The sequence below is a fragment of the Methylobacterium brachiatum genome (assembly GCF_900113845.1).
GTDB lineage: Bacteria > Pseudomonadota > Alphaproteobacteria > Rhizobiales > Beijerinckiaceae > Methylobacterium > Methylobacterium brachiatum.
Genome location: NZ_FOQW01000004.1, coordinates 1 through 225858 on the forward strand (window position 1 = coordinate 1; position 225858 = coordinate 225858).

At 69.6% G+C, this 225858-nt stretch carries 201 protein-coding genes, 1 tRNA gene, 1 pseudogene and 1 riboswitch; of the genes and pseudogenes, 88 read left to right on the forward strand and 115 right to left on the reverse strand.

Features of this window, described 5'->3' with window-relative positions; translation table 11 throughout:
* From BMZ47_RS04350 to BMZ47_RS04365, 5 genes are all read right to left on the reverse strand, one after another.
* Window positions 1-803: GDP-L-fucose synthase family protein (locus tag BMZ47_RS04350; protein ID WP_091859022.1), on the reverse strand; the 803-nt coding region annotated here is incomplete at its 3' end.
* A 164-nt stretch (window positions 804-967) separates the two neighbouring features.
* Entirely contained in the window at window positions 968-1165 is a 198-nt protein-coding gene (locus BMZ47_RS27795) for a hypothetical protein (RefSeq protein WP_139220928.1), read from the reverse strand.
* Between the two features lie 775 nt (window positions 1166-1940).
* On the reverse strand, window positions 1941-3713 hold the full coding sequence (locus BMZ47_RS04355) for a glycosyltransferase family 61 protein (RefSeq protein WP_091859025.1): 1773 nt from the start codon (window positions 3711-3713) through the stop codon (window positions 1941-1943).
* Between the two features lie 27 nt (window positions 3714-3740).
* On the reverse strand, window positions 3741-4850 hold the full coding sequence (locus tag BMZ47_RS04360; protein WP_091859028.1) for a DegT/DnrJ/EryC1/StrS family aminotransferase: 1110 nt from the start codon (window positions 4848-4850) through the stop codon (window positions 3741-3743).
* 127 nt (window positions 4851-4977) lie between these two features.
* On the reverse strand, window positions 4978-5637 hold the full coding sequence (locus BMZ47_RS04365) for a NeuD/PglB/VioB family sugar acetyltransferase (protein ID WP_091859031.1): 660 nt from the start codon (window positions 5635-5637) through the stop codon (window positions 4978-4980).
* Window positions 5638-5921: 284 nt separating this feature from the next.
* Here BMZ47_RS04365 and BMZ47_RS04370 point away from each other — a divergent pair, with 284 nt between their 5' ends.
* From BMZ47_RS04370 to BMZ47_RS04405, 7 genes are all read left to right on the forward strand, one after another.
* Window positions 5922-8579 carry a glycosyltransferase family 61 protein gene (locus BMZ47_RS04370; protein WP_244536731.1) on the forward strand — a complete coding sequence of 886 codons (2658 nt, stop codon included), beginning with the start codon at window positions 5922-5924 and terminating at the stop codon, window positions 8577-8579.
* Window positions 8576-9601 carry an NAD-dependent epimerase/dehydratase family protein gene (locus tag BMZ47_RS04380; protein ID WP_091859034.1) on the forward strand — a complete coding sequence of 342 codons (1026 nt, stop codon included), beginning with the start codon at window positions 8576-8578 and terminating at the stop codon, window positions 9599-9601. Before BMZ47_RS04370 ends, BMZ47_RS04380 begins: the two co-directional genes overlap by 4 nt.
* 142 nt (window positions 9602-9743) lie before the next feature.
* Entirely contained in the window at window positions 9744-10418 is a 675-nt protein-coding gene (locus tag BMZ47_RS04385; protein WP_091859037.1) for a DedA family protein, read from the forward strand.
* 101 nt (window positions 10419-10519) lie between these two features.
* Window positions 10520-12670, forward strand: coding sequence for a glycosyltransferase family 4 protein (locus BMZ47_RS04390; protein ID WP_139220929.1), 2151 nt, complete (start codon window positions 10520-10522; stop codon window positions 12668-12670).
* 125 nt (window positions 12671-12795) lie between these two features.
* Window positions 12796-13782, forward strand: a complete 987-nt coding sequence (locus tag BMZ47_RS04395; protein WP_167368993.1) for a glycosyltransferase family 2 protein — start codon at window positions 12796-12798, stop codon at window positions 13780-13782.
* Window positions 13783-13936: 154 nt separating this feature from the next.
* Complete coding sequence (locus BMZ47_RS04400; RefSeq protein ID WP_091859047.1) at window positions 13937-14353, forward strand: hypothetical protein; 417 nt, start codon at window positions 13937-13939, stop codon at window positions 14351-14353.
* 103 nt (window positions 14354-14456) lie between these two features.
* Entirely contained in the window at window positions 14457-16862 is a 2406-nt protein-coding gene (locus tag BMZ47_RS04405; protein WP_091859050.1) for a glycosyltransferase family 2 protein, read from the forward strand.
* A gap of 9 nt (window positions 16863-16871) precedes the next feature.
* Here the strand turns inward: BMZ47_RS04405 and BMZ47_RS04410 are convergent, their stop codons facing one another.
* From BMZ47_RS04410 to BMZ47_RS04505, 19 genes are all read right to left on the reverse strand, one after another.
* Complete coding sequence (locus BMZ47_RS04410) at window positions 16872-18521, reverse strand: SGNH/GDSL hydrolase family protein (RefSeq protein WP_091859053.1); 1650 nt, start codon at window positions 18519-18521, stop codon at window positions 16872-16874.
* Between the two features lie 61 nt (window positions 18522-18582).
* A complete protein-coding gene (locus BMZ47_RS04415) occupies window positions 18583-19827 on the reverse strand; it encodes a discoidin domain-containing protein (RefSeq protein ID WP_091859057.1) in 1245 nt (414 codons plus the stop codon).
* Window positions 19828-20065: 238 nt separating this feature from the next.
* Complete coding sequence (locus BMZ47_RS04420; protein ID WP_091859060.1) at window positions 20066-21409, reverse strand: discoidin/SUN/FTP domain-containing protein; 1344 nt, start codon at window positions 21407-21409, stop codon at window positions 20066-20068.
* A 168-nt stretch (window positions 21410-21577) separates the two neighbouring features.
* On the reverse strand, window positions 21578-21805 hold the full coding sequence (locus BMZ47_RS04425; RefSeq protein ID WP_091859064.1) for a hypothetical protein: 228 nt from the start codon (window positions 21803-21805) through the stop codon (window positions 21578-21580).
* Window positions 21806-21888: 83 nt separating this feature from the next.
* Window positions 21889-22566, reverse strand: a complete 678-nt coding sequence (locus tag BMZ47_RS04430; RefSeq protein WP_091859067.1) for a helix-turn-helix transcriptional regulator — start codon at window positions 22564-22566, stop codon at window positions 21889-21891.
* A gap of 85 nt (window positions 22567-22651) precedes the next feature.
* A complete protein-coding gene (locus tag BMZ47_RS04435; RefSeq protein WP_091859070.1) occupies window positions 22652-23419 on the reverse strand; it encodes an anti-sigma factor family protein in 768 nt (255 codons plus the stop codon).
* Window positions 23416-23958, reverse strand: a complete 543-nt coding sequence (locus BMZ47_RS04440; protein WP_007565841.1) for a sigma-70 family RNA polymerase sigma factor — start codon at window positions 23956-23958, stop codon at window positions 23416-23418. Before BMZ47_RS04440 ends, BMZ47_RS04435 begins: the two co-directional genes overlap by 4 nt.
* Before the next feature lie 117 nt (window positions 23959-24075).
* Complete coding sequence (argC, locus tag BMZ47_RS04445; protein ID WP_091859072.1) at window positions 24076-25014, reverse strand: N-acetyl-gamma-glutamyl-phosphate reductase; 939 nt, start codon at window positions 25012-25014, stop codon at window positions 24076-24078.
* Between the two features lie 80 nt (window positions 25015-25094).
* On the reverse strand, window positions 25095-25577 hold the full coding sequence (locus tag BMZ47_RS04450; protein ID WP_007565843.1) for a YidB family protein: 483 nt from the start codon (window positions 25575-25577) through the stop codon (window positions 25095-25097).
* A gap of 261 nt (window positions 25578-25838) precedes the next feature.
* Window positions 25839-26042, reverse strand: a complete 204-nt coding sequence (locus BMZ47_RS04455) for a CsbD family protein (RefSeq protein WP_007565845.1) — start codon at window positions 26040-26042, stop codon at window positions 25839-25841.
* 70 nt (window positions 26043-26112) lie between these two features.
* Complete coding sequence (locus BMZ47_RS04460) at window positions 26113-27033, reverse strand: PhnA-like protein (RefSeq protein ID WP_091859075.1); 921 nt, start codon at window positions 27031-27033, stop codon at window positions 26113-26115.
* Window positions 27034-27071: 38 nt separating this feature from the next.
* Window positions 27072-27419, reverse strand: coding sequence for a CsbD family protein (locus tag BMZ47_RS04465; RefSeq protein WP_007565848.1), 348 nt, complete (start codon window positions 27417-27419; stop codon window positions 27072-27074).
* Between the two features lie 307 nt (window positions 27420-27726).
* The gene (locus BMZ47_RS04470; protein ID WP_050734896.1) at window positions 27727-29187 is read right to left on the reverse strand and encodes a helix-turn-helix transcriptional regulator; all 1461 of its coding nucleotides are present in this window, start codon (window positions 29185-29187) and stop codon (window positions 27727-27729) included.
* A gap of 555 nt (window positions 29188-29742) precedes the next feature.
* Window positions 29743-30648 carry a sugar phosphate isomerase/epimerase family protein gene (locus tag BMZ47_RS04475; protein ID WP_091859078.1) on the reverse strand — a complete coding sequence of 302 codons (906 nt, stop codon included), beginning with the start codon at window positions 30646-30648 and terminating at the stop codon, window positions 29743-29745.
* Window positions 30649-30844: 196 nt separating this feature from the next.
* Window positions 30845-31330 (reverse strand): 30S ribosomal protein S9, encoded by a 486-nt coding sequence (gene rpsI / locus BMZ47_RS04480; protein ID WP_007565853.1) that lies wholly within the window; start codon window positions 31328-31330, stop codon window positions 30845-30847.
* Window positions 31331-31332: 2 nt separating this feature from the next.
* Window positions 31333-31794 carry a 50S ribosomal protein L13 gene (gene rplM / locus BMZ47_RS04485; RefSeq protein ID WP_007565855.1) on the reverse strand — a complete coding sequence of 154 codons (462 nt, stop codon included), beginning with the start codon at window positions 31792-31794 and terminating at the stop codon, window positions 31333-31335.
* A gap of 216 nt (window positions 31795-32010) precedes the next feature.
* Window positions 32011-32613 carry a CoA-binding protein gene (locus BMZ47_RS04490; RefSeq protein WP_091859081.1) on the reverse strand — a complete coding sequence of 201 codons (603 nt, stop codon included), beginning with the start codon at window positions 32611-32613 and terminating at the stop codon, window positions 32011-32013.
* Between the two features lie 227 nt (window positions 32614-32840).
* Window positions 32841-34145: a nucleotide sugar dehydrogenase gene (locus BMZ47_RS04495; RefSeq protein WP_091859084.1), complete on the reverse strand. Its 1305-nt coding sequence runs from the start codon at window positions 34143-34145 to the stop codon at window positions 32841-32843.
* A 303-nt stretch (window positions 34146-34448) separates the two neighbouring features.
* Entirely contained in the window at window positions 34449-35867 is a 1419-nt protein-coding gene (locus BMZ47_RS04505; RefSeq protein ID WP_091859087.1) for a M20 family metallopeptidase, read from the reverse strand.
* Window positions 35868-36256: 389 nt separating this feature from the next.
* Between BMZ47_RS04505 and BMZ47_RS04510 the strand changes: the two genes are divergently transcribed.
* From BMZ47_RS04510 to BMZ47_RS04525, 4 genes are all read left to right on the forward strand, one after another.
* Entirely contained in the window at window positions 36257-38047 is a 1791-nt protein-coding gene (locus tag BMZ47_RS04510; protein WP_091859090.1) for a peptide ABC transporter substrate-binding protein, read from the forward strand.
* 16 nt (window positions 38048-38063) lie between these two features.
* Window positions 38064-39023 (forward strand): ABC transporter permease, encoded by a 960-nt coding sequence (locus BMZ47_RS04515; RefSeq protein ID WP_091859093.1) that lies wholly within the window; start codon window positions 38064-38066, stop codon window positions 39021-39023.
* The gene (locus BMZ47_RS04520; RefSeq protein ID WP_007569397.1) at window positions 38989-39921 is read left to right on the forward strand and encodes an ABC transporter permease; all 933 of its coding nucleotides are present in this window, start codon (window positions 38989-38991) and stop codon (window positions 39919-39921) included. Before BMZ47_RS04515 ends, BMZ47_RS04520 begins: the two co-directional genes overlap by 35 nt.
* A gap of 328 nt (window positions 39922-40249) precedes the next feature.
* Window positions 40250-42100, forward strand: a complete 1851-nt coding sequence (locus tag BMZ47_RS04525; RefSeq protein ID WP_091859736.1) for an ABC transporter ATP-binding protein — start codon at window positions 40250-40252, stop codon at window positions 42098-42100.
* 15 nt (window positions 42101-42115) lie between these two features.
* On the opposite strand, the gene BMZ47_RS04530 is transcribed toward BMZ47_RS04525, so the two are convergent.
* The 11 genes from BMZ47_RS04530 to BMZ47_RS04580 all read right to left on the reverse strand — a co-directional run bounded on the left by BMZ47_RS04530 (window position 42116) and on the right by BMZ47_RS04580 (window position 54860).
* A complete protein-coding gene (locus tag BMZ47_RS04530) occupies window positions 42116-42835 on the reverse strand; it encodes a phytanoyl-CoA dioxygenase family protein (RefSeq protein WP_091859096.1) in 720 nt (239 codons plus the stop codon).
* A gap of 896 nt (window positions 42836-43731) precedes the next feature.
* Complete coding sequence (locus BMZ47_RS04535; protein WP_244536732.1) at window positions 43732-45150, reverse strand: amidase; 1419 nt, start codon at window positions 45148-45150, stop codon at window positions 43732-43734.
* A gap of 10 nt (window positions 45151-45160) precedes the next feature.
* Window positions 45161-46081 (reverse strand): DUF1028 domain-containing protein, encoded by a 921-nt coding sequence (locus tag BMZ47_RS04540; RefSeq protein ID WP_091859101.1) that lies wholly within the window; start codon window positions 46079-46081, stop codon window positions 45161-45163.
* Window positions 46082-46087: 6 nt separating this feature from the next.
* Window positions 46088-46819, reverse strand: coding sequence for an ABC transporter ATP-binding protein (locus tag BMZ47_RS04545; RefSeq protein ID WP_091859104.1), 732 nt, complete (start codon window positions 46817-46819; stop codon window positions 46088-46090).
* A complete protein-coding gene (locus BMZ47_RS04550; RefSeq protein WP_091859107.1) occupies window positions 46812-48617 on the reverse strand; it encodes a branched-chain amino acid ABC transporter ATP-binding protein/permease in 1806 nt (601 codons plus the stop codon). Before BMZ47_RS04550 ends, BMZ47_RS04545 begins: the two co-directional genes overlap by 8 nt.
* Window positions 48610-49443 carry a branched-chain amino acid ABC transporter permease gene (locus BMZ47_RS04555; RefSeq protein WP_091859110.1) on the reverse strand — a complete coding sequence of 278 codons (834 nt, stop codon included), beginning with the start codon at window positions 49441-49443 and terminating at the stop codon, window positions 48610-48612. The genes BMZ47_RS04550 and BMZ47_RS04555 overlap by 8 nt, the downstream gene beginning before the upstream one ends.
* Window positions 49444-49693: 250 nt before the next feature.
* On the reverse strand, window positions 49694-50851 hold the full coding sequence (locus BMZ47_RS04560) for a substrate-binding protein (protein ID WP_208601011.1): 1158 nt from the start codon (window positions 50849-50851) through the stop codon (window positions 49694-49696).
* Window positions 50852-50886: 35 nt separating this feature from the next.
* Window positions 50887-51732: a nitrilase family protein gene (locus BMZ47_RS04565; protein ID WP_091859113.1), complete on the reverse strand. Its 846-nt coding sequence runs from the start codon at window positions 51730-51732 to the stop codon at window positions 50887-50889.
* 171 nt (window positions 51733-51903) lie between these two features.
* The gene (locus BMZ47_RS04570; protein ID WP_091859116.1) at window positions 51904-52530 is read right to left on the reverse strand and encodes an ANTAR domain-containing response regulator; all 627 of its coding nucleotides are present in this window, start codon (window positions 52528-52530) and stop codon (window positions 51904-51906) included.
* The gene (locus BMZ47_RS04575; RefSeq protein ID WP_091859121.1) at window positions 52527-53681 is read right to left on the reverse strand and encodes a transporter substrate-binding domain-containing protein; all 1155 of its coding nucleotides are present in this window, start codon (window positions 53679-53681) and stop codon (window positions 52527-52529) included. Before BMZ47_RS04575 ends, BMZ47_RS04570 begins: the two co-directional genes overlap by 4 nt.
* 192 nt (window positions 53682-53873) lie before the next feature.
* Window positions 53874-54860 (reverse strand): GlxA family transcriptional regulator, encoded by a 987-nt coding sequence (locus BMZ47_RS04580; RefSeq protein ID WP_091859124.1) that lies wholly within the window; start codon window positions 54858-54860, stop codon window positions 53874-53876.
* Between the two features lie 173 nt (window positions 54861-55033).
* On the opposite strand from BMZ47_RS04580, the gene solA reads away from it, so the two are divergent.
* The 6 genes from solA (at window position 55034) to BMZ47_RS04610 (ending at window position 60825) form a co-directional block, all read left to right on the forward strand.
* On the forward strand, window positions 55034-56203 hold the full coding sequence (solA, locus tag BMZ47_RS04585) for an N-methyl-L-tryptophan oxidase (protein WP_091859127.1): 1170 nt from the start codon (window positions 55034-55036) through the stop codon (window positions 56201-56203).
* Window positions 56204-56274: 71 nt separating this feature from the next.
* Entirely contained in the window at window positions 56275-57108 is an 834-nt protein-coding gene (locus BMZ47_RS04590; protein ID WP_091859130.1) for a transporter substrate-binding domain-containing protein, read from the forward strand.
* Between the two features lie 37 nt (window positions 57109-57145).
* Entirely contained in the window at window positions 57146-57895 is a 750-nt protein-coding gene (locus BMZ47_RS04595) for an amino acid ABC transporter permease (RefSeq protein WP_091859133.1), read from the forward strand.
* Window positions 57892-58767 (forward strand): amino acid ABC transporter permease, encoded by an 876-nt coding sequence (locus BMZ47_RS04600; RefSeq protein WP_091859139.1) that lies wholly within the window; start codon window positions 57892-57894, stop codon window positions 58765-58767. The genes BMZ47_RS04595 and BMZ47_RS04600 overlap by 4 nt, the downstream gene beginning before the upstream one ends.
* A gap of 17 nt (window positions 58768-58784) precedes the next feature.
* Window positions 58785-59549 carry an amino acid ABC transporter ATP-binding protein gene (locus tag BMZ47_RS04605; protein ID WP_280142711.1) on the forward strand — a complete coding sequence of 255 codons (765 nt, stop codon included), beginning with the start codon at window positions 58785-58787 and terminating at the stop codon, window positions 59547-59549.
* 49 nt (window positions 59550-59598) lie between these two features.
* Entirely contained in the window at window positions 59599-60825 is a 1227-nt protein-coding gene (locus BMZ47_RS04610) for an amidohydrolase family protein (RefSeq protein ID WP_091859145.1), read from the forward strand.
* 138 nt (window positions 60826-60963) lie between these two features.
* Here the strand turns inward: BMZ47_RS04610 and BMZ47_RS29285 are convergent.
* Together BMZ47_RS29285 and BMZ47_RS04615 are read right to left on the reverse strand one after the other, a co-directional pair.
* Window positions 60964-61212: pseudogene (locus BMZ47_RS29285) on the reverse strand (hypothetical protein); the annotation flags it as partial.
* Between the two features lie 112 nt (window positions 61213-61324).
* Complete coding sequence (locus tag BMZ47_RS04615) at window positions 61325-62101, reverse strand: DUF72 domain-containing protein (RefSeq protein ID WP_091859148.1); 777 nt, start codon at window positions 62099-62101, stop codon at window positions 61325-61327.
* A gap of 67 nt (window positions 62102-62168) precedes the next feature.
* Between BMZ47_RS04615 and BMZ47_RS04620 the strand changes: the two genes are divergently transcribed.
* Window positions 62169-62531 (forward strand): DUF4186 domain-containing protein, encoded by a 363-nt coding sequence (locus tag BMZ47_RS04620; RefSeq protein WP_007562644.1) that lies wholly within the window; start codon window positions 62169-62171, stop codon window positions 62529-62531.
* An 85-nt stretch (window positions 62532-62616) separates the two neighbouring features.
* On the opposite strand, the gene BMZ47_RS04625 is transcribed toward BMZ47_RS04620, so the two are convergent.
* The 5 genes from BMZ47_RS04625 to BMZ47_RS04645 all read right to left on the reverse strand — a co-directional run bounded on the left by BMZ47_RS04625 (window position 62617) and on the right by BMZ47_RS04645 (window position 67494).
* Window positions 62617-63252, reverse strand: a complete 636-nt coding sequence (locus BMZ47_RS04625; protein ID WP_091859151.1) for a class I SAM-dependent methyltransferase — start codon at window positions 63250-63252, stop codon at window positions 62617-62619.
* 166 nt (window positions 63253-63418) lie between these two features.
* Complete coding sequence (locus tag BMZ47_RS04630; protein WP_091859154.1) at window positions 63419-64177, reverse strand: DeoR/GlpR family DNA-binding transcription regulator; 759 nt, start codon at window positions 64175-64177, stop codon at window positions 63419-63421.
* A 59-nt stretch (window positions 64178-64236) separates the two neighbouring features.
* Window positions 64237-65238 (reverse strand): 4-hydroxythreonine-4-phosphate dehydrogenase PdxA, encoded by a 1002-nt coding sequence (gene pdxA, locus BMZ47_RS04635; protein WP_091859156.1) that lies wholly within the window; start codon window positions 65236-65238, stop codon window positions 64237-64239.
* Window positions 65235-66521: a four-carbon acid sugar kinase family protein gene (locus tag BMZ47_RS04640; RefSeq protein ID WP_091859159.1), complete on the reverse strand. Its 1287-nt coding sequence runs from the start codon at window positions 66519-66521 to the stop codon at window positions 65235-65237. The genes pdxA and BMZ47_RS04640 overlap by 4 nt, the downstream gene beginning before the upstream one ends.
* Entirely contained in the window at window positions 66481-67494 is a 1014-nt protein-coding gene (locus BMZ47_RS04645) for a 2-keto-3-deoxygluconate permease (RefSeq protein ID WP_007562639.1), read from the reverse strand. Before BMZ47_RS04645 ends, BMZ47_RS04640 begins: the two co-directional genes overlap by 41 nt.
* A gap of 646 nt (window positions 67495-68140) precedes the next feature.
* Here BMZ47_RS04645 and BMZ47_RS04650 point away from each other — a divergent pair.
* The 8 genes from BMZ47_RS04650 to BMZ47_RS04685 all read left to right on the forward strand — a co-directional run bounded on the left by BMZ47_RS04650 (window position 68141) and on the right by BMZ47_RS04685 (window position 78478).
* On the forward strand, window positions 68141-69874 hold the full coding sequence (locus tag BMZ47_RS04650; protein ID WP_091859162.1) for a putative bifunctional diguanylate cyclase/phosphodiesterase: 1734 nt from the start codon (window positions 68141-68143) through the stop codon (window positions 69872-69874).
* A gap of 25 nt (window positions 69875-69899) precedes the next feature.
* Window positions 69900-70820 carry a BLUF domain-containing protein gene (locus BMZ47_RS04655; RefSeq protein WP_091859165.1) on the forward strand — a complete coding sequence of 307 codons (921 nt, stop codon included), beginning with the start codon at window positions 69900-69902 and terminating at the stop codon, window positions 70818-70820.
* Between the two features lie 612 nt (window positions 70821-71432).
* Window positions 71433-73016 carry an ABC transporter substrate-binding protein gene (locus BMZ47_RS04660; protein WP_091859168.1) on the forward strand — a complete coding sequence of 528 codons (1584 nt, stop codon included), beginning with the start codon at window positions 71433-71435 and terminating at the stop codon, window positions 73014-73016.
* Window positions 73013-73999, forward strand: coding sequence for an ABC transporter permease (locus BMZ47_RS04665; protein ID WP_091859171.1), 987 nt, complete (start codon window positions 73013-73015; stop codon window positions 73997-73999). Before BMZ47_RS04660 ends, BMZ47_RS04665 begins: the two co-directional genes overlap by 4 nt.
* Window positions 73999-74835 carry an ABC transporter permease gene (locus BMZ47_RS04670; RefSeq protein ID WP_091859175.1) on the forward strand — a complete coding sequence of 279 codons (837 nt, stop codon included), beginning with the start codon at window positions 73999-74001 and terminating at the stop codon, window positions 74833-74835. The genes BMZ47_RS04665 and BMZ47_RS04670 overlap by 1 nt, the downstream gene beginning before the upstream one ends.
* The gene (locus tag BMZ47_RS04675; protein ID WP_091859178.1) at window positions 74832-76478 is read left to right on the forward strand and encodes an ABC transporter ATP-binding protein; all 1647 of its coding nucleotides are present in this window, start codon (window positions 74832-74834) and stop codon (window positions 76476-76478) included. Before BMZ47_RS04670 ends, BMZ47_RS04675 begins: the two co-directional genes overlap by 4 nt.
* A gap of 75 nt (window positions 76479-76553) precedes the next feature.
* On the forward strand, window positions 76554-77453 hold the full coding sequence (locus tag BMZ47_RS04680; protein WP_091859181.1) for a fatty acid desaturase: 900 nt from the start codon (window positions 76554-76556) through the stop codon (window positions 77451-77453).
* Window positions 77450-78478, forward strand: coding sequence for an alpha/beta fold hydrolase (locus BMZ47_RS04685; RefSeq protein WP_091859183.1), 1029 nt, complete (start codon window positions 77450-77452; stop codon window positions 78476-78478). The genes BMZ47_RS04680 and BMZ47_RS04685 overlap by 4 nt, the downstream gene beginning before the upstream one ends.
* 122 nt (window positions 78479-78600) lie before the next feature.
* Here BMZ47_RS04685 and BMZ47_RS04690 read toward each other — a convergent pair whose 3' ends face one another.
* The 12 genes from BMZ47_RS04690 to BMZ47_RS04735 all read right to left on the reverse strand — a co-directional run bounded on the left by BMZ47_RS04690 (window position 78601) and on the right by BMZ47_RS04735 (window position 93751).
* Complete coding sequence (locus BMZ47_RS04690) at window positions 78601-79413, reverse strand: IS5 family transposase (RefSeq protein ID WP_091859186.1); 813 nt, start codon at window positions 79411-79413, stop codon at window positions 78601-78603.
* Window positions 79414-79782: 369 nt separating this feature from the next.
* Window positions 79783-80889 carry a class I SAM-dependent methyltransferase gene (locus BMZ47_RS27810; protein ID WP_139220930.1) on the reverse strand — a complete coding sequence of 369 codons (1107 nt, stop codon included), beginning with the start codon at window positions 80887-80889 and terminating at the stop codon, window positions 79783-79785.
* A gap of 1223 nt (window positions 80890-82112) precedes the next feature.
* Window positions 82113-82277, reverse strand: coding sequence for a hypothetical protein (locus BMZ47_RS28405; protein WP_167368994.1), 165 nt, complete (start codon window positions 82275-82277; stop codon window positions 82113-82115).
* A 146-nt stretch (window positions 82278-82423) separates the two neighbouring features.
* Window positions 82424-82513: transfer RNA gene (locus tag BMZ47_RS04700), tRNA-Ser, on the reverse strand.
* Window positions 82514-82649: 136 nt separating this feature from the next.
* A complete protein-coding gene (gene glgX / locus BMZ47_RS04705) occupies window positions 82650-84917 on the reverse strand; it encodes a glycogen debranching protein GlgX (protein ID WP_091859192.1) in 2268 nt (755 codons plus the stop codon).
* A gap of 158 nt (window positions 84918-85075) precedes the next feature.
* Window positions 85076-86053 (reverse strand): ABC transporter substrate-binding protein, encoded by a 978-nt coding sequence (locus BMZ47_RS04710; protein ID WP_091859195.1) that lies wholly within the window; start codon window positions 86051-86053, stop codon window positions 85076-85078.
* A gap of 370 nt (window positions 86054-86423) precedes the next feature.
* Window positions 86424-87128 carry an NUDIX hydrolase gene (locus BMZ47_RS04715; RefSeq protein WP_091859198.1) on the reverse strand — a complete coding sequence of 235 codons (705 nt, stop codon included), beginning with the start codon at window positions 87126-87128 and terminating at the stop codon, window positions 86424-86426.
* Complete coding sequence (locus BMZ47_RS04720) at window positions 87121-88005, reverse strand: PhzF family phenazine biosynthesis protein (RefSeq protein WP_091859201.1); 885 nt, start codon at window positions 88003-88005, stop codon at window positions 87121-87123. Before BMZ47_RS04720 ends, BMZ47_RS04715 begins: the two co-directional genes overlap by 8 nt.
* 315 nt (window positions 88006-88320) lie before the next feature.
* Entirely contained in the window at window positions 88321-89169 is an 849-nt protein-coding gene (gene pdxY, locus BMZ47_RS04725; RefSeq protein ID WP_091859204.1) for a pyridoxal kinase PdxY, read from the reverse strand.
* Between the two features lie 456 nt (window positions 89170-89625).
* Window positions 89626-90210, reverse strand: coding sequence for a phospholipase A2 family protein (locus BMZ47_RS04730; RefSeq protein WP_091859206.1), 585 nt, complete (start codon window positions 90208-90210; stop codon window positions 89626-89628).
* Window positions 90211-90983: 773 nt separating this feature from the next.
* On the reverse strand, window positions 90984-92444 hold the full coding sequence (locus tag BMZ47_RS27825; RefSeq protein ID WP_139220932.1) for a hypothetical protein: 1461 nt from the start codon (window positions 92442-92444) through the stop codon (window positions 90984-90986).
* On the reverse strand, window positions 92441-93751 hold the full coding sequence (locus BMZ47_RS04735; RefSeq protein WP_139220933.1) for a ParA family protein: 1311 nt from the start codon (window positions 93749-93751) through the stop codon (window positions 92441-92443). The genes BMZ47_RS27825 and BMZ47_RS04735 overlap by 4 nt, the downstream gene beginning before the upstream one ends.
* Window positions 93752-94292: 541 nt before the next feature.
* On the opposite strand from BMZ47_RS04735, the gene BMZ47_RS04740 reads away from it, so the two are divergent.
* From BMZ47_RS04740 to BMZ47_RS04755, 4 genes are all read left to right on the forward strand, one after another.
* Entirely contained in the window at window positions 94293-94814 is a 522-nt protein-coding gene (locus BMZ47_RS04740) for a DedA family protein (RefSeq protein ID WP_091859212.1), read from the forward strand.
* A gap of 16 nt (window positions 94815-94830) precedes the next feature.
* Window positions 94831-95616, forward strand: a complete 786-nt coding sequence (locus BMZ47_RS04745) for a cobalamin-binding protein (protein WP_091859214.1) — start codon at window positions 94831-94833, stop codon at window positions 95614-95616.
* Between the two features lie 112 nt (window positions 95617-95728).
* Window positions 95729-96235, forward strand: coding sequence for an MmcB family DNA repair protein (locus BMZ47_RS04750; protein WP_091859217.1), 507 nt, complete (start codon window positions 95729-95731; stop codon window positions 96233-96235).
* Between the two features lie 140 nt (window positions 96236-96375).
* Window positions 96376-97986, forward strand: coding sequence for a Na+/H+ antiporter (locus tag BMZ47_RS04755; RefSeq protein ID WP_091859220.1), 1611 nt, complete (start codon window positions 96376-96378; stop codon window positions 97984-97986).
* A 25-nt stretch (window positions 97987-98011) separates the two neighbouring features.
* On the opposite strand, the gene BMZ47_RS04760 is transcribed toward BMZ47_RS04755, so the two are convergent.
* Window positions 98012-98287 (reverse strand): hypothetical protein, encoded by a 276-nt coding sequence (locus tag BMZ47_RS04760; protein WP_007568371.1) that lies wholly within the window; start codon window positions 98285-98287, stop codon window positions 98012-98014.
* Window positions 98288-98430: 143 nt separating this feature from the next.
* Window positions 98431-98889 carry a GNAT family N-acetyltransferase gene (locus BMZ47_RS04765; protein ID WP_091859223.1) on the reverse strand — a complete coding sequence of 153 codons (459 nt, stop codon included), beginning with the start codon at window positions 98887-98889 and terminating at the stop codon, window positions 98431-98433.
* A gap of 170 nt (window positions 98890-99059) precedes the next feature.
* Between BMZ47_RS04765 and BMZ47_RS04770 the strand changes: the two genes are divergently transcribed.
* From BMZ47_RS04770 to glyS, 3 genes are all read left to right on the forward strand, one after another.
* Window positions 99060-99971: a glycine--tRNA ligase subunit alpha gene (locus BMZ47_RS04770; protein WP_091859226.1), complete on the forward strand. Its 912-nt coding sequence runs from the start codon at window positions 99060-99062 to the stop codon at window positions 99969-99971.
* A gap of 68 nt (window positions 99972-100039) precedes the next feature.
* Complete coding sequence (locus tag BMZ47_RS04775; protein WP_091859742.1) at window positions 100040-100483, forward strand: nuclear transport factor 2 family protein; 444 nt, start codon at window positions 100040-100042, stop codon at window positions 100481-100483.
* Between the two features lie 93 nt (window positions 100484-100576).
* The gene (gene glyS / locus BMZ47_RS04780; protein WP_091859229.1) at window positions 100577-102766 is read left to right on the forward strand and encodes a glycine--tRNA ligase subunit beta; all 2190 of its coding nucleotides are present in this window, start codon (window positions 100577-100579) and stop codon (window positions 102764-102766) included.
* Window positions 102767-103284: 518 nt separating this feature from the next.
* Here glyS and otnC read toward each other — a convergent pair.
* Together otnC and BMZ47_RS04795 are read right to left on the reverse strand one after the other, a co-directional pair.
* The gene (otnC, locus tag BMZ47_RS04790; RefSeq protein WP_091859235.1) at window positions 103285-103965 is read right to left on the reverse strand and encodes a 3-oxo-tetronate 4-phosphate decarboxylase; all 681 of its coding nucleotides are present in this window, start codon (window positions 103963-103965) and stop codon (window positions 103285-103287) included.
* Window positions 103962-104969 (reverse strand): LacI family DNA-binding transcriptional regulator, encoded by a 1008-nt coding sequence (locus tag BMZ47_RS04795; protein ID WP_091859239.1) that lies wholly within the window; start codon window positions 104967-104969, stop codon window positions 103962-103964. Before BMZ47_RS04795 ends, otnC begins: the two co-directional genes overlap by 4 nt.
* A gap of 330 nt (window positions 104970-105299) precedes the next feature.
* On the opposite strand from BMZ47_RS04795, the gene BMZ47_RS04805 reads away from it, so the two are divergent.
* The 5 genes from BMZ47_RS04805 to denD all read left to right on the forward strand — a co-directional run bounded on the left by BMZ47_RS04805 (window position 105300) and on the right by denD (window position 110724).
* Window positions 105300-106619, forward strand: a complete 1320-nt coding sequence (locus BMZ47_RS04805) for an MFS transporter (protein ID WP_091859247.1) — start codon at window positions 105300-105302, stop codon at window positions 106617-106619.
* A 113-nt stretch (window positions 106620-106732) separates the two neighbouring features.
* Complete coding sequence (gene ltnD / locus BMZ47_RS04810) at window positions 106733-107647, forward strand: L-threonate dehydrogenase (protein ID WP_091859250.1); 915 nt, start codon at window positions 106733-106735, stop codon at window positions 107645-107647.
* A gap of 14 nt (window positions 107648-107661) precedes the next feature.
* The gene (gene otnI, locus BMZ47_RS04815; protein ID WP_091859254.1) at window positions 107662-108444 is read left to right on the forward strand and encodes a 2-oxo-tetronate isomerase; all 783 of its coding nucleotides are present in this window, start codon (window positions 107662-107664) and stop codon (window positions 108442-108444) included.
* A complete protein-coding gene (otnK, locus tag BMZ47_RS04820; RefSeq protein WP_091859258.1) occupies window positions 108441-109715 on the forward strand; it encodes a 3-oxo-tetronate kinase in 1275 nt (424 codons plus the stop codon). The genes otnI and otnK overlap by 4 nt, the downstream gene beginning before the upstream one ends.
* Before the next feature lie 31 nt (window positions 109716-109746).
* A complete protein-coding gene (denD, locus tag BMZ47_RS04825; RefSeq protein ID WP_091859261.1) occupies window positions 109747-110724 on the forward strand; it encodes a D-erythronate dehydrogenase in 978 nt (325 codons plus the stop codon).
* Window positions 110725-110774: 50 nt separating this feature from the next.
* Here the strand turns inward: denD and BMZ47_RS04830 are convergent, their stop codons facing one another.
* On the reverse strand, window positions 110775-111176 hold the full coding sequence (locus BMZ47_RS04830; protein ID WP_091859264.1) for a type II toxin-antitoxin system VapC family toxin: 402 nt from the start codon (window positions 111174-111176) through the stop codon (window positions 110775-110777).
* Window positions 111176-111415, reverse strand: a complete 240-nt coding sequence (locus BMZ47_RS04835) for a type II toxin-antitoxin system VapB family antitoxin (RefSeq protein ID WP_050734929.1) — start codon at window positions 111413-111415, stop codon at window positions 111176-111178. The genes BMZ47_RS04830 and BMZ47_RS04835 overlap by 1 nt, the downstream gene beginning before the upstream one ends.
* 86 nt (window positions 111416-111501) lie before the next feature.
* Between BMZ47_RS04835 and recQ the strand changes: the two genes are divergently transcribed.
* The 6 genes from recQ (at window position 111502) to grxD (ending at window position 118271) form a co-directional block, all read left to right on the forward strand.
* Entirely contained in the window at window positions 111502-113343 is a 1842-nt protein-coding gene (gene recQ, locus BMZ47_RS04840) for a DNA helicase RecQ (protein ID WP_007568346.1), read from the forward strand.
* Between the two features lie 191 nt (window positions 113344-113534).
* Window positions 113535-114698 carry a hydrolase gene (locus BMZ47_RS04845; RefSeq protein WP_091859267.1) on the forward strand — a complete coding sequence of 388 codons (1164 nt, stop codon included), beginning with the start codon at window positions 113535-113537 and terminating at the stop codon, window positions 114696-114698.
* Window positions 114699-114880: 182 nt separating this feature from the next.
* A complete protein-coding gene (gene purL, locus BMZ47_RS04850; RefSeq protein ID WP_091859270.1) occupies window positions 114881-117106 on the forward strand; it encodes a phosphoribosylformylglycinamidine synthase subunit PurL in 2226 nt (741 codons plus the stop codon).
* A 28-nt stretch (window positions 117107-117134) separates the two neighbouring features.
* Window positions 117135-117371, forward strand: coding sequence for a BolA family protein (locus BMZ47_RS04855; RefSeq protein WP_007568343.1), 237 nt, complete (start codon window positions 117135-117137; stop codon window positions 117369-117371).
* Window positions 117372-117395: 24 nt separating this feature from the next.
* A complete protein-coding gene (locus BMZ47_RS04860; RefSeq protein ID WP_091859273.1) occupies window positions 117396-117890 on the forward strand; it encodes a DUF29 domain-containing protein in 495 nt (164 codons plus the stop codon).
* Between the two features lie 42 nt (window positions 117891-117932).
* Window positions 117933-118271 carry a Grx4 family monothiol glutaredoxin gene (grxD, locus tag BMZ47_RS04865; RefSeq protein ID WP_043347809.1) on the forward strand — a complete coding sequence of 113 codons (339 nt, stop codon included), beginning with the start codon at window positions 117933-117935 and terminating at the stop codon, window positions 118269-118271.
* Between the two features lie 72 nt (window positions 118272-118343).
* On the opposite strand, the gene BMZ47_RS04870 is transcribed toward grxD, so the two are convergent.
* Entirely contained in the window at window positions 118344-119003 is a 660-nt protein-coding gene (locus tag BMZ47_RS04870) for a class I SAM-dependent methyltransferase (protein WP_091859276.1), read from the reverse strand.
* A 196-nt stretch (window positions 119004-119199) separates the two neighbouring features.
* Here BMZ47_RS04870 and rlmN point away from each other — a divergent pair, with 196 nt between their 5' ends.
* Window positions 119200-120474, forward strand: a complete 1275-nt coding sequence (rlmN, locus tag BMZ47_RS04875; protein WP_091859279.1) for a dual-specificity RNA methyltransferase RlmN — start codon at window positions 119200-119202, stop codon at window positions 120472-120474.
* Window positions 120475-120624: 150 nt separating this feature from the next.
* Here the strand turns inward: rlmN and BMZ47_RS04880 are convergent, their stop codons facing one another.
* The 4 genes from BMZ47_RS04880 to kdoO all read right to left on the reverse strand — a co-directional run bounded on the left by BMZ47_RS04880 (window position 120625) and on the right by kdoO (window position 128751).
* The gene (locus BMZ47_RS04880) at window positions 120625-121749 is read right to left on the reverse strand and encodes a mechanosensitive ion channel family protein (RefSeq protein WP_050734936.1); all 1125 of its coding nucleotides are present in this window, start codon (window positions 121747-121749) and stop codon (window positions 120625-120627) included.
* A 242-nt stretch (window positions 121750-121991) separates the two neighbouring features.
* Window positions 121992-127292 carry an alpha-2-macroglobulin family protein gene (locus BMZ47_RS04885; protein WP_091859282.1) on the reverse strand — a complete coding sequence of 1767 codons (5301 nt, stop codon included), beginning with the start codon at window positions 127290-127292 and terminating at the stop codon, window positions 121992-121994.
* A 271-nt stretch (window positions 127293-127563) separates the two neighbouring features.
* Window positions 127564-127863, reverse strand: coding sequence for an antibiotic biosynthesis monooxygenase family protein (locus tag BMZ47_RS04890; RefSeq protein ID WP_007568328.1), 300 nt, complete (start codon window positions 127861-127863; stop codon window positions 127564-127566).
* A 27-nt stretch (window positions 127864-127890) separates the two neighbouring features.
* Window positions 127891-128751, reverse strand: coding sequence for a Kdo hydroxylase KdoO (gene kdoO / locus BMZ47_RS04895; RefSeq protein WP_091859285.1), 861 nt, complete (start codon window positions 128749-128751; stop codon window positions 127891-127893).
* Window positions 128752-128961: 210 nt separating this feature from the next.
* Between kdoO and BMZ47_RS04900 the strand changes: the two genes are divergently transcribed.
* Window positions 128962-129414, forward strand: coding sequence for a hypothetical protein (locus BMZ47_RS04900; RefSeq protein WP_007568323.1), 453 nt, complete (start codon window positions 128962-128964; stop codon window positions 129412-129414).
* 238 nt (window positions 129415-129652) lie between these two features.
* On the opposite strand, the gene olsB is transcribed toward BMZ47_RS04900, so the two are convergent.
* Together olsB and BMZ47_RS04915 are read right to left on the reverse strand one after the other, a co-directional pair.
* On the reverse strand, window positions 129653-130645 hold the full coding sequence (gene olsB / locus BMZ47_RS04910) for a l-ornithine N(alpha)-acyltransferase (RefSeq protein ID WP_091859288.1): 993 nt from the start codon (window positions 130643-130645) through the stop codon (window positions 129653-129655).
* A 154-nt stretch (window positions 130646-130799) separates the two neighbouring features.
* Window positions 130800-131282, reverse strand: a complete 483-nt coding sequence (locus tag BMZ47_RS04915; protein WP_007568319.1) for an Hsp20 family protein — start codon at window positions 131280-131282, stop codon at window positions 130800-130802.
* Between the two features lie 194 nt (window positions 131283-131476).
* Between BMZ47_RS04915 and BMZ47_RS04920 the strand changes: the two genes are divergently transcribed.
* Window positions 131477-132508 carry an alpha/beta fold hydrolase gene (locus BMZ47_RS04920; RefSeq protein WP_007568317.1) on the forward strand — a complete coding sequence of 344 codons (1032 nt, stop codon included), beginning with the start codon at window positions 131477-131479 and terminating at the stop codon, window positions 132506-132508.
* A 178-nt stretch (window positions 132509-132686) separates the two neighbouring features.
* Here BMZ47_RS04920 and BMZ47_RS04925 read toward each other — a convergent pair whose 3' ends face one another.
* Complete coding sequence (locus BMZ47_RS04925) at window positions 132687-133211, reverse strand: SixA phosphatase family protein (protein WP_091859293.1); 525 nt, start codon at window positions 133209-133211, stop codon at window positions 132687-132689.
* Window positions 133212-133394: 183 nt separating this feature from the next.
* On the opposite strand from BMZ47_RS04925, the gene BMZ47_RS04930 reads away from it, so the two are divergent.
* A complete protein-coding gene (locus tag BMZ47_RS04930; protein ID WP_091859296.1) occupies window positions 133395-134324 on the forward strand; it encodes a class I fructose-bisphosphate aldolase in 930 nt (309 codons plus the stop codon).
* Window positions 134325-134327: 3 nt separating this feature from the next.
* Here the strand turns inward: BMZ47_RS04930 and BMZ47_RS04935 are convergent, their stop codons facing one another.
* The 3 genes from BMZ47_RS04935 to BMZ47_RS04945 all read right to left on the reverse strand — a co-directional run bounded on the left by BMZ47_RS04935 (window position 134328) and on the right by BMZ47_RS04945 (window position 137321).
* Window positions 134328-135179, reverse strand: a complete 852-nt coding sequence (locus BMZ47_RS04935) for an AAA family ATPase (protein ID WP_091859300.1) — start codon at window positions 135177-135179, stop codon at window positions 134328-134330.
* A gap of 238 nt (window positions 135180-135417) precedes the next feature.
* Window positions 135418-136062 carry a hypothetical protein gene (locus BMZ47_RS04940; RefSeq protein WP_007568312.1) on the reverse strand — a complete coding sequence of 215 codons (645 nt, stop codon included), beginning with the start codon at window positions 136060-136062 and terminating at the stop codon, window positions 135418-135420.
* Window positions 136059-137321 (reverse strand): ATPase, encoded by a 1263-nt coding sequence (locus BMZ47_RS04945; RefSeq protein ID WP_091859304.1) that lies wholly within the window; start codon window positions 137319-137321, stop codon window positions 136059-136061. Before BMZ47_RS04945 ends, BMZ47_RS04940 begins: the two co-directional genes overlap by 4 nt.
* A gap of 319 nt (window positions 137322-137640) precedes the next feature.
* Here BMZ47_RS04945 and BMZ47_RS04950 point away from each other — a divergent pair, with 319 nt between their 5' ends.
* Complete coding sequence (locus tag BMZ47_RS04950) at window positions 137641-139476, forward strand: cation:proton antiporter domain-containing protein (RefSeq protein ID WP_007568310.1); 1836 nt, start codon at window positions 137641-137643, stop codon at window positions 139474-139476.
* Window positions 139477-139496: 20 nt separating this feature from the next.
* On the opposite strand, the gene BMZ47_RS04955 is transcribed toward BMZ47_RS04950, so the two are convergent.
* A complete protein-coding gene (locus tag BMZ47_RS04955) occupies window positions 139497-139904 on the reverse strand; it encodes a hypothetical protein (RefSeq protein ID WP_007568309.1) in 408 nt (135 codons plus the stop codon).
* 337 nt (window positions 139905-140241) lie between these two features.
* Between BMZ47_RS04955 and BMZ47_RS04960 the strand changes: the two genes are divergently transcribed.
* Window positions 140242-141417 carry a vWA domain-containing protein gene (locus BMZ47_RS04960; RefSeq protein ID WP_091859306.1) on the forward strand — a complete coding sequence of 392 codons (1176 nt, stop codon included), beginning with the start codon at window positions 140242-140244 and terminating at the stop codon, window positions 141415-141417.
* Window positions 141418-141423: 6 nt separating this feature from the next.
* On the opposite strand, the gene BMZ47_RS04965 is transcribed toward BMZ47_RS04960, so the two are convergent.
* Window positions 141424-141744: a 2Fe-2S iron-sulfur cluster-binding protein gene (locus tag BMZ47_RS04965; RefSeq protein WP_007568306.1), complete on the reverse strand. Its 321-nt coding sequence runs from the start codon at window positions 141742-141744 to the stop codon at window positions 141424-141426.
* A 212-nt stretch (window positions 141745-141956) separates the two neighbouring features.
* A complete protein-coding gene (locus BMZ47_RS04970) occupies window positions 141957-142274 on the reverse strand; it encodes an Hpt domain-containing protein (RefSeq protein ID WP_091859309.1) in 318 nt (105 codons plus the stop codon).
* Window positions 142275-142564: 290 nt separating this feature from the next.
* Here BMZ47_RS04970 and BMZ47_RS04975 point away from each other — a divergent pair, with 290 nt between their 5' ends.
* A complete protein-coding gene (locus BMZ47_RS04975; protein WP_091859312.1) occupies window positions 142565-149689 on the forward strand; it encodes an apolipoprotein A-IV repeat region-like domain-containing protein in 7125 nt (2374 codons plus the stop codon).
* Between the two features lie 264 nt (window positions 149690-149953).
* On the opposite strand, the gene BMZ47_RS04985 is transcribed toward BMZ47_RS04975, so the two are convergent.
* Together BMZ47_RS04985 and BMZ47_RS04990 are read right to left on the reverse strand one after the other, a co-directional pair.
* Complete coding sequence (locus tag BMZ47_RS04985; RefSeq protein ID WP_007560584.1) at window positions 149954-150394, reverse strand: DUF1489 family protein; 441 nt, start codon at window positions 150392-150394, stop codon at window positions 149954-149956.
* 63 nt (window positions 150395-150457) lie between these two features.
* Window positions 150458-151444: a hypothetical protein gene (locus tag BMZ47_RS04990; RefSeq protein ID WP_091859318.1), complete on the reverse strand. Its 987-nt coding sequence runs from the start codon at window positions 151442-151444 to the stop codon at window positions 150458-150460.
* A gap of 150 nt (window positions 151445-151594) precedes the next feature.
* Between BMZ47_RS04990 and BMZ47_RS04995 the strand changes: the two genes are divergently transcribed.
* The 7 genes from BMZ47_RS04995 to BMZ47_RS05025 all read left to right on the forward strand — a co-directional run bounded on the left by BMZ47_RS04995 (window position 151595) and on the right by BMZ47_RS05025 (window position 159114).
* Window positions 151595-152770 (forward strand): MFS transporter, encoded by a 1176-nt coding sequence (locus BMZ47_RS04995; protein ID WP_091859321.1) that lies wholly within the window; start codon window positions 151595-151597, stop codon window positions 152768-152770.
* Window positions 152771-152836: 66 nt separating this feature from the next.
* Complete coding sequence (locus BMZ47_RS05000) at window positions 152837-153961, forward strand: ABC transporter permease (protein ID WP_091859744.1); 1125 nt, start codon at window positions 152837-152839, stop codon at window positions 153959-153961.
* Between the two features lie 10 nt (window positions 153962-153971).
* Window positions 153972-154781, forward strand: coding sequence for an ABC transporter ATP-binding protein (locus BMZ47_RS05005; protein WP_007560588.1), 810 nt, complete (start codon window positions 153972-153974; stop codon window positions 154779-154781).
* 98 nt (window positions 154782-154879) lie between these two features.
* On the forward strand, window positions 154880-155962 hold the full coding sequence (locus BMZ47_RS05010) for an MlaD family protein (protein WP_007560589.1): 1083 nt from the start codon (window positions 154880-154882) through the stop codon (window positions 155960-155962).
* 121 nt (window positions 155963-156083) lie between these two features.
* Window positions 156084-156665, forward strand: coding sequence for an ABC-type transport auxiliary lipoprotein family protein (locus BMZ47_RS05015; RefSeq protein WP_007560591.1), 582 nt, complete (start codon window positions 156084-156086; stop codon window positions 156663-156665).
* 278 nt (window positions 156666-156943) lie between these two features.
* Window positions 156944-157915 carry a helix-turn-helix domain-containing protein gene (locus BMZ47_RS05020; protein WP_091859325.1) on the forward strand — a complete coding sequence of 324 codons (972 nt, stop codon included), beginning with the start codon at window positions 156944-156946 and terminating at the stop codon, window positions 157913-157915.
* 116 nt (window positions 157916-158031) lie between these two features.
* Window positions 158032-158137, forward strand: a riboswitch (SAM-I-IV-variant riboswitch).
* A gap of 38 nt (window positions 158138-158175) precedes the next feature.
* A complete protein-coding gene (locus tag BMZ47_RS05025) occupies window positions 158176-159114 on the forward strand; it encodes a homoserine O-succinyltransferase (protein WP_091859327.1) in 939 nt (312 codons plus the stop codon).
* Here the strand turns inward: BMZ47_RS05025 and BMZ47_RS05030 are convergent.
* From BMZ47_RS05030 to thiE, 3 genes are all read right to left on the reverse strand, one after another.
* Window positions 159089-159715 carry a helix-turn-helix domain-containing protein gene (locus tag BMZ47_RS05030; protein ID WP_050735790.1) on the reverse strand — a complete coding sequence of 209 codons (627 nt, stop codon included), beginning with the start codon at window positions 159713-159715 and terminating at the stop codon, window positions 159089-159091. The two genes, BMZ47_RS05025 and BMZ47_RS05030, sit on opposite strands and share 26 nt — an antisense overlap.
* A gap of 97 nt (window positions 159716-159812) precedes the next feature.
* Window positions 159813-160628, reverse strand: a complete 816-nt coding sequence (gene thiD / locus BMZ47_RS05035) for a bifunctional hydroxymethylpyrimidine kinase/phosphomethylpyrimidine kinase (protein ID WP_091859330.1) — start codon at window positions 160626-160628, stop codon at window positions 159813-159815.
* Window positions 160625-161335 (reverse strand): thiamine phosphate synthase, encoded by a 711-nt coding sequence (thiE, locus tag BMZ47_RS05040; RefSeq protein WP_007560597.1) that lies wholly within the window; start codon window positions 161333-161335, stop codon window positions 160625-160627. The genes thiD and thiE overlap by 4 nt, the downstream gene beginning before the upstream one ends.
* Before the next feature lie 299 nt (window positions 161336-161634).
* Here thiE and BMZ47_RS05045 point away from each other — a divergent pair, with 299 nt between their 5' ends.
* Together BMZ47_RS05045 and BMZ47_RS05050 are read left to right on the forward strand one after the other, a co-directional pair.
* Window positions 161635-162630, forward strand: a complete 996-nt coding sequence (locus BMZ47_RS05045) for an NUDIX hydrolase (RefSeq protein ID WP_091859333.1) — start codon at window positions 161635-161637, stop codon at window positions 162628-162630.
* 202 nt (window positions 162631-162832) lie between these two features.
* Window positions 162833-164740, forward strand: coding sequence for a tetratricopeptide repeat protein (locus BMZ47_RS05050; RefSeq protein WP_091859336.1), 1908 nt, complete (start codon window positions 162833-162835; stop codon window positions 164738-164740).
* A gap of 26 nt (window positions 164741-164766) precedes the next feature.
* On the opposite strand, the gene BMZ47_RS05055 is transcribed toward BMZ47_RS05050, so the two are convergent.
* Window positions 164767-165987 carry a YbfB/YjiJ family MFS transporter gene (locus tag BMZ47_RS05055; RefSeq protein WP_091859339.1) on the reverse strand — a complete coding sequence of 407 codons (1221 nt, stop codon included), beginning with the start codon at window positions 165985-165987 and terminating at the stop codon, window positions 164767-164769.
* A gap of 77 nt (window positions 165988-166064) precedes the next feature.
* Between BMZ47_RS05055 and BMZ47_RS05060 the strand changes: the two genes are divergently transcribed.
* On the forward strand, window positions 166065-166946 hold the full coding sequence (locus BMZ47_RS05060) for a LysR family transcriptional regulator (RefSeq protein WP_208601012.1): 882 nt from the start codon (window positions 166065-166067) through the stop codon (window positions 166944-166946).
* Here BMZ47_RS05060 and panB read toward each other — a convergent pair.
* From panB to BMZ47_RS05080, 4 genes are all read right to left on the reverse strand, one after another.
* Window positions 166937-167755: a 3-methyl-2-oxobutanoate hydroxymethyltransferase gene (gene panB, locus BMZ47_RS05065; RefSeq protein WP_007560604.1), complete on the reverse strand. Its 819-nt coding sequence runs from the start codon at window positions 167753-167755 to the stop codon at window positions 166937-166939. The two genes, BMZ47_RS05060 and panB, sit on opposite strands and share 10 nt — an antisense overlap.
* Window positions 167756-168073: 318 nt before the next feature.
* Window positions 168074-168670 (reverse strand): rhodanese-like domain-containing protein, encoded by a 597-nt coding sequence (locus BMZ47_RS05070; RefSeq protein ID WP_091859345.1) that lies wholly within the window; start codon window positions 168668-168670, stop codon window positions 168074-168076.
* A gap of 2 nt (window positions 168671-168672) precedes the next feature.
* A complete protein-coding gene (locus tag BMZ47_RS05075) occupies window positions 168673-169491 on the reverse strand; it encodes a quinoprotein dehydrogenase-associated SoxYZ-like carrier (protein WP_091859347.1) in 819 nt (272 codons plus the stop codon).
* Window positions 169492-169532: 41 nt separating this feature from the next.
* A complete protein-coding gene (locus BMZ47_RS05080; RefSeq protein WP_091859350.1) occupies window positions 169533-170504 on the reverse strand; it encodes a quinoprotein relay system zinc metallohydrolase 2 in 972 nt (323 codons plus the stop codon).
* 207 nt (window positions 170505-170711) lie between these two features.
* Here BMZ47_RS05080 and BMZ47_RS05085 point away from each other — a divergent pair, with 207 nt between their 5' ends.
* On the forward strand, window positions 170712-171284 hold the full coding sequence (locus BMZ47_RS05085) for a TetR/AcrR family transcriptional regulator (protein ID WP_091859353.1): 573 nt from the start codon (window positions 170712-170714) through the stop codon (window positions 171282-171284).
* On the opposite strand, the gene queC is transcribed toward BMZ47_RS05085, so the two are convergent.
* The 3 genes from queC to cobT all read right to left on the reverse strand — a co-directional run bounded on the left by queC (window position 171265) and on the right by cobT (window position 173606).
* A complete protein-coding gene (gene queC / locus BMZ47_RS05090; RefSeq protein WP_091859356.1) occupies window positions 171265-171990 on the reverse strand; it encodes a 7-cyano-7-deazaguanine synthase QueC in 726 nt (241 codons plus the stop codon). The two genes, BMZ47_RS05085 and queC, sit on opposite strands and share 20 nt — an antisense overlap.
* Window positions 171980-172336: a 6-carboxytetrahydropterin synthase QueD gene (gene queD / locus BMZ47_RS05095; protein WP_007560611.1), complete on the reverse strand. Its 357-nt coding sequence runs from the start codon at window positions 172334-172336 to the stop codon at window positions 171980-171982. The genes queC and queD overlap by 11 nt, the downstream gene beginning before the upstream one ends.
* 232 nt (window positions 172337-172568) lie before the next feature.
* Window positions 172569-173606: a nicotinate-nucleotide--dimethylbenzimidazole phosphoribosyltransferase gene (gene cobT / locus BMZ47_RS05100; RefSeq protein ID WP_050735800.1), complete on the reverse strand. Its 1038-nt coding sequence runs from the start codon at window positions 173604-173606 to the stop codon at window positions 172569-172571.
* A 142-nt stretch (window positions 173607-173748) separates the two neighbouring features.
* Here cobT and cobS point away from each other — a divergent pair, with 142 nt between their 5' ends.
* From cobS to BMZ47_RS05115, 3 genes are read left to right on the forward strand one after another with little or no spacing between them, the layout of a single operon-like run.
* Window positions 173749-174573: an adenosylcobinamide-GDP ribazoletransferase gene (gene cobS / locus BMZ47_RS05105; RefSeq protein WP_091859359.1), complete on the forward strand. Its 825-nt coding sequence runs from the start codon at window positions 173749-173751 to the stop codon at window positions 174571-174573.
* A gap of 52 nt (window positions 174574-174625) precedes the next feature.
* Window positions 174626-174838, forward strand: a complete 213-nt coding sequence (locus BMZ47_RS05110; RefSeq protein ID WP_091859362.1) for a DUF1289 domain-containing protein — start codon at window positions 174626-174628, stop codon at window positions 174836-174838.
* Window positions 174835-175527: a retropepsin-like aspartic protease family protein gene (locus tag BMZ47_RS05115; RefSeq protein ID WP_091859365.1), complete on the forward strand. Its 693-nt coding sequence runs from the start codon at window positions 174835-174837 to the stop codon at window positions 175525-175527. The genes BMZ47_RS05110 and BMZ47_RS05115 overlap by 4 nt, the downstream gene beginning before the upstream one ends.
* 12 nt (window positions 175528-175539) lie before the next feature.
* On the opposite strand, the gene dusA is transcribed toward BMZ47_RS05115, so the two are convergent.
* Together dusA and BMZ47_RS05125 are read right to left on the reverse strand one after the other, a co-directional pair.
* Window positions 175540-176556, reverse strand: coding sequence for a tRNA dihydrouridine(20/20a) synthase DusA (gene dusA, locus BMZ47_RS05120; RefSeq protein ID WP_167368995.1), 1017 nt, complete (start codon window positions 176554-176556; stop codon window positions 175540-175542).
* 154 nt (window positions 176557-176710) lie between these two features.
* On the reverse strand, window positions 176711-177586 hold the full coding sequence (locus tag BMZ47_RS05125) for an SDR family oxidoreductase (RefSeq protein ID WP_091859368.1): 876 nt from the start codon (window positions 177584-177586) through the stop codon (window positions 176711-176713).
* A gap of 460 nt (window positions 177587-178046) precedes the next feature.
* Between BMZ47_RS05125 and BMZ47_RS05130 the strand changes: the two genes are divergently transcribed.
* Window positions 178047-178259, forward strand: coding sequence for a hypothetical protein (locus BMZ47_RS05130; protein ID WP_091859371.1), 213 nt, complete (start codon window positions 178047-178049; stop codon window positions 178257-178259).
* A 133-nt stretch (window positions 178260-178392) separates the two neighbouring features.
* Here BMZ47_RS05130 and BMZ47_RS05135 read toward each other — a convergent pair whose 3' ends face one another.
* Both BMZ47_RS05135 and BMZ47_RS05140 read right to left on the reverse strand, forming a co-directional pair.
* Window positions 178393-179196, reverse strand: a complete 804-nt coding sequence (locus BMZ47_RS05135; RefSeq protein WP_007560626.1) for an outer membrane protein — start codon at window positions 179194-179196, stop codon at window positions 178393-178395.
* 860 nt (window positions 179197-180056) lie between these two features.
* Complete coding sequence (locus tag BMZ47_RS05140; RefSeq protein WP_091859374.1) at window positions 180057-180707, reverse strand: urease accessory protein UreE; 651 nt, start codon at window positions 180705-180707, stop codon at window positions 180057-180059.
* A 209-nt stretch (window positions 180708-180916) separates the two neighbouring features.
* On the opposite strand from BMZ47_RS05140, the gene BMZ47_RS05145 reads away from it, so the two are divergent.
* Window positions 180917-181186 (forward strand): YMGG-like glycine zipper-containing protein, encoded by a 270-nt coding sequence (locus BMZ47_RS05145; protein WP_007560631.1) that lies wholly within the window; start codon window positions 180917-180919, stop codon window positions 181184-181186.
* A gap of 156 nt (window positions 181187-181342) precedes the next feature.
* A complete protein-coding gene (locus BMZ47_RS05150) occupies window positions 181343-182104 on the forward strand; it encodes a TerB family tellurite resistance protein (RefSeq protein ID WP_007560633.1) in 762 nt (253 codons plus the stop codon).
* 11 nt (window positions 182105-182115) lie between these two features.
* On the opposite strand, the gene BMZ47_RS05155 is transcribed toward BMZ47_RS05150, so the two are convergent.
* Together BMZ47_RS05155 and BMZ47_RS05160 are read right to left on the reverse strand one after the other, a co-directional pair.
* The gene (locus BMZ47_RS05155) at window positions 182116-182517 is read right to left on the reverse strand and encodes a type II toxin-antitoxin system VapC family toxin (RefSeq protein WP_007560635.1); all 402 of its coding nucleotides are present in this window, start codon (window positions 182515-182517) and stop codon (window positions 182116-182118) included.
* Entirely contained in the window at window positions 182514-182786 is a 273-nt protein-coding gene (locus BMZ47_RS05160) for a type II toxin-antitoxin system Phd/YefM family antitoxin (protein WP_091859377.1), read from the reverse strand. The genes BMZ47_RS05155 and BMZ47_RS05160 overlap by 4 nt, the downstream gene beginning before the upstream one ends.
* A gap of 120 nt (window positions 182787-182906) precedes the next feature.
* On the opposite strand from BMZ47_RS05160, the gene BMZ47_RS05165 reads away from it, so the two are divergent.
* On the forward strand, window positions 182907-183659 hold the full coding sequence (locus BMZ47_RS05165) for an N-acetylmuramoyl-L-alanine amidase (protein WP_091859380.1): 753 nt from the start codon (window positions 182907-182909) through the stop codon (window positions 183657-183659).
* Window positions 183660-183745: 86 nt separating this feature from the next.
* Here the strand turns inward: BMZ47_RS05165 and BMZ47_RS05170 are convergent, their stop codons facing one another.
* From BMZ47_RS05170 to BMZ47_RS05180, 3 genes are all read right to left on the reverse strand, one after another.
* Entirely contained in the window at window positions 183746-184780 is a 1035-nt protein-coding gene (locus BMZ47_RS05170; RefSeq protein WP_007560640.1) for a TerC family protein, read from the reverse strand.
* Between the two features lie 217 nt (window positions 184781-184997).
* A complete protein-coding gene (sugE, locus tag BMZ47_RS05175; RefSeq protein ID WP_007560642.1) occupies window positions 184998-185318 on the reverse strand; it encodes a quaternary ammonium compound efflux SMR transporter SugE in 321 nt (106 codons plus the stop codon).
* Between the two features lie 10 nt (window positions 185319-185328).
* Window positions 185329-186858 (reverse strand): MDR family MFS transporter, encoded by a 1530-nt coding sequence (locus BMZ47_RS05180; protein ID WP_425285053.1) that lies wholly within the window; start codon window positions 186856-186858, stop codon window positions 185329-185331.
* A 288-nt stretch (window positions 186859-187146) separates the two neighbouring features.
* On the opposite strand from BMZ47_RS05180, the gene BMZ47_RS05185 reads away from it, so the two are divergent.
* Window positions 187147-187677: a GNAT family N-acetyltransferase gene (locus tag BMZ47_RS05185; RefSeq protein ID WP_091859383.1), complete on the forward strand. Its 531-nt coding sequence runs from the start codon at window positions 187147-187149 to the stop codon at window positions 187675-187677.
* Window positions 187678-187750: 73 nt separating this feature from the next.
* Window positions 187751-189076 (forward strand): TIGR03862 family flavoprotein, encoded by a 1326-nt coding sequence (locus BMZ47_RS05190; protein WP_091859386.1) that lies wholly within the window; start codon window positions 187751-187753, stop codon window positions 189074-189076.
* 342 nt (window positions 189077-189418) lie between these two features.
* Here the strand turns inward: BMZ47_RS05190 and BMZ47_RS05195 are convergent, their stop codons facing one another.
* The gene (locus tag BMZ47_RS05195; protein WP_091859389.1) at window positions 189419-190249 is read right to left on the reverse strand and encodes a collagen-like domain-containing protein; all 831 of its coding nucleotides are present in this window, start codon (window positions 190247-190249) and stop codon (window positions 189419-189421) included.
* Between the two features lie 230 nt (window positions 190250-190479).
* Between BMZ47_RS05195 and BMZ47_RS05200 the strand changes: the two genes are divergently transcribed.
* The 3 genes from BMZ47_RS05200 to BMZ47_RS05210 are packed head-to-tail and all read left to right on the forward strand — an operon-like array spanning window position 190480 to window position 196002.
* Complete coding sequence (locus tag BMZ47_RS05200) at window positions 190480-191271, forward strand: ImuA family protein (RefSeq protein ID WP_091859392.1); 792 nt, start codon at window positions 190480-190482, stop codon at window positions 191269-191271.
* A complete protein-coding gene (locus tag BMZ47_RS05205) occupies window positions 191198-192715 on the forward strand; it encodes a Y-family DNA polymerase (protein WP_244536733.1) in 1518 nt (505 codons plus the stop codon). Before BMZ47_RS05200 ends, BMZ47_RS05205 begins: the two co-directional genes overlap by 74 nt.
* The gene (locus BMZ47_RS05210; protein ID WP_091859399.1) at window positions 192712-196002 is read left to right on the forward strand and encodes an error-prone DNA polymerase; all 3291 of its coding nucleotides are present in this window, start codon (window positions 192712-192714) and stop codon (window positions 196000-196002) included. Before BMZ47_RS05205 ends, BMZ47_RS05210 begins: the two co-directional genes overlap by 4 nt.
* Window positions 196003-197677: 1675 nt before the next feature.
* Here the strand turns inward: BMZ47_RS05210 and BMZ47_RS05215 are convergent.
* On the reverse strand, window positions 197678-198196 hold the full coding sequence (locus tag BMZ47_RS05215; RefSeq protein WP_091859402.1) for a cytochrome P460 family protein: 519 nt from the start codon (window positions 198194-198196) through the stop codon (window positions 197678-197680).
* Between the two features lie 521 nt (window positions 198197-198717).
* Here BMZ47_RS05215 and BMZ47_RS05220 point away from each other — a divergent pair.
* The 4 genes from BMZ47_RS05220 to BMZ47_RS05235 all read left to right on the forward strand — a co-directional run bounded on the left by BMZ47_RS05220 (window position 198718) and on the right by BMZ47_RS05235 (window position 201481).
* Window positions 198718-199839: a histidine kinase dimerization/phosphoacceptor domain -containing protein gene (locus BMZ47_RS05220; RefSeq protein ID WP_007560659.1), complete on the forward strand. Its 1122-nt coding sequence runs from the start codon at window positions 198718-198720 to the stop codon at window positions 199837-199839.
* Window positions 199836-200285, forward strand: coding sequence for a response regulator (locus tag BMZ47_RS05225; RefSeq protein ID WP_007560661.1), 450 nt, complete (start codon window positions 199836-199838; stop codon window positions 200283-200285). The genes BMZ47_RS05220 and BMZ47_RS05225 overlap by 4 nt, the downstream gene beginning before the upstream one ends.
* 44 nt (window positions 200286-200329) lie before the next feature.
* Entirely contained in the window at window positions 200330-200797 is a 468-nt protein-coding gene (locus BMZ47_RS05230) for a hypothetical protein (protein ID WP_007560663.1), read from the forward strand.
* A 123-nt stretch (window positions 200798-200920) separates the two neighbouring features.
* A complete protein-coding gene (locus tag BMZ47_RS05235; RefSeq protein WP_244424100.1) occupies window positions 200921-201481 on the forward strand; it encodes a Uma2 family endonuclease in 561 nt (186 codons plus the stop codon).
* On the opposite strand, the gene fae is transcribed toward BMZ47_RS05235, so the two are convergent.
* Entirely contained in the window at window positions 201482-202021 is a 540-nt protein-coding gene (gene fae / locus BMZ47_RS05240) for a formaldehyde-activating enzyme (protein ID WP_007560667.1), read from the reverse strand. It abuts the gene before it with no gap.
* A gap of 65 nt (window positions 202022-202086) precedes the next feature.
* The gene (locus tag BMZ47_RS05245) at window positions 202087-203331 is read right to left on the reverse strand and encodes an NRAMP family divalent metal transporter (RefSeq protein ID WP_208601013.1); all 1245 of its coding nucleotides are present in this window, start codon (window positions 203329-203331) and stop codon (window positions 202087-202089) included.
* A gap of 84 nt (window positions 203332-203415) precedes the next feature.
* On the opposite strand from BMZ47_RS05245, the gene BMZ47_RS05250 reads away from it, so the two are divergent.
* Window positions 203416-203628 (forward strand): hypothetical protein, encoded by a 213-nt coding sequence (locus tag BMZ47_RS05250; protein ID WP_007560671.1) that lies wholly within the window; start codon window positions 203416-203418, stop codon window positions 203626-203628.
* A 23-nt stretch (window positions 203629-203651) separates the two neighbouring features.
* On the opposite strand, the gene BMZ47_RS05255 is transcribed toward BMZ47_RS05250, so the two are convergent.
* The 3 genes from BMZ47_RS05255 to BMZ47_RS05265 form a co-directional block, all read right to left on the reverse strand.
* A complete protein-coding gene (locus BMZ47_RS05255) occupies window positions 203652-204107 on the reverse strand; it encodes a hypothetical protein (RefSeq protein ID WP_007560673.1) in 456 nt (151 codons plus the stop codon).
* Between the two features lie 89 nt (window positions 204108-204196).
* Window positions 204197-204883, reverse strand: coding sequence for a biliverdin-producing heme oxygenase (locus tag BMZ47_RS05260; RefSeq protein ID WP_091859405.1), 687 nt, complete (start codon window positions 204881-204883; stop codon window positions 204197-204199).
* Between the two features lie 193 nt (window positions 204884-205076).
* On the reverse strand, window positions 205077-205418 hold the full coding sequence (locus BMZ47_RS05265) for a hypothetical protein (protein ID WP_139220935.1): 342 nt from the start codon (window positions 205416-205418) through the stop codon (window positions 205077-205079).
* 50 nt (window positions 205419-205468) lie between these two features.
* Here BMZ47_RS05265 and BMZ47_RS27845 point away from each other — a divergent pair, with 50 nt between their 5' ends.
* Window positions 205469-206098 carry a hypothetical protein gene (locus tag BMZ47_RS27845; RefSeq protein ID WP_139220936.1) on the forward strand — a complete coding sequence of 210 codons (630 nt, stop codon included), beginning with the start codon at window positions 205469-205471 and terminating at the stop codon, window positions 206096-206098.
* Window position 206099: 1 nt separating this feature from the next.
* Here the strand turns inward: BMZ47_RS27845 and BMZ47_RS05270 are convergent, their stop codons facing one another.
* From BMZ47_RS05270 to BMZ47_RS05290, 5 genes are read right to left on the reverse strand one after another with little or no spacing between them, the layout of a single operon-like run.
* Window positions 206100-206483, reverse strand: a complete 384-nt coding sequence (locus BMZ47_RS05270; protein ID WP_091859411.1) for a hypothetical protein — start codon at window positions 206481-206483, stop codon at window positions 206100-206102.
* A 34-nt stretch (window positions 206484-206517) separates the two neighbouring features.
* Window positions 206518-207486 carry a hypothetical protein gene (locus BMZ47_RS05275; RefSeq protein ID WP_091859414.1) on the reverse strand — a complete coding sequence of 323 codons (969 nt, stop codon included), beginning with the start codon at window positions 207484-207486 and terminating at the stop codon, window positions 206518-206520.
* Between the two features lie 44 nt (window positions 207487-207530).
* Window positions 207531-208529 (reverse strand): phage protease, encoded by a 999-nt coding sequence (locus BMZ47_RS05280; protein WP_091859418.1) that lies wholly within the window; start codon window positions 208527-208529, stop codon window positions 207531-207533.
* Window positions 208530-208585: 56 nt separating this feature from the next.
* Window positions 208586-209632 (reverse strand): phage late control D family protein, encoded by a 1047-nt coding sequence (locus BMZ47_RS05285; protein ID WP_091859421.1) that lies wholly within the window; start codon window positions 209630-209632, stop codon window positions 208586-208588.
* The gene (locus tag BMZ47_RS05290; RefSeq protein WP_091859424.1) at window positions 209629-210042 is read right to left on the reverse strand and encodes a LuxR C-terminal-related transcriptional regulator; all 414 of its coding nucleotides are present in this window, start codon (window positions 210040-210042) and stop codon (window positions 209629-209631) included. Before BMZ47_RS05290 ends, BMZ47_RS05285 begins: the two co-directional genes overlap by 4 nt.
* 357 nt (window positions 210043-210399) lie before the next feature.
* Here BMZ47_RS05290 and BMZ47_RS05295 point away from each other — a divergent pair, with 357 nt between their 5' ends.
* The 5 genes from BMZ47_RS05295 to BMZ47_RS27850 all read left to right on the forward strand — a co-directional run bounded on the left by BMZ47_RS05295 (window position 210400) and on the right by BMZ47_RS27850 (window position 214521).
* On the forward strand, window positions 210400-210729 hold the full coding sequence (locus tag BMZ47_RS05295; protein ID WP_091859428.1) for a hypothetical protein: 330 nt from the start codon (window positions 210400-210402) through the stop codon (window positions 210727-210729).
* Between the two features lie 60 nt (window positions 210730-210789).
* Complete coding sequence (locus BMZ47_RS05300) at window positions 210790-211254, forward strand: hypothetical protein (protein WP_091859431.1); 465 nt, start codon at window positions 210790-210792, stop codon at window positions 211252-211254.
* 261 nt (window positions 211255-211515) lie between these two features.
* Window positions 211516-212718 carry a DNA adenine methylase gene (locus BMZ47_RS05305; RefSeq protein WP_091859433.1) on the forward strand — a complete coding sequence of 401 codons (1203 nt, stop codon included), beginning with the start codon at window positions 211516-211518 and terminating at the stop codon, window positions 212716-212718.
* Window positions 212712-213677 carry a ParB/RepB/Spo0J family partition protein gene (locus tag BMZ47_RS05310; RefSeq protein ID WP_139220938.1) on the forward strand — a complete coding sequence of 322 codons (966 nt, stop codon included), beginning with the start codon at window positions 212712-212714 and terminating at the stop codon, window positions 213675-213677. Before BMZ47_RS05305 ends, BMZ47_RS05310 begins: the two co-directional genes overlap by 7 nt.
* Window position 213678: 1 nt before the next feature.
* Complete coding sequence (locus tag BMZ47_RS27850; protein ID WP_139220939.1) at window positions 213679-214521, forward strand: hypothetical protein; 843 nt, start codon at window positions 213679-213681, stop codon at window positions 214519-214521.
* Window positions 214522-214689: 168 nt separating this feature from the next.
* Here BMZ47_RS27850 and BMZ47_RS05315 read toward each other — a convergent pair whose 3' ends face one another.
* The 6 genes from BMZ47_RS05315 to BMZ47_RS05340 form a co-directional block, all read right to left on the reverse strand.
* A complete protein-coding gene (locus BMZ47_RS05315; RefSeq protein WP_091859441.1) occupies window positions 214690-215766 on the reverse strand; it encodes a hypothetical protein in 1077 nt (358 codons plus the stop codon).
* The gene (locus BMZ47_RS28780; protein ID WP_208601014.1) at window positions 215759-216598 is read right to left on the reverse strand and encodes a regulatory protein GemA; all 840 of its coding nucleotides are present in this window, start codon (window positions 216596-216598) and stop codon (window positions 215759-215761) included. Before BMZ47_RS28780 ends, BMZ47_RS05315 begins: the two co-directional genes overlap by 8 nt.
* Window positions 216595-216966: a hypothetical protein gene (locus BMZ47_RS05325; RefSeq protein ID WP_091859444.1), complete on the reverse strand. Its 372-nt coding sequence runs from the start codon at window positions 216964-216966 to the stop codon at window positions 216595-216597. The genes BMZ47_RS28780 and BMZ47_RS05325 overlap by 4 nt, the downstream gene beginning before the upstream one ends.
* A 127-nt stretch (window positions 216967-217093) precedes the next feature.
* On the reverse strand, window positions 217094-218107 hold the full coding sequence (locus tag BMZ47_RS05330; RefSeq protein ID WP_091859447.1) for an AAA family ATPase: 1014 nt from the start codon (window positions 218105-218107) through the stop codon (window positions 217094-217096).
* A complete protein-coding gene (locus tag BMZ47_RS05335; protein ID WP_167368998.1) occupies window positions 218104-219933 on the reverse strand; it encodes a Mu transposase C-terminal domain-containing protein in 1830 nt (609 codons plus the stop codon). Before BMZ47_RS05335 ends, BMZ47_RS05330 begins: the two co-directional genes overlap by 4 nt.
* Before the next feature lie 161 nt (window positions 219934-220094).
* A complete protein-coding gene (locus BMZ47_RS05340; RefSeq protein WP_091859454.1) occupies window positions 220095-220322 on the reverse strand; it encodes a helix-turn-helix domain-containing protein in 228 nt (75 codons plus the stop codon).
* Window positions 220323-220393: 71 nt separating this feature from the next.
* Here BMZ47_RS05340 and BMZ47_RS27855 point away from each other — a divergent pair, with 71 nt between their 5' ends.
* Together BMZ47_RS27855 and lexA are read left to right on the forward strand one after the other, a co-directional pair.
* On the forward strand, window positions 220394-220861 hold the full coding sequence (locus tag BMZ47_RS27855; protein ID WP_139220941.1) for a hypothetical protein: 468 nt from the start codon (window positions 220394-220396) through the stop codon (window positions 220859-220861).
* Window positions 220862-221189: 328 nt separating this feature from the next.
* On the forward strand, window positions 221190-221909 hold the full coding sequence (gene lexA / locus BMZ47_RS05345; protein ID WP_007560676.1) for a transcriptional repressor LexA: 720 nt from the start codon (window positions 221190-221192) through the stop codon (window positions 221907-221909).
* Here lexA and BMZ47_RS05350 read toward each other — a convergent pair.
* Window positions 221903-224176, reverse strand: a complete 2274-nt coding sequence (locus BMZ47_RS05350; RefSeq protein WP_091859457.1) for a ComEC/Rec2 family competence protein — start codon at window positions 224174-224176, stop codon at window positions 221903-221905. The genes lexA and BMZ47_RS05350 overlap by 7 nt on opposite strands.
* 170 nt (window positions 224177-224346) lie before the next feature.
* Between BMZ47_RS05350 and gltX the strand changes: the two genes are divergently transcribed.
* Window positions 224347-225768, forward strand: coding sequence for a glutamate--tRNA ligase (gene gltX / locus BMZ47_RS05355; protein ID WP_091859460.1), 1422 nt, complete (start codon window positions 224347-224349; stop codon window positions 225766-225768).
* Window positions 225769-225858 lie beyond the last annotated feature (90 nt).

Consider the following 225858-nt stretch of genomic DNA (forward strand, 5'->3'; position numbering starts at 1 on the left):
CCGATCACCCGCGCCAGGGCCTCGGCCAGCTCGCGGATGGTGCAATCCGCGCCGGTGCCGACATTGATGTGCGACAGGTCCGGCCGGGTGTTGGCCGCGTAGACCGCGTCGTCCAGCTCCATCACGAACACGCTGGCGCGGGCCATGTCGTCGACATGCAGGAACTCGCGCATCGCCCGACCCGTGCCCCAGACCGTGACGGAGGGGCGGCCCTCCTGCCTCGCCTCGTGCAGGCGCCGCATCAGCGCCGGCAGGACATGGGCGTTCTGCGGGTGGAAGTTGTCGTTGGGCCCGTACAGGTTGGTCGGCATCACGCTGCGGTAGCGCCGCCCGTATTGCCGGTTGTAGCTCTCGCACATCTTGATTCCGGCGATCTTGGCGATCGCGTAGGGCTCGTTAGTCGGCTCCAGCAGCCCGGTCAGCAGCGCATCCTCGCGCATCGGCTGCTCCGCGTGCTTCGGGTAGATGCAGGAGGAACCCAGGAACAGCAGCCTGTCGACGTCGCTCGTGTGTGCGGCGTGGATGAGGTTCGACTGGATCAGCAGGTTCTCGTGGATGAACTCGGCCGGGTAGGTGTTGTTGGCGTGGATGCCGCCGACCTTGGCGGCGGCGAGGTAGACTTGGTCGATGCGGTGCCTGGCGAAGAAGGCCCGGACCGCGGCCTGATCGAGCAGGTCCAACGCCTGCCGGTCCGCCGTGAGGATCCGCTCGTAGCCCAGCTCGCGCAGCCGGCGCACGATCGCCGAGCCCACCATCCCACGATGGCCCGCCACAAAGATGGTCGGTTCACGATCGGCGTTCATTCAGGTCTGTCCCGTGATTGGGGTGGTGCATACATCCGTCGGACACATAAGGAAATGTCGCGCTTCCTCATGTCTGGACGCGAGACCTCGGTGGCGTTGGGAATTGCCTTCAGGGCTGTTGGCAGCGCATTCGCGGCCCGCCGCTGGGTAATGGGGATGGTGCGTTAGGTTTTGGCGTAAGCCACTCGTGCGGCAAGTCCGGTAGGCGGCCCTTCAGGGTTACGCCGACAGCGGCCGTTGTCGGCGACATTGAAGCCGGAGAGTAGCGTCTCAAGATGCCGGCGGCGGTAGAGCGTGATGCCCAGCACTCCCCGCGACACCCAGCTGTTGAAGCGCTCGACGATGTGGTCGATCTTCGACATCTTGAGGGGCGTCTTGCGATGCTGCACGCGGCGCCGATTGCAGGCGGTCTCAAAGGCATGGGCTGTGAGTGGAAGCTGCTGTCAGTCAGCGCGTGGGTGACATGGAACTGAAAGGATAGGGTAGTCAACAAGCGAGTCCTCGAGGAAGGCCACCGCCGAGATTGTTGGTTGTTGGTCATGCCGTCCCTCACGGCGAGCTTTAGTTGGCGGGAGGCGCGATTCATGGTCACGCGCAGATAGCATGGGTGCATGACGCGATCGCGATCCTGCCGCTTGGCAGGTGCTCGACGCCCATGTGCACGAAGTCGATTTCTGAGGTCTTGAAGCTGCTGTGCGGCTTCCGTGGCCACTCGGCGGGCGGGTGGGCGGGGGCGTTAGAGGCCTTCAGCCTTGAGAATGTGATAGGCTGCGGCGCGCTTCAGACGCGGCAGGCAATGAAGGTACGATCGTCGCTCGGAAAGCCAGTAATGTGGCGGGGCGCGTACACAATGGCGCGCTTTTCATCGCTCGCTTTCACTTGCGTCATTCGTGGATGGTCTCGGTGGAAACGCCGCAGCGATCGGTCAGCAAGTCGGAGTTCTCGTGCGAGTGTGCGATATCAGCGCGAACAAGCGGGGTGGGGGGAGCCTGGGAGATCGCAAGTATCAATGGGTTCTGTGGCTACAAGATACGAGCACGGCAGCCGTCAAAGGACGAAGCATACGTCGCGGTTACCCAAGGCACCTGATCCCGACAAATTTCTCCTGACAAATAACTGAGGTAGCTCCTCTTGTCATCAGTGCGAGTTGGACACGCGCTCGATGCCGCTCAGCACTTGGGCTGTGCTAACACTGTAATTGGCGTGGAATGGGTGCGTCGCCGCTCCACGCTGCGTCTGTCCCCTTATGAACAGCACGCGGGCACCACTGGCGCCGATCATGCTGGCGTATCCTCGGAAATTGAAGGATCGGTTTTCATGGATGAGGGCAATAACTTTTGCGTTGTGGTTGGAGAAGATACAGTTTGTCATGGCTGAGCTGGCTGAGCCGACAATGATGTCTGCGCTGTGATACAGTGCGGCCTGTTCCAGAAAAGACATCGTTTCCGGATAAACGACCTCGAAATCTTTCTTTCTCAACGCATCGATGATCTCGGCCTCGTTGAGGAGTTGGCGCTGAACAAACCCCCGGCGTGAGAGGACGATCTTGCGCCCCGTGCGCCGGAGATCCGTTCCGCGCGCCGCGAGCCGCTCCAGCACCGTGCGCCGCATAGCGCCGAGGACGTCCGCCGGCCAGATCGCGTCGTAGACCGGAACGCCGGGTCGCGAGTCGAACGGGAAAAAAGTCGGCACCGGAGCGACACCGAGCTCGCGGAATCGGGTCGCCTGCGCCGGCAGTGCCACGATCGGTCGCTCGCGCTCGTCAAGCAGCTCCACGATCTGCCGATGCGTTTCCGGCATGTGGTCGTCGATGCAAATCGGGATACCCGATGGGCAGGCCGGGTCGTTGAACCACAGCATCCGCGGCACGAATTCGAGGAGCCAGTGGCCATAATTCTTGCTTTGGAGCCCGAACATCATCAGCCCGGCATCCAGGGTCTGCGTCTCTGCCGGCTCCTCAACCAAGGCGCGTTTTGCCCCGTAGACCGCCGTCATGATCTGGTCGGGGTTCACCCCGTCCTTGATGTCGGCGACGCCACTGAGCGGGTGTGCTGCGAGGTCGTAGATCAGGCGATCGCCCTGGATCACGAGGTTGCTGCGCGGGAAGGTCAGGCAATCCTTGAACCGGGCGACGTATTGCGGCGGCGCGTCCAGGGTGCCGCATGTCGAGGTCAGCGCCACCTGGCCTTCAAGGAAATTGATCTCCGGCTCGGCGATCCGACGCGGGCCGAGCAACTCGTGGTATTCCCCCTCGCCTTCCGCGGCGGCTTCGCGGGCGGAGACGATGTCATAGATCCGCAGTGGTCCGAGCCCGAGGACGTGGCGGGTCCGCTCATGGAGGGCCTGCGCCTCCTCGTGCCGGCCCTCCTCGGCGAGCGCGTTCATCTGCAGAATGCGCAGGTTGCGGATCTTGCGCTCGAGCGTATCGCCGTCGATCGTCAGGGCCTGCCCGCCCAGCTGGTCCCGGGCGATCCGGGCGAGCAGGTAGCTGCGCACCGCGCCCTCGGCCTCGCCGGCGAGCTCGTAATCCCAGGCGATGTGGATCAGCGATGGGTCGTTCGGCCCGCGGTCGCCGGCTGCGGCCTTGGCTTGTCGCAGCTCCTCCAGGAGGCCGTCCACGGCGTCGAACGCCTGGCGCCGACACAGGTCGACGATGCGCGTCCGGATGGCGGCGAGATGGTAGTGGGCGGTGCGGGATCGCGAGGTCCGGGCCGCCAGGGCGTAGGCGCGGGCGGCGAGGTCGAGGCTGTCCTCGCCCTGGAACCGGAAGCCCAGGGTGGCGAGGTGCTGCGCGGCGGTCTCGGCCCGGTCATCCGCCACGGTGGCGAGGGCGCCCTCGATCGCGTCGAGCGCGGCCGTGCCGTTCGACCGATGGGCCTGCGTCAGGATGCGTCGAAAGTCCGCCTGCATCGTCCTCGACCGTTCCCTCTCACGCGCCTAGCGAGCCGCCAGCGCCCGCCCCGCGCAGCCGCAGACCTCCGCGATCTGCTCCCGGGTGATCGCCGGGAAGAACGGCAGCCCGATGGCGCCGGCGGCGACGCTCTCGGTCCGCGCAAGGCCGTCGTGCCGGCATGTGGCGAAGGCGGGATGGGTCTGGCAGCCGGTGCCGTACCAGCGCCGCCACTGGATCCCGGCGGCGTCGAACCCGTCCGTGACCGCCTTGGCGGCGGCGGGCTCGAACAGCGCGTTGACCGTCATGGTCAGCCAGTCCGCGCCGAAGCCGGGCTGCATGCGCACGCCGATCCGGTCGAAGCCCTCGACATAGGCCAAGGACACATCCCGCAACTGCCGGATGCGCGCCTCCAGGCCGTCGAACACCGCCAGGCCGACGGCGGCGGCGTATTCGGAGATCCGGTAATTGCCGCCGCGCACCTCCGAGACCCGGCTGGCCGTCGTGAAGCCGAACCCGGTCATGGCGGTGGTCTGCTCGATCAGTTTGGTATCGGTGGTGAGGATCGCGCCGCCCTCCCCGATCCCGAGCGCCTTGGTGGCGTGCAGGCTGACGCAGATCGGCTGCGCCCCGACCCGGCGCAGGTTGAGCGTGGCGGCGGCGGCGTCGAACACCACCGGGATCCCATGCGCCGCCTCGAATGCCTCCCAGGCGGGGATGTCGATCGGCGCCCCGAACGGGCTGACCACCACGACGGCCGCGACGTCGCCCTCCGCCATCGCGAGCGCCCGCTCGGCGATGGCCGGCGTCAGCGACAGGGTCTCGGGATCCACGTCGGCGAAGAACGGCTCCAGGCCGACATTCACCGCCGCGTGCGCCGTGGCCACGAAGGTGTAGGCGGGCATCAGGCAGAGCCGGCCGGTGCGCCCCGCGATCCGGTAGCGCAGGGCGAGCTCGATGGCACCCGTGCCGTTGCCGGTGATCGTGGCGGCGACCGGCGCGCCGCCGGCACGCTCCGAGACGAAGGCACAGAGCTTGGCCGTGAATTCCCGGGAGAGCGGCCCGTAATTGCTGTAGGTGTGCGTCTGATCGATCCGGCGGAGATACGGGACGATCGCGTCCGTCTCCGGCAGGCTGGGAATGAGCACGGGGATCATCGTCGAGACACGTCCTGACTGTCGGCCGCCACCATCCTCATATGCAAGCCCGGTGACGGCGCCCGCTATACATGGCCGGGCGCGGCCGCGGAAGGCGCCGGCTTGGGCGTGACCTGCCGCCGACCCGTCAGGCGCGCGGCCGGGGCCGAGCCGGTAGCGGGCGCGCGGGATTTCCGAACACCGTCTGGCCCGGCGCCACGTTCCGGATCACCACGGCACCGGCCCCGACCAGGGCGTGCGCGCCGATCCGGATCTTCGGGATCACGCAGGCGCCTGTTCCGAGGAACGCCCCCTCCCCGACGCCGACATGGCCGGCCAGGTGGACACCGGGGCTCAGCGTCGCGAAATCCTCCAGCACGTTGTCATGGGCGATCGTGCAGCCCGGATTGACCAGCACGTGCTCGCCGAGCCTTGCATCGGCGGTGATGGTGGAGTGGCCGAGGATCACAGCACCCGCGCCGACGCGGCTGCTCGCGCCGATCAGAACCCCGGGATCGATGATCGAGCCGAACTGCGCGCCGATCTCGGCTTGCAGGTGCGCGACGGCCCGGGCCCGGGGCCCGGGCTCGCCGAGGGCGACGACGAAGCGCAGGCTGTCGTCCCCCGCGAAGGTGCGGACGTCGCGGACCACCGGCCTGCCGCGGAACGTCTCCGGCGCGTCGATGCCGGGATCGACGATGCTCGCCTGCAAATCCACCGGGGAACCGTGCGCGTTCAAACGCGCCACCACGTCCACGATCTCCCGCGCGAGGGCGCCCGCGCCGTACAGGACGAGACGGAGCGTCATCGCACCCGTATCCGCGGCTGCCTCCGGGCTCGGCTCGGCCCTGGTGGCCTATCGCTCGGGTGATCGTCCATGCGCGGGATTCCCTGCCTGTCCCGCGCCCTGCCCTACACGAGTCCCGTCAGGCCCTCCAGGCTCGACGACGAGGCGGAGGTCGCCTTTTCAGTCCGACCTCGTTGCCGGACCCAGGCGGTTCGGGTGCCTCGTCAGGGCGCATCTGTTCCAGTACACCGCCCGCGACGGTGGGCTGCCCGATCGGCGAGCGTGTGCAAGGCGCGGAACAGATTATGAGGCCGACGGAGACCTTCATCGACCAGATCCGGACGGTCACCCGCGACAACGCCTCCGAGGCGGTCGAGCGGCTTCGCGCACTCATCGGCACTCAGGATCGTACCGGTGCACGGTTCGTCGCGATGCAGCGGCACCTGGAGGCACTCGCGTTCCGGCTCGAGGGCGATGATTGCCTCGGCGCCGCCGCCGACATCTACGATCTGATCGCCACTCTGGCGACGGATGGCCGGGAGCGTTGGACGAGAGTTGCCGCGACCACGCGCTTACGTGACCTGTGCGGACGCGGCCGCTTCGACGAGGCCAGCACCTATGTCGCTCGCCTTCGTACCGAAAGCGAGGCGTCCGCGCTGATCCAGGACGGTATCGCGATCTTGCTTCGGCTCGGTTGGGAGCAGGAGTGCCGGAACGAGCCCGGGCCGTGCCTGCAATGCTACCGCCTCGCCTATGAGCTGAATGGCGGCGACGCGGGCGTCACCACCGAGGACGGCGACCGGCTCAGCACCAAGGTCAAGAACCTGCGCCGCCTGAGGCTCGATGCCCTATTGGAGGCTGGGCGCTTCGATGAGGCGATCACCCTTCACGCATTGACGCGCCACGTCACTGGCTCCGGCCCCCTGGCCGCCTACGATCTGGTCTCCGTGAAGGCTCTCGCGGCGGCCGGCTGCGCCCAATATACGGAAATCGTGCCCGCGCGCCGTATCGCGGCACCCGAACTGCGCTTCTGGGAGCCGCCGCCAGCCCTCCGCTCCGAAGCGGGCGGCCTCGACATGCCGGCCCAGTATCTCGCCTTCCTCGAAGGGGGCCGGGCATTCCCGCGCAGCAACGTGGTCATCGCCGGCGACAAGCTCATCTACGATCTGGCGGCGCATCCGCGCCGTCGGGACATCCTACTGCAGGATGGTCTCAACCCGGATCAGATCATGACGGCCGCATTCGGCGCAACGCGCGCGCTCGTGGAGGTGCCCGAGGACGCGCAAACGGTCGATTCTGGGCTGATGATGTTCGGGTTCCAGAGCCGGAACTACGGCCACTGGCTCCTCGAGTTCGCGCCGCGGATGCTCTGCTATAACGACCCACGCTGCCCCGACTGGATTCCGCTCTGCATCGACGACCACATGCCGGACTCGCACGAGGAGATCCTGAACCTGCTCGATACGCGCGACCGGCCGGTGATCAAGCTGCCGCCCAAGCCGGTCGAGTTCCGGCTTCTGGGCATGGCGCCGGTCCCAGCCTTCTTCCCGTTCGATATGAAGCCCGGCCGCCCATTCTACGACACGGTCTGGCCAGCCGACATCTTCGCGGCTGTACGCCAGCAAATCCTCGATCGCGCCCGTGAGCGGGGGATCCTGTCGGATCGGACCGACCGGCGCCTGTTCATCTCGCGCCAGGCGTTCTCTCAACGCGCATTGGTCAATGAGGCGGAGATCGCCGAGCAGCTGCGTCCCCTCGGCTTTGAGGTGATCTATCCAGAAAAGCTATCGTTCATCGAACAGGTGGCAATTTTCAACTCTGCTGCGCTGATTGTAGGGTCATCCAGCTCAGCTCTTTGCAATGCACTATTTTGCGGGCCTGGATGTCGGATCTTGGGTCTAATCCACGAAGAGCTTTCCTTCAACTTCCGGGGCTACACCAGCTGCATCGAGCCAGGGGGCGCGCGGATCATGTTCCTGCGCGGCCGTACCCTCCACCGCCCTGGCGTGCACGCCTTCCACGTGAATTACACCGTCGATCCGCGGAAGGTCGTTGCGGCCGTTGCTGCCCTGGAAAACGAGATCGCATCCGGTAAGGCCGCCGGCTTTACCATCTCGGACGTGGGCGGTGGCCCAATCCGGGTGCCGGATGACAGTGTCTCCTGGTTCCGAAATTCGTCGTCAGCCAGCAGGGCCGAGTCTGCGCGCGTGGACCCTGAGCGCCTCATGCGCGTCACAACCCTGGCAGCCGGTCCGCACAGTGCGCCGGACCAGGGCCTGAGAGGCCTGGAAGGGACGGCCTACCTCGCCGGCGAGTCCCATCCCCTTGAGCCCGCCTGCGCCTCACCCAGCATCGCCGCCTTCGTCCGGACCTGGAGCGATGGCCTGCCGCAGGATGCGCGGGACCATTTGATCCTCCCGCTGCTCCCACGCCTCGTCGGAACACATGTCTCGGCGGTTCTGGAGCGCCGGCGCATCGCGATGGTCGCCGATTGGCTCGTGCGCACCCACGTCCCGGCCTGGTTCCGTCTGGCCAAGCTGAATGTCGAGGCGGACGAGCTCGCCGACCGGGCCGAGCTCACGGATATCACCGATCTCGCCTCCCTGTGCGATCACCTCAAGCGCGCGCGCAAGCGGGCGGCGGTCGCCAACCTCACCCTGCGGCAGACCGGTTCCGCGGTTCGGGCCGCGGCCTGGGATGCCACCCAGCAGGCCGCCTGGATCACCGTCCGGGACGCCTTGGAAGAGGCCGGGCCGCCGATCCTCGCCGCCGGCTGGGATGCGGCCTATGCGGCCGCCTACGCGGCGGCCCGGGCCTACGGCAAGGCGCCGCTGGAGCCGACGCGCCGCACGCTTCAGCACGCCGCCCTCGCCCTGGTGGAGCGCATGATCGAGGTGCGAGACTCGTCCGAGGCCGGCGCGCCGGCAGCCCCGGCGCACCATGGCGCCGAACTCCGACCATGAGTGGCGGCCAAGGACATGACGGGCCACCGGTCGATCCGGCCGGAATCGGCCAATCTGTATCTGCCCTCGCGGGGACCCGCTGCCTCGTACTCGGCGGTGCCGGCTTCCTTGGGCTGAACCTGTGCAACCGCCTCGCTCAGGCCGGCGCAGAGGTCACCTGCTTCAGCCGCAGCCATCCGCAAGCCGAGGACCTTGACCGGCGCGTCGTCCGGGTGACCGGACAGTTCTCCGACCGGCTCGCCATCGCCAATGCGGTCGAGCGGCAGGACTTCGTGTTCCACCTCATCGCCGGATCGATCCCCGAGAGCTCGAACCGGGACCCATCCGCGGAACTGGCCGCCGCGCCGATCGCGACCCTGCACCTCCTCGAGATCTGCCGCTCGGCCCGGATCAAGAAGGTCGTGTTCGCGTCCTCGGGCGGCGCGATCTACGGGATCCCGCGCGCCACCCCGATCCCGGAACAGGCGCCCACCGACCCGATCTCGGCCTACGGCATCAGCAAGCTGATGATCGAGAAGTCGCTCCACCTGTACCGGCATCTCCACGGGATCGACTATCAGATCCTCCGGATCGCCAACCCGTACGGCCGGTTCCAGCTCGGCAACAAGCACCAGGGCCTGATCGGAAGCTACATCCACCGCGTGCTCGCGGACCTGCCGCTCGAAGTCTGGGGCACCGGGGACGTGGTGCGCGACTTCCTGCACGTCGATGATGTGAGCGACGCGTTCCTGGCCGCCGTCGGTTATGACGGGCCCCACAAGGTGATGAATGTCGGCAGCGGCGCGGGCCTAAGCGTCAATCAGATCATCGCTGAATTGGAGGCTGCCTTCGGGCGCGAGCGCCTGCCCTGCCTTTACAAGCCGAGCCGCGCCGCCGACGTGCCGGCCAACGTCCTCGACACTGCGCTGATTCGGTCCGAACTCGGCTGGCAACCCCAGGTGGCCTTGCGCGCGGGCCTCACCAGCACGATTGAATGGATGCGCGTCCATTTGGCGGCTTCGCACAGGAGCGGCGCGCCGTAGCCGCTGCGGCCCGAAGAAGTTTGGAACGCTATCGTGCCTGGTCGCACGACGGATCGGCGTCCGGCCCGATATTTCGCGCTTCGCCCCGGAGCGGCCATGTTTCTCGCCGACAGGGCAGCCCTCCGATCCGCGAGGAGACCGCATGTCCTTCCTGCACGATCTGCCCATTGCCGACCTGATCGCGAATTACGGCTACATCGCCATCTTCGTCATCATCACCCTGGAGAGCGCCGGCCTGCCGCTCCCGGGCGAGACGGTCCTGCTGACCTCGGCGGCCTATGCCGGCAGCACCGGCAACCTGAGCATCGCCCTCGTGGTGGCGATCGCCGCGACCGCCGCGATCCTCGGCGACAATGCCGGCTACTGGGTCGGACGGCGCTGGGGCCTGCCCCTGCTGCTGCGCAAGGGCCACCTGATCGGCCTCGACCACGGCCGGCTCAAGCTCGGCCAGTACCTGTTCCGCCGGCACGGCGGGAAGATCGTGTTCTTCGGCCGCTTCACCGCGATGCTGCGCGCCTATGCGGCGGTGCTGGCCGGCGTGAACAAGCTCGATGCGCGCCGCTTCATGGTCTTCAACGCGGTGGGCGGCGTCGCCTGGGCCTCGATCATGGGCTTCGGCGCGTATCTCTGCGGCCGCTCCATCGAGAACGTCATGGGTCCCGTGGGCCTCGCGCTCCTGGCCTTCGTGCTGTTCGGCGCCGTCGCCCTGTGGATGTTCATGCGCCGCCATGAGGCGCGCCTGATGGTCGACGCCGAGGCCGCGATCCCCGGCCCGCTGGTCGAGAGTTCGGCCGCGCCGCGTGCCGTCGCGGGGTAGGCAGGGCCGCATCACTATGCAAGAAGCCACGCCGCGCGAGGGCTCGGCGTGCGACGACGGCTCCGCCCGGGCGCGCCGAGGGAGACGGCATGCATCCGGACTTGGCTGGATTGTTTGACTCGGGCTACGTCGCCCGGCGCTACGGCGGTGCCAACGGCGTCGACTCGGCGGATGCATACGCGTCTCAGGGCTGGCTGTCCGACCTCGACCCGAATGCCCTGTTCGACGCAGCTTATTATCGGGCACAAGTCCCGCAATCGGATCTCTTCGGCCTTAGCCCGGCCGAGCACTACCTCCAGTACGGTGCTGCCTCGGGCTTCGACCCCTCCCCGCTGTTCAGCACGCGTACCTACCTGACGCTGTACCCCGACGTCGCCGAAGCCGGGGTAAACCCCCTCGGTCACTATCTCCATTATGGTGTCGCCGAGGGGCGGCTGCCCAACCTGTTGGAGGGGCACGCACTCGCCGAGGCCGCCGACGCGGTGCTGGCACGCGATCCGGAGAATCCCTACGCGCGGGTCCAGGCGGCTGCGGAGCGGCTTCATGCCAACGCGCCCGACGAAGCCTTGGAACGCCTGGGAGGCGGTCCGGTCGCCGGACTCCAGGCCCTGCTCGTGCACGTCGGGGCTCTGCTGGCGTCGGGGCGGCGCGATGCTGCGATCGAGGCTGCCCGCGCCGCCGCGGATCTGGAAGGCGCCGGATTGGTCGCCCGCTGCGGCATCGCCGCCTATCACGCTGAGACCCTGGGCCGGCTCGGAACTGCCGCTGCCGCCTACGAGATCGCCCTCGCGGTCGGGTGCGAGGACCCGGCCCTGTTCCGATTCCGCCTGGCGGTGATCTTCCGGGTGTGGGGGCGGCTCGTCGGGTCCGAGGAGCAGGCGCGCCTCGCTCTCGAACTCGGCGACACCAGCCCGCACACCAAGGTCCTCCACGACCTGCTCAAGCGCGACCGGCTGCAGGCAGAACGGCTCTATGCCGAGAGCAGCGCCGTGCCGGATTTCGCTCCTGAGGCCTGGCAGGGGGCCAATCAGGCCCGGGCCGCCTATCCGCAGGTTACGGGGCTAGCTCGCGCAGCGTCGGCCCGCAGGCGGGGGACGGGGCTGATGCTCTTGGATTCGAGCTTCCCGTCCCGGTTCTCGGCGTTCCGCTACGGCGAACTGTTGACCTACCTGTACGCCATTCCAGACAGCCGGGCGGCCTCGTCGCTGCGGGATATCGACCGCTACCGGCCGGACCGGACTTTCCTGGACGAACTACGTGAGTTCGAGACGGAGCATCCAACCCTGGCAGGCCGCGTCGGTGCACTGAACACCGCCCGCGATCTCAGCGCCAAGGTCCTGCATACGACGTTCCTGCACAGCGCCGCCGTCCTGCTGGCCTCGAACCCGGACCTGCAGGCTGAGCGGTTCGTGTTCACCCTTTATCCAGGGGGCAGTTTCGCTCCGAACGATCCGGTCTCGGACGCGAAGCTCAGGCGCGTACTCGGGGACCGCCGATTTGCCAAGGTCGTGACCACCCACACCCTGCAGTACCGCTACCTGCTCGATCGCGGCTGGTGCGATCCCGACCGGATCGCCTTCATCTTCGGTGCTGTCTCGCCCGATTGTTGGGACGTAGCGGGCAGCGCCCGTTGCTCGCGGCTCGGGCGCCCGCTCGACGACACGATCCGGATCTGCTTCGTCGCCCAGCGCTACACCGAACGCGGTGTTGAGAAGGGTTGCGACGTGTTCACCGAACTCGTTCGCCGCCACGCCGACGATCCGCGCTTCGAGTGGCACTATGTCGGTGATTGGACACCGGAGCTGCTCGGCCTCACGCGAGTGGAGCGGGTGCGCTTCCACGGCGTGCAGCCGGCCTCGTTCTTCTCAGATTTCTACCGCGGCATGGACATCGTCATCTCGCCGAACCTGTCCCAGATGGAGAGCGAGGGCGGCCGCGGATCCTTCGACGGGTTCCCGACCACCTCCTGCGTCGAGGCCGGCCTTCGCGGGGTGGCGATGTTCCTTTCCGATTCCCTCGAACTCAACCGCCGGCTCGACGGTGCCCCCGCTCTGGTGCCCGGCGAGGAATTCGAGCTGATCACCCGCGACGTCGACGGGATCGCCGCCAAGATCGCATTCTACGCGGAGGATCGCGAGGCGCTCCGGCGGCTGAGCGAGCGCGGCCGGCTCGCGATCCTACGGGAATACAGCTTCGAGCGGCAGATGCGGCCGCGTCTTGCCCTGCTGCGAGCGCAACTCGATGCTGACTGAAGTCATGCCGCAAGGCCGCCGTGGATAGGATGCGAACACCGATGCTGCGGTTCGTATCCAAGTCCGCGCCCGCCCGTTTCTTGCGGCGCGCGGCTCGGCCGTCGCCTGGCCGGCGGATCTCCGTCGTGATCCCGTCCTACAACCACGCGCCTTACGTGGCGCAGGCGATCGGCTCGGTGTTGGACCAAGACCGCGCCGTCGACGAACTCATCATCGTCGACGATGCCTCGACCGACGATTCGCGGGCGGTCATCGGCCGGACCATCGACGGCTATGCCGGGCCGGTCCGGATTCGGTGCGAGATGCTCGACCGCAATAGCGGGGCCCATGCCGCGATCGCGCTCGGCCTGTCGCGGGCGAGTGGCGACGTGCTCAGTATCCTGAACTCGGACGATGCCTACGCGCCCGATCGGTTCCGGGTGATCCTCGATGCGCTACCCAGGGCGGGCGATTTCGTCGCCTTCACGGGAGTCGATTTCTTCGACGGCGACGGTGCGCGGCTCGGCGACGAGGATCCCGTTCGCGCCTGGTACCGGGACGTGCTGGCTCAGGCCGGCGCCTGCCCGACCGTGGGCTTCGCGCTCCTCCGGCACAACATCGCGGTGACGAGCGGCAACCTCGTCTTCTCGCGTGGGCTCTACGAGAGGGTTGGGCCTTTCGCGGCCTACCGCATGTGCCACGACTGGGACTTCCTCATCCGCTGCATGGTCCATGTCGAACCGATCTTCGTACCGGGCGCGCATCTCCGTTACCGGACCCATCCGACGAACACCCTCAAATCGACCGGCAACCTGATGCATGGCGAGGGATCAGCGGCCTTGAAGACCTATCTGGCCCTGATTGCCCGAGGGAACACGACAAACAGGCTGGCGCCTACGCCGGAGAACTGGCCGGTCTATTTTCGGTTTTTCACCGAGACCTACGCGCCCTGGTTCACCGGGCAGCCGATCGACACGGTGGCCCGGCAGCTGTTTTCCGCGCCGGAGACGCCGCCGTCCTGGCTATCGGCGCCCCCGGACTCGGTGGAATCCGGCGGCTACCTCACGCAAGCCTCGGCGAAGCAGGATGCGCTGGCGTTGCGCAGGGTGGTGTCCCTGCTGATGCCGCAATGAGCGCAAGTCGGATCGTCCGGGTTGACCGGTCCCTGGGCCGATCGTATCACCCCGCCTCACGCGGCGGACGCGTCGATCGCGCCTTATCCGGCCGATCCCGCCGCATGGTCCCGCGCCCGGATCGCAGGACGTCGAGACTGAGACGGAGCCGACCTTGAGCGAGGACGTGGACGCGCTGCGGGCCGAGCTCGCCGAGACGCAGGCGAGGCTCAAGGAAGCGCAGGGCGAGATGGCCCGGCTGGTGCGCCTGGCCGAGGCCGACCTCCAGCGCCGGCGGCCCGGCGAGCAGTCGAGCGTCGTCGCCTCCTCGGTGCGCCGGCCCCCCGCCAAGGAGGTCGCGGCCCGGATCGCCAAGTTCGTGCATCTCTACCGGGAGGCCGCCGCGGCGAGCCCCGACCGGGCGCCGGTCGTCCCCGAGCAGACCATGCTCGACTGGCTCGAGACCTCCGGGCTGTTCGACCGAAATTTCTACCTGTCCTGCAACGACGACGTCGCGAATGCCGGCGCCGATCCGACGCGGCACTATTACAACCACGGCTCCGAGGAAGGACGCCTTCCCGGCACCCTCTAGAGCATCGTCCCGAAAGGTGGTTTCCGGCTTTCGGAGAAAGACGATGCGCTAGAGGGGCCGGTCGAAGGAAGCGGTCCCCAGGCGCGTTCGAGGAATTGGATCGATGCAGGACGGTGCAGGAGACGCCGCGCCGGGTGCGAACACGGCGACGCCCGCCCTGGAGCCGTGGCAGGACGATTTCTCGACGATCTATCGCAGCGGCCGGTTCGACCACATCTGGTACGCGACCCGCTATCCCGATGTCGGCCTGACCGACCTCTCGCCCCTCGAACATTACGTGAAGTACGGCGCCCGCCTCGGGCGGCAGCCGCGGGCGGACTTCACCGCCGAGCCGGACGAGACCTTCGACGGCAGCTTCGTCAACCCGTTCGCGGCCTGGATCCGCGCCCGCGCCGACTCCGAGCCCGCGCCGGCCTGGAACCGGCCGGTCGTGTCGGTCCTGTGCATCACCTACAACCAGGCCCGGTTCATCCGGCAGACCCTCGACAGCATCCTCGGGCAGGTCACGGATTTCCCGTTCGAGCTCCTGGTCGGCGACGACCGGTCGAGCGACGGGACCGCGGAGATCATCGCGGATTACGCCGCCCGCCATCCCAACCTCGTGGCGGTGCTGCGATCTGAGAATCTCGGCCCGAACAGGAATTTTTCCGATCTTACGGCCCGCGCCCGCGGCGAATACGTCGCGATCTGCGAGGGCGACGATTACTGGACCGATTCGAGCAAGCTCCAGCGCCAGGTCGATTTTCTACGGGCGAATCCGGAATTCACCCTCTGCTTCCACCCGGTGCGGGTCCTCTACGAGGACATGCCGGGCGTCGAGGAGGTCTATCCGAAGCATTCGAGCCCGCAGCCCTCGCTGTCCGACCTCGTCGCGCACAACTTCGTCCAGACCAACAGCGTGCTCTATCGCTGGCGCTACCACGGCGAGGAGCCGTTCCGGCTCGACGAGGGGATCGCCCCGGGGGACTGGTACGTCCACCTGATGCATGCCGAGGTCGGACGCATCGGCTTCCTGCCCCAGGTCATGGCGGTCTACCGCAAGCACGCGGCCGGGATGTGGGCGACCTACGCCACCGAGCTCGCCCGGCACAAGAAGCTCGGCAATTCCGAGATCGCGTTCTTCCGGACGCTGCGCGGCCATTTCGGCGGGCGCTACGCCGCCGGCTACGAGGCCTCGCAGAAGGCGATCTTCCGGCGCCTGGCCGAGGCCTATCTCGACGAGGAGGACGTCCCGAGCCTCGGCGCGCTGATCGATGCCAATCCCGACATCGCCCGGGCGGCCCTGCACGATATGGGCCTCGACGCCCCGGAGGATCTCTCCGGCGAGCCGGCGGCGCTGCGCGCCTGGCTCGAGGAGCAGCTGACGGTCAGCGTCATTGTCACCGCCTACAACCACGCCGGCTATATCCGCCGCTGCCTCGACGGGGTGCTGAGCCAGCGCGGCCTGTTCAAGCTGCAGGTGGTGATCGGCGACGACCGCTCCACCGACGGAACGCCCGAGATCGTCGAATCCTACCGGGCGCGCGATCCGGAGCGGATCACCGTCCGGCCCCGGGAACGCAACCTCGGCATGCTGCGCAACATGCAGGATTGCATCGGCGCCTGCACGGGCCGCTACATCGCCTTCTGCGAGGCCGACGATTACTGGCTCTCCGACCGCAAGATCGCGATGCAGATGCGCATGCTGCGCAACGACCGCGCCCTCGACATGTGCTTCAACTGGGTGCTGCTGCACTACCCGGCGACCGGCTCCTTCGTGCCGCACGACGAGCAGGGCCGCTACCCCACCGGCACGATCAGCTTCCCGGTGCTGGCCAATGCGCCGCTCACCGCCAATTTCTCCTGCTGCTTCTACCGTGCCGAGGCCCTGCGCCGGGTGCCGGAGGCGTATTACGAGAACGCGGCGGCGGCCGACTGGCTGATGAACCTCTACGTCGCCGACAAGGGCCGCATCGCGTTCCTGCGCGAGCTGCTCTCGGTCTACACGATCCAGGACAAGGGCCAGTGGTCGGGCCTGCCCGAGGACATCAAGAACGCCCGGGTCGCCCAGTACCAGAAGCAGTTCGCACAGATCTTCGGCGAGGGGCGCGGCTTCGAGAAATACGAGGTCGGCTGCACCATCGCCGAGCTCGACGGCGAATTGCCGGATTCCTTCGCCCGGGCCAACCTCGAATCGCCGCAGGACCGGGTCTGGGCCGAGATCCAGGACGGGCAGGTGGTGCTCGCCGGCTGGGTGGTCTCGGCGAGCCGGGCCAAGGCGACGCTCATCGCCGAGGTCGACGGCGAGGTCCAACGCCACCCGGTGGATGTCCACCGGCCCGACGTGATCGCGGCGGTGCTGGGCGACATGCCGACCACCATGGAGGAGGCCCGCTGCGGCTTCCGCCTCACCCTCCCCTACGCGCTCCACCTCGAAGTGCTGCTCTCGATCGAGGTCGAGCACGAGGTCGTGCCGTGGCTGTCGGTCATTTTTACCCATCGCGTGAAGCGAGCCGACCGACAGGGCTAAGACGGCGGGCTACCGCCTCCCGCCCAGCCAGCGCCGCACCCGCGCGAACGGCGTGCGGGGCCGGTCGAGCACCTTCGCCACCTCGCCCGCCAGTCGCGCCGCGACGATCTCCCGGGCCGGATCGTCGTAATGGACGATGTCGTAGAAGGTCCCCGCCTCCCGATCGCGGAAGATGCCGCTGAGGTCGAGGGCCGTGAAGGTGCTGCGGTAGGGCCGCCGCGCCGCGAGCTCGGCGGTGAACGCCTCCAGCTTGGCGTATTGGCGGTCGAGATAGGCCAGGAATGCGCCCGAGGCGACGGTGCGCTCCACCTCGGTGAGGTGGCGCTTGCGCAGCACCGTCGGCTGCAGGACGCTCACGATCGGCACGGCGTGGTCGTGGGACAGCTTGGTGAGCCGGTGCGCGGCGAGCCGGTAATGGTGGATGATCGCGTCCTCCCAGCCGGGGGTCTGCCAGCCCACCTCCGCGCGCAGCCGCTTCAGCTCCTCGTAGATCAGCGTGACCAGCGCGTCGTAGGACAGGCCGTCCTCCCGGGCCCGGGGATCGTGCGTGTCGAAGAAATGGTCGTAGAGCCGCTCGGTGATGAAGGCGTTGTAGGGGTAGCCGGGCCGCGGATCGTAGGTCCAGGGCTGGAACAGGTCGGTGCTGCCGCTGACCACCACGATGGCGTCCGGCTGGTAGCCCACGAGCTTCGACCAGATCAGGTGGGTCATCTGCGTGAGGCAGCTCGACATCACGCCGAAATTGTAGACTTTTGCGCGCGTGCGACCCTGCGCTCGCAGGATCCGCTCCAGGCGCCCGGGCAGGGTGTTGGCCAGCGTGCCGCCGTCGATCGTGGTCGAGTCGCCGACCACGAAGATCCGGGTCTCGCCGGGGGGCTTGTGCGCGGTGATGGCGGTGGCGTTGAGGAAGCCCTGGGCGTCGAACGGGACGCCGTAATGGCTCGCCCCCGGCTTGCCGGCGAACTGGATATAGGGGCTCGGATGGCGGGTGTTCGAGTCGAGATAGCCGAAATGGTGCAGGAACTTGCGCCGCCGCGCCGCGTCCTCGCTCTCCGGTGGCGGCCAGATCTGATCGACGCCGGGCGCGGTGAGCGCGGCCAGCATCGCGGCCTGGAGCGCGGCGTTGCCGGCGGCGTTGAGGGTCACGCCGTCATCGCTGAAGGCGGGCTTCAGCGCGCCCGTCTCGGTCGCCAGGACGGGGTCGTGGTCGATGAAGGCGGCGCCGTATTCGTGGACGTGGTCGCGCAGCCAGGCATTGACCTCGGCGATGAGCCCGAGGGGCCGCCCGGCAACGGCCGGTGAGGCCGGGTCGACCGGCGGGATCGAGCCGACCCAGCTGCGCACGTAGAGGTCGCGCGTGTCGCTGAGCATCGCCCGGATGTCGGCCACGATGCCGTCGCGCGTGACCCCCGGATTGCCGCCCAGGATGTCGTCGCGGCCGCAGATCAGGTGGAGCCCCCGCGCCCCGTAGAGGGCGATCTCGGAGCGGAGCCGGCGCGCCATGTCCCGGGTCGTCTGACCGGGGATCCCGCGCGCCACGGTCTGCGGCCCGGAGAAGGCGTCGGGCATCTGCGCCGTCCAGGACGCGGTCACCGAATCGCCGAAGAACAGGATCGGCCCGAACGGGAAGAGCGGCCTGTCGCCGGCCGGCGCGCTCATGCGGTCGCCCTCGTCATGCGTATCGTCGTCCGTGATGCGGGCTGTCGTCCGGCACGCCGGTTCAGCGGGCCGCGAAGATCTCGATCCCGTCGAGGTGCAGGACCTGCTCCTCGTCGAGGTCGACTTTCAGGTAGCGGAACCGGGCATTGTCGAACCGGAGATGGAGCGGGAGGCCGGGATGCCAGTCGGCATCCACCGCGTCGAAGACGAGGCGGAAATCGGCCTCGGTCTCGCCGAGCCAGACCCGCATCATCTGGGCGCGCTCGCTGAGCTGTCCCCAGCGATTGTAGAGCCGGATCTCCGAGACCCGCTCGATTGCGCCGAGATCGAGCACGAACCAGGGATTCGGCTCGAGCGCCGTGTGGAAGAAGAACGACGGGTCGCCGGTGGTCCGCTCGCCGTAGACGCCCGTGGTCCCGGACCAGGGGGAGCCCGAGCTGGCGCGCCAGGTCTTGCCCAGCGCGATGTTCTCGGACGGCCGGACCGTGACCAGGGTGTCCATCTCCAACTCGCCGATCAGGGTCTTGATCTTCTTCGAGGCCTCCCGCAGGGGCGGGATCTCCAGGTCGAGCTTGTAGATCAGGTTCGACAGGATGCTCTGGTCGAAGCGGTGGTCGATGAAGCCGTCGAAATCCGGCAGGCCCATCTGGTTGGGGATGTCGGTGACGACCCGCTCGTCGCCGGCATAGCGCAGCCATTCGGCGACGAGGTGGCGGGTCTCGGGGCTGACCATGAAGGCGATCCAGGTCGCCTGGATCTGGTCGGCGTTCCAGTAGCGCTCCGAGTCGCACTCCATGAGCACGAAGCAGTCCCGCTTGGTCCAGACCCGCTGCGGCTTCCCGTGCAGCACGCCGACCGCGACCCGGCGCCCGGACCCGGCGAGCCAGGTCAAGAGCGAGGTGACCGGCGGCAGCGGATCGTCGTCGATCGCCTGCATGCCGGTATCGGTGAACACGATGAAGTCGCCGTCGCGGCTCTGCGCCAGCGCCTCGGCGATGATGTAGGGCTTCCAGGCCCAGTTCCCGGCGCCCCGCGACCGGTCGAGGATCTGCTTGTGCGCGGCGTAGAACGGCGTCCCGCGCAGCCGGTCGGGCGACCAACTCTCGATCGTGTCGAAATCCCCGGTGGCGGCGGCCGCGGCGACGAGGCGGCGCTGGCTGACCACGTAGTGGTACTTCGCGGCGAAGCTGACCAGCGTCGTGCGGCGGTCGCGCAGGCGCCGCCGCTGCTGCATCAGGATCTCGGCCCGGTGCATCGGGAAGGCGTTGACCCGCAGGGCTTCCGAGGGCTGGACAGCGCTGGCCAAATCGATCCTCCCGGGCGTCTGAACCCGCTGGCGATCCGCGCACCGGCAAGACCGGATTCCCAAAGGGCTGAGCCCAGTGGCGAGGTTTCGGGGGCGAAGCCCGACACCAGGGCTCCGCCCTGGACCCGCACAAGGTCACGGACCTTTTGAATCCAGGATTCTTTTCGGCGATCGGGACTGACTCAAGGTTTCCGGGGCGCTTGTCACCGAGTTTTACGCCTTGGGCAAGGGCGGCGGTTCAGGCGTCGTCGAAGGCGAGGTTCTCGATCGGGTAGTCGAGCATCAGGGCGCGCCGCTCCGGCGAGTTGTCCCACTCGCCGACCTTGGTGTAGCCGCCGGCCACGTCCAGCACCTCGACCACCCTGCCGATGGTCGGGATGCTCCTGAAGTGCTGCGGCCAGCCGGAGGCGAAGTAGAACACCTGCTCGATCCGGTCCGAGAGCTGGCACACCCCCGGGCCGAAGGTGCCCAGCCCGAACACGAGGTAGCGCCCGTTCATCAGCGCCGCGACGTCGTCCGTCAGCGCGCCGCTCTGGGTGGTGAACGGCACGCCCCGCGCCGTGATCCAGGCTTCCAGCGCCGGGATCACCGGGTTGAGCCGGTTCTCGAAGACCAGCTTGATCGACGCGATCCGGCCCTCCGCCAGCAGCCGGTCGATGACCATGCGGTAGAAGGCCAGTGGCGGCTGCGGATATTGCGGCGCGACCCAGGTGCCGAAGATGTCGCCCGAGCGGATATGGATCAGGAGCTCGTCGTCGGGCTTGTCCGGGATCTGCGCCGGCAGCCGGTTGAACAGCGGCCGGATCGTGGTCCGCACGATCTCCCGGGTCTCCTCCGGGCCCAGCGTGCCGGCGAGCCGCTGGATCCCGAGGTCGAAATACATCCCCGACAGGTAGGACCCGTCCGGCGGCAGCGGCTCCGAGCCCGGGATGAAGGTGATGCCGCCGAGCGTCACGGGGCCGGACAGGGCGATCACGTCGCTGCGGTCGGCGGCGGGGAGCTTGATCGTCTTGAGGTTCAGGTTGCGGGCGATGCCGATGGCGAGCAGGCACTGGATCAGGCAATTGCCGAAGGCGCCGCATTCGTAGAGCGCGAGCCCGACGAGCGCGCGCGACCGGGGCCGCTCGGCGCTGACCAGGCTGTAGGTGACGTAGGGGTTGGCCCCCGGCCGCTCGCCGGCCATGTCGAAGGACGCGCCCAGGACGTGCCGCAGGGTGATCAGGTCGAACGCCGCGCGATCGCACCAGATCTGCACCGCCGGGACGTCGCGCCCGCCGGGGCGGCTCACGCGGACATAGCGGGCCCAGGTACCCGTCGCGGGCTCGACCGAAGCCGTCCCCTCCCCGTCCGGGCTCGCCCGGACGGCGGGCTCCGACCAGACCTGCCCGTCATCCGACACCGCCAGGTCGGGGGCTTCTCCGGCGCCCGAGACGGCCTGGATCGGGAAGCGCAGGCCGAGATCGACCTGCAGCCGGACGGTCCCGGTGGGGTCGGGGCGGCGCGCCTCGGTATCCAGGCGATGCCATGGCTGTCCCGCCGCCAGATCGATCCGCTCGTCCGTCCCGCCGCGTGCCGCGCCCATCGCCCCTCGATCCTCCCGACCGCCGGAGGATCCTGTACCGAAGTCGACGGCGATCGTCCCGTGCCACGAGCGCCGTTCCCGATCGCGTCGCAATGCGGTGCACGGCGGGGGCGGCCGGTCCCCTCGACGATAGGGGGCGGGCGGGAGGGACGCTCGGCGCGCTTCGCCTCACCGCAGCGCGGGCGTGAGGCCCCCGGGCATCAGGACCGCCAGGCCCGGGGCCGGCCTGCTCCCGAGGGGCGCATGATGGCTGCAGCCGTTGTCGCAGAACGCGCGCAGGGTGCGCCGGTCCAGGCCGACATCGCACAGTGCATCGTCGTCCAGGGCCGAGAGGACACGGTAATTGCGTGTCGCCGCACGCCGGGCCTGCATGGATTTCAGGATCGCCAAGATCATCGTCCGCTATCCTCCTGATCGAATACCGATTTCATATCGCGTATCGACGATTCGGAGCGTGGATTTATTTGGAAGGGGCCGCATCACACGTTTGAACAATTCGGAGATCTGAGTGCGACGTGCCCCGCGCGGGCGGTCGCGGGGACCGGCTGGGGGCACAGCAGCAGCAGGCGCATCAGCGCGGCCTGCCGGCGGGTCCCGGTCTTCTCGAACAGGCGGCGCAGATGCGCGCGGGCCGTGTGCAGGGTGATCCGGCGCCGGGCCGCGCTCGCCGCGAGGTCATTCCCGGCCAGGATGTCGGTGGCCAGGGCAGCCTCCGCGGGGGTGAAGCCGAACTGATCCTGCAGCGCGCCCGGATCCGGCAGCGGCGCGGAATCCGGATCGATGATGCGCAGGAGCACGGTGTTCCCGGGGATCGCGCAGGCGGCGATCAGGAGCGTGCCGGTCTCGCCCACGAGGCGGATCGAGCCGCCGGCGCCGACCGCGCAGCGGGCGATGAGCCGGCCGAGCGCCGCACCGTGCTCGGGCGTGGCGCTGCACAGGCACCCGTTCCGGAGGCGCAGCAGGCCCCGGCGGATCAGCGCCTGCGCGGCGCCGTTCAGGAAGAAAGGGCGGCCGGATCGGTCGGTCACCGCGATGCCCTGCTCGAAATGGTCGATCAGCCAGCAGAGCGCGGCCTCCACGGGGACCGCCTCGCGGGCGGATCGCGGGGCGCCGGACCCGCAGGCCGGGTGCAGGTCTCGGTCGGTCAAGGCGATCATGCGCGACCCCCGTCGGAGCGGTACGGCTGATGCGATGAAGAACCCGCGTCCCCGCGCACATATTCCCGGGCGCCGGCAAAATTCGTCATTTCGGCCGGGCGGTCCGGTCGCGGTACAGCGCGACGAAGCTCCGCAGGTCCCGGGCATTGAGGTCCGACACCGCCCAGTAGGCGAGGTCGCCGGCGCTCCAGCGCTCGATGAACGTCCCGTCCCGGCGTTCCTCGCCGGCCGGCGCATCGCCGGTCGCGGGAACCACGGTGACGCTGATCACGTGCCGGTCGTGGCGGTAGACCAGGGTCGGCACCGGCTTGCCGTCGACGATGTCGATCCGGCCGCCGACCAGCGGGTAGCCCCGTTCGGACAGGTCGGGGGCGTCGGGGGCGATGATCGTGCGGCCGTTGAACCACGGCTTGACCACGTGCCCGTCGGAGGAGGCGATATCGAAGGGCTGCGGCGCGGCGAGGCCGCGCAGGTGGCCGGCCAGGACGGCGTCGGTCGGTCGCGACGGGGCCTCGGCGGTCCCGAGGGGAACGACCCCGCCGAGCGACGCGCCGACGGCGATCCCGGCCACCAGCGTCGCGGCGAGCGCCGGCCAGGAGCCGAGCCGGGCACGGCGGGGCTCCGGATCCGCGAACCCGATCGTCTGGACGATCCGGGCGCGCAGGCTCTCGGGGGCCGGCACCTCCGCGAGGGTCGCGCGCACGGCGCCCGAGAGGCCGCGCAGGCGCTCGGCCTGGGCGCGGAGATCCGGCTCGGCGGCGAGGCGGCGCTCCATGGCCAGGACCTCGCCGGGCGACAGCGCGCCGTCGACATAGGCGCTCAGCAGCAGGAGGGTTTCGTCGTCGCCGGTCATCGCCCGTCCTTCGCGAGCCGTTCGAGCAGGTGCTGGCGCGCCCGCGCCAGGCGGGACATCACGGTCCCGATCGGCGCGCCCGTCACCTCGGCGATCTCCCGGTAGCCGAGACCGTGATATTCACGCAGGACCAGCGCCTCCCGGAACGGGACCGGCAGGGCCTCGATCGCCCGGCCGAGCCGCCCGGCCTCGTCGTGGGCGATGAGGGCGGCCTCGGGGGTCTCCGGCGCCTCGGCGAGCATGCTCCCGGCATCCAGGGCGGCCCGGGCCTCCGGGGCGAGATCCTCGGCGAAGATCACCGCGCGGGGCCGGTGCCGCTGCAGCCAGGAATAGCCGGTGTTGCGGACGATGGTCAGGAACCACGCCCGGGCATTGCCCTCCGCGAAGGTCTCGATCGCCCGGTAGGCGCGCAGACACGCCTCCTGCATCACGTCCTCGGCGTCGGTGGCGTTGCCGGTGAGCCAGTGCGCGAGCCGGTAGCCCTCATCGAGGCGGGGCAGGACCAATTGGCTGAAGCGCGCACGGGCGAGCGTCGTCATACGCCGCCGCCCCCCGGATCGATCGCGCGCGCCGCCATCGGCCGCTCACCCCGCAGCTCCGCGCCCCGGAATGAGAACCGTCCAGCCGCCCCGGATATTCCCGGGACCGGCGAAAAATCAGGCGTCGAGCCCGAGCATCAGCCCGAGATTCTGCACCGCCGCGCCGGAGGCGCCCTTGCCGAGATTGTCGAGGCGGGCGACCAGCACCGCCTGCCGGTGCTCGGACGAGCCGAACACGCGCAGCTCCAGCCGGTCGGTGTCGTTGAGCGCCTCGGGCTCGATCTTCTCGCTGCCCTCTCCGGTCACCACCTGGACCAGCGGCTGCCCGGCATACCAGTCGCGCAGGGCCGCCTCCAGATCGGTGGCCGCGGGCTTGCCCGGCAGCGCGTCGAGGTGGAGCGGCACGCTCACCAGCATGCCCTGGCGGAAATTGCCCACGGACGGCACGAAGATCGGCCGCCGGGTCAGGCCGCTGAACCGCTGCAGCTCCGGCACGTGCTTGTGGGCGAAGCCGAGGCCGTAGAGCAGGAACGGCGCCGCGCTGCCCCGCTCGTAATCCTCGATCATGCTTTTACCGCCGCCGCTATAGCCGCTGACCGCGTTGACGCTGATCGGGAAATCCGCCGGGATGAGGCCGGCCTCGACCAGGGGGCGCAGGAGCGCGATGCCGCCGGTCGGGTAGCAGCCGGGATTGGCCACGCGCCGGGCGCGGGCCACGGCGGCGCCCTGCTCCCGGGTCATCTCCGGGAAGCCGTAGGTCCAGCCGGGGGCGACCCGGTGGGCGGTGCTGGCATCGAGGATGCGCGGGCCGCCGCCGGGCAGGCTGTCGGCCAGCGCCACCGTCTCCTTGGCGGCCTCGTCCGGCAGGCACAGGACCGCCAGGTCGACCTCGGTGAGCAGCGCCCGCTTGGCCTCGGGATCCTTCCGGTGCTCTGGCGCGATGCTGCGCAGGGTGACGCGGCCGTCGCGCTCCAGGCGCTCGCGGATGCCGAGGCCGGTGGTGCCGGCCTCGCCATCGATGAACACGATGGGCCGCGTCGCTGCTTCGCTCGCCATGATCCGTCTCGCAGGCCAGAATCACACCCGGCCGTTACGCCCCGGAGGTGGCGCCTGCGGGCGGCGCTGTCAACGCCACGTCAGGTCGGCAGGCGGCCGTCGGGCGAGTAGCGGTCGATCGCCGAGGGCAGCTCGCGGGACAGGCGCGACAGGAGCGCCGCCCGGCTGAGCCCGGTCTGCTGGGTCAGGTGGTCGAGGGTCTCGGGGCCGATGGCGCGCTCCAGATCGGTCTCGGGGATGTCGCGGTTGGTGCCGTGATTGATCCACGAGGTCGCGGTCTCGCCGTGCCCACCCTTGGTGAAGTGATCGACCAGCTCGCTGAGGCCGTTGGCGATCAGGCCGCCGACCCCGGCCGAACCGGCGCCGCCCAGCAAGCCCCCGAGGCGGGCGAAATTGTCGGTGCCGCCGCTCGCGGTCGCGGGATTCGGCACGGACGGGACCGGGGACGGGCTGGTCCCGTGATCGTGGCCCTTCAGCAGCTCGGCGAGCTTGTCGCGGTTCTGGTAGCCGGCCAAAGCCAGCAAGCCCAGCAACGCGGTCATCGAGGGGTAACCCTTGCTCATGGCGTGTCCTCTCTGGTGTCCGCCTGTCTGGCTTGAGGCGCGGACCCCGGTCGGCGGATCGTCCCGGGGCCTGCGCGCGGTGTCAGCGGGGGCGGCGCGACGGGGCCGCGGACCGGCCGGCGACGCGGCGGCTGACATAGGCGATCAGCTTCGGCAGGACGAAGATGGTGAGCAGCTTGCGGATCATCGGTGTTCTCCGTGGTTGTCGGCGGAGGGAGCGGCCGGGCGGACGCTCCCGTGGTTCACGTCAGGTCGGGCGGGTCATTTCCTGCCGGCGACGGAGTCGACGACGCTCTTCACGCCGTCCTTGGCCTCGCCGACCGTGCGCTGGCCCTCGCCCTTGAGTTCCTGCGCCTTGCCCTCGACCACGAGCTTGTCGTTGCCCGTGGCCTTGCCGGCGGCCTGCTTGACGTTGCCCACGGCCTCGTTGGCCAGGCCCTTCAGCTTGTCGGTGGTGCTGCTCATCGTGGCGCTCCGGTTGGGGTGGAAAGGTGGATCCTGGGAACCCCCGCGCCGGGCGCGGGGGTCGCGGGGATCAGGCGCGGCGGGTGCCGTAGGACTCGGTCAGGGTCTCGACCTTCGGGGCGCCAAGGCGGCCGCCCAGGAAGGCGGCGATCGCGCCCAGGATCAGCGCGAGGGCGGCGTAGAAGGCGCCCTGCGTGGCGGCCGACTTCGCCGCGACGGCCGCGGCCTCAGCCTTCTGCTTGGCGGTGGCGACCGCCTGGTCGTACTGCTTCTCGTAGTCCTGGATCTGCTGCTTGGCCTGGTCGACCGGGATGCCCTGCGCCTTGGCGAGCGCGTCCGCGGCCCGGGCCTCGGCCTGCTGCTTCTGGGCCGGATCACCGGTCAGAACCGCGCGCACCGCCGCCACGGCCGCATCGCGCGCCGCCTGCGGATCCTGGCCCTGCGCCTGCTGGCGCACGGTCTGCTCGATCCCGTCGATCGGGTTCGAGATCTTCGACAGGGACGGCGCCGCCGCCTGGGCCGCCGTCTGCACGGTGCCGCCGACGAGGTTGCCGGCGCCGCCGAGCGTCGTGGCCACGCCGTTGAAGGCGCCGCCGACGATCCCGCCGACCGCCGAGGTCAGGAGGTAGAGGACGACCAGGGTGGTCACCGACCAGGAGACCAGCCCGTGCAGGCCGGCGGCGCCGCCCACGGGCTTGCCCGAGAGCCGCCCGGCCAGGAAGCCGCCGATCAGCGAGGCGACGATGCCGGAGGCCACGAACCAGATCCCGGCGCTCATCGACAGGGTCGAGGCGGCCGGGTTGTCGGCGGTGTCCATGCCCACGCTGGACAGCCCGATGCCGACGCCGAGCAGGTTGAGGATCACCTGCGCCACCAGCGCCGTGGTGGCGCCCGCGAAGATCGCACCCCACGACACCTGGTGGAGGAGGACGGTGCGCGTGTCGCTCGTATGGGCGAGCGGCGCGGTCGAGAGGCTGGGGGAAGCGGTCACTGGGGGACTCCTGGTCGTCGTGAGAGAGTGGCCGGCGCTCAGCGGCGGCGGGCGTGCATCAGCAAAGCGAGGCCGTAGCCGACGGCGCCGGCGATCAGCAGCGCGACGATCGGGCTCTCCTCGACCTGCTGGGCCACGACGCGGGTGCCCCGGCGGGCGTAGTCGCCGGCATGCTCGTAGGCGTCCTCGGCATAGTGGCCGGCCTCGTCGGCGACGTGCCGGACGGTGTCCTTGGCCTGGCCGTAGAGGTTCTCGGCCGAGCCCTGCGCCTCGCGGAAACGGCCTTCGACCGAGTCGCTCTTCGAGCCGGTCAGGTCGCCCACGGCGCCCTGCGCCTTGCCGACGAATTCCTTGGCGGCTCCCGTCACGCGATCCGTATCAACCATGGTGTCTCTCCTGTCTGAGCGTTCTGGACTGGTGCGGTGGGTGTGCGCCGCTCGGCCCGGTCTACGCGTGGTGCGAGATCCCGGGTTTCGCGTCGGACTTCTGCGAAGAGTACGGAGCCCGGTCCTTCGCGGCGTCGCCGGTCGATGGGCCGATGGCTCTGGTGGGTGAACCCGGCACCGGACCGGGGGTTGCCCCGGGACGGCCTCGACTTCGAAATTCAGGTTTCTCGCGGTCTCGTCTTGGCTGAGCCGCAGATGGGGTCTGATTTGTTCAGATCAATGGTACGTTCGTACCGGTATTCTTCGACTATGTACTAGCTTCCCGCGTGGTGAAGCCGTTGTCCCGGCCCCAGACGATCACCTCGGTGCGCTTGTGGACCCCGAGCTTGCGGTAGAGGGCGGCGGCGTGGTTGCGCACGGTGTTGCGCGACAGGTTCAGCCGCTTGGCGATGGCCTCGTCCGACAGGCCGGCGCAGACCAGGCCGAGGATCTGGCGCTCCCGGACCGTGAGGCTCTGCACACCCTCGTCGGCGCTGTCGCGCCCGGGATGCCGGAGGCCGGCGAGCTTCTCGATCAGGCCGCGGCTGAACCACGAGGTGTCGGCCATCACGGTCTCGATCGCGGTGAACAGCTCGCGCTCCGAGCGCTTGCGCTCGGTGATGTCCTGGAGCACCGCCAGGACGTAATCGTCCTCGCCGATCACCACCCGCTCGGCCGAGACGAGGCAGTCGATCTCGGTCCCGTCCTCGTGCCGCATGCAGGTCTCGAGGCCGAGCACGTAGCCGGCGCGCCGGACCGTGGCCTCGAACTTCGCCCGGGCGGCATCCGAGATCCACAGGCCCATCTCTTCGGCGGAGCGCCCGACGGCCTTGTCCTGGCCGTAGCCGAAGATCCGCGGGAAGGCCTCGTTGACGGCCGTGACGGTGAAGCCGTCGGCCCGGGCCAGCAGCGTCGGCACCGGCGTCATCCGGAACGCGGTGGCGAAGCGCGACTCGCTCTGGCGCAGGGAGGTTTCCGCCTTCTTGCGCAGCTCCAGATCCGCGAAGGTGAAGAGCATGCACGGCTCCTCGCCCATCTCGATCGGCTGGCCGGCCACGATGACGAAGCGGGAGCCGCCATCCGGCAGGCGCAGGCAGGCCTCCATCTGCGGGACGGTCTGGCCGGCATTGAGCCGCGTCACGGCGAGCTCGCGCTGCTTGGCCTCGGCCAGCACGTCGACCTCGTAGACGCTGCGCCCGATCACCCCGTCGCGGGTGTAGCCGGTCATCTCCAGGAAGCCGGCATTGACCTTGACGTGGCGCAGGTCGGACAGCCGGGTGATCACGGCCGGCGCCGGGTTGGCGTTGAAGGTCTTCTCGAACCGCTCCTCGGCCTCGAATTGCGGCGTGACGTTCTGCAGGATCAGCGCGAGGCAGCTCGGCTGCCCGGCCCGGTCGGTGGCGACCAGGCTGCGCAGGGAATGGACGAAGGCGACGTCCGGCCGGTCGGTGCGCACCACCTCGACGATGACGTCGTGGAAGGTCTCGCCCCGGACCACCCGCTCGATCGGGTAATGCTCGGGCGGCCGGTTGTTGCGGTAGCGGACGGAGAACCGGTCCCGGTAGGCGTCGACGGTCTCGCCGAGCTCCTCCAGGCTCTCGGCGCCGTGCATGGCCAGGGCGGCGTCGTTGGCCCAGGTGATCGTCTGGTCCGGCTCGACCAGGATCACGCCCTCGGTCAGGCCGGCGATGATCTGCCTCAGCTCGTGTCTGTCGACGCCCGCGGTCACGGTGGTTCGTCTGCTCCGCCTGATGCGACCCGGACTGGATCGGCGGCGGGTAACAGGCGACGGGACCGGAGGTTCCCTTGTGCGCAATCGGTCTGCTGGTATATTTTACTTAGGTCAGTAATCGGGTGTCGTGGTGCGGGGGCTTATACGGTCACCCGTCCAGACCCTTTGGATGAGCGGCTGGGCACCGGACCGTCATCGCGATGCCACGGTACACGACAGGGGCAGCCTTAGGCTTTATCGGCGCTCGTCCAACCCAACCCCCTCATCCTAAGGTGAGAGCGAAGCGAGCCTCGAAGGAGCCCTCCAGTATGCGCGCGATCCCTGGAGCGCTCCTTCGAGGGCGCCGCTGCGCGTCGCCACCTCAGGATGAGGGGGTTGGGTTGGAGGAGCGCCGATCAGGATCGGACCGACGGTTGTGTCCGCTCAGCCGACCGCGCTTCCAAGGCAGCGTCGTGTACCGTGTCGCAACCCAGCGAAACGACTCTCCGTTTTTGCTTTGGCGCGCTCGCGCTGACGGCCACGGCAGGCTCCGTTCAAAAATCGCGAAAAACCCTAGAGGGCGCCCTCGGACAGCAGTTTCTGCAGCGACCCGAAAGCCCGCTTGGCCACGGCCTCAGGCGGCTCATGCTCGAGCCGGTCGTTGAAGACCTCCAGCCCGACCGGCCCGCGATAGCCGATCGCGGCGAGCTTTCCGACGAGGCTGGCCAGCGGCAGGCCCCCCTCGCCCGGGAGGAGGCGCGCGTGGCGGGCGACCGCGCGGTAATCCGACGGCTGCACCGGGCCGGCGACATCGCAGACCTGCACCAGGAAGATCCGCTCGGGCGGCACGTCGCCGAGGATGGCCGGCGTCTCGCCGCGGACGAAGAGGTGGTAGCTGTCGACCACCAGGCCGGCATGGCGCGGATCGAGCTCGCGGATCGTCGCCCAGGCCTGCACCAGCGACGGGTTGACCGTGCTCCAGGCCATGCCCTCGTAGGCGATCCGGAGGCCCCGGCGGCGGGCCTCGTCCACCAGCCAGACCAGATCCTCGGTGATGCGGGCCGGATCGCAGTCCGGGTCCGTGGAGGCGGGCACGAGCAGCGTCCCGGCGCCCAGAGCCGCCGCGGTGTCGAGCAGGGTCAGCGCCTCGGCCCGCTTGGCGGCGCGCGCGTCGCCGGGGGCCCCGTCGAAATCGAGCAGCACCTGGTAGTCGGTGAGGCCGAGGCCGAGGGCGGCGACGTGGGCGCGCAGGCCCGCCGCCCCGTCCTCGGCGCGCTCCACGTCGGAGGACCAGAGCTCGACCTGATCGAAGCCCGCGGCCCGGGCGGCGCGCAGCTTCTCCTCGGGTGATCCGCCCAGCAGCACGGTGTTGACGAAGCGGGGCCCCGGCAGCGGCGCCGCCGCGGAGGCGCGCCCGACGGCAAGGCCGAGACCGAGACCGAGACCGAGACCGGTGGCGAGGGCACGGCGTCTGTTCATCCGGATCAAGGCTCCAGGCGTGGCCGACGGCGTCGATGACGGACGACCATTGTGCCACGTCGATCTGGCCCGGAGCTGAGCCCGCCCCGACCGACAGTCGCCGAACCCCGCCCCGCGGCCCGTGACTGGCCGGCCAACGAAAAAGGGCGGCTCCCGCAGGAACCGCCCGTCTTCGAACCGTCGATGAAGCCGCGGATCAGCGCTTCGAGAACTGGAAGCTGCGGCGAGCCTTCTTGCGGCCGTACTTCTTGCGCTCGACGACGCGGGCGTCGCGGGTAAGGAAGCCCTCACGCTTGAGCGGGGCGCGCAGCTCCGGCTCGTAGTAGGTCAGCGCCTTCGAGAGGCCGTGGCGCACGGCGCCGGCCTGACCCGAGAGACCGCCGCCGGCGACCGTGACGTTGATGTCGTACTGGTCGACGCGGTTGGCGATCTCCAGCGGCTGGCGCAGGATCATGCGCAGCACCGGGCGGGCGAAGTAGACCTCGACCGGGCGCTTGTTGATCGTGACCGTGCCCTTGCCGGGCTTGATCCAGACGCGGGCGACCGCGTCCTTGCGCTTGCCGGTGGCGTAGGCGCGGCCCTGGGCGTCCAGCTTCTGGACGTGGACCGGGGCCTCGTTGGCGGGGTCGACCGCGCCGGTATTCGCCCGGTTGAGGTCGGCGAGGGACTGCAGGGTCGCCATGATCAAGCGCTCACGTTCTTGCGGTTGAGGGCGCCGACGTCGAGCGCCTGCGGCTGCTGGGCGACGTGCGGGTGCTCGGCGCCCTTGTAGACGCGGAGGTTGCCGAGGATCTGCCGGAAGAGCGGGCCGCGGGGCAGCATGCGCTCGACGGCCTTCTCGACGACGCGCTCGGGGAAGCGCCCTTCGAGGATGAACTTGGCCGTACGCTCCTTGATACCGCCCGGGTAGCCGGTGTGGTAGTAGTAGCGCTTCTGGACGTACTTGCGGCCGGTGAACTTCACCTTGTCCGCGTTGACGACAATGACGTGGTCACCGCAATCGACGTGGGGCGTGTAGGCGGCCTTGTGCTTGCCGCGCAGGCGCATGGCGACGATCGAGGCGAGACGGCCGACGACGAGGCCCTCCGCGTCGATCACGATCCACTTCTTGTCGACCTCGGCGGGTTTCAGCGAGGTGGTCTTCATGGCGAGATCCCAGGGTTCCGACGCGACGGGCACCGACGGATCGGGGCGCCGACAGCATCGGGGTGCCGAAAAACGAGCCGCCGCGTGGGGGGCACGCGGCGGCGACGGCCGGTGGATAGCCGGGTGCGCCCGGCGCGTCAACCGGGAAAATCGAAATCCTGAAAACATGTTCTATCCGAAAGGCTTAGCGTTAGCGGTATCATGATACCGCGCCGGTCAATCCGGGCGCTTGCCCCGCTCGGCGATGGTGAGCCGCTGGACGCCGCGGCCGGCCAGCACCGGCTTTCTCGCGCTGAGGATGCGCGAATTCACCCCGGTCCAGCCGATCTCCCCCGAGAGCCGGCCGTACTCGATCTTCGGGCAGCGGTTCATGATCACCGTGAGGCCCCGCGCCTCGGCCCGGGCGGCCGCCGCGTCGTCGCGCACGCCGAGCTGCATCCAGATCACCTTGGGCAGCGGATCGAGGCCGAGCGCCTCGTCCACGAGTGGGCCCGCGGCGGCGGAATTGCGGAAGATCTCGACCATGTCGATCGGCTCCGGGATGTCGGCGAGGGAGGCCACCACCCGCCGCCCGAGCAGGTCCTGCCCGGCGAGACCCGGATTGACCGGGGTGACCGCGTAGCCCCGGTCGATCAGGTATTTGAGCACGATCCAGCTCGGGCGGGCCGGGTTCGCGGAGGCGCCGACCAGCGCGATCGTGCGCGTGTCGTTCAGGATCTTGCGGATCTGCGCCTCGGGGTAGCGCGCGTGCCGGGCGGCGAAGTCCGGCCCCGGCGCGTCCGATGGTGGCGTCCCTTGGCCGTCCTTGGTCTGGTGCATGCCCGCCACTCCCGCCGTACCATACGATGTCCTGCCGACGCGCTCGGCCTATCGACCCGCGCCGTCATCGCGAGCGCAGCGAAGCGACCCAGGGACCACGCGACGGTCTGGGATCGCGCGCTGCCCTGGGTTGCTTCGCTGCGCTCGCAAGGACGGTGAGAGCGCGGCGAGTCCGTCAACGGGAAGCTGCATCATCGCTGAGCCGGTGGCCTTGCGGAAGGGCTCTGTCAGAGCCGCCAGACCGTATGCCCCAGCGCCCGGAACGCGTCCGGGTCGTAGAGCGACTTCACGTCGACGATCAGGCCCCCGGGCCTGAGCCGGGCGGCGATGTCTTCCGGGGGGCGCTCGGCATAGTCCCGGTGCGGCACCGCCACCACCACGGCGTCGACCCGATCGGGCAGGTCGGCCCAGTCGACCAGATCGATGCCGTACTCGGCCCGGGCCTCGTCCTTGCGGGCGCGGGGATCGTGGACCGAGACGGCGCAGCCGAACTCGGCCAGCTCCCGGATCAGGTCGGCCACCTTGGAATTGCGCAGGTCGGAGCAATTCTCCTTGAAGGTCAGGCCGAGCACGATGACCTTCGCGCCCCCGACACGGCCACCCTGCTGGACGATCAGCTTGACGGTCTTGCGGGCGACATGGGCGGCCATGCTGTCGTTGATCCGCCGCCCGGCCAGGATCACCTGCGGGTGGTGGCCGACCATCGCGGCCTTGTGGGTCAGGTAATAGGGATCGACCCCGATGCAGTGGCCGCCGACCAGCCCCGGGCGGAACGGCAGGAAGTTCCACTTGGTGCCGGCGGCCCGCAGCACCTCCAGGGTGTCGAGGTCGAGCTTGTCGAAGATCTGCGACAGCTCGTTCATCAGCGCGATGTTCAGGTCGCGCTGGGTGTTCTCGATGACCTTGGCGGCCTCCGCGACCCGGATCGACGAGGTCGCGTGGATCCCGGCCGCGATGATCGTCCCGTAGAGGGCGGTGAGCCGTTCCAGGGTCTGCGGGGTGTCCCCGGCCACGATCTTCACGACCTTGGCGAGGCTGTGCTCCCGGTCCCCGGGATTGATCCGCTCGGGCGAGTAGCCGACCCAGAAATCCGCCTTCCAGCGCAGGCCGGAATGCTGCTCCAGCACGGGGACGCAGACCTCCTCGGTGGCGCCGGGATAGACCGTGGATTCGAAGACCACGATCGCCCCGCGCCGCATGTGCCGCCCGACCAGCGCCGAGGCCTCGATGAGCAGGCTGAAATCCGGGCTCTGGGCGTCGTCCACCGGGGTCGGCACCGTGACGATGATCACGTCGGCCTCCGACAGGGCGGTCGGGTCGTCGGTGATCGCCAGATGGGTCGCGGCCCGGAACGCGGCCGGCTCGATCTCCCCGGCCGGGTCGATCCCGTCCCGGTAGGCCGCGACCTTGGCGGGCGCGCGCTCGTAGCCGATCGTGCGCAGGCCCTGCCCGAAGGCCAGGGCGAGGGGGAGCCCGACATAACCGAGGCCGACGATGGCCAGGCAGGTCGTTTCGGAGGGGGTGACGTCCATCGGTGATGCCGTGCGGGGCGCGTGCCGCCCGGACCGGGTCATACCCGCTCGCGGCGGGTTTCGGTATGCGGGGGCGGGCGGTGATGGCGCATCGCCTTCATGGCGGGCGCCTTCCCTCCCCCCTCTGCGGGGGAGGGTGGCCCCCGAAGGGGGTCGGGAGAGGGGCAGCGCGACGATGCAGGATGTATCGGGCGTCGCGATCTCTCCGGACACGGCGCTCCCCTCTCCCGACCCGGCCTGACGGCCGGCCCACCCTCCCCCGCAAAGGGGGGAGGGAGACGCGCGCGTGCCCGGCCACCGCCCTCACCCCATCGACATCCGCAGCGGCGGCTCCACCTCCGGGGGGAGCGGCGAGACGTAGCCGGCGGCGCCGACCCGGCGGGCGAGGTCGGCCTTGGCGGCCTCGCGCAGGGCCGGATCGGTGAGCGCCAGGGCGCCGGTGGCGGCCATCGCCTTGGCGACCTGGACCATCGCCTTGTGGGCGGCCGGGCTGCGCCCCTGGGCGACCACCTGCCAGGTGTGGAACGGCGTGCCCACCGCCACGGTCGGCGCGTGGGCCTGGACGGTCGGCACCACCCAGCTCACGTCGCCGACATCGGTGGAGCCCACCGCCGGGTTGCGCGGGGCGTCGAGCGGCACCAGGAAATCGGCCAGCGGCGCCTCGGTGCGCGGCAGCCCGATGGCGCGAAACACGGCATCGATGTCGCCGTCGCTGAGCGTGGACCGGATCTCCGTGGCGAAGGCCCGGTCGGCCGCGTCGAAATGCGGGGGGCCGAGCTCCTCCATGACCCCGTGGAGCGCCCGCTCCAGCGGGTCGTTGCCCAGGAGGTTCGACACGGCGCTGACGATCCGCACCTCGACGCTGGTCTCGGTCATCAGCGCGGCGCCCTCGGCCACCTTCTTCACCCGCTCGACCAGGGCGAGCATCCCCGGCAGGTCCCGCGCCCGGATCGAGTAGCGCACCTTCGCGCTCGCCTGGACGACGTTGGGGGCGATGCCGCCGGCATCGAGATAGGCGTAGTGCACCCGTGCGTCGGAGGGCATGTGCTCGCGCATGTAGTTCACGCCGACGCTCATCAGCTCCACCGCGTCCAGCGCCGAGCGGCCGAGATGCGGCGCGGCCGCCGCGTGGGCGGTCCGGCCGGTGAAGATGAAGTCCGCCCGGGTGTTGGCGAGCGCCACCGGGGGCGCCACCTCCCAGAAGCTGCCCGGGTGCCAGGAGATCGCGATGTCGGCATCCGCGAAGGCGCCCGCCCGGACTAGGAACGCCTTGGCGGCCCCGCCCTCCTCGGCCGGGCAGCCGTAATAGCGCACGCGGCCGGGGGTGCCGGTCTCGGCGAGCCAATCCTTCACGGCGGTGGCGGCCAGCAAAGCCGCCGCCCCGAGGAGGTTGTGGCCGCAGCCATGGCCGTGGCCGCCGGCCTCCACGGGCCGGTGCTCGGCGACGCCCGCCTCCTGCGACAGGCCCGGCAGCGCGTCGTACTCACCCAGGAAGGCGATGACCGGACCGCCCTCCCCGGCCTCGCCCATCACCGCGGTGGGGATGCCGGCGACCTGCTCGGTGACGCGGAAGCCCTGGTGGCGCAGCTCCGCCGCGTGCTCGGCGCAGGAGCGCGTTTCCGTGTAGCAGACCTCCGGCATGCCCCAGACGCGCTCCGAGAGGGCGATCAGCCGCTCCTTCTGCGCGTCGACGTGGCGCCACACGGTGTTGCGGTTGTCCATCAGGTCGTCTCCGAGCGTGTCTCGCGCCGATGCGCACCACCATAGCGAGTGCCGCATCCTGCATGTCAGGCGTTTCCCGGTCCGATCGCTCGGCCGATCCTCCCACCGTCATTGCGAGCGCAGCGAAGCGACCCAGGGATCCGCCACGGCCCAAGATCGCGCGCTGCCCTGGGTCGCTTCGCTGCGCTCGCGATGACGGGGAAGGCCATTCGAGATCTTCAACCGGAATCCGTATCGAGCCCCGTCATGCAGGCCCGGGGCCAGGCTGCCGAGCCCCGGCGACGACGTTTCGCCCCAAGCGTAACTGGCGCGCCCCTTGCCAAGAGCCTTGCGAAAGCCGCACCCACAAGGATGCTGTGCGGGTCGCGGCGACAATCAGGGATCGATGCATGGACGAGCGGGATCTGCGCGGGCTCATCGGGCGGGTGAAGTCCGGGGACCTGTCACGGCGCGGCTTCGTGCAGCGGATGCTGGCGGTCGGGCTCTCCGCGCCGCTGGCCGGGCTGATGCTGGCCGAGAACGGGGTGGCGATGGCCGCCGATCTCCGGGCCGCCTACAAGCCGACCAAGGCCGGTGGCGGCGGCGCGCTGCGCCTGCTCTGGTGGCAGGCGCCGACCCTGATCAACCCGCATTTCGCCATCGGCACCAAGGACCAGGAGGCCTCGCGGATCTTCTACGAGCCGCTGGCGGCCTGGGACGCGGACGGCAACCTCGTGCCGGTGCTCGCCGCCGAGATCCCGTCCAAGGAGAATGGCGGGCTGGCCGCCGACGGCCGCTCGGTGGTCTGGAAGATCAAGCCCGGTGTGGCGTGGCACGACGGCAAGCCGCTCACCGCCGACGACCTCGTCTTCACCTGGGCCTATGCCCGCGACCCGGCCACCGCCGCGGTGACGATCGGCTCCTACAAGGATTGCAAGGTCGAGAAGATCGACGACCTCAGCGTCCGGATCCTGTTCGACAAGCCGACGCCGTACTGGAGTGATGCCTTCGTGGGCACCGTGGGCATGATCCTGCCCAAGCACCTGTTCGCCGCCTATACGGGCGCCAAGTCCCGGGAGGCGCCCCAGAACCTCGCGCCCGTGGGCACCGGCCCCTACCGGTTCCTCGAATTCCGGCCCGGCGACATCGTCCGCGGCGAGCGCAACCCGACCTACCACCTGCCGAACCGGCCGTATTTCGACAGCATCGAGATGAAGGGCGGCGGCGACGCGGTCTCGGCGGCCCGGGCCGTGCTCCAGACCGGCGAGTACGACTACGCCTGGAACCTGCTCGTCGAGGACGAGGTGCTCAAGCGCCTGGAGACCGGCGGCAAGGGCCGGGTCGACGTCGTCTACGGCGGCAAGCTCGAATTCCTGCTGCTCAACGCCACCGACCCGAACGTCGAGGTCGATGGCGAGCGCTCCTCGCTCAAGACCAAGCACCCGGCCTTCTCCGACCCGAAGGTCTGCCACGCGATGAACCTCCTGGTCGATCGCAAGTCGATCCAGGATTACATCTACGGCCGCACCGGCCGGGCCACGGCCAACTCGGTCAACGGCCCGGAGCGCTTCGTCTCGAAGAACACCAGCTTCGCGTTCGATCCGGCCAAGGCCAACGCGCTCCTCGACGAGGCCGGCTGGAAGAAGGGCTCCGACGGCATCCGGGCCAAGGACGGCAAGCGGCTGAAGCTGCTGTTCCAGACCTCGATCAACGCCCCGCGCCAGAAGACCCAGGCGATCATCAAGCAGGCCGCCGCCAAGGCCGGCATCGAGATCGAGCTGAAATCGGTCACCGGCTCGGTGTTCTTCTCCTCGGACACCGCCAACCCGGACACGTTCCCGCATTTCTACGCGGACATGGAGATGTACGCGATCAGCATGACCCAGGCCGATCCCTCGACCTGGCTGCTCCAGTACGTCTCCTGGGAGGCCGCCACCAAGGAGAACAAGTGGCAGGGCCGCAACATCTCGCGCTGGCGCAACGCCGAGTACGACGCGGCCTACAACGCCGCCCAGTCCGAGCTCGACCCGGTCAAGCGCGCCGCCCTGCTGATCAAGGCCAACGACCTCGCGGTCTCGGAGAACATCCTGCCGCTGATCCATCGGGCCGAGGTCTCGGGGGCCGCCGCCAAGCTGGTGGCGCCGCGCAGCGGCTGGGACAACGACCTGTCGTTCCTGCCCGAATGGAGCCGGGAGGCCTGAGCGGGAGTCGCGCGCCATGGGCGCCTACATCCTGCGCAGGCTGCTGATCGCGATCCCGAGCCTGCTCGGGATCAGCCTGATCCTGTTCGTCGTCCTGGCGCTCGCGCCGGGCGATCCGTTCGGCGAGCTCGCCGCCAACCCGAACGTGCCCCCGGAGGTGCGCGCGGCCCTGCGGCTGAAGTTCGGCCTCGATGACCCGATCTTCACCCGCTACCTGCGCTGGCTCTGGGCCATGCTGCACGGGGATTGGGGGTTCTCGTTCGCCAGCCGGGTCAACGTCGACACGCTGATCCTGCAGCGGCTGCCCACGACCCTGTTCGTGGTCGGCTCCTCGCAGGTCCTGGCGCTGCTGGTGGCGGTCCCGGTCGGCCTCTACGCCGCCCGCCGGCCCTACTCGCTGGCCGACCAGGTCGCCAACACCCTGGCCTTCGTCGGCTTCTCGCTGCCGACCTTCTTCACCGGCCTGCTGTTCATCCTGCTGTTCTCGATCAAGCTCGGCTGGCTGCCCTTCGTCTACCAGGCCGACCTGCCCGGCACCGGCCTGGCCTGGGCTTGGGAGAACATCCGCCAGGCGATCATGCCGGTGGCGGTTCTGGGCTTCTTCCAGGCCGCCTCCTACACCCGCTACGTGCGCGCCTCGGCGCTGGACGTCGCCCGCCTCGACTACGTCACCACCGCCCGGGCCAAGGGGCTCACCGAGGGCACGGTCACCCGCCGGCACATCGCCCGCAACGCCCTGATCCCGGTGGTGACGCTCGTCGCCCTCCAGATCCCGGCGGTGTTCGGCGGCGCCATCGTCACCGAGCAGATCTTCCGGATCCCCGGCATCGGCTCCCTGCTGATCGACGCGATGCTGGCCAACGACACCCCGGTGGTGATGGCCGTGACCTTCGTGTTCGCCGGCCTCGTCGTCCTGTTCAACCTCGTCGCGGACCTGCTCTATGGCTGGCTCGACCCTCGCATCGCCCTCCGTTGAGGCGCCTCCCCTCGCCCGCGCCCCGGCCTCGCCCGGGCGGGAGACCTGGCGGCGGTTCCGCCGGCACCGGCTGGCGCTGGCGAGCGTCGCCGTGCTGGCGGTGCTGGTCGGCGGCGTGCTGTTCGGCGGCCTGATCTGGCCGCTGGCCATCGACGACATCGACTTCTCGGCGCAGCTCCAGGGGCCGTCCTGGGCGCACCCGTTCGGCACCGACGATCTCGGCCAGGACCTGCTCGCCCGGATGATCTATGGCGGCCGGATCTCGCTGGCGGTGGGCTTCGCCGCCATGGCGGTGGCGAGCCTGATCGGGGTCGTGGTCGGGGCGCTCGCCGGCATGTCGCGCCGGATGCTCGATCCGGCGCTGATGTGGCTGACCGACCTGTTCCTGTCGCTGCCGCAGCTGCCCTTGCTGCTGCTGGTGATCTACCTGTTCCGCGACAGCCTGAAGGCCGTGTTCGGGGTCCAGGGCGGCGTCTTCCTCATGATCGTCGCGGTGATCGGCGGCCTGCGCTGGATGCCGGTCGCCCGGCTGGTGCGGGCGCAGTTCCTGACGCTCCGCGAGAAGGAGTTCGTGGAGGCGGCGCGCTCGCAGGGCGCCACCACCGGGCACCTCGTGCGCCGCCACATCCTGCCGAACGCGCTCGGCCCGGTGATCGTGGCCGCCTCCATTGAGGTCTCGGCGGCGATCATCGCGGAATCGACCCTCTCGTTCCTCGGCCTCGGCTTCCCCCCGGACATCCCGACCTGGGGCCGGCTGCTGTTCGACGCCAAGGACCATCTCGACGTCGCCCCTCACTGGGCGCTCTTCCCCGGCGGCGCGATTTTTTTGACGGTCCTGTCGATCAACTTCATCGGCGACGGCCTGCGCGACGCCCTCGACCCGCGGCGGGTTTTTTAGGCATGGGCCTGCGCAGCTCTGATAGCGGTCGGAAAGCCGCGCGCCCTCCCTCCCCCCTCTGCGGGGGAGGGTGGCCCCCGAAGGGGGTCGGGAGAGGGGAGCGACGGTGTAGAATTGGGCTTCGCCCGTCATGCCGGTCGCGCCTTGTCCTGAACCCGGGTTCCCCTCTCCCGACCCGGCCTAACGGCCGGCCCACCCTCCCCCGCAGAGGGGGGAGGGAGAGGCGCGGGTGGTGTCCCGTCCGTCCCGGCCCGCAACCGCATGGGATGAGGTGGAGGGTAGGCGGTTCGTTGCTTACCAAAATCCGGGCTGATCAGGAGTGACCCCCGTGACGGATCCGATCCTGTCGGTGCGCGACCTCACCGCCGCCTTCCGCTCCGACGGGCGCTGGCGCGAGGTCGTGCACGGCGTCTCGTTCGACATCGGCCCCCGGGAGACCGTGGCGCTGGTGGGCGAATCCGGCTCCGGCAAGAGCGTCAGCGCCATGTCGATCATGCGCCTGCTCGCCCGGGACGCGAGCCGAATCGGCGGCAGCGTACGCTTCGAGGGCCGCGAGTTGCTGGCCGCCTCCGAGGCCGAGATGCGCCGGGTCCGGGGCGATTCCATCGCCATGATCTTCCAGGAGCCGATGACCTCCCTGAACCCGGTTCTGACCGTCGGCTTCCAGATTGCCGAGGCGCTGATCCGGCACCGGGGCCTGTCGCGGGCCGCCGCCGAGGCCGAGGTGGTCCGGCTCCTCGACAAGGTCCGGATCCCGGGCGCCCGGTCGCGGATCCATCAATACCCGCACCTGTTCTCCGGCGGCATGCGCCAGCGGGTGATGATCGCCATGGCGCTGGCCTGCCGGCCCAAGCTGCTGATCGCGGACGAGCCGACCACGGCGCTCGACGTGACCATCCAGGCCCAGATCCTCGACCTGATCAAGAGCCTCCAGGACGAGGAGGGCATGTCGGTCCTGTTCATCACCCACGACATGGGCGTGGTCGCCGAGATCGCCGACCGCACGGTGGTGATGTATCGCGGCCGCGCCGTGGAGACCGGCCCCACCGCCCAGATCTTCTCCGCGCCCGAGGATCCCTACACGCGCGCCTTGCTGGCGGCCGTGCCGCGGCTCGGCGCCATGGCGGGCCGGGCCCGGCCGATGCGCTTCCCCGTGATCGACCGCGCCACCGGGGTCGCCGAGCCGACGCCCGAGACCCCCGATACCGTCCGGGCGGCCGAGCGCCCGGTCCTGGAGGTGCGCGACCTGACCACCCGGTTCGAGATCCGCTCCGGCCTGTTCGGCCGCATGACCGGCCGGGTCCACGCGGTGGAGCGGGTCTCGTTCAGCCTCGCGGCCGGCGAGACCCTGGCGCTGGTCGGCGAATCCGGCTGCGGCAAGTCCACCACCGGCCGCTCGATCCTGCGCCTGGTCGAGCCCCTCTCCGGCTCGGTCCTGCTCGACGGCGAGGACATCGCCGGCCTCGACGCCAAGGCCCTGCGCACGCGCCGCCAGCGGATGCAGATGATTTTTCAGGACCCCTTCGCCAGCCTCGATCCGCGCATGAGCGTCGGCGCCGCGGTGGCCGAGCCCCTGCTGATCAACCGCCTCGCCACCGCTCGCGAGGCGCGGGAGCGGGCCGAGGCGCTGCTGACCCGGGTCGGGCTGCCGGCCGAGGCCGCCGGACGGTTCCCGCACGAATTCTCCGGCGGCCAGCGCCAGCGGATCTGCATCGCCCGGGCGCTGGCTTTGCGCCCCCGCCTGATCGTCGCCGACGAGGCGGTCTCGGCGCTCGACGTCTCGGTGAAGGCGCAGGTGGTCAACCTGATGCTCGACCTGCAGGCCGAGATGGGGCTCGCCTACCTGTTCATCTCCCACGACATGGCCGTGGTCGAGCGGGTGAGCCACCGGGTGGCGGTGATGTATCTCGGCGAGATCGTCGAGATCGGCCCCCGCGCCGCGGTGTTCGGCGACCCGCAGCATCCCTACACGAGGAAGCTGCTGGCCGCCGTCCCGGTCCCCGACCCGGCCCGCCGCCGGGACCGGCACGCCCTGCCGGACGACGAGATCCGCAGCCCGATCCGCGCGCCGGACTACGTCCCACCCGAGCGCCTCTACCGGGAGGTCTCCCCGGGCCACGTGGTGCAGGATTGGGGAGCGGATTGGGAGGCCGCCGCCACGCGGGTCGCGGCTGCGTGACCCCGGGCCGGTGCGTCAGCGCCGGCGCAGCGCCCGCTTGACCCGGCTGTCCGCGTGCGGGTCGGCGTAGTGCAGCAGCGCGGTGGCGCGGATCGCGTCGGCGTCGCACGGCTCGTTGGTGTGCAGCGAGCGGTAGCCCCAGAAGAAATACAGGTTTCCAGGCTTAAGCGAGAGCCGGATCATGCGCCGGCTTCCCCGGCGATAGGCCACGTTCAGCAGCGCCTGCGCGAGCCTATTGTCGACCAGCACCTTGTCGACGAGGTTGCCGAGATAGGTCCGGCGGAGGCCGCGGGTGCTGGGGAGGATGATCAGCCGTCCGGGACTGCCGCGCTCGGGCACCACGATCGGGATCAGCGCCGTCAGGACGTAGGAATCGTAATGGAAGCGCATCGAATGCGCCCGGGCGCCGCGGCCTGAGAGGCAGCGCAGGATCTGGTAGAACCCGACCTCCGGCGCGGGCTTGCCCACCGCCCGCGCGTAGATGCCCCGGCACAGGGCCACGAAATCCGGATCCTCGGGCAGGTCGGCCAGGAACGTCCCGCCGAGACGCTCGGTCCCGGTAAACCCGACATACTCGCCGCCATTGGCCGCGATCGCATCGACGACGAAGGCCTGCGCGCCGCGCAACTCATCCGGCGCGACATAATCCTCGATCACGGCGTAGCCGTTCGCGTCGATCTGCGCCGCCAGCGCACCGGCCAGGGTTCCGGACGGGTCTCGGCTGACGAAGTTCATGGAAGCGCCTCGATCGGACAGAACACTTCACAGTTTATTATGAGTGCAAGTTGTATATTAACGGTGGTAAATACCACTTATGCGCGAAGGTCAAATGCAAATAGAGGGCAGGCCCGCCCGATGCGATCGCATGCAGCGCCGGGCGGAAAGATGGCGCTGCTGATCCACCGTCACTGAGCTGGTCAGTCCTTGGGTATGGCTTTTGATCCAGAACCAGGATGGACAGCTGCGAAGGCGGCGGCATGGGCTGGCGGTGGCCGCAAAGCTGCGGCGAGGTGGACGTGCTGGTCTCGCCGGCGAGGGCGTCGGTGACGCGACCCGAGCCGTCGGCTCGAAGGATGTTGTTTAAGTTTGGCTGACGTTGAGCCTACGATAGGCTGAAAATCAATCAGGTCCGGTGGGGGAAGGATCTGAGGCGGACAAATGGTCGACAATTCCAGATGCTGTACGTGGCCGATAAGGTGACACGAGAGTGCCAAGCGATCCGTGGTGCGCATAGGCGCAAGGCTGCGCAATGCGAGATAGGCTTCTGAACGGCGAGGTCTTCGACGCGCTCAAGGCGGCGTAGCTCATGACCGAGAGCTGCCGCACCGGTACGACAACCCGATCCACCCACGTGGTGTAATCGGCGACCAGTCGCTAAATTTCGATGTATTCGCGTCACCGCGGGCCGGTTGGATTAACTTTTAAACCCAGGTAAACTGCAATAAATGGCAATGATGTGGGGTGTATCAAGTATTTCAATTGCTGCTAAAAGCGCTTGAAAGTGGGTTCGCATATTTTGACTGGATCCTCCCAGCCAATTGAGGCCCGAGAATATCGTTCATATCTGCTGCGGCAATACTTGGAGACGCTGATCCATTGAACACAGGTGGGCCGATAGCACGCAGTGCGCGTCAGGAAGCCCCGGCTACGGTGTGCGCGCGCTGCGGGACCCGGCGCCACCAATCGTGTGCTTGCTCATACCGGTTCGCGAATCGGAGAAGTGTGGCCTCGGCGAAGGGCCGGGCCGCGATCTGCAGGCTGATCGGTAGGCCGCGCCGGTCGAAGCCGCAGGGCAGCGCGATGGCGGGGAGGCCGGTCAGATTGAACGGATAGGTCAGGCGCCAGGACGCCGCGAGGACGCTCTCCCGCCGCCCCGCGAGCGCAACCGTCGTCTCGTCGGTCCGCCACGCGGTCAGCGGCGAAGTGGGGGTGACGATCACGTCCGCCTCGTCCAGCGCGGCGGCCATCTCGGCCATGATCAGCCCCCGGGCCTGCTCGGCCCGGAGGTAGTCCGGACCGGTCACGAACCGGCCCATCTCCACCAGGTCGCGGACATCCTCGGCGAAGCCCGCCACGTGGCCCTGCGCGAGGTTGCGGTCGTGGTAGGCCGTGGAGGAGGCCAGCTCGATGGCGTAGATGGCGCCGAGCCCGTAGCGCAGGGCGGGCACCGTGACGTCGCGCACCGGACAGCCCTGCCCGGCGAAGAAGCCGATCGCATCCTCCACCGCCGCGGCAACATCCGCGTCAATGGCCTCGAAGAAGTGGTTGCGGATCACCGCCACGCGCAATCCGCGGACCGGCGCGTCGAGCCCGGCCGTGTAGTCCGGCACGGGGTCGACGGCGGCTGCAGGATCGGCCGGATCGGGGCCCGCCAGGACCTGGAGCAGGAGCGCCGCGTCGGCCACCGTCAGGGTCAGCGGCCCGGCATGGTCGAGGGACCAGGAATGCGGGACGATTCCCGAGCGGCCGATCCGTCCGTAGGTCGGCTTGAGGCCCACGACGCCGCAGAGGGCCGCCGGGATGCGGATGGAGCCGCCCGTGTCCGAGCCGAGCGCTGCCGGACACAGCCGGGCCGCCACCGCCCCCGCCGAGCCGCCGCTGGATCCGCCGGGCACCCGCGCGAGATCCCAGGGGTTGCGCGTCGGCGGCGTGACCATGCCCCAGGCGAATTCGTGCATGCGCAGCTTGCCGAGGATCACGGCGCCGGCCGCCCGCAGCTTCGCCACGCAATGGCTGTCCTCCTGCGGGAAGGTCAGAGCCCCGACCGAGGTGCCCGCCCGGGTCGGCAGGTCGGCGGTGGTGTAATTGTCCTTGATGCCGATCGGGATGCCGTGGAGCGGCCCCCGCGGTCCCGTCCGGGCGATCTCCTCGTCCGCCGCCCGCGCCGCGTCGAGGGCGCTGGACGACAGGCATACGAAGCTCTGAAGGTCGCCGTCGAGGCGCCCGATCCGGTCGAGGTAGGCACCGACGAGCTCGACGCTCGACAGCTCCCGCGCCGCGATCCGCCGGGCGAGCTCCGTGATCGGCAGGGACCAGATGGCGTCACTCATCCAGATGGCGTTACTCATGGGGCACCCGGCGATAGGGAAGGCTCGGGTCGAAGACGACCGGGGGATGGACCGCCGCGAGGTCGAGCTCGCGCAGGGTTCGGATCTCGGCCAGGACCGGCGCGAATTGCGCCCGCAGGTGCGCGACCCGTCCGGCCGCTTCCGAGGGCAGGCCGGCGATCGCGTGCAGCGAGTCTGTCGCGCCTGGAGCGACCGCGCCGGGCCGCTCCGCGGGCGGCCGCAGGAGCATCGCGGCGACGTCCTCCGGTAGCGCGCCGGCCGGACCGTCCCTCCGCGGCATCGCGGCCACGAAGGGCACGAGCTGCCGCCGGGCGACGGCGAGGATCCGGCGCAGCTCGGCGACGGGGACGGCGTGCTCGTCGACGCGCAGGTCGAGGCACGGATAGTCCTCGCGCGCGACGATTCTCAGCGCCGCCGATTGCTTGCCGCGCCGGTCGCCGCCCGCGTCGTCGCCGGCCTCGAGGGCGCGCATCAGCCGTTCGTCGAGGTCGCAGCCGGCGCCGTTCTCGAAGGCCCAGGCCATGGCATCGATCACGCCGGGGGCGGCCAGCATGTTGCCCTGAACGGCGTAGCCCGGTCCGGTGCGGTGCCCGGCCTCTGCCGTGCAGCCGGCGCCGGTCCAGGCCGCGGCGGCCCCGCCTGCATCCACGAGCCCGATCTGGCGCAGGTCCGACCGGTCGTCGGTCTCGAGCGCCGCGGCCAGGGCCGCGTCCGACGTCTGCCCTCCCGCAAGCCCGTCGAGGATGCGCAGGGCGAGGTAGGGGTTCACCCAGGATTGGGTGGTCACAGCCCCGATCCCCGCACGGATGTACGGGCAGAGGCCGCCCACAGCCGGCACGGCGCTCGCCACTGCGACGCCGAGCTGCCCGGTCCGGGAACAATGGGCGGCGATGGAGAAGGTGTTGAGTTCCATCGTGCCTCACACCGCGAGATGGTCGATGACGCGGGCCTGCGCATCCGGGGCCTTGGCCGAGCCGCTGTCGACGATCTCGCCGAGCTTGAGCACGGCGTAACGGTCGGCGAGGCCCAGCGCGAAGGCGACGTGCTGCTCCACCACCAGCATGGACAGGCCCGTTGCCCGCTCCGCCAGGAGCACGGCGCGCAGGCGCTCGACCATCGAGGGCTGCACGCCTTCGGAGATCTCGTCGATCAGGAGCAGGCGCGGGCGCAGCATCAGGGCGCGGCCGAGGATCAGCATCTTCTGCTCGCCCCCGGAGAGCGTGCCGGCGCGCTGGGCGAGCCGGTCCTTCAGGAACGGGAAGTGGCCGACCAGGCGCTCCAGCGCGTCCGGGAGGTGGCGGTCGGACGGGACCGCCAGGCGCAGGTTGTCGCGGATCGACAGGTCCTGGAACAAAGGCTGCTCCTGCGGCGCGTAGCCGACGCCGAGCGCCACGAGCTTGGCGGGGGAGAGGCCGGAGAGCGCTTGCCCGCCGATGGTGATCCTGCCGCCGCGCAGGGTCACCATTCCCAGGACGGTCTTGAGCAGGGTGGTCTTGCCCATGCCGTTCTTGCCGAGAAGGGCGACGATCTCGCCCGCGCCCACCGCCAGGGACACGTCCTTCACGATCGAGACGGCGCCGTAGCCGCTCGACACGGCATCGAGGGTGAGGGCGGCTCCCGCCGGCTCGGTGCGTCGTGCGGCCTCAACCATGGGCGCCTCCCGAATAGATGGTCCGGACCAGCTCGGAGCCGACGACCGCGTCCACCGTGCCGTCGAGGACCAGGCGGCCCTGGTGCAAAACCACGATCCGGGACGAGATCTCCCGCACGAAATCGAGGTCGTGCTCGACCAGCACGGCGGCGATCCGGCGTCCGGCGGTCAGAGCCTTGAGGACGGTCCCGATGGTGGTGCGCTCCGCCTTGGTCAGGCCGGCGGTGGGCTCGTCGAGCAGGATCAGCCGCGGCTCCAGCGCCACCACCATGGCGAGTTCCAGCGCCTGCTTCTGGCCGTGGGACAGGAGGCGCGCGGGCTGCGTCAGCAGGCGGTCGAGGCCGGTCATCCGCAGGACGTCGAGGGCCGCCTGCGGAAGGCCCAGCGTCGGGTCCCGGCCGACCGGGTTCAGCCCGTCATGCGGGGCCCGCGCGAGCCGCAGGCAATCGGCCACCGACAGGCTCTCGAACACGCTCGCAACCTGGAACTTGCGCCCGACCCCGAGCCCGACGATCCGGTTCGGCGTCAGCCCGGTGATCGCCGTGCCGCCGATGGCGATCGCGCCGGTGAAGGGCTCGGTGCCGTCGCTGAGGCAGCGCATCAGCGTGGTCTTGCCGGCACCGTTGGGGCCCACGAGGCTGACGAGCTCGCCCGCCCGGATCTCCAGATCGATGCCCTCGAGCACGGTCAGGCTGCCATAGGCTTTGGCCAGGCCGTCCACTTTGAGGATCGGAGCATCCGTCGCTGCCGCGCCGGCGGTGGCCTCCCGTGCCATCAGGACGGGGGCGGCGCGCTCGGGCCGGCCGCGCGGCAGCGCCCGCCACAGCCGGCCGGCGAGGTCGGCGAGCCCGCCCGGCAGCAGGATGATGATCGCCACGAAGGCCGTCCCCAGCAGGAGCTGCCAGAGGAAGGGCAGATCGCCGGAGAGATTGGCCGCGAGGTAGTCGATGGCGATCGTGCCCAGCACCGGGCCGAGCAGCGTGCCGCGGCCGCCGAGCGCCACCCAGATGACCAGCTCGGTGCCGAACAGGAAGCCGGCATTCTCGGGGGCGACCACGCCGGAGGCGTTGGCGAACAGGAAGCCCGCGAGCCCGGCCACGGCGGCGAGCGCGGCGGTCAGGAGGATCTGCAGGCGCCGGGGGTTGAGGCCGAGATAGGCGCAGCGCGCCTCGTTGTCGCGCAAGGCCACGAGGGCGCGCCCGGCATCCGACCGGACCAGGATCCAGGCCGCCAGCGTGACGGCGATCAGGGCCAGCGCCGCGAGGCGGAAATAGCCCTCGCTCTCGAAGGGCAGCACGTCGAACCCGACGAGGCCGCTGCTGGAGCCGGTCCATTCCCCGCCCGAATAGATGAGCTGCACGACGACGATCGGGACGACCAGCGAGATCACCGAGGCGTAGAGCGGGGTCGAGCGGTGGTAGAAGGACAGCCAGCCGACCGCGAGCCCGAGCAGGGCCGGCGCGACCAGCGCCGCCGCGATGGCCGCGGCGATCCCCAGCGGCGTCACCCCGCAGGCGGCGAGGATCATCGCGGTAGCGTAGGCGCCGATGCCGAAGAACGCCGCCTGCCCGAAGGTCAGGATCCCCGCGAAGCCCCAGAGCAGGTCCACCGTGACGGCCAGCACCGCGTAGATCATCGAGCGGGTCAGGACGTTGACCGCGAAGGTGTCGAGGAAGAGCGGCGCGATCCAGAGAGCCAGCGCCGCCAGGGCCGCGGCCACGAAGGGCGCGGCGCGGGACAGGCGGCGTCCGCGGGGCGCCGCGGCGGCGCGCTCGGCGACGGGAAGGGTCTCAAGCACGGGAGAAACCTTTCGGGCTGATCCGCAGCACGAGAGCCGCGAGCACCGCGACGGCGATGCTGCCCAGGATCGGGCTGATGAAGGTGCTGATCAGGACCTGCGCGGCTCCGAAGACGAGGCAGGCGGCCGCGAGCGCCAGGAAGGACGCATCGGCCACCATCACCAGCATGAAGGCGCCGATCAGCCAGCTCACCCCCATGTTGGGATCGACGCTGGTCAGCGGCGTCAGGAGGACGCCCGCCAGCGCCGCCAGGCCCGCGCCGATCATGAACACGACGAGGCGCACCCGCCCGGTATCGATGCCGAGGCTGCGGGCCAGGGTCTCGTTCATGATCACCGCCCGGGCCGACAGGCCGAGCCGCGTCCGCTCGATGGTGAGGGCGAACAGGATCCCGATGACGAGGGCGATGCCGAGGGCCACGAGCCGGTAGGCGGAGTACTCGACGCCGAGGACAGCGACGGTGCCCGCGTAGAGGTTCGGGGTGAGCTGGACGTCGCGGCCGAAGGCCAGGGTGATGAGCTGGCCGACGACGATCCCGAGCCCCCAGGTGGCCAGGATCGCGTCCAGCGGCCGGCGGTAGAGGGGGCGGATGATGAAATGCTCCGCCAGCCCGCCGAGGGCCGCGCCGACCACGAAGGCCAGGGGCAGCGCCGCCCAGGGATTGAGCCCGAGCTTGGCCGTCACCACGGCACAGTAGGCGCCGACCGTCAGCCACGCCCCGTGGGCGAAGTTGATGATCTTCAGGACCCCGAAGATCGCGAGCAGGCCGATCGAGACGATGAACAGGATCGCCGCGGTGGTCAGGATGTCGAGGGTGAGGAGCATCGGGGTTTCCGGGTGCGCGGGATCGGCAGAGGGCGCGGCGGGTGACGAGGCGCGCCCTGCCCCGCGGAGGCTACGATGATCACGGATCTCCGGTGGACGCCGGCAGTGATGGCAGGGCGCGACCTGCCCCCTCTCCCGCACGGGAGAGGGGGCCCGCGCTCCATCTCGGAGCCGCGTAGCGGCGGCGAGAACGGGGAACCGATTGCCTCCGAGAGGGCTGGAGATCATCGGATCCCTCAGCCCCCGCCCCTCAGGGCAGCTTCGGGCACTGCTCGCCGGGATCGACGTCCTTGAAGGTGCCGGCGACCTTCACGGTGCCGTCCTTCTGGATCTGGCCGAGATACATGGTCAGGGGGGCGTGATGCTGCTTGCTCATGCGGATCGTGCCCCGCGGCCCGGTCACGCTCACAGCGGGCAGGGCCTCGAGCACCTTCGCCGTCTCGGTTCCGCCCGCCTTCTCCACGGCGGCCTTGTAGAGGTAGATCGCCTCGTATTCCGGCACCGAGAGATCGTTGGGCGTGCGCAGCTCGGCGCCGAACTTCTTCTGCATCGCCGCCAGGAAGGTCTTGTTCTCCGGGCTGTCGATCCCGGTCACGTAGGAGGCCGAGAGGTAGACGCCCTCGGCGTCGGCGCCCATGCTCTTGGCGGTGCCCTCGTCCAGGGCGAGGTTGGCGAAGGGCAGCGACACGCCGGCGCCGCGCAGCTGCTTGGTGAGCGTGACATTCGGCGCGCCGCCGGCCGTGGAGGTGATCAGCGCGTCGGGCTTGGCCTCCTTCAGCTTGGAGATGATCGCGGTCCAGTCGCTGCCGTCCATCGGCAGGTATTCCTCGCCCGCCACCTTGCCGCCGGTCTTCTCGGCGTAGCTCTTGGCGAAGCCGAGCATGCCGCGGCCGAAGGCGTAATCGCTGCCGATGAGGAAATAGGTCTTGGCGCCCTTGGCCTTGAAGGCGTCGACCACCGGCGGCACCTGCTGCTCGGGCACCCAGGCATTCACGAACATGTTCTTGTTGCAGGAATGCCCCTCGTAGAACGAGGTGTAGATGTACGGCACCCGACCCTTGGTGACGGCGGGCAGGCCGGCGTTGCGGGCCGCGCTCGTCTCCATCGAGATCAGGACGTCGACCTTCTTCTGATAGATCAGGCCGTCGAAGGCCTTCTGGGCGCCGGCCGCGCCGGAGGCGTCGTCGGCCACCTCCAAAACGAGCTTGCGGCCGAGCACGCCGCCGCTCGCATTGATCTCCGCGACCGCGAGCTCCGCCGATTGCACCACCGAGGGGGCGACGACGCTGTTGGCCCCCGACAGGCCGATCGGCACGCCGATGACGATCGGCTTGCCGTCGGCGGCCTGCGCGGCCGAGGCCGCGAGCACGAGCGCGGCGGCGGGGCCGATGAGAGAACGTGTCACCATGAATGGGCTCCTGGAAAAGACGATGCGGGGCGGGGTCAGCCGTAGATGTCGGTCCGGCGGTCGCGCAGGAGAGAATTGAACGCGTTCAGGTCCTTGCGGCCGGCCTCGTCGAGATCGACCAGGGCCGAGAGGGTCTCGGTCCGGTCGCGGCTCGCCGGGCCGGCCAGGGGCCAGCCCTTGGGGCCGATGATCAGGCTCTGGCCCTCGAAGGGCTGGCCGCGCTCCACGCCGACCCGGTCGGCGCAGGCGATGAAGAGGCCGTTCGTATGGGCGGCGGCCCGGTGCAGGGTGTTGGCCATGGCGGCCTCGCCCGCGGGCTGGTCGGGCATCGGCACCCAGTTGGTCGGGATGCAGACGATCTCGGCGCCCCCGAGGGCGAGCTGCCGGAAGGTCTCGGGGAACCAGCCGTCGTAGCAGATCGCGATCCCGATCTTGCCGAGCGCCGTGTCGAAGACCGGGAAGCCGAGATCGCCCTTGGCGAAGAACACGTTCTCCTGGTCCCAGAGATGCGCCTTGCGGTAGGTGCCGATGTAGCCCTGCGGCCCGACGATCACGGCGGCGTTGTAGAGGGTCGCGCCCGCGCGCTCGGCGATGCCGGCCACGATGTGCACGCCGAGTTCCGCCGCGAGCGCCGCCCAGGCCCGGGTCGTCGGCCCGTCCGGCACCGGCTCGGCGAGGGAGGCCGCCTCCGCGTCGGATTCGAACACGTAGCCGGTGCTGGCGAGTTCGGGCAGGACGATCAGGCGGCTGCCCTCCGCCGCGGCGGCGCGGATGAGATCCGCTCCCCGCGCGATATTGGCCGCCACGGCACCGAATTGCGGCTCGAACTGGATGCAGGACACCCGTAACGGCGGGCGTGCGGGATCGCTCGCTTGGATCATGCTGGCTCCAAAACGCAAAAAGCCCCTGGGCGCGGACATCATCCGCGGACCAGAGGCTCCAAAGCCGAGATGTAATGCAGCAATCCTGCTGCGGGGCAACCTTGCCCGGTAAGACTACGATACGCGCCTGAAGACGCGCCGCAAGGCGATATTTGTGGCACGATGCTGCAGTCAGGTCTTTTCCGCCAACGCGATGCGCAGGCCGAGGCCGCTCATCGCCTCGTGGGCCGAGACCACGCTCTCGGCCACGCTCGCCATCGGCACCCGGGAGGCGGTCGCGCGATCCCGGAGCAGCCTGTAGGCGGCCTCCTCGTCGATCCGGTTGAGCTCCACCAGCAGCCGGACCGCCTTCTCGACGGTGCGGCGGCCCTTCATGGTCTCCTCCAAGCGGTTGATCTTGCTGGTCAACCGGCCCTCGTAGCCGCGCCGGTAGCGCGCCAGGGCGAACTGGGTCAGCACCCCGCGCGGGTGGAGCGGCTTGTTGAGCACGCCGTGGGCGTTGACGTCGGCGATCGCCTTCAGGGATGTCGGGCTCTCGTAGGCCACGATGGCGATGACGGCGGGCTCGATCTCCTCGATCGACGGCAGGAGGTGCATCACCTGCGCGTCGTCGAGCTGGATGAACAGCGTGTCGATGTCCGGCGGCAGGGCCGCCGGCGGCGGCCAGACGAGGGAGACCGCGCAGCCGAGGCGCCGGAGCTGCTCCAGGAGCGCGGCGCCCTCCTCGTCGCTCGGATGGATGACCAGGGCGCGAGCCCGCCTCAGGTCGTCCAGGATCTTGCGGGCGGGCGCCGTCACGCGGCCATCCCCTCGTCGAGCCAGTTCGTCTCGAATCGGGACCAGGCGAGGTACGGATCGGGCCGCACCGGCCGGCGCGCCCGCCAGACCACGTCGAATTGCCCGTCCGGGCGGGCGATGCCGATCCCGGGGGTGAGCCAGATGTGGCGCGTCTCGCTGTCGAAGGCGAGTTCGCCCTCCGGTGCCGCGAGGCGCTGCCGCAGGGCCGCGGCGCCCAGGCGCCCGGCATCGAGGGTGCCGGCCTCGGCCAGCGCACGGGCGAAGAGATGCACCTGCGCGTAGGCCGTTTCCGACCACATGCTGGTCGGGCGCCCAGGCCCGAACCGCGCCTCGAAGGCTGCCCGGAAGCGCCGGTTCTCCTCGCCCGCGAGGGCCGCGAAATAGGAGGCGGCCAGGACGTGGCTGCTGCACAGCTCCGGGCCGATCGCCCGGATCTGTCCCTCCGCCAGGGTCAGGCTGGCGATCGGGCAGCGCGCCCGGTCGATCCCCGACGCCGCGTAGGCCCGGTAGAGCCGCTCGGCGCCGCGCCCGACCACGGTCGAGAACACCGCGTCCGGCGCGGCGTGCCGGATCTCGGCGATCATCGCCGCGTGGGCCGCGTCGTCGGCGTCCAGCGGCGCATAGCGTTCGCCGACGATGCTCCCGCCCTTCGCCTCGATGAGATCGCGCATCACCCGGTTCGACTCGCGCGGGTAGATGTAGTCGGACCCGATCAGAAAGATCCGCGGGCCATGCTCCTGCAGGAGGTAATCTGCCAGCGCGAAGACGTTCTGGTTGAGGGTCGCGCCCGTGTAGATGATGTTCTCCGAGTACTCGAAGCCCTCGTAGATCGACGGGTACCAGAGCAGGCCGTTGTGCCGCTCGACGGTGGACAGAACCGATTTGCGGCTGGCCGAGAGCGAGCATCCGAAGATCACCTCGGCCCCGTCCTCGGCGAGCATCCGGCGGCCATAGGACCGATACGCGTCGTTGTCGCCGGCCGGATCGTAGCAGATCGGCTCGATCGGCCGCCCGAGCACGCCGCCGGCGGTGTTGATCTCCTCAATCGCGAGGGCGGTGCCGAGGAAGTGCTCGGTCTCCGTGATGCCGCTGACCCCGCTGCGGGAGAACAGGACGCCGACCCGCCATGTCGCCTCATCCTTGCCTGCCATGGCATCCCCACCCGCGCCGAAAACCCGCCCGACGGGCGGTCGCGCGCACGCCGTCCTATCGCAGTCGCGACAGCCTGGGAAACCGACGTGATGGGGCGGCACCATTGCTGATCACGACGCGAAGAGTGTCGCGATACGCATTCGACGGTCCAAACGCGAGCGAGGCTGGCCAACGTCTGTCCTGATCGCGGTTCAGCGTTCCGATGACGGCGTGCGGCCGAAATGGGTCCGGTAGCTGCGCGAGAAATGGGCCGCGCTCGAGAAGCCGCAGGCCGTCGCGATCTCCCCGATCCGGAGGGGGCTTTGACGCAGCAGGCGGCGGCCATGAGCGAGGCGGATCGCCCGGTACTGGGCCGAGAAGCTCAGGCCCCGCTTGTCGAGGAAGAGGCGGTCGAGGTGACGTTCGCTGACCGAGGCGAGGCGGGCCATGGCGCGGCGGCCGAGCGGCGCCTCGACCGTCTTCGCCATGGTCTCGATGACGGCGAGCAGGGCCGGATGGTGAACGCCGTAACGCTCGGCCGTCGAGGCGCGCTGCGGGTCATCGGCGGCACCGACCGCCGTATGGAGGAACCAGTCCGATATGCGGCGCGCGAACGCCGCCCCCATGCGCTCGGCGATCAACGTGTAGGCCATGTCGAGGGGGGCGACGCCGCCGCCGCAGGTCAGGCGGTCGGCATCCGCGACGTAGCGCGCGCTCGTGAGGCGTACATCCGGAAACGCCTCGACGGTGGCACCCGCGTACTCCCAATGAACGGTAAAAGCACGATCCGCCAGCAGGCCGGCCGCCGCCATCAGGTAGGGGCCGCCCGAGATGCCGCCGATACGCACGCCGAACCGGGCCATGCGCCGCAAAGCTGCGTGGATCGCGGGGCTGTTCCATCCGGTCGGCTCGCCGCCCGCGCAGACGAAGACCGTCTGCAGGTGACCACGCTCGCGCGGTAATTCCTCGCAGGGAATCAATGCGCCCGAGGAGGACGCGACGGAGCCCTCCGTCTCCGCGAAGTAGCGCAGCCGGTAGAGGGCCCGGCCGGCGAGGTAATTGGCCGCCCGGAACGGCTCGCAGGCCGACGCGAACGACATCAGCGCAAAGCCCGGCACGAGGATGAAGCCGATCTCGTACGGACGATCCCCCGGCGCGGAAGGGGCTTCGTCCGATGTCGAGGCTTCAGATTGGCTCATGCGTGAAAGAAACCGTCTGCCGCGGTCAAGCGCAACAACCGGGGCGCGTCATTCTTGGGGGCGCTTCCTCGTCCTGCTTGAGATCGCCCCCGGATGCCCGGTTCCACCGCCCTGCGCCTGTCGCCGCTGAAGACCGCGTCCCGTCGCCGGAGCGGCGCGCGGGGAGAGCGGCCATGACGGGGCGGGTCGACGTCGCGGTCCTGGGCCTCGGGGCCATGGGCAGCGCCACCCTCTATCAGCTGGCCAAGCGCGGTGCCGCGGTGATCGGGCTCGACCGCTTCGCGCCGCCGCACGCGCTCGGGTCGAGCCATGGCGAGACCCGGATCACGCGCCAGGCCGTCGGCGAGGGGAGCGACTACGTCCCCTTCGTCACTGCCGCGCATCGGATCTGGCGGGACTTGGAAGCGGAAACGGGCGAGACCCTGCTGAACGCCTGCGGCGCCCTGGTCATGGCCCCCGGTCACGGTGTCTCGTCCCACCACGGCAAGCCGGATTTCGTCGGCCGCTCGATCAGCGCCGCGCGGGGTGCCGGGATCGCGCACGAGGTGCTCGACGGGGCCGAGGTCGCCCGCCGCTTCCCGCAATTCCTGAACCTCGCCGGCGACGAGAAGGCCTATTACGAGCCGGGCGGCGGCTACGTGTTCCCGGAGCGCTGCATCGCGGCGCAGCTCACCCGTGCGGCCGCCCTGGGGGCCGAGATCCGGACCGGCTGCGAGGTCCTGGCGCTGCGGCAAGAGGGGGCCGGCGTCCGCATCGAGACCGCCGACGGCGTGGTCCTGGCCGATCGCGCGGTGGTCGCGGCCGGCGCCTGGAGCGCTCCGCTCCTCGGCCGGCCGTTCGACCGGCTGCTGACGGTCCGGCGCCAGCTCCTGCACTGGTACGCCCTGGCGGACGAAGCCGCGTATGGGCCGCGCTCGCCCGTCTTCATCTGGATGTACGGGACGGGGGACACGGACTACCTCTACGGCTTCCCGCCCATGGCGGGGGAGCGCTCCATCAAGGTCGCCACCGAGCAGTACAGCACTGCCACCACCGCCGACGCGGTCGAGCGCCGCGTCGATCCGTCGGAATCCGACGCGATGTACCGGCTGCGGGTCGAGAACCGGCTGGCCGGCACCACCCCGGAGGTCGTGCGGGCCGCGGCCTGCGTCTACACGGTGACCCCCGATCGTGGCTTCATTATCGACCGGCATCCCGAGATGGATCGGATCCTCGTGGTCTCCGCCTGCTCGGGGCACGGCTTCAAGCATTCGGCGGGCATCGGCGAGGCCGTCGCCGCGGATCTCTCCGGGGGCGCCGGGCGACCCGACCTCACGCCGTTCGCGCTCGCACGCTTCGGTTGATCCGCCGGCCGATGGCTCGTGGATTGCTAGAAACCATGCCAAGATCAGATCATCCGCGCAGGACCGAGCCGATGCGACACACGATCCGCACCTTCCTGACCCTCGGTGCCCTGGCGGTGGCCTCGGCCCTCGCGGTGCCCGGCCAAGCGTCGGCCGCGGATGGCGTCGACGCGATCAAGCAGCGCGGGACCCTGATCGTCGGCGTGAAGGCCGACTACAAGCCCTTCGGGTTCCGCGATCCGAGCGGCACGATCATCGGGCTCGAGCCCGATCTCGCCGCCGACCTCGCCAAGCGCCTGGGCGTGAAGCTCGAGCTCGTGCCGGTGGTCTCGGCCAACCGGATCGAGTTCCTCCAGCAGGGCAAGGTCGATCTCCTGATCGCCACGCTCTCGGACAAGCCGGAGCGCCGCCGGGTCGTGCAGGCCATCGACCCGCAATACTATTCCGACTTCGTCAACGTGCTGCTGCCCAAGACCTCCGGCATCACCGACTGGGCCCAGCTGAAGGGCAAGCCGCTCTGCGCGACCTCGGGGGCTTGGTACAACAAGGACGTCGCCCGCACCTACGGGGCGGAGATCGTCGCCTTCGACGGCTCCGAGAAGCCGCTCTTCGCGCTCAAGCAGGGCAACTGCCTCGGCTACGTCTACGACCAGAGCATGCTGCAGGGTAAGCTGCTCGACGACGACTGGAAGGCCGGCTACGCCCTGCCCCTCAAGGGGATCCTCGACGCGCCGTGGATGATGGCGGTCGCGCAGGGCAACACCACGCTCCAGGCGATGGTCGAGGCCGCGACCAAGGACTGGATGAAGACCGGCTTCATCGTCGCCGGCGAGAAGAAGTGGGGCATCGAGCCCACCGCCTACTCGACGGCCATGCACGAGAAGTACAAGAACGCGGCGAACTGATGCGCGTCCGTTCGACGAGCCGGGACGTCCGTCCCCGATGATCGAGGCGGTCCAGGCCTGGTTCCAGCGTCTCTACGAGACGACCGGCTTCAACTTCACGGTGTTCTACGACCCGTATGACTGGGACCGCTACGTCGCCGGCCTGCGGATGACGTTGCTGCTCGGGATCAGCACGATCCTGATCAGCCTCGTGATCGGCGCGGTCGGGGCGCTGCTGCAGAGCGGGCCGTCGCGCCTTCTGCGGGGGCTGGTCAACGGCTTCGTCGTGGTGTTCCGCAACACGCCGCCGCTCGTGCAGATCTTCTTCTTCTACTTCGGCCTCGGCACGCTCCTGCCGGACGTGCGCTCGGCGGACGGATTGCGCGTCCCGATCCTCGACAACGTGCAATGGGCGATCGTCTCGCTCGCGCTGTTTGCGGGCGCGTTCAACGTCGAGATCTTCCGCTCCGGCATCGAGGCCGTGCCCAAGACCACCGTCGAGGCCGCCGAGGCGCTGGGCTACACCCGGTTCAAGGCCTACCGCCACGTCGTCCTGCCGCTCGCGCTCCGCGTCTGCCTGCCGGCGCTGAACAACAACCTGATCAACCTCTTGAAGACCACGACGCTCGCCTACGCGATCGCGGTCCCGGAGACGCTCTACGCGGTCAAGCAGATCTGGTCCGAGTCGCAGAACGTCCTCGAGATGATGCTCGTGCTGCTGGCGACCTACGCGGTCCTCGTCGGGGTGCTCGTGTGGATCATGCACCGCTGGGAGCGCGCCCTGCGCATCCCCGGATACGGCCGATGAGCGCTGCAGATCGGAAGGGCCCGCGCGACGACGCGCGCTCGGAAGGCCGGCCCGGCGATCTGCCGGTCCTGCTGCCGTTCGCAATTCCCCACACTGCGCCGCCGGCGCGCCTGCGCCCCGTCCATGGCTGGCTGCTCTGCGGCCTTGCCGTCGTCGCCCTGCCGGCCTGGGCGCAGGCCGGGACCGCCGCCCTGTCCCCGCTGGAGGTGGTCGTCAAATGGGCGCCGCTCCTGCTCACGGGCTTCGCCTTCAACGTCGCGATCTCTCTTCTGGCGATGGCGATCGGCACGGTGGCCGGCATCGGGCTCGGGCTGGCCATGCTGGCCGAGGGCCGGGTGATTCCGCGCATCGCGTGGTCGGCCACGCAGGTGTTCCGCAACGTGCCCTGGCTGGTGCTGCTGTTCTTCGTGATGTTCCTGGTGCCGTTCCAGGTCACGGTGTTCGGCATCCGCGTGCCGCTGCCGGACTGGCTGAAGGCGACGTTCGGCTTCAGCCTGCCGGTGATGGCCAACGTCGCCGAGATCGTGCGCGGCGCGGTGCGCTCGGTGCCGAACACGCAATGGGAGGCGGCCGAATCCCTGGCCTTCACCCGGCGGCAGACGCTATGGCGCATCATCCTGCCGCAATGCACGAAGCGCATGCTGCCGCCCTGGATGAACGTCTATGCGCTCATCGCCATGGCGACCGTGCAGGCGTCGATCGTCGGGGTCACCGAGATGCTGACCCTGACCGCGCAGGTGCATGCGGCCGAGGGCGGGCGCCCCGAGCTGTTCGCCCCGCTCTACGGCTTCGCCCTGCTCTGCTTCTTCCTCTACTGCTACCCGATCGACCGGCTGACCGCCGGCCTGGAACGCCGCTTCGAGACCCGCTGAGCAGGATGCGCGCGACCATGGCCAGCACCCCGTCCCCGAGCTGGACGCCCGATCAGCCGATCGTCCGCCTCGCCGACGTGCACAAGTCCTTCGGCACCTTCGAGGTGCTGAAGGGGATCAGCTTCGACGTGCGCAAGGGCGAGGTGGTCTGCATCATCGGACCCTCGGGGTCCGGCAAGTCGACGCTGATCCGCTGCGTCAACGCGCTGGTGCCGGTCACCGCGGGCTCGATCCAGGTCGAGGGGATCGAGGTGACGGATCCGCGCCTCGACAAGCTGGCGCTGCGCCGCAAGGTCGGGATAGTGTTCCAGCAGTACAACCTGTTCCCGCACAAGACCGCGCTGCAGAACGTGATGATGGCCCCCATCCACGTCCTCGGGCAGGACAGGCGCGAGGTCGAGGCCCGGGCCCGCACCTTGCTCGCCAAGGTCCGGCTGGCCGGCAAGGAGGCGGCGTATCCCGGCGAGCTCTCCGGTGGCCAGCAGCAGCGCGTCGCCATCGCCCGCTCGCTGGCGATGCGGCCCGACGTGATGCTGTTCGACGAGGTCACCGCCGCCCTGGATCCGGAGACGGTCAAGGAGGTGCTGGTGACGATCCGGGAGCTCGCCGAGGAGGGCATGACCTGCATGCTCGTCACCCACGAGATGAACTTCGCCCGCGACGTCGCCGACCACATCTACTTCACCGACCGCGGCGTGATCGTCGAGCACGGCCCGCCCGCGACGTTCTTCGCCTCCGCGCAGGACGAGCGGACGCGCCGCTTCCTCTCGCAGGTGCTTTGACGGGGCTCGAGACCGCCTCGGGGCGCGTCAGCATCGGAGGGTCGGTGTGATGTCGAATGCTGCTCTGCCGAAGGATGGCTCGTGCGACCTGCGCCTCCGATGCGCGACGACGGTTGAAGGCCTTGCGGTCACGATCGATATCGCGGAGGGGCGCGTGGCCGCGCTCCGGCCGCCGGACGAGCCCCTGCCGCCGGCCCAGGACGAGATCGATCTCCGCGGAGCTCTGGTGCTGCCCGGCCTCTCGGACAGCCATGTCCACCTCGACAAGTGCATGCTCGGCTTGGCGTGGCGACCGCACCGGGCCCAGGGATCCGTCCGCGCGATCATCGCGGACGAGAAGGCCTTCCGCCGGGCCGAGCGGGTCTCCCTCGCGGAGCAAGGGGCCGAGGCGCTGCTCGACCGCATGCTCCACAGCGGCACCACCAGCCTGCGGACTCATGTCGACATCGACGACGTGACGCAGCTGGACCACCTCGCGCAGATCCTCGAGCTGCGCGCACGCTGGTCCGATCGCATGCAGATCCAGATCGTCGCCTTTCCGCAGAGCGGGATCCTCAGCTGCGCGCCTGTCGCCGGCTATCTGGACGATGCCATGCGGATGGGGGCCGACCTCGTCGGCGGCCTCGATCCCGTCGGCATCGACGGGGACCGGGACGGGCCGCTCGACATCGTCTTCACCCTGGCGGAGCGCCACGGCCGCGGCATCGACATCCATCTCCACGACGGCGGCGAGCTCGGCCTCGACGAGATCGACGCGATCGTCATGCGCACCAAGGCCTCCGGGCTCGGCGGCCTGGTCACCATCAGCCACGCCTTCGCCCTGGCGGAGGCCGACGACCTGCGGCTCGGCAGGATCGCGGAGGCGCTGTGCGAAGCCGGCGTAACCCTTGTAAGCAGCGTGCCGGGTGGACGCAGATGCCCGCCGATCCCGCGCCTGCGGGAGCTCGGCGTTGCGGTCTGCTTCGGCACCGACAACGTGCGCGATTGCTGGAACCCGTCCACCGTCATCAGCATGGTCGATCGCACCACGCTCGCCGCGTACCGGTTCGATCTGCGGAGCGACGCAGACCTCACGGCGCTCCTCGACCCGATCACCACCGTCCCGGCGCGCGTCGCCGGGCTTGGCCCGGGCGCGCTGGCCCCCGGGGCGCGGGCTGACCTGATCGTCTTCGACGCCACCTGTGGGCCGCAGGTGATCGTTGAGCGCCAGGAACCGGTTCTAGTCCTGGTGAAAGGTACTGTCGCCATCGATCGCCGCGGCCGCGCTGCCGGATAAGACCGTCATCGCCTCGATGAGCGCGGAGGGCCTGCTTTTGGCCGCCCGAAAGTTGTGACGAACCGGCCATCCTCCTGCGTTCGGGAAGGCCCTCAATTTGTCTCGCGCGTGCGAGGCAGCGGACCAGCGGCCGGGCAGCTAGAGCGTGCTGTTTTCGGAGGGAAGCGTATCCTGAATTTGTGAGAGAGCTGGCGCATTCGTTGGGGGAGACGAAGTCGAGGACGCGTCCGATGCGTCGCCACGTAACCGCGACGGTGTGGGGGCGACTTCGCGGATGAGGTGCTTGCGCTCCGTGAAGAGTCGCTCGATCGTGTTGAGATCAGCGCTGTAGGGCGGCAGGATCAGGAGATGGGCCCCGGCCGCACGGATGGTGCGGCGGGCGGCGTGGCCCGTGTGGCTGCCGGGTTGTCTTTAAAATCAGAGACAAAACAAAACCGTTCAGGCTCGGGTGGCGAAAGCTGCTCGACCACCGCCCGGAGGTCGTCACGGACCAAAGCTTTCATGCCCGCCAAACCCGTTCGTGCAGATTTCGTCCTATGCTCTCAGTGATACGCGCGAGCATCTCCAGAGCGTTCCCGACGGCGGCAAACTCCGCGGTGTTGTCGAAGATGCACCAGGCGCGGCGGCCGAGGGCCCTGTGCTGGTGCAGGCGCTCGGCCATCCGGGTGAGGACGGGCGGCTCGTAGGCCGAATGGTACATCCGTGGGGAGCCGTGGAGCCGGTAATAGATGAGGTCCTGCCAGCCGCCCGGGATGCCGGCCCCTCGCACCGGCGCGGGGTCGGCGGCGACGCGGGCGATCGCGAGGTCGGACAGGCGCTGATCGACGTCCTGCGCAAACCAGGTGGCGTGGCGCGGCTCACAGACGACATCCCCCGGGAAGGCCCGCCGGAAGCCCGCCAGAAACGGCGCGGCGGACGCCCGATCGAAGGCCAGACTCGGCGGAAGCTGAAGCAGCAGGGGCCCGAGCTTCGGCCCGAGGCCCGCCACCTCGGCCAGGAAGCGATCCAGGGCTTCGTCCGCGCCGACCAGGCGCCGCTCATGCGTGATCGTCCGCGGCACCTTCACGGCGAAGCGGAACCCGTCCGGCACCGCGGCGGCCCACCGCGCGTAGGTCGTCACCCGATGGGGGCGATAGAAGGACGTGTTGATCTCGACCGCGGAGAAAAGCTGCGCGTACCGCTCCAAATGGCTGCCGGCTTCGGGGAAATGTGCGGCGTGGACCTTCGGCAGGCTCCAGCCGGCGGTTCCAAGGGCGATGGGGTGTGAGCGATGCATCGGATCCGACGACGGGCCATAAGCCGGGCCGGCCAGAGGGGCGGCAGGCGATCGGGTAGGTCTGCGCATGCGCGGGGTTGAAGAGGTCTTCGATCGTCTCTCGCGGTCCGCATTCCGTCAGCGCTTCCGGCTTTCGGCCGCCGACCGGGCCTACCTGGATGAGAAGGGGCTTCCGACGGTTCTAGAGCACGCGCGAGACTTCGTGAAACGGCGCCTCGCGCCCGCAGAGCCGAGGAACGACGGCAAGCAGACCCCGTTTCGCGGCCATCCAGTCTTCACGGCGCAGCACGCGACAGCAACCTGCTGCCGCGGTTGCCTGGCCAAGTGGTACGCCGTCCCGGCCGGGCAGGCGTTGACCGCCGCCGAGCAGGCCCATGTGGTCGAGGCGATCGGCCGCTGGCTGCGCGCTCAGGGTGGCGACGGCGCCTGACGAGGCCCGCGCCTCCCCCGCGATCCCCAGGTCGAGACCGACGCCCCGCGGATCGGCTCCCGGACGCGAGCGGCCGGCGCGTCGGCTAGGCCGTGGCGGTCCAGCCCAGGACCGCCGTCAGCGGATCGCCGGCGCCGCCTTCGGGCTTCAGGATGCGGGCCTCGATGCGCGCGAATCCCGCGCGCTGCAGATACAGCTGCACCAGTTGCGCGTGGCCCGTGCCGTCGAGGGCGCTCCAGATCGCGACCGCCTTGGTCGGGAAGCAGCGGTTCGAGAAGCTGATGACCACCGGCGCGCCGGGGCGCAGGACCCGCGCGATCTCGGACAGGACATCCACGGGGCGCTGCAGATACTGCACCGAGACGCAGATCAGGGCCGCGTCCACGCTCGCCGTGTCGAGCGGCAGCTGCGGCTGCGCGTTGAGATCCTGCACGAAATGCCGCGCCAGGCGCGGATTGGCAGCCAGCTCCGCCGCGTTGAGGCCGTGGCCGATGACGCGCGCGTAGGCGACCTCGTCCGGCAGGTGGCTGATCCAGCTCGACATCAGGTCGAGGACCACCCCGCCCGGGGGGACGACCGCCCTGTAGAGGTCGGTCACCGCGGCGATGGCGGCGGCATCGATATGGGTGACGAGGCGCGGCTGCGCGTAGAAGAGCGGGTCCGGACTGCGATCCGGCTTGGCGAACGCCTCTGCGGGCAGCTCCGGCAGATCCTGAACCATGCGGGGTATGCCTTCGTGTCGCGCCAAGGGCCGGATTTGCGCCGCGGCGCCCGCCCCGGGGCGGGCGGACGCGATGCCACCCTGAGATAGGCGCGGTGCGCCCTGCGGCCCGCCGCGGCGCAAGATGCCGCATCGGAGACGACGAGGATCGAGGGCGGTCCGCGCCTCAGGCGCCGGCCACCACCAGGTCGGCGCCGGCCTCCGCGAGGCCGTGCCGCTGGTCCTGCGGGACGGCCGCGTCGGTGACCAGAATCCAGCGCCGCGGCAGGGGCGCCCAGGCCATCTGCTCCGCCCGGCCGAGCTTGCCGGCATTGGCGAGCACGACCGTCTCCCGCGACTGCGCGATCATTGCGGATTTGAGGGCGACCTGATCGAGGCTCGCCTCGCACAGGCCGCGTCCCGCGACCACGCCGTCCGCGCTCATCACCGCCCGATCGGCGGTCATCCGCTGCAGGGCTTCGATGGCCAGCGGGCCGACGGTGCTCATGCTCGTGGCTCTCAGATTGCCGCCGAGCACGACGAGATCGATCCCGGGCGCCTGGGCGAGACAGGGGAGCAGCGCGAGATTGTTCGTGATGATGCGCAGGCGCCGGTCGAGCAGGAGGCGCCCGAAGGCCGTCACCGTCGAGCCGGCATCGAGGATCAGGGTCTCGCCATCCGCGATGAGCGCGAGGGCCGCGCGGGCGATCGCTAGCTTCTCGGGCCCGTTGATCGCGAGCCTCTGGTCGAGGGTCGTCTCGGGCGCCGCCCCGGCCAGTATGGCGCCGCCATAGGTCCGGCGCACCGCCTTGGTGTCGGAGAGGTGCTGGAGGTCGCGCCGGACGGTCGAGGCGGAGACGCCGAACCGGTGCGCGAGATCGTCGACGTCGATCTCGCCCAGCCCAAGCGCCTCCAGCAGCCGCGCCCGGCGTTCCGTCCCGCGCATAAACCCGCTCTCTCACCCTGCCCCCGGCGGGAGCGCCTCGGTCCGTGCCGGCGCCCCTGTCAGGCCGCCTGCGATTTCGGCGCCAGCTCGACCGCCTGCCGCAGCGCCTCGATCAGGCTGCGCTCGTCCGCGACGCCCGTGCCGGCGATGTCGAAGGCCGTCCCGTGATCGACCGAGGTGCGGATCACCGGGAGGCCGACCGTGATGTTCACCCCGGCCTCGAGACCCAGCACCTTGATCGGGCCATGCCCCTGATCGTGATACATGGCCACCACCATGTCGTAATCCCCCCGGCCGGCGAGGAAGAACAGCGTGTCGGCCGGCAGGGGCCCACGCACGTCCCAGCCCTTGGCGCGGCAGGCCTCGACCGCCGGCGTGATCTTCTCGGCCTCCTCGCCATGGCCGAACAGGCCGTTCTCGCCGGCATGCGGGTTGATGGCGCAGACGCCGATCTTCGGCTCAGCGATGCCGGCCTTCACCAGCACCGCATGCCCGCGGGCGATGACGCGCTCGACGAGGCCGGGCTCGATCCGCGCGATCGCGTCGATCAGGCCGATATGGGTCGTGACGTGGATCACCCGGAGCTTCGGGGAGACCAGCATCATCGACACTTCCGGCGTCCCGGTGAGGTGCGCCAGCATCTCGGTGTGGCCGGGAAACTTGTGGCCGGCCGCGTGCAGCGCCTCCTTCGACAGGGGCGCGGTGCAGATGCCCTGCGCCTGCCCCGCCTGCACGATCTCCACGGCCGCCGCGATGCAGCGATAGGCGGTCTCGCCGGCGACCGGGGACAATTGCCCGAACGGCAGGTCCTCGGGGACGCATTTCAGGTCGACGCATTGGACCGCATCCGTGCCGAAGGCCGCCGCGCCAGCGTCGGCGAGCGAATCGACCCCGATCGTGGCCCCGACGATGCGGCCCGCCTGCCGCAGGCGCCCGGCATCGCCGACCACCAGCGGCTGGCAGATCGCGTGGACCTCCGGGTGCGCCAGCGCCTTCATGATGATCTCTGGCCCGATGCCAGCGGGATCGCCCATGGTGATGGCGATGGTCGGACGGGTCATGTGAGACTTCCTTCGGTTCGAACGTGGCGCAGGCGGTCCCGGATGCGCACGAGGCTGTCGGCGTCGCCGAAGGCACCCGCCTTCGTGGCGATCGGGATCGCGAGTTGCCCCAAGGTGAGGCCGAGCGAAACACCCGGCTCGATCTCGTCGGTCAGCTGGATGCCGTGGACATGAAAGCGCGTCAGCAGCGCGGCCGCGGTCTCGCCGCCCGTGGCGGCGAGCGCCCCGATCCGGCCGGCGATCGGGGCGAGGGCGTCGGCGAGCGCGTGGGCCAGCCGGGGGCCGAGGCTCATGTCGGGTTCGCCCCCCAGCATGATCTCGACCAGGACGTCCTGGCCGGCGGCCAGCCGTTCCGCGAGGGGCGTCGCCAGGTCCGGCCGGCCCTCCACCGCTTCGAGCAGCGTCTCGGGCGCGACCGGCAGATGCGCCACGGCGCCGTCGGCCAGGAGGCGCCGGGCGCCCGCGCGCGAGACCTCGGCGAGGGAGCCGACGACGAGGAGGGAGCCGCGCCGGTCGGGCGCGATCCGGACCGGCGCGAGGGCGGCAACGGGGCCGGCCGCCGCGAGCGCGTGCGCCAGCCCGGCGCTGCCGATGAAGACGGCCGACGCCGTCGCGGCGAGGCCGGCCTCGGCGATGCGGGCCAGATCGGCGTCGGTTTCGGCATCGCAGACGGCGATCTCGGCGGGACCGGCCGCGGCCTCGGCCAGCGCGCCGGCGAGTTGCCCCCCGCGCACGATCGGCAGGGTGAGCGTCGTGGACCGGATTCCGGCCGAGGCCAGTATCGCGCCGAGATCGGCGCTGGCGTAGCTATGGTCGCGCCGCCACACCTCCGCCTCCTCCAGCGGGCGACCGCCCACCCGCACCCGGCCCTCCAGCGTGGTCCGGCCGGTCCCGGGGAAAGCCGGCGCCAGCACGCCGAAGGCCTGGCCGGACCGGGCGCGCAACTGCGCGAGCGTCGCGGCGATCTCGGCGGCGGGCTGACCGCGCATCGTCGAGTCGATCTTCTTGAACAGGCGCCGGTCCGCGCTGTGCAGCCGCCCCAGCAGGGCCGCGTGGCGCTGCGCCGCCGCCTCGGCGGTGAGGCCGCGGCTGTCGGCGTCGTAGGACAGGATCGGGATCCGTTCGTCCTGCACCGCCTCGCCCCAGATCACGGCCGCGGCGTTGCCGCGTCGGCGGAACGCCACCGCGCAATCGGCGGCGCCCGTCAGATCGTCGGCGAGAATGAGCCAGCGCGCGTCCATCTCAGGCGCGGCGGACGGGTGCGGGAACGACCGGCTCGCCATCGGGCGCTTCCGCCTCGTCCGCGCCGCGGCCGACGACCTTCGCGGTCCAGGCCGTGACGATCGGGACCAGGATCGCCGTGACGACCACGCAGGCGGCGACGAGAATCGTCGCGGGGCCGGCGGCATCGGCATAGGCCGGGTTCGCGGCGGCGACGATCGCCGGCACGGCCGCGGCGTTGCCGGCGGTGGACGCGGCGGCGACACCCGCGACGCCGGTGCCGCCGGTCAGGCGATCGGCGAGGAACAGCGGGATGCCGGTCAGGACCACGACCGCCACGCCCATGGCGAGGCCGAGCAGGCCGGCCTGCCAGACCTTGCTCAGATCGAGCCCCGCGCCCAGCGCGAAGGCGAAGAACGGGATCATGACCGGGATCGCACGGCTCAGGAAGGCGCGCATCTCGCGGTCGAGATTGCCGATGATCATGCCGACGAGGAGCGGCAGGATGGCGCCGACCAGGGTCTGCCAGGGAAACGCCGAGAGGCCGGCGACGCCCAACGTCACCATGGTGAGAAACGGGCCGCTCTCCAGCGACATCACCGTATAGGCCCCGACATCGCGCGGGCGGCCGTACTGGCCCATCAGCGCCATGTAGAGGCCGCCATTGGTGTCGTTCATGCTGGCGACGACGGCCAGGGTGGACAGCCCGGCGAACATGCCGGCCGCGACCGGGGCCTCACCGAGGACCTGCCCGAAGATCAATCCCAGGATCAGGGCGATGCCGATCTTCACGATCAGCAAGGTGCCGCCCTTCTTGACGATGTAGGGGGTGGCGCGAAAGTCGATGCTCGCGCCCATGCAGACATAGAACACCGCCAGGATCGTCAGCGCGCCCGAGAACAGGGCGCCGGTGAAGGATCCGAAATACTTGGGCGTGCCGGGAAAGAAGGTCGCGATGAGCGCCCCGACGAGCAGGGGCACGACCATCATGCCGCCCGGAACGCTCTCGATCGCCCGCTTGATCGGGATCTGCATACTCGTTCCCTCCCTGCGCGATTCACGCAGATATTGCTTGAGGCTCGCGACCGATTGATCGACGGCGACTGGAATTCGTTGTGAGCCTTTCGGGGTGATGCGCGCATTGTGCGCATTCCGTCAACCGTATTGCGCAGTCTGCGCAGAAATCCGGATATCGGTTGCCACGGCAGCCGGACCCGTTGCGGGGCGTGCCACCCGGCCGGCGGCGTCCCGAACCGGTCGCGCGGCAGCCGTCGCGTTCAGACCCGGACGATCATGGAGTCGGAGACCGTGCGGGGACGCGATCCGTATGCGGCCCCGACACACAAGCGACGGCGTTCGGTCGACTGCACGTGATAATCCAGTTGTCGGTCCGTTCGATCCGAATAAAAACCGCCCTGCCCTGTCTCCGGGGCGCCGGACAATTGGTTTCATCGGGCCCAGGTCGTGCGGTCTCGTGCGGAAACATTCCGGTTGGTCGCCGCGCCTGAATACGCCTTGACCGAAACACCCGCTGTACGATCCGCCCTATGCGTCGACTGAAATAGCATATTCACTAAGTAATAGTGTGGCGCATGCACCAGAAATTAAGAATTCTCCTATAGAACTGGCTTTTGTTAAGTTTGGCGTGCCGCCCGGCAGCCTCGAACAGGGCCTTCGCGCGATGAGTGCCGACCTGCACCACCTCGGCACGGCGCGGCTTATGAAGATGCCGCCGGCGACCCGGACGGATCCGGGCGCGGCCTCGCTCCTCACGCAGCGCCACGACCTCGACGTGATCAGGCACGGCCTGCTGACGATCGGCGCCTCGGGCTACGTGGTCGCCTTCAACGCCCCGGCCGAACGCCTCCTGGCCGGCCTGGACGTCGCCCTGGCGGTCGACCTGCCGGCCATCCGGCTGGCCCGCAGCCTGTGCGCGAGGACCGCGCAGCCGCGCCGGGAGGTCTTCCGATCCTTGCGGCAGGCGCTCGACCGTCAGGCCTCGGCCGCCTTCGAGGTGACGCGCCAGGATCGCACCCTGCATATCGAGCTCCACCGCAGCGACGCGGGCGGCTGGGTTGCGACGCTGGAGGATGTCAGCGCCCGCAAGGCGAGCGAAGCGCGGGCCGACGCGATGGCGCGTCTCGATCCGCTGACGAGCCTGCCCAACCGCCTGCTCCTGCGGGAGCGCCTGGACGAGGCTTTGGCGCGCCTGCAGCGCACCGGCGAGGCCTGCGCGCTGCTCCTCATCGATCTCGACCGGTTCAAGCCGGTCAACGACACGCTCGGCCATCCGATCGGCGACGCGCTCCTGGCGAAGGTCGCCGACCGCCTGCGCTCGACCGTACGGCCCACCGACACCGTGGCCCGGATCGGCGGCGACGAGTTCGTCATCCTGCAGACTGGCATCCGCGAGGCCGCCCATACGCAAGCCCTGGCCCGGCGCCTCGTCGACCTGATCGGCCGAACCTACATGGTCGAGGGCCATCTCCTGACGATCGGCGCCAGCGTCGGCGTGGCGTTCGCGCCCGCGGACGGGACCAGCGCGGACAAGCTCCTCAAGAACGCCGACCTGGCCCTCTACCGGGCCAAGCTCGATGGCCGCGGGACATACCGGTTCTTCGAGCCGGAGATGGATGCACGCATGCAGGCGCGCCGCCGGCTCGAGCTCGACATGCGTCAGGCGCTCGCGCGGCGCGAGTTCCAGCTGCACTATCAGCCGCAATTGCAGCTCGACGAGGATCGGCTGATCGGCTGCGAGGCCCTGATCCGCTGGAAGCATCCCGAGCGCGGGATGATCTCGCCGCTCGATTTCATCCCGCTCGCCGAGGAGATCGGTCTGATCGTCCCGATCGGCGAATGGGTCGTTCGCCAGGCCTGCCGGGATGCCATGACGTGGCCGGCCGGGATGTCCGTCGCGGTGAACGTCTCGCCGGCCCAATTCAAGAGCGACCGCCTGGTCGAGACGATCATCTCGGCGCTGGCCAGTTCGGGCCTGGCGGCCCGGCGGCTGGAGGTCGAGATCACCGAGGGCGTCCTGCTCGAGGAGAGCGAGAAGACCCTGCAGACGCTCCACCGCCTGCGCGAGCTCGGGGTCCGGGTCTCGATGGACGATTTCGGGACCGGCTATTCGTCCTTGAGCTATCTGCGCAGCTTTCCCTTCGACAAGATCAAGATCGACCGATCCTTCGTGAAGGACCTAACCGGCAAGCCGGATGGCGATGCGATCATCCGGGCGATCGCGGGCCTCGGCAAGAGTCTCGGCATGACGACGGTCGCCGAGGGGGTGGAGACGCCCGAGCAGATGCAGCGCATCCGCGACGAGGGCTGCACCGACGTCCAGGGCTACCTCATCAGCAGGCCGATCCCGGCCGACGATGTGCTGGCCTTCCTCAAGACCTACGGGTCACCCACGTGATGCAACCAGCATATCGGATTGCCCCATGAGCGAGCTCTATCGCCTCGTCTATGCCAGCAAGAACCTGCTCCACGGTTCGGAGGCCGAGCTGACGGCCATCGTCGGCCAGATCCTGGCCACGTCGCAGCGGAACAACGCACGATCGGACGTCACCGGCGCGCTGATGTTCAACGCGGGCGCCTTCGCCCAGGTCCTGGAAGGGCCGCGCCGGGGCGTCGAGGAGACGTTCGAGCGGATCCAGTGTGACGACCGCCACGGCGACGTCACGGTCCTCCAGTGCGGCCCGACGGAAAGCCGCAGCTTCGCCAATTGGTCGATGGCCTTCGTGGGCCAGTCGGCCGGGGGGCAGGAGCAGTTCAGCCGGCTCGCGGCCGAGAGCGGGTTCGACCTGGCCCGGCTCGACGGCGATGCCGTCTTCGCCATGCTGCACGAGCTGGTGCTGGAGGAGGAGGGCCTCCCGCGCGCGCCCCGCACCGCCCCGCCGGCCGAGCCCGCCGCGCGGGGGCTCGATGTCGCGCAGCTGCGGGCGGAGATGGCACAGCTCCGGCCCGATGGGGCGGTCCCTCAGACGGCATCGGCCGCGGACGGGACGAGCACGGCCGCCAGCGAGCGCAATGCCCCCCGCCCCCACCCGATCGAGGACATCGCCCCTGCCAAGGCGGCCACCGAGGCGGCCCTCGCGGTGCTCAAGCTGGCCCTCGCCGCCGAGCGGCAGCGCACGAGCGATCTGCGGACCGAGATCGACGGGTTGCAGGTGTCCCTCGCGGTGAGCCGGGATCAGCGCGACGCCCTGCGGATCGAACGGGATCGCTGGGCCGGACGCGCGCGCCTTCTCGCCGCGGCGATGGCCCAGGAGGCCGGTGACGCCCAGACGGCCACGCACCCCGGCGGTTCCCCCGACGCGGGGATCGGCGCAGGCGCCGCCGCGGACATCCTGGCCGCCTAGGCGCTGGGAGGCGGACGGCCAGGACCTTGCGGACGGCGCCACCGTGCCTGCCGCCCTACGTAAGCAGCGGCGTTGTCATCGACCGGGCGCGGGGGCAGCCTGGCCTCTGTCGATGTTCGTTGGGGACGCAAGAAAGACGCCCTTCAAGTGTGGGCGAACCATAGACCGCGCGCTGATGCACCGGCGCCTGCGCCGCCATTTGAAGGGCGGCTGATGCGTCAACCGCTCTGCTTTGGTGCTTGGTTTTGGGAAGCCAAAGGATCTCGGCCGCGGTGAGGCAGAGGTCGAGGGTAACACTTTTTGGCGCGCGTCGATCGATCGTGGTCCAAGGCGCGCTTCCGCGGCGCCGAGCCACCCAGATCGCTCGATCGCCTCGTGCGTCAGCATCCTGTGCCGGAGCCGGATACCAGTTTTAAGACGGCCATCCGGTTCGGACCCCTCGGTGCGCTTCGCGACAGCAGCGCGCTGGCGTCATCGTCCGCGCTTGGTGGGTTGCCTCATCCACAGCACCACTAGTGGCCTGTTCGATGCATTCGGCTGGAACGGCCCCGATCTGCCGCGCGGATCGCGAGATCGCCCGATCGGCGTTCCGGGGTGCTGGAGAGGTCACGGATGAATCGTCGCGATTTCGCCAAGCTCATGCTCGCCGCAGGGGCGGCGGGGCCGATTCCCTTCGGCATCACCCGCGCTGCGGGCCAGACCCGGGGCGGCGTGCTCAACACCGTGATCCAGCCCGAGCCACCCATCCTGGTCTCGGCGCTCAATCAGCAGGCGCCCACGCTCACGGTGTGCGGCAAGATTTACGAGAGCCTGCTGACCTACGATTTCGACCTGACGCCCAAGCCCGGTATGGCCCAGAGCTGGGAACGCAGCCCGGACGGCCTGACCTACACGTTCAAGCTGTTTCCCGGCATCACTTTCCACGACGGGTCGCCGATGACCGCGGAAGACGTCGTGTTCTCGGTCACGAAGGCGCTGATGGAGGCCCATGCCCGGGCGCGCGGCACCTTCTCGCGCCTGGCGTCGGCCGAGGCCCCAGACCCGCTCACGGTGGTGTTCAGGCTGAAGGAGCCGTTCGCACCGTTCCTGCACGCCTTCGACGCGACGACCGCGCCGGTCATCTCCAAGGCGCTCTACGAGAACACCGACCTGCGGCAGAACCCGAACAACGCTCGGGCGATCGGAACGGGACCGTTCAAGCTCAAGGAGTGGGTCAAGGGCTCCCACATCCACCTCGTGCGCCACGAGGGCTACTATCGGAAGGGCGAGCCCTATCTCGACGAGATCTACTACCGGGTGATTCCGGACGCCGCCTCGCGGGCGGTCGCCCTGGAGAGCGGCACGATCCAGCTGACCCAGTGGAACGATGTCGAGGCCTTCGACGTGCCGCGCCTCAAGGCGCTGCCGAACCTCGACATGACCACGAAGGGCTACGAATTCTACGCGCCCCATCTCTGGCTGGAGATGAACACCCGCATCGCGCCGATGAACGACAAGCGCTTCCGCCAGGCGGTGCTCTACGCCATCGATCGGGAGGCCCTGCGCAAGCGGGTGTTCTTCGGCCTCGGCAAGGTCGCGACCGGCCCGGTCTCGTCGAAGACCCGGTTCTACGAGCCGAACGTGCCGAAATACGAGTACGCCCCCGCCAAGGCGGTGGCGCTCCTCGACGCGATGGGGCTGAAGCCCGCCGCCGACGGCAAGCGGGTGAGCCTCAAGTACCTCGTGCCGCCCTACGGCGAGATGTGGCAGCGGGTGGCGGAATACGTGCGCCAGTCCCTCGGCAAAGTCGGGATCGACATCGTGCTGGAGGGCATCGACGTCGGCGGCTGGGCGGCGCGCTGCGGCAACTGGGAATTCGAGATGTCCGCGCCCTGGACCTACCAGTACGGCGATCCGGCGCTCGGCGTGTCGCGCTCCTACATTTCCTCGAACATCCGCAAGGGCATCCTGTTCTCGAACACGTCCGGGTACAGCAACCCGGAGGTCGACCGGCTGTTCGAGGCGGCCGCCGTGGCGCAGGACGACGCCACAAGGCAGAATCTCTACAGCCAAGTCCAGAAGATCCTGGTCGAGGACGCCGCGGTGGCGTGGCTGATGGAACTCGACTTCCCGACCTTCACCGACAAGCACATCAAGGACCTCGTCGTCACCGGCAGCGGCGTGAATGACACCTTCGCCCGGGCCTACCGCGCATGAGGATGCTGGCCGGACTGGCCGCCTGGATCGCGCGGACGCTGGCGGTGATCCTGGTCATCGCCAGCGTGAATTTCGCCCTCGTCCACGCGGCGCCCGGGGATCCCGCGCAGGTCATCGCCGGCCAGTCCGGCGCCTCGGACGAGACGCTCCTCCGACAGCTTCGGGCCGAGTACGGCCTCGACAAGCCCTACCCGGTGCAGCTCGCGACCTATCTGGGCCGGGTCCTGCGGCTCGATCTCGGCTATTCCTACCGGCAGCAGCGGCCGGTCCTCGGCCTGGTCCTGGAGCGCCTGCCCGCGACCCTGCTGCTCACCGGCACGGCCTTCGCCCTGGCACTCGGATCCGGGATCCTGCTCGGCACCCTGTCGGGCGTGCGGGCGGGCCGCTGGTCCGACACGCTGATCGGCCTCGTTTCGCTGGTGCTCTACGCCATGCCGGTCTTCTGGCTCGGCCTGATGCTGGTACTGGTCTTCTCGGTCCAGCTCGAATGGCTGCCGGCGTTCGGCTACCGCAGCGTCGGCGCAACCCTCTCGCCGCTCGGGCAAATCGGCGACGTGCTCGCGCATCTGATCCTGCCCGTCCTGTCACTCGCCGCCGTCTATCTCGCGGTCTATGCCCGGCTGATGCGGACCTCGATCGTCGAGGTGGCCGCCCAGGACTTCGTGAAGACCGCCCGGGCCAAGGGGCTGACCCGCGGACGCATGATCCGCGACCACATGATCCGCAACGCGATTCTGCCGGTGGTGACGGTAGCCGGCATGCAGGCCGGCGCGCTGGTCGGCGGCTCGGTGGTGGTCGAGACCGTCTTCGCCTGGCCGGGCCTCGGCCGGCTGGTGTTCGAGGCCCTCAGCCAGCGCGACTACCCGGTCCTGCTCGGGATCTTCCTCGTCATGTCCGTGCTCGTGATCCTCATCAACATGCTGACCGACCTGCTCTCGCGGCTGATCGATCCGCGGATCGCCGCCCCCGCGAAGGCCGCGTGATGGGATTCGTTCGGGCGTTCCTGCGCAATCCCGGCGGGATGATCGGCCTCGTGCTCCTCGTGGGGGTGGTCGCGGTGGCGATTTTCGCGCCGCTCCTCGTCCCGGTCGATCCCTGGGAGATGGTCGGCGCCCCGTTCGAGCCGCCGCTGAGCCCGGACCTGCCCCTAGGCTCCGACACGATGGGCCGGGACATCGCCGCCGGCCTCGCCCACGGTGCCCGGGTCTCGCTGGCGATCGGCCTCGCCTCGACGCTGGCAGCCGTGCTGGTCGGCGTGGTGATCGGGGCGACGGCGGGGTGGTTCGGCGGCCTCGTCGATGCCGCGCTGATGCGGATCACCGAGCTGTTCCAGACGATTCCCGGCTTCATCCTGGCCGTCCTGCTGGTCGCGACCCTCGGGCCGTCGCTCGCCCACGAGATCCTGGCCATCGCGGCGATCAGCTGGCCGCCGCTGGCGCGCCTGACCCGCGGCGAGTTCCTCCGGCTGAAGGGCCGGGACTTCGTGCGGGCCGCCGCCTGCCAGGGCGAGCGCCCCGCGGCCCTGATCCTGCGTCACATCCTGCCGAACGCCCTGGCGCCGATCATCGTCACCGGCTCGCTCACCGTGGCCACCGCGATCCTGATCGAGAGCGCCTTGAGCTTCCTCGGGCTCGGCGATCCGAACCTGATGTCCTGGGGCTACATGGTCGGCGCCGCCCGTACGGTCATCCGGCAGGCCTGGTGGATGAGCGTTTTCCCCGGCGCCGCGATCCTCATCACGGTGCTCGCCATCAATCTCGTCGGCGAGGCGTTGAACGACGCGCTCAACCCGCGGCTCGCCCGGGGGAGAGGCGCATGACCGAACCGGTCCTGAGGATTACAAACCTCTCCGTCGGCCTGCCGCGGGGCGCCGACCGGGCCCAGGCGGTGAGCGACGTCTCGATCGCAGTGGGGGCCAACGAGATCGTCTGCCTCGTGGGCGAGTCGGGGTCCGGCAAGTCGATGATCGCCCACACGATCCTGGGCCTGCTGCCGCCGGGCGTGACCGTGACCGGCGGCGCGGTCACGCTGCGCGGGCGCGACATCGCCACCGCGTCCGAGGCGGAGATGCGCTCGGTCCGCGGCCGTGACGCCGCGATGATCTTCCAGGAGCCGCTCAGCGCCCTGAACCCGCTGAAGCGGATCGGCGAGCAGATCGCCGAGGCGGTCCGGGCGCATGCCCCCGCGACGCCCCGCGCCGCAATCCGGGCGCAGGTGGACGCCTTGATCGCGGCCGTCGGCCTGCCCGACCCGGAACGGATCCGCGCCAGCTTCCCGTTCGCGCTGTCGGGCGGGCAGCGCCAGCGGGTGATGATCGCCATCGCCATGGCCAACAACCCGGCCCTGCTGGTGGCCGATGAGCCGACCACCGCTCTCGACGTGACCACGCAGGCCCAGATCCTCGCGCTGATCCGCCGGCTCCAGAGCGAGCGGCAGATGGGAGTCCTGCTGATCACGCACGATTTCGGTGTGGTCGCCGAGATGGCCGACCGGGTCGTGGTGATGCGCGACGGTCGGGTCGTCGAGCAAGGCAGCGCCGAGGCGGTCCTGACCACGCCGTGCGACCCCTACACCCGGGCGCTCATCGCCGCGGTGCCCCATGCCCGGGGGCGCGCCTCCCCCAAGATGCGGGCGACGCCGCCGCTGCTCGAGATCGAGGCGCTCTCCAAGACCTTCACCACGCGGCAAGGATGGTTCCGTCCGGCCCGGCGCGTGGTCGCGGCGGACGCGATCTCGCTGACGCTGTCGGCCGGTGAGACCGTGGCGGTGGTGGGCGAGTCCGGCTCGGGCAAGTCGACCCTCGGGCAGATGATCCTGCGTCTGGCGGAGCCGGATTCGGGCCGGATCCGCTTCGAGGGCCGGGATCTCCTGGCCCTGCGGGGCGAGGTCCTGCGGGTGGCGCGCCGTCGCATCCAGATCGTGTTCCAGGACCCGTTCGCGGCGCTGAACCCGCGCCAGAGGGTCGGCGAGGCGATCGCCCGCGGCCCGATGGCGTACGGCGTGCCGAAGGCCGAGGCCGTCGCCGAGGCGCATGTGCTGCTCGACCGGGTCGGCTTGAAGGCCGGCGCGGCCGACCGCTTCCCGCACGAATTCTCCGGTGGCCAGCGCCAGCGCATCTGCATCGCCCGGGCGCTGGCGCTCAAGCCGCGCATCCTCGTGGCCGACGAGGCGGTCTCGGCGCTCGACGTCTCCGTCCAGGCCCGCGTGCTCGACCTGCTGGCAGAGCTTCGCGCCGAGTACAACCTCGCGATGCTGTTCATCACGCATGACCTGCGCATCGCCGCGCGGATCGCCGACCGGGTCGCGGTGATGCAGCAGGGCCGGATCGTCGAGACGGGACCGGCCGCGGCCCTCTTCGCCGCGCCCGAGCACCCCTACACGCGCGGCCTCATGGCGGCGATGCCCGGTCGCCGCCTGTTCGGCGGCCTCGACGCGCCGGCGCCCGAAGCGCTGACCGCCTGAGAGTGCCCGCGGCCCCGGCATGGATAATGCACCTGACGTGTGTTTTCGCGACGTCTACAACCCTTAGAGAGATCCATGGCTTCGGCGAGCGGACGAATTCTGACGGGCGCGGAGGTCAAGGCGCTGTCGCAGCGCTCGGACCTGCGCGGCGCGCTGCGCCTGGGTGCGCATGTCCTGATGCTGGCCGGTTCCGGCTGGCTGGTCTGGCGCTCCGGGCCTTGGACGCTGCTGCCCGCCATGTTTCTGCTGGGAATCGTGCAATCGGCCCTGTTCGCGCCGATCCATGAGACCATCCACCTGACCGCGTTCCGCTCGCGCCGGGCCAACGCCGTCGTCGGCTGGCTGGTGGCCTGCCCGTCGCTCCTGAACTGGCACTTCTACACGGCCTTCCACCTGGCCCATCACCGCCATACGCAGGATCCCGACCACGATCCGGAACTCGCGCTGCTGCCGCCCTCCACCCTCGACGCCTATGTCTGGCGCGTGCTCGCGCTGCCTTACTGGCGCACCCGCCTTCAAGTGGCCTGGGCCGGCCTGCGCGGCGACCTCTCGGCCTACCCCTTCATCACCGAGCGCGCCGCGCCGCGCATCATCCGGTCGCTTCGGCTGATGTGCGCCTTCATGCTCGGCGGCTCGGTGCTCGCGATGGTACTGGTCGGCTGGTGGGCGCCCCTGGTGTTCTGGATCGGACCGCAACTCCTCGGGCAGCCGTTCCTGCGGCTCTACCTGCTCACCGAGCACACGCTCTGCACGATGGACGACAACGGCCTGACCAACACCCGCACGACCTTGACCAACGGTCTGATGCGTCTGCTCATGTGGAACATGCCGTTCCACACCGAGCACCACCTCTACCCGTCGATCCCGTTCCACCGCCTGCCGGACGCCCATGCGGCGATGCGCGAGCGGCTCGTCGTGCTCCAGCGCGGCTACGCGAAATGGCATGTCGGCTTCGTCCGGACGCTGCGCCCATGACCGGATGGCCGACGGCCACAGGAACCTTCAAACTCGATGATCTGCCGTTGCAGTCGGGCGCCGTGCTGCCGGGCGCGCATCTGCGCTGGAAGGCTCACGGGACCCTCTCGCCCGGGCGCGACAACGTCGTGCTCTACCCGACGAGCTACGCGGCCCAGCACCCGGATCTCGAATGGCTGATCGGCCCGGACGGCGTGCTCGATCCAGGGCGCTGGTTCATCGTCATCCCAGACATGTTCGGCAACGGCCTGTCGTCGAGCCCGTCGAACACGCCGGACTGGCCCAGCCTCGTCACCGCCTGGGACAATGTCCAAGCCCAGCGCCGCCTGCTCGCCGAGACCTGGGGGATCGAGCACCTGCACGCCGTCTACGGCTGGTCCATGGGCGCCCAGCAGGCCTATCACTGGGCAGCCCTGTTCCCCGACCGGGTCGCCCGGGCGGTGATCAATTGCGGCAGCGCCCGCACGGCCACCCACAATCGCGTCTTCCTGAAGGGCCTGATGGCGGTGCTGGAGGCGGCGCCCGAGCATCGCGGCGCGGGCCGCTTCTCGGCCGAGCCCGCCACAGCGCTTCGCGCCTTCGGGCGTATCTATGCAGGCTGGGCGCTCAGCCAGGACTTTTACCGGGCGGACCTGCACCGCACCGCGCTCGGCGCCCCGGACCTCGATACCTTCCTGCGCACCGACTGGGAGGAGCGCTTTGCCCGCCGCCCCGCGGCCGACCTCTACGCGCAGCTCTGCACCTGGGACGCCGGCGACATCAGCCGCGACCCGCGCTACGGCGGCGACCTCGCGCAGGCTCTCAGCGCGATCACAGCCCGATTGCTGCTTATGCCGGGGGAGACGGATCTCTACTTCCGCGTCGCCGAGAACGCGGCCGAGCTGCCCCACCTGCGCGACGCCATCTTGCGGCCGATCCCGAGCATCTGGGGCCACCGCGCCGGCAATCCCTCAACCAATCCGGCCGATGCGGCCTTTCTCCGCGATACCGTGCGAGAGTTCCTCGGAGCGTCTGGAGAGATATGAGCGCCAGCCTCCGCATCCCGCGCGAGAAAATATTCGGAATGTTGCTGGCAGCGCAACATAGGCACACGCCCGTCTAGAGCCGGGAATGAGCGTGGGTGGGATCTAAGAGTCCGTCCGAGAAGTCAGGGTGATCGGGCGAGGCGTCTGACGAGGATCATGACGGCTGCGGCGTAGAGGAAGGCTCTGGCAGAGGCGAGGGTCGCTTCCGGGTCCTTCCAGCGGCGTCGGTTGCGACTGATCCAGGCGAAGAACCGCTCAACGACCCACCGGCGCGGATGCACAGCGAAGCTGACCTGATCCGGCGGCTTGCGCACGATCTCGACGGCGATGATCGTGGCGGTCGCGGGCTTGTCGCCGGCATAGCCGGCGTCGGCGAAGGCCTCGACGATGAACGGGAAGCTCCGGCGCGACAGGCGCAGGACCGGCACGGCTCCGCCCCGGTCCTGCACGTCGGCCGGCTGCGGATCGCGGACGAGCGCACGCCCGTCCGTGTCGACCGGCGCTTGGCGCTTGCCGCCTTTGACCTTCTTACCGGCGTCGTAGCCGCGCGGCCCGCCGCTCTCCGTGGTTTTGACGGTCTGGCTGTCGAGCACTGCGGCGGACGGCGAGGCTTCGCGTCCGACACGCTGGCGATCAGCCAGGACGAGGTGGTGATTGATCCGGCCGAACAGCCCTGCCTCGCGCCAGCGGCTGAAGGAGCCGAACGTGGTCGATCGCGGCGGCAGATCCTCGGGGATCAGCCGCCCTGCGATGCCACCGCGCAGGACTGAGACGATCCCGTTCAAGATCTCCCGCGGCGTCCAGACCGGAGGCCGCCCGCGCGGCTCGGGCCTCGGCATCAGCGGCTTGATCACCGCCCACTCGGCATCGGTCGGGTCGGTTTCATAGCGAAGGCCTGCGCGGCTCTGCGGCCGCCGGATGGTCGGGGTCCACATGGCGCTTCCAGGTTCGGCTTCAGCAACCCGCCTGGAATCATCGCCATCCCGGCCACTCAACCCCGCCTCGGATCATTCTCGGACGGGCTCTGAGTCGCCAAGTCTCGGTCTTCAAATTTTCTCTGCGCGTTAGCTAATCGCCGGTTTAGGCCGCAATACTCTTTACGCCATCGGTAGCCGGTGCTCTCCGTCACGCAGATCGAACGGATTGCATCAGCAATGCTTTGGTCTTCAGAAGCCAGCATGCCCAAATGTTTCAGCTTGGCGATCACGCCTCTCACTTGGGCCGCTTTGCCCCTCTTTGTCCGCTCTTGTTTCGGCTCGAGAGACATACCGCAAGGCGGACCGGTTCAACGGGGGCGGATCACGTCAATGGGGACCGTTACCGTCCGCAATCGCGCGCATTTGCTTAATCACGTCTGTTAGGGCTAGAATATCTTCCAGACGTTTAGCACGATCCTTTTCTATCACCTCCATCTGAGCGTCTTTCCGTTGGAGCTGATCGCTCAACGTGATCACATCACTCAGCCTCTGAGCGCGATCGCGCTCGATTGCCTCGATGTGCGCGACAAGTTGGATGTTTTCGTCGCGCAGAACGCGTACCAACTCCGGGTAAGACATATTTGCAGTTTCGGTGGACCGTTCCCCCTGTTGATCTCTCAGTTGAGATCTCTGAACGGACGTAGAGTCCATTCTTGTCAACCAATCTTTCAAGGGGGCGCCGCGCAGCCTTGATGATGTTACGCGCCGCGCCCGTGAAGAACTTGCGATCACGCAGCACCCGCGCTTGGATCCCGTTTCCTCGTCCCCCTTGAGACGGGGGAAATAAATCACAGCATCCTCCGGGGTGTGGCCGACAAGCATGCGGACGTCCAAAGACTTTCCCTCGCCATAGTCATCCCAGCCGTAGCTCAGGTCGTCCGGTACCATGAAATCATCGATAACAATAACCGAATTTGGCCTGAGTTTAAAAATTGTATCAAGTTCCTCGGCAAGCGGCAGGTCATGTTCCCAATGGGCATCCAGATAAAATAAGATATTGCCAGCGCTTTGGTCGTTGCCCAAAACGTTCTTTAAAAACGAGCGCGAGTCGTCCACAATCACATTTACGTTCTCGTGTTTTCTGGTGTTGTGTATCGCCTGAATAGCGTAAAGGCGCTCGATCTCGCATGTATAAATTGGGCCTTTGTAATTTTCGGCGATCCATGACGTCGAGAGACCCCGAAAACAGCCCGTTTCAACGAAGCACTCGGGCTGTAGGTCGCGAAGGAGATCGGTCATGATCGCGATCCTCTCCTCCTGCCCGTTGAAGGGCCCACCCCAGCAGCGTTGAAGATCGGCAGACGAGAGTTCGATCTCGGCCGCGAGCTGAAGGTATCTTTCGCTGTCGGTAAGTCGGCCCTCACCTTTGAGCGCCTTTGCTAGGCGGTTCAGGCTCTCGGACGCTTTCGTGAATTGATCGGTGCTGACAGGCACGAAGCGTCTCCTCAGGCATCTGTGGTCGGTTTCTTGGGCCGCGTGGGGCCGCGGAATTACGTACTTTTCTTCACTCTAGCAGATGAGCAGCCTTTCTTATGACAGGACGTCGGATCCGTTTCTAGAGATCGCCGGACTTGGTCGAGCCCTTGTAGTATCTGCCCAATGGGAAGCATCGACCGCGCTTCGTGCCCGATGCGTCGCCGGCACGAAGCGCCATCGATGCTCAACGGGCCAGCTTCGGAGGCCCCCAGATGCGCCAATCTGGTAATTCACCACTGGTAAACGAGCTCGGTCCGGGCACCCTGCAATCATGTGGGGGCGTAGCGGGTAATGTCAGGGTTCGCTTGGACGTCGAGGTGTTCGCAGACCGTCGATTGTAGCACTACGCTAAATTCTCGCGATCTGGGATCGCACATTCGCGTTTGTGTGGAGTTCTGAGATCGTGGCTATCAGAGCATACGCCTCGTCTTGCGTGTGCACTCAACTGACTCGATCTTTGCTTTCTGGCGCCCATCTGGCGCGCTCAGGGCGGGAATGCCCGCCTGCCGCGCTGCGCAGTCGCCATTAGGGCGCTCGTTCTACGTTTTGAGCCGATAAATCTCGTTACACAGGCCGCGGGTTAGGTCTCAGTCGTGGGCTCGAACACGCGAAGAGACCGCTCCTCCAAGATCGTGTTGACATGCGGTATTTTGGCGCAGGGAAAAGAGGTGTACCAAGTTGGGGATGTCCTAGCCGGGGCCATGGGAGTTCAGCGCCGTTCGTACGTCGCCGCTCCAAATGGAGCGGAGAGGGCCTGCTCGAGCTCAGGTAAGAGCTTTCGATTCCCTCGCTTTGCCGACCCACTAGCCAGGGCTGGCCTGCCTCGGCCGGCTCTGACCCGCCGACGAGCTGGCCATTGAGGTTGATCTGAGGGTACGGCAGCCAGAGGCTTCCCTGGACGAGAGGGCACTCAGCCTTGCCCTCAAACTGATGCGGTGCGCGGAGCCGGTGATCCTGCCGATGACGCTGCTGAGCACCCAGGGGCTTAGTCGAGCCTTCGGCGTTGGACACCGCCGGGTACCCACGTCCGCTGACCTATCGCTTTCCGGGAGTGGAAGACGATCACCGCGGACATGGGCTGCCAAGAAGGCTCGACAGCCACGGTTGGTCACCTTCGGTCACGCTGCTCAATCCTTTGAAACGTGTTAAAGCGACCGATAGGCTACTCATCCCGTGTGGGCTCATCCTTTGGCCACGCACACGGTGATCGCGGAGGCTCCGGCGTAGGGGCGGTCGGCCTGGGCGATTGCCTTGGCCGCCGTCTCGCAGGCATCCTTGGTGTTGAACTCCACGGACCCGATCGCGGAGCCGGATCCGGTCAGCAGGATGATCAGACTGTAGACCAACGCATCCTCCCCGGTTCGAGGATGTCGCCGACGCCGTCGAGCGCCGCCCGCGCATCCCCTGCGGGCGGGGTGTCGGTCCCGCGACGAGCAGGACCGGGATGGGCTTCGCCAACCTGCTGATTGGGTTCGATTTTTGGCGGGTCAGATGGCGGAGGGAGCGGGATTCGAACCCGCGATACGGTTTCCCGTATACACACTTTCCAGGCGTGCGCCTTCAACCACTCGGCCACCCCTCCGGCCGCGGACAGGGCGCCCGGGCGCAAGGCGCCGGGCGCGACCAGGGCCGCGCGGTGGGGTGCTGTTAGCCGGGTGCGCCGCCGGGCGCAAGGCGGCGGGGCCTGGGCGGGACGAAAACCGTCCCGCCCGGGCGTTTTACGCCTCGGGGTCGAGGTGGAAGTGCACGCTCTCCACGTTGGCGCGCTCGTAGGCCTGCATCACGTGCTGGTAGGAGCGCTCCATCTCGGTGGCGTCGTCGCCCGGGGTGTCCTCGGGCTTCAAAACGAACATCAGCAGCGAGCGCCCGGTCACGTCGTAACCGGTGCCGAACTTGAAGCTCTCCACGTCCTGGCTGTCGGGCAGGTTGGTGTCGAGCAGCCGGGTCCAGGCGATGCCGTTGGGCGATTCGGGCAGGGTGAACGTCACCAGGTCGTGGTGGGCGTTGAACATGATCAGCAGCGTCGCGTCGCCGCCGCGGCGGTGCAGGCCGGTGGCCTGGGCGCGGCCGTCGAGCTGGACCGCGAAGGCCTTCGCCTCCCCCTCGGACCAGTTCTCGCTGGCCATCTCGCCCCCGTCCGGGCGCAGCCAGGTGACGTCCTTGACCCCGAATTCCTCGTCGTACTGGCCGGTGAGGAAGCGTCCGCGGCTGAGGATCGGCAGGGCGTTGCGCAGGATGATCAGGCGCTGGGTGAACTCGGCCAGGTCCCGCTGCGCGTCGCCGATCGCCCCCCAGTCGAGCCAGGAGACCTCGTTGTCCTGGCAATAGGCGTTGTTGTTGCCGCCCTGGGTGCGGGCGAACTCGTCGCCGGCCAGCAGCATCGGCGTGCCGCGGGACAGGAACAGGGTCGCCAGCATGTTGCGCATCTGGCGCAGGCGCACCGCCTGGATCTCGGGATCGTCGGTCGGGCCCTCGACCCCGTAATTGTACGAGAGGTTGTGCGAGTGGCCGTCGCGGTTGCCCTCGCCGTTCGCCTCGTTGTGCTTCTCGTTGTAGGCGACCGTGTCGTGCAGGGTGAAGCCGTCATGGGCGGTGAGGAAATTCACCGAGGCCCAGGGCTTGCGGCCGCGCTTGTTGAACTTGTCGGCCGAGCCCGAGACCCGGGCGGCGAGGTCCGGCAGCAGGCCGGGATCGCCCCGCCAATAGGCGCGCACGTCGTCGCGGAACCGGTCGTTCCACTCGGCCCAGCCGGGCGGGAAGCCGCCGACCTGATAGCCGCCGGGGCCGCAATCCCACGGCTCGGCGATCAGCTTGACGCCGTTGAGCACCGGGTCCTGCCGGCAGGTGTCGAGGAAGCCGCCGCCCTCGTCGAAGCCGTAGGGCTCGCGGCCGAGGATCGTGGCGAGGTCGAACCGGAAGCCGTCGACCTTCATCTCGGTCGCCCAGTAGCGCAAGCTATCGGTCACCAGCTGCAGCACCCGCGGATGCGACAGGTTGAAGGTGTTCCCGGTGCCGGTGTCGTTGATGTAGTAACGCGGCTCGCCCGGCATCAGCCGGTAGTAGGAGGCGTTGTCGACGCCCTTGAACGACAGGGTCGGGCCCTTCTCGTTGCCCTCGGCGGTGTGGTTGTAGACCACGTCGAGGATCACCTCGAGGCCGGCGCCGTGGAAGCGCGAGACCATCTCCTTGAACTCGGAGAAGGCGAAGTCCGGCACCGCCGCGTAGCGCCGGGCGGGGGTGAAGAACGAGATCGTGTTGTAGCCCCAGTAATTCACCAGGTTCTTCTGCTGCAGGTAATCGTCCTGCACGAAGGAATGCACCGGCAGCAGCTCCACCGAGGTGACGCCGAGGCTCTTGATGTAGTCGAGCACGTCCGGGGTGCCCAGCCCGGCATAGGTGCCGCGCAGCTTCTCCGGCACCCGCGGATCGAGCTTGGTCATGCCCTTCACGTGGGCCTCGTAGAAGATCGTCTTGTCCCACGGCACGTTGGGCTTGCGGTGCCGGCCCCAGGTGAAGGCCGGGTCGATCACCCGCGAGCGGCGGTTGTACGGCGCGCTGTCGCGGTCGTCGAAGGTCAGGTCGTCGCCCGATTCCATCTTGTAGCCGAACAGGGCCGGGTTCCAGGTGATCGAGCCCACCAGTCCCTTGGCGTAGGGGTCGATCAGCAGCTTGTTGTGGTTGAACCGGTGGCCGGCCTTGGGCTCGTAGGGGCCGTGGACCCGGTAGCCGTAGATCGTGCCGGGGCGGGCATCCGGCAGGTAGCCGTGCCAGATCTCGTCGGTGTATTCGGGGAGCTCGATCCGCTCGATCTCCTGCTCGCCCTGGTCGTCGAACAGGCAGAGCTCGACCTTGGTGGCGTGGGCCGAGAACAGGGCGAAGTTGACGCCCAGCCCGTCCCAGGTGGCGCCGAGCGGATAGGGTTGGCCTTCCTGGATGCGCGTGCGGGTCGCGCGGGACGAGCTTGTCGAACGGGTCGGGTCGGCCATGGGAGCTCCGGTGCTGGCAGCCCGGAACGCCGGCCGGCGCACCGCAGGGCGCCTCGGCCGGTGATCCGGACTGCAACGCAAACGTCCCGGGCACAGCGAAGCTCCCGTCGGCGCGGGCGAATTTTTGCGGTGCGATTTCGGGGCCGGCGGGGCCCGCCTCAGTTCGCGTTCGGGGCCGGCGCCGTGAAGCTGCGGTCGAGCACCCGGGTCACGTCGAGGCGCTTGCCCAGGATCCCGTAGCGCGTGGCGCGATCGGACGCCGCCTGGGTCTCCTGCACCACCCCGTCGTCGATCCCGATCGGGCTGGATCGCTGGGCGCCGTAGGCCGCGCGCAGCACGTCCTCGGGCATCCGGGTCAGCGCGGCGGTGCTCCGGGCGTAGGTGTCGAGATGGTCGAGGGACCACAGCCGGGCCTTGTTCAGGCGCTCCAGCAGGTCCTGTACGGCGGCGCGCTTGGTGGCGATGGCGCTGTCGGAGGCGACGATGAAGGTGATGGTCGGCGTCAGGCCCTCGCCGTCGGCGATCACCCGGGCCTTGTCCTTCAGGGTCGCGAAGGAGACGTAGGGCTCCCACACCGCCCAGGCATCCACCGAGCCGGCGACCAGGGCGACCTTGGCGTCCACGGGGTTGAGGGCTGCGAAGGTGGCGTCCTCCAGCTTGATCTCCGCCTTCTCCAGGGTGGCGTCGATCAGGAACTGGCCCCAGCCGCCGCGGGTGCCGGCCAGGCGCTTGCCCCTGAGGTCGGCGGCCGAGCGGATCGGCGAATCCTGGCGCACCAGGATCGCCTGGCTCCGCGGGGCCGACCGGGTGCCGCCGATCGCCTTGATCGGGGCACCGGCCGCGTAGGCGGTGAGCAGCGACAGGTCGCCGGTATAGCCGACATCGAGGGCGCCGGCATTGAGCGCCTCCAGGATCGGCGCGGCGGCGGGAAATTCCGACCACGCGATGGTGTAGGGCAGGTCCGCCCCGTAGCCGGAGATCTCCAGCAGCGAACGGTTGCCGCCCTTCTGGTCGCCGACCCGCAGCACCACCGGCTCGGCCGCGCGCGACGGGACGGCGGACAGCGCGAGGGCGGCGGCGAGCCCGGCGACCGCGCGCCGGCCGGTGAGGCGGGGAGCAGGGAATCGGAGGGGCATGGGGCCTGTCGTGTGGCTCGGCGTTGCGTGCGCGAGCGGTCCAGCGGAGCGGCCAAGTCTATGGACGCATCTGCCATCTACAAGGAAATAGTGATCTGTATTGCGGGCGCATCGGGTGATGGTGTTTTGTGAGATCCACCCTCGCGAGAAGATCGGTGTCGTTGCGGCGGGGCGCACGTCCCATCCACCCCCTCATCCTGAGGTGCGAGCGCAGCGAGCCTCGAAGGATCCCTCCAGGGATCGCGCGGCTGGCTGGAGGGCTCCTTCGAGGCCTCCGCTGCGCTTCGGCACCTCAGGATGAGGGGGTGGGTGGGAGAGATCTTCGTTCTGTGACCAGCCTTGAGCCCCGTTGCCGCCGGCCTTCGGCGCCCTAACCCCCGAAAACATCCGCGAGATACGCCCGCACGAAGCCCGGCATCCGGGCCGCCTCGGGGCCGTCCGCGGCCCGCGCCAGGTGGATCCCGGCAAGCTCCGGCTCGGCCTCGCGGCGGTGATGGGCCGCGATGCGCGCGCACAGAGCTTCCGCCGGCTCCGGGAAGAGCACCGGGCGCAGGAAGGCCCATTGCCCCGCCCCGGCCAGCATCACCCACTCCGTTGCGGCGCCCTCCGGCAGGGCGAGGCCGGTCTCCTCGGCGAGTTCCCGGGCGGCGCTGCCGGCGAGGTCGACCCGGTCGCCGCGCACGTCGTCGAGGTCCGGGGTGCCGCAGGGGAAGTAGAGCTGGCCGGCATTGGCCGTGTGGGCGCCCATCTCGCCGAGCAGCACGGCGCCGTCGGCGCTCCAGGGCACGATCGCCGCGAAGGCGTTGACCACGCCGCCCTCCGTCCGCCCCCAATCCCGGTAGGCGATGAAGCTGGAATAACTCGTCGGAAACAGGTCGACCCGGGCGATCCCGGCTTCGACCGCGCAGGCGCAGCCCAGCAGCACGGTGCCGTCGAACATCCCGGGGCTGCGGGCGAGCCGCGCCTGCCAATGGTCGGCGATGGCCGCCGCGTTGTCCCGGGGAAACGGCCAGTCGTAATCCACGCGCCGGGCGATGACACCGGATAGCCGGCTGATCCGGAAGCCCTCAGACACGTAAACGTCCGTCCGACACGATGACGGCCGAGCCGCCGATCTCCACCGAGCGCAGGGCGCCGGATTCGACGGTGAGCTGGAGCGCGATATCGCTCGGCCGGCCCATGGCCTCGCCCTGGCGGATCGCCACGTCGTGGGTGCCCTCCCCCAGGGTCTCGAACTGCATCAGCACCCCCGCGAAGGCGGCGGCCGCCGAGCCGGTGGCCGGATCCTCCCGGAGGCCGAGATGGGGCGCGAACATCCGCACCCGCCAGCTCTGGCCGGTGGCCTCGGGATCGGGGGCGTAGAGGTAGAGCCCGTCCGCGGCCTCGGGCCCCTGGGCGGGTTTGGCGGCGTCCAGCGCTGCCACCGTGGCAATGGGGACGCAGGTGAAGCTCGGCCCGACCCCCTGGCGGCTCGGGACGTGCCGGCCGGTGCCGATATCGCCGGGCTCCAGCCCGAGGAGCGGCGCCAGCACCGCCGGATCCGGCCCCTCGCCCAGGAATTCCGGCAGGGCCGGCAGCTTGAACCGCGCCCGCCCGCCGCTGCCGTCGGCGAAGGGCTCGACCACGCAGGGCACGATCCCGATCCGCTCCTCCAGGCCGAAGGCCCGGGCATCTCCCTGCGCTGGCCCCTCCAAAGCCAGCAGCACGGCCGCGCCCACGGTGGGATGGCCGGCGAAGGGCAGCTCGTGCAGGGGCGTGAAGATCCGCAGCCGCGCCCGGTGGCGGGCCTCGCTCGGCGGCAGCACGAACACCGTCTCGGACAGGTTGAACTCCCCGGCGATGGCCTGCATCGCGGCCGTGTCGAGCCCCTCGGCATCGAGCACCACGGCCAGCGGGTTGCCGGCGAGTGCCTGCTCGGTAAACACGTCGAGGGTGACGAAGCGGCGCGCCATCGTGTCGGTCCTCCAGGCGGCGCCCGCGACCGGCTGGCGGCGGCGGTGCGCTTTGCTAGGCTGTGCGGCCGCCCGACGCGATCCGGGCGGCGCGGTCCGGGAAGCCTAGCCGAGTGCGGTGCCGCTTCCCAGGCCGGAGTGCCCTGCCCTGCGCGACGCCCCTCCCACCCAATCCCCTCATCCTGAGGTGCTCGCGTGAGCGGGCCTCGAAGGAGGCTTCCAGGGATCGCGCGGCCGGCTGGAGCCCTCCTTCGAGGCCTCCGCTTCGCTCCGGCACCTCAGGATGAGGGCGTGGTCGGGACGGCGCTCCGCCCCTCACACCGCCTCGACGGCAAAAACCTCGCTCGGATTCACATACTCCTCCTGCGCGGCCACGGTGAGGATCTCCCGGGCGCCGGCTTCGGCGGTGCGCTTCAGGAGGCCGTAGACCGAGGCGGCGGCGGCGCCCAAGGCCGCTTCGGCCGAGCCGGTGCGGGCGTAGTGGACCAGGAACAGGGCCGCGATGCAGTCGCCCGCCCCGTTCACCGCGATGGCGAGCCGCGGGGTGCGGACCCGGAACACCCGGCCCCCCGCCCCGGCCAGCAGGTCGAGGCTGTCGGAAGGCGTGTCCGCGCAGAGCGCCGAGGTGACCAGCACCACCCGGGGGCCCCTCGCCTGGAGCGCCGCGATCGCCGCCCCGGCCTCGGCCAGGGTGCGGCTCGGCAGGCCGGTGAGCAGGCCGAGCTCGAACTGGTTGGGGGTGAGGATGTCGGCCGCCGGCACGGCGCGCTCGCGCAAAAAGGCCTCGATCCCCGGCCGCACGTAGACGCCTTCGGCGACGTCGCCGATCACCGGGTCGCAGCAATAGAGCGCCTGCGGGTTGGCCGCCCGCACGGAATCCACCGCCTCCAGGATCGCGGACCCGATCTCGGCCGAGCCCATATAGCCCGAGAGCACCGCGTCGCAGGCGGGAAACACCCCGCGCTCGCCGATGCCCCGCACCACGTCGCGGATCATCGCGGCCTCGAAGACCGGGCCGCGCCACGCCCCGTAGCCGGTGTGGTTGGAGAACTGCACCGTGTGGACCGGCCAGACCTCGACCCCGAGCCGCTGCATCGGGAACACCGCCGAGGCGTTGCCGACATGGCCGTAGGCAACGTGGGACTGGATCGACAGGACGTTCAACGCGGGTGATTCCCGGTTCCGTGGGAGAGCCGTTGCTGTCGGCGATCCGGGGCGCGGGCGCAAGCGCGGGTGGGGGCAGGCTGGGGACGGTGGGGCCCTGAGCCGGCGGCCGGCATCGGGTTTCAGCCCAGCCCTTCCACGTGTTTGGCGCAGCGATTGCGGCGAGACGGGACGCGCGCTCCTCCCCCTTGCGGGGAGGCGTTGGAGGTGGGGGTGGTTCAGAGGGCACTGGGACGCTCGATCCTGCACAACCCCCACCCCTGATCCCTCCCCGCAAGGGGGAGGGGAAAGCGCACAGGATTCAAAGCGTTGGCGTCGAACGGATCCGTGTGAATCCGCCGGATGAAACGTCCGGATCGCGCCCCGATCCCCACACCCTGAAAGGGCTGGGTTTCAGCTCCAAGGCCGACAGGCGGCCCGGAACGTGGCCCCGGCCTGCGGGGCGCCGCGGACGGATCAGGGCGCCCGGCAGCTCATCGCCACCGTGGCCTGCGTGACGCTCAGCGCCCGGCGCCGCGTCTCCAGCGCGGCATCCGGCGCGTCCGAGACGGCCCCGGCCTCCCGCCGCAGGGTCGCGTCGCAGGCGCAGGAGCTGTAGCCGGCGGCGTCGTAGCAGGCGTCGTGGCGCATGCAGGCGGCGTCGAGGGCGTCGACCGGGGGCAGGCCTGCGCCGCGCTGGCCCTTGCCGCAGTAATTGCCGTGGAACAGGTCCTGCCCGGCCGCGACCTTGCCGAGATCGCCCTTGGGCGGCGCCGGCGCCTCCGCCTGCCCGCTCGGGTTGAGGTCGTTGGCCGGACCGCCCGCCTTGGAGCCGGAGGACCGCAGCGTCTTGGGGATGCCGGAGCGCTCGCCGGGCTCGTTGAGGGCCTCGCCCGCCCGCCCGTTCGGATCGGACAGGTCCGGCAGGGGCGGCGGCGGCCCCGGGCGGGGCGCGTCCGCCTCCAGGGTCGTATACGCCTCCCCGGCGACGGCCTGCGCCCGGACATGCTGCGGGACGGCCAGGAGCGACAGCCCGAGGAGGACGAGAAGGGTGGGTCTCACGGCAAGCTCCCGAATGCGGAGCCAGCAATGCGACGCGCGACGGTTCCGTTCCGAAGTTGGTCTGCGCAGTGGGGACGGGCTGGGGGCGTGCTGCGTGGTGGGGCCGAGGCCGGGAACTCGACGGCGCCGTTTCGCCGGGGCCGAACCTTCCGCGCGGGCCGGGGCCCTGGACCATGGCGCGGATTGTTTCCGCGTCGACGACCGGGCGTCAGTCGTGATGGTTTGAGAACGAGACGATGTGGACCGGCCAGACCCCGACCCCGCGCCGCTGCATCGAGACCCCTGCCGCCGGGTTGCCGATAGGACCGTAGGCGACAGGGGGACTGGATCGACAGTACGTTCAACGCGGGTGATTCTCGGTGCCGTGTGGAGAGCCGAAGCTGTTGGCGATCCGGGGCGCGGGCGGAAGCGGGGGGGTAGGTTTGACGGTTGGTGCCTAAACGGACGGTCTGCAAGGTCCGATTCGCGGGGGGCTCGGTTCTGAGTGCGAATTTGGAAAAGCCGATGCCGCCTATCGCACTCACTCGCAATCCTGAGCTATTAAAGAATTTAGTCGTCCATTCGAGCCCGCAGCGCAAATCTTTTAAGCGTCTTTGCTCACGGAGGCGCTCGCCCAGCGTTTGGCCTCCGCAAATTTGCACCGTGGAACGCCGAACTGCTGCTCGACAATGGAGTTGCGGTAAGCTCGTTTGAGTGAGGGACTCTACACTATGCCATATGGATGGTTTCGATTTAGCAGCAAGAGCAGGAGAATAGGCTTAGGCGCAACGTTCTCAACTGCGTCTGGCCGTAGGTGGGCGCACGCCACCGCGCCGCTTGATTCTTGCTTCTACGCGGAAAATATCCGGCATGTTGATCCTCGTCTCACTGCGGTATTCGACCACGCCGATGTTGTTCAGGGCCTGGAGCAACGTCTCCTCAGGGTCGGAGCGAGCTTTTTCTAGCTCCAAAGGCAGCAGCCGAGAAGAGTTTTCAGAAGCTGCCCGTATTTTTGAAACTGTCCCTCTTTCATACCATCGGGTCATAAACACCTGAGGCTCGCAGGGTACTTCTAGGCCTGCTAGAGCATTAAGTACCTCATCGATCCAATCGTAGTCTTCCTTCAACTGACGCACGCGCACTTCGGAAGCATCTTGAACGCCTGCCCGAATACCATTGTGATCGATCACTGTGTCGGTCGGAAGCGGTCTGAAAACGGCTGCTTTCTGTATCGCAGTTAGAAAACTGCGTGGACTAGTCTCACCAAACGCGTCTGCCAAATGATCGTATATCCAAGTGTAGGTTCTGCCACGTTTTGCGCCTGCGCCCATGTACTCCCCAGCGATGCGATAAAATACTTGCTCCTGAAGCAAGTCGTTATTCTGGATTTGTTCCAAGAAATCATCAATATTAGTTGTTCTATTTAGGGTCAAGAAGGCGTTTCGCGAAAATTGCTGAGATAAAATAAATTTATACAACAGTCCGAACAGCTCGCTTCGATTCCAAAAAAGCTTCACAGCATCGGCACGAATTTTAGAAGCGTCTGCGAACCTAAAAAGGGTGTCATCATTCGCTTGATCGGTGCGGATGAAGATTTTAGCCCTCATTGAGCGATAGCCACGCATGTCAAGCGCAAGTCGTAGCATTCCTTCTGTCAGCCGCGAAATGGTGGCCCAATCCTGTCCTAGCCGATCAAGAGCATCGAACACGAGCAGAAAGCTTTTATTTTGCTGCTGGAAGTGACGGTTTGCCAGACGCAGCGTGCGCTCCATGCGATCGATGTCAGCGGCACACCACTGAATAACTTCGGATAGTGAGGGAGGCAGATCGATCAACATGATGCCGCTTAGGGCCTTGAGCAGCACCGCACGCCAAATGTCCTGCGGATCGTGTCCTGCTTTGAGAAGTTTTTTGAGGACAGCCGGAGAAGGTGATGGCCCTTCGTCCTTCCCAGCATCCTCGTGAAACCCCAAGACGCCCTCGATATCCTGTAAAGCAAGGCGTGGATAATACTGCGCCACCGCATCTCTAGTTTGTTTGTGCGTTAATACTGCCGACCAGAAACTCTTGCCAACTCCTCTGTTGCCAATAACAAGCACCCGTTGAGGGTCCAGGGCAGAAGCATGGAGTTGCGGTGCAAAGATTGCAGCCGGGTCGGGAGGGATAGACGCTTGATGCGCGGACCCCGGTGGCAAGCTTGCAAGGGTGTCGCGTAGAGTTGAAATAGCTTGCCGCGTAGCGCCGGGATTTCTCATCGCTTCAGTCTCAAATTATCACGCAGCGCCGCAATGAAGCTGCCGAACGTCCGATCAAACATATGCGATGCGAACTGATCTCGATATGAAAGCGGATCGAATTCCGCATAGTTGATGTCGTTCAAAATCGGCCATGCATAGTGAGGGGCCGGAGGGTCGTCGTAATCGAAGTTGAAAGCTTCTTCCTCTATCCCATCCTCAATATCGTAAAGGGTGTCGGAAAATACTTCGAATGTCTCTGTTCGAAAATCAGCTTGTCTCTTGGCGTCCGCGGAGGCTTTCGCGTGCACCATTCGGAGCCGGTATCGCCAGTCAGTCTCTCCAGATATGGAGGGTCTAAAGCGTTGCAAATGAGAGAGAAAATAGCGGTAGCCTGCAAAAGTTTGCGGAGTATCTACGCCGAACAGAAGAACGTCGGCGCCCAAGCCGAGGACCGCCGCTGCGGTCGCTTCGTTTAGTCCCGCGCGCGCATCCACAAAAATTGCGTCGTATCGAGTCTGCTGAGAAAGGCGCCGAACCAACTCTCTTGTGCGGTCTAGAAATGTTATCGTTGAACCATCGGCGGCAGTCTTCTCCAGATACGCTCTCGCGATTTTTCCAAGAATATTTTCAGGATATTTGTTTCCAAGCGATCCTACTGCCGGAACGACATGAACAAGGCCGTTCTTTGAAAGTGGGCTGGCCGCGACCATCTGTTCGATGAAGTCGTCATCTAAATCCGCAAGCCCATCCTCCACAAAGAAATCGAGAGTTCCAAATCGCGGAGGATTGTTGAGGAGCATTTCTCCAAGCCCTGGCGCTTCGAGGTCCAAGTCGATCACGAGTACGTTAAACCCCTGATCGGAAAGGGCGGCCGAGGCAACCGCAAGGGCGGTCGAGCGGCCAACGCCGCCCTTGTGACTTGCGAACACCGTTATAGGCGGAACGCCCTCAATGGGATCGCGAGGTGGTTGTAACCAATCCTGACCTACTATGCGCCGCTCTACGAGTCGGACAAATCCTTGGAACTCGTCGTTGTCGATCCATTCGGGAAGGCCCGTATTCGGATCTGCAAGGCTCGGATCAAAAAGATCGTCCGGGCTAGAGATGGCCCCTCCGTTGGGCTCTACATATGGCGCAAGCGACCTTGCACCCTGTTCAAGAACGGTAAGTGTCGCTGCATCGATTGATTCGAGTGCTATGAATGTGAGGCGGCCACTGGCATCACGCAGAAAGCAGTTTCGAGCGAGGGCCTCAGGTCCCATCGCCTCTTGAACTAAGGCCGCAAAACGAGGCAGCGCGTTGTCATATCGCAATTCTCTGCTCACCGGCTCGTCCTCCGAAGGCCCGCTGCGCTAATCGTCCGACTGGCGTCGTCTCGCCATGCGCGCAGTTGCACCTCATTAATATTGCCATCTGCTGAATAACGGTGGCCTACCTCCCACCCAGACATAAAGCCAGGACGTTCTAACAATTTGTGGATGGAATGCTTTCGGCGCCCTTGGATTGTTTTCTTTGCCTTCTCTACGAGTTGCGGGAGATGGACGTGGGGGGCATCCGTTGATGGTCGCAGCGACATTACCGCGTGCTTGATCGCGCATTCGACAGCGAAGCCCAATAGGTGACCTGCTCCGTCGAGCCGGCCGCCGCTTGTTAGCGTCTCGGCGTCTTCAAAATGCCTTAAGGCGGATTGGTCAAAGAATTCGGGCACGCACAGATCTCCACTCTGGCTTTCTCCTCGTGCGCATGGCGAAGGTCAAGGCGGGAGTAGCGGCGGAAGTCACGGGGCTTGGGTGAGGGCGCAAACCCTTGTCCCCGGCCCGTCCCCACCTCAGATGGGTCCGATCCCCCCGCCGCCCCCCGAGCCCGATGGACATCGAAGCCCTGCGCACCTCGACCCTCGCCTTCGTCGAGGCGCACAAGGTCTGGACCCCGCTGATCGCCGGGGGGCTCGCCTTCTGCGAGTCGATCGCGATCCTGTCGCTGTTCGTGCCGGCCACCGTGATACTGGTCGGCATCGGCGCCCTGGTCGGGGGGGCCGACATCCCGCTCTGGCCGGTGATCGGCGCGGCGGCGCTCGGCGCTTCCCTGGGGGATTGGCTCTCCTACGAGGTCGGGCGCTGGGTCGGGCCGGGCGCCCGCACCAAGTGGCCCCTGCGGCGCTATCCCGACCTCGTCGCCAAGGCGGAGACCTTCATCGGCCGCTGGGGCATCGCCGCGGTGGCGCTGGGGCGCTTCTTCGGGCCGGCTCGGGCCCTGGTGCCGCTGCTCGCCGGCACCCTCGGCCTGGCGCGGCTGCCGTTCCAGCTGGCCAATGTCGGCTCGGCCCTGGTCTGGGCCTTCGTGCTGCTCGCCCCCGGGGCCGGGCTGCTCACCTGGCTCGACCGGTGATCCGGACGGCCCGCTGATGCGCCGCTTCCCGCCGGAGCGCATCGTCTGCCTCACCGAGGAGACCGTCGAGACCCTGTACCTCCTGGGTGAGGAGGACCGGATCGTCGGCGTCTCGGGCTACGCGGTGCGCCCGCCCCGGGTCCGCCGGGAGAAGCCCCGGGTCTCGGCCTTCACCAGCGCCGACCTCCCCAAGATCCTGGCGCTGGCGCCGGACCTCGTCCTGGCGTTTTCCGACCTCCAGGCCGGGATCGTCGCCGACCTGGCCCGCGCGGGTGTCGCCGTCCACCTGTTCAACCAGAGGGATGTTGCCGGCTGCCTGGCGATGGTCCGCACCCTGGGGGCCCTGGTCGGGGTCCCGGAGCGGGCCGAGGCGCTGGCGCAATCCTTCGCAGCGACGCTGCAGGCGGCGGCCGAGTCTGCGAAGGGACGGCCCAGCCCGCGCGTGTATTTCGAAGAGTGGGACGCGCCGATGATCTCCGGAATCGGCTGGGTCTCCGAGCTGATCGGCTATGCCGGGGGCCGGGACGTCTTTCCGGAGCTCGGTCGGCAGCCGGCCGCGAAGGACCGGATCGTCACCCCCGAGCAGGTGATCGCCGCCGCCCCCGACGTGATCCTGGCCTCCTGGTGCGGCAAGAAGGTCAATATCGACCGCATCCGCGCCCGCCCCGGCTGGGACGCGATCCCGGCGGTACGCGACGGCCGGATCCACGAGATCAAGGCGCCGCTGATCCTGCAGCCGGGCCCCGCCGCCCTTACCGACGGGCTCGCCGCGATCCAGGTTTTTTTGGGCCTAAGCCCTTGATCTGGAAGGGTTGTCTTTGCCGCGATCCGGGGGCGATGCCGCGCCGCAGGTGACGGGCGCGGCGCGATTCGGCAGGATGTCCCGATTCGACACAGGCGCATCCCGGCCCCGCATGTCCGCTTCCCTCGGCCTCCCCGCCCTCCCGGCGGACGCCTTGATCCTGCCCCCCGACCGGCGGCAATCGCCCACCGCCCTGCGGATCCAGCGCGGCGTGCGCCGCCTGTTCTCCGAGATGGGCTGCGTCACCCTGCCGGAATTCTCCCTGGTCAACGGCCGCCGGGCCGACGTGATCGCCCTGTGCGGCGCCGGACGCCTCACCATCGTGGAGATCAAGTCGAGCGTCGCGGATTTCCGCGCCGACCGAAAGTGGCCCGATTACAGGGACTTCTGCGACCGGTTCTTCTTCGCGATCCCCGAGGACGTGCCCGAATCCCTGATCCCGGAGGAGTGCGGCCTGATCGTCGCCGACGGCTACGGCGCCGGCATCCTGCGCGAGGCCCCCGAGCACCCGCTCAGCGGTCCCCGCCGCAAGGCCGTCACCCTCCGCTTCGCCCACAGCGCCGCCCGCATCCTGCACGCCCTCGCCGACCCGGGCGCGGTGCGGGAAGGGGCGCTGTAGGGGATCCCAAAGGGCAAGCCCTTTGGCTGGGTTCGGGGGCGGAGCCCCCGAGTCTTGCAGGGTTTTGCCCCGCATCCACACGTGAACTCGGGCCTTTCGAGGCCCTGACGTTTTCGTGAAGACTGCGCTATGGGCGGGCGATGACGTCCGTTGCCCTGTTCGAATTGATCCTCGCGCTCCTCGGGGCGGCCCTGTTGCTGTCTCTGGTGGCCGGGCGGCTCGGGTTTCCCCCGGCCGCCGCCCTGGTGCTCGGCGGGATGGCCCTGGCCGTGGCGCCGGGCCTGCCGGCCTTCGATCTCGACCCGGACCTGATCATGGTCCTGTTCCTGCCGCCGCTGCTGCTCGAATCGGCCTACTTCACCGTCTGGCGCGACTTCCGGGCGAGCCTGGGCCCGATCCTGTCGCTGTCGCTGGGGGCCGTGCTGTTCACCACCCTGGTGGTCGGGCTCGTCGCCCACGCGGTGGTGCCGGCCCTGCCCTGGGCGGCCTGCTTCGCGCTCGGCGCCATCGTGTCGCCGCCGGATGCGGTCGCCGCCAAGGCGGTGCTGGCCCGAGTCGCCCTGCCCCGCCGGTTGGTCACGGTCCTGGAGGGCGAGAGCCTCGTCAACGACGCGTCGGGCCTGGTGCTCTACCGCTTCGCCGTCGCGGCGGCGCTGACCGGCAGCTTCAACGCCTGGGCGGCGGCGGGCAGCTTCGCCTGGCTGGCGGTGGCGGGCGTCGCGGTCGGGCTCGCTTGCGGCCTGGCGGTGGACGCGCTGGTGCGGCGCCTGCGCGACGCCAACGCCGTGACGGTGCTGAGCTTCCTGGCCTCCTACGCCGCCTATCTCGCCGCCGAGGAGATCCACGCCTCCGGGGTGCTGGCCGTGGTGGCCTGCGGGCTGATGATGGGCGGGCGCGAGCACGAGGCCTTCGACGCCCATGTCCGGCGCCACGCCGTGGCGGTGTGGGAATTCGTGGTGTTCGTGCTGGAGGCCCTGGTCTTCGTGCTGATCGGCCTGGCCCTGCGCGGGGTGCTCGCCCGGACGGGGGGCGAGCTCGGGCCGCTCGCCACCGGCCTGCCCCTGGCGGTCACGGTCACGGCGGCCTGCGTGGTCGCCCGGCTGCTGTGGGTCTTTCCGGCGGTCTACCTGCGGCGGACCCTGTCGGCGCGGGTGCGCGCCCAGGAGCCCCGTCCGGATCCCCGGGTGCCGCTGATCATCGGCTGGGCCGGCATGCGCGGGGTGGTGACGCTCGCCGCCGCGCTGGCGCTGCCGGTCGATTTCCCGGGCCGCGACCCGATCCTGGTGGCGGCCTTCGCGGTGATCCTGTTCACGGTCCTGATCCAGGGCACGACGCTCGGACCGCTCATCCGGCGGTTGCGCCTCGACCCGCATCAGAGCCTGCCGGAGGGCCATCTCGACGCCGCGATGGCGCGGGTGGTGATGAATCAGGCCGGGCTCGCCGCCCTGGAGCGGCTGGTGTCGCCCGGGTCCGGCGCGCTGCAGCATCCGCGCCTGGTGGAGGATTATCGTCGGCGGGTGCGGGCGTCGTCCCGGGACCGCGACGAGCGCGGGGCGCTGGCCGCCGAGAAGACCGAGCATTTCGCCGCCGCGCTGCTGGCCGTGCGCTCCGGCCGCTCGGCGCTGATCGCCCTGCATCGGGAGAACCGCATCCACAGCTCGGTGCTGCGGGCGCTGGAGGGGGAGATCGATCTCGAGGAACTCTACCTGAAGCGCCTCGCGGGTGAGGCGCCGGCGCACGGCGCGGCTTGACCGGCCCCGCCTGGGGCTGCTCCCCTCAGCGGGTGGTGCAGGCGTCGGACGGGGTGCCGTAGCCGCTGTAGACGACCCGCACCTTGCGCAGGCAGGGCGCCGCCTCCTTGGGGGCCGCCACGGGGGAGACCTCCACCGGATCGACCCGCAGGGTCGCCGTGACGGTCGGCTCCTCCGGGGTCGCCAGCGCGCGGCTGGCGCTCATCACGAACGGGGTGGCGGCCATGGCCGAGACCGCGATGGCGGCCAGGACGGCGAGGTTCTTGCGGCCGAAATCGTGAAGCGTGCGAGCCTGTTGCATGATCGCTGGTCCGTCGTGTTCGGCCCGCGGACGGTGCCGAAATCCCCTGTTTGCGGCGATAACTTGGCCGCGAACTTGACGGTTCCCGCTATGCTCCGAAAACAGTCGGGCTTGCGTGCTTCGGCGCACGCCCGGTGCTGATGTCAGAGGATCTTGCGGTATTGGATGAAGCCCGACCGCTCCGCGATCCGGTCGTAGAGCAGCATCGCGTCGGTATTGGTCTCGTGGGTCAGCCAGTGGACGCGCGAACAACCGGCGGCGTTCGCGGCTGCGTAGACATGCGTGATGAGCCGGCGCCCGATTCCCGCGCCGCGGGCAGCATCCGCCACGAACAGATCCTGGAGGTAGCAGTAATCGCCGATCGTCCAGGCCGAGCGATGGCGGATGTGGTGGACGAGCCCGACCGCCGCCCCGTCCCGCCAGGCCAGGGCGCCGTCGACCGGCTCGGCCGGATCGTTGAGGCGGCCCCAGGTGCTCTCCGTGACCGCCTCGGACAGGTCGACCTTGTAGAAGGCTTGGTAGCCCCGCCACAGCGGCAGCCAGGCCGCCCGGTCCCCGGGGCCGATCGGGCGGATCTCGATTCTGTCCGGACTGGTGGTCACGATCCGCGTCTCCCGCGCTGCATCGGGGGAAGCTGACCATTGTCCGTCCTCCGAGCGCAAGGGGAGCCGGGCATGCCGAAGGGGCCTTCGTCTTGCACCCCCCGCCGCCCGCACCTAAACCGGCCCGCCGACACACAGACCCGCCCCGCATCGCCGAGCCTTCGCCGCCCATGTCCCAAAAGAAATCGTTCCAGGGGCTGATCCTGACGCTGCAGGAGTTCTGGGCGGCGCAGGGCTGCGTGATCCTCCAGCCCTACGACATGGAGGTCGGCGCCGGCACGTTCCATCCGGCGACCACGCTGCGGGCGCTGGGCCCGAAGCCCTGGAAGGCGGCATATGTCCAGCCGTCGCGCCGGCCCAAGGACGGCCGCTACGGCGAGAACCCGAACCGGCTCCAGCACTATTACCAGTTCCAGGTGATCCTGAAGCCGAACCCGCCGAACCTCCAGGAGCTCTACCTCGCCTCCCTGGACGCCATCGGGGTCGACCTGAAGCTCCACGACATCCGCTTCGTCGAGGACGATTGGGAGAGCCCGACGCTCGGCGCCTGGGGCCTCGGCTGGGAATGCTGGTGCGACGGGATGGAGGTCAGCCAGTTCACCTATTTCCAGCAGGTGGCGGGCTTCGAATGCGCCCCGGTGGCCGGCGAGCTGACCTACGGGCTCGAGCGGCTCGCCATGTATGTCCAGGGCGTCGAGAACGTCTACGACCTCGACTTCAACGGCGCCGAGGGGGCCGACCGGATCACCTACGGCGACGTGTTTTTGCAGGCCGAGCAGGAATATTCCCGTCACAATTTCGAGGCCGCCGACACGACGATGCTGTTCCGCCAGTTCACCGACGCGGAGGCCGCCTGCCGATCCTATCTCGAGGCCGGGGCGCCCGCCGCCGAGACCGAGCGCCACCGCATGGCGCAGCCGGCCTACGACCAGTGCATCAAGGCGAGCCACGTCTTCAACCTGCTCGACGCCCGCGGGGTGATCTCGGTCACCGAGCGCCAGAGCTACATCCTGCGGGTGCGCGAACTCGCCAAGGCCTGCGGCGCGGCGTGGCTCAAGACGGCGGCCGGCGGAGCCCCTTGAGCCCTCGCGCGTTGCAACCCCCGCCAACCGGCGCGCTTCGGCGCGTCCGCAGACGCGGGAATCCTATGATGAAACAGACCCTCCTCGCCCTCGGCGTCCTCGCGTTCGGCCTCGGCCCGGCGCTCGCGGCCGATCCCGGCCCGGAGGCGGTGGTCAAGAAGCTCTACGCCGAGCCGCACCCGAATCACTCGGCCGTCTACACCAAGCGCCTCCAGGGCCTGTTCGACGCCGACGCCAAGCAGGCCAACGGCGCCACCGGTAGCCTCGATTTCGACTATCGCCTCAACGGCGAGCCCGTGAAGCCCGATACCGTGAAGGCCCTCACCTTCAAGGAGGCCACGGAGGGCAAGGACCAGGCGAAGGTCACGGTGGAGCGCAAGGGCGGGGACGGCTCGAAATCCATCGTCTACGACCTCGTGCGCGAGGACGGGGCCTGGCGGGTGTCCGACGCCCACGCGATCGGCGACCGCAAGTGGCAGCTCACGACCATCCTGAAGGGCGAGGCGCACTGAACGCGCCGTTTCGGCGCCGAGCCTACCGAGGATCGACACGAGTCCGATCCGCCGACCCTCGACAGGCCTGCGGCGCGGCGATATGGCCGCGCCATGCCCGACCTCCTGCTCGAACTCCGCTCGGAAGAGATCCCCGCCCGCATGCAGCGGCGCGCGGCGGAGGATCTCAAGAAGCTCGTCACCGACGCCCTGGTCGAGCGCGGCTTCCTGTACGAGGGCGCCAAGGCGTTCTCGACGCCGCGCCGCCTGGCCCTGCACATCGCCGGCCTGCCCGCCCGGGGCGAGGCCGTCCGCGAGGAGCGCCGCGGCCCGCGGGTCGGCGCCCCCGAGGCCGCAATCCAGGGCTTTCTGAAGAGCGCCGGCCTGGCGAGCCTCGACGAGGCGCAGAAAATCACCGATCCGAAGAAGGGCGAGTTCTACCTCGCGGTGATCGAGCGGGCCGGCCGCGAGACCCTGGACGTGCTCGCCGAGCTCCTGCCCGAGATCATCCGGAATTTCCCCTGGCCGAAGGCGATGCGCTGGGGCGCGGCCTCGGCCCAGCCCGGCGCCCTGCGCTGGGTGCGCCCGCTGCAATCGATCGTCGCGACCTTCGGGCCGGAGACCGAGACCCCCGAGGTCGTGCCGTTCGCACTCGGCGGCATCGCGGCCGGGACCGTCACCTACGGCCACCGCTTCCTGGCGCCGGGGCCGATCGAGGTGCGCCGGTTCGACGATTACATCCAGGCCCTGGAGCGGGCGAAGGTCATCCTCGACGCCGACCGGCGCAAGGACGTGATCCTGCACGACGCCCGCGACCTCGCCTTCGCGCGCGGCCTCGACCTCGTGGAGGACGAAGGCCTGCTGGAGGAGGTGGCCGGCCTGGTGGAATGGCCGGTGGTGCTCATGGGCTCCTTCGACGCGGCCTTCCTCGACATCCCGGCCGAGGCGATCCGGGCGACCATCCGGGCGAACCAGAAGTGCTTCGTCCTGCGCAAATCCGGCTCGGAGGATCTGGCCCCCGCCTTCATCCTGGTCTCGAATCTTGTGGCTTCCGACGGCGGCCAGGCGATCACCGCCGGCAACGAGCGGGTGGTGCGAGCGCGCCTGTCGGACGCGAAATTCTTCTGGGAGACCGACAAGGCCACGAAGCTCGAGGACAGGCTGCCCAAACTCGGCTCCATCGTCTTCCACGAGAAACTCGGCACCCAGGGCGAGCGGATCGCCCGCATCGCGGCCCTGGCGAAGGAGCTGGCGCCGCTGGTCGGGGCCGATCCGGCTCTGGCCGAGCGCGCCGCCCGCCTCGCCAAGGCCGATCTCGTCACCGAGATGGTCGGCGAGTTCCCGGAGCTCCAGGGCCTGATGGGCCGCAAATACGCGGCGCTCCAGGGCGAGCACCCAAGCGTCTGCGCCGCCATCGAGGAGCATTACAAGCCGGTCGGCCCCTCCGACCGGGTGCCGAGCGATCCCGTCTCGATCGCGGTGGCGCTGGCCGACAAGCTCGACACGCTCGCCGGCTTCTGGTCCATCGACGAGAAGCCGACGGGGAGCAAGGATCCCTTTGCCCTGCGCCGCGCCGCCCTCGGCGTGATCCGGCTGATCCTGGAGAATGGGCTTCGGCTGCCGCTTGCCGGCTCCGTATTGCCCGATGCCTTCGACGCGCAATCCGCTGGCCGGATGGTCGCGATTGTCGATCTTTCGGGTGGGATCGAACGCATCGAAGCCGAGCTTTCGGCTCTGCCCCCCGATACGAATTTGCTCGCGAATCCGCAGATCGCCGACTTGCTCGGCTTCTTCGCCGACCGTCTCAAGGTCTATCTCCGCGACCAGGGCGCCCGCCACGACCTGATCGACGCCGTCTTCGCCCTGCCCGGCCAGGACGACCTGCTGATGGTGGTCCGGCGGGTCGAGGCGCTGGGCCAATTCCTCGACACCGAGGACGGCAAGAACCTGCTGGCCGGGGTCAAGCGCGCCTCGAACATCCTGCGGATCGAGGAGAAGAAGGACGGCCGCGCCTACGATGCCGCGCCCGATTCCGCCCTGGCGGCCTCCGGTGAGCCGGCCGAGCGGGCCCTCGCCGAGGCCCTGGCGGGCGCCGCCGCGACGGCGTCCCACGCCATCGCGAGCGAGGACTTTGCCGGGGCGATGCGGGCGCTCTCGACGCTGCGCGCGCCGGTCGACGCCTTCTTCCAGGACGTGACCGTCAACGCCCCCGACCCGAAGCTGCGCGAGAACCGCCTGCTCCTCCTCAACGCGCTGCGCGCCGCGACCCGCGCGGTGGCGGATTTCTCGAAGATCGAGGGATAGCGCGGGCCATCCGCGATCCCACCCGCGCCCTCATCCTGACAGGCTGTGAATCTTTCGATCGACAGACGGAATTGCGTCCCAGGGAAGCGTGGGTCCCCTCTCCCGTGCGGGAGAGGGACAGGGTGAGGGGTGCGACCTCTCCGGACAAACCTGGTCCCTCACCCCAGCCCTCTCCCGCACGGGAGAGGGGGCCTGTCGCGCTCCGTCCTCGAAGAATGGAGAAACTGATAGCGTCTCACCTGACCGGCGATCGAAGATCGTTGGGCCTCGAAGGAGGGCTCCAGGGATCGCGCGGCCGGCTGGAGGGCTCCTTCGAGGCTGCTGCGCAGCACCTCAGGATGAGGGGGATTGGTTGGAGGCCGCGCGGCCTTCACGCGATCGCCAAGCGCTTCTCCCGTCATTGCGAGCGCAGCGAAGCAACCCAGTGTGGCGCGACGCTCGGCGATGGTGCGCTGCCCTGGGTCACTGCGCTAAGCGCGTGATGACGGTGAGATCGAACCCTTCAACCGGAGGTCCCCTCACCCGTGATCATGCCCGGCATGATCCTCCACCTCCGGCAGGGTCAGCCCGAAATGGCTGACGAGATCCGCCACCTGCCCGGGGCTCAGCTGCCGCGGGTTGAGGTTGCGAAGGAGCAGATAGAGCTTGGCGGTCTCCTCCAGCTCCTCGGTGGCGAAGACCGCGCCCTCCAGGCTGTCGCCGGCCACCACCGGGCCGTGATTGGCGAGCAGCACCGAGCTGTACCGGCCCGCGAGCCCCCGGATCGCGTCCGCCACCGCGGGATCGCCCGGGCGGTAATAGGGCACCAGCGCGGTGCCGCCGGTGCGCATCAGGTAATAGGGCGTCAGGGGCGGCAGCACCTGGCGCGGGTCGATCTCCGGCAGCATCGAGACCGCAACCGCGTGGGTCGAGTGCAGGTGCACGATCGCCTTGGCCTCGCCCCGGCTCTCGTAGAGCGCCGCGTGCAGCGGGATTTCTTTCGTCGGCTTATCGCCCGAGACCAGCCGGCCGTCCGCGTCCAGCCGCGAGATCCGGGCCGGGTCGAGGAAGCCCAGCGACGCGTTGGTCGGCGTCACCAGCCAGCCGCCGTCGGGCAGGCGCAGCGAGATGTTGCCCGACGAGCCCGGGGTCAGGCCGCGCTCGAACAGCGAGCGGCCGTAGCGGCAGATGTCCTCGCGCAGCCGGCTCTCGTCGCTCATGCGGTCGCTCCCTCGATCAGCTCGAATCCGAGATCGATTCTTTTTGGACCTTCACCGATCAGGCATGAGGCCGCCTGCCGGCCGATCTCCAGGCGCGGGGTGCGCACCGTCGACAGGGGCTGGGGCATCGCCGCCGCGAAGTCGAGCCCGTTGAAGCCGAACAGGGCGATCCGCCCCGGCACGGCCAGGCCCGCCGCCAGGCAGGCGAAGTAGCCGCCGAGCGCCATGTCGTCGTTGGAGAAATACACCGCGTCGAGGTCCGGATGGCGCGCCAGCAGCGCCTCCAGGCCCGCCCGCCCGGAGCCCGGCGAGGACGGCCCGGGCCGGATCTCCTGGGCCTGGAGCGCCAGGCCGGCTTCGCCCAGGGCGGCCTCGAACCCGGCGAGCCGCTTGCCCGCCCGCAGGTCCACCCGCAGGTCGTGGCCGAGATAGGCGATGCGCCGATATCCCCGGGTCGCGAGGTGCCGGGCGCTCGCCGCCCCCACCGCCCGGTTGGAGAAGCCGACCACGGCGTCGATCCCCGCCCCGTCCGTGTCGATCATCTCGACCACGCGCACGCCCCCGGCCCGCGCCAGGGCCACCGTTCCGGGATTGTGCTCCAGCCCGGTGAGCAGCAGCGCGGCCGGGCGCCAGGACAGGAGCGCGGCGGCCAGCGCCTCCTCCCGGTCCGGGTCGTAGTCGCTCACCCCGATCACGCAGCGGATGCCCGCGGCGTCCAGCGCGCCGGTCAGCCCGCGCAGCAGGTCGGGGAAGACCACGTTGGCGAGCGACGGCACGATCACCCCGGCGAGCTGGGCGCTCGCCCCCGGTCCCGCGAGGCTGCCGGCCAGCCGGTTCGGCACGTAGCCGAGCCGGGCCACGGCCTCCGCCACCCGCTCCCGGGCGCGCTTCGAAGAGGAGCCGTGGTTGCGCAGGACCCGCGAGACCGTGCTCTCGCCGACCCCCGCCTCGCGGGCGACGTCGGTGAGCGTCACGAGCCGCCCCGGCGGCTGGATTCCGTCCATCTCCCGGCTTCTCCCGGCCGTTCGTGATGATGCCTGCGCTTCCGGACGGAGCGCAGGTCCCCTCTCCCGTGCGGGAGAGGGACAGGGTGAGGGATGCGACCTCTCCGGAAAGACCTGTACCCTCACCCCGACCCTCTCCCGCACGGGAGAGGGGGTACGTCGCGCACCCGGCGCTTCATTCTCTCCGACATAGCCGCCTGCATTATTCCGCACAACCGGATTGGCAGCGCTGCCAAAAGCCGCTACAGCCCGCGCCAGCGCCGCCGGAACGAGCGGTGAAGACCATTCCCGGACCGCCTTGCGACGCGGCCCGGACCAGGGAGAACGCCGATGCCGGTTCAAGCCGCCCCGCTGCGGGGCGCTGCCCTCGCGGAGGAGAAATCCTTCGTCGACCGGACCTACGCGAAGGTGTTCTGGCGCCTCGTGCCGTTCCTGATGCTCTGCTACGTGGTGGCGTATCTCGACCGGGTGAATGTCGGCTTCGCCAAGCTCCAGATGTCCCAGGAGCTGAAATTCTCCGAGACGGTCTACGGCCTCGGCGCCGGCATTTTCTTTCTGGGCTACTTCCTGTTCGAGGTGCCGTCGAACGTGATCCTGCACCGGGTCGGCGCCCGGGTCTGGATCGCCCGGATCATGATCACCTGGGGGGTGATCTCCGGCGCCTTCCTGTTCGTGAACTCGGAATGGACCTTCTACGGGATGCGCTTCCTGCTGGGTCTCGCCGAGGCGGGCTTCTACCCGGGCGTGATCCTGTACACGACCCAATGGTTCCCGGCCCATCGGCGGGCCAAGGTCATCGCGGTGTTCATGGCCGCGATCCCGATCTCCGGCATCTTCGGCAACCCGCTCTCCGGCTGGATCATGGACGCGTTCAACGGCGCCCAGGGCCTGTCCGGCTGGCAATGGATGTTCCTGATCGAGGCCGTGCCGGCGGTGCTGATCGGCGTCGCGGTGTTCCTCTACCTCGACAACCGTCCCTCCGAGGCCAAGTGGCTGACCGACGCGGAGAAGCAGGTCCTCGAGCGCGACATCGCCGCCGACAACCACGGCAAGGAATCCAGCCCCCACTCGATCGCCACCGTGTTCCGCAACGGCCGCGTGTGGTTCATGAGCCTGATCTACTTCGCCTTCGTCACCGGCCAGTACGGCCTGACCTTCTGGCTGCCGACGATCGTCAAGGCGTCCGGCGTGCAGGGCAACCTCAATATCGGCCTGATCAGCGCGATCCCGTTCCTGTGCGCGGCCATCGTGATGGTCCTGCTGGGCTTGAGCGCCGACCGGATGCGCGAGCGCCGCTGGCACCTGATCGTTCCGGCGCTCGTCGGCGCCGTCGGCTTCGTGGTCTCGGCGACGGCTGGCTCGACCACGATCGCCGTGGCGGCGCTGTCCGTGGCGGCGGCCGGCGTGCTGACCTGGTCGCCCCTGTTCTGGTCCCTGCCCACCGCCTTCCTGAGCGGCGCGGGGGCTGCGGCCGGCATCGCGCTGATCAACTCGGTGGGGAACCTCGCGGGCTTCGTCAGCCCCTACGTGATCGGGGCCCTGCGCGACGCCACCGGCAGCACCGCGGCCGGCATGTACGCGCTGGCGGTGATGCTGGTGGTCGGCTCGGTCTGCGTGTTCGTCACCCCGGCCAAGATGGTCAACCGCTGAGGCTCTGATCCTCATTTGCGACGCGCTCCCTCTCCCGCACGGGAGAGGGGACCCGCGCCTTTCTCGGAGGCCCCGAGCCGGCGGCCTCAATCTCAAGAGCAGGAGCCAACCCGATGGCCACCACCCCGCAGACAGGCCGCGCCGCGGTGATCGGCCTCGGCTCCATGGGCTCCGGCATGGCGGGCTCGCTCCTGCGGGCCGGCTTCTCCGTCGCCGCCTGCGACGTGAACCCGGAGGCCGTCGCCCGCTTCCAGAAGGCGGGCGGGATTGCAGCCGCCCATCCCGCGGAGGCCGCCGGCGGCGCCGACGTGGTGGTGAGCGTGGTGGTCAACGCCGCCCAGACCGAGGCGGTGCTGTTCGGCGAGAACGGCGCCGCCGCGGCGATGCCGGAGGGCGCCGTCTTCGTCTCCTCGGCGACCATGGATCCGGCCGTTGCCCGGGCGCTGGCGGCGCGGCTGGAGGCCACCGGTCGGCACTATCTCGACGCCCCGATGAGCGGCGGCGCCGCACGGGCCGCGGATGGCGGCCTGACCTTCCTGGCCTCGGGCTCGCCCGCCGCCTTCGCCAAGGCGCGCCCCGCCCTCGATGCCATGGCCGGCACGCTCTACGAGCTCGGCGACGCGGCGGGCCAGGGCGCCGCCTTCAAGATGATCAACCAGCTGCTCGCCGGGGTCCACATCGCCGCCGCCTGCGAGGCCATGAGCTTCGCCGCCAAGCAAGGCCTCGACCTGGCCCGCGTCTACGAGGTGATCACCAAGTCGGCGGGCAATTCCTGGATGTTCGAGAACCGGGTGCCCCATATCCTCGACGCGGATTACGCCCCGAAGAGCGCGGTCGACATCTTCGTCAAGGATCTCGGCATCGTGCAGGACATGGCCCGGGCGGAGAAATACCCGGTGCCGGTGGCCGCGGCGGCGCTCCAGATGTTTTTGATGGCGTCCGGCGCCGGCATGGGCCGGGACGACGATTCCTCCGTGGCGCGGCTCTACGCGCAGGTCTCGGGCGCCAAGCTGCCCGGTCAGGCTTAGGGAGTCCGAAAAACATGCCGCGCTTTGCCGCCAATCTCAGCCTGATGTTCAACGAGGTGCCGTTCCTCGACCGCTTCGAGGCGGCGGCCCGGGCCGGGTTCGACGCCGTCGAGTTCCTGTTCCCCTACGAGCACCCGCCCGAGGCCATCGCCGAGCGGCTTCGGGCGAACGGCCTCACCCAGGCCCTGTTCAACCTGCCGCCGGGGGATTTCGCCAAGGGCGAGCGCGGCTTGGCGGCGTTGCCTGAACGGTTGGATGAGCTGAAGGCGGGGGTCGATACGGCGCTGCGCTACGCCGAGGCGACCGGCGTCGCTCGGCTGCACCTGATGGCGGGCCTCGCCCCGCACGATGACGCCAAAGCCGCCGAGGCCTATCGCCGGGCGGTGGCCTGGACGGCGGAGCGCCTGGGCGCGGCCGGCCTCGACCTCGTGCTCGAGCCGATCAACACCCGCAACATGCCGGGCTACTTCCTCAACGATTTCGGCCGGGCCGCGGACCTGATCCGCGCATTGGCGCTGCCGAACCTGAAGCTCCAGTTCGACCTCTACCATTGCCAGATCCTGCACGGCGACGTGACCATGCGGCTGCGCGCGCTGATGCCGATCATCGGCCATGTCCAGACCGCGAGCGTGCCCGAGCGGCACGAGCCCGGCACCGGCGAGATGAACGACGCGTTCCTGTTCGACGAGCTGGACCGGCTCGGCTACGCCGGCTTCGTCGGCTGCGAGTACATCCCGGCCGCCGACACCGTAGCTGGCCTCGGCTGGCTCGCCGCCTATCAAGGGAGAGCCCGATGAGCCTCGCGCTGGGATGCGTCGCCGACGATTACACGGGCGCTTCGGACCTCGCCAACACCCTGACCAAGGCGGGCCTGCGCACGATCCAGACCATCGGCGTGCCGGAGGATGACCGCGCCCTGCCGGAGGCCGACGCGGTGGTGGTGGCACTCAAGAGCCGGTCGATCCCGGCCGACGAGGCCGTGGCGCGGTCCCGCGAGGCCGAACGCTGGCTGCGGGCCCGGGGCGCGGCCCACGTGATGTTCAAGGTCTGCTCGACCTTCGACTCCACGGACGCCGGCAATATCGGCCCGGTGATGGATGCTCTGCGGGAGGCGGCCGGCGAGCGCATCGCGCTGGTCACCCCCGCCTTCCCGGAGACGGGCCGCAGCGTCTACCAGGGCAACCTGTTCGTGGGCTCGGTGCCGCTGAACGAGAGCCCGCTGAAGGACCACCCGCTCAACCCGATGCGCGACGCCAACCTCGTGCGCGTGCTGGCGCGCCAGAGCGCGGGCGCGGTCGGGCTCATCGACACCGCCACGGTGGCACGGGGCGCCGAGGCGGTGGCGGCGCGGCTCGACGCCCTGGCGGAAGAGGGCAAGCGGGCGGCGATCGCGGACGCGATCTTCGACAGCGACCTCGAAGTGCTCGGCCGGGCGATCATCGCGAAGAAATTCTCGGTGGGCGCCTCGGGGCTCGGGCTCGGCCTCGCCCGGGCCCTCGCCGCCGACGGGCGCGGCACCCGGGATGCGGCCGGCGCCGCCATGGGCGAGCCGGTCGGCGGGGCCGCGGCCTGTCTCGCCGGCAGCTGCTCGCAGGCGACGCTTCAGCAGGTCGCCGCCGCAGAGGCGCAGATGCCGGTGCTGCGCCTCGACACCGCGGCCCTGCTCGCCGGGGCCGACGCGGTGGGGGAGGCGCTGGCCTTCGCCGAGGCGCGTCTGGCCGCCGGCCCGGTGCTGATCGCCTCCTCGGCGACGCCCGAGGCGGTGCGCGCTCTTCAGGCCGAGCACGGGGTCGACACGGTCGGCCACGCCATCGAGGCTGCGCTGGCGGCCATCGCCGAAGGGCTCGTCGCCCGCGGCGTGCGCCGGCTCGTGGTGGCCGGGGGCGAGACCTCGGGCGCCGTGGTCGACCGGCTCGGGCTCCGGGCGTTCCTGCTCGGCCCCGAGATCGCCGCGGGCGTGCCGATCCTGCGCACCGCCGGCCGGCCCGAGCCGATGCTGCTCGCCCTGAAATCCGGCAATTTCGGCGGCCCGGACTTCTTCGGGCGCGCCCTGGACATGATGGCCTGACGCGGCAAACACTCGGACGAAGAGGTCTCCCATGCACGCTCTGATTCTCGGCGCCGCCGGCATGATCGGCCGCCGCCTCGTCGATGCCCTGGTCGCGGACGGCACGGTCGGCGGTCAGCCGCTCACCGCCCTCACCCTGCTCGACGTGGTGCCGCCCACGGCACCGGCACGCTTCTCCGGCCCGGTGAAGGCCGAGGCCGCGGATCTCACCGCCCCCGGCGCCGCGGAGGCCGCCATCGCCGAGCGGCCGGGGGTGATCTTCCACTTGGCCGCCGTGGTCTCGGGCGAGGCCGAGGCGAATCTGGAGCTCGGCTACCGGGTCAATCTCGACGGCACGCGGCTGCTGCTCGACGCGATCCGCCGGGCCAATGCCGCGGACGGCTACCGGCCGAAGCTGGTCTTCACCTCGTCGCTGGCGGTGTTCGGGCCGCCCTTCCCGAAGGTGATCCCGGACGATTTCATCCTGCGCCCGGCCTCCTCGTACGGCGTCCAGAAGGCGATGGGCGAGCTGATGCTCGCCGATTACGCGCGCCGCGGCTTCCTGGACGGGATCGGCCTGCGCCTGCCGACCATCTGCGTGCGCCCGGGCAAGCCCAACAAGGCGGCCTCGGGCTTCTTCTCCGGGATCATCCGCGAGCCGCTGGCCGGCCAGCCCGCGATCCTGCCGGTTCCCGACACGGTGCGCCACTGGTTCGCGAGCCCCGCCGCCGCGGTGGGGTTCCTGGTCCACGCCGCCGGGCTCGACCTCGCGGCGATCGGCCCGCGGATCAGCCTGACCATGCCGGGTGTCTCGGCCACCGTGGCCGAGGAGATCGAGGCCCTGCGGCGCGTGGCCGGCGAAAAAGCCGTGGCGCTGATCCGGCGCGAGCCGGACGCGACCATCGCCCGGATCGTCTCCTCCTGGCCGGAGGCGTTCGAGCCGGAGGCGGCTCTGGCGCTCGGCTTCCGGGCGGACGCCTCCTTCGACGCGATCGTGGCCCAGCACGTGGCGGAGTTCCACGGCGGCTGATGCCCCATCAAGGCCGTCGGGTCGTGTCTCGGTTCCGAGGCCCGAAGGCGTCAAACCAGGGCGGAGCGGATATCCGTCTGCGGAAAATCGTCGCCGACGAACAGCAGCGGCACGCCGTGGGCCTGCGCGCAGGCATAGGCGAAGCAGTCGCCGAGGTTCAGACGGGCGGGATGGCGGCCCTTGCCGAAGCGGGCATGGGCCGCGGTGGCGAGCTGCGCCTCGGTGCCGGTGATCGGGACCAATACGAGGCCTGTCGCTTCCAGGAAGCTGCTCACGACGGCCTCGGCAACCTTCGGCTCGATCCTCTGAATGCGGGCGACGGCGAGGACCGCCTCGTAGACGGCCACACCGCTCGTCAACCGCACGGCTGAGTCGCGCAGGCGATCGAGCAGGGTTTTGTGGCCCGGCTCCCGGACCAGGATCGCTACGATGGCCGAGGCATCGACGAACATCACTCGTCGTTCAGGCTGTCGTAGAACGCCTTGTCCGCCTTCAGGCCGGTCTTCGGATAGGAGGCAAGCTCGTCCTGAAGCTGCCTGATCCGTTCCATGAACGCATCGCTGTCGCGGTTCTGACGCTCCAGCTCGTTCGTGAGCGCGATCCGCACCGCTTCGGTCTTGCTCACGCCGGCCCGCGAGGCCAGTTTCTCCGCGAGCTGGTTCACCTCTTCGCTGCGGATGTTGAGCGGCATGACCGTCCCCGTGTAGAGATCCGAAAGGCTAGTGTCTCGACACGGGCGCCGCAAGCCGCGCGCCGCCACCCCGAACAAGGATCCCGATGACCCGCCTCGACGAGGCCCGCGCCGCGCTGAAGAAGACCTTCGGGTACGAGGATTTCCGCCCCGGGCAGGACGAGGTGATCGGCGCGGTTCTGGACGGCGACGACGTCTTCGCCGTGATGCCCACGGGCTCGGGCAAGTCGATGACCTACCAGCTCCCGGCCCTGGTCGATCCCGGGCTGACCGTGGTGGTCTCGCCCCTGATCGCGCTGATGCACGACCAGGTGCAGCAGATGCGCAGCGTCGGCGTCGAGGCCGCCACCCTCAACTCGACCGTGGCGGAGGCCGAGTCGCGCGAGACCTGGCGCAGCCTGCGGTCCGGGGAGCTGCGGCTGCTGTTCGTCTCCCCCGAGCGCCTCCTGATGGAGGGCTGCATCGAGGCCCTGCGCGGGGTCGGGGTCCGGCGGCTGGCCGTGGACGAGGCCCATTGCGTCTCGCAATGGGGGCACGATTTCCGCCCGGAATACCGCGAGATCGCCCGGGCCCGCCAGGCGCTGGGCAACGTCCAGACCCTGGCGCTGACCGCCACCGCGGATGCCGCCACCCGGGCCGAGATCGCCGAGCGGCTGTTCCCGCAGGGGCGCGGCCCGAAGATCTTCGTCCATTCCTTCGACCGGCCGAACATCCGGCTGACCTTCCAGCCCAAGGACAACCCGGCCCGGCAGATCGAGCGGTTCCTGAAGCACCGGCGGGCGGAGAGCGGGATCATCTACTGCTCCTCGCGCAAGCGCGTCGAGCAACTGGCCGAGACCCTCAAGAAGGACGGGTTCGACGCCCTGCCCTACCATGCCGGGCTCGACCAGGGCACGCGGATGCGCAACCAGGACCGGTTCCTCCAGGAGGACGGCGTGGTGATGACCGCGACGATCGCCTTCGGCATGGGCATCAACAAGCCCGACGTGCGCTTCGTCTGCCACGCCGACATGCCCAACAACGTCGAGGGCTACTACCAGGAGATCGGCCGCGCCGGCCGCGACGGGCTGCCGGCCGACACGCTGACCCTCTACGGCCTCGACGACATGGCGCTGCGCCGCCGCCAGATCGACGAGAAGGAGATCTCCGACGAGCGCCGCCGGGTCGAGCGGCGCAAGCTCGAGGCGATGATCTCCCTGTGCGAGGGCGCCACCTGCCGGCGCCAATCGCTGCTCGGCTATTTCGGCGAGGCGAGCGAGCCCTGCGGCCGCTGCGACCTGTGCCGCGGCGGCGTCACCCTGGTGGACGGGACCGTGGCGGCGCAGAAGATCCTGTCGGCGATCGTGCGCACCGGCCAGCGCTTCGGCGCGGCCTATATCTGCGACGTGGTCCACGGCAAGGAGAGCGAGCAGGTCCGCCGCAACGGCCATACCAGCCTCAAGACCTTCGGGGTCGGCGCCGACAAGCCGGTGGCCGCCTGGCGGGCGATCCTGCGCCAGCTCTTCGCCGCCGGGGCGATCGCCGAGAACGCCGACGGCTATGGCGGCCTGTCCATGACCGAGAAGGGCGAGGCGATCCTGTTCGGGCGCGAGCCGGTCAAGCTGCGCCCCGACCCGGAGCCGAAGGTCGAATCCCGCGACCGCCGCCGGGCCGCGCCGCGCGAGGAGGGCGAGATCGCGCTCTCCGAGACGGACGAGGCGCTGTTCCAGCATCTGCGGGGCCTGCGCGCCACCCTGGCCCGGGCCGAGGGCATCGCCGCCTTCATGGTGTTCCCGGACCGGACCCTGATCGAGATGGCCCGGCAGAAGCCCGTCGATCTCTGGGCCCTGCGCACGGTCCACGGGGTCGGCGAGCGCAAACGCGAGGCCTATGGCGAGCGCTTCGTGGCGGCGATCGGCGAGTTCCTGGCCCATCCACCGGCGGCGTGAGCGCCGGTCCGGCGCAAGCCCCACGCAGTTTCACCCTCGGCGCGCCCGGCCGCGTCGTGTAGAGCGCTCGCCGCCCACTCGTACCGATCGGACCCGTCATTTCGATTCCCGCCCCCGTCGCCGACACACCGGCCCAGAACGACCCAGGCGAGCCGGCCGGCACGGCATCGCGGACGCTGACCTCCCGCATCGTGTTCTACCTGCCGGGCTTCGACCCGCGCGATCCGGAGACCTACTGGGGCCTGTTCCGCCGCGAGGCCCGGTTCACCGCCGCGCGCCGGGGCGCCGCGATCACGGTCGGCGATCCGGTCCGCTCGGCGGACGGGATCGAGCTCGCCTGGACGGCGGAGTCGCGCGGGGTCTCGACCCGCTACGTCCTGCTGCGCTGGGAGGACATCGTCCGCGCCCGGTTCCCGCAATCCGACTGGACGCGGCTCCGGGGCGTGCCGGCCCTGCTCTGGCGGCTGTGGCGGTCCGGCTACATGGCGAACCTGCGCCGGGAGGGCTGGCGGTTCTCCACGGTGATCTTCTGCGTCCACTACATCTACATCGCGCTGGCGCTTCTCAGCCTCGCGGCGGCGGCGGGGCTCACCAGCCTGGCGCCGGCGGCGCTCCAGCCCTGGGCCCTGGTGGCGGTGCCGCCGCTCGCCTACGCGATCCTGGCCGGGCTGATCCGGGCGACCCGCGGCAAGCCGCTCTACGTGCCCCACCTCGTGGACGACACCGCCTTCACGCATGCCTACGCGGCGGGCGAGGCGCCCGAGATGGATCCCCGGCTCGATGCCTTCGCGGCACGCATCCACGCCGCCGAGGGCGAAGCCGACGAGGTGGTGGTGGTCGGCCATTCCTCGTCGAGCTTCCTGGGCATCGAGGTGCTGGACCGGGTGCTCGCCCGCGACCCGGGCTTCGGCAGCCGCGGCACGCCGGTCTCGTTCGTGAGCATCGGCAGCGTCATCCCCTGGCTCGGCCTCGACCCGGCCGCCCGGACATTCCGCGACAGCCTCATGCGCTTCGGGCGGGCCGCGCAGATCGGATGGCTCGACGTGCGCGCCACCTGGGATTGGCTGTCGATCCACAAGAACAACCCGATCGCCGCCTGCGGCCTCACCCCACCCGATCCCGCCCGACCGGCCGTGCGCTGGGTAGCGATCCACGAGCTGATCACCGGCGCCGATGTCGGCCGGCGCCAGTGGAACCTGTTCCAGATGCATTTCCAGCTGCTCATGGCGAGCCAGCGCGACAGCGGTTTCGACTATCTCGACGTGGTCACAGGGCCGGAGCCGGTGCACCTCCTGGTCGCCCGCTGCCAGGAGGATGGGCCGCCGGAGGGGCCGGGTGGCGAGACCGGGATTTAGCGCTGCGGCCTCGCCGTGCGCATCCGTCCGGGCCGCCTCCACGCCCCCTGCCCCGCGTCGGCGGATGTTGCCAGCGCGGGCGCTTCCGCTTTAGAGCCGGGGCAGCTTGAGATCTCAGCCCGGTTCGGGTTCGCCGCGGTATGCGTCTCTCAAGACGGACCGCTCTCTGCCGAGACCTTCGCATGTTCCGCAACGACGTTCCGATCACCCCCGAGCTCGTGGCCCAGCACGGCCTCACGCCGGAGGAGTACGAGCGGTTCCGCGGCCTGATCGGGCGCGATCCGACGCTGACCGAGCTCGGCATCGTCTCGGCGATGTGGAACGAGCACTGCTCGTACAAGTCGTCGCGCAAGCACCTGCGCGGGCTGCCGACCTCGGCGCCCTGGGTGATCCAGGGGCCGGGCGAGAATGCCGGCGTGATCGATATCGGCGACGGCCTGGCCTGCGTCTTCAAGATGGAGAGCCACAACCACCCGAGCTACATCGAGCCCTACCAGGGCGCGGCGACCGGCGTCGGCGGCATCCTGCGGGACGTGTTCACCATGGGCGCCCGGCCGATCGCGGCGCTCAACGCCCTGCGCTTCGGCTCCCCCGACCACCCGCGCACCCGCGGCCTGGTCTCGGGCGTGGTGGCCGGCGTCGGCGGCTACGGCAATTCCTTCGGCGTGCCCACCGTCGGCGGCCTGACCGGCTTCCACCGGCGCTACGACGGCAACATCCTGGTCAACGCCATGGCGGTGGGGCTTGCCCGCACCGACGCGATCTTCTACGCGGCCGCCACCGGGGTCGGGAACCCGATCGTCTATCTCGGCTCCAAGACCGGCCGCGACGGTATCCACGGCGCCACCATGGCGTCCGCTGAGTTCGACGAGGCCTCCGAGTCGAAGCGGCCAACCGTGCAGGTCGGCGACCCCTTCGCCGAGAAGCTGCTGCTCGAGGCCTGCCTGGAGCTGATGGCGTCCGGCGCGGTGATCGCCATCCAGGACATGGGCGCGGCGGGGCTCACCTGCTCGGCGGTCGAGATGGGCGCCAAGGGCGACCTCGGCGTCGAGCTCGACATCGAGAAGGTGCCGGCCCGCGAGGCCGGCATGACCCCCTACGAGATGATGCTGTCCGAGAGCCAGGAGCGCATGCTCATGGTGCTCAAGCCCGGCATGGAGGCCGAGGCCGAGGCGATTTTCGTGAAGTGGGGGCTCGACTTCGCGGTGATCGGCCGGACCACCGACACGCTGCGCTTCGTGATCAAGTGGCACGGCGAGACCGTGGCCGACCTGCCGATCAAGGAGCTCGGCGACGAGGCGCCGCTCTACGACCGGCCGCACCTGGCCAACACCCACCAGCCGGTGATCGCCGCATCCACGGTGCCGGCGCCGGCCTCGCTGACCGACGCCCTCAAGCGCCTCGTCGGCTCGCCCGACCTAGCCTCGAAGCGCTGGGTCTACGAGCAGTACGATCACTTCATCCTCGGCAACACCGTGCAGAAGCCCGGCGGCGACGCCGCGATCGTGCGGGTCGAGGACGGCCCGAAAGCCCTGGCCATCACCTGCGACGTCACCCCGCGCTATTGCGAGGCCGATCCGGTCGAGGGCGGCCGGCAGGCCGTGGCCGAGGCCTGGCGCAACATCACCGCGGTGGGGGCCAAGCCGCTCGCCATCACCGACAACCTGAACTTCGGCAACCCGGAGAAGCCCGAGGTGATGGGCCAGCTCGTCGGCTGCCTCCAGGGCATCGGCGAGGCCTGCCGGGCCCTCGACTTCCCGGTCGTGTCGGGCAACGTCTCGCTCTACAACGAGACCAACGGCGTCGGCATCCTGCCGACCCCGACCATCGGCGGCGTCGGCGTGCTCGACGACGTGGAGCGCCACGCCACCCTCGCCCTCAAGCGCGAGGGCGACGTGCTGGTGCTGGTCGGCGCCGGCGAGGGCTGGCTCGGCCAGTCGTCCTATCTGGCGGTGATCGAGGGCCGGGAAGAGGGCGCGCCGCCGCCGGTGGATCTCTCGCTCGAGCGCCGCAACGGCGATTTCGTGCGCGGGCTGATCACCGCGGGGATCGTCGACACCGTCCACGACCTGTCCGATGGCGGCCTCGCCGTGGCGCTCGCCGAGATGGCCATGGCCGGCGGCATCGGCGCGGCCCTGCCGGAGGTGCCGGTGAACCTGGCCCCCCACGCCTACCTGTTCGGCGAGGACCAGGCCCGCTACCTGCTCGCGGTCGACGCCGAGGCGGCCACCGACCTGCTCTACAGCGCATCGGCCCAGGGCATCGACGCCGCCGTGGTCGGGGTGACCGGCTCCGACCGTTTGACCCTGCCGGGCGGCGAGACCATATCCCTGTCCGAGCTGATCGAGGCCCACGAGGGCTGGCTGCCGAATTACATGGCGAGCCAGCCGGCCGCCCCGGCCGCCTGACCACCCCTTACGCCCTAGGAGTTTCCCGATGCCGATGGATGCGGGCGAGATCGAGCGCATGATCCGCGAAGCGCTGCCCGACGCGCAGGTCGAGATCCGCGATCTGGCCGGCGACGGCGACCACTACGCCGCCACCGTCCTGTCCGCGGCCTTCAAGGGCAAGACCCGGGTCGCCCAGCACCAGATGGTCTACGGCGCGCTCCAGGGCCGGATGGGCGGCGTGCTGCACGCCCTTGCGCTGACCACGGGCGTCCCTCAGGATTAGCGGCCGTTCGCGAGAGTCGTCCCGATGGACCGACCGAGTCTCTACGACGACGACATCGTCACCTGGGCCGAGGAACAGGCTGCGGCTCTGCGCGCGCTCGGAACCCGCAGCGACCTGTCGAATGCGGTCGATTGGGCGAACGTCGCGGAGGAGATCGAGAGCGTGGGGCGATCCCATTTGCGGGCGGTCGAGGGCCTGCTGATCCAGACGCTCGCTCACCTCTTGAAGCGCGCCTCCGCGCCCCTCGCCCCATCAAGCTTGCATTGGCGCGAAGAGATCGCGACATTCCAGATTACGGCTTGGAACGCGTACGAGTCGTCGATGCGGCAGAGGTTGAACTGGCCGAGGATCTGGAAATCCGCAGTCACGGCCGCAGAGGCTGGTCTCGGCGTCTTTGGGAACCAGATCCTTCCGGGACTACCGAAGGCGTGCCCGATTGCGGCCGAGGACCTTTTGACCGAACGCTTTGATATCGATCAGGCGCTTCGTGTGATCGCCGCCTCGGTTGCGCGCCGGTGATCGAGACCGCACATACGAGATCGAATAACCGAGGATAGAGTGATGACCGACGCCAACACGACCATCCAGAACGAGATCGCCTCCCAGGACGTGGTGGTGTTCATGAAGGGCACGCCGCAGATGCCGCAATGCGGCTTCTCGGGCCAGGTGGTGCAGATCCTCAATTACCTCGGCGTGCCGTTCAAGGGCGTGAACGTGCTGGCCGATCAGGGCATCCGCGAGGGTATCAAGGCCTTCTCGAACTGGCCGACCATCCCGCAGATCTACGTGAAGGGCGAGTTCGTCGGCGGCTGCGACATCACCCGGGAGATGTTCCAGTCGGGCGAGCTGCAGACCTTCCTGGCCGAGAAGGGCGTCCCGGTGAAGACTGCCGCCGCCTGACGCTTTGGGACTTCGCCGGATGGATCAGGGCGCCTGCGGGCGCCCTTTTTCATGCGCGCGATGATGGCGGCGTCAGCGCGGGCCTTGGGCCGCGAACAGGGCGACGCAGCCCTCGACGGTGATCTCGACCGACCGGAAGCGCTGGTCCAGCGCCGCCCGCAGGGCCGGCAACGTGTCGCCCGTATTCGAGAATACCCCCTTCCGGTTGTAGACCCGCATCAGGGCCCGCGCCGCCGCCGTGGTCGGGACGCCGCCGGACAGGATCGTGGCGCCGAACACGGTTCCGTCGTCGCGCAGGCAGGGCCGCACCGTGTCGAAGGCGGCGGCCTTGGCCGCGATATCCCCCGGCAGGCAGTGCAGCAGGTAGGTCAGGCCGATCGAGGCGAAGGGCGCGATGCCGGTGGCCGGGCGGCCGCCGAGCACGTCGAGCCGATAGCGCTCGGGCCGGTAGCGGGCGATGCGCCGCGCGGCGTGGTCCAGGCTGTCGGCGTTGAGGTCCATCAGGCCGATCCGGGGCGCCGGGGTCGGGAAACGGCAGCGGTCGAGGTACCAGCCGGTCCCGACGCCGACATCGAGATGCGCCGCGCCCACGTGCCGGTCGTAGAGGGCGAGGATCCGCGCGGTCGGGCAGCGCCAGATCAGCGGGTTGGACAGGCGCAGCACGACGAGGTCGTAGAGCTGCAGGGTCCCGGAATTGTAGATCGCCTGTCCGGCTTCGGTATCGCCTGCCATCGCACTCCGTCGGGTCACCTGTGGGCGGCGCGCATTCGCGTTCGCCGGTGCGATCGCCTATATAGAACCATTCAACGCCCAGACACCGCCGATCCCCGCGTGACCGGCGGCGCCTGGGCCTTTGTCGTGACGCGCTCCCTGTCGCCGAACCGGCTTCCCCGTCGGCGGTGAGCGCCCTGAGGATAGATCGATTATCATGGCGACGCCGTCGCTCGACAGCGCCCGCGCGGCCGAACCCGCGATCGAGAAGGCGCCCGATTTCCAGCCCGCGCTGCTCCCCGGCCGGCCGCCGTCGCTGGTCGGGCTCACCCGGGACGCGCTCAAGGCGCAGCTCATCGGCATGGGCGTGCCCGAACGCGAGAGCCGCATGCGGGCGGGCCAGATCTGGCACTGGGTCAATTTCCGCGGGGCGACCGACTTCGCCGCGATGACCAATGTCGGCAAGGCGTTGAAGGCCGAGCTCGCGCGGCACTTCACCCTGGAGCGGCCCGAGGTGGCGAGCCGCCAGGTCTCCCGCGACGGCACCCGCAAGTGGCTGCTGCGCATGGCGCCGACCAACCCGCAGGAGCACAATCGCGGCGCCGAGATCGAGTGCGTCTACATCCCGGGCCCGGACCGCGGCACGCTCTGCGTGTCGAGCCAGGTCGGCTGCACCCTCACCTGCTCGTTCTGCCACACCGGCACGCAGCGCCTGGTGCGCAACCTCTCGGCCGCCGAGATCGTGCAGCAGCTCGTGGTCGCACGGGACGAGCTCGGCGACTGGGCCGGCCAGATGCCCAGCCGCGACGCCTCCGGGGCCGGCGAGGTCGGACGGCTGGTCACCAACATCGTGTTCATGGGCATGGGCGAGCCCCTGTACAACCTGGACGCCGTGATCGACGCGGTCGGCGTGATGTCGGACCAGGAGGGGCTCGGCCTCTCCCGGCGGCGGATCACGGTCTCGACCTCCGGGGTGGTGCCGCAGATCCCCCGCCTCGGCGAGGTGGCCAACGCCATGCTGGCGATCTCGCTCCACGCCGTGCGGGACGACCTGCGCAACGAGCTGGTGCCGCTCAACCGCAAATATCCGATCGCCCAGCTGCTCGAGGCCTGCCGGACCTATCCGGGCGTGAGCAACGCGCGCCGCATCACCTTCGAGTACGTGATGCTGAAGGGCGTGAACGATTCCGACGCGGATGCGCGCGAGCTGGTCCGCCTGCTCAAGGGCATCCCGGCCAAGATCAACCTGATCCCGTTCAATCCCTGGCCCGGCAGCCGCTACGAATGCTCGGACTGGGACCGGATCGAGCGCTTCTCCGAGATCGTGTTCAACGCCGGCTACGCCTCGCCGGTGCGCACGCCCCGGGGCCGGGACATCCTGGCCGCCTGCGGCCAGCTCAAGAGCGAGACCGAGAAGCTGCGCGCCCGGGCCCGGCTGATGCAGGAAGAGGGCATCGGCGTGGAGAGCTTCTACGCCGGAGCCGACGATTAGAAGACGGGTTTCCAAAGGGCCCGAGGCCCTGTGGCGGGGTTCGGGGCACGCAGCGCCGAGATCCATCCCAGGGCTCCGCCCTGGACCCGCAAAAGGTCCCGGACCTTTTGAAACCACGACCTCGGCGAACAGGCGCTCCGGGTTGAACCATCACGCCGCGATCCGATGCCCGTCCGCGCGGCGCAGGGGCGGCTCCTCGGCGCCGACCCATTCCGTGCGGTGCCGCGGCAGGGCCTCCGGGTGCTCGGCCTGGAGCCAGGTGATCATCGCCTCGCGGATCACGCAGCGCAGGTCCCAGGCCTGGGGCGCGTTGCGGGCGCTCACCAGCATCCGCACCTCGATCGTGTTCTCCTTGGCGTCCGAGACCTGCAGGTTCACCACCTTGCCGTCCCACAGGGGCGTGGCGGCGGCGATCTCGGACAGCTTCTCGCGCATCCGCGCCACCGGGGCGCGGTGGTCGACGTAGAGGAATACGCTGCCGATCAGCGAGGCGCCGTCGCGGGTCCAGTTCTGGAACGGCTTCTGGATGAAGTAGGTGAGCGGCAGGACCAGCCGGCGCCAATCCCAGAGGCGGACCACCACGTAGGTGGAGGTGATCTCCTCGACCCAGCCCCACTCGTTCTCGACGATCACCGCGTCCTCGATCCGGATCGGCTGGGTGATGGCGATCTGGATGCCGGCCACGAGGTTCGACAGGACCGGCTGCATCGCCAAGCCGAGGATCAGGCCGGCGGCGCCCGCCGAGGCCAGCAGGCTCACCCCGTACTGGCGCACGGGCTCGAAGGTCATCAGTGCCACCGAGACGGTGATCAGGCCGACCAGGGTCACGGCGGCCCGCTCGAGGATGCGCATCTGGGTGAAGTGCTTGCGCGCCAGCAGGTTGTCCTCGGCGTCGAGCTTGAACCGGCGCAGGTAGATCACCGTGGCGATGTGGAGCGCGGTGGCGCAGCACCAGCCGGTCAGCGTGACGAAGGCGACGAGCAGGATCTGGTTGAGGGCCACCCGCACCTCCCAGGACAGGTGTACGGTGGTCAGGGCGAGGCTGATCGCCACGACGATCAGGCCCAGCCGGCTCGGGCCGTGGGTGCGTGAGACGAGCGAGCGCCAGAACAGGCTCTTGCCCGCCACGGCGCGCTTCATCGACCGGTAGGCCACGCCGTGCAGCGGCATCACCACCGCGCAGCAGACGACGACGACGATCAGGCTTTCGGCCCACCACGGCAGATAGGCCAGCGCAGAGGCGGCACGGCCGGTCAGAGCATCGAGGTCCGGCATCGGGCATCACCTCCACGGTTCCGAACGGGACCTGGGAGAAGTGACTGCGCCAGCCGAGGTTCCGCACCGCACCATGTCGCCGCTGCAACGCAGCGGCATGGTGAGGGCGCGGCCGGACGGTTGCGTTCGGGCGGGTTCATCGGTCATCGCGCGTGCGTCCGCGATTCGGCGGCTCGTTGCCGATCCCTCGTTGCCGGACGCCCGGTGCCGGACGCCCGTTGCCGGACGCCCGGGTCGGCGCCCTAGCGCGCCGCCCCGATCTCGACGCTGCCGGTCGCGGTCCGGCCGAACCGCGCCGGGCGGTACATGTCCTCCACCGAGGCGCCCGGATGCACGTAGGTGCCCGGCGAGACCGCCCGGACCGTGTAGGCCACGGTGAAGAACGCCGACTGGCTGGGGTTGCGGTCGAAGGCGGCCACGAAGCGGTCGTCGCGGAACTCGGTATGGACCGGCTCCACATCCGACTTGGCGAAGGCGAGGCCCTGGAGGGCGTCGGCATCGAGCAGCTTCGGGTTGTCGATCTCCAGCCCCGCCGGCAGCGGATCGACCAGCAGCAGCCGGGCATCCCTGGCCTTGTCCTCGGTGACCTTGAGCACGACCACGAGCCGGTCGTTCTGGCGCAGGCCGTGGGCGGGATCGACCACGCTGCCGTCGAGCCGGTGGAACGTGCGCTCGACCGTATAGCCCTGTGCGGCGGCGGGCTCGGGCACCAGCGGGTTGCCGTTCACCCCCAGCATCACCTGGACCGGGGCCCGGCCGGTATTGACCAGGGAGACGCTGCGGCCCTCGAGCGCCGGGCCCCGGTAGATCCGGGCGAGCGGCCCGGTCTGCGCCGCACCGTCCAGGCTGAAGGACAGCGACTCGGCCTCCTTGGACAGGCTCTCGGCGGCCAGAACCAGCCAGGCATTCTCCTGCGTGCTGGTCGACCGCAGAAGGTCCTGCCGCTCCTCGCCGATCACCGCGGCGACCGGGGCCAGGGCGGCCTGGGTGAGCCCGCTCTCGGCCGCCAGCGCGATCACCCCGGCCCCGTCGCGCAGGCGGGAGCCGTAATCGGCCCGGTACTGGCCCGAATCCCGCTGGGATCTCAGCAGGGTGAGCGCCGAATCCAGCACCTTGGCGGCGCGGCCCCGATCACCCAGCAGCGCCAGGGCCGCGGCGAGCTGTGCCCGGGCGAGCCCGGAGCCGAAGGCGTCGAGCTTGGTGTCGGCGAGGTAGCGCAGGTCGCCGATCACCGGCCGGCCGTTGCGGGCCAGCACGTAGGCCGCGTAGGCGAGGTCGGCGCCGCCGTCGCGCACCTCCGTGGCGTTGGCCACGGTGTTGCGCAGGCGGTCGAGCGCCTGGGTGAAGGCGAGCTGCGGCACCGCGAAGCTGCGCTCCCGGGCGCGGGTGAGGAAGTCGGTCACGTAGGCGTCGAGCCAGACGTCGCCCGAGCTCTGCGCCGACCACAGGCCGAACTCGCCGCTCGCATCCTGCCGGGCGAGCAGCCGCTCGATCGATTCCCGCACCCGGTCGTCCACGTTGCCGTCGAGGGCGAGCTTGTCGAGCCCGGCCAGGCGGTTGACGTAGAGCAGCGGCATCGCCCGGCTGACGATCTGCTCGGAGCAGCCGTAGGGATAGCGGTCGAGGGCCTGGAGCAGGGCCGGCACGTCGAGGCCCGGCAGCGCCGAGGCCGAGAGCGAGACGCTGCCGGTGCCGGGCAGCAGATCGGCCAGCAGGTCGGCGCTCACCGTCAGGCCGGCCCCGGGCGCCAGGTTGCGCACCGTGCGGCGCAGCAGCGCCCCGGTCCCCGGCAGCACGCCGAGCGAGAAGCTCTGGCCGAGATGGCCGTCGAGGCCCGGCCCCGACAGGGCGAGGTCCAGCCGCGCCGTGCCCGGCCCCGCGGCGGTGATCGGGATCGCGACCTGGCCCCGGCCTCCAGCCTCCAGCCGGATCGTCTGCCGCAGGGCGCCGGCGCCGAGGAGGATCGGCCCGGATGGGGCGATGTCCACCGTGTAGTCGCCGGCCCGGCCCTCGACATTGTCGAGCGCCACGAACAGGCGCGAGCGGTCGCCGGTATCGAGGAAGCGCGGCAGGGTCGCGGTCAGCACCACGGGGTCGCGGATGATCACGTCCGCCTGTGCTTGGCCGACCCGGTTGCCGCTCCAGGCGGTGACCATCACCCGGCCGGTGCCGTTGAAGGCCGGCAGCGGGAAGGTCACGCTGGCCGCCCCGTCCGGCCCCACGGTCACGACGCCGGAGAACAGCGCGAGCGGGGCCTGGGTCGGCGGCGCGTCGGCGAGTTCGCCGCCGCCCGCATCGCCGCCGGAGCGGATCGCCCCGGCCGAGCCCTGCATGCCGTCGATCAGGTAGCCGTAGAGGTCGCGGAATTCCGGCCCCAGGGCCCGCTGGCCCAGGAAGTATTGCGTCGGGTTCGGCGCCTCGTAGCGGGTCAGGTTGAGGATGCCGACATCGACCATCGCCACGGTGATCCGCGCCGCCTCGCCGGCCTTCAGCCCGGTGAGCTGCACCGGGATGGTCAGGTCCTGCCGCGGGCGGGTGCGCTCGGGTGTCGTGAGGGTGACGCCCAGGCTGCGCCGCTCGCGGTCCACCGAGAACCAGGCGAGCCCCAGCGCCCGGCCCGGCAGGCGCTTGGCCGCCTGGTCGAGGGGCCGGTACGCGGTGGCGACGAGATAGGCGCCCGCGCCCCACTCGGCCTTCACCGGCAGGGTCACGGTGGTGCCGCCCGCCGGAACGCTGACCTCGATCGTCTCGTGCACCCGGTCGCTCACGACCATGAGGCTGGCCTGCCCCTTGAACTTCGGGCTGAGCTTGGCCCGCAGCGTGTCGCCGGCCGCGTAGGCGGCCTTGTCGAGGGTGAGGTCGAGCAGGTCCGGCGCGTCCGCGGTCTCCGAGCCACCCCAGCCGACATCGAAGCCGAGGCTCGCGGTCGCCTCCGGGGCGCCCGCCGCCGCGATCTCCAGCCGATAGCGGCCGAGCTGGGCGACCGGCGCCTCGATCCGGCCCGGGGCCCCGGCCGCGAGGTCGAGGCTGCCGCTGGCGACCCGCCGGTTGGTCTTGACCGCCTCGAACGACCAGCGGCCGTCCGAGCGATACCATTGGTAGCTCCGCTCCACCCGCGACAGGGTCCAGGTCACCCCCGGCCGGGCCAGGAGCGTCCCGTCCGGGGCGGCGAAGACCGCCTCGAACGTGGCGCGGTCGCCCTCCTTCAGGTCCGGGGAGGTCTTGCGGAGGGCGAGCACCGGCCCGGAGGGCAGGATCGGCAGGGTGAGGCTGCGCGACAGGGCCCGGCCGCCCGGCTCGCCGACCGCGAGGGTGATCTTGGCCTCAAGGGGCCGGGGTGCGGCCACCTGCGGCAGGGGCACGGTGACGGTGGCGTGCCCTTGCGCGTCCGTCGTGGCGTGGGTCGCGAGCTCCTGCACGCTCGCCTCCACCGTCTCGTCGTCGAGGCCGACCGTGTACTCCGCCAGACCCTTGATGCCGCTGCCGGACGCCGCCTGCACCACGACGCTGCCCGACACGTCGAGCCCGGCGCCGGGGGCGCCGTAGAGGTAGCGCGCGGCGACATCGACCTGCGCGTCCTCGCCCCGGTGCAGCGCGGCCTGGGCGGCCTTGAGGGTCACCTCCAGGCGCTCGGGGACGTAATCCTCCACCAGGAAGCTGGTCGTGCCCAAAGCCGGGGCCTTCGGGTCGGTATAGGCGGAGACCCGCCAGGTGCCGTGCATGGCCCCCGACAGCAGCGGCAGGGGCAGCGCCCGGCCGCCGAGCCCCTGGTCCGGCACCGAGACCCGGCGGTACTCGACCCCGTCCGGGCGCTTCACCACCAGGGTCAGCGGCAGGTCGGGCACCGCCGCGTTGCGGGGATCGCGCAGAAGGGCGGTGATCTGCACGGTCTCGCCCGAGCGGTAGACCCCGCGCTCGGTGAACAGGTAGGCGTCGAGCCCGCCGCTCTCGGGCCGGCCCTTCACGCCACGGTCGGTCAGGTCGAAGGCACCGAGATTGAGGTCGAGGAAGCCGTAATCGTCCCCCGCCTGGGCGACCACCAGGCTCGGGGCGGCGCCGCCCTCCCCGCGGGCGAGGCCCGGATCGAAAGCGGCATGGCCCTGCGCGTCGGTCTTGGCGGTGCCCAGCACCTCGTTGTTGCGGGCGATCAGCCGGATCTCGGCCCCCGGCATCACCTGGGCGGAGGCCAGCGAGCGCAGGACCACGTGGACGCCGTCCCGCCCCTTCGTGGCGGTGAGCCCGAGATCCGAGACCACGAACCACTGGGTCGCCTGGCTCTCGTAGCCGTCCTCGTCCCGCGCACCCGTGCCGGAAGGCTGGGCCAGCAGCACATAGATGCCGGGCTCCAGCTTGCCCAACGCCTGTAGGACCGGGAAGGCGGTTACCGCCTCCTGGTTCAGCTCGGCCTTGGCGGTGTCGAGGGTGCCCTTCCAGACGCGCACGCCCTTCTCGGACGCCAGCGTGTTCGCGGTCGCGCCGCTGAGCTGGCCCAGGAAATCCTCGGAGCGCAGGGTCGGCAGCAGGCCGCGATCGCCGATGCGCAGCACCTCGACGTCGAGCTTCGGCGCGTTCACCGAGACCAGGGGTACGCCCGCCTGTCCGGTGCGGGGCAGGACGTAGTTGCGCCCGGTGATCCGCACCTGCGGCGAGCGATCGCGAATATAGATCTCGTAATCGGCGGATTTGAGCAGGCTCTCCCCCACGGTCGAGGGCAGGCCCTCGCGCAGCACCACCGCGTAGCGGCCGCCATGCTTGAGCCCGTCGACGCAGACCTGCGATCCGTCCGCCGTCACGGCGGCGCTGCTGCTGCCCGAGACCGCCACGTAGGGGGCGTAGTCCGTCTTGGGCAGGACCGGCTCCGAGAGGGTGAAGCACAGCCGCGGTGCGGCGGCATCGGCATCGACCTTGTAGCCGAGGATGCGGAAGCCGTGCTCGGCGCGCAGGGCCTCGTAGGTCTCGCGGGTCGCCGGGACGTCGTCGAGGGCGAGGCTGGCGGCGTAGGCTTCCAGGGCGGGGCGCCACACGGATTGCGCGGTCAGCACCGAACCGAGCTGCGCCAGGGCCGCCGCCGCGTCAGCGGGTGACCCGGACCGCTCGTAGGCCCGGTAGGCCGCCGCCACGGCCTGTTCCTGCAGGCGGGCGCGGCCCTGGTAATCGCCCTCCTCCAGGGCCGCCGCGGCCGCAGCGGCGCCCCGGGAGAAAGCCTGCCAGTTGCGGATGTCGGAAGGGTCCGCCGCCACGGCCGCGGTGAGCGGGCCGAGCGCCTCGTCCGGCCTGTTGGCGGCGAGCAGCGTCTGCCCGGCGGCGCGGGACTGGCCGGCCGGCTTGAGCGGCCCCCCGGCCTTGGCCTTGAGCGTCGCCTCGAGCCGCACGGCGGCGCTGGCGAGATCGGACCGGACGAAATCCTTCTTGAAGGCCGGCACCGGGGCGGCCGCCGGCCGCGGGGCTGGCCGGGGGGGCGGTGCCGTCTGGGCGAAGGCCGGCCCCGAAGCCAGGCCGGCCAGAAGCGCCAGAGCACCCGCGACCCGGTTCCGCCACGCCATACGCTTGCCCCCGTCGGTCCCGAATCCCAGGCGATTCGCCCCGGGACCGGTCGGCGGGGAGCCTAGCACCTGCAAGGCCCGCCGCAACGCCTCGGGCCCGCCGGGCTCTCGCCAAGCCGCCGTCCGTGCGAGGCCTTGGCACGTCGGGGGCCTGGATCCCGGGCTCCGCTTCGCGGACGCGGGACGACGAGGGGGACCGACTTCGGTCAGTCCTTCATGCGAAGACCAGGCCCGTCGTCGCGCCCCGTTCCGGCGCGACGTCCGAAACGGATCAGAACGCCTTGAGCACCTGCTCGGTGTGCTCGACCGAGACCGGCCCGGCGAAGCAGTGCGAGACCAGGGCGCGGTAATCCTGCCAGGGCTGCGAGCCGGTGAAGTCCTTGGTGTGGGCTTCCAGCGTGTCCCAGTGGATCATCAGGCGGTAGCGCTGGGGATGCTCGATCGAGCGGCGCACCTCGAAGGCGCGGCAGCCCTTGGCCGCCTTGAAGATCGCCGAGGCCTCGGTGATGCCGGCCTCGAACGCCGCCTCCATGCCGGGCTTGATCTCGATCTGCGCGATTTCGAGGATCATGGTGTCGGGTCCTTCGCTCGTGTGTGCCTAGGCGTGGAGGGGGCGGCCGAGCTTGGCCGCCAGGATACGCTGCGGGCTCAAGGCCGGATCGGCCTGGGCGGCGACCGGCAGGTAGGCGGTCTGCTCCAGCATGTAGCGGCCGCCCATCGCCCCGTGCATCACGAGGTCGGAGAAGGTCACCCAGGTCTCGCCGGGCCGGAACGCCACATCGGCCTGGGGGGCGCTCGCCTGATAGGTCTCGTCCTGCTTGAGCGCGTCGTGCAGGTGCAGCATCAGGTGGTCGTATTCGGAGCGCCGGGCCTTGGTGATCCGCAGGGCGGCGAGGACATGCGCCGCGAGCGGGGAATAGCGCGGCAGACGCGGCAGGAACTTTTCCGCCATCGACCCGAAATCCTCGCCGACCCGCCAGCGGCGGGGCTCGCCCTCCGGGTTGATGTTGCGGAACACCCGCAGGATCCGCTTCTCGCCGATCGGGTTCGACGGGAAGGCGTCGACATGCAGCCGCGTGTCGTCGCGCCGCCAGCTGAGCTTGCGCCGGTCGACGTCGAACGGGCGGTAGGAGGTCCCGGCCAGGCTCACCCGGTCGGCATAGTCCGGCAGGTAGGTGCCGATCAGATCCCGGGCGAAGGCGCGGTAGCGGATCAGGAGCTGGCGCAGGGCTTCCTGCTCCTCGGGCGTGCCGGCCGCGCCGCGCAGCTCGGCGGCCTCACCCCGGATGTTGACGTTCTTGGCCTTGCCGTCCGCGAAGGGCCGCTCGGTGAACCGGCGCTCGAAGGCGCTGAAGGGGAACGGCAGGTCCGGGAACAGCAGCACCGCGCCGGCTTCCAACTCCCGGGACAGGGACTCGGAGGTCTCGCCGGGGGCGACTGTGCGGATCGGGCTGATCATCGTGTGCGGGCTGAGCCTGCGTGGCCGAACGGGCGCAATCCTGTAGCCGAGCCGCCGCCGGGAGGCCAGGGGCCGCATTTCCGGTGGATGACATCGCCCGTCCACCGGCACCGCCCGCGGCACCGGCCGGGGGCGCTTGCGCAACCGCCGCGTTCCCGGCACGTTCCCCCCGACAGAACCGGCCCACGAGCCCGGCGGAGGATGGCGCCGATGGCGACCCTGAAGGAATTCGAGGAAGCCCTGCGCGAGCATGGCATGAACATGGCGCTGGCGCTGCTGGAGCGCCTGCGCGAGCGCGACCGCGCCACCCGCACGGTCAAGCCGGCCCGCCGGCTGACCGGCCAGAAGATGACGCCCGAGCTCGCCCGGGCGATCCTCGACCTGCACGCCTCCACGGGCATGACCCAGCAGGAGATCGCCTTCAAGGTCGGGGTCAACCAGGGCCGGGTCAACGAGGTGATCAAGCGCGGCAAGTGGCTGTCGGACGATCCCCAGGCCCCCGAGGCAGTCGCGCGGGACAAGGCGCTCGCCCGCATGCGCGGCGATCCCAAGCCGAAGAAGCCGCCCCTGGCCGCAGCCCGGCCCAAGGAACGCAAGGCGGCCGCTCCGAAGGCGCCCGCCAAGGCGCGCAACCAGGGTCAGCTGGCGCTCGGGGATCTGTAGGAAGAAGCGCCGCGTCGGAAGGGCGGCCCGGTCCTCAGGAGCCAGGCACCCGCGGTAGTTGGAGCGGGATAGATCCCATCCTTGTCCTCATCCTGAGGTGCCGTAGCGAAGCGGAGGCCTCGAAGGAGCCCTCCAGCTAGCCGCGCGCTCCCTGGAGGGCTCCTTCGAGGCGGCTACGCCGCACCTCAGGATGAGGGGAGGGTTGGAACGGCCGTATCTCCGCGCCGTCCCGACCTGATCAGTTCGCCGGCGCGAAATGCCCGCGGTAGCGGGCGCCGATCGCCTCGACCGGGAGCGCCACGAACACGTCGGTGGTGCCGAACTGATGGTCGACCACGGCGCCCTCCCCGAAGGTCGCGCCGAGCCGGAGATAGCCCTTGATCAGCGGCGGCAGCGCCTGCAGCGCCGCCTTGGGGTCCACCGCCTCGCGCGGCAGCCGGTCCATCGCCACCGCCCGCTCCGGCAGGGCCCGGGCGCGCCACTCCTCCGGGGCGCGGGCATGGTGGTGCAGGAACGAGAGCGGCAGGGCCAGCCGGTCCGGATCGGTGCCCTCCAGGCTGGCGCAGCCGATCAGCGCGTCGATCCGGTGGTGCAGGACATAGGCGTAGATCCCTTGCCAGAGCAGCTCGACGGTGCGCTTGCTCCGATAGGGCTTGAGCACGCAGGACCGGCCGAGCTCCAGCAGCCGGCGGTGCCCCTGCGCCGCCAGGATCGGCTCCAGGTCGTACTCGCCCTCGGAGTAGAAGCCGGCATGGCGCTCGGCGACCTCGCCGCGCAGCAACCTGTAGGTGCCGACCACCTTGGGGCGGTGCTCGACGAACGGCTTCTTCCGCCGCGGCGCGGCATGGTCCAGGACCAGGAGGTGGTCGCAGAGCGCGTCGTAACCGTCGGCATCACGTCGCGACAGAGCCGCCAGGCCGGTCGGAATCGCCGCCATCTCTTCGTAGAAGACCTTGAACCGCAGGCGCTGCGCGCGGCGGATCTCGGATTTCTTCGACGCGAGCCGCACCTCGAGATTGCCGATCCGGCCCAGGCTGCGCCCCTCGAACGGCTCGGGCAGGCGGATCGCCCGCTCCGCCGACAGGACGTCGGCGATGCCGGCCGGCCCGGGCTGGGCGAGCGCGTGGCGCCGGCGCAGCTTGGCGATCGGCGCGCCGACACCCCACTGCACGCCCTTCTGCCAGCCGGCTCCGAGCGCGCTGTAGGCTCCGCGGGCGAGATTGGCGACCATGGTCGGGTTCACTCCAGGTGCACGAGCGTGCACCGTCCGGACCCATTAAAGAGCACGAAGCCCACACGTCATTATGACAGCCGCAACACGAAAACGCCCCGGCCTGGGCCGGGGCGCTCCATCACGTTAGCGGGTTCTCAAGCCGGCGGCCGGATCAGGCCGCCTGCTGGACCGCGTCCTTGCGCACGTCACCCTCGATCACCGGCGCGGACGGGGTGCCGGCCGTGGCGATCTGGATGCGGCGGGGCTTCTTCGCCTCCGGAACCTCGCGCACGAGGTCGATGTGGAGGAGGCCGTTCTCCAGCGCCGCGCCGGTCACCTGGACGTGGTCGGCGAGCTGGAAGCGGCGCTCGAAGGAGCGGGCCGCGATGCCCTGGTGCAGGAACTCCGCCTTGGTCTCAGCCTTACGCTCGCCCTTCAGGGTGAGGGCATTCTCCCGGACCTCGATCGACAGGTCGGACTCGGTGAAGCCGGCGACCGCGACGGTGATGCGGTAGGCGTTCTCGCCGGTCCGCTCGATGTTGTAGGGCGGGTAGGTCGGCGCCGCCTCGGCGGTGGCGAACTGGTCGAGGGCAGAGAACAGACGGTCGAAACCGACGGTGGAACGATACAGGGGGGCGAGATCGAACTGACGCATGACATATCCTCGTACGAGCAACATGCAGGGCTGGTCCGCCCGATGGGCCGGACCCGTCTTTCGTGCCGCCTGACGGCCGGCACAACCGAGATATCGGGGGTGGAAAATCGGCCTTCAAGACCCGCGGCGAGGGCCGAATCCGAGATTTTTTCGGCTACGGTCACGCCGGCGCGCGGACGCAGGGAGGTGGCCCCGTGAGACGGTTCGACGGCGAGATCGGGCGGGAGCCGCCGCTCCTGACCCTGCGCGGCACGCCCGACAATCCGGTGCCGCCCGGCGGCACCCTGATCGCGGTCGGCACCCGCGACGACTGCACCCTGCGGGCGGCCTATTGGCAGACCACGGCGCGGACCTGCCGGGGCACAATCTGCCTGCTCCAGGGTCGGGCCGAGTTCATCGAGAAGTATTACGAGACCATCCAGGATCTGCGGACGCGCGGCTTCGCCGTGGTGGCGTTCGACTGGCGCGGCCAGGGCGAATCGGACCGGCGGGTCGGCGACCCGCACAAGGGCCACGTCGCCCGCTTCGATGATTACCGCCTCGACCTGAAGGCGGTGGCCGAGACGATTCTGGTGCCGCTGATGCCCGAGCCGCATGTCGGCCTGGCACACTCGATGGGCGGCTGCGTCGCCCTGATCGGGGCCCTCGACGGCTGGCTGCCGTTCCGGCGCCTGGTGACGGTGGCGCCGATGCTGTCGGTCCGGATGGTGCGCTGGCCCGCCGGGGCGGCGTTCCTGTCGCGGGCGCTGCACCGGATTGGGCTGGGCGACCGCTATATCCCTTTCGGCAAGCCGGTCTCGATCGCCACCAAGCCTTATGAGGGCAACCGCCTGTCGCGCGATCCTTTCCGCTACGCCCGCAACGCCGCCGCGGCCCGCCAGGTCGGCGCCGGTGCGGTCGGCGACCCGACGATCGCCTGGCTCGCCGAGGCGTTCCGGGCGATGGCGCGCCTGCGCGACCCCCGCGCCGCCCCGCGCATCACCCTGCCGACCCTGATCGTCGCGGCCGGCGCCGACCCGGTCTGCGGGACCCTGGACACGGAGCGGTTCGCGGCCCGGATGAAGGCCGGCCACATCCTCGTCCTGCCGGATTCCCGGCACGAGATCCTGAGCGAGCGCGACGCCATCCGGCAGGATTTCTGGGCGGCCTTCGACGCCTTCGTGCCGGGCTCGCCCCTGCCCTCCCATCAGGAGGTGGAGGCCCATCACGCCGTGCCGGTGGCCTGAGCCGGCGCATCACGGCAGGGCTCGAAACCGGGATCCCAAAGGGCCCAGCCCTTTGGCGGGGTGTCGGGGCGGAGTCCCGATGCATCGGGCGAAGCCCGACACCAGGGCTCCGCCCTGGACCCGCAAAAGGTCGGAGACCTTTTGAAACCAGGACTTTTGCGGTGCGGGCCGAGGGGTTTCAGCCCCCCAGGTCGGGGTCGATGTCCCGCGGGCGCACGAACCGCTCGAGCCGCCCCTGCCCCGGGCCGATCGCCGACCAGTCGGCCGTGTCGAAATCGATCACCGCGTAGGCGGCGGTGGGGAATTCCGTGGCGAGGCGCGTGCGCTCCTTGCGCGGCCCCTCCCCGGCCAGGGCCGTGGCGAGGTCGCCCAGGCCCGGATTGTGGCCGACGACGATCACGGTCTGCGCCGTATCGGGCGCGCCCCGGATCACGCCGAGGATGCGTTCGGCCGGCGCCTCGTAGATCTCGCGGTGGGATCGCATCTCCGGCGTGCCGAGGGCGGCGGCGATTGCCTCCCAGGTCTCCTGGGTCCGGGTCGCCGTGGAGACGAGGGCGAGGTCGGGCTTGATGCCCGCCTCGGCGAGGTGGGCGCCCACGGCCGGTGCGGCCCGGCGGCCGCGGTCGTTGAGCGGCCGTTCGTGGTCGGCGACGCCCGCCGGGCGGTCCGACTTGGCGTGCCGCAGCAGAATCAACCTGCGCATGGGGCTCAGTCCTTCTCGGCCTGGGAGGGTCGGCAGGCGCCTGGCGCGCTGCAATGTTATCGGGGCCGGGTTAGCTCAAAGCGCGGCGCGCGGGAACCTCGGCGGCCTTGTCCGGTTCGAAAGCCTGGGCCGCCGATGCAGGACAAGCCATGGCCGGCGGTCCCTGTCGAAGGAGGTCGCCCGATGGATCGATCGCCCCGCGTTTCCGAGATACTGTCCTGGTACGGGGCCGACAGCCCCGGCACGCTCACCAACCTCGCCCGGATGCTGGAGCACGGGCGTCTCGGCGGCACCGGCAAGATGCTGATCCTGCCGGTCGATCAGGGGTTCGAGCACGGCCCCGCCCGCAGCTTCGGCCCGAACCCGCCGGCCTACGACCCGCATTACCATTTCGAGCTCGCCCTGGCGGCGGGCTGCAGCGCCTACGCGGCGCCGCTCGGCTTCCTGGAAGCGGGCGCGCGCGATTATGCCGGGCGGATCCCGCTGATCCTCAAGCTCAACAACCACGACCTGCTGGCCGACGAGGACGACCCGGAGCAGGCGATCACCGGCTCGGTGGCGGACGCGCTGCGGCTCGGCGCCTGCGCCATCGGCTTCACGATCTATCCCGGCTCGACCCACCGCAACGCCATGTACGGCCAGATCCGGGAGATCGCCGAGGAGGCCAAGAGCGCCGGGCTCGCCGTGGTGATCTGGTCCTATGCGAGGGGCTCGGCCCTGTCGAAGGAGGGCGAGACCGCCATCGACGTGATCGGCTACGCCGCGCAGATCGCCGCGCAGCTCGGCGCCCACATCATCAAGGTCAAGCTGCCGACCGCCCATATCGAGCAGCCGGCCGCCAAGAAAGTCTACGAATCCACCGGCATCCCGATCGGCACCGCGGCCGAGCGGGTGCGCCACGTGGTGCAATGCGCCTTCAACGGGCGGCGGATCGTGATCTTCTCGGGGGGCGCCCAGACCGAGGAATCGAAGCTCCTCGACGAGATCCGCGCCATCCAGGCGGGCGGCGGCTTCGGCTCGATCGTCGGCCGCAACGCCTTCCAGCGCTCCAAGGCCGATGCCCTGAAGCTGCTGGGGCAGATCACCGACATCTATTCCGGTCGGGCCGGCTGAGGCTCAGCCGCCCCGCTGCTCCCGGCGCATCATGAAGGCGAGCTTCTCGAACAGGCTGACATCCTGCTCGTTCTTCAGGAGCGCGCCGTGCAGCGGCGGGATCAGCTTGCGGCCGTCGCGCTCGCGCAGGGTCTCGGGGGAAATGTCCTCGGAGACGAGGAGCTTGAGCCAGTCCAGCAGTTCCGAGGTCGAGGGCTTCTTCTTGAGGCCGGGCACCTCGCGGGTCTCGAGGAAGACCCGCAGGGCCTCCTCGACCAGGCGGTGCTTGATGCCCGGATAGTGGACCTCGACGATGCGCATCAGCGTCTCGGCGTCGGGGAACTTGATGTAGTGGAAGAAGCAGCGGCGCAGGAACGCGTCCGGCAGCTCCTTCTCGTTGTTCGACGTGATGATCACGATCGGCCGGCGCACGGCCGCCACGGTCTCACCGGTCTCGTAGACGTGGAACTCCATCCGGTCGAGCTCCGTGAGGAGGTCGTTGGGGAACTCGATATCGGCCTTGTCGATCTCGTCGATCAGCAGCACCGGGCGCTCGGGGGCGGTGAACGCCTCCCAGAGCTTGCCGCGCCGGATGTAGTTGCCGATGTCCGAGACTTTTGGGTCGCCGAGCTGCGAGTCGCGCAGCCGCGAGACCGCGTCGTACTCGTAGAGGCCCTGCTGGGCCTTGGTGGTCGACTTGACGTTCCAGACGATGAGCGGCGCGCCCAAGCCCTTGGCGATCTCCTCGGCCAGCACGGTCTTGCCGGTGCCGGGCTCGCCCTTGACCAGGAGCGGGCGCTCCAGGACCACGGCGGCGTTGACCGCGGCGGTCAGGTCGGGGGTCGCGACGTAGGACTCGGTTCCGGAAAATCGCATCGCGGTCTCGGAGAGGCTGGCCTGGGTGCAACCGGTAGCGCGTGCCGACGCCGCCCGGCAAGCGCGACGCCGTTTCCAATCCATCCCCCTCATCCTGAGGTGCCCGCGTCAGCGGGCCTCGAAGGAGGGCTCCAGGGATCGCGGTGCGTTCTGGAGGTCTCCTTCGAGGCCTCCGCTGCGCTCCGGCACCTCAGGATGAGGCTGAGGATTGGATCCGCGGGTCATTCCTGGGTTCGCCTCAACCCTTCTCGTGCCAGACGCAGTTCCGGGCCAGGATCTCCAGGTTCACGTCGGATTTCTGCGGCTGCGGCAGGGTCTTGGTGTCCATGGCGAGGTCGATCTTGATCTCGACCTGACCCTTCGACTCGTTGGAGCGGCGGGAGAAGTAGCAGTACTGCTGGTAGGGCTGGTCGGCGTTGTCCTTGAAGTTCCAGCCGGTGACGATCTGGCCGTCGAGATAGGGCACCTGCTTGAACACCGTGAAGGTGGTGTTCACGGCCGCCTTCGAGGCCGGGGCGGCGTCGCTGCCGAGCTGGGCCTTGGTGGGGGTCGGCGTGCCGCCGCCGAGCTTGGGCAGGCCCTCGAGCTTGAGGGTGTTGTCGGTCAGGGTGACCTCGCCCTTGGTCTTCAGGGTCACGTCCGAGAGCGCGGCCTGCATGGCGGCGGCGATCTTCTCGGCGGCCGTGTCGAACTGGTTGAGGGTCGCCCAGCCATAGGCCGCCGCCCCGACGCCGATGCCGGCCAGGCACGCGAAGGCGCCGAAGCCCAGCGCCCGGAACAGGAAGGCCCGGGCCGCGACGTAGCTCGAATCCGCGCGCAGGCGTGAATTCACCTGCTGGGCGAGGGCGACGTTCTCAGGGGTGCCGCCGGCGACGTAGTTCATGCGCCGGCTCCCGCGGCAGGTAGGGTCTGCTGGCCCGGAAGGGTCTGGCCGGGCAGGGTCTGCTGGCCCTGGGCCGGGCGGTTCATCGGGATCACCGCGCCCGTGGCGTTGGCCGCCCGGGGCAGGATCGGCTCGGGGTTCGAGCGCAGCGCGTCGGCGATCGCGTCGAGCATGAACGGCGCGGCCTCCGGATTCACGGCGGCACCGAGATCGTCCTCATCCATGAAGGTCCGGCGGGTCGAGACCGCGCAGAGCGCCAGGATGGTCGACGCGAAGGCGGCGCAGACGGCCGGCAGGAACACGAAGATCCGCAGGAAGGCGTGGACCTGGCTCTCGGTCACGTCGATCGGATCGACGCCGTAGACCATCGCGGTGAAGGAATGCAGCTGCGAGCGGTTGACCGCGTTCCGGTAGGCCTGCTCGGCATCGGCCACGCGCCGGTCGGCGGCGCCGGGATCGAGCGTCGCGCGCGCCTTGCGGGCCTCCTCGAGGCTCTTGATCAGGGCGGCGCGGTCGGCCGACGCCTTGGTGACGCCCGCCGACAGGGCGGCCACGCGCGGATCGGCCACGCATTTCAGGTTCTGGTACTTGCGGCCCTTGCTGTTGGTGCCGAACACCCGCTCGCAGCGCTGGGCCGGGAGGCCGGCGAGCTGCTGGGCGTTGTCGGAGGACCGCTTCTCGATCTGGTCGAGCTCGGCGGTGTACTGCGCCACCCGCTCGTCCGCCGCCTTGATGCGGTCGCCGATGGTGGCGCGGTCGGCCTGGGCGTCCTTCAGGGCGGTCTTGGTCCTGGCGGCCTCCATCAGGCGGGGGTGGAACATCATCTCGCCGAGCTGCGAGACCGACTTGGTGGTCACCCCGGCCGCGAAGATGATGCCGAGCACCGCGAGCCCGCGCACGAAATGCGAGCGCTGGGTCCGGGCCAGGATGCCGAGCGGCACCCGGCACAGCTCCACGGCGGCGTAGACCAGGGGCGCCAGCAGCATGAAGTAGAAGGCGTGCCAGTCGCCGTCGCTGTAGACGCCCGCGAACAGCCAGGCCCCCCAGAGCGAGGCGCCGATCACCATGAACTCGACCAGGTAGGCGATCGCGACGTAGCCCCACTTGATCCGGTAGCCGCGGTCGACGTGACGCTGGTGCTGCCACCGATCCGATTCGAGCTTCCACTCGCGGCGCTCGCGCGCGAGGTCGCGGCTCGGTGGCGCCTTGGGGCCAGAGAATATCGACTTGATGGAGATCATCGGCCTCGTCACATCCATCGGGTCCAGTCGTGGGCTCAGTCGTATCGTCGAAGGCGCGGCCCGGGCCGAACTTAACTGCCGGTTAACTCCAGCGTGTATGCGGGCATTGTGCCGATTTTGGGCCGCACCGCACCCATTCCCCGGTGGATCGTCGGCAAACGTCGTCCGGGTGGCGGAAATGTCTCACCGCAAGTGTGTATCCGGCTTGTGTCCGAGCGCACCTTGCCGGCCTTGCGGATCGCAAAAGCGGTTGCCCAGGGGGCGGGGTCGACCCATGATCGCGCATCCGTGATCGGCCTCCGCACCGGTCGGAAACAGGAGGTTCGATCCGCCGCCGATGCCAGAGGTCCATGCCGGCTCCTACAAGGAAGCGATCCTGTTCCTCGTGACGGCGGGCATCGTGGTGCCGTTGTTCCACCGCCTGCGGATCTCCCCGGTGCTGGGCTTCATCGGCGCCGGAGCCCTGCTCGGCCCCTTCGGCCTCGGACGGCTGGCCGACACGCATCCTTACGTCCACCTCTTCACCATCGGCAATCGCACCGAGATCTCGCACCTGGCCGAGTTCGGGGTGATCTTCCTGATGTTCATGATCGGGGTCGAGCTGTCGTGGGAGCGTCTGCGGACCCTGCGCCGGCTCGTCTTCGGCCTCGGCTCGCTGCAGGTCGGCTGCTCGACGCTGATCCTCGGGGCGATCCTGTACGGGCTGCAGGTGCCGCTCGCCGGCGCGGTGATCGTCGGCATCGGGCTCGCCCTGTCGTCGACCGCGGTGGTGCTGCCGGTCCTGGCCGAGCAGAAGCGGCTCAACGCCCCCTCCGGCCGCGCCAGCTTCGCGGTCCTGCTGTTCCAGGATCTCGCAGTCGCCCCGGTGCTGTTCGCCATCGCGGTCCTCGGCCGCGGCGACGAGGGCGACAAGGGCTGGGCGCTGGCCATGGCGCTGGGCCAGGCCGCCATCGCGCTGGTGCTGATCGTGGTCGCCGGCCGCCTCGCCCTGCGCCCGCTGTTCCAGCTCGTGGCGCGGACGCGCTCCACCGAGCTGTTCATGGCGGCCTGCCTGCTGGTGATCGTCGGCACCGCGCTCACGGCGGCGGCGAGCGGCCTGTCGATGACGCTGGGCGCCTTCGTGGCCGGGCTGCTGCTCGCCGAGACCGAGTATCGCCGGGCGATCGAGGCGACGATCGACCCGTTCAAGGGGCTGCTGCTCGGCGTGTTCTTCGTCTCGGTGGGCATGAACCTGGACCCGGCCCAGCTCATGGCGGCGCCCGGGGCGATCATCGGCCTGTCGCTGGCCCTCGTGCTGATCAAGGCCGCGGTGGTGATGATGGCGGCCCCCGCCCTCAAGATCTCCCGGCCGGTGGCGCTGGAGGCGGCCCTGCTGCTCGGGCCGGGGGGCGAGTTCGCCTTCGTGCTGATCGGCGGCGCCGTCGCCACCGGGCTGGTCCCGGAGGATGTCGGTGCGGCCGCCCTGATCGTGACCACGGTGACGATGATCATGATCCCGGCGCTCGCGGCCCTGGGCCGCCGGCTGAGCCGCCGCGCCACCAGCGCCGGCCTGGCCGCCATGAAGTCGGAGCCGCTGCCCGACAAGGTCGAGAACCGGGTGGTGATCGCGGGCTTCGGCCGCGTCGGCCGCCAGGTCGCCGAGATGCTGGACCGCCACGGGATCCCCTACCTCGCCCTCGATTCCGATGCGGCGCGGGTCGCCGAGCAGCGCCGCGCCGGTGCGCCGGTCTATTTCGGGGATTCCGGCAACACCGAGATCCTGCGCCGCTGCGACATCGCCACGGCGCGCGCCCTGGTGGTGACGCTCGACAACCCGCGGGCGGTCGAGCAGGCGGTGGCGGCGGCCCGGGCGGAGCGGCCGGATCTGACGATCGTCGCCCGCGCGCGCGATGCCCGCCACGCCTCGGCCCTGTACGAGCTCGGCGTCGACGACGCGGTGCCGGAGACGATCGAGGCCTCCCTGCAATTGTCGGAGGCGGTGCTGGTCGATGTCGGCGTGCCGATGGGCCTCGTGATCGCGTCGATCCACGAGCGGCGGGACGAGTATCGCGCGCTTTTGAAGAAGCGCGAGAACGAGGCCAAGCCGATTTTTCGCGCCCGGCGCACGGTCGGAAAAGCCCTCGGCAAGCCGCCGGCCAAGAAGGAGGCCGCGGCCGCGCGCCAAGAGGCGTGAGCGGGCCTGAGCCGGCCGATTCAGGCCGGGGCCAGATGGGCCTCGGCGTGCTTGGGCTGCCGCGACACGCGGTTGCGCGGTGCCGGCTCGAAGCCGTCGGCGAAGCTGCACCGGTAGACCAGCTCGTCCGCCGGCCCGAGGCCGGTGACCAGGGGGACGGTCACGGTGTCCCCCGAGAAGCGCCAGCCCCGCGCCCCCTTGTCCCAGTACAGCCACACGGTCCCGGGGAACCCCCGCAGGGTGAACACCGCGGCCTTGCGCGACAGGGCCTGCACGGCGCGCGGCGCGTACATGCCCTTGGCGCGGTAGGCCTCCCGGGTCGATTCGGGCTGGCGATCCATGAAGGTGTTGCGCACCAGTTGAATCGTGGCACCCGGCTTCCCGAGAAACCGCTTGAAATCCGTCAGATTCCGCAGGATGACCGCCATTGCAGGTCTCCTCGCTTCGCTTGGTGCGGCACGCGTCCTCGCGGCTGAACACACCTGATGCCTCGAGTTGAGCGATTCCCGTGACGGTTTCAGTGACTGCACGAGGCTTGGCCGCGCACATATCAACAGATTCGGCGACTTATGCCCAACTTATGAGTCTCCGCGCCCGCTGAAGACTCTCCGGGTGGCCCTGGACTAGGCCTTTGTCCCTGCCTGAATCTTGTCGACCATCGGCGACGACTCGCAGAACAGGCCCAGAAGTCCCGCCGGGCCCGGCCTGAACTTGGCTGATTCGCCCGGGCTTGACCCGGGCGTTTTGCTGGCGCGTTCTTCGGGGATGCTGCTGCAGTTCTTCACGGCCCTCCGGGACGCCAAGGTTCCCGTGTCCCTCAAGGAGTACCTGACCCTGCTCGGCGCCCTCGACCGGGGCTTGGCCGAGCACGACGTCGAGGCCTTCTACTTCCTGTCGCGCACGGCGCTGGTGAAGGACGAGGCGCATCTCGACCGGTTCGACCGGGTGTTCGGCACCGTGTTCAAGGGGCTGGAGACCCTCGGCGAGGCGGTGGCGCCCACGGCGGTTCCCGAGGAATGGCTGCGCAAGCTCGCGGAGAAGTACCTGACCGAGGCCGAGAAGGCCGAGTTGCAGGCACTCGGCTGGGACAAGCTGTTCGAGACGCTCAAGCAGCGGCTGGCCGAGCAGAAGGAGCGCCACCAGGGCGGCTCGAAGTGGATTGGCACCGGCGGGACCTCACCGTTCGGCGCCTATGGCTACAATCCCGAGGGCATCCGGATCGGCCAGGACGGGAACCGCAACTTCCGCGCGGTGAAGGTCTGGGACAAGCGCGAATTCAAGGATCTCGACGACGACCGCGAGATCGGCGCGCGCAACATGCGGATCGCGCTGCGCCGGCTGCGCCGCTTCGCCCGGACCGGGGCGGCGAAGGAGCTCGACCTCGACGGCACGATCCGCGAGAGCGCCCGCCAGGGCTATATCGACGTGCGGCTGCGGCCGGAGCGGCGCAACGCGGTCAAGGTGCTGCTGTTCCTGGACGTCGGCGGCTCGATGGACTGGCACATCGAGCAGGCGGAGGCGCTGTTCTCGGCGGCACGCTCGGAGTTCAAGCACCTCGCACATTACTACTTCCACAACTGCCCCTACGAGGCGGTCTGGACCGAGAACCGCCGCCGGCACGAGGCCAGGACCCCGCTGCCGGAGGTGATCCGCACCTATGGCAGCGACTACCGGGTGGTGTTCGTGGGCGACGCCTCGATGAGCCCCTACGAGATCGCTACGCCGGGCGGCTCGGTGGAGCATTGGAACGAGGAGCCCGGCGCCGTGTGGCTGCAGCGGCTCCTCGACCATTTTCCGAAGGCGGCGTGGCTGAACCCGGTGCCGGAGACCCACTGGGGCTACACCCAGTCGATCGGGATGGTGCAGCGGCTCGTGGGCGGCCGCATGTTCCCCCTAACCCTCGACGGGCTCGACGCGGCGGCCCGGGCGCTGGTGCGGTGAGGGCTGCTACCCCTGCTGCGCCGGGGTCGAGACGACCAGCCCGTCGAGATTCGGCGCGATCTTGATCTGGCAGGACAGGCGGGAATTCTCGCGCACGTCGGAGGCGAAATCGAGCATGTCCTGCTCCATGTCCTGGGCCTTGCCCACGACGTCGATCCAATCGTCGGCCACGTAGACGTGGCAGGTGGCGCAGGCGCAGGCGCCGCCGCATTCCGCGTCGATGCCCGGGACGTTGTTGCGCAACGCCGTCTCCATCACGGTCGCGCCGACGCTGCCTTCGACGGTCCTCTCCGTCCCGGCGTGGTCGACGTAAGTGATCTTGGGCATGCTCGGCTCCGGGCTCGCGTCGAGCGGCCTCGCTTCGACGGGCGGGGTGACTGCTTGGCGGCTGAGGCCGTGGAATGCAAGCGCGGCGGCGGCGGTCCGTTCCGGATCGATCGCCGCATCGGCGCGCTCAGCCGGAACGCGCGCCCCGGATTTAGAGCGTGCGTCGCCCAAGGGGATACCCGAGGGGATAGCCGTTCGGCGAGGGCGTCAGCTCACTGCGCGGGCTCGATCTCGGCCAGCGCCGCCGCGACGGCCTGAACGAGCGCGTCGAGCGCGGCCGGCTCGGCGCCGGCGCGCAGCTGTGCCTCGACGGCGTCCGCGCAGGCCCGGACCCGCGTGGCGCCGACGCCGGCGGCCGATCCCTTCAGGGTGTGGGCGAGGTCGGCGCGCTGAGGGACCGGCAGGGCCAGGTCGGTGAGCCGGGGCAGGATCGATCGGCATTGCCCGGCGAACAGCGCCAGCACCTCATGAGCCAGCTCCGCGTCGCCGCCGGTCTGCGCATCGAGCTCCGCACGGTCGATGGCCAGCATGCTCGCACTCCCGGAATCCGCAATCTTCTGGGGGTTGCCGAACCGATCCCCATGATTCACCCCCCGATTCGCTGGACGGGGATCGCGCAGGGCCCCTCATCTGCGCCAAGATGGTGGGGCCGGAAGGCAGCGGCTCCAGTAACCATACCGGTAACGGTTTCTGGGGTCGGCCGGCGGCTCGGGTATCGGCAATCGGTGTCCGCGTCTAATCCTGTAATGGTAAACGGGAAGTTGCGTCTCTGGCATCAGCCTCCCCAGGTGCCGGTGAAACCCGTGTGACGAGGCGTTGAATGGCGACCGAGAAGAAGCTGAAGGACCCGGCCGAGGCCGCGCTCTCTGCGATCGAGCAGGCGCTGAACCTCGACGCCCTGACGCCGACCGGCACCGAGAGCCGCGCCGAGCCGCGCCTGCCCGATGTCGGGGATGCCGATCCCCTGCTCGACGGCGCCCTCGATCCGGCCGGCCGCCAGACGCCGCCGCGCCTCGACCTCGACCCGCCGCTGGCTTCCGACCTGCCCCCGCCCGGCCGCGAGCGCCCGCGCCGCGAGGGCGGCCTGCTGCCGCCCGACCGCTCGCTGGTGGCGAATGACGACCGGCGCAACATCGGCATCCTGCAGCAGACCCTGCGGGTGCGGTCCTCGCCCAAGCCCTATATTTTCGCCCTCCTGGCCGGCCTCGCCTGGATCGCCGGCCTGGTTCTGGTCGCCTGGCTGCAATCCGGCGGCGACCTGCGCGGCGTCGTCTCGGGCCTCACCGCCCTCCAGGCGACGGTGGGCGCTGCCGCCCTGCTCGGCCCGGTCGTCCTGTTCGTGATCGCCGCCATGCTGGCGGCCCGGGCCCAGGAGATGCGCCTCGTCGCCCGCGCGGTCGGCGAGGTCGCGGTGCGCCTGGCCGAGCCCGAAAGCTTCTCCACCGATGCCGTCCTGACCATGTCGCAGACCGTGCGCCGGGAAGTCGCCGCGGTCGGCGACGGCGTCGAGCGTGCGCTCGCCCGGGCCGGCGAGCTGGAGACCCTGGTCCGCGGCGAGATCGCCACCCTGGAGCGGGCCTATTCCGACAACGAGATCCGCATCCGCTCCCTGGTCGAGGAACTGGTCGCCCAGCGGGAATCCATCGTCACCAACGCCGAGCGCGTGCGCGGCGCGATCACCGGCTCGCACCAGAGCCTGAGCCAGGAGCTGGAGGGCGCGTCCGAGCGGATCGTCATGGCGCTGACCGGCGCCGGCGAGCGCGTGACCGGGGCGCTCGACGCCCGCGGCGCGGCCATCACGGCCTCCCTGGGCGACGCGGGCGACCGGGTCGTCAACCTGATGACCGGGCGCGGCGACGAGCTGATCGAGAGCCTGGCGAACACCAGCGAGAGCGTGCGCGGCAGCCTCCTGGAGGTCGGCGAGACCCTGACGCGGGCCTTCGAGACCCGCGCCCGCGACGTGAGCGGCGCCTTCGAGGCGACCGGGAATGCCCTCACCGGGCGGATCGCCGAGAGCACCGCCTCCGTCGCCCAGAGCCTGGCCGAGACCGGCCTGCGCGTCAGCGAGACCCTGGAGCGCCAGGGCGGCGTCGTGCGCGAGAGCTTCGAGCGCTCGGTCATCGGCCTCGAGAACGCCTTCCTGTCGCGGGGCTCCGAGCTGACGGAGCGCTTCGGCGCGATGGGGACCCAGATCACCGCGCGCTTCGCCGAGACGGGCGCCGCGCTCACGCAGGACATCGCCGGCCGCGGCCTGGCGCTGCGCAGCGAGATCGAGAATGCCGGCCTCTCCGTCGCCGAGGCGATCGAGAGCCGCGGCCGCGACGCGCAGGCCGCCCTCGCGCTCGCCATGGGCGGCGTCGGCGAGACGCTGACCAACCAGGCCGGCACGGTGCGCGACGAGTTGATCGGCACCGCCGAGCGGATCGCCGAGACGATCTCGGAGCGCGGCAACGCCCTGGCCGAGCGGATGGACGGGATCGCCGCGCGCCTGCACGACACCGTGACGGTGCAGGCCTCGGATCTCGAGACCCGCGTCGAGGCCGCGGCCGAGCGGGCCGGCGGCCACATCACCGACCGGACCCAGGCCGCCACCCAGACCTTGGAAACCGCCTTCTCGGCGCTGGGCCACGGCTTCGAGGCCGGGGCCGCCGCCGCCGTCCAGTCCCTGCGCGGCTCCGCCAGCGCGGTCACCGGCGAGGTCGAGGCCCATACCCGCGACGCCTCCGCCCGCCTGGTCGATACCCTCCAGACCCTGCGCCACGGCTCGGCCGAGGTGACCGGCGCCGTCGAGGCCGAGACCGCGAGCCTGCTCGCCCGCTTCCGCGACGCCGCCGACCGCGCCGGCACCGAGTTCGGCGAGCGCGGTTCCGCGGCGGTGACCGCCCTGCGCGCCGCCCTGGACGACCTCAACCGCGAGCTGTCGGCCCGCACCAGCGATGCCACCGGCAGCCTGTCGCAGGCCGCCCGCGCCATCTCGGACGACCTCGCCGCCCGCATCGGCGAGATGGAGGCGGCCTTCGGCGCGCACGGCAAGGGCGTCGCCGAGCTCCTGGCCAGCCACGCCGAGGAGACCCAGACCCGGATCAGCGGCACCGGCCGCGACATCGTGCTCGCGGTGGCGAGCCAGGGCGCCCGCATCGCCGACACGCTCAGCCAGACCGGCGCGAGCTTCGCCGAGACCGCGGACGGCCGTGTCCGGGCCATCGACGAGACGCTGGGCAGCCGCCTCGCCGCCCTGCAGGAGACCATCGCCCGCGGCGACATCCTGGCCGACCGCATCGGCCGCGACACGGCCCATCTCGGCGAGACCGTCGGGGCGCGGCTGGAGGAGATGGACCGGCTCATCACCGTCAAGGGCCAGGCCGTGGCCGAGACCATCGCGACCCGCGCCCGCGAGGCCGGCAGCCTGGTCGAGACCCATCTCGGTACGCTCGAGGAGCGCTCGGCCAAGCGCGCGGCCGAGATCGGCGAGCTCGTGGCGAACCTGGTCGACCATGTCGACAACCGGATCGACTCCCGCGGCAAGGCCCTGGACGAGGCGCTGGCCGCCCGGACCGGTGAGATGGCCCGGATCATGGACGAGAGCAGCCGCAACCTGGTCGCGGTGCTCGATGGCCGGGCCGAAGGGCTCGGGCAGGATATCGACCGGCGCACCGCCGAGATGGCCCGCCGCATCGCGGGCAGCGCGGAGCATTTCGACGCCGGCGTCATCAATCGCCTGCAGGAGATCGCCAACGCTCTGGAGGAGCGCGCCCGCCTGGTGGACGAGAGCTTCGGCGTGCAGGCCTTCGAGGCGATCCGCCTGATCGAGGCGCGCACCCGCGCGGTCGACGAGGAGCTGGCCGGCCGGACCCGCGACCTGGTCGCCACGATCACCGACCGGACCGGCGGGATCGACAAGGCGATGGCCGACAGCATCGGCACCCTCACCGGCGCCGTCGCGGAATCGACGCGCGTCCTCGAAGCCTCGCTGTCGGGCCGCATCCAGGAGATCGTCCAGCTGGTCGACGAGCGGGCCCAGAGCGCCGACGCGGCCCTCTCCGCCCGCACCGAGGCCGTGCGCGCGGCCTTCGCCGAGCGCTCGGAGCTGCTGGCGAAGCTGATCGACGAGCGCATCACCGCCATGTCGAGCGAGCTCGATGAGAAGGGCCGGACCGTGTTCGGGGCGATCGGCGGCCGCATCACCGAGCTGGCGCGCCTGTTCGACCGCGGCGGCACCTCGCTGGCCGAGCTGATCGACCAGCGCGGCGAGAGCGTCCTGGCCAAGCTCCAGCAGACCATCGCGGATGCCGAGCGCATGCTCGAGGCCGGCGAGGGCCGCCTGGGCCACACCCTGTCGAGCCGCACCGCCGACATCAGCGGCCTGCTCGACGAGGGCGTGCGCTCGGTCCACGGCCTGCTCGACGACCGCACCAACCAGATCCGCGTGATGCTGGACGGCCATGCCGGCACCCTGGCCAGCACCCTCGACGGCCGCATGGGCCCGCTCAACGAGGCGCTGGATACCCGCGGCCGCGCCCTGATCGCCGCCGTCGAGGAGGCCTTCGGCAGCGCCGCCGGCAGCCTCGATTCCCGGACGCAGGCGCTCGGCAGCCTGTTCGACGAGCGCCTCGGGCACCTGGAGAACCTGGTCGAGGGCCGCGGCAACCGTCTCGCCGAGACCCTGGATGCCCGCGCCCAGGGCCTGCGGACCCTGTTCGAGGAAGCCCACAACGCCCTCGACGCGGTGGTGGAGGGCGGCGGTGGCCGCTTCGCCGCCTCGGTCGACACCAAGATCCAGGCCCTCCGGACGATGCTGGAGGAGGCGCCCGCCGCCGTCACCGCTCTGGTCGAGACCCGCGAGCGCCAGCTCGCCGCGACGCTCGACAGCCGCACGCAGCGCCTGCGCGCCCTGTTCGAGGAGGCCCAGGCCGGTCTGCGCGACCTCGTGGAGGTGCGCGGCCAGGAACTCGCCGACACGATCACGACCCGGACCGAGGGCCTGCGCCAGACCCTCGACGCCGCCCCCACCGACATGGCCGACCTGCTGGACGCGCGCTTCGCCGACCTGCGGGCCCTGTTCGAGCGGGCCCAGGCGGAGATCGACCGCCTGGTCGATGGCCGCAGCCGCGAGATCGCCGGGACGATCGAGCACCGGACCCAGGCCCTGCAGAGCGCGATCGAGCAGGCGAGCCCGGCCATCGCCGGCCTCCTCGAAGCGCGCGAGAGCCAGTTCGCCGAGGCGTTCGAGACGCGCAGCGGCCAGCTCCAGACCCTGTTCGAGCGGGCGCAATCCAGCCTCGAGGTCTCCGTGGAGAACCGGGGCCGGGAGATCGCCATGGCGGTCCAGGCGCGCACGCAGGATCTGCGCAACCTCCTCGACGCGGCGCCCACGGGCGTGGCCGCCCTCCTGGATGCCCGGATCGAGACCCTGCGCGCGACCTTCGACGAGGCGCGCTCGGCGATCGAGGCGCTCGTCAACGAGCGCAGCCAGTCGCTGCTCGAGGCCGCCCAGGGCCGCACGGGCTCGCTGGTCGAGGCCTTCGACGCGCGGATCCGCGACCTGGACGGCGTCGTGGAAGGGCGCACCGCCGCCCTGGTGCAATCGGTGGAGGCCCAGAGCGAGGCGCTCGCCCGCGGGGTCGATGCCCGCGCCGACGCCTTCACCCAGCGCATCGACAGCCGGATGCGGTTGTTCGCGACGCTGGTCGCTCAGCGCGCCGAGACGCTGGCCAACGCCTTCGACGACCGCCACGATGCGTTCGCGGGTCTCATGGACGAGCGCACCGCCAGCCTGGTCGCGGCGCTCGACGAGCGGGCGCGGGCGCATGCTGAGCAGGTCGACGCGCACAACGCCGCCCTGGCCGAGACGCTCAGCCGGCGCGAGGCCGCTTTGGCGGGCCTGATCGACGCCCGCACCGAGGCTTTGGGGGCCGGCTTCGAGCGCCGGGCCACCGCCCTGGGCGCGCTGGTCGATGCCCGCGGCGAGGCCCTGTCGCGCCGTCTCGCGGAGAGTGCCGAGGCGCTGGTCCGCGCCATCGAGGAGAAGGGCGGGGCGCTGATCGCCAGCGTCGACGGTAGCGGCCGTGCGGTCGGGGACAGCCTGGAAGGGCATGTCGAGCGCCTGCGCGCCGCCATCGACGGGCCGATGCTCGACCTGTCGCGGGCCCTGGCCGACCGGGCCGATTCGATCGAGCGGGTGCTGATCGAGACCGGCGTGCCGCTCGCCGAGACCCTGCGGCTTCAGACCGAGGAACTGGCCGCGCAGTCGCGGGCCTCGGCCGAGCTGCTGCGCGCGGCCATCGACGACGGTGCCGGCCGCGCCCTCACCGAGCTGTTCGAGACCAACGACCGGCTCGGCCGGGAGCTGGGCGCCGTCCTCCAGCGGATCGAGGGTGCCAACGCGGCGCTCAGCGAGCTGGTCTCCGGAGCCGGCACCAATCTCGGCGCGATCGAGCAGGGCCTGGCCGGCCGGGTCGAGCAGGTCCAGTCGGCCCTGCAGCGGATCGCCTCCGAGACCGGCCGCGCCACCGCGGGCGTCGCGGCCCAGGTCGAGGCTCTACGCGAGGTCGCCAACACGGCGCTGCGCGAGGCGTCGGGCCTCGCCGAGACCCTCGACGGCCGCGGCCGCGCGCTCGGCGAGCAGACCTCCGTGCACGTGTCGGCGCTGGACCGGGCGGCCTCGTCGCTCGCCGAGATCGAGCAGCGGCTGGGGGCGACCCTGTCGGGCCGCGAGGCGGCGCTCGCGGAGGCGCTGGCCGGCTTCGAGGCGCGCGCCAGCGCCCTGGAGCAGCAGGGCAACGCCCTGTCCGAGACCATCGAGCGGACGCTGCGGACCGCCGAGGAGCGCGCCCGCGCCGTCGGTGAGTCGCTCACGCGCTCGGCGGAGGGTGCGGGGGCTTCGGTCACCAGCGCCTTCGAGGGCCTGAAGGACAGCGCCGGGGCCGAGAGCGAGAAGGCGGCCCAGGGCGTGCGCCGGGCGATCGAGGAGGCGGCGCGGGAGATGCGCAGCGGCCTCGACGAGGCGCAGACCAAGTTCGGCGCCTCCGTCTCGTCCCTGCGGGACATGGCGGGCTCGATCCGCGGCGAACTCGACGCGACCCGCGCCGAACTCGCCCGGGGCGTCCTCGACCTGCCGCGGGAGACGCAGGATGCCACCGGCGAGATGCGCCGCGTGGTCGCCGATCAGATCAAGGCGCTCAACGAGCTGTCGGCCCTGGTGTCCCGGACCACGCGGTCGGTGGACGTCGCCCAGCCGCAGGCCCAGCGGCGGGTGGCGGAGGGCGGGTCCCGCGCCGCCGCGGCACCGCAGGCCAGCAGCGCTCCGGCTCCGTCCGCGCCGCCGGCTCAGGCTGCCCCGGCTCCGTCCCTGCCGGCGGCGCCGGCCCGGGCCGCGACCGGTCCGGCCCGGATCGAGGCGCCGCGGCCCTCCGCGACCGCCCGTCCCGTCGCCATGACGGCCGGCGGTGCCAAGCGCGGCTGGCTGTCCGACCTGCTGACCCGCGCCTCCCTGGACGAGGACGACGATGCCGAGCCGGCGGCCACCAATGCCGCCGCCCCGGCCCCGTCGGGCCGCCCGTCCCAGCCGCAGGCGCCGTCCCAGGCCCCTGCCGAGACCGGGCGGATCGCCCTCGATACGATCTCGACCGACATCGCCCGGATGATCGAGCACCGGACCGTGGTCGACCTGTGGGAGCGCTACCGGCGCGGCGAGCCGAATCTGTTCGACCCGCGCATCTACACCCCGCAGGGCCGGACCACCTTCGCGGAGATCCAGCGCCGCTACCGCTCGGACGCGGAGTTCCGCCGCAGCGTCGACCGCTACGTGGGTGAGTTCGAGCGGCTGCTCGGCGACGTGGTCAAGAACGACAGCGACGCCAAGCGGACCGACGCCTACCTCACCTCGGAGACCGGCAAGGTCTACACGATGCTGGCCCATGCCAGCGGGCGGTTCGACGGGGCGTAGGACGACGGCCGGCGCGGGCGCTCCGAGAGCCCCGCGCCGGCGAGACCCGGTCAGCGCCGGCCTGACCGGGCGATGACAATCGCACGATTGCTCCGGCCACAGGATATCCCATCCACCCCCTCATCCTGAGGTGCCGCAGCGCAGCGGAGGCCTCGAAGGAGCTCTCCAGCCGGCCGCGCGATCCCTGGAGGGCTCCTTCGAGGCCCGCTGGCGCGGGCACCTCAGGATGAGGGCTTTGGAGGGACAGATCGGGTCGGCGGGCCCCTACAGGAGGCCGAGGCCGACCAGCTCGCGGCGCAGCGCCTCGGGCATCTCGGCGAGGTCGCCCGATTGTCCGGCGCCGAGATCGGCCGGCGCGTCGCGCCCCGTGAGATAGCGCCAGCCCTGGAACGGACGGCACGGCCGGGGCGTCACCGGAATCAGGCGCGGGTCGAAGACCAGCCGGCAGCGCGGGATGCCGTCCTCGCCGGTCAGCTTCTCGATCGCGGTGATCGCCTGCCGGCAGGACAGGGTCCCGCGGATCACCCAGTAAATCGAGCCCTTTCCGGCGATCTCGCGATGGCGCTTGGGCAGGGTGCGGGTGACGTGGAACGGGTCGGCCGGCCGGCCGTCGCGCAACGCCTCGTCCCGGTACCGTTCCTGACGGGCTTCGAGGTCGGCGATGGAGGCGGGTCCGACGCAGAGCTTGATCAGGTTCAGGGCCACGGGGTTTTCGTCTCACGACCCTCGGCGGGCGGGGGCCCCTGATAGCAGGGCCGCTCCGCGCCGTCAGGCGAACAGGGCGAGCCGCTGCTCCGGCGGCAGCGCGTCGATCGCGGCGAAGCTCAGGATCGGCCCGCCCGGTTCGGCGGCGGGCTCGGGGGAGGCCGCCACGAGGTCGGCCCAATCCTCCGCCGGCGCGGCATCAGCAGATCCGTCCTCGGCATCAGCGTCGTCGTCGAGCCCGTCCGGGTCGGCCGTCTGGACCATCTCGGACCCCTCCCCGTCCGAGACCGGCACGAACACGATATCCTCGTGGAGCGGCGGGCTTCCGGGCTGGGCGACGAGGGCGGCGGCCGTGACGGCCGGAACCTCCATCGCGATGTAGCGGTCGATGTCGCTCTGGCAGAGATCGGAGGGCTGGGCCTGCGGGCCGGCGCCCGCGGCCGGATCGCCCGGCATCGGCGGGATCGGTTCGGCGGCGCTGCCCCAGATCGCGATCATCGAGGCCAGCCGGTCCTCGAGATAGCGCAGGGTGTAGACGATCCGAGCGGTGCGCTGGGCGGTGAGGTCCTGGAACGAGCAGGCGGTGTAGATCGCGGTCGCGTGCCGATCGAGGGCGTCGCAGGTCGTCGCGTCGGCGCCGCGCTCGCGCAGGGTCCAGGCCGCCTCCTGGATCGCCTCGGCCGAGCCGAGGATGTCGGAGGTCGCCTGCTCGGTCTCGCGCACGATCGCGTCCAGCGCCAGCGAGGCCTGCGTCAGGCGGGTCGGCTCGTTGTCGCGGGCGCTGATCGCGGCGATCTCGGCCTTGGTCTGGCTGATCGCCGCGGCCATCTCGACGAGGTTGCCGTGCAGCTGCCCGACGGTCTGCTGATCCCGGTCGGCGGTCACCGCGTGTTCGAGCCGGCGCATGGCCCCGAGCAGCATCTCGGTCTCGGCGGCGCGGTGGCGGCGGGCATATTCGGCCAGGAACCAGCGCCCGCGCTCGCTGAGGCACATGGTCGCCTCGATCGCCTCGTACTCGGCGAGGGCGCCTGCAGGGGCTGAACCGGACATGGGATCCCTCCGAACCCGAAAGGCCGGCGCGGCGACGGCCGGCACAGGGCGCGACCCGGAGGCCGGCAAATTGACAGGGAGGGTTTAACGGGCGCTTACGGCGCACAGGTCCGAGAGCATCCTCCGCCTCCCATCCGGGAACCTCCATCCTTGCATCGCCCGTCCGGCCCGGCGCGCCTGTCGCTGCTCTACGCCGTCGTCTTCACCGAGATCGGCATCGCGATGCCGTTCATGCCGATCTGGCTCGACGGCCTCGGCCTCGATGCCGGGGTGATCGGCGTGCTCCTGGCCCTGCCGATCGCGACCCGGATCGTCGCGACGGCGCCGCTGATGAGCCTGCTCGACCGGGGGCTGGGCCCGCGCCGGCTGATCCTGCTCGGCAGCCTCGCCCTCAGCCTGACCTACGCGCTGATGCCGGGGGCCGCCGGGATCGGCTGGCCCCTGCTCGCGCTGCTGATCCTGCTCAACGCGGTGGCCGGCGCGCCGCTGGTCCCCTGCATCGATTACCTGACGCTCGCGGCCGTGCGCCGGGACGCCCGCCTGGTCTACGCCCGGATCCGGATGGCCGGCTCCATCGCGTTCCTGCTGGCCAACCTGGCGGGGGGATTCCTGCTCTCGGCGCTGGGCGGGCAACTCGCGGTGCCGCTGCTGCTCACCGGCCTCGCCCTGGCGGCGGGCCTCGTGGCCTGGCGCAGCCGCTCGGTCGTGGCCCTGCCGCAGGTGCCGACCGGCGCCGACAGGCCGCGCCTGCCGCTCAAGCTCTGGCTCTGCATCGGCGCCGCGGCGGCGATCCAGGCGAGCCACGGGGCGATCTACGGGTTCGGCAGCATCTACTGGACGAGCCAGGGCATCGGGCCGGTCTGGGTCGGCGCGCTCTGGGCCACCGGGGTGCTGTCCGAGATCGCGCTGTTTGCCGGAATCACCGCCCTGCCCGCGTCCTGGCGCAGCCCCGTGCGGCTCCTGACCCTCGGCGCCGGCGCAGCGATCCTGCGGGCGATCGGCATGTACCTCGTCGGCGACCACCTGGCCGCGCTGGTGCCGCTCCAGGGCCTGCACGGCCTGACCTTCGGGGCGACGCAGCTCGGCGCGATGGCGGCGGTCTCGGCCTTCGCCCCGGAGGGCGCGCGCGGGCGGGCGCAGGGCACGCTCAGCGCCGTCAATGCCGGCATCTCCGTGGTGGCGACCCTGGCGAGCGGCCTGGCCTACCGGGCCGGCGGCCCCCTCGCCTTCCTGCTGATGGCCCCGCTCGCCGCCGGCGGCCTGGCCCTGGCGCGCGCCTCCGGCCGCGCCGATCGGCTGACGTTAGACACGGATCGTCAACCGTAATGTCGACATAACCCCACGGCAGGGTGGTGCCTCAATCGAGGAGTGAAGGTCTTGCTGAGCGAGGGCATGGTTCCCGGCGCGTCGCTGCGGGACCGGCCGGCCGACGGCCGGTTGGCGCTCGACGGGCGCTGGACCGCCGACCAGGCGCCGACCGTCGAGGCGAATGCGGCGCGTCTGCTGGCGGCCGGGCGGGCCGGTCCCGTGGCGGCCGATCTCTCCGGGATCGAGCGCCTGGACACGCTGGGCGCCTGGGTGCTCGAGCGGACCCGCGCCGAGATCGAGCAGTCCGGGGGCAGGCTGACCTATGTCGGCGTGCGGCCCGAGCATCGCACCCTGCTGGGCGAGGTGCGCCTGCGCGAGCCGGATTCCGCGCCGCCGGCCCGGCCCGGCCTGATCCTCGGCGCCCTCGACACGATCGGCCGCGAGACCGTGCGGGGCGGGCGCGAATTCGTCACCGCCCTCGCCTTCCTGGGCGAGGTGATCGCCGCCTGCGGGCGCGTGGCCCTGCGGCCGGGCACGTTCCGGGGCACGGCGCTCGTCAACCAGATCCAGCAGGTGGCGTTCAACGGCACGCCGATCATCGTGCTGATCTCGTTCCTGGTCGGCGGCATCGTCGCCCAGCAGGGCATCTTCCAGCTCCAGCGCTTCGGCGCCCAGACCTTCGTGGTCAACCTGATCGGGCTGCTGATCCTGCGCGAGATGGGCGTGCTGCTCACCTCGATCATGGTGGCGGGCCGGTCCGGCTCGGCGATCACCGCCGAGATCGGCTCGATGCGCATGCGCGAGGAGGTCGACGCCCTGCGGGTGATGGGCCTCGATCCCGTCGAGATCCTGATCGTGCCGCGGGTCCTGGCCCTGATGGTCGGCCTGCCGATGCTGACCCTGATCGGCGACCTGGCGGCGCTCACCGGCGGCGGCCTCACCGCCATGCTGTATGGCGGCCTGACGCTCGATCAGTTCCTGGTCCGGCTCCAGGCGGCGGTGGGCGTGCACCACGTCATGGTCGGGCTGATCAAGGCGCCGTTCATGGCGCTGATCATCGGGATCCTCGCCACGATCGAGGGCTTCGCCGTGGAGGGCTCGGCCGAATCGCTGGGCCGCCACGTCACCGCCTCAGTCGTGAAGTCCATCTTCATGGTCATCGTCCTCGATGGATTGTTCGCGGTGTTCTTCGCCGCGATCGATTTCTGAGCCCGTCCTGATGATCGCCCCCGCCATGCCCGAGACCGAAGCCGGCCCCGCGCCCATCATCCGGGTGCGCGACCTCGTGGTCGGCTTCCGGGACCGCAACATCCTGAAAGGTCTGAACCTCGACATCCGGGCCGGCGAGATCATGGGCTTCGTCGGGCCCTCGGGCCAGGGCAAGTCGGTGCTCACCCGGACGATCCTCGGCCTCACGCCCAAGCGCGCGGGCACGATCGAGGTGTTCGGCCGCGACGTCGACGGCATGACCTATGCCGAGCGCCGCCGCATGGAGCAGCGCTGGGGCGTGCTGTTCCAGCAGGGCGCCCTGTTCTCGGCGCTCACCGTCAAGCAGAACATTCAGGTGCCGATGCGCGAGCACCTGAACCTGTCCGAGCGCCTGCTCGACGAGTTCGCCCGGCTCAAGATCGAGATGGTCGGCCTGAAGCCGGACGCCGCCGACAAGCTGCCCTCGGAGCTGTCCGGCGGCATGATCAAGCGCGCGGCCCTCGCCCGCTCCCTGGCGCTCGATCCCGAGATCCTGTTCCTGGACGAGCCGACCTCGGGGCTCGACCCGATCGGCGCGGGCGAGTTCGACGACCTCGTCTCCACCCTGAAGGAGACGCTGGGCCTGACCGTGTTCATGGTCACCCACGACCTCGACAGCCTCTACACCGCCTGCGACCGCATCGCGGCGCTCGGCGACGGCCAGATCATCGCCGCCGGCACGATCGAGGAGATGCTGGCGAGCGACCATCCCTGGTTGCGCTCGTATTTCCACGGCAAGCGCGCCCGCGCCCTCACCACCGGCGTGCCGGCGCATGCCTGACCGTCCCTTCCCCCTGATCCCGTCCCGGTCCCGCCCGGGACCGTGGACCCGCAGCTCGGCCCGATCCTGTTCGCCGAGCGGAACCGCAGGCTGACCGCATGGAAACCCGCGCGAACTACGCCCTCATCGGGGCCTTCACCCTCGCCGTCATCCTGGCGGGCTTCGGCACCGTGCTGTGGCTCTCCGGCGGCTCGTCGCGGCAGGTCAGCCAGACCGTCCGCATCGTGTTCTCCGGCTCGGTCGGCGGCCTCTCCCGCGGATCCAGCGTGAACTTCAACGGCATCAAGGTCGGCGAGGTCACCGATATCCGCCTCGCCCCGCAGGATCCCCGCCGGGTGCTGGCCCAGATCAAGGTCGATCCCTCGACGCCGCTCCGGGCCGATACCCGCGCGCGCCTCGATTCGGCGATGCTGACCGGCGTCTCGGTGATCTCCCTGTCGGGCGGCAACGCCGACGCGCCGGTGCTCACGCCCATGGCCAATGGCGAGCCGCCGACGATCTTCGCCGATTCCTCCGACATGCAGGACATGATGGCGCTCGCCCGCCAGGTGGCGCAGCGGGCCGACGACATGCTGGCCCGGCTGGACCGGATCGTGGCCGGCAACGAGGGCGCGATCAATCGCGCGCTCACCAATGTCGAGTCCTTCTCGAAGACGCTCGCCGATGTCGGCCCCAACATCGCGACCCTGGTCAAGGCGGTGGACGGGGTGAAGCTCGGCCACGTGATCGACAATGCCGACCGGTTCTCGGCCGCCCTGTCCAAGTCGAGCCCCGACATCGAGGGGGCGGTGCACGATGCCCGCTCCCTGGCGGCCAAGCTCAACGCCTCGGCCGACAAGATCGACGGGGTGCTCAACGGTGCCCAGAGCTTCCTCGGCTCCGCCGCCGGCCAGGAGGGCTCCAGCACCTTCGCGGAGATCCGGGCCGCCGCGGTCTCGGTGCGCGACGCCGGCAAGGCGTTCCGCACCATGTCGGAGAATCTCGACAAGCGCACCGCCAGCATGTCGACCAATTTCGGCCGGCTCAGCGGCACCGGCCGCCGGGAGGTGGAGGCCCTGTCCGGGGACGGCCAGCGCACCCTGAACACCCTGAACCGGACCGTGCGCAGCCTGGAGCGCGACCCGAGCCAGGTGATCTTCGGCGGCAAGCCGTCGTTGCCCGAATACAACGGCGGCCGCTGAAATCGTCCGCTGCCGGGTCGATGTGTTCCGGCGCACGGCACGGATACAGGCCAGGGATAGTTTCTGCGGCATAGCTTATACAGCTCTGCCGCTCGCCGGCGGGGTTTCTCAGGTTGTGCGTATGGCCCGCTCGTCCCACCTCCTCGCCGCCGCCTTGCTCGCTGCCCTGCTGGGCGGCTGCGGTGGCGGCGCGGCACCGCTGACCTTCGATCTCGCGGCTTTGCCCTCGGCCGGGCGACCGGTCTCGGCCGGCCGCTCCATCGCGGTCTCGGAGCCGGTGGGCATCCAGCCCTTCGAGGCCGACCGGATCATCGTGCGCGAATCGGGCGGCGCCCTCGCCTTCCTGGGCGGCGGCCAATGGGCCGACCGGCTGCCGCGGCTGATCCAGACCCGCCTCCTCCAGAGCCTGGAGAATTCCGGCCGGCTCCGCTCGGTCAGCCGGCCCGGCGACAAGGTCGTGGCCGATTACCAGCTGATCAGCGAGATCCGCGCCTTCGACATCCAGGCGACGACCGGGGAAGCGGTGGTCGACCTCTCGCTGAAGCTCGTGGCCGACGGTACCGGCAAGGTGACCGCCGCCCGGATCTTCACCGCCCGCGTCCCGGTGGCCAAGATCGACGCCGGCAACGGCGCCCGCGCCCTCGATCAGGCGCTGACCACCGTGCTGGCCGACGTGGTGCGCTGGGTGAATACCGGGCGCTGAGGGCTCCGCGCGAAGACAAGGGACCTCACCTCCGGAAGCCGGCGCGCCGGCTGAGGTCGGCGGCGCGAGGCGTCGGCCCGCGCCGCCGATCAATCTGAGGGACGCGCGCCGCGAATCGATGGTCCCGGCCGCTCATAGGGAAGCACGTCAGGTGAGTGCGCCGGAACGCGCGGGGCACGCGGCAGGCCGGCCAAACCTCTGCCTCCGATTGTGCACATGTGTACTTTGCAAACTTTATGGTTGCAGGTTGCAACAATCGCGGCCATAGGGCGGCCGCGATGCAGACCATCTTCTCGACGGACGGGGTTTTACCGAAAGATCGGTTTCGCAGCTGGCGGGATGTTTGCGAAGATCGCCTCGTCCCGATGGCACAGAACTGCCTGGGCGAGGAGCCGTTCGACGCGACGATCGACGGCGTCAGTATCGGCGGTCTGGACTTCACGAAGTTCGCGCTGCGCAATCTTCGCGCGGCGACGACACCGCGGACGCTCCGGCACGAAAATCACAAGACCGATCATCTCTTCATGAGCATGGTGCTGACCGGCACCGTGCGCTCGGACCAGAACGATCGATCGAGCACGGACACGGCCGGCGATTTCGCGATCCGGGACACGAACACGCCCTGGACGATCGAGCACAACGGCTACAGCGAGGTGCTGGCCATCGCGATCCCGCGCGAGCGGCTGGAGGGCGTGCTGGGTCCCGCCCGGATCTTCGCCGGCCTGACCGTCGGCGGCGAGTTGCCGGTCACGACCCTGACCCGCTCGTTCCTGTCCAACCTCCTGCGCGAGGGGAACCGGCTGCCCGCTCACGTGGCCGAGCGCATGGTCGGTGTGGGAATCGATCTCGTCGTCGCCAGCCTGGCCGAGCGCATGGCGCAGGAGGTGCCCCGGCCGGTTCACGGCAGCGTCGTGGTCCAGCGCGCCAAGGCCTATATCGAGGCCAACCTCCACGACCAGACGCTGGATCCGCCCCACCTCGCGGCCGCGACCGGCGTGTCGCTGCGGCGCCTTCAGGAGCTGTTCCACGAGCGCGGACAGCACATCTCCGACTGGATCTGGCACCGCCGCCTGAGCGTTGCGGCCAACCGCCTGGCCGATCCCGGATATCTCCACATGCCGCTCGGCACCCTGGCCTATGCGTGCGGCTTCGCCAGCCAAGCTCATTTCTCCCGCCGCTTCAAGGAGCGCTACGGCCTGAGCCCGCGCGACTATCGCCACCGCGCGCTGTCGGAGGCGGTCGCCTGCTAGGCGCCGGAACGGGATCGCTCCGTCACGGTGCCGATCGGGGCCGCCCGTAGGCACCGTGAATCCGCGATCGGCTGCGAGCCGGCCCTTGAACAACCTGAGCCGTCTCGGTAATCCTGGTCGCACATCAAGAGTCGGGCCGACACCCGACGCCAACCTGCCGATCCGGGCAAGGTGGCGCTCCGCAAGGAGGATGTGGCCGAGCCGGCAACCAAGCGGATCAAGCCACGGAGGTCGGCCCCGGAAGACAGGGACGACGCACCGTGCCGATCAAGATCCCCGACGATCTCCCCGCAGCCCGCGCCCTGGAGGCCGAAGGCGTCGTGGTGATGCGCGAGACCGACGCGGTCCGTCAGGACATCCGGCCGCTGCGGATCGGCCTGCTCAACCTGATGCCCAACAAGATCAGCACCGAGACGCAGGTCGCCCGCCTGCTCGGTTCGAGCCCGCTCCAGGTCGAGCTGACCCTGGTCCGGATGACCGACCATGTCGCCCGCAACACCCCCGCCGAACACATGGATGCGTTCTATCGGCCCTGGAGCGATGTCCGGGAGGAGCGGTTCGACGGGTTCATCGTCACGGGAGCCCCGGTCGAGCGGCTGCCCTTCGAGGCGGTGCGATACTGGGCCGAGCTGTGTCGCGTGTTCGACTGGACGCGCTCGAACGTCCATAGCTGCCTGACGATCTGCTGGGCGGCGCAGGCGGCCGTCTACCATTTCTACGGAATCCCGAAGCGGACGCTGCCGCACAAGGCGTTCGGCGTGTTCCGCCACCGGAATAACGCCCCGGCCTCACCCTATCTGCGCGGCTTCTCGGACGAGTTCTGCGTCCCGGTTTCCCGCTGGACGGAGGTGCGCCGGGAGGACATCCCGGAGGGAAGCGGCCTGTCCATCCTGGCCGACAGCCCGGAGACCGGCCTGTGCCTCCTAAGCGATCCGGAGCGCCGGTCGCTCCACATGTTCAATCACCTGGAATACGATACGGCCACGCTCGCCGACGAGTACATCCGCGATGCCGGCGCCGCGGTGCCGGCCCATTACTTCCCCGACGACGATCCGTCGAAGCCGCCGCGCAATTCCTGGCGGAGCCACGCGCACCTGCTGTTCGGCAACTGGATCAGCGAGATCTATCGGACGACGCCGTTCGACCCGGCCCGGATCGGTGAGGCCGAGAGCCTCACTCCATCACGGCCGCCTTCATGATCACCACCATGGTGGCCCGGGCGGGGCCTTCGATGCAGCGCACGAGGTGGGGGCGGTCGCAGCGGTAGCGCAGGGTCTCGCCGGCCCGGGCCCGCTGCACGCTGCCGCCGATCTCGACCTCGAACGCGCCCTCGGCGACCGAGAGCGATTCGACCGAGCCGCGCTGGTGCGGGTCCGAATCGAGGACGCCGCCGAGATCGGCCGTGACCTCGTACCATTGCAGCCACTCGATCGTCTTGATCCAGCCGATGATCGCCAGCCGGACCTTGCCGTCCTCCGAGACCAGGATCGGCGTATCCGCCCGGGAGGTCTTCTCGATGAACGGCTCCTCGTCGCCGGCCGCCAGGACCCGGTCGATCGACACGTCGAGGGCCTGGGAGAGGCGCCAGATCGTCGCCAGCGTCGGGTTGGTCTCGTTGCGCTCGATCTGGCTGATGATCGATTTCGCCACGCCCGATTGCTCGGCGAGCTCCGACAGCGAGAGGTTGTAGGCCTTGCGCAGGCGCTGGATCGTCTTGCCGAGCTGGCCGGAGAGCACCTGCGCCCCGGTCAGCAGGTCGCGTCCGCGCGCCCTGTCGGGCCGTTCCGCCTGATCCTGCATCGTCACCGGTCCACCTAGGCCGTTCCGTTATCCGAACGATCGTGCGCTTCTTCAAACGCAATCGCCGCCCGGGCGCAAGGCGGCCACCCCCCTGAAGTCAGGGCCAGATCGCGTGAAAGTGGTGGACCGGGCCGTGGCCGGAGCCGATCGCCAGCCGGTCCGCGGCGTTGAGGGCCGCCGTCAGGTAATCCTTGGCCAGCGTCACCGCCGCCGGCAGCTCCAGGCCCCGGGCGAGACCCGCCGCGATCGCCGAGGAGAGGGTGCAGCCGGTGCCGTGGGTGTTCTGCGTGGTGAGCCGCGGCGCCGCGAAGGTCTGCGCGTGACCGTCGGCGGTCACGAGGTGATCGACGCTCATGGCGCCGTGCCCGTGGCCGCCCTTGATCAGCACGGCGCGGGCGCCCAAAGCCACCAGCCGCCGGGCCTGGGACGCCGCGCCGGCCTCGTCCTCGGCCAAGGCCTCGCCGAGCAGCACCGCCGCCTCCGGCAGGTTGGGCGTGATCAGGTCGGCGCGCGTCAGCAGCCTGTCCCGGAGCGCCGTCACGGCGTCCTCCGAGATCAGCCGGTCGCCGCTGGTGGCGACCATCACGGGGTCGAGGACCACCGGGATCGTCCCGGCCTGCCGCGCCAGCCCGTCGGCGACCGCGTCGATCACCGCGATCTGCGACAGCATGCCGATCTTCACGGCGTCGACCGCGAGGTCGGAGAAGACGCTGTCGATCTGTTGGGCCACGAACGCGGCCGGCACGTCGTGGATGCCCTGGACCCCCCGTGTGTTCTGGGCGGTGAGCGCGGTGATCACGCTGGCGCCGTAGACGCCGAGGGCCGAGAAGGTCTTGAGGTCGGCCTGGATGCCGGCCCCGCCCCCGGAATCCGAGCCCGCGATGGTGACCGCGATGGGGCTGGCGGCGCTCATCGGGCGGCGCCCCGCGCCGCCAGGGCCGCGTCGATGGCCGCGCGCAGCTCCCGGGCGCGCTGCCGCACCGGTTCCGTCCCGAACAGGGCGGTGATCACCGCGACGCCGTCCGCCCCGGCGCCGATCACGTCGGCGGCGTTGTGCAGGCCGATCCCCGCGATGGCGCCGAGCGGCAGGCTCGCGCCCCGGGCGAGCCGGGCCCGGAAGGCGATGCGAGCGAAGCCGTCGAGGCCGACCGGCGGGTCGGGATTGTCCTTGCTGGTCGTGGCGAAGACGCCGCCGATACAGGCGTAGTCGACCGGGAGCCGGTACAGCTCGTCGGCCTGGGCGGCGGTCTTCACGGTCAGCCCGATGATCGCCCCCTCCCCCAGGAGGCGGCGCGCCTCGGCCGGGTGGAGGTCGCTCTGGCCGAGATGGACGCCGTCCGCGCCCGCCGCGAGGGCGAGGTCGACCCGGTCGTTGACCAGCACCGGCACCCGCCCGCCGACGGCGGCCTGGATCGCCCGGATCCGCGCGAGCGCCGCGCGGGCATCCGGAATGTCCTTCTCGCGGTACTGGAGCAGGGTCGCGCCGCCCGTCACCGCATCGGCGGCGAGCCGGGCCAGATGGTCGCCGTCCGCGCCGCAGACGCCAACATCGAGGAGACCGTAGAGCCGCAGATCGACGGGCCGGCTCCCGGCCGTCGCGGAGATCGCGCTCGCTGCCATCGTGGTCGCCTGCCCCCGCCCCGACCGGCCCCGCGCCGGCACCTCTCGGGCGGCCCTGTTTGGGCAGCCGCGGTCGCGTTGGCAAGCGCGCCGCCGGACTGGCCGCCCCCCGGATCGCGTCTGCCTGGCGGCCCCCGCTGCCCAGTCCATCGGCCGGGATCCCGTTGCGCGCGGAGACGACGGGTCCGGACCCGGAAACCGGATCACACCGCCGCGTTGACGCGCCACGATCCTGTGCCCCTATAGGGGCTCATCCGATCCGGGATTCCGCGCCCGGCGGCGGAGGCGTTCGAGGGACGATGACGGTCGGTGAGGCGCAGACGGGTGCGGGCGGGGCACAGGCCCTGCCGGAGCGCTCCTCCGTGGGCCTCGTCGCTGTGATCGTCGCGGCGACCAAGGGCGAGCCGCGCGCCCTGACCATCCGGGTGCCGGACCAGGCTCCGGGCCGCGGCGACGGCCTGCCGGCCGGGCCGCTCGTGCCCGAGCACGCCACCCTGGAGCGCGGCCTGCGCGCCTGGGTGGAGCGCCAGACCCACCAGCGCCTCGGCTATGTCGAGCAGCTCTACACCTTCGGCGACCGCGACCGCTCCGGCGGGGAGGAGGCGCCGGAGGCGCACGCGCTCTCGGTGGCCTATCTCGCCCTGGTCCGCGAGGAGCGCCCGGCCGGCCTCGCCGAGGCGGCGTGGCAGAATTGGTACCGCTACCTCCCGTACGAGGATTTCCGCAACGGCCGCCCGCCCCAGCTCGACGCGATCGAGGCGCGGCTCGCGGCCTGGGCGGCCGAGCCCACGGATTGCGCGATCCGCACCCGCCGCCACGACCGTCTGGGCCTCACCTTCGGGATGAACGGCGGCACCTGGAACGAGGAGCGCGTGCTCGAGCGCTACGAATTGCTGTTCGAGGCCGGCCTGATCCCGGAAGCGCGGGGCAATGCCGGGCCGGCGGTGCCGAACGACCCGACCGGCGTGCCCATGGCCTTCGACCACCGCCGGGTCCTGGCGACCGCGATCAGCCGCCTGCGCGGCAAGATCAAGTATCGCCCGGTGGTGTTCGAGCTGATGCCCCCGGCCTTCACCCTGCTCCAGCTCCAGCGCACCGTCGAGGCGCTGTCGGGCACCCAGCTGCACAAGCAGAACTTCCGGCGCCTCGTGGCCCAGCAGGGGCTCGTTGAGGAGACCGAAGCCCTCACCAGCGGCACCGCCGGCCGGCCGGCGCGGCTGGTGCGCTTCCGGCGGGAAGTCCTGCTGGAGCGGCCGGCCCCGGGGCTGCGGCTGCCGTCGCGGCGCGTGGGGTAAGGCGGGCCCGTCCCGCCGGGCGACGCGACGCTGCACTCCGCCCCCGATAAGCAATCCTGTTATTGAATATTCCCATAAGGCCGAATAGTAGTCTGGAGCGCTGCGATTCTCGGCCATCCAGGGTCAAGACTTGCGCGGCTGCATTCGATACAGTCTTCGGCGCGAACAGCATCCCGGGCGGTCGGGTCGCGAACGGATCGCAATGAGCCAGAACGCCAAACGGTCGAGCGCCGTGGAATGGTCGGTTCCGGAACGCCGGCTGGCCGCGATCTTCGCCGCCGACATTGCCGGCTATTCCAAGGCCATGCATGCCGACGAGAGCGGCGCCATGCGGGCGCTCCAGGCCATGCGGGAGGTCGTCGACCGCCTCATCCTGGCGCGGCGCGGGCGGATCGCGAACACGGCCGGGGACAGCGTGCTGGCCGAGTTCGCCTCCGTGACGGACGCCGTCTGCTGCGCCGTCGCGATCCAGCAGGCGCTCGCCGAGGCCGAGGGCGATGCCGGGCGGTTCCGCCTGCGCATCGGGATCCATCTCGGCGACATCATGGTCCATGGCGGGGATATTTTCGGAGACGGCGTCAACATCGCCGCGCGCCTGCAGGCCGCCGCCGATCCCGGTGCGTTGCGGCTCTCGGAAGCCGCTTATCTCCAGGTGCGCGGCCTTCCCGAGATCCGGTTCCTCGATCTCGGCCCGCAGCGGCTGAAGAACATCGCGCGACCCTTGCGGGTCTATGCCGTGCCCCCGCCGGACGGGCGGACGTCGCGCGCCGTCCAGGTCCGCCGGGCCCGGGCAGCCCTCCGGCCGACGCTCAGCGCCGCGGCGGTGCTGGCCGCGGGCGCGGCAGGACTGGCCGTCGCCTGGCCGTACCTCGCCGGATCCGAGCGGGCGGCCGAGCTCCGCGAGCCGACCGTGCGCCCCCGGCTGTCGCTCGTCGTCCTGCCGCTCACGAACCAGAGCGGCGACGCGGACCAGGATTACCTCGCCGAGCAGCTCGCCGAGGATCTCTCCGCCGACCTCGCCCGCGCACCGGGCACCTTCGTCATCGCGCACGGCACCGCCCAATCCTACCGGGGGCGGCAGGCCGAGCCGCGGGCGATCGGGCGCGAGCTCGGCGTGCGCTACGTCGTGCAGGGGAGCCTGCGGCAGAGCGCCGAGCAGGTCCGCTTCGCCGTGCAGCTCACCGATGTCGAGACCGGCGCCTCCCTCTGGGCGGACCGCTACGACGGGCCGCGCGCGGCGGTCGGGGCCGCCCAGGACGTCCTCGTCGCGCAGGTCGGCCGGGCGCTCGGCGTGCGCCTGCTGGAGGCCGCGACCCACGCCCGGGCCGGGCAGCCGGCCGACGCGGTGGATCTGGTCATGCGCGGCCAGGCGCTGCTCAACCGGCCCTTCGCGCGGGACAATCACGCCCAGGCCCGACCCCTGTTCGAGCGCGCGCTCGGCCTCGACCCGATGAACACCGATGCGCGGCTCGGTCTCGCCGAGGTGCTGGTCGACGGGGTGCTGAACGGCTGGACGACGGAGCGGACGGCGGATCTCGATACGGCCGAGCAGGCCATCGCCTCCGTGCTGCAGGGCGACCCGACGCATCCGTTCGCCCATTACCTGCGCGGCGAGACCCTGCGCGCCCGCTCCCGCTACGCGGAGGCGCTCGCCGCCTTCGACCGGGTGCTGACCCTGAATCCCAGCTTCGCGCGGGCCTACGCCTATCGCGGGCTGATCCAGATCTTCCTGGGCCGGGCCGAGCGGACGGAGGCCGACATCGCGGCCGCGATCCGCCTCAGCCCACGCGATCCGCTGCTCGGCGCCTGGCTGGCGCGGGACGGGTTGGCGAAGCTCCATCTCGGGCAGGATCAGGAGGCGATCGAGCCGCTGCGCCGGGCGGCGGCCGTGAACCCGCTCTTCGACTTCCCCCATCTCTATCTCGCCTGCGCCTTCGCGCGGCTCGACCGCGACGAGGAGGCCCGGGCGTCCCTGGCCGAGTTTCTCAGGCTCCGGCCCGGCTACAGCCTCGCCCGCTACCGTAGCCTGACCTCCACGGACCCGACCTTCCTCGCCCAGCGCGAGCGGATCTATGACGGGCTCCGGCGCGCGGGGCTGCCGGAGCAATGAGGGGCCAGACCGGGGATGCCGGAGCGTCAGGCGGGCATCAGGCTCTCGGGTGAGGGCCGCGCGGCGCGCCACAACCACAGAGCCGTGAGCACCAGCAGCACGGTGGCGACGGCGCCGGTGCAGTCCAGCGCGTCCCAGCCGGCCCGGCGGCCGGGGCCGAGGAGACGCACCAGAACCGGGCCGACGATCTGCCCGGCCGCGAAGGCGGCGGTCATGCGGGCGAGGAGCGGCGTCGGGTTGTCGGGCCGCGCCTCGCGGGCGAGCTGCAGGCCCGCCATGGTGGCGACCATGAAGGTGCCGCCCACCAGGATCGCCGAGGCCGCGACCGCCCAGAGGGCGTGGGCGGCCAGGGGCAGGCCGGTGCCGAGCGCCATGACGCCCTGCGCCGCCGCCCAGAGGCGCTGGCGCGGCACGCGCTTCGACCAGCGGGCCACGGCCGCGACCGACAGCGCGGCGGCGAGGCCGAACAGCGGCCAGGTCAGGCCGAACACCTTTGGGTCGGAGGCCAGCTCGCGGGCCATGGCGGGCAGGAACGTCGCCGGCACGATGTAGCCGAACCCGAAGACGCCGTAGCACAGGACCAGGGCCGCCTGGCCGTTCCGGGGGCGCCGGACGACGGCGGCGGCCTCGCGCTCCCCGATCCCGGCCGCTTCCGTACCCTGCCCCCGGGACAGGGACCAGACCAGCAGGGCGCCGAGCCCGGCGACCAGCCCCAGCTCGAGCCACAGCCGGGACGCCGGCTGGATCCCGCCGAGCCAGGCCAGCGTGCCGGCGAGCGCGATGCCTGAGCCGACGCCGGTATAGATCCAGGCGCCGAGCGCGCCGACCCGGCGCCGGGCGAGCTCGGCCAGGCACCAGCCGCTGGCACAGACCAGGGCCCAGGCGCTGAACACGCCGGCCAGGGCCCGCAGCCCGGCCCCGAGAGCGGCCGGCGCGTCGTGGCCGACCGCCGCCATCGCCACCGTGGTGAGCGCCACGCCAACCAGGCTCAGGAGCAGCCCTCGCCGCGGATTGCCGGCGAACCACGAGGCCGTCAGGGCGCCGACCAGATACCCGCCGTAGTTCGCCGCGGCCCATTCCGCCCCCGCGGCGGCCGTGAGGGTGCCGTCGCGCATCATCAGCGGCATCAGGGGCGTGAACGCGAAGCGCCCGATGCCCATGGCGACCGCCAGGGCGACGAGGCCGCTGGCGACGACCGGCCAGGGCGGGCGTTCCGAATCGGTCGGGGCGTGCGGGAGCGTGCTCATGGCGACACCCTTTGAACACCCGCCGGCCATTCTTGGAAAATGAATTTTTGTGACGTACGTTTCTCCAGATGAGAACGATGGATCTTGACGACCTCGATATCTTCCGCTGCGTGGTCCGGGAGGGCGGGGTCACGCGGGCGGCGGCGATGCTGCACCGGGTCCCGTCCAACGTGACGACCCGGATCAAGCAGTTCGAGGCGCGGCTGGGTGTGGCCCTGTTCCGCCGCGAGGGCCGCAGCCTGACCCTCACCGAGGCCGGGCGCACCCTCCTGGGCCATGCCGAGGTGCTGCTGCGGATGGCCGATCTGGCCGAGCAGGAACTGCGCAGCGGCGTGGTCCGCGGCGTCCTGCGGCTGGGCTCTCTGGAGAGCGCGGCGGGGGCGCGGCTGCCGCCGATCCTGTCGGCCTTCCACGCGCAATTCCCCGACGTCACGATCGAGCTGCAGACCGGCACGACCCGGGCCATGCTCCGGCAGCTGGAGCGCTTCGAGATCGAGGCGGCCTTCGTCTCCGAGCCGTTCGATCGCGCGAGCCTGTCGTCGGTGCCGGCCTTCGACGAGGAACTGGTGCTGATCACCGGCCGGACCGCGCCCGGGACCGGCCTGCGGACCCTGGTGGCGTTCCCGCATGGCTGCTCGTACCGCCAGCGCCTCATCGAGTGGCTGGCCGAGGAGGGCGCGTCCTACGACCGGGTCCTGGAGATGAGCTCGTACCACGCCATCGTGGCCTGCGTGGCGGCGGGCACCGGCATCGCCATCGTGCCGGCGGAGGTGCTCGACCACGCGGTGATGAGCACGGCGGTGGAGCGCCATAAGCTGCCGCTCCACCTGCGCCGCAACCGCACCCGCCTGGTCTGGTCGGGGGACGCCAGCCCGGCCCTGCGCGCCCTCATGGCGCTCCTGCCCGAGGCCACCGAGATCGTGGATCGGCCCCCGGGCAGGTCCCGCCCCTACCCGTAGGTGTGATCGTCCGCCGGGAACCGCCCGGCCCGCACCGCGTCGGCATAGGCCTTCACGGCGTCCTCGATATGGGCCCGGAGCGAGCCGAACTGGCGCACGAATTTCGGCGTCTTCTCGGAGAGGCCGAGCATGTCCTCCAGCACCAGGATCTGCCCGTCGCAGAAAGCCGAGGCGCCGATGCCGATCGTGGCGGCGGTGACCTGCGGGGACGTCGCGATGGCCCGCGCCACCGGCTCGACGATGCCCTCCAGCACGATCGCGAAGGCGCCGGCCTCGGAGATCGCCCGCGCGTCCTCCAGCAGGCGGCGCTCGTCGTCCGGCGCCCGCCCCTGGACCTTGAACCCGCCCATCGTGTTCACCGCCTGCGGGGTGAGGCCGATATGGCCCATCACCGGCACGCCGCGCTGGACCAGGAAGGCCACCGTCTCGGCGAAATGGGCCCCGCCCTCCATCTTGATCGCCCCCGCCCCGGTCTCCTTGAGCACCCGGGAGGCGTTGAGGAAGGCCTGCTCCCGGCTCGCCTCGTAGGAGCCGAACGGCATGTCGACCACCACCAGCGCCTTGGCGGTGCCGCGGATCACCGCCTGCGCCTGCAGGATCATCATCTCGAGGGTGACGGGAATGGTCGATTCCATCCCGTGCATCACCATGCCGAGCGAGTCGCCCACCAGGATGAAGTCGCAATAGGGATCGACGATGCCGGCGGTGTGGGCGTGGTAGGCGGTGAGGGCGATGATCTTGCGCCCCTCGGCCTTGCGCTTGCCGATGTCGATGGCTCGGAGCCGGCGGGACTGCACGACCTGCGACATGGTTCGGACCTCTTTCGGCTCATCGGGGTCGAGGGATGGCGCCTGAAACACCACGGCTTCCCTCCCCCCTCCGCGGGGGAGGGTGGCCCCTGCGTCAGCAGGGGTCGGGAGAGGGGAACCCGGCCTCCGGATTGAGCAGAGCGGGCATGAAGGCCGCAGCCGTATTCTGCACCGTCGCTCCCCTCTCCCGACCCGCTTCGCGGGCCACCCTCCCCCGCAAAGGGGGGAGGGAAACGCGCGTGCCTCACTCAGCCCATACAGGAGACGGGGCACGCCCCATCTCGTTCGGCAGCCTCATACACCGCCCCGCCCCGCGGGTCAGCGCCCCGCCTGGGGTTCGGCCGCAGCCTTCCAGGCCGGGTCCTCGCGTAAGGTCGCGGTCTCGTGCTTCTCCTGCCAGCCCTCGACGCCCTCGGGGAACCAGCGCACGCCGGTATAGCCCTTGCGCACCAGGCGCTTGGCGGCGTTCCAGCTGCCCCAGCACTCGACGTGGCAGAACACCACGACGGGCTTGGCCGTGTCGCCGCCGGTCAGCTCCGCGACCCGGGCGTAGAACAGGGCTTCCCGCTCCGGGGCGATGGGCTCGGCTCCGGCGAGCGGCAGCCAGACCGAGCCGGGGATCGAGGGATGCACCGGCAGCCAGAGGCGGCCTTCGGGGAAGTTCGACGGCTTGCGGTCGGGGGCGGCGACGTCGATCAGCACCGGCTTGTCCGGCCCCGCCAACAGCGCGGCGAGCGCGTCTGCGTCGATCACCGCGGCGCCTTTGAGCGTTGGCGGGGTGTAGCCTTTGGGCGGGCCGGCATAGAGCCCCTCCGGCTCGGGCACGTTCACGGGCGAATCCGCCGGGGCGGCGGCGAGGCAGCCAACGGCGGCCAAAGCCGCCGCCAGCCGCCCGATCGGGGTCAGGCGCGCCATGGTCAGTTCGTCGGGCTCGGCGGGGTGAAGCTGTGCTGCCAGCTGCCCCCGGCATTGTCGCTCGCCGCCACCTGGAGCGGCTTGCCGTCCGGCTTGAACGCGAAGTTGATCACCGGGTTCGAGGCGATCGAGATGTCGCCCGTCATGGTGAAGACCTTCTTGTCGCCCGCCGAGACGGTGAGCTTGTCGATGTAGCGGGCCGGCGTGTAGTCGCGGGTGACCTGGTTCATCTGCATCCCGGAAAAGTTCGGGTGGCGGATCATCAGCGTCGCCTCCACGGGCTTGCCGGGCTGGGTCTCGGCGAACTTCATGCGCATGTCGCCCATGCCCTTCATGGCTTCCTCGTCGCTCATGCCCATCGGGGCCGAGCAGCCGCCGGACGCCTTCACGAACTGCTTGGCCTCGTAGAGCTTGCCGTCCTGGGTCTCCACCACGGCGTGCATGTCGGTGTAGTTGTTGACCCGCACCCGCAGCTTCAGCTCCGCCGGATCGGCGGCCGGGCCGAACTCGAACCGCGCCGCGTAGGGGGCGGGGTTGTCGTCGATCACCAGCGACACCGCCTTGATCTGATCCCCCTGCGGCATGGTCAGGGTGATCGGCACCAGGGCGGCGTCGAGCGCCCGGGCGGGGGCGTCGATCTTCACCAGGCTGTCGGTCTTCTCGATGGTGCGGTCGCCGAAGATCGACTTGGCGATCTCCTGCCAGCGCGCCGCCCGCTCCTGCTCGGTATCGGAGGCGCCGGCGGCCCGGACGGGGCCCGCCAGGGCGGTGGTGGCGAGGATGAGGGCGAGCGCTGCCGCGTGGGCGGTCTTGAGCGTCATGGCGTTTCTCCCGGTTGGTCTCAATATGGAGGCTCGAAAGACTATTCCCACTCGAGTTCCTGGTAGGCCACGGTGACGTTGCGGCCGTTATAGGTGTCGAACAGGGCCCACTTGTCCCGCTGGTCCTGGGCGACGCTGGCCACCGCCTTCTCGATCGGGACATCCTTGGCGATCGCCGCGCGGGTGCCGTCGCGCAGGGCCGTCAGGTAGCCGGAGAGGTCGGCGAGCGCCGGGCCGAGATCGACCGAGACCGGCCCGTGGCCCGGCACCGCCCGGGTCGCCCCCATGGCCTTCAGCCGCTCGATCTCCTTGAGCCAGCCCCGCAGGCTGCCGTCCAGCGACGGGATCCGGTTCACGAACAGCAGGTCGGCGGGGAACAGCAGGCCGCTGCCGGAATCGCGCATCGACAGGTCGCAGCTGGTATGGGCCGGCCCGTGCGCCGTGAAGGTCAGGCGCCGGTCGCCGAGGTCGATCTCGGCGGTGTCGGCGACGCTGAGGGTCGGGTAGACCACCGGCCCGGTGCGCGCCTCGCCGAGCAGCTCGATCAGCCGCTGGCGGTAGAATTCCCCCCGCGCACCCAGGGCCTCGGCGAGTTTGGCGTGGCCGATGAAGACCGGCTTGTCCTGCACGAAGGCCCCGGCCCCGAAAACGTGATCCGGGTGGACATGGGTGAGCACCACATGGGTGATCGGCTTGCTGGTGCGCTTGGCGATCTCGGCCCGCAGCCACTGGCCGTCCGCGAGGCTGCCGCCGGTCTCGGTGACGAGCACGCCGTCCCGGCCGATGAGGAAGCCGATATTGGCGATGGCGTCGGCGTTGTCGGCGGTGGCGTCGGCGATCAGGCCCTGGCGCATGAAGATGCCGGGACCGACCTCCTCCATCGTGAAGCTCTCGGTGGCGCGTCCCAGGGTCGGCAGGCAGCACAGGCAGAGGCCGGCGAACAGGGCGTGACGCCGCGACAGGGTGCGGCCCGCGGTGGCGGATTCGCCTGGATGGACGGCGGATGCCGTCATGCCGGAACCTCCCTGTTTTATGCCTCTCCCGAGACGCCCGATGGCCGGGCGTGTCCCGCCGGGCGCGATGGCGCAGCGGGCGACTTGCGAGGGCTTTCAATTGCCTACCATTAAGTAGGTAGATCTTTGGGCGGTCAAGTGGCATGTTGGGGAACGGGCGCCGGGCGGTCACACGTTCGCGCGAGCCGCAGAGACGATGTCCGAGCGATGCGAGACACCCGCGCCGAGCTGCTGAATCAGGCCGAGACCCTGGTCCGGGGGCGCGGCTTTGCCGGGTTCAGCTACGCCGACCTCGCCGAGGCGGTGGGCATCCGCAAGGCGAGCATCCACCACCATTTCCCCACCAAGGTCGATCTCGGTGCGGCCCTGGTGGCGGCCTATGCCGACCGCTACGACGCCGCCCTGGCGGCGATCCGCGCCGATGTGCCGGACGGCCCGGGGCGGATCGCGGCCTATGGACAGCTCTATCTCGGCGGCGTCGAGCAGGGGCTCGGCTGCCTGTGCGCGGCGCTCGCCATCGAGGGCGAGGCCCTGCCCGAGCGGCTGCGCCACGACATCGCGACGTTCTTCGAGGGGCATCTCGCCTGGCTGGAGGCGGTGCTGCGCGCGGGGCAGGCGGATGGCAGCGTGCGGTCCGGACCTGAACCCGCGGTGCTCGCCCGCTACGTCATCGCCACCCTGGAGGGGGCGCTGCTGATGGAGCGGCTGTTCGCGAGCCCGGCGGCGTTTTCGGGGACGCTGGCGGTGCTGGTCGACGGTCTCAGGCCGCAGAGGCGGTGAACCGCGCGAACCCGTCCGCCCGCAGCCGGCAGGCCGGGCAGGTGCCGCAGCCGTAGCCCCAGGCGTGGCGCGCGCCGCGCTCGCCGAGATAGCAGGTGTGGCTGTCCTCGACGATCAGCTCGACCAGCGGCTGGCCGCCCAGATCCTCGGCGAGACCCCAGGTCTGCGCCTTGTCGAGCCACATCAGCGGCGTGTGCAGCACGAACCGGCGCTCCATGCCGAGGTTGAGCGCGACCTGCAGCGCCTTGATCGCGTCGTCCCGGCAATCCGGATAGCCGGAATAGTCGGTCTCGCACATGCCGCCGACCACGTGCCGGATCCCGCGCCGATAGGCGAGCGCCGCCGCGAAGGTCAGGAACACGAGGTTGCGGCCGGGCACGAAGGTGTTGGGCAGGCCCGATTCGGCGAAGCCGATCTCGGCGTCCCGGGTCAGCGCCGTCTCGGAGATTTTGCCCAAAGCGTCGAGGGCGACCGTGTGATCCGCGCCGAGGCGCGTCGCCCAGGCCGGGTCGATGCGGCCCATGCCGGCGCGCAGGACCGCCCGGCGCTCGAGCTCGACCCGGTGGCGCTGGCCGTAATCGAACCCGAGGGTCTCGACATGGTCGAACCGGTCGAGCGCCCAGGCGAGGCAGGTGGCGGAATCCTGGCCGCCGGAGAACAGCACCAGCGCCGAGCGGTCGCCGATGATCGCAGCTTCAGTCGCCATCGTACTCGGCCCAGGACATCGGCGTCTCCGCGACCCGCACCCGGGCGAGCCCCGGCAGGTCCGGCCGCAGGCGATGCCAGATCCAGGCCGCGATGTTCTCCGCGGTCGGGTTCTCCAGCCCCTCGATCTCGTTGAGGCAATGGTGGTCGAGCCGGGCCAGCAGCGGGCCGAAGATCGATTCGATGTCGTAGAAGTCGATCACCCAGCCCGTATGCGGGTCCACGGGCCCGGAGACGGTGAGCTCGACCCGGTAGGAATGCCCGTGCATCCGGTGGCAGCGATGCGTGGCGGGCACGTTCGGCAACCGATGGGCCGCCTCGAAGGTGAAGGCTTGGGTGATGTTCATCGTTTTTTTCGTAGCGATCCCACCCGCGCCCTCATCCTGAGGTGCCCGGCGATCGGAGATCGACGGGCCTCGAAGGAGCCCTCCAGGGACCGCCGCGAGTCCTGGAGCCCTCCTTCGAGGGCTCCGCTTCGCTGCGCCACCTCAGGATGAGGCGGTCTGGTGGGAGGGACGCGGGATCGACGGATCCGTTATCGGCTCCGCCCGATATAGCATCGAATCGTGGCTCGCGCGCCTACCCGGCGCTCTTCCCGGAAACCCCCGCCTGCGCGAAGGTCGCCATGCCGGTATGGCAGGCGAGCGCGCCCTTGAGCAGGCCGATCGCCATGCCGGCGCCCGAGCCTTCGCCGAGCCGCATCCCCAGCGCCAGCAGCGGCACGAGGCCGAGCCGCTCCAGCACCTCCGCGTGGACGCCCTCCGCGGAGACGTGGCCGGCCAGGCAATGGTCGAGGGCCGACGGGTCGGCAGCGTGAAGCAGCGCCGCCGCCGCGGTGGCGACGTAGCCGTCGATCACCACCGGGATCCGCTGCAGGCGCGCGGCCAGGATCGCCCCCGCCATGGCGGCGATCTCGCGGCCGCCGAGCCGGGCGAGCATCTGGAGCGGGTCGCCGAGATGGCCGGCATGGTGCGCGAGCGCCGCCTCCACGGCCGCGACCTTCCGGGCGAGGCCGTCCTGGTCGATTCCGGTGCCGCGCCCGACCCAGTGGGCGGGCTCGCCGCCGAACAGGGCGGCGTAGAGGGCGGCCGCCACCGTGGTGTTGCCGATGCCCATCTCGCCGATGCCGAGGCAATCGGTGCCGGCGGCCACCGCCTCCATACCGAACGCCATGGTCGCCACGGTGGCGCGCTCGTCCAGGGCCGGGCCCTCGGTGATGTCGCCGGTCGGCATGTCGAGGGCGAGGTCGAACACCTTGAAGCCGAGCCCGTAGGCGGCGCAGATCTGGTTGATCGCCGCCCCGCCGGCGGCGAAATTGTCGAGCATCTGCCGGTTGACCGCGTCCGGGAAGGCCGAGACGCCCTTGCGGGTCACCCCGTGGCTGCCGGCGAAGACGCAGACCAGGGGCCGGTCGAGGCTCGGGGGCGCCTTGCCCTGCCAGGCCGCCAGCCAGGACACGAGATCCTCCATCCGTCCGAGGGAGCCCGCCGGCTTGGTCAGGGTCGCGTCCCTTGCGGCCACCGCCTCCTGGGCGTCCCGGTCTGGGCCCGGCATCGCCTTGAGCAGGTTGCGGATATCGTCGAACGGGCCCGGATCTGTCTTTGCGGCGTCGGTCATGGCGGCGATGATTTCCTGTGGGCGCCCGCGAACGGGGAGACGACGGCGTATCGGGACGCCTATAGTGATTCTGCGCCGCCTGACCGTTCGCGATCGGCTCGCCCCACCGGGGCGCGGTGGCGGGTGGTGGCGAGAGGCCGCGATGGACAGGCAGACCGGCGGGGAGGCCGATTGGCCCGGGCGCGGCGCCCTCTACGACCTCGCCGGGTGCCTGCGGTTCTACTCCCGCCTGCCCGTGCCGCAACTGCCCGGTGAGCCGGACCCGCATCGGGTCCCCGATTTCACCGCCCTGCCCCGGATGCTGCCGCTCGCCGGCCTGATCCTCGCTCTCCCCGCCGCCCTGGTGCTCGCGGCGGGCTGGTGGATCGGGCTCGGGCCGTTCCTGGCCGCGACCCTGTCGGTGGCCGTCATGATCCTGGCCACGGGCGCGCTCCACGAGGACGGGCTGGCCGACGTCGTCGACGGCTTCGGCGGCGGTGCGACCCTCGAGCGGCGCCTGGAGATCATGCGCGACAGCCGGATCGGCGCCTATGGCGGGGCGGCCCTGGTCCTGGCGCTGGCGCTGCGCATCGGCGCGCTGGCGACGCTGCTGGACCGCACCGGCTACGCCGCCGCGACCGCGCTGATCCTGGTCGCTGCCCTGTCCCGGCTCGCCGCCCTCGCCCCGATGGTGCTGCTGCCGCCGGCCCGGCCCGGCGGCCTCTCCGCTTCCGTCGGTCGTCCGAACCGCGCCAGCCTGTGGGTCGCGCTGGGCAGCGGTCTCGCGGTGGCGCTCGGCGGCGTGATCCTCGGCCTGCCGTTGCGCGGCGTCGCGCTGATGATCCTGTGCGCCGGCCTGGCAGCCCTCGCGCTGACCCGCCTCGCCCGGCACATGATCGGCGGCCAGACCGGGGACGTGATCGGCGCCTGCCAGCAGATCGCCGAGATCGCCGCCCTGCTCGCCCTCGTGGCGGCCTCGGCGGATTGATGCGGCATCCCGGGCCTTGATCGAGCCACGATCCCGCGTCCAAGGATCGGCGATGTCGCCCGCGCCCAAACCCTCGTCCCCCTGCACCAAGGTCTGCGTGCTCGACGCCGCCAGCGGGCTGTGCCGCGGCTGCGGCCGGACCCGCGACGAGATCGCCGCCTGGAGCGGGATGCCGGAAGCCAAGCGCCGGGCCATCATGGCCGGGCTCGGCGCCCGGATGCGCGGGGCCGGGTTCACGTCCTTGGAGGAGCCGCTGCCGTCATGATCTATCTCGGGCTTGCCGCCATCGCGCTGGTCACGGCCGTGCTGGTCCTCAGCGACGGCAGCGACAGCATCGGCGGCGTGATCGAGCCAGACCACCTCGCCGCCCTCGCCTCCACGGGGGGCATCCTGGCCCTGGTGGTCGCCGGCTACTGGCGGCAATTCCGGTCCGCGCTCGGACCGAACCTGCGCGCGCTCTTCGCCTGGGCGCTGATCGGGCTCGCCCTGGTGATCGGCTACAGCTACGGCGACCGGTTCCAGGGCGTCGGCGCCCGGGTGCTCGGCGATCTCCGGCCCGGCTCGGCCGTGTCCGGCCCCGGCGGCTCCGTGACGATCACCCGCCGGGCGGACGGCGATTTCCGGGTCGAGGCCGAGGTCAACGGCCGGGTGCAGCCGTTCCTGTTCGATACCGGGGCGAGCAGCGTCGTGCTGACCGCCGAGAACGCCGCGGCTCTCGGCATCACCCCGGCGCCGGCCGATTTCACCGCCCGGGTCTCCACGGCCAACGGCATCGCCTATGCCGCGCCGATCCAGCTCGATTCGCTGCGTGTCGGCACCATCGCCGAGCGGCGGGTGAACGCCATGGTGGCGCGGCCCGGCTCGCTTGCCGGCAACCTGCTGGGCCAGACCTTCCTGACGCGCCTCTCCGCCTACGAGGTCCGGGGCGACCGGCTGATCCTGAGCCCGCCCTGACGGGCGTGGCTCTCAGGCCGCCCGGGCCTCCGGTATCTCGCGCGAGACCGTGGCCACCGCGTCCCGCAGGGTCTGGAGCCCGGCATCCGGCCGCATCCCGTGGGTCGAGAGGTGGCGCCGGAAGGCCCGCGCGCCCGGCCGGCCGTTGAACAGCCCGAGCATGTGGCGGGTCACCGCGTGCAGGCGCTCGCCGCGGGCGAGCACGTCGGCGATGTAGGGCTCGAACGCCTCCACAGCCGCGAAGGCGTCGGGCACCGGCGCGGCGACGCCGAACAGCGTCGGATCGACGCCGAGCAGCAAAGCCGGCTCGGTATAGGCGGCGCGGCCGACCATCACGCCGTCGACCTCGGCGAGGCGGTCTTGCGCGGCGTCGAGGTCGCGCAGGCCGCCATTGACCGCCACCGGCAGGGCGCCGAGCCGCCGCTTCAGCCGGGCGGCGCGGCCGTAATCGAGGGGCGGCACGTCGCGGTTCTCCTTGGGCGACAGGCCCTGGAGCCAGGCCTTGCGGGCATGGACGATCAGCCCGTCCACCCCGGCGGCCACGACCGCGTCGGCGAGCGCGTCGAGGGCCGCTTCGGGATCCTGGTCGTCGACGCCGATCCGGCATTTGACCGTCACCGGCACGGAGACCGCGGCCTTCAGGGCGGCCACGCAATCGCCCACCAGGGCCGGCTCGCGCATCAGGCAGGCGCCGAAACGGCCGTCCTGCACCCGGTCGGACGGGCAGCCGACATTGAGGTTGATCTCGGCATAGCCGAAATCCGCGGCGATCCGCGCAGCCTGCGCCAGCTCGGCCGGATCGGACCCGCCGAGCTGCACCGCCACCGGGTGCTCCAGATCCGAGAAGCCGAGCAGCCGCTCACGCGGCCCGTGCAGCACCGCGCCCGTGGTGACCATCTCGGTGTAGAGGCGCGCCCGCGCCGACAGGGTGCGGTGGAAGGCCCGGCAATGCCGATCGGTCCAGTCCATCATCGGGGCGACGGAGAACCGCCATCCCGGAAGTGCGCCGCAAGTCTCAGCCGCCGTCACGTGCCAGATCCGTATTGCCCCGCGCGTCGGGTGTCGTCCTGCGGGTTGGGGGAGAGGCCGCTGATACCACGACGGAGCGGGTCCCGAACAGCGCACGGGATTGCGGGACACCGCCGTGTCCGGCGACGGGCGGTGTCCCGGTCGTGGCCCGCGATCAGAATACCGGCATCGCGCCCGCTACGGTGATCAGCGCGCCGGAGGTGTAGCTGCTGTCCTCGGAGGCCAGCATCACGTAGGCGGAGGCGAGCTCGGCCGGCTGGCCCGGACGGCCGAACGGCACCTGGTCGCCGAAGGATTTCACCGAATCCTGGCTCATCCCGGACGGTATGAACGGCGTCCAGATCGGGCCCGGCAGCACGCCGTTCACCCGGATGCCCTTCTCGGCGAGCAGCTGCGAGAGGCTCAGCACCATGTTGCTCAGTGCGCCCTTGGTGGCGCTGTAGGCCATGAGCGACGGCATCGGGTGCTTGGAGTTCACCGACGAGGTGAAGATCACCGAGGCGCCGGGCTTCAGGTGGGCGAGCGCCGCCTTGGTCACGTAGAACGGGCCGAACACGTTCGTGCGGAAATGGTCCTCGAAGATCGTGTCCTCGATGGCGTCGAGGCCCTGGTTCGGCTGCTGGAACGCGCCGTTATTGACCAGCACGTCGAGGCGGCCGAAGGTCTCGACGGTGCGGGCGACGATCGAGCGGCCATAGGCCGGGTCCTTGAGGTCGCCCGGCAGCAGCAATGCGCGCCGGCCGGCCTTCTGGATCCAGCCGCTCACCGCCTCGGCATCGGCCTGCTCCTCCGGCAGGTACGAGATGGCGACGTCGGCGCCCTCGCGGGCATAGGCGATCGCCACGGCGCGGCCGATACCGCTGTCGCCGCCGGTGATCAGCGCGACCTGGCCGGTGAGCTTGCCGGAGCCCTTGTAGCTCTCCTCGCCATGATCGGGCTCGGGCGCCATCCGGCCGGTCTTGCCTGGGAAACTCTGCGGCTGCGCCTCGAAGGGCGGGCGCGGATACTTGTGCAGCGGATCAGTGGTCATGCGGGCCTCGCGTTGGGATGGGAGTCCAACGATGGGTCCTGCGGGGTGTTCCTGCGCCCCGCCGACGCGCCGGGCGCGGGACGGCCGCGTTTCAGGGTGGGACCGCTCGACGACACAGGGCAGCAACAGGCGGCCTTCAGTGTGGAACCAAGGGAGGCGGCGCCATGGTCGAGTGTCAACCGGAGGATCAGGGCGCGCGCATCATCGATCGCGCGCGGCTCGCCGCTGCGGTGCCGTCGCGCGCCTGCGGCCTGGCCACGGGCCTCTGGGGCCTGGTCCTGTGAGCGCCGCGCCGGTTCGACACGGGTGTTAGGCTGGAGCGCCATGCGTCGGACCGGCCTCGATCGCACCGCCGTCACGCTGATCTGCGCGGGCCTCGTGCTCCTCGCGCTGGCGCAGATGCTGGTCGGCTTCCCGTGATGCGCCGGAGGGCTCGCCTGCGCGGCCGGGGGCGGGCCGGATGCTGAACCGCGTCCTCGTGGCGGCGACGCTGATCGCGGTGGCCGCCTTCCTGGTCTACCTGGCAAGCCTCGCGCGCGACGCCCTGTCGCCGAACGAGGCCTACGCGGCCAGCATCGGCCTGACCCTCGACCAATGCGCGGCGGCACAGGACGGGCTCACGGAGGCGGAGGCCCGCGCCTATTGCCGGCGGCCGGTGCCGAAGCGGCCCTGAACGGCCTGCGGCCTCGGGCGATGGCGTCCGGGCCGCGTGATCGATGTTCGGCCGGGTTCGAGACAGGCCTTCCGCCGGGCCTGTCCCGAAGCCCGCAACGGCCTGATTGCATCAGGCCGTTGCGCCCTGCGCTTTAGCTGCCGAACTTGTAGTTCAGGCCGAAGCGGCCGAGCACGCCCTCGTTGCGGAAGCGGGCGGCGTAGGCACCGACGCCCGGTCCGACCGCCACGAGCGGCACGGTGCGGCGGCCGAGGTCGTAGTACAGCGCCTCGCCCTTCAGGGTCACCGCGTTGGAATGGAAGATGTTGAACACGGAATCGGTGGGCAGCGCGAACTCGATGCCGCCGCCGGCCGCGTAGCCGGTCTCGACGCGCGAGCTGCTGCCATAGAAGTTCGGCTGGCCGGCCGCCGTCTGGAAGACGCCGCGATAGGTCTCGGACCCATAGGCGAAGCCGCCGGTGGCGTAGACGAGGGTGCGGTCGAAGGCGTAGCCGACGCGGCCGCGCACGGTCCCGAGGAAATCCCCCATCTGCCGGAAGGTGCTGATCCCGCCCAGGCGCCCGGTGGTGCTGCGGGTGCGGTTCAGGTCGGTATAGGCCAGATCGGCCTCGGCACCGACGACGAAGCCGGAACCGGGCGTGAACTGGAAATTGTAGCCGAGCTGGCCGCCGCCGGTGAAGCCGTCCCGCGGCAGGCCCAGAGCGGCCGGACGGTTGCCGACCCGGACGCCGTCGTTGCCCGGGAACACGCCGGCCGTCGTCACGCTATCCTTGGTCGTGGTGATGTAACCGGCATTGATGCCGAAATAAGCGCCGGCCCAGGAGAAGACCGGAACGGGCGGCGGCGGGGGCGTATACGCGCGGCGAGGCAGATCTGCTGCGGACACAGCGGCCGTCAACGCCGTGAAGGCGGCCAGGGAAGCGATGGTCTTGCGCATAGTCCGGGGATCCAAGAATACGAATTGCCGACATCGTATCCAAAGCTTGGGCGCAGGGCTGTGATCTGTGTGCAACACTTGGAGCTCGCATTATGTATAAGCGGGATGGCCTCAAGTTTTGCGAAATGAAAGATCGAATATTTCATACGTTCTGTCTTCAAGGCGTTCTTGGCGACCGTTTCTGATATCGACGACGCCCTGCGATTGATTGAAGCTGCTCTTCGGCGGGAAGGGTTCGCTGCCGCCGGCGCGATCCGACCGGGGCGCGAGAATGGGGCAAAGCCTCCGATCCTCTGCGCCGATCTCGCGCGCAAGGCGACGGGTCGGGACAGGCCGCGCTGCGAGAGCGTGAGCTGTTCCGGGCCGCTTCGCCGCGCACAATGGCAGGCGGAGAGCCCTGGGGCCGATCGCGACGTGGCGCTTGGGGCGGGCCCGTCGATCGGCCGGGCCGGTCTGGCCCCCGCTCGGGATCTTCGCCCGCTGCCAGGGCGCGTCCGGGCCGTCACGCCAGGCGCGCCAACCCTCGTCGATCGACCGACGCGGTCAACGATCCGTCGCGCAGCACCACGCTTCGCAGCGACACCACCGCGGCCTCTTCCACGCTCGGGCGCTCGGAGGAGCCGTCATGGAACCGCCATCGTCGGCATCGCGGGGCCGTGAGCAATCCAGGCCCCGGCGCGAATGAGGCTAGGCGTCGTCAGCAGCGCGGCATCCGGTGGGCCGCGGAAGATCCACTCCGTCAACCGCCCCTCTCGGCAGCGCCACGGGTCCGGGATTCGGTCGACGGTCCCGCGCCGGCATCCCGGAACGTCCGCGCCACGAAACGGGCGCCGAACCGGGATCGGCTTCGACCGCGCCCGTCAGTGGTCGTGGTTGCAGCCGGGGCCGTGGACGTGACCGGGATGCGCATGGTCATGGGCATGGTCATGGGCCTTGGCGTGATCGTGCGCCTTGGCGTGGTCATGGGCTTCGGCATGGTCGTGCCCGTGATGGCCGTGATCGTGATCGTGCCCGTGATCGTGCGTGTGCCCGTGATCATGGCCGTGATGGTCGTGGCTATGGTCGTGCCCGCAGGTGCTGTGGTCGTGCGCGGCGCGCTCCGGCCGGAAGGCGCGCGAGACCGGGCTCGCGGTGCAGCCCTGACCGCGCACCAGCTCGGCATTGGCCGGGGAAGCCGGGACGTAGAGCACGTCGGCGGCGATCTCGGCGGGGACGTGGTTGCCGCCGAGCTGCCAGGCCAGGCGGGTCAGCCGGGCCGGGTTCTCGGCGCGGACCTCCAGCAGATCCTCCGCGGCCGCCCGGATGGCGACCAGGCGGCCGTCCTCCAGGCGCAGGGCATCGCCGTCCTCCAGCGCCGCCGCCTTGGTGAGCGCCACCTCGAAGGCGAGCCCGCCCTCCGCGACCAGGGATCCGGAGGCCGCCGCCCGGGCGGCGTGATCGAGGCTCACCGTGTCGGCGACGCGGTCGGGGCGAACCGCGGCCCGGCGGACGATCGTGGTGGCTCTCGACATGGGATCCTCGCGGATGGCGCCGCGGCGCCCCGGCCGGAGCGCCGCCTCTCGGGCGGTGGCATAGGGCGAGACGGGAAGGGCGCGCAACTCCGTCGCGCCGCGTGGAACCTTAGCCGTATGGCGGGCATTGCTTTCCTGCTAAGCTCACCGCGATCCGCGACGATCACGGCCGACGGCCGGACCGGATGCACAAGGGAGATCAGGGGACCATGAAGAAGCTGACCGCAGCCGCCCTCGCCACCATCGCCGCCCTGTCGCTGGGCGCCTGCAACACTCCCGAGGATCGGGCGCTCGGCGGCGCCGGCCTCGGCGCCCTCACCGGTGCAGCCATCGGCGCGGCCGCCACGGGCCGCGCGGGCGGTGCCCTGGCGGGTGCCGCGATCGGCGGCGCCGGCGGTGCCATTGTGGGCGCCTCGACCGCGCCGCGCTGCCCCTACGGCACCTACCGGGATGCCTACGGCAACATCTACTGCCGCTAAGGCGCCGGAGCGGGGGCCGGGACGCGTCCCGGCCCTTCCGCGCGGCCTGAGGAGCGGCTATCCCGGCCCCCGGCCGGGCGCGTCCCCGGTGCGGGACCCAAAGCCGCCGACCATGATCGCACCGCGTCCACGATCCCGTTCGGGGCCGCCCCGCCCATGAGCCAGGAGGTCGACAAGGCTCAGCCTAAGGCTCAGGGGAAGCCCCAGGGACCTTGGGGCAAGCTCGGCGGCGCCGGGCTCGGGCTTGCCATCGGCGGCCCGCTCGGGGCGCTGATCGGCGGCGTCGCGGGCCATTTCCTGGTCGACCGAATCGGCGCGCCCTTCGGCCCGACCCCGCGCGACGTGGTGTTCACCACCGGGCTGGTGGCGCTGGCCGCCAAGATGGCCAAATCCGACGGCGTGGTGCTGCCCTCCGAGGTCGAGGCGTTCGGCCGCGTCGTTCACGTCGAAGAGTCGGCGCGGGCCGGCGTCGAGCGGCTGTTCGATCTGGCGAAGAAGACCACCAACGGCTTCGAAGCCTATGCCCGGCAACTCGCGGCGACCTTCGGGGACGAGCCCGCTCTCCTCGAAGACGTGCTCGACGGCCTGTTCCAGATCGCCGGCGCCGACGGGGCCCTGCACGAGGCGGAAGAGCGCTACCTGCGCGCGGTCTCGGGGATCTTCGGCTTCGACGAGGCCGCGTTCCGCCGCATCGCGGCCCGGCACGTGCGGCTGCCGGACGACCCCTACGCGGTGCTGGGGCTCGACCGGGATGCCGACGACGCGACCGTGAAGGCGCGCCACCGGGCGCTCGTCGCCGAGCACCATCCCGATCGAGCGCTGGCCCGGGGCCTGCCCGCCGAGGCGGTGGCGATCGCCACGCGCCGGCTCGCGGCCATCAACGCCGCCTACGACCGGATCGTGCAGGAGCGCGGATAGCGGTGAGCGCCTCAGGCCGCAGGGTCGGAGCAGGTGACGACCCGCACCGGATACCGGGGGGCATGTCGATCCTCGGATACGAAACCGGCATCCTCGCTGATCGCCTGCGCGAGGAGCAGATGATCGAAGGGATCGCGATGATCGGGGTGCTTCGGCAGGCCGCCGAGCACCGTGAGATGCGCGGGCCGGATATCGAGCCGGACGAACTGGTCCTGCGTGAGAGCCGCATCGATCTCCGCGATATCGGCCTGAAGCTTTCCGATCCGCACTTTGACGACGATCTCCCAGAGCGATGCCACGCTGACCAGCACGTCGTTGCCGGGATCCGCGATCAGCGCTCGCGCCTGCCGTCCGAGCGCATCGTCATCACCGAGCCACCAGAGGAGGGCGTGGGTGTCGAGCAGGAGCTTCACGGCTCCTCGCCTTGCATCGCCGCCAGCATGTCGGGCGGGAGCGTGTCGAAATCCGGCGCCATGCGGATCCTGCCGCGGAGCGCCCCGGGGGTACGGTCTGCCCGAACCGCGTCTGCGGGCGGCCGAAGCTCGGCCAAGACTTCGCCCCGTGACGTGACCAGAAACGTATGGCCGTTCCGCGCCTCGCGCAGGAAGGCGTCGATATGGTTCCGGAACGTCCTCACGCCGATGCGCCGGGGCGTTGTCTTGTTCCGGACCGGGCCGGCCATCGTCGACCTCCGCTGTGGCCCCGCATGTGGGCGCATCGCCCGAACGCCGTCAATGACGGGCCGGCGCGATCCGGTATTTTCGACGGCGCATCGGGGCGCGAACCATGGCACAAGCCCGCCATGACGCTGACCCCGGACAGCCCCCTCGCCCGCCGCGTCGCGCCCTCGCCGAACCATGGCGACCGCCGCGGGCAGCGACCCGACATGCTGATCCTGCACTACACCGGCATGGCCAGCGGGGCCGCCGCGCTGGCGCGGCTGCGCGACCCGCTGAGCGAGGTCTCGGCCCATTACCTCGTGTTCGAGGATGGCGGCATCGTCCAGATGGTGCCGGAGGCCCGCCGCGCCTGGCACGCCGGCCAGGGGGCCTGGAAGGGCGTCCGCGACCTCAATTCCTGCTCGATCGGGATCGAGATCGTCCATCCGGGCCATGCCGGCGGGCTGCCGCCCTACCCGGACGCGCAGGTCGCCGCGGTGATCGCCCTGTCCCAAGATATTCTGGGGCGCTGGCCGATCCCGCCGGAGCGGGTCCTGGCCCATTCCGACGTCGCCCCCGAGCGCAAGGAGGATCCAGGCGAGACGTTTCCGTGGGACCGCCTCGCCGCCGCGGGTGTCGGCCACATCGTGCCGCCGGCCGGCCTGCGGGACGGGCGGTTCTTCGCGCAGGGCGATGCCGGCCAGCCCGTGGAGGCGCTGCAGGCGATGTTCGCCCTCTACGGCTACGACCTGCCGGTGACCGGAACCTTCGACGCGCGCACGCACGCGGTCGTCACGGCGTTCCAGCGCCATTTCCGCCAGGCGCGGGTGGATGGCGTGGCCGATGCCTCGACCATCACCACCCTGCGCGACCTGATCGCCGCCCTGCCGGCTTGAAGCCGGAACCCTGGGGTTTCCAAAGGGCTCAGCCCTTGGCGGGTGACCAGGGCGGAGCCTTGGCTCGGCCGCTCAGGCTTGGCCTCTCAAGCCCGGTGGGCCCGCGCCTCGTGGCCATGGGCCGGGCCGGTGACCGCCGGGGCCGGCGCATCGGTGCGGGTGCGCCACAGGCTGTAGAGCACGCCGATCGCCAGCAGCGACAGGGTCACGACCAGGGAGACCCAGGGCTGCACGTGGATGAGCTCGAACGTGTCGGCGACCACGATCTTGGCGCCGATGAAGATCAGGATGAAGGCGAGCGCGGTCTTCAGATAGGCGAAGCGGTCGACCATCGCGGCGAGCGCGAAGTAGAGGGCGCGCAGGCCCAGGATCGCGAAGATGTTGGAGGTGTAGACCACGAACGTGTCGGTGGTGATCGCGAAGATCGCCGGCACGCTGTCGACGGCGAAGATCACGTCGGCGCCGTTGACCAGCACCAGCGCCAGGGCCAGCGGAGTGAACCACAGGGCCTTCTTGCCGGTGGCCGGGTCGGGCCGGCGCACCGCGAAACGCTGGCCGTGCAACTCGGGCGTGACCCGGAACGTCTTCTTGATCCAGCGCACCACGGCGCTGTTCTGGAAGTCGCCCTCCTCCTCGGGGCCCGAGAACAGGATCTTCAGGCCGGCGAAGATCAGGAAGGCGGCGAACAGCGACAGCACCCAGTGGACCTGGTGCACCAGCGCCGCGCCGAGGCCGATCATCAGGCCGCGCAGCAGCACGGCGGCCAGGATGCCCCAGAGCAGGACCCGGTGCTGGGCGGCGCGCGGGATGCCGAGCGCGGCCAGGATCATGGCGATGACGAAGACGTTGTCCATCGACAGCGACTTCTCGACCACGAGGCCGGTCACGTATTCCTCACCCGCCTGCGGACCGAGATACCACCAGATCCAGCCGCCGAAGGCGAGGCCGAGCGCGAGGTAGAAGCCGGTCAGCAGCAGGCTCTCGCGGACGCCGATCTCGTGCTCCTTGTCCCGGTGCAGCAGCCCGAGATCGAAGGCGAGCAGACATCCGACGAGGGCGTGGAAGCCGAGCCACATCCACAACGGCTTACCGAGCCATTCGACGGTGAGAACGTCCATCATGTGCGGGACCTGATGCTGATTCCGGAAGGAAAGCATCGGCTCCGACATCACGGGCGCTGAACAGCGCCCGCCAGAGGGGCCCGCAGCCGATAAGGGCGAGTTAAGCGGGCGAACCGGGCGAATCAAGGGCACGGACGTGGCGGCCGGATGATCCCCGCCGCATCCCGGAACGAGGTTGCCGGCTTACGGATCCGGAGGCGGCGCAATCCGGCGCGTCTCAGGCCTCTCCGGAGAGCTTCATCAGCACCAGGCCGGAGACGATCAGCGCCGCCGCCGCGATCCGCAGCGGGCTCGCGCTTTCACCGAGCATCAGGATGCCGAGCAGAAAGGCGCCCACCGCGCCGATGCCGGTCCAGACCGTGTAGGCGGTGCCGAGCGGCAGGCTGCGCATGGCGAAGGCGAGCAGGACGAAGCTGCCGAGGGCGGCCGCCACCGTCACGACGCTGGGGACGAGCTCCGTGAAGCCCGCCGAGCGCTTCATCGCGTAGGCCCAGACCACCTCGAGCAGGCCGGCCGCGAGCAGGATCAGCCAGGCCAAGATCTGTGCCTCATCTGGGAGTGTCGGCTTTCGGTGCGCCTCCGGGCTTCGCCGCGGGACGCTCGCCGAGCGGGCGCTCCTCCATGTAGGCCAGGAACCCGAAGGCCGCCATCAGGCCGAGGCAGGCGGCCAGGAACACCGAGCGGAAGGTCAGGGCGAGATGCGCGGGATCCGCGCCGCGGATCAGGCTCTCGACATCGTGCCCGGTCCCGGCGGCGCCGCCCAGCACGATCGTGCCGAAGGCGGCCACGATCAGGGCGCCGCCCAGCGAGCGGAAGAAGTTCATCGCCGCGGTGGCGATGCCGAGCTGGTGCGGTTCCACCGCGTTCTGGGTTGCGATGGTGGAGAGCGGCAGGATCGTCCCGATCCCCATGGAGAGCAGCGCCAGCATCACCTCCATGAGCCAGAACGGCAGCGCCCGTCCCTCCAGGGCGATGACGGCGCAGCACACGATGCTGAGGCTCATCATGGCGAGCGGCAGGCGCTTGTAGTGCCGGAACAGCAGCATCGACCGGCCCGACAGCGTCGCCCCGGTGACGGTGCCGACCATCAGCGGCACCAGGGCCACGCCGGATTCGCTGGCGGTGAGCCCGATCACGCCCTCGAGGAAGATCGGCACGTAGATGGTCAGGCCGATGAAGGTGCCCATGGCGAAGCAGGCGGACAGGGTGGCGCTGTAGACCACCCGGTCCTTCAGTACCTCGATGGGGATCAGCGGCTCGGCCGCCGTGGCGAGGCGCGCCGCGAACAGGCCGCCCAGCACCGCCGCCAGGGCGAGCAGGCCGAGGACCGGCGCGGAGCCCCAGGGATAGCGCACGCCGCCCCAGCTCAGCGCCAGCATCAGGGAGGTCGAGCTCAGGATCAGCAGGACCGCCCCGGGATAGTCGAGCCTGTGGCGGCGCTCGTTGCGCGGCAGCAGCTTCAGCTTGGCGTTGGTCAGCGCGAAGGCGAGGAAGCCGATCGGCAGGTTGATCCAGAAGATCAGCGACCAGTGCAGGTGCTGGGCGAAGAAGCCCCCGAGCAGGGGCCCGGCCACCGAGGCCGCCACGAACACGCCGGCGATCACCACCTGGTAGCGGGCCCGCTCCTTGGGCGGCATGATGTCGGCCAGGATGGTCTGCGACAGGGCGATCAGCCCGCCGCCGCCGATGCCCTGGAGGCCCCGGGCGAGCGCCAGGGTCACCATCGTGGGGGCCACCGCGCAGGCGAGCGAGCCGAGCACGAAGGTCACGATGGCGATCAGCAGCATGATCCGCCGGCCGTGGATGTCGGAGAGCTTGCCGTAGAGCGGCGTGACCGCCGTGGAGGCCAGCAGGTAGGCGGTGACGATCCAGGGCAGGTTCGCGGCGTCGCCGAGATCGAGCCCGATGGTCGGCATCGCGGTCGCCACGATGGTCTGGTCGAGGGCCGCGAGCAGCATCGCGGTCATCAGGCCGAACACGATCGCGCGGATCTCGAGCGGGTTGAGGCGCGGCTGGGTGGTGGATGGGGCCGGATCGGCGTCCGCCTCGGTCGCGGTGACGGCGGTGGAGAGCGCCACGAGTGAGAAGCCTCTCTTGGGTTCGGATCGGATCGGCCCGCTGGACGGGAACGAGGCCGCAGCGCAGGGTTGCGCGAGCGGGATGGCATTAACGAGGCGTTGCGCCGGATCCTACACGGTCCGCGGTCATCTGCATTGTGCGGGACACGGGGCGCGGGACGACGCGCCCGGTCGCGGCGCAGGCGAAAGCGGTGGGCCGCATTCGGCGTCCGATCCGGCGTGGTCCGGCGCATTCCGCCCGGTGCGTCAGGATTTGCCTGCCTGTGGTGCCCCACGCATAATTTGAGGATGGCCGACATCATCTACCGTCCGGCGCAGGCGGCGGACGCGCTGACCATCGCGGCGATCCACATAGCCAGCTGGCGGGACGCCTATCGCTCGATCCTCGACCCGGCGTTTCTGGCCGGGCCGATCGAGGAGGATCGTCGCTCTCATTGGCTCGGAAAGCTGAGCACCCCGTCGCCGGATTTCCTGGTGGACGTCGCCTCGACCGGCGATGGCACGCTTGTCGGCTTCGCCGCGACGCAGCGTAACCTGGATCGGCGCTGGGGCAGCCTGGTGGATAACCTGCACGTCCTCCCGGAGATGCGCGGCAGGAAGATCGGCGCGACGCTGCTGCGCTCGGCTGCGCGCAAGCTGGCCTCTCAGCAGGCCGCGGAGGGCCTGCACTTGTGGGTGTTCGAGGCCAATGAGCCTGCGCTTGGCTTCTACAAGCGTCTGGGGGGCCAGGTTGTGGAGCGGACCATCTCACAGATCCCGACCGAGAACGGCCGGACGATCCTGCGGGTTCATTGGCCGGCCCTGTCGGCCCTGTTCTAGAGAGCCGTGACGGCGCGCAGGGCGGTCCCGGCCACATCTTGACAGGCACGGGTGCCTGCCGCTCTCCAGGCGGATGCCGGACGAGACACACAACATCGCCATCGTGGGCGGCGGGCCGGCCGGGCTGGCCGCGGCCGAGGTGCTGGCGCAGGCCGGCCGCGCGGTGACGGTCTACGACCGGATGCCCTCGGTGGGCCGCAAGCTGCTGATCGCCGGGCGCGGCGGCCTCAACCTCACCCACAGCGAGCCGCGCGCGGCGTTTCTGGCGCGCTACCATCCCGCCGGCCACCTGGACGCGGCCATCGCGGCCTTCCCCCCGGAGGCGCTGCGGGATTGGTGCGCGGAACTCGGCGAGCCGACCTTCGTGGGGTCGAGCGGGCGGGTGTTTCCCACGAGCTTCAAGGCCTCGCCGCTGCTGCGGGCCTGGCTGGCGCGGCTCGACCGCCTCGGGGTCCGGATCCGCACCCGCCACAGGCTCACGGCGATCGCCGAGCGGGGGCCCTCGGATCGCGCTGCATCGCGATCCGCCCCCGCGACTGCGGGGCGGCGGCCGTCCGCCGGACGCAGCAATCCCGACCCTGGGGCGGGATTGCTGCACCTGACGATGAGCTTCGAGACGCCCGATGGCCCGGCCGAGATCCAGCCCCGGGCGGCCCTGCTGGCGCTCGGCGGGGCGAGCTGGCCGCGGCTCGGCTCGGACGGGCGCTGGGTGCCGCTCCTCGAAGGGCTCGGCGTGGAGGTCGCGCCCCTGGAGCCGGCCAATGCCGGCTTCGCGGTGGCCTGGTCCGACCTGTTCCGAGAGCGGTTTGCCGGCGCGCCGCTCAAGCGGGTGGCGCTCGCCTGCGACGGCACTACCGTGCGGGGCGAGGCGGTGATCACCGAGGCCGGGATCGAGGGCGGGGCGGTCTACGCCCTGTCGCGCATCCTGCGCACGGCGATCGCCGCGCGGGGAAGCGCCTGCCTCCTCGTCGACCTGCGCCCCGACCTGACCCGGGACGCCCTGGCCCGCCGTCTCTCCGGCGCCCGGCCGGGGGATTCGGCCGCGACCCGCCTGCGCAAGGCCGCGGGGCTCTCGCCGGTGGCCGCAGGCCTGCTGCGCGAGGCCGCCGGCGCCGCCCTGCCGGCCGAGCCCGCGGCGCTGGCCGGGCTGATCAAGGCCGCGCCCCTCGACCTCGTCGGCTCGGCCCCGATCGAGCGGGCGATCTCGACGGCCGGCGGGGTGCGCCTCGACGCCCTCGACGGCCGGGCCATGCTGCGCGCCCGTCCGGGCCTGTTCCTGGCCGGCGAGATGCTCGACTGGGAGGCCCCGACCGGCGGCTACCTGCTCCAGGGCGCCTTCGCGGGCGGCCGGGCCGCCGCCACCGGGATGCTGGACTGGCTGCGCGAGACCGACGGCTGATCGGGGCGAGCGCGCCGCCTGGGGCTCGGATCTGCGCGGCGGGTTCCTGAATTTGTCGACGATGGCGCTGGCTTATGCCCCCGCTCCGGCGCGCGGAAAGCGAGCGGACTCCACGTCCCTGGACGAGGCGCGGGTCCCCTCTCCCGTGCGGGAGAGGGACAGGGTGAGGGACCAGGGTCTTCCGGAGAGGGCGCCTCCCTCACCCCAACCCTCTCCCGCACGGGAGAGGGGGCGCGTCGCGGCCTGCACAAGTCCCTGCACAAGCCGATGTCTGAACATCTTAGCTTGTGGGCCGAGAGGGAGCCCAGCATCCCGCGACAGAGATTGTGGCCCCCGCTGCCCTCACGGCCGGGTGCAGAACCCGACGATCCCCGAGGCTTCCGACGGGCAGGTGGCCCCCTCCCCGTCATAGACCGGTGTGCCGGCCTTGAGGCAGTGGGCCGTGACCAGGATCTCCTCGGCCGGGCAGGTGACGGTGCAGCCGCCCGCGCAGTCGGACTTGCGCACGGCCCGGAGGGCGGACGCGCCGGCCTCACCCTTCGGCCCCGCCCCACCGACTGCACCAGGCTCGCCCTTGGGCCCCGGCTCACCCTTGCTCCCGGATTCGCCCTTCGGACCCTGATCGCCTTTGGGACCCTGATCGCCCTTTGCGCCCGGCAGGCCCGGAGCGCCCGTCTCACCCTTGGGGCCCTGGTCGCCCTTCGGTCCCTGGTCGCCCTTGGGACCCGCATCGCCCTTGGGACCCGCCTCCCCGGGCGGACCCGCGGCGCCTTGCGGGCCGGGCGGGCCCGGCGGGCCTTCGGCGGCGCAATTGGCCACGACCGCCTCGCGCTCGTCCGGCTCGGCCTTGAGGGTCACCACGCAGGTCGGCGGCCGGTAGGGGACCCGGAAGGTGAAGCGCCCGCGCCGGTCGGCCTGGATCGAGATGTCGTCGTCCAGGACCACGATCGCCCCGGGCTTGCGCACCGAGCCCGAGATCCGCAGGTCGCCGGCCTCGATCCGGGCGTCGTAGACCATGATCGGCTGGCTCGGGGCCTGCGCGTGCCGGGGCCGTGGTCTGGCCTGGCGCGGGGGCGCCTCGGTGGATGGGGCGGGGCCGGGATCCGGCGGCTGCTGGGCCAGGGCCGCTCCGGAGAGGGCGAGCAGGATCGTCAAGGCGAGGGCTGGGCGCATGCTCGGACCGTGTCGGCCGCGTCTGGCGCGGCACACGACTTGTGGTCTCGGCTCGCGGACTCGGTCAACCGTGGCTTTGGTCGCGGGCAGCCCGAGGTGATTCCACACGCGTCCACATCCATCCACAGGCCAAGCCGCTGGCCCGGCGTCCGATTCAGGTGCCGTGCGGAAACGGTTTGAACATGTTCCTGCTATGTTCCTATCGTCCGGCATGACCGGAGCACACGGAGATGGGGCTGGACCCTGCAAACCAGACCGGGCGGGATCCCGCTTCCGGCAGCCCCCGGGAGCGGCTGGCAAGCCTGCGGGCGCGCCTCGCGGGTCCGGGCGGCCCGGCGGCGCCGCGCCCGGTCCTGCCGCTCGGCCTGACGGCGATCGACACGCATCTGCCCGGCGGCGGCTTGGCCCTCGGGCCGCCGCACGAAATCGCCCCGATGGAGCCGGCGGACGCGATCGCGGCCCTGGGCTTCACCCTGGCGCTCTGTGCCGCCCAGCTCGCCCGCACGCAAGGCGCGGCGCTGATCGCCGCCGCGCCGAACCAGCCCCTGCCCCACGGCCATGGCCTGGCCGGTCTCGGCCTCGATCCGGGCCGGCTCCTGCTGCTGGAGGCGGGGGGCGACGCGGAGGTGTTTCGCGCCCTCGAGGCGGCGCTCCACGCCCGCGCCCTGCCGGTGCTGATCGGCCTCCTGGCGGACGGCCTGCCGCTGAAGCCGGGCCGGCGCCTGCAGCTCGCCGCCGAGGCGGGCTCGGAGGGAGCCGCGCCGCCGCTGGTGCTGATCCTGCGGCCGCCGCAGGCCGGCCTGCCCAACGGCGCCGCCACCCGCTGGAGCATCGCCTCGGCCCCGGCCACCCGGGACCGGTTCGGGACCCTGGACAACCCGCGCTGGCGGGCGCGGCTCGAACGCTGCCGCAACGGGCGGGGCGGCGACTGGCTTCTGGAGTGGGACCATGCCGCGCATCGTCTGCGTCTGCCTGAGCCACTGGCCCGTGACGCGGCTGCGGCGGGCCGGTCTCGCGCCTGACCGGGGCCCGCTCGCGGTGGCGGCCGAGGGCCCCGGCGGCCTGCGGCTCCTCGCCCTCGACCCGGAGGCCCGCGCCCTGGGCCTGCGGCCGGGCGAGCCCCTGGGCCGGGTCCGGGCGCGGATCGGCGTGCCGCTCCAGGTCCATCCAGCCGATTCCGAATCCGACCGGGCGGCGCTGCTGCGCCTTTGCCGCTGGGCGGAGGGCTACGCCCCCGTCGTGGCCCCGTTCGGGGCCGCCGAGGCGGCGGACGGGTTCTATATCGACGTCGCCGGGGCGAGCCACCTGCGCGGCGGCGAAGAACCCCTCGTGGACGATCTGGCCGGGCGCCTGGCGCGGTCGAAGATTCCCGCCCGGATCGCGCTCGCCGACACCCCCGGCGGCGCCTTCGCGCTGGCCTGCTACGGGGCTTCCGACCGGGTGATCGTGCCTCCGGGCGGGGCCGAACCGGCCCTGCGGGCGCTGCCCGTGGAGGCCCTGCGCCTCGATCCCGGCACGGTCTCGGGCCTGCGGCGGCTCGGCCTGCGCCGGGTCGGCGAAGTCGATGCCCTGGCCCGGGGGCCGCTGGCCCGCCGCTTCGGCGAGGCCCTGCTGCTGCGCCTGGATCAGGCGATGGGCCGCCGGCCGGAGCCCCTGGCGCCGCTCACCGAGGAGGCCGCGTACCGGGCCGCCCGGGGCTTCCTCGACCCGATCGGCCGGCAATCGGACATCGTCGTCACCGCCCGGCTGCTGATGGCGGAGATCGCGCCCCGGCTGGAGCGGGACGGAATCGGCGCCTGCGGCCTGCGCCTCGTGCTGCACCGGGTCGACGGGGTGATGCGCGTCCTCGATCTCGGCCTGTCCCGGCCCGAGCGCTGCCCCGAGCGCGTCGCCGCCCTGGTCTCCCTGCGCCTCGACCGCCTCGGCGCGGGCCTCGATGCCGGCTTCGGCTTCGAGACCGTGACGCTCACCGTGACGGTGACCGGCGCCCTGTCTGCCCGCCAGACCGAGCTCGGGGCGGCGCCCCAGGGCGACGGGATCGACGCCCTCGCGGACGCCCTGGCGCAGCGCCTCGGCCGGCCGCTCCTGCGCCTCGGGGCGCGGGCGAGCCACATCCCGGAGCGGGCCGCCCATCCCCGCCCCTGGAACAGCGATCCGGCATCCTGGCCGGACCACCTCCCGCCCCGGCCCCTGGTGCTGTTCCCCCGGGGCGAGGCCGCCCTCGACGTCCTGTCCACCGTGCCCGAGGGGCCGCCCCGGCGCTTCCGCTGGCGCGCCCGGATCCACGCGATCGTCCATGCCGAGGGGCCGGAGCGGATCGCGGCCGAGTGGTGGCACGCGCCGGGCGCGGCCCGGGACTATTACCGGGTCGAGTGCGAGGCCGGCCGCCGGCTCTGGCTCTACCGCGACGGGCCGCACGCCCCCGGCCGCCCGGCCGCCTGGTTCGTCCACGGGGTGTTCGCGTGAGCGGCCCCGCCTACGCCGAGCTCGCCCTCACCACGAATTTCTCGTTTTTGCGCGGCGCCTCGCATCCGCAGGAATATGTCGTGCAGGGGGCGGCCTACGGGCTCAAGGCCCTCGGGATCGCCGACCGCAACACCGTGGCCGGGGTGGTGCGGGCGCATGCGGCGGCGCGGGCGCTGGAGGCGGAGGGGTTGAAGATCCACGTCCTGCCGGGCGTGCGCCTCGTCACCGAGGACGGGTTCGAGGCGGTGACCTATCCCGTGGACCGGCAGGCCTGGGGCCGCCTCTGCCTGCTGCTCACCCTGGGCAACCGGCGCAGCCGCAAGGGCGAATGCCGCTTCACCTTCGCCGAGATGCTGGAGGCCGCCGAGGGGCAGATGTTCATCGCCATGCCGCCGGGCCGGCGCCTGCGCCCCCCGGACGGGTTCCTGGGCCGCCTCGAGGCCCTGGCCGCCGCCGCCCCGGGCCGGACCTGGCTCGGCGCGAGCCACGCGCGCCGCGGCGACGAGCGCCGCCGCCTCGGCCTCCTGGCCGAGCTGGGCGAGACCTACGGAGCGCCCATGGTCGCGGTCTCGGACGCGCTCTACCACCATCCCGAACGGCGCCCGCTCCAGGACGTGGTGACGTGCATCCGCGAGCGCTGCCGGATCGCGGAGGCCGGCTACCGCCTGGAGTCCAATGCCGAGCGCCACCTGAAGCCCCCCGCCGAGATGGCCCGGCTGTTCGCCGACCATCCGGAGGCGCTGGCCCGCACCCTCGAGATCGCGCAGGCCTGCAGCTTCTCCCTCGGGCAGCTGCATTACGAATATCCCGACGAGCCGGTGCCGCCGGGGCGCACGCCGCAGGAATATCTGGAGGAGAAGACCTGGGAGCGGGCGCGCTGGCGCTATGCCGGCGACATCCCGGCCGCGGTCGAGGCGACGCTCCACGAGGAGCTGCGGCTCATCGCGCAGATGAAATATGCCCGCTACTTCCTGACCCTGTTCGACGTGGTCGAGTTCGCCCGGAGCCGGGGGATCCTGTGCCAGGGCCGCGGCTCGGCGGCCAATTCGGCGGTGTGCTTCTGCCTCGGCATCACCGCCGTGGACCCGTCCAAGCACCGGCTGCTGTTTGCCCGATTCATCTCCGAGAACCGGGGCGAGCCCCCCGATATCGACGTCGATTTCGAGCACGAGCGCCGCGAGGAGGTGATCCAGCACCTCTACGACCGCTACGGCCGGGACCGGGCCGCCCTCTGCGCCACGGTGATCCATTACCGCCCGCGCATGGCGATCCGCGAGGTCGGCAAGGTGCTGGGGCTCACCGAGGACGTGACCGCGGCGATCGCCGACACGGTCTGGGGCTCCTGGGGCAAGGACGTGCCGGACAAGCACGTGCGCGAGGCCGGCCTCGATCCCGACAACCCGATGCTCCGGCAGGCCCTCGACCTCGCGCATCAGCTGATCGGCTTCCCCCGCCACCTGTCGCAGCATGTCGGCGGCTTCATCCTGACCCGGGGGCGGCTCGACGAGACCGTGCCGGTGGGCAACGGCGCCATGGCGGACCGCACCTTCATCGAGTGGGACAAGGACGACATCGACGCGATCGGCCTGATGAAGGTCGACGTGCTGGCGCTCGGCATGCTGACCTGCCTCAAGCGCGGCCTCGATTTTCTGGAGCGGGACCACGGCCTGTTCTACGAGACGCTCGCCGACCTGCCCCGGGAGGATCCCGACACCTACGCGATGCTGGCGAAGGCCGATTCGGTGGGCGTGTTCCAGGTCGAGAGCCGGGCGCAGATGTCGATGCTGCCGCGCCTCAAGCCCAAGGAGTTCTACGACCTCGTCGTGCAGGTGGCGATCGTGCGCCCCGGCCCGATCCAGGGCGACATGGTCCATCCCTACCTGCGGCGGCGCTCCGGGATCGACCCGGTGGTCTATCCGGCCCCGCATCCGGATGACGGGCCGGCGGACGAGCTGCACACGGTGCTGCACAAGACCTATGGCGTGCCGCTGTTCCAGGAGCACGCGATGCAGATCGCCATCACGGCGGCGGGCTTCACCCCGGCCGAGGCCGACGGGCTGCGCCGGGCAATGGCGACCTTCCGGCATGTCGGCTCGATCGGCGGCTTCGAGCAAAAATTCGTGGGCGGCATGACCCGCCGGGGCTACCCGGCGGATTTCGCCGAGCGCTGCTTCGCGCAGATCAAGGGCTTCTCCACCTACGGTTTCCCCGAGAGCCATGCGGCGAGCTTCGCGCTCCTGGTCTACGCCTCCGCCTGGATGAAGTGCCGGCACCCGGACGTCTTCCTGGCCGCGATCCTCAACGCCCAGCCGATGGGCTTCTACCAGCCGGCCCAGCTCGTGCGCGACGCCCGCGCCCACGGGGTCGAGGTGCGGGGCGTCTGCGTCAACGCCAGCGCCTGGGACTGCACCCTGGAGCCGGCCGCGGATCCGAAGCTGCACGCGGTGCGCCTCGGCCTGCGGCAGGTGCGCGGCCTGCCCGAGGCGGCGATGCACCGGCTCGTCCGGCTGCGCGCCAACGGCTATGCCAGCATCGAGGGGCTGCAGGCGGCCCTCGCCTTGCCGCGCAACGCCCTGGAGCGCCTGGCCGAGGCGGACGCGTTCCGGTCGCTGGGCCTCGACCGGCGCGCCGCCCTGTGGATGGTGCGGACGCTGGAGGGCACCGCGTCCCGCAAGGCGGCCAAGGCGGATGGAGCCGAGCGCCGCGGCCATCTGCTCGATGCGCCGCTGCCGCTCTTCGCCTGGCACGCCGATGACGGCCTGTTCCGGCACGAGCCGCAGGTGAACCTGCCGACATTGCCCCTGCCCGAGGCGGTGGCCGAGGATTACGCCGCCACCGGCCTGTCGCTCCAGGGGCACCCGGTCGCGTTCTTCCGGGGCCGCCTCGCCCGGATCGGCGCGATCCCGGCCCGGGCCCATTGCGATCCTGCCCTGCCCCAGGGCGCCCGGGTCACGGTGGCGGGCCTCGTGCTGATCCGCCAGAGGCCGGGGACCGCCAAGGGCGTGGTGTTCCTGACCCTGGAGGACGAGACCGGCATCGCCAACGTGATCATCTGGAAGACGGTGTTCGAGGCCAACCGCCGGGCCGCCATGCAGGCCCGCTTCCTCGCCGTGCGCGGCCGGGTGCAGCGGGCCGAGGGGGTGGTCCACCTGGTCGCCGAGGGGTTCCGCGACCTCACGGATTCCCTGCGCGACCTGCGCGCGGTCGGGATGCGGCTGCCGCCCGAGACCACGGATTTCGGTGCGCCCCCGGACCGGCGGATGTATCCGAGCCGGGATTTCCACTGAGCGCCCGTGCGGGAAGCCCCACCGGCACTGCGCGCGGGCTGTCGATTTCCGACGCTTCGCCGACCGCTCTCGACCCGGGGGCGCGACGCTCCAGGAGGCGCGCAAGCGGCCACGCGATCCGATCGAAGCCGGTCGCGAAGGGCTCGATGGCGAGCCGTTTCGTCGGCCTGTACAGACCGCGCAGCTACGGGGTGTACCGATCTGAGATCTGGGGGCGAAAGGCCCCCGGGACTCTGTGGTCGCGTCTATTTCGGGATCGATACCAAGATTTGCGCGCCGCAAGGGGTGCACTCAATATTTCATGACCAGAGATTTTATTAAATAATTAACCTATGAGAGCGACGCATAAGTGGATAAATCTTAGCCTGATGACTGTCTGGCGGTCTATTCAAGGGGCTATGGCTCGGGGCAATACGAGCGCCGGCCTGTGTGGCCTGAGAGAGCGGTCTGCTTGCGCTCGCCGCGTGATGCCAGGGTCATGCGCATGCTCAAGGGTATCGTCGCGCGCGGGGTCGAGGTTGGACGAGCCTTCAGAAGCCTATCCAAACTCAGGATGCGGAATCCGATCACGCTCGGCAGGAAACGCTTTTCCTTCCGTACAGGCGATCAGGTCAGCCCTCAGCGAGCCCCGTTGGCCGTATCTGCATCGTGTTGAACGACCCGCCGTTGCGCCGTCCGCCGGGTCGGCAAATCGGAGCGCGCGTGGTGCTCTCGGGGCATTCTGCGAAGCCATCAATTCGCCTTACGCGGTATAAATATCCGCCGCAGCACGTCCATCGATCGTTTGTAATATGAGCAAAACGAATAAGATTCGCGTCGGTATGATCGCTCTGGTTCTGGCTGTCGTATTGGTAGCCCTTGCCAGCTGGATGGAAGGTCGACTCATCATGTACTGATTCTATTTTCTGCTGACGTCTCCTGAAAATATTGCCGAACTGATCAGGTATCCCCCTTGCAGGCTTGAAAGTTGAGCAAATACAACCACAAGTCTGTACCACAGGAATTCGTTGTAGAACGCTGAAAAAAGAAGTTGTGAAAAAAGAATTACGATCGACACGAATATCACGGCGCTCACGCGCATATACTTTCCTATCACACCGCCCGTAACAGCAAACAAAGCAGCCGCCAGCATAGATATTGACCCATATATGCAATCAATAAGCAGGCGGACTGCGAAGATTAACCTTCTTCAGCCGGGGCAACCACGAATTGTTGGTCCCTGTATAATTGGTTTTTGGCCAGGCAATATCAAGGTACAAATTGACGCATTTATGAATGGTTACTGCTATACCGATGATCTTGTTCAAATGGCAATTCGGCAATCCAAATTATAACGTGCATTATATTCCTCGTAAAAGCGATCAGACGTGCGATGATCGGGAAGTACCTGGGCGGCGCTCCGACCATCACCCGCTCGTCGCGCGCAGGCTTTCGGCTTCGATCCATCTCGCGCATGCTGAAGAGCGTCGAGGCCTCCCACCGGCACGCCTCTGTCGGTCCCGTTCGAGGTCGGCTCCGGGGGAGAGCTTCACTGGGCCCGTTACCCGGAAGCCGATGGTCTGTTCTGAGCGCAATCCGCCCGTCCGGGGCGATGGTCCGAGGCGGACGCGGCTCCGGCATTGACACCGCCGGGTCTCGCGAGCCGCTCAGCCGGCTTCGACGCGGCCCCGCACCCTCAGGGCGTGTAGTGCGTGAAGACGAAATCGTCGCCCGCCGGGGCCCGGGCGTGGCAGGGCGCGCAGGTCCCCATCAGCGCCGCGCTGCGGTTGGCCTTGCCGCCCTCGAACTGTCCGTAGCCCCAGCCGCCGGTGTCGGCGTACCGCGTCGCGTCCTTGACGCTCAGTTGCACGTTCGTGGGTGCGCCCGGGACGAAGGATTGAGCCTGGCCGAAGATCGCGTTGTTCTCCTCGGACGGCACATACGCGTAGGCCAGCCGCGCGATCACGGCGCCATCCGGGAACGGACGCGTCCCGTCCCGGAAGGCCTGCACGGCGATGTCGTTGCCGAGTACGGCACGGATGTCATTGAGGCTGCCGGCCTCGTGAGCCATGCTGATCAGCCGCCAATCGCGGTACCCGACAGGGAGCTTCACGCCGAAGATCGGGGAGCCGTCGTCATCGGCGCTTCCGGCGGCGGCTGGCAGCAGGGCGAGCGCACACGCTGCCGCCCAGGACCACGAATGCCTGCGTTTCATCGCATATCTCCGTCAGATCGGTGCGGCCAACGTGTCCTTGCCTCGTGTACACTGCAACTTGGGATCGCGGCGGATGAGTGGCCTCTCACCAGCAGTCGCGCCGCCCGCGGACGGATTTCGGCACAGCCCTTCGGTGGCGGACCGGCGGGCTCGGGGGTGGGGCGGTGCCCGCGTCGATGGCTCCCAGCCGCCATCGCCCGGGGCGCGAACCGATGCGGGGCGTGTCTCGGATGCCGGCGTGAGGCCGGGCGGCACTTTGCCCGGCGGGGGCGGAAAAGGCTCAAGCGGCGTCCCGCGTCCCTCGCGTTGGGTCTTCCAGGGCCATGCATCCGGCGCCTCGAGGCGGGTGGGGACGATGACGCCGATCCGGGTGCGGCATCCTGTCGATGGGTTTTTCGCGTCAAACGGTACCGTCCCTGAACCCTTCGTGCGAATCGGCCGTTTAGGTCCCGGCCTGCGAGCGCGCAGGCCTCAGCCGATTGCCGGAGGTGACGAACGCCGGGCATGGAAGAGCAGGTTCGATGGAACAGCCCGACGCATGGCATCTGACGGACCGGCTCGACGCCGAGCACGGTAAGGGCGATCCGTTCGCCGCCGCAGTCCGCGCCACGCGGATGGCCATGATCGTCACCAATCCGCGCCTGCCCGACAACCCGATCGTCTTCGCCAACGACGCGTTCCTGCGGATGACCGGCTACGAGCGCGAGGACGTGCTCGGCCGCAATTGCCGCCTCCTCCAGGGCGAGAACACCGATCGCGGCGCCGTGGCGCTGATCCGCGAGGCCGTCACGGCGCAGCGGGACATCGCCATCGACCTGCTGAACTACCGCAAGGACGGGTCGTCGTTCTGGAACGCCCTGTATCTCAGCCCGGTCGCCAACGAGGCCGGCGAGGTGCTGTTCTTCTTCGCCTCGCAGCTCGACGTCACCGACCGCGTGGACGCCCATCTCCGGGTCCAGCAGGAGAAGGACCATTTCGAGGCCGAGGTCGCCCGCCGGACCCGCGACCTGACCGACGCCCTGGCGACGCAGACCATGCTGGTCCACGAGGTCGATCACCGGGTCAAGAACAACCTCCAGATGATCGCGGCCCTGCTCGCCATGCAGACCAAGGCGATCACCGATCCGGCGGCGCGCAGCGCCATGGAGGCGATGCTGACCCGCGTGGAGGCCCTCGGCACGGTCCACCGCCGGCTCTACCAGTCCAACAACGTCGAGCGCTTCGACGTGGCCGAGTTCGCCCGCGACCTCGCCACCGACCTCGTGCGCGGCTCGGGCCTCGACCGCATCCGCCTGCATCTGGACCTCGAGACCGTGGAGATCCCGGTCGCCAAGGCGCCGCCGGTGGCGCTGATGATGAACGAGCTGATCACCAACGCGCTCAAGCACGCCTTCCCGGGCGACCGCGCCGGCCGGCTGTCCGTGACGGTGGCGCCGGACGACCGCTATTTCAGCATCAAGATCGCCGACGACGGCGTCGGCATGCCCGTGCAGGTCATGGAGCAGCGCTCATTCGGCAAGCGGCTGATCGGCACCCTGTGCCGCCAGCTCAGTGCCAGCATCGCCTGGCAGGCGAACGACCCGGGCACGATCGTCAACGTCCGCCTGCCCCGCGAGATGGCTACCGGTCTGGAGGCCACATGAGCGAGCCGATGCGGATCCTCGTCGTCGAGGACGAGGCCCTGATCCTGATGCAGATCGAGATGATGCTGGAGGCGGCGGGCTATCGCGTCGTGGGCACCGCCATGACGGCCGGGGAGGCGATCGCCCTCATCCACGAGACCCGCCCGGAACTGGTGCTGATCGATCTGCGGCTCGGCGACGATTCCTCGGGCGTGGAGGTGGCCCATGCCGTGCGCGATATCGGCGGCATCACGGCGGCCTTCATGACCGCCAACGCCCGGGCGCTCTCGGACGATTTGGAGGGCGCCACGGCGGTGATCGCCAAGCCCTTCACCGGCTCGGTGCTGGAAGATTCCCTCGCCTATCTCGAGGATTGCGTCCGCTGCCCGCCCCCGGCCGAGCTGGTGCCGGTGGGGATGCGGGTCGCCCCGGCCCTGCTCAAGAGCTTCGCCCAGATGCGGGCCTGAACCCGGCCCTCGACAGGCCGGGCGCCGCGCGTAGAGTGCCGGCCATGCCAAACGTCGCCGTTCCGCGCCCGCTCCTCGCCCTCGTCCTCGCGGCCCTGGCCGGCCTACCGGCCGCCGCCCGGGCGGAGCCCTGCGACGACCTCGCTCACCAGATCGCCGGGGCGATCGGCGGCAAGGTCGGGAAGCGGGCCGGGCCCAGCATCGACATCCGGCTCGCCGGCCCGATCAAGTTCGACGTGACCTGCCGGGCCGAGCCGATCGTGCAGGCGACCTCCGCCGAGCCGAGCCCCTCGGCAGCCTTCTTCCGCGACCTGGCGGCGGCCTCCGAGATCCTGGTGGGCGAGCCGGCCGCGCGGGTCGAGCCGATCATCGCCGACGCGTACCGGACCGCCCTCTCGGAGCGGCGCAAATCGTTCATCCAGCAGAACGGCTGGTCGGCCTCCTGCTACACCGACCCCGGCAGCAGCGCGATGCGCACCCTCTGCTCGGTGGGGCGGATCCCGCCGCGGTGACGCCGGCTTGACCGGTGCGCCGGCCGGTCCGATCCTGGCTGCGCCATCCTATACGGACTCGCCATGACAGCGTTCGCCACACGGCCGCGGCCGGCCGAGCCGCACGTCACGTTCCAGGATTTCGTGGCCTCCCGCCCCGACGAGGAAAAGTGGGAGCTGATCGAGGGCTGCTTCGTCATGCAGGCTCAGCCCAGCATCGACCACCAGATCATCAGCAGCAATCTGGACCGCCTGCTGAACGACGCCCTCGAGCGCACGGCGCCCGGTCGGATTGCCGTCCCGAATCCTGCGATCGATCTCAGCCCTACGATCCGAGGACATACCTACGTCCCCGACATCGCCATCATCGACTTGGCGGAGTTCGAGCCGGGCCAGAACGTCGTCGGCACACTCTACCTCGCCGTTGAAATCATCTCACCGAGCGACAGGCGCCGGTTATCGAGCCTCAATCGTCGAAAGATCGACGTGAAGCTCGCCGGCTACGAAGCCCTGCCGATGTGCGAGGCTTTGCTCCTCGTCGAGCAACGAGCCTTCGACGTCACCCTGTCGGAGCGGACCGGGTCCGGCTGGGTCCGTCGTCGGATGACGGATCCCGACGACCGGCTCGTCATCGCCTCAGCCGGGCTCGAGTGCCGGCTGGGCGATGTCTACGCCCGCACCACGCTGGCGCGGGCGCGACGCTGATCAATACTCGATCACGTCCTCGAGGGCGTAGTGCTTCACCGTCTTCCGGTTGGCGATCAGCTCGTCCACGGTCGGCTCGCCCTTGAGGGCGCGGGCGATGGCGAGCTTCGTCGCCTCGTAGTTGGTGCGGTAGAGGTCCTTGCGGTCGAGGTTGTCGTCCTCGGCGCAGCGCGGGTCGAGCCAGATCATGATGATCATGCACAGCTCGTCGAGCCCGTCCTTCGGCAGCACGCCCTCGATGATGCAATCCACGATCGCGTCGCCGGTGGCCGCCTGGACGACGCCGCCGAGCAGCTCGACATATTCGGCCGTGTGGATCGTCGCCTTCGTGGTCATCATCGTGGCCGGGCGCACCAGCTGGTTGAGGTCGCGCACCACGAACATCCGGGTATGGCCCTGGACCTGCCCCATCATCGACGCGAAGGCCTGGCCCACCGGCCCGCGCACCGAGCCGATCAGCACCTCGGGCATCGCGTCGGTGTACTGGCCCTCGGCCGCCAGCACGGTGGCTTCGCCCGTGCGGAACCAGATCTCTTGCATGTGTCGCGACTCCACTCTGTCAGCCCGCCCGGGGAGACATCATCGAGGCGGCGGCGTCAATTGGTTCAGAGCAGGCCGACCCCGTCGAGCACGCCGATCATGGCGAACGCCACGGTCAGGCCGGACACGCCGTAGACCACCCATTTGTAGGCGCCCCGCACCCGTCTGTCCTCCGGCAGGGCCCGGGTGGCGAGCAGGATCAGCAGGCCCAGCGCCAGCGGCAGCAGGAGGGCGTTCATCACCTCCACGGCGATGTTGAGCGCGACGAGATTCGTCACGAGCTGCACGGTGACCGCCCCCGCCACGACGACCAGGGCGAAGGTGCCGTAGAAGGCCGGCGCCTCGTGGGGCGATTGTTCGAGGGAATGCGGGCGGCCGGTGACGTCGCCGAAGCCCCAGGCGAGCGCCAGCGCGACGACGTTAAGGGCTACGAAGGCCGCGGCGACGATGCCGACCCCGAACACCACCTGCCCGAGCCAGGGGCCCAGCGCCGGCGTGAAGGCGCCCGCGAGGTCTCCGACCGTCTCAAGGCCGTTCTTGGTGCCCTGCCCGGCCTGGCCGATCGTGGCGGCGGCCGCGATCAGGATCGCACCCATCACGCATTGCGAGATCACGGCACCCACGAAGGTGTCGAGCCGCGCAGTCCGGGCATGGTCCCAGCCGAGGCCTTTGTCGACGATCGCCGATTGCTGGTAGAAGATCATCCACGGCATGATCACCGCGCCGATATTGGCGGCGATCAGCACCCGATAGGAGCTGTCGCCGAGGGGCATGTGGGCAAAGGAGGCGACGATGTCGCCCGGATTCGGCCGGGCCGCGATGGCGAGCCCGATGAACACGAGCTCGAACAGCCCGACCGCGATCGCCACGACCTCGACGCGCCGGTAGCTCCCGGTGAACACCAGCCCGAGAAGCAGGGCGGCGGGCAATCCGAGGCTGACGAGGCGCGGCACCCCGAACACGTCGCCGATGCCGGCCATGCCGGAGAACTCGGTGACGATCGCCCCGATCCCGGCGACCACGAGGCCGGCATACGAGATCCAGGCCCAGATCGGCCCGTAATGCGCGCGGATCAGCTCCCCATGGCCCCGGCCGGTCGCGGTCCCGAGGCGGACCGTGAGCTCCTGGACGATGTACAGGATCGGCACGAGCAGGATCTGCAGCAGCAACAGGGAGTAGCCCCAGCGGGCGCCGCTCTGTGCCGCCGTGATGAGGCTGCCGACATCCGTATCGGCCAGCATCACGACGAGACCGGGGCCGGCGGTCTTGAGCAGGGTGGACAGGCGAGGCAGGGAAGCGGCGTGCGGCACCGGATCGGAACAGCGGCGGGCGCGGGCCGTTCCGGCGGGAGCCTGCGGCGTTTTTTCGGGTCTGCCAGGCAGGAAGGGGTTGTGATGACCAAGAGCACGGATCGCGGCGGCTGGAGCCTCCAGGCGAGTGCCGTCCCGGACGGGGTGCGGCTGGAACTCGCCCTCGCCGACCTCGGCGGCAGCCCGGTCACGGCGGCCATCGTGCTGGACCGGTCGGAAGCCCGCGCCTTCGCCCGCGCCCTGCTGGCGGCGGCCGGCGATGCCGCCGAGCGCACGTTTCCGAAGCCCGGAACCTGACCGGTCCTCGGGCCTCAAAAGGATTACTGCTGGTTCAGGCCCGGATTGCGGCCGGGCAGGCGCGGCACCACCGTGCCCCGCTTCTCGATCGGTCCGTCGCAGGCATAGGCGAACTCGCTCTTCTGCGGGTCGAACACCGTCTCGCCGGTGATCCGGCAATCTTCCCGCACGGTCTCGTCCAGATAGGCGCGGGCGGCGGTGCGGAACCGCTTCACCCGGCTCGCCGCCGGATCGGGATCGATCCGCACCTCGCTGAGATTGCAGCCGGCATATTCGCGCAGCGCGTTCGAGACGATCAGCATCCGGCGCAGCTGCCGGTTGTCGTAGACCTCGTAGGGCTCCTTGCAGCCGATCGTGACCACCTGCGGGGTGAGCGCGACGTAGTTCCGCGAGATGTACGAGAATCCGGTGGTGCAGCCGGCCAAGGCCAGGCCGACACTCACCCAGCCGATGGGCAGCAGAGCCGCGCGCCGTCGCATCCTCGTCATCCCAAGCCCAGTTCCAGCCCCGTGGCGCATTGAAACGGCCCCGCTTGACCAGTCAATGCGTTTGTCGCCCCGACCGGCGCTCAGCCCCCGAACGCGTCCCCGACGAGCCGGTGCACGTACCGGAACGCCTCCGTGGCGCCGGCGGCGGCGCGGGCCTCGCCGTCGCCCGCGAGCGCGATCCGATCCAGCGCGGTGGTGAATTGCCGCCAGTGCAGCCCGCGACCGTCCGGATGCCCGGCGAGGTGGCGGGCGCCGTGGCCCTCCGAGAGGCCGAGCTTCCGGGCTTCCTTGATCAGGATGGCGGCGCCGAGATTCGAGCCCTCCGCGACGTAGAGCCAGCCGAGCCCGGCCACGGGATCGATCGCGTCCCCGTCCTCCGCGGCTGCGTCGGGGATCCGGCCGGTCACGTCGTGCAGATCCTGCGCGATCAGGGCGAGACGGCGCCGTCCGTCGAGATCGGGCAGGACGAAGCCCAGCGCGCCGTCGCGATAGAGCGGATCGACCCGTGTATGGAAGCGGTATTGGACCTGCAGGAACAGCGCGTACCGTTCGAGGCTCGCGAAGGGCTGGCCCGCCATGACCCGCCGGTCGAGCTGATCATGGGCCGCCGCCGTCGCGGACCGCAGGCGCTTCACGCGGCTGCCCGGTTCGACAATATCGGATGTTGAGACGTCCATTCGACCCATGTCTTGATGGGGCACGCGACCGTTCCAGACGGTCGAGGCCTGTTCTATCCGGGTCGAGGTCGGGACCTCGCCGTCCGGCACGAACCTTCATAGCGTCCGGACCATCCGATGCGATTCAGGTCACCGTGAGGCCGAGGGGCAGAGTGCGCAGGCTTGCGCGACAGGGCGCCTCGGCCCATCAAGCTGTGTATGTCATCGCTAACTGGCGACAGTGGTCCGAAATTGGCGGGATTGAGCGGGACCACGCAGGACGACGCGAGTTGAGACGGAGCTACTAAGGCTTTCTCAGTCGCTGCCAGTACCGTCCGATGGTTGCCTTGCTCGGGCTGCGATCGGCGCCGAACCGTTGCCGACACGCCACAGTGGCATCCGCAAGCTTCATCCTGCCTAAAGCACCGAACAGGAACACGGCGACTTCTGGGTCGCCAAATAAGCGGCTGCGAGGATCGATTGCGAGCAGCGCTGGGTGCGCCCACATCTGGGCGGAGAGAAGCCCTCCGGTCCTGGCGGCGCGCTGATGCTCCAACAGCTCAGCGTAGTGCCAGGCGGGGATCGTGACCAGTTCCGTTCCGGCGATTAAAAGGTGGATTGGCTCGATGGAGATCGTGCTTCCCATGGCCTCGGTGCACTGCTCCTCTGGCTTTGGCACATCGCGGGGAGACTGCATTGGCTTCTAGACTTTCCATCGACCACGACCCCGATTTTGAGGCAGAAAACGCAATTTCAGACGAGATTGCAATCTTGATTGGGAAATTCGTCGTTGCTTGGGGGAGCATAGAGCGGGAGCTGGAGCTTTTTGTTACGGATATATATTTCGTGCCTCCCTTTCAGAGGGCCGCCTTGACGGCAGGTCTTGCTATAGATGCTAAGATGACATCCATTAGGACTGGCATCGGAGTTTTTTCGAAGCACTTAGATCCGGCGCGCAAGAAAGAATATTTGAAGGTTTTAGACGATTTGCGCGACTTAAATCACGAAGCTCGAAACTTCATATTTCATTGGGGTATTATGGTCGATGGCGATAAGAAACTAAGTGCCGCAAAGATAAAGGGTGGCAATTCGGTCAAAATAATCCTCGTTCCCCTCACCGCAGAATACTTTGAGACGATACTGGCTGAAGTTGCTTTGATACGGCTTCGACTCCGGCGCGCGTTAATAGATCTAAGGCGAGATCTTGAGCCACTGAAGGAACAGTGGCTGGCTAGCCAGGCTAGAAAGTACAATAAAAGAAGTGAGATGAGAGAGGCGCTTGCGGCTCGAAGGCGAGGCCAGAATTCCGAAGCCGATAAAGCTTAAATCAATAGCTTAGGAAGCGCGCTCGATACACCTGGATGCGTCCAGCTGAGGGCGCTCTCTCCGTGCCAAAACGTTCGACGCACTCCGCGTGGAGCGCCGTCAGTGTCATCCGGCCCCGGAACAGCTCGCGGAGGAAGTCGGCCACCTCCGGATCCTTCTCGATGGTAGAGAGGCCGAGCGGTGGCCCCTTCCGTTCCTGAAACACCGCCCGAATCTCTTCGCGGGCCGCTCGTGCCCGTAGGCCGATCAGCTCGCGGTACTCATCGGAGCGGATCACGACAACCTCGACGCCCTCGCGACGGCCGAACAGGGGGAGTGACTGGCCGGGTTGGATCTCCAGCTCCGGCCGCTCCGGAGACGCCCCAGGGAAGTCGTGATCGCTCATTGAAGCCACCTTCGAGGCCGGTGATGAGCGTGGCTCAATCCACCACGTTGCTGAGGAGGAAGCCCACGTCCGGCGCGCAGACGAACTCGCTCACCTGCTCGCCGACACGTACGACCGTGCCGCCCTTGATGCCCACATCGCGATCCTCCCAAGAGAAGGCAACGCGCGTGCCGAACTGCGCTGTCATTCCCCATGTCGCCCCACTCTCGGGTCGCGCGTTGGGGTCTATGTACAACATGGCGATGGACTTGCCCCAAACACGCTGGATGTTGGCGACTTGCCCGGGCCGAGCCATGTTGACGAAGCTCTCACCGATATAGACATTCTTGAGGCCCTCTCCGGAGAAAAGCCGGATGAATTCTTCAATCGACACGATGCCCTTGATCGTGGTCTGGCCCCGCACCGCGTTGACGATATGGGGGTGCGAAGAGAGGATCGACCAAGTCTCGCGGCTCATGACCATCGTGTTGGGTCGGAAGATCAGGGTTGATCCGAAGCCGGCCTTCAGCACGTCGAGCGGTCGGGAATGGTCGTAATCCGAGAACTGATCCGTTCCGGAGAGGATGAGACGGCGCGGCGAGGCGTAGTTATTGACGTCCTGGACCCTGGCCGCAACACGCATTTCCCGGTCCGTCATGATGAGGTTGGTCAACCCTTCGGTGGCCGTCATCATGGGATCGAACGTGCCGAGACCACGGGCCCGCATCGAGGCCGCGTCATCGATGTCCGTCTGCGGGATCGCGTCTTCCAAGGCGTAATCCCGCGTCTCTCCAGTACGCTCGACACCGGAGAACTCGACGCGCTCGACGCGCCCGCGCCGGCCGACCTCGGTCCTGGGGACAGTGAACATCTGCGCAATAGGGATTTCCGTCCAGGAGAACCGGGACGCTCCGACCGGGATACGCGGCAGAACAAGATCAGCGATGTAGCCGACAGCGGCGTTGCTATAGGAAATCGTCAGAGCCGTCAGAGCAGGATTAACCGGAAAAGGACGTGCGGCCATAGGACTTGCCTTTCAGGAGGTGAGTACTGAGGTCGGAGGGCGAGCTACTTGCCAGCCCCTGGATTTGCGACACAGAAGGCGATGGCGTCGGCCTGAGAGAGGGTCGAGCCGGATTGCCGCTGCTGATCGCGGTAGCGCGTTGCGCGAGCCGCCAGGGTGATCGGGCTTTCATCTCCTCCAGCCTCAGGATGGCGGCCGTCCAAGCCGGACGGTTGAAGATGCGGCACCGTCGCGGCGAACAGGCTGGCGACATGCGCCAAGCCGGCGTCGGTGCTGCACAGCGCCTCGTACTGTGCCCGCTGGGCGGGAACGATCTTGCGGGCCTTGAGAGCGCCTTCGATCAAGGTCTCGACGCGCGTGCGCCGCTCAGCCGTGCGCAACTCGGCGATCGTGCCGTTCGCCACGTTCAGCGTCGCAACCGTGTCGTTGAAGAGACTGAGAGGCACGAATTCCGACCGGATCGCGCTCAACCTTGCGAGGCAGGCCGCCTCGTCAGCGGCAGGATCAAGCCCCAGCGCCTCGGCGACCGTCCCGGGAGATGTGTCGCCAGCATGTGCGGCTGCAAGCGCTGGCATGCCGCTCAGAGCTGGAGCGGCCACAAGCGAGATGGAGTGCAGCCACTTCGCTTGGCCGTTGCTGTCGTGCGGGAAGGACGGCGACACGTACCGGTGGGTGCGGGCGGAGAGGGCTGCCTTACCGCCATCGAGCCAGGTGATGCGGGCGTACGTCCCGTCCTGCCGCGCTTCCAGAGCTGCCGCGTAGCCGACTGCATCGACCCGCTCGCCCTTGGTGGCGCGCAAGGCGAGGCCATGGTCGAGGTCAACAGGAACGTCCACGCCGTCCGCCTTGAAGCGGGACACTAAGGCCTCCGGATCGAAGGTGTATCGCCGGCCATCGCGGGTGTCGGCGGTGCCACGTGGCGTGACCTTGATCCATTCCGGGGGCGTGCCGGCAGCTGTCGGTGCTGGCAGCTCGCCCGCCAGAACGGCGAGGCACATGCTCAGAGGCGGGATGTTCGGTAGTTCTGGTGCGGCGTGGCTCATGGTGCTGTCCGGACTGCGCTGAGGGGTGAAACCGGGGCTCGCGTCCCGGCCAGTGGCTACGGGTCGATCGAGGTCTCGACGGTGGTCACCCACCCGACATCGGGGTTCACGTCGTGGGTCACGATGGTGGAGATCCACGCCGCGCCATCGATCTCAGGTCCGAAGCCGACACATCTCACCGGGGCATCGGCGACAGCCTCAGGGCGGCCATGAGAGGTAAACAGCCCCGTCCCCGAGTTTGCCGCCCAAGCTGCGGCTACAGCGGCGGCAGCGCGTTCCGCCTGATCCTTGGAGCTATAGGTGTGCGGGAGAACGTCGCCATCCTTCCCCTGACCCTCCGCTTTCTCCGCGCTCTCAAGACGACCTTCATCTGTGTTGAGGTAGCGGGCGGTAACTTTGCGGTATTCAAATCGGGGCTCAAGCTCCACATCAAATTCGTAGTTCTCATTGTGCTTTATCGTGATGCGCGGAAGATCTTTCCCGCTAACGCTTTGTTTTGAATAGTCCTTCAAAATAAGGACCTTATCGCCCTGGATTTTGACATGTGCACCATTCGCGTCGGCTAGCTCGCTTGCAAAATCGATCGCGCTCTGGTTCCAGCGCAGCAGGTAGCCGCCAGGTATCTCAAGCTTCGCGATGTCCGGATGGACGTCTACGGACTGGCCGGTTGAGCGGAATATGCTCCGGAAAACGTCGCCCATCGTGTAATGGCCGTTCTCCTTCTCGAAGTGCTGGCTATCGACGGCTTTGAAATGTTCTACGAGGTTTGCTGATCGACAGATCAGGTGAAGCTGCTGTCCGCGCTTGGGTGAGCCGAAGATGTGTGTGCGCTGGAAGGTGTAGTAGCCGACGAGGACCACATCTGTGTTCGACCATCCGAGCCGCACCCGGAACGGCGTGCCGTCGTTCGGCAGCGGAATGTAAGGCGGCTTCCGAGTGAACATGAAGATGGCTTCGTCGCTCACGTCAGAAGCGCGGTCGATCAGCTTCACGCCAATCAACCGGCTCCCCCAGGTTTTCAGCATGTCCTCATCGTTGGGGCCGGTGACCTGGAGGAATGGAGCGCGATATTTCGTCGAGGTCCCGAGCGGCCCACCGGTCATGACTGTATCTCCTGCGGGGAAAGGCCTTCGCGGCGCATCCTGGCGCGATGGTTCTCGACGGTGCGGCTACTGACGCGAGCGGCGCGGGCTATGTCCCCCGTGCTGAGGCCGGCCGTGATAAGCTGGCGCAGGCGCTCGGCTCTTGCCTCGCGGTCGCGGAGATAGGCGCTCTCGATCCTGGTCGGAAAGCGCACGTGGTCCCCTCGCCGGAGATCGTGCCTCACAATCTCGATGAGCTGCGCCATCGCGGGTCTGTCCAGGATGCGCCGGAACGGGTGCGCGTCGGACATCATCGCCACGACGCTGAGGCTGACCCTCTTTCCCATGCAGGCTTCGCGGACGTGGTGGGCCACCTCAGCTCCGCTGATCTGCTGGATGAGCCTTAGGATGTCTCGCGCGCTCGCCGACATGACTGCCCTTGCCGGACCCCCGTATCCGTGTTGGACTGATGAGCGAGGCCGAAACGCTTCGGCAGGGGGAAGCACTTCCCCCCGTTCCATTTCGGTTCGTCCCGCTATCGTGAGCCGATGGCTTCGGAAGACAGTCTGCCCTGACCGAAACGTTTCGACACTGCGAAGCCTTTCGCCGTGTCGGAGGCGAAGGAACAGGTTACGCTGCCGCCCTGCCATCGCGACGGGTCTCGGCTGACTTCTATCGGGCGCTTAAAAACGGCCCGTGGAGCGGCGTTTGCCCGTGTCCGGCACATCGACGGCTCAAATTCCTTGAAGATGGAATTGAAGCACCTGAGGCGATCTGAGGGGGTATTGATGAGCGAGGTCCAGCGCGAGCGTCAGGATCTGTCCGCGTTCGCCGGGTTGCTGGGGATCCCGGCCGACGCCGATGAAGCGGCGATCGTCGCTGAGATCGGACGCAGACGTGCGCCATGGCCGGAGATCGCTAGCGCGCTCGGCCTCTCACCCGACACGTCGCCGGCCGCGTGCCTCGTAGAGATTGAGCGGGTGAAGGCCGAACAGGCCGCCGAGGTCGAGCGACTGCACGCGGAGATCGATGCCAACCTGGAGCGGACCCGTGCGGCGCGGGTCAAGATCCTGATGCTCGACGCGATCCGCGAGGCGCGGGACACCCTCCATCCGTGAGGGGGGGGGCCCACGTGCCGTTCCGGCGGCGGGCCGGGCTCTTTGACATCGTGAAGTCCGATGGCGCGCGAGATCAACCGCAAGCGGCTCGCACACATATTCCTTCTGCCTGAGGAGGCAGGTGACGCCGAGATCATCGAGGCGATCCGAGTGGCCGCTGTGCAAATGAATGTCGCCGATAGGCCCTTCGTCTTGCCGACGGATCTCGATCTGCGGGGCTGTCTCTATGCGCTATGGGACTGCCAGAAAGCCGATCGTGAGTTCGAAGAAGAGGCCTTCGGCCGTCTCTGCGATGAAATCGACAGGTTGAGAGCGGCAGGGGATGAGCTGCAGCGCCGGATCGGCATCCGCGTCATGATGATCCAGATCATCATCGATCAAGCCCGCGACCAAACCGAGAGGGAGGATCCTGCGGTAGTCGCGGCGCGGCGCGCTGAGGAGGCTCGTTCGAAGAAGGAAGCGACCAGAGAAAAGCGACGTCAGAAGAAGGCTGCCAAGGCTGCTGAGACCGCCGAGAGGACGTGACCCCTCCTACCCGCATTTGGGCAGTGCCTCGATTTCGACCGGCGGTACGATCAGTCTGACACACAAAACCCGGACTGGCAGCATCCATCCGCAGGGAGCGTCACGGTCCTTCTTACAGGGGAAAATGTGACACACCCGGGAATATCAATCAGGTTGCAGGTATGTTGACGCCGAGTCCGGTGGCGTTAACCCTTTTTCAACGTTGACGAGCCTCCTCGCGGCAGGCCAAGCTGAGCCGTATAAGCAAGGGCAGGGAAACTCATGGTCGTCCCGGTTACCTACATGGGGACGAAACGTCAGCTCGCTGAGCACGTGAAGGCCATCAGCAACGATTGTCAGCCGGGACCTTTCCTAGACGCCTTCGCGGGCATGGGATCGGTCGGCACTGCTATCGGCGCATCGCGCCCGGTCTGGTCGAATGACAAACAAAAATTCGCCTGCATGGTTGCGGAGGCACAGTTCAAAAGCAGAGCCGGGCCCCCTGATCTAAACCCTTACCTCAGCATACTTCAGGCATCGATCGATCAGTCTATAGAAAATATAGACCGAGAGGTCGAAGAACTGCTTATCATCGAAAATAAAGCAGTCGAGCTGAAAGATCTGTTGCTATTAAGCAAAGTGTATGACGCCGGACGGGATAGGAAAGGCTTCCCCAACAATCCAGAGAAGAGATCTGGTGTATTTCTTGATCGATACGCCGGCACATATTTTGGTTTTAGGCAATGCCTAGAAATAGATGCTGTGCGGATATTTATTGAGAAACTATTCGAATGCGGGATTATAAATGCTGATGGTCACCGGTGGCTGATCATCGGATTAGCTGCTGCGATTTCCAGAACCTCAACGACGACTGGACATTTCGCTCAGCCCTTAAAGCCTAAGCATAATAATCTCCCGAAGTTTGTCGCGCAGCGCAAAAGATCCATTCAGGCCGAATTTATCGAGAGCGTTAAAGGCTTGCGACCTATTGGAACCTCAAGGTGGCGCCGCAAAAACAAGGTGTTTGCAGAAGACGCTGAGCGTCTGATTGGCGGCTTCCGCTCTGAGAAAGCGAAGCCATCGGTCATATACGCCGATCCACCATACACAAAGGATCAATACTCCCGCTTCTACCACGTATATGAAACTTTGGTTTTGAATGATTTTCCTGAAGTGTCGGGAGAAGGTTTGTACAGGAACGATAGATTTACTTCTCAGTATAGTCTTGCCTCATTGGTTGACGACGCAATTGAGACGTTGATAGCGCAATGTGCTGAAATCAATGCTGGTCTTATTCTTAGTTATCCGACTAACGGATTGCTGGATAACTCTGTGGAGATCATTCCTTCGATGTTTAAGCGACATTACGGTTCTTTGCCCTCTTCTGTGCAGTTGCCGCATGTCCATTCGACCCTTGGCGGGTCGAAGGGTAAACCTCGTAGCGCAGTGACCGAAGTTATCTATTGGGTGCCGGGCGCATGGTAACGATCCGAAGAGGGCAGCGCCTTAAGAGCGTGGCTACGACTGAGATCCAGCCGAACCCAGAAAATCCAAGATTAATATTCCGACAGGAGGAAATGGAGAGCTTGATGCGCTCCATTGATAGTTACGGCATACAAGTTCCGCTGACGGTCTATCACGAAGGTGATAATTATTATCTAATTGACGGTGAGCGGCGTTGGAGATGCGCGCGCAAGCTAAATTTGGCGACAGTGCCTGTTCTAGTCCAGGCGAAGCCGACCGAATTAGAAAATCTTGTTTTAATGTACAACATCCACGCGCTCCGGGAGCAGTGGGATTATTACACAATCGCCTCGAAGCTCGAAAGAGTTATTGATTTATATGAGCGAGAAAACGGGTCAAAGCCAAACGAAATAACTCTTTCTGAGCTGACTGGACTGACGAGAGGCGCGATACGACGCTGCCAGCTTCTCCTGGACCTTCCTGATCGTTTCAAAGTGATGCTCATGGAGGAGCTTAACAAGCCAAAATCCCAGCAGCGGCTGTCAGAAGACTTATTCATCGAAATGGAAAAGTCGCTCAAAGCTGTGACCCGCCGCATACCGGAGTATAATGATCGGATAGAAGATATTAGAGACACTCTGGTAGATAAATTTCAGAACAACGTGATATCCGCTGTTACTGATTTTAGGCAGCTGTCGAAGATAGCTACCGCTGTAGAAGGTCTTGGAATTGCGCAAAATACGGCAAGGAGAGCCTTGGATCAAATATTTGATCCTGGAAAAAAAGTCTCGATAAGGCAGGCGTATAGCGATACTGTCGAGTTCGAGTACGGGGAGAAGAAGGCTTCTCGCTACGTAACGTCTTTGATCAGTTTTCTTGAGGATGTTTCTAGCGAAGACAAGGTCGAAGATCTCGATAATGAGCTTCTTCAGGAACTCGAAAGCTTGTATGTCAAGCTCCAAAAGCTGCTGAGGCATTGATATGTCGACGGGCGGCCTCAGCTCCGGTGACGCGGTTCTCGTCAATGCCGCGAAGTCATACTTCGCGAAGACATTCCAAAATCCAACTATTCAGCTTGGAGAAGCTATCGATAAAACTGTGTCTTGGTCGCCTGCTATGAAGATGAGAGTGCATGATCATTTGACAGTTATCGCTGAGGTATCGGAAAAGCCATATCCTCTCATCTTAAGTATGCGCAGGTCCGCAATAATTCAGCTTGACATGCCGATATCAGTTTATTCCGTTTGTCCAGAAGAAAGTTATCTCGCCAATCAGGCGGAGTTTAAGCGACTTACCGCGGACGGATTTGGTCTGATAACTGTCGATGCGAACGGCAATGCCCAGCCTCGCTCTCGGGCTATTCCCCTAATCCAGCAAATAACTGAAGTCGAATTCGCTGCGGACATAAAAGGTCTGCCGGTAAAGCTTCGTAAGCGGCTTGCCGAGAGTTTTGATCACTACAACCACAGTCCTCCAACTGGGGCTGCCGATGTGGCAGAGGTCATGGAGGGGTTGGTTCTAAAGGCGGGGCGTGAGGCGGCTGCGAAAAATTGGATACCTGCCTCGGAGGCTAAGCCAGGAGCCTCGCAGAAAACGCTGATAGCTATGCAAGGTTCGGTACAGTGCAAGAATGCGGCTGCCGCACTCGGGGCGGCTCAGGGTTTTATCAGTATGTACCGAAATTTAAATCATCATTTCCCGAAAGATAGAAAGCAGGCTGCGAAAAAATACCGCGACAGTCGTCACGGGTTTTTGGAAGGCCTTAAGAAGGTCGGCTTCTTTCGCGATCAGATGCGAAATATTGGTTTGTCTGGAGGGTTCTGATCTTTCGGAGCAATCTGCGCAAGGGATAAATCTACGATAAGGCGCTGCCAGAATATTCTCTGCACTCCACGCTCGTATAAATCGCGCGTGCGTCAGACAATCCATTTCAAGAGAGAGCTGCTGACTTGTTCAACGCGGCCGGGCGACGTTCGTACAGCCTGCCCGAGATCATCTGGAACGATCCGCAGTAACTCCGTTTGCCACTTCGGCGACGCGGCGTTCGATCAGGGGCGCTAGCAGAGCGTCGATCAGACGGTCTGCACCGGCCGTTGTAAGCGATGCTAGTTCGGCCGCGGTAAGCCGCTCTTGGTTCTGCGCCACCCGCCAGAGCAGGTTCACGCGCGGCTGGCTGATGAAGCCCGCCGCTCCCGATACGCGCGGCGCCGGCTCCGGCGCACGGTAGCCGAGCTTCATGAAGTGCGCCCGCACCCGGCACCAACCTGTCGTATCAAGATCGCGAACGCTGTGAACGCCGCCGCCGATCGTTATCACGATACCCATGAACTCGTCGTAGCTCAGGCCCAGCTGGTGCCGTGCCTCGCTCAGGATGCCGATCGCCTCACGGTCCATATAGTCCCGCTTCGGTAGAGATTTGGGTCCGCCCTCCTTCGTCAGATGATGGGCAAGGATGATGAAGTCGCGTCCGTCGATCCGCTCTGGTCGGTCTACGCCCACCAGCTCCACCAAGAGCGCCGCAAAGTACCGGTCGCTCATACCGAGGCGGCGGCGGCAGGCGTCGAGCCAGTCCCGATAATCGGCGGACACCCCTGGAAGGGCGTCGTCGCGGAAGCCGTAGCCGTAGAGGTTGTCTACTGCCAAGTCATACAGCGTGCGGGACACATCGAGCAGCGAGCCCCCGTTGCACATCATCGCCACAACATCGCTGACGAGGCGGGGTGCACCGAAGTCGGCGTGCGCCGCGCGGTGCAGCAGCAGGAAGTCTTGCGGCCTCAGCTCAGCGCCAGGCGCTACCTGCTCGGCCGCCAGGAGGAAGCGGTAAGCGTCACTCTTCAGCGCCGCGCGCATCGATGCGGGCAGGCTGGACACGCGAATGTCTCTATGCCGGCGGCCCATCACCTTCTCCGTGCGCACCTCCAGGACAGTGCCGAACCACGGCTCCTCGCGTCCCTTGGCGAATGCAGCGGCAATCCGCTGCATCTCATTCTGCGCGATCCCTGCCGCCTTCGCGGCCAGCTCAACGGAGACGAACCCGCCGATCGCGGCCTCGCGCGTGATCTCAGGCATTGCTCGCCTCCCGCTCGCCCTTGCGGGCCTTCATCGCCTTCAGGGCCGTTATGACTTTCGCGGCGCCGGCCGCAGGCAGGAAGCGCAGCGACGATGCGCCGTGGTAGCGCTCCAGCCAGGTGTTCAAGCCGGCTTCAACGTCGGCGTCGGTCTCGGCGGTGGGGCTGATCCACTCCCTCCATAGGGTGCGGATCAGCTCCACCTGCTCGGGCGAGGCGAAGCCCGGCCGGCGGCCGAACACTGGCCCGGCAGTGGCGACCGGCACGCGATCGAAGCCCTCGGCCTTCAGGAAGGCCATGATCAGGTCGATGCCGCGCCGATCGAGGTCGGCCGCCGAGACGACGCCGCCGAAGTCCTGAAGGATGGCGTGCCAGCGCCGCTCCACCATCTCGACGCGCTTACGGGCGACTTGGAGCAGGCGGAGCTGCGCGGGCGAGATCTCGCGGCGAGCGGCGTTGAATGCGGCTACGTCGAGACCGCGGCGCTCCCATCGCGCCAGCAGGTCGAGCAGCCCGCGGCCGACAAGATCGCGCAGATCGGCGACGCCGCCATGGCCGCGCAGGTCCGCCGCGTAGACGTGAGGCGTGAGGCCGAGCTGGCGCGCAGCTTCCTCGATCAGCTTGCGGGTGCGAGCCGAGATGATCGGTCGCTGGCGCGAGCGGAAGCCGGTCACGGTGAGATGGTCCAGCAGCCGGTCGAGCCCGGTTGCCGTGAGATCCTCGATCCGATCAGCGCCGCCATAGCGGCGCAGCACCTCGTCGAAGTTGGGGGTATCAGGGGCCGCCGCCGCGCGGGCGCGATCCAGGAGCTTGAGCTGCGCCGGTCGGATCACTGCGCGCCTCCATCTCCACGGGTGGCAGCAGCTCGCTCCTCCAGCGCCTCCAGGCGCGCCGCCATCGAGCGGATGCAGTCGATGACGATATGCGAGGCGGTGGTGAGTGGGCCTTCCGGTCCATCCTCCGTCACCGCCTTCTCGAACAGGTAGATGAGGCCGCGCAGGTTGTGGCCGATCATATCGGCGTCGCCCACGAGGCTGCGTAGGTCACCGATCCGGGCGGCAAGGATCCGAGCCTCGGCCGCATGTCGGGCTGCTGCCTTAGCAGCCTCGGCCTGGAGCACGGCGCGATCGTCACGCCAGCGCTGGAGCAGATCGTCTGGGACCTGTGGCTGAACGACGCGGCCGGTGGGGTCGACCCGCATGGATCGCGGGATGCGCGGCGCTGGATCCGCCGCAATGGGGGACGCTTGGGCTGCCATGATGCTTGCCTCGTCTCTGGAGTGACCGGCTGGGTTTGGCCCCAGCTCGGGGTACGCAACGAAGGGGGGATCAGCGCTTCCGCGGCAGGCGCTTGAGGCTGCTCTGCCGTTTGACCTGTGGGGCGGGCGAAGCTCTCGGCCCCTCCAGGTCTCGCTGGAAATGCGGGAAGGTCATCAGAGCCGCCCGGATGTCGACGGCATGGACCATCTTGCTCTGCCGCTCCCGTGCGAGGGCACGAGCCACGGGCAGCACCTTGCCGAGGCCGTCCGCGTGGCGAGCGCTGGCGAGATCCCGGCACAGCCGGAACGCGTCCATGCCCTCCACGTCGTAGCGGCTGGCGATTAGATCCGCGTCCGTCTCCAGGATGCAGTCGATTTCTTCCCGGATCGGGAGACGGCGAGCGATCTGCTGGATGGCGGCCTGGCTGGAGCTGACGAGCTTGATCACCTCGTCGTTGCCGACGAACACCATCTGGATGCGCGCCTGCTCGCTGATGGTCAGCAGTTCGCGCGCTGAGCGCAAGGTGAGGTTCTGCGCCTCATCGAACAGCATGACGGGCGCGAAGCACGCTTCCCGGCACAGGCGCTTGAGGGTCGCCGCGATGCTGTAGGCCGGGCGCACACCGAGGTGCGGGGCGACTTCCTCGAACACGGCCATTGTCGAGGCGCCCATCACGCTCGACACGGTGACGAGCCCGACAGATGGCCCCTCAAGCGTGCTGGAGCGGCGCACCGCTTCCTCCAGCGCCCGCGTCTTGCCGACGCCTGGCGAGCCGATGATCAAGGCGTTCTGGCCAAAGCGCAGGCAGCGGTCGATCGCCCCGTGGATGAGGTTGGCTGCCGAGGTCGGAACAAAGGGGGTTTCCCAGATGCCCTGCTCCCGCCGCCGAGCCTCGATCGCAGCCCGCCGCTTCGCCTCGGCGGTCGCGCGCACCTTTTCGGCCTCTCGTTCGTCGCGATCGCGCAGGAAGGCTTCGACAGCCTCCCGGTCCCGCCGCTCGTGCTCGGCGTGTATCCGCTCCAACATCTCGCGATCTTCCGGATCGTTCGGGTTGAACCCGATCCAAGGGCGCAGATCGGTCATGGCGTCCCTCTCAGCATCTGAGTGCGAGCCAGGGCGGCGTGGATCTTCGCCTCTTTCTCCGCGCGCTCGCGCTTCTTGCGATCGACCGGGTTCTCCAGGACTTGCCGGCCCATCTCGGCCATCGTGGAGGCGAGGCCGATCGTGCCCTTGCTCTCCGGCACGGGCTGCGCCGGCTGACGGGCGGCGGACGCGATCATCTCCGCGGGCACGTCGAGATCATCGATCTCGCTCGCCGCGGCGGCGATGTCAGCAAGTGCTAGCCCCTTGCGCCGCGCGGCCTCGCGCGCACCGCGTGGATCAAGCCGGGCATAGACTGGATCCGGGCGGGCGATGCCGATCAGCGCGCCCTGCATCGTCAGCACCGGGACGGCATCCCATGTGACGAACTTCGGCAAATGCACGCGCACGCGCTGGCCGCTCAGTCCGGCGAGCTGATCGCAGAAGTACACGTCGCCATCGAACCGGATCTTGCCGTCCGTGACGATGCGTGTGCCCTCAGTGGAGAAGGCCATCAGCAGCGCATCGGCATCTGCGTCGGTCCGCTGCCAGCCATCTTTGACGGCGCGCCCGTAGGCGACGGCCGGCGACAGGCCGCGCAGATCGCCCTTCTGAGGGTCGCTGTTGTAGTAAGCCAGCAGCCCCTCGAACCGGGCGCAGAATTCATCGAAGCTTCCGTCGAAGGGCTCCGGTGCGCGCCCGAGGTTGCCCGAGCGAGTCTTCATTCGGTCGCCGCCGATGTAGCCTTTCACCGGAGCCAGGATCTTCTGCTCCAGGACCCGGAACGAGCCCTCCAGGATGCCTTTGGCCGCGGCGTTGTACGGCGCCGCCCGCGTGATCCCGCCGCCCTGCCCCGACCGGCAGTCGAGGTTGGCGAGCTTGATGGCGTCGCGCACGAAGTCGGCGAAGGCGTATTCCGAGCCGTTGTCGAGGTAGAGGTGCGCCGGCATGCCCCAGTGCGGATCCTGGGTCATGGCGACGAAGCTGCGGATCAGATCGGCGTTGCGAACCGCGGTGCCGGGCTCGCACAGCACCAGGTCCAGACGCAGGCGGCGGTTCGCAGCATCGAGCCAGGCGATGCCCTTTGGCGTAGCCAACGTGCCGTCCTGCCGCCGCACGTACACATCAAAGTGGTGCACGTCGCCGTAGACCACTTCCATAGGCGCGAGGCCCGCCGAGGTGAGCCGCACCCGCGGCCGGGCATTGTCCCATTCCTTGATGTTGGTGTGGTACTCGTGGACCCGGCGAGCGTCCCGGCCGGCCTCAATGACGTGCTTCGGGAGCTGGCAAGCCGACAGGTTGGCTTCGTAGTCTCCAATCCCCACCTGGGCTGTCAGCTCGGCCAGCCGCTCGGATGCGAGGCGCAGGACGCCGCTGTAGCTCGTGCCATTGCCCCAGAGAGCGCGGATGTACCGCTGGATCGTCCCGGCGATCCGCTCGCGGGTCTCATCGTCCAGAGCAACCGTCGCGGCATCCCAGCGACGCGTGATAACGGGCAAGCTCTCCGGCTTCACCTCGCGCCGCTTGCGCACCAGGCCGCGGATGCCGCCGGCCGTCGCCTTGCTGACTTTGCGCTCGATGTCGCGACGGCTCGGAGAGAACCAATGCCCGTCCGGGCCGCACACCTCGACGCCCGCCAGCGCCTCGATCGCGGCCCGGCGCTCACGCGAGCCCTTCGGATGAGCCAGTGCAGGGCGAAGGAAGTAGGCCCACCACTCGGCTGCCTTGAGCGCCTTTGCAGACGGGTTCAACGACCCTTCAACGGGCGTGTGCGCTGACTGAATGCGGAGTTGAAGGTCGGCCGGCAGGCTATCGACCCGGACCTTCAAGTGAGTACCAGCCCTGCCGCCTCGACCATGCACAGGCATTGTGAGCATGTTCGCTCCCCGCCAAGGGAGACCGCGCGCCGCCCGCAGAAGAGCATTTCTCGCCTTCCGCTGAGAGATGCCGGCGACGTGAGCCAGGTCAGGCCCTGAGATCCACTCCGCGGTCATGCGGCGTTTTCGATCTCAGAAGCGACTCGGAGGATGCGAATACGAAGATCGATGGCGCGACGACCTAAGGACTGCCCCCTGAGGGCACGGTAGGCGAGGCGCCGATCGATGCCTTGCGCCATAAGCCAAGCGTTCAAAGACGTGCCAGCAGACACGAAGGTCGCTCGGATCCGCTGGTACTCGCGATCGTAGTCAGCTGCGGTGTCGTGGAGGATGGCTGTCATGCTATCGTACCCAAGGTCCGACAAAAGATGACATTTTGTGTCATCTTTTGTCAAGTTAGGGTGCGCGTGTCATGTCAGATGTCGAAGCCGAAATAAACGCGATGAAAATGCGGCTTGGCGTCGAATTAGACAGGGACCTCGCCGAAGAACTCAAAATCGTTCCCACTTCTGTGGCAGCGTGGCGCCGCAGGGGAAAGGTTCCCGATAAGTACAAGCTACGATATAAGATTGCTAAAGATGTACAAGAGATCCGATCTCAATCGTCATATCCGCATGGACTTCATGACGCTTATGTTTTCGCGCTGATCGCTATAGTCGCTTCCAAATTTCAGAGCGGTGGTGACTGGGACGATAGTTCTGTCGACGGGTTCGAGTTGGCTTGGATTGGTCAGAAATTATCGGCATTGCACCGTTCTCTAGCCAGCGAGCTGCGCTATGACCTCAGCCGCGAGAAACTGAGGACACGCTTTGACGACATAAGAGCGGAGATAGACGAAAAGGGCGTGTCAGCTTGGCTGGATGACCGTTTGTCATCTTAGCTGAGGTCCGCAATAGGGTCCGCAATCGGACAGATAGCAAACGCTGGGTCCGCAAAAAGCTGTTCCGTTAAAGCGGGTTACTCATAACTGGCGGCCGTTGAGAACGCCGACTAGGTTCCCCAATCGGAGCAAGCTAAGCCCCTGACGTGAAACGAATTTTCTGTCGTCGTCGCCAATTAGCGATGACATAGCCGTCGCCAAATTGGCTTCGCCGCCCCAAAGCTTGGCCGGATCAGGCTTGCGGAACACTTGCGGAACGTTTAACGTGTTCGTGATTTGTTTCCGAGGCCGCGTCGATGCGGTCCGCCAAGCCGCGAGTCCCCCGTCGATGCTCACGCGCAAGCAATTGGACCTCCTGCGTTTCATCCAGAGCCGCATGCAGGAATGCGGCGTCCCGCCCTCGTTCGACGAGATGAAGGACGCCCTCGATCTGAAGTCCAAGTCGGGCATCCACCGGCTGATCACGGCCCTGGAGGAGCGCGGCTTCCTGCGGCGCCTGCCGAATCGGGCGCGGGCCATCGAGGTGATCCGCATCCCCGAGAGCCTGTCGCAGGCCGCCGCGCCGCCGGCCGAGCCCCGCCGCTTCACCCCGAGCGTGGTCGAAGGTGGCAAGTCCAAGCTGCCGCCCCAGCCCGCGACCACCCGGATGATCGATGATGGCGGGCGCGCCATCTCGATTCCGGTGATGGGCCGGATCGCGGCCGGTACGCCGGTCTCGGCGATCCAGAACCAGAGCCACGCCATCACCATGTCGCCGGACTTCCTGGCCGGCGGCGAGCATTACGCCCTCGAAGTGCGCGGCGATTCGATGGTCGATGCCGGCATCCTGGACGGCGACCTCGTGGTGATCCGCAAGCAGGACACGGCCAATACCGGCGACATCATCGTGGCGCTGATCGACGACGAGGAGGCCACGCTGAAGCGCCTGCGTCGCCGCGGCTCCTCGATCGCCCTGGAGGCCGCCAACCCGGCCTACGAGACCCGCGTGCTCGGACCCGACCGGGTCCAGATCCAGGGCCGGCTCGTCAGCCTCGTCCGCCGCTACTGAAGCGGCTCGGCCGGCGCGTCGCCGGGCGCGGCTTCGGGACCGGCGGCGTCGGGCTCGGACGGGATCGGGGCGCCGGGAGCGGGCGTTTCGGTCCGCTGCACCGGTGACGGCCCGGCATTGGGGGACGGTCGCCAGGGAACGGAGCGGCCCTCGTCGTGGGCATAGCGAACCGTGAATCCCGCGCGGTCGGCCCGAAGGGCGACGGCGCCGTGGGCGGCGAGCGCCCGGCGGTCGATCACCAGCGGCGCGTGGCAGGTCGGCGGCGCGGCGAACCGGGTGATCAGCACGGCCGCCCGGGCGCAATCCTCCGCGAAGGCGCGCCGGTCGCGGACCAGGGCGATGGCGCGGCCATCCGGCAGGCGCGCGGTGCAGCCGAGACGGTCGCAGCGTCCGCTCTGCGCGACACCGCCGATCACGGTTTTGGCCGACCGGCCGTCGCCATCCGCCTTCAGCCACTGCTCCAGCACGAAGGCCGACGGGCTGCCCAGCGCTGCCAGGCGCCCATCGGTCCCGCGCACGGCCGCGCCGCCGCCCTGCCGGTCGATATAGAGGTCGAAGCGGTCCGGCATCGCGGCGAGGCCGAGCCCCAGCAGGGCGGGCGGCAGGGCGAGCCAGCGCAGCCGCGAGACCGGGAGCGTGGCCAGGAGCAGCCCCGCCGCCAGCAGCACCAGCGCGCCGGTGCCGAAAGCCGGCAGCACCAGGGTGGCCCGATCGAAGCCGGCGATCCACTCCGAGATCGCCAGCATGCCGCCCACCGCCTGCCCCATCAGCCACCAGACCGGCCGGTCGAGGGCGAAAGGATAGGCCAGGATCCCGATCACCGCCGCGGGCATCACCACCAGCGAGACGAGCGGCAGGGTCAGGGCGTTGCCGATCAGCCCGAATGGCTGGATCGTCTGGAAATGGTAGGTGGCGAATGGCGCGGTGGCGATCTGCGCCACGAGCGTCGTCGCCAGGGTACCGGTCACGGCCGCGAGGCCGGTGCCGACGAGCCGCTCGATCCGCCCTGCCCCCGGCCGCCGGAACAGGCCGCCGTCGATCAGCCGCGCGCAGGCGATCAGCCCGGCCACCGCCCCGAACGACATCTGGAAGCTCGGCCCCAACAAACCCTCGGGCTCCCGTGCCAGGGCGATCAAAGCGGCGAGCGCCAGGTTGCGCATCGACAAAGCCGGTCGGTCGACCAGGATCGCGCCCAGCATGATCAGGGTCATGATCAGCGAGCGCTCGGCGGCGATGTCCCAGCCCGAGAAGGCGCAATAGGCGGTGACGCCCAGCATCGCGAACCCGGCGGCGATCTTCTTGATCGGCCAGACCAGGGCGCAGAACGGGACGAAGGCGAGCAATGCTCGCACCAGCCAAAAGACCACGCCGGCGGCCAGCACCATGTGGAGGCCCGAGATGGAGACGACGTGATAGATGCCCGCGGCCCGGAGCGCGTCGTTGGCGGCCGGCCCGATCAGCCCGCGCTTGCCCGTCACGAGCGCGGCCGCCACCGCTCCCGCCTGGCCGCCCTCGGCTTGCGCGATCCGGCGCGTCAGCGCGTTGCGGGCCTCGTCCAGCAGGGCCGCGAGCCGCAGGCGCAGCGGCGGCGGTGCGGGCGGCGCCTGAACCGTGATCACGCCGATCAGCGAGCCCACCGCGCCGATCCCCTGGAAATAGGCATCCCGGGCGAAGTCGTAGCCGCCGGGTCGTGCCGCCTCGGGCGGCGGTAGCAATCGTGCCGTGGCGGCGATGAAATCCCCGGGCCGCAGGGGCGGCGCCGTCCGGAACGAGACCCGGACCCGGAGCGGCCTCACCGCCGGATCGAGCCCGGCGAAGCTCTCGACCCGGATCACGAGCCGGGCACCGACCTCGCGCTCGTCCAGCGCCTCGATCATTCCGGTGAGCGGCCCGATGGTGGTCCGGGACAGGATCGGGGCCGCCACCTGCCCGACCCGCCAGGTCGCCGCGGCGAAGCCGAGGAAGCCGGCAGCCAGCGCCAGCGCGAGAGCCAGGCTCCCCGGCCGCGCGCCCAGGAACGGCACCGGCGCGAGCGCCAGCGCCGCCCCGACGAGCGGCGCGGCCAGAAAGGGCGTCCCGTCCGCGCCCGCGAAGAACACCAGGATCCCGGTGCCGAACGCCACCGCCAGCCAGGGGAACAGGCGGCGCTGCTCGACCTCCCGGGCGAGGCCGCCGGCAAACCAGTCGCGCAGCGCCGGCGCCCATGCGGGGCGCGGCCCGGCGAGCGCCACCGCGCCGCCCGCCAGCCTCGCGCCGATCCGCCGCATCCGCCCTCGCCTCGCGCCGGGCGACTCAGCTCCGGCATGGGATTCTTAACGCACACCTCGGCCCGTGCTACAGCGCGTACTTCGTGCTACGGGCGCCACTTCGTGCGCCGGGCGCCGCCCGAATGCCCTGCCCCGCCCCGTCGCCCTCCGCCCCCGAACATATCGGCCCGATGTCCTCAGCCGTCGTCACGCGCTTCGCCCCCTCGCCCACCGGCTACCTCCATATCGGAGGAGCCCGCACGGCGCTGTTCAACTGGCTCTATGCCCGCCACACCGGCGGCAAGATGCTGCTGCGCATCGAGGATACCGACCGGGAACGCTCGACCAAGGGCGCGATCGACGCGATCCTCGACGGCCTGTCCTGGCTCGGCCTCGACTGGGACGGGGACGTGGTCTTCCAGTTCGCCCGGGCCGAGCGCCACCGCGCGGTCGCCGAGGAGCTGCTGGCCGCCGGCCGCGCCTATCACTGCTACGCCTCCGCGGAGGAGCTCACGCAGATGCGCGAGACCGCCCGGGCCGAGGGCCGCGCCCCGCGCTACGACGGGCGCTGGCGCGACCGGGACCCGTCCGAGGCGCCCGCCGGGGTCAAGCCGGTGATCCGGCTTCGCGCGCCCACCGAGGGCGAGACGGTGGTCGAGGACGCCGTGCAGGGCCGGGTGACCTGGGCCAACCGCGATCTCGACGACCTCGTGCTGCTGCGCTCGGACGGCACGCCGACCTACATGCTCGCCGTCGTGGTCGACGACCACGACATGGGGGTCACCCAGATCATCCGCGGCGACGACCACCTCACCAACGCCGCGCGCCAGAGCCAGATCTTCTCCGCGCTCGGCTGGGACATCCCCAAGATGGCCCATATCCCGCTGATCCACGGTGCCGACGGGGCGAAGCTGTCCAAGCGTCACGGCGCGCTCGGCGTCGAGGCCTATCGCGACCTCGGCTACCTGCCGGCGGCCCTGCGCAATTACCTGGTGCGGCTGGGCTGGAGCCACGGCGACCAGGAGGTGTTCTCCACCGAGGAGATGATCGCGGCCTTCGACCTGGGCGCAGTGGGGCGCTCGGCGGCGCGGTTCGACTTCGCCAAGCTCGCCAACCTCAACGGTCTCTACATCCGCGGCAGCGCCGATGCCGATCTGGTCGCCGCGATCGAGACGATCCTGCCCAATGTGGGCCCCGAGCGCGGCCTTCCGGCGACGCTCGAGCCCGACCTGAAGGACAAGCTGACCCAGGCCATGCCGGGCCTCAAGGAGCGGGCCAAGACGCTGATCGAGCTCCTCGACAGCGCCTATTACCTCACCGCCCAGCGTCCCCTGGCGCTCGACGACAAGGCCCGGGCGCTCCTCTCCGACGAGGGCCGGGCGCGCCTCGCCGGCGTGCTGCCGGCCCTCGAAGCCTTGCCCGACTGGAGCGCGGCCGCCACCGAGGGCGCCGTGCGCCAATATGCGGAGACCGCCGGATGCAAGCTCGGGCAGGTGGCCCAGCCGCTGCGGGCCGCGCTCACCGGGCGGACCACCTCCCCGCCCCTGTTCGACGTGATGGCCGTGCTCGGCCGGGCCGAGACCCTGGCCCGCCTCGGGGATCAGGTGGCCTGACGCATCGTCCCGAAGGCGAGCGTCTTTCGGGCCACGCCGATGCGCATCGCGAAACCCGGCCGGTTCGCCCGGGATGTGACATCCGGGACG

Excerpts from the sequence above, each read along its gene's own strand:
- BMZ47_RS27795 (WP_139220928.1), bottom strand. The coding sequence starts at position 1,165 with ATGTCGAAGATCGACCACATCGTCGAGCGCTTCAACAGCTGGGTGTCG.
- BMZ47_RS04355 (WP_091859025.1), bottom strand. The coding sequence starts at position 3,713 with ATGCAGGCGGACTTTCGACGCATCCTGACGCAGGCCCATCGGTCGAAC.
- BMZ47_RS04360 (WP_091859028.1), bottom strand. The coding sequence starts at position 4,850 with ATGATCCCCGTGCTCATTCCCAGCCTGCCGGAGACGGACGCGATCGTC.
- BMZ47_RS04365 (WP_091859031.1), bottom strand. The coding sequence starts at position 5,637 with ATGACGCTCCGTCTCGTCCTGTACGGCGCGGGCGCCCTCGCGCGGGAG.
- BMZ47_RS04370 (WP_244536731.1), top strand. The coding sequence starts at position 5,922 with ATGAGGCCGACGGAGACCTTCATCGACCAGATCCGGACGGTCACCCGC.
- BMZ47_RS04380 (WP_091859034.1), top strand. The coding sequence starts at position 8,576 with ATGAGTGGCGGCCAAGGACATGACGGGCCACCGGTCGATCCGGCCGGA.
- BMZ47_RS04385 (WP_091859037.1), top strand. The coding sequence starts at position 9,744 with ATGTCCTTCCTGCACGATCTGCCCATTGCCGACCTGATCGCGAATTAC.
- BMZ47_RS04405 (WP_091859050.1), top strand. The coding sequence starts at position 14,457 with ATGCAGGACGGTGCAGGAGACGCCGCGCCGGGTGCGAACACGGCGACG.
- BMZ47_RS04410 (WP_091859053.1), bottom strand. The coding sequence starts at position 18,521 with ATGAGCGCGCCGGCCGGCGACAGGCCGCTCTTCCCGTTCGGGCCGATC.
- BMZ47_RS04420 (WP_091859060.1), bottom strand. The coding sequence starts at position 21,409 with ATGGGCGCGGCACGCGGCGGGACGGACGAGCGGATCGATCTGGCGGCG.
- BMZ47_RS04425 (WP_091859064.1), bottom strand. The coding sequence starts at position 21,805 with ATGATCTTGGCGATCCTGAAATCCATGCAGGCCCGGCGTGCGGCGACA.
- BMZ47_RS04430 (WP_091859067.1), bottom strand. The coding sequence starts at position 22,566 with ATGATCGCCTTGACCGACCGAGACCTGCACCCGGCCTGCGGGTCCGGC.
- BMZ47_RS04435 (WP_091859070.1), bottom strand. The coding sequence starts at position 23,419 with ATGACCGGCGACGACGAAACCCTCCTGCTGCTGAGCGCCTATGTCGAC.
- BMZ47_RS04440 (WP_007565841.1), bottom strand. The coding sequence starts at position 23,958 with ATGACGACGCTCGCCCGTGCGCGCTTCAGCCAATTGGTCCTGCCCCGC.
- argC (WP_091859072.1), bottom strand. The coding sequence starts at position 25,014 with ATGGCGAGCGAAGCAGCGACGCGGCCCATCGTGTTCATCGATGGCGAG.
- BMZ47_RS04450 (WP_007565843.1), bottom strand. The coding sequence starts at position 25,577 with ATGAGCAAGGGTTACCCCTCGATGACCGCGTTGCTGGGCTTGCTGGCT.
- BMZ47_RS04455 (WP_007565845.1), bottom strand. The coding sequence starts at position 26,042 with ATGAGCAGCACCACCGACAAGCTGAAGGGCCTGGCCAACGAGGCCGTG.
- BMZ47_RS04465 (WP_007565848.1), bottom strand. The coding sequence starts at position 27,419 with ATGGTTGATACGGATCGCGTGACGGGAGCCGCCAAGGAATTCGTCGGC.
- BMZ47_RS04475 (WP_091859078.1), bottom strand. The coding sequence starts at position 30,648 with ATGAACAGACGCCGTGCCCTCGCCACCGGTCTCGGTCTCGGTCTCGGT.
- rpsI (WP_007565853.1), bottom strand. The coding sequence starts at position 31,330 with ATGGCGACCCTGCAGTCCCTCGCCGACCTCAACCGGGCGAATACCGGC.
- rplM (WP_007565855.1), bottom strand. The coding sequence starts at position 31,794 with ATGAAGACCACCTCGCTGAAACCCGCCGAGGTCGACAAGAAGTGGATC.
- BMZ47_RS04490 (WP_091859081.1), bottom strand. The coding sequence starts at position 32,613 with ATGCACCAGACCAAGGACGGCCAAGGGACGCCACCATCGGACGCGCCG.
- BMZ47_RS04495 (WP_091859084.1), bottom strand. The coding sequence starts at position 34,145 with ATGGACGTCACCCCCTCCGAAACGACCTGCCTGGCCATCGTCGGCCTC.
- BMZ47_RS04505 (WP_091859087.1), bottom strand. The coding sequence starts at position 35,867 with ATGGACAACCGCAACACCGTGTGGCGCCACGTCGACGCGCAGAAGGAG.
- BMZ47_RS04510 (WP_091859090.1), top strand. The coding sequence starts at position 36,257 with ATGGACGAGCGGGATCTGCGCGGGCTCATCGGGCGGGTGAAGTCCGGG.
- BMZ47_RS04515 (WP_091859093.1), top strand. The coding sequence starts at position 38,064 with ATGGGCGCCTACATCCTGCGCAGGCTGCTGATCGCGATCCCGAGCCTG.
- BMZ47_RS04520 (WP_007569397.1), top strand. The coding sequence starts at position 38,989 with ATGGCTGGCTCGACCCTCGCATCGCCCTCCGTTGAGGCGCCTCCCCTC.
- BMZ47_RS04530 (WP_091859096.1), bottom strand. The coding sequence starts at position 42,835 with ATGAACTTCGTCAGCCGAGACCCGTCCGGAACCCTGGCCGGTGCGCTG.
- BMZ47_RS04535 (WP_244536732.1), bottom strand. The coding sequence starts at position 45,150 with ATGAGTGACGCCATCTGGTCCCTGCCGATCACGGAGCTCGCCCGGCGG.
- BMZ47_RS04540 (WP_091859101.1), bottom strand. The coding sequence starts at position 46,081 with ATGGAACTCAACACCTTCTCCATCGCCGCCCATTGTTCCCGGACCGGG.
- BMZ47_RS04545 (WP_091859104.1), bottom strand. The coding sequence starts at position 46,819 with ATGGTTGAGGCCGCACGACGCACCGAGCCGGCGGGAGCCGCCCTCACC.
- BMZ47_RS04555 (WP_091859110.1), bottom strand. The coding sequence starts at position 49,443 with ATGCTCCTCACCCTCGACATCCTGACCACCGCGGCGATCCTGTTCATC.
- BMZ47_RS04560 (WP_208601011.1), bottom strand. The coding sequence starts at position 50,851 with ATGGTGACACGTTCTCTCATCGGCCCCGCCGCCGCGCTCGTGCTCGCG.
- BMZ47_RS04565 (WP_091859113.1), bottom strand. The coding sequence starts at position 51,732 with ATGATCCAAGCGAGCGATCCCGCACGCCCGCCGTTACGGGTGTCCTGC.
- BMZ47_RS04575 (WP_091859121.1), bottom strand. The coding sequence starts at position 53,681 with ATGGCAGGCAAGGATGAGGCGACATGGCGGGTCGGCGTCCTGTTCTCC.
- BMZ47_RS04580 (WP_091859124.1), bottom strand. The coding sequence starts at position 54,860 with ATGAGCCAATCTGAAGCCTCGACATCGGACGAAGCCCCTTCCGCGCCG.
- solA (WP_091859127.1), top strand. The coding sequence starts at position 55,034 with ATGACGGGGCGGGTCGACGTCGCGGTCCTGGGCCTCGGGGCCATGGGC.
- BMZ47_RS04590 (WP_091859130.1), top strand. The coding sequence starts at position 56,275 with ATGCGACACACGATCCGCACCTTCCTGACCCTCGGTGCCCTGGCGGTG.
- BMZ47_RS04595 (WP_091859133.1), top strand. The coding sequence starts at position 57,146 with ATGATCGAGGCGGTCCAGGCCTGGTTCCAGCGTCTCTACGAGACGACC.
- BMZ47_RS04600 (WP_091859139.1), top strand. The coding sequence starts at position 57,892 with ATGAGCGCTGCAGATCGGAAGGGCCCGCGCGACGACGCGCGCTCGGAA.
- BMZ47_RS04605 (WP_280142711.1), top strand. The coding sequence starts at position 58,785 with ATGGCCAGCACCCCGTCCCCGAGCTGGACGCCCGATCAGCCGATCGTC.
- BMZ47_RS04610 (WP_091859145.1), top strand. The coding sequence starts at position 59,599 with ATGTCGAATGCTGCTCTGCCGAAGGATGGCTCGTGCGACCTGCGCCTC.
- BMZ47_RS04615 (WP_091859148.1), bottom strand. The coding sequence starts at position 62,101 with ATGCATCGCTCACACCCCATCGCCCTTGGAACCGCCGGCTGGAGCCTG.
- BMZ47_RS04620 (WP_007562644.1), top strand. The coding sequence starts at position 62,169 with ATGCGCGGGGTTGAAGAGGTCTTCGATCGTCTCTCGCGGTCCGCATTC.
- BMZ47_RS04625 (WP_091859151.1), bottom strand. The coding sequence starts at position 63,252 with ATGGTTCAGGATCTGCCGGAGCTGCCCGCAGAGGCGTTCGCCAAGCCG.
- BMZ47_RS04630 (WP_091859154.1), bottom strand. The coding sequence starts at position 64,177 with ATGCGCGGGACGGAACGCCGGGCGCGGCTGCTGGAGGCGCTTGGGCTG.
- pdxA (WP_091859156.1), bottom strand. The coding sequence starts at position 65,238 with ATGACCCGTCCGACCATCGCCATCACCATGGGCGATCCCGCTGGCATC.
- BMZ47_RS04640 (WP_091859159.1), bottom strand. The coding sequence starts at position 66,521 with ATGGCGAGCCGGTCGTTCCCGCACCCGTCCGCCGCGCCTGAGATGGAC.
- BMZ47_RS04645 (WP_007562639.1), bottom strand. The coding sequence starts at position 67,494 with ATGCAGATCCCGATCAAGCGGGCGATCGAGAGCGTTCCGGGCGGCATG.
- BMZ47_RS04650 (WP_091859162.1), top strand. The coding sequence starts at position 68,141 with ATGAGTGCCGACCTGCACCACCTCGGCACGGCGCGGCTTATGAAGATG.
- BMZ47_RS04655 (WP_091859165.1), top strand. The coding sequence starts at position 69,900 with ATGAGCGAGCTCTATCGCCTCGTCTATGCCAGCAAGAACCTGCTCCAC.
- BMZ47_RS04660 (WP_091859168.1), top strand. The coding sequence starts at position 71,433 with ATGAATCGTCGCGATTTCGCCAAGCTCATGCTCGCCGCAGGGGCGGCG.
- BMZ47_RS04665 (WP_091859171.1), top strand. The coding sequence starts at position 73,013 with ATGAGGATGCTGGCCGGACTGGCCGCCTGGATCGCGCGGACGCTGGCG.
- BMZ47_RS04670 (WP_091859175.1), top strand. The coding sequence starts at position 73,999 with ATGGGATTCGTTCGGGCGTTCCTGCGCAATCCCGGCGGGATGATCGGC.
- BMZ47_RS04675 (WP_091859178.1), top strand. The coding sequence starts at position 74,832 with ATGACCGAACCGGTCCTGAGGATTACAAACCTCTCCGTCGGCCTGCCG.
- BMZ47_RS04680 (WP_091859181.1), top strand. The coding sequence starts at position 76,554 with ATGGCTTCGGCGAGCGGACGAATTCTGACGGGCGCGGAGGTCAAGGCG.
- BMZ47_RS04685 (WP_091859183.1), top strand. The coding sequence starts at position 77,450 with ATGACCGGATGGCCGACGGCCACAGGAACCTTCAAACTCGATGATCTG.
- BMZ47_RS04690 (WP_091859186.1), bottom strand. The coding sequence starts at position 79,413 with ATGTGGACCCCGACCATCCGGCGGCCGCAGAGCCGCGCAGGCCTTCGC.
- glgX (WP_091859192.1), bottom strand. The coding sequence starts at position 84,917 with ATGGCCGACCCGACCCGTTCGACAAGCTCGTCCCGCGCGACCCGCACG.
- BMZ47_RS04710 (WP_091859195.1), bottom strand. The coding sequence starts at position 86,053 with ATGCCCCTCCGATTCCCTGCTCCCCGCCTCACCGGCCGGCGCGCGGTC.
- BMZ47_RS04720 (WP_091859201.1), bottom strand. The coding sequence starts at position 88,005 with ATGGCGCGCCGCTTCGTCACCCTCGACGTGTTTACCGAGCAGGCACTC.
- BMZ47_RS27825 (WP_139220932.1), bottom strand. The coding sequence starts at position 92,444 with ATGAGAAATCCCGGCGCTACGCGGCAAGCTATTTCAACTCTACGCGAC.
- BMZ47_RS04740 (WP_091859212.1), top strand. The coding sequence starts at position 94,293 with ATGGACATCGAAGCCCTGCGCACCTCGACCCTCGCCTTCGTCGAGGCG.
- BMZ47_RS04745 (WP_091859214.1), top strand. The coding sequence starts at position 94,831 with ATGCGCCGCTTCCCGCCGGAGCGCATCGTCTGCCTCACCGAGGAGACC.
- BMZ47_RS04750 (WP_091859217.1), top strand. The coding sequence starts at position 95,729 with ATGTCCGCTTCCCTCGGCCTCCCCGCCCTCCCGGCGGACGCCTTGATC.
- BMZ47_RS04755 (WP_091859220.1), top strand. The coding sequence starts at position 96,376 with ATGACGTCCGTTGCCCTGTTCGAATTGATCCTCGCGCTCCTCGGGGCG.
- BMZ47_RS04760 (WP_007568371.1), bottom strand. The coding sequence starts at position 98,287 with ATGCAACAGGCTCGCACGCTTCACGATTTCGGCCGCAAGAACCTCGCC.
- BMZ47_RS04770 (WP_091859226.1), top strand. The coding sequence starts at position 99,060 with ATGTCCCAAAAGAAATCGTTCCAGGGGCTGATCCTGACGCTGCAGGAG.
- BMZ47_RS04775 (WP_091859742.1), top strand. The coding sequence starts at position 100,040 with ATGAAACAGACCCTCCTCGCCCTCGGCGTCCTCGCGTTCGGCCTCGGC.
- glyS (WP_091859229.1), top strand. The coding sequence starts at position 100,577 with ATGCCCGACCTCCTGCTCGAACTCCGCTCGGAAGAGATCCCCGCCCGC.
- otnC (WP_091859235.1), bottom strand. The coding sequence starts at position 103,965 with ATGAGCGACGAGAGCCGGCTGCGCGAGGACATCTGCCGCTACGGCCGC.
- BMZ47_RS04795 (WP_091859239.1), bottom strand. The coding sequence starts at position 104,969 with ATGGACGGAATCCAGCCGCCGGGGCGGCTCGTGACGCTCACCGACGTC.
- BMZ47_RS04805 (WP_091859247.1), top strand. The coding sequence starts at position 105,300 with ATGCCGGTTCAAGCCGCCCCGCTGCGGGGCGCTGCCCTCGCGGAGGAG.
- ltnD (WP_091859250.1), top strand. The coding sequence starts at position 106,733 with ATGGCCACCACCCCGCAGACAGGCCGCGCCGCGGTGATCGGCCTCGGC.
- otnI (WP_091859254.1), top strand. The coding sequence starts at position 107,662 with ATGCCGCGCTTTGCCGCCAATCTCAGCCTGATGTTCAACGAGGTGCCG.
- otnK (WP_091859258.1), top strand. The coding sequence starts at position 108,441 with ATGAGCCTCGCGCTGGGATGCGTCGCCGACGATTACACGGGCGCTTCG.
- denD (WP_091859261.1), top strand. The coding sequence starts at position 109,747 with ATGCACGCTCTGATTCTCGGCGCCGCCGGCATGATCGGCCGCCGCCTC.
- BMZ47_RS04830 (WP_091859264.1), bottom strand. The coding sequence starts at position 111,176 with ATGTTCGTCGATGCCTCGGCCATCGTAGCGATCCTGGTCCGGGAGCCG.
- BMZ47_RS04835 (WP_050734929.1), bottom strand. The coding sequence starts at position 111,415 with ATGCCGCTCAACATCCGCAGCGAAGAGGTGAACCAGCTCGCGGAGAAA.
- recQ (WP_007568346.1), top strand. The coding sequence starts at position 111,502 with ATGACCCGCCTCGACGAGGCCCGCGCCGCGCTGAAGAAGACCTTCGGG.
- purL (WP_091859270.1), top strand. The coding sequence starts at position 114,881 with ATGTTCCGCAACGACGTTCCGATCACCCCCGAGCTCGTGGCCCAGCAC.
- BMZ47_RS04855 (WP_007568343.1), top strand. The coding sequence starts at position 117,135 with ATGCCGATGGATGCGGGCGAGATCGAGCGCATGATCCGCGAAGCGCTG.
- BMZ47_RS04860 (WP_091859273.1), top strand. The coding sequence starts at position 117,396 with ATGGACCGACCGAGTCTCTACGACGACGACATCGTCACCTGGGCCGAG.
- grxD (WP_043347809.1), top strand. The coding sequence starts at position 117,933 with ATGACCGACGCCAACACGACCATCCAGAACGAGATCGCCTCCCAGGAC.
- BMZ47_RS04870 (WP_091859276.1), bottom strand. The coding sequence starts at position 119,003 with ATGGCAGGCGATACCGAAGCCGGACAGGCGATCTACAATTCCGGGACC.
- rlmN (WP_091859279.1), top strand. The coding sequence starts at position 119,200 with ATGGCGACGCCGTCGCTCGACAGCGCCCGCGCGGCCGAACCCGCGATC.
- BMZ47_RS04880 (WP_050734936.1), bottom strand. The coding sequence starts at position 121,749 with ATGCCGGACCTCGATGCTCTGACCGGCCGTGCCGCCTCTGCGCTGGCC.
- BMZ47_RS04885 (WP_091859282.1), bottom strand. The coding sequence starts at position 127,292 with ATGGCGTGGCGGAACCGGGTCGCGGGTGCTCTGGCGCTTCTGGCCGGC.
- BMZ47_RS04890 (WP_007568328.1), bottom strand. The coding sequence starts at position 127,863 with ATGATCCTCGAAATCGCGCAGATCGAGATCAAGCCCGGCATGGAGGCG.
- kdoO (WP_091859285.1), bottom strand. The coding sequence starts at position 128,751 with ATGATCAGCCCGATCCGCACAGTCGCCCCCGGCGAGACCTCCGAGTCC.
- BMZ47_RS04900 (WP_007568323.1), top strand. The coding sequence starts at position 128,962 with ATGGCGACCCTGAAGGAATTCGAGGAAGCCCTGCGCGAGCATGGCATG.
- olsB (WP_091859288.1), bottom strand. The coding sequence starts at position 130,645 with ATGGTCGCCAATCTCGCCCGCGGAGCCTACAGCGCGCTCGGAGCCGGC.
- BMZ47_RS04915 (WP_007568319.1), bottom strand. The coding sequence starts at position 131,282 with ATGCGTCAGTTCGATCTCGCCCCCCTGTATCGTTCCACCGTCGGTTTC.
- BMZ47_RS04925 (WP_091859293.1), bottom strand. The coding sequence starts at position 133,211 with ATGCGCAGGTTGATTCTGCTGCGGCACGCCAAGTCGGACCGCCCGGCG.
- BMZ47_RS04930 (WP_091859296.1), top strand. The coding sequence starts at position 133,395 with ATGGATCGATCGCCCCGCGTTTCCGAGATACTGTCCTGGTACGGGGCC.
- BMZ47_RS04935 (WP_091859300.1), bottom strand. The coding sequence starts at position 135,179 with ATGCGATTTTCCGGAACCGAGTCCTACGTCGCGACCCCCGACCTGACC.
- BMZ47_RS04940 (WP_007568312.1), bottom strand. The coding sequence starts at position 136,062 with ATGAACTACGTCGCCGGCGGCACCCCTGAGAACGTCGCCCTCGCCCAG.
- BMZ47_RS04945 (WP_091859304.1), bottom strand. The coding sequence starts at position 137,321 with ATGGATGTGACGAGGCCGATGATCTCCATCAAGTCGATATTCTCTGGC.
- BMZ47_RS04950 (WP_007568310.1), top strand. The coding sequence starts at position 137,641 with ATGCCAGAGGTCCATGCCGGCTCCTACAAGGAAGCGATCCTGTTCCTC.
- BMZ47_RS04955 (WP_007568309.1), bottom strand. The coding sequence starts at position 139,904 with ATGGCGGTCATCCTGCGGAATCTGACGGATTTCAAGCGGTTTCTCGGG.
- BMZ47_RS04960 (WP_091859306.1), top strand. The coding sequence starts at position 140,242 with ATGCTGCTGCAGTTCTTCACGGCCCTCCGGGACGCCAAGGTTCCCGTG.
- BMZ47_RS04965 (WP_007568306.1), bottom strand. The coding sequence starts at position 141,744 with ATGCCCAAGATCACTTACGTCGACCACGCCGGGACGGAGAGGACCGTC.
- BMZ47_RS04970 (WP_091859309.1), bottom strand. The coding sequence starts at position 142,274 with ATGCTGGCCATCGACCGTGCGGAGCTCGATGCGCAGACCGGCGGCGAC.
- BMZ47_RS04975 (WP_091859312.1), top strand. The coding sequence starts at position 142,565 with ATGGCGACCGAGAAGAAGCTGAAGGACCCGGCCGAGGCCGCGCTCTCT.
- BMZ47_RS04990 (WP_091859318.1), bottom strand. The coding sequence starts at position 151,444 with ATGTCCGGTTCAGCCCCTGCAGGCGCCCTCGCCGAGTACGAGGCGATC.
- BMZ47_RS05000 (WP_091859744.1), top strand. The coding sequence starts at position 152,837 with ATGGTTCCCGGCGCGTCGCTGCGGGACCGGCCGGCCGACGGCCGGTTG.
- BMZ47_RS05005 (WP_007560588.1), top strand. The coding sequence starts at position 153,972 with ATGATCGCCCCCGCCATGCCCGAGACCGAAGCCGGCCCCGCGCCCATC.
- BMZ47_RS05010 (WP_007560589.1), top strand. The coding sequence starts at position 154,880 with ATGGAAACCCGCGCGAACTACGCCCTCATCGGGGCCTTCACCCTCGCC.
- BMZ47_RS05015 (WP_007560591.1), top strand. The coding sequence starts at position 156,084 with ATGGCCCGCTCGTCCCACCTCCTCGCCGCCGCCTTGCTCGCTGCCCTG.
- BMZ47_RS05020 (WP_091859325.1), top strand. The coding sequence starts at position 156,944 with ATGCAGACCATCTTCTCGACGGACGGGGTTTTACCGAAAGATCGGTTT.
- BMZ47_RS05030 (WP_050735790.1), bottom strand. The coding sequence starts at position 159,715 with ATGCAGGATCAGGCGGAACGGCCCGACAGGGCGCGCGGACGCGACCTG.
- thiD (WP_091859330.1), bottom strand. The coding sequence starts at position 160,628 with ATGAGCGCCGCCAGCCCCATCGCGGTCACCATCGCGGGCTCGGATTCC.
- thiE (WP_007560597.1), bottom strand. The coding sequence starts at position 161,335 with ATGGCAGCGAGCGCGATCTCCGCGACGGCCGGGAGCCGGCCCGTCGAT.
- BMZ47_RS05045 (WP_091859333.1), top strand. The coding sequence starts at position 161,635 with ATGACGGTCGGTGAGGCGCAGACGGGTGCGGGCGGGGCACAGGCCCTG.
- BMZ47_RS05050 (WP_091859336.1), top strand. The coding sequence starts at position 162,833 with ATGAGCCAGAACGCCAAACGGTCGAGCGCCGTGGAATGGTCGGTTCCG.
- BMZ47_RS05055 (WP_091859339.1), bottom strand. The coding sequence starts at position 165,987 with ATGAGCACGCTCCCGCACGCCCCGACCGATTCGGAACGCCCGCCCTGG.
- BMZ47_RS05060 (WP_208601012.1), top strand. The coding sequence starts at position 166,065 with ATGGATCTTGACGACCTCGATATCTTCCGCTGCGTGGTCCGGGAGGGC.
- panB (WP_007560604.1), bottom strand. The coding sequence starts at position 167,755 with ATGTCGCAGGTCGTGCAGTCCCGCCGGCTCCGAGCCATCGACATCGGC.
- BMZ47_RS05070 (WP_091859345.1), bottom strand. The coding sequence starts at position 168,670 with ATGGCGCGCCTGACCCCGATCGGGCGGCTGGCGGCGGCTTTGGCCGCC.
- BMZ47_RS05075 (WP_091859347.1), bottom strand. The coding sequence starts at position 169,491 with ATGACGCTCAAGACCGCCCACGCGGCAGCGCTCGCCCTCATCCTCGCC.
- BMZ47_RS05080 (WP_091859350.1), bottom strand. The coding sequence starts at position 170,504 with ATGACGGCATCCGCCGTCCATCCAGGCGAATCCGCCACCGCGGGCCGC.
- BMZ47_RS05085 (WP_091859353.1), top strand. The coding sequence starts at position 170,712 with ATGCGAGACACCCGCGCCGAGCTGCTGAATCAGGCCGAGACCCTGGTC.
- queC (WP_091859356.1), bottom strand. The coding sequence starts at position 171,990 with ATGGCGACTGAAGCTGCGATCATCGGCGACCGCTCGGCGCTGGTGCTG.
- queD (WP_007560611.1), bottom strand. The coding sequence starts at position 172,336 with ATGAACATCACCCAAGCCTTCACCTTCGAGGCGGCCCATCGGTTGCCG.
- cobT (WP_050735800.1), bottom strand. The coding sequence starts at position 173,606 with ATGACCGACGCCGCAAAGACAGATCCGGGCCCGTTCGACGATATCCGC.
- cobS (WP_091859359.1), top strand. The coding sequence starts at position 173,749 with ATGGACAGGCAGACCGGCGGGGAGGCCGATTGGCCCGGGCGCGGCGCC.
- BMZ47_RS05110 (WP_091859362.1), top strand. The coding sequence starts at position 174,626 with ATGTCGCCCGCGCCCAAACCCTCGTCCCCCTGCACCAAGGTCTGCGTG.
- BMZ47_RS05115 (WP_091859365.1), top strand. The coding sequence starts at position 174,835 with ATGATCTATCTCGGGCTTGCCGCCATCGCGCTGGTCACGGCCGTGCTG.
- BMZ47_RS05125 (WP_091859368.1), bottom strand. The coding sequence starts at position 177,586 with ATGACCACTGATCCGCTGCACAAGTATCCGCGCCCGCCCTTCGAGGCG.
- BMZ47_RS05130 (WP_091859371.1), top strand. The coding sequence starts at position 178,047 with ATGCTGAACCGCGTCCTCGTGGCGGCGACGCTGATCGCGGTGGCCGCC.
- BMZ47_RS05135 (WP_007560626.1), bottom strand. The coding sequence starts at position 179,196 with ATGCGCAAGACCATCGCTTCCCTGGCCGCCTTCACGGCGTTGACGGCC.
- BMZ47_RS05140 (WP_091859374.1), bottom strand. The coding sequence starts at position 180,707 with ATGTCGAGAGCCACCACGATCGTCCGCCGGGCCGCGGTTCGCCCCGAC.
- BMZ47_RS05145 (WP_007560631.1), top strand. The coding sequence starts at position 180,917 with ATGAAGAAGCTGACCGCAGCCGCCCTCGCCACCATCGCCGCCCTGTCG.
- BMZ47_RS05150 (WP_007560633.1), top strand. The coding sequence starts at position 181,343 with ATGAGCCAGGAGGTCGACAAGGCTCAGCCTAAGGCTCAGGGGAAGCCC.
- BMZ47_RS05160 (WP_091859377.1), bottom strand. The coding sequence starts at position 182,786 with ATGGCCGGCCCGGTCCGGAACAAGACAACGCCCCGGCGCATCGGCGTG.
- BMZ47_RS05165 (WP_091859380.1), top strand. The coding sequence starts at position 182,907 with ATGACGCTGACCCCGGACAGCCCCCTCGCCCGCCGCGTCGCGCCCTCG.
- BMZ47_RS05170 (WP_007560640.1), bottom strand. The coding sequence starts at position 184,780 with ATGATGGACGTTCTCACCGTCGAATGGCTCGGTAAGCCGTTGTGGATG.
- BMZ47_RS05185 (WP_091859383.1), top strand. The coding sequence starts at position 187,147 with ATGGCCGACATCATCTACCGTCCGGCGCAGGCGGCGGACGCGCTGACC.
- BMZ47_RS05190 (WP_091859386.1), top strand. The coding sequence starts at position 187,751 with ATGCCGGACGAGACACACAACATCGCCATCGTGGGCGGCGGGCCGGCC.
- BMZ47_RS05195 (WP_091859389.1), bottom strand. The coding sequence starts at position 190,249 with ATGCGCCCAGCCCTCGCCTTGACGATCCTGCTCGCCCTCTCCGGAGCG.
- BMZ47_RS05200 (WP_091859392.1), top strand. The coding sequence starts at position 190,480 with ATGGGGCTGGACCCTGCAAACCAGACCGGGCGGGATCCCGCTTCCGGC.
- BMZ47_RS05205 (WP_244536733.1), top strand. The coding sequence starts at position 191,198 with ATGCCGCGCATCGTCTGCGTCTGCCTGAGCCACTGGCCCGTGACGCGG.
- BMZ47_RS05215 (WP_091859402.1), bottom strand. The coding sequence starts at position 198,196 with ATGAAACGCAGGCATTCGTGGTCCTGGGCGGCAGCGTGTGCGCTCGCC.
- BMZ47_RS05220 (WP_007560659.1), top strand. The coding sequence starts at position 198,718 with ATGGAACAGCCCGACGCATGGCATCTGACGGACCGGCTCGACGCCGAG.
- BMZ47_RS05225 (WP_007560661.1), top strand. The coding sequence starts at position 199,836 with ATGAGCGAGCCGATGCGGATCCTCGTCGTCGAGGACGAGGCCCTGATC.
- BMZ47_RS05230 (WP_007560663.1), top strand. The coding sequence starts at position 200,330 with ATGCCAAACGTCGCCGTTCCGCGCCCGCTCCTCGCCCTCGTCCTCGCG.
- fae (WP_007560667.1), bottom strand. The coding sequence starts at position 202,021 with ATGCAAGAGATCTGGTTCCGCACGGGCGAAGCCACCGTGCTGGCGGCC.
- BMZ47_RS05250 (WP_007560671.1), top strand. The coding sequence starts at position 203,416 with ATGACCAAGAGCACGGATCGCGGCGGCTGGAGCCTCCAGGCGAGTGCC.
- BMZ47_RS05255 (WP_007560673.1), bottom strand. The coding sequence starts at position 204,107 with ATGCGACGGCGCGCGGCTCTGCTGCCCATCGGCTGGGTGAGTGTCGGC.
- BMZ47_RS05265 (WP_139220935.1), bottom strand. The coding sequence starts at position 205,418 with ATGGGAAGCACGATCTCCATCGAGCCAATCCACCTTTTAATCGCCGGA.
- BMZ47_RS05270 (WP_091859411.1), bottom strand. The coding sequence starts at position 206,483 with ATGAGCGATCACGACTTCCCTGGGGCGTCTCCGGAGCGGCCGGAGCTG.
- BMZ47_RS05275 (WP_091859414.1), bottom strand. The coding sequence starts at position 207,486 with ATGGCCGCACGTCCTTTTCCGGTTAATCCTGCTCTGACGGCTCTGACG.
- BMZ47_RS05280 (WP_091859418.1), bottom strand. The coding sequence starts at position 208,529 with ATGAGCCACGCCGCACCAGAACTACCGAACATCCCGCCTCTGAGCATG.
- BMZ47_RS05285 (WP_091859421.1), bottom strand. The coding sequence starts at position 209,632 with ATGACCGGTGGGCCGCTCGGGACCTCGACGAAATATCGCGCTCCATTC.
- BMZ47_RS05290 (WP_091859424.1), bottom strand. The coding sequence starts at position 210,042 with ATGTCGGCGAGCGCGCGAGACATCCTAAGGCTCATCCAGCAGATCAGC.
- BMZ47_RS05295 (WP_091859428.1), top strand. The coding sequence starts at position 210,400 with ATGAGCGAGGTCCAGCGCGAGCGTCAGGATCTGTCCGCGTTCGCCGGG.
- BMZ47_RS05300 (WP_091859431.1), top strand. The coding sequence starts at position 210,790 with ATGGCGCGCGAGATCAACCGCAAGCGGCTCGCACACATATTCCTTCTG.
- BMZ47_RS05305 (WP_091859433.1), top strand. The coding sequence starts at position 211,516 with ATGGTCGTCCCGGTTACCTACATGGGGACGAAACGTCAGCTCGCTGAG.
- BMZ47_RS05310 (WP_139220938.1), top strand. The coding sequence starts at position 212,712 with ATGGTAACGATCCGAAGAGGGCAGCGCCTTAAGAGCGTGGCTACGACT.
- BMZ47_RS27850 (WP_139220939.1), top strand. The coding sequence starts at position 213,679 with ATGTCGACGGGCGGCCTCAGCTCCGGTGACGCGGTTCTCGTCAATGCC.
- BMZ47_RS05315 (WP_091859441.1), bottom strand. The coding sequence starts at position 215,766 with ATGCCTGAGATCACGCGCGAGGCCGCGATCGGCGGGTTCGTCTCCGTT.
- BMZ47_RS05325 (WP_091859444.1), bottom strand. The coding sequence starts at position 216,966 with ATGCGGGTCGACCCCACCGGCCGCGTCGTTCAGCCACAGGTCCCAGAC.
- BMZ47_RS05330 (WP_091859447.1), bottom strand. The coding sequence starts at position 218,107 with ATGACCGATCTGCGCCCTTGGATCGGGTTCAACCCGAACGATCCGGAA.
- BMZ47_RS05340 (WP_091859454.1), bottom strand. The coding sequence starts at position 220,322 with ATGACAGCCATCCTCCACGACACCGCAGCTGACTACGATCGCGAGTAC.
- BMZ47_RS27855 (WP_139220941.1), top strand. The coding sequence starts at position 220,394 with ATGTCAGATGTCGAAGCCGAAATAAACGCGATGAAAATGCGGCTTGGC.
- lexA (WP_007560676.1), top strand. The coding sequence starts at position 221,190 with ATGCTCACGCGCAAGCAATTGGACCTCCTGCGTTTCATCCAGAGCCGC.
- BMZ47_RS05350 (WP_091859457.1), bottom strand. The coding sequence starts at position 224,176 with ATGCGGCGGATCGGCGCGAGGCTGGCGGGCGGCGCGGTGGCGCTCGCC.
- gltX (WP_091859460.1), top strand. The coding sequence starts at position 224,347 with ATGTCCTCAGCCGTCGTCACGCGCTTCGCCCCCTCGCCCACCGGCTAC.